Here is a 230,686-nt window from a genome sequence, read left to right on the forward strand (position 1 = left end):
TCATTTAAGAGATAGGTATTGTCAAATACTAATATATTTCTCCGCAATTTTAGCTATCCTAAATTATAAAAGGATTGCTTCCGTTCTTGAATTCTTACTATTTAATAAGATTGATTCCCACTCTGGAATTCAAAGATCCTCTTCTATGTTCAAACATCTGGAATATTTTTCACATATGCCATTTTTCAACAAGTTGTTCGGGGTTGGATTTGGATATGTTCGCTCAACTGATTTTTTCTCTACGTTATTGGTTAATAGTGGTATTATTGGATTTATTTTATTTAGTATATTTTTCTTATATCCAATGTTTAAATTAAAGAAAAGTTATTTTAATGATGGTCTTAAAATTTCTTTGCTAATAATTTATGTATCCTTAATGATATCCGTCCCGGAATTTTCGTACTTGACTACATGGTTGTTTTTGGGGATAAGTTACAATCAGCTAGCGAGAGAAAAAAAATCACCCCTTCTTCACAACTTGAATCTCGCAAAATTTCAATCATCAAAAGTAATGTGAGGATGTCGGAACTTAGAATTAAATGTTCGGTAAAGTAGATTTCTCATTCTTTGAGGGATACTTTATCGAACTTTTTTTTGAATAGAATTTAATCAATGGGATACGTTGTACTTATTAACTCAACTTTCGCACCTAGAATATTATCTTAAACCCTTAGGGGCGTATGTAAGAATTCAGTACAGCAACTCCTATTGACAAAAAACACCTCAAAATTTGAGTGAATTATAATGTCATTTTATATCATTATCATTTAGGTGCACGGATGATAGTCTGGCAGGGTATAATAAGAGAAGACGACTGTGTATCACAAGTTGATGTGAGAAGAGATGACAATCGCAGACAGGTTTTGCTTTTCGAAACTGCAGAATATGTGTATAATCACTCAAAATAGAGACAGTCGGCTAGGAGTGATCAACATGCAATGGAACGATCTGAGAGAACATAGACAATACCCTGAACTAACGAAACTGGATGGGGCTCGTGCAGCCTATGAGCGCGACTATTCCAGACTGATACATTCACCGACCTTTCGTCGGCTGCAAGGCAAATCGCAGGTATTTGGCGCAGGAACAGGCGATTATTATCGCACACGATTGACCCACTCCCTGGAGGTGGCGCAGATTGCACGAGAAGCAGCAAGAAGCTTGCTGCGTCGCTACCCGGAGGTAGAATTGAACCAGGCGGACAGTCCCGGACTGATTATTGATTCGGAAGTGGTGGAGTGTGCCGCGATTGCGCATGACTTCGGTCACCCGCCTTTTGGGCATAAAGGTGAAGAAGTGCTGGATGGCATCCTCGATGGTCTCATTAACACAGAGGTCAAGAAAATCATGAAGAAAAATCGCGGGGCCAAATCACCTCAACCGGAAGCGGAGATTCGTGCAGAGCTCAAGCGGAAGTACGAGCATTTTGAAGGCAACGCGCATAACTTCCGTCTCATTATGTTTCTGGAAAAACGGGAAGATATCGATGGGCTGAACCTGTCGGATGCGGTGCTGCTCGGCATCAACAAGTATCCGTATCCCGGCACGGAGAGCAAGAAAGGCATGTACCATCATGAATGGCAGTATATCCGCGAGATTCGCAATCGTTGGGACATTCCTGCTGGCAAAAAGACGCTTGAAGCACAGCTGATGGACCTCTGCGACGATATTGCGTATTCCGCACATGATCTGGAAGATGGCATCAAAGCAGGCAAAATCGAAGTACACGAGCATTTCCTGCAAGATCCGCATATCAATCGATTGATTGTGGATAAGATTACGACGCTGGAGGATCTGTTCTGGAACGGATGGACAAGGGAAGCGATTGGCAAAAAAGTCGAAGAAGTTCTCGCTTCGTTCCTGCGCATCTGGAATGAAAAGATGCCGTTCTGCGAGCATGATTACTCACGTACCCGCCGTGAGGTCAAGGCTTACTGGGTCAGTCTTTTTGTCGCTAGCCTGGGGGTTATTGATAACGGAGATTGGAAAAAGGTGACGTTTGTCCGTGAAGGTGCCGAGGATCTCGATATGCTGCGTACGGTGAGTGTGCTCAAGAGCTTTGCCTGGGTGACCATGATTCGTGACCTGCGTGTGCAGAGGTTGCAAAAGCGCAGTGAATGGATGATCAAGCGTCTGTGGGATGCTTTCCTTGACCCGGAAACGTCCAAATCCATTATTCCGTCCGACTGGCTGCAACGCTATGAGAAGGATCAGGCGAAGGCGAATCCGATCTGGACTTGGGAGCATATGGTGATCGATTATATTGCCGGGATGACGGATGCTTTTGCCGAGAAAATATACAATGAACTATACGGTCTTAAGGTCGGTTCCATCTACGATCTGGATTAGAGATAAGCAAGACGAAGGGAGATGAGACGCTTGGGTGCGAATATCAGTGGAAAATACAATCTAGGCGTACTTGACCTTGTTCCAAGGTTGAACGGCGCCACAGCAGAACAGGCGCTGCAACAATCCGTTACACTTGCGCAGCATGCTGAAGTATGGGGCTATTCAAGGTACTGGACGTCTGAGCACCATGATATGGACGAACTTGCATCAGCATCACCTGAAGTGTTGCTTGCCCATATTGGCGCGCGAACGAACACGATCCAGCTTGGCTCTGGTGCTGTGCTGTTACCACATTATAGCCCGCTTAAGGTAGCCGAGTCATTTCGACTATTGGCGGCGCTCTACCCGGGGCGCATTGAGTTAGGCTTGGGACGTGCTCCTGGGGGCGGTCCTCATGCAACGATGGCCTTGAGTGGCAATTACTTGCAACATGTGTCCAAGTTGCCTGAGTCGCTCACTGCACTAACCGAACTGCTGGAAGACCGCTATACCTATGAAGAACATCCGGTGACGGCCCGCCCGATTCCGGAGCTTCCATTATCCTTATGGATGCTGGGGACCAATGTAAAGAGCGCTGAGTTTGCTGCCCGCTTCGGTATGGGGTATGTATTCGGACAATTTATGAGTGATACGGATGGTACCGAGGCTGTGCGGCGTTATCGGGAGGGGTTTATCCCCAGCGCCAATAGGAAAGAGCCGGAGGTTATGGTTGCTGTCAGTGTACTGTGTGCGGAGACGCAGGAAGAGGCGTTGTCCTGGAGCCGCGAAATGGCGGAAAGACGCAGAGCCGTTGGGAAAGAGATTTCTACGCAGGCTGACAACATCAGCACAAGTTCAAGCAATAACAACGGGACCACTGATGCCACTGAGAATGGAGTACAGCGGCATTATGCCGGTACACCTGCACAGGTCTGGGATCAGTTGCAACAGGTGTGCCAAAGGCTAGATACGGATCGGCTACTTGTGGTGACAGCTGGACCGGATTACGAACGAAGGTTGGCCTCTTATAAGTTACTGATGAACGCATGAGAGGACGACTGTTAGCCGTTGTGATACAAAGAATGGCGGGTCCATACCTGCCATCTGCATGGATTCAAATCGTAAGAGTTGCAGATCGGATATTTGCCGTATGCTGCAGCTCTTTTTTGCTTCATTTAGGTCATAATTTTACATTATTCGATTCCGTTCAACAGATGGTGTGAAATAATCACAAGATTTTACAAAATAAAGCATGACTAAAACAAAAGAATGTTATAATACTTTACGTCTCTTTTCCTATAGATATAATATAGAAAAGAGTATTTTGCAAGATGCCAAAAGAAGGGTAAAACAACGACAAAAGCACCTAAAATACGGAAGTGGCCGAAGATGGGCACAAGGGGGAAATCACATGTTTAGCAGATTCAGGATCAAGAGTATCGGTCTGCGTATCAGCATTGCGTTCTATTTATTAATCCTCTGTTTAATTCTTCTGAGTGTCACGATTATTACACGAATGAATTCAATGGAAAATAACACGAATGATATCACCAATAATTGGATACCATCACTCCAGCAGATTAACCGATTGAACTATACGACAGAACATATTCTGTCATTGAGTTATCGCCATTATGATGCCCAGGCAAGTGAGAAAGCAAACCTGGCTGAAGAACGTACTAAATACATTCGCGAAACAGCTCAGGCTATTAAAATGTATGATCAACAGGATAAGTCTACGGAAGAAAAGGAACATTGGGACGCACTGAAGATGAAGTGGGAAGCGTACCTCAAGATTAACACGCAATCCATCAAGCTGAGTGATGAAGGCCAGGAACAGTTGGCCAAGGAAGTATCCGAAAAAGGGGCAGCTTCCTTTGATTCCATGCAAGTTCATCTCGATTATCTGGTGCAGTACAATCAGGAGCAGTCCAATATCTCTGCCGCGCAGACCATTCGATCCGTACAAGATGGCAGGATGATCATTTTTGTGGGTGTCCTGATTATGATTGTGATTACAGCCGTCAGTATTCCCATTATTCGTTCACAAGTCGTTAAACCGCTGCTTCGGGTGATCAGTGCCGTGAAACTGATTGCGGAAGGTCAATTGAATGTCCAGGACATACATACCAAACATGAAGACGAAGTGGGTGTTCTTGCCAAAGCCGTGAATGACATGAAAGGTAATCTGACCTCGATGGTATTGAATGTCAGACGAATCGCTGAAGCCGTCAACCGCCAAAGCAGCGAACTGGCCATTTCCTCTGAAGAGGTTAAGATCGGCAGTCGACAGATTGCCATAACGATGGAAGAGTCGGCAAAAGCGGCAGAGAGTCAAGCGGAAACGGCTGTTGAATCTGCCCGTACTGTTGAAGGATTGAACGCACATATCCAGCAACATTCCGAACAGGGGAATCAGCTTAGACTGATGTCAGATCTCATTTTGAAACAAGGACTGACCGGTCGCGAATCCATGGAGCAATCCGTAAACCAGATGCAGCAGATTGCTGGTGTAGTTTCGTCTTCCATGAACAAGATGGAACAGCTGGACCGCAAAAACGAAAATATATCGCAGTTGGTTCAAGTCATTCATGACATTGCGCGACAGACCAACCTGCTTGCATTGAATGCTTCCATCGAAGCTGCTCGTGCAGGAGAGAGTGGACGCGGATTTGCAGTTGTTGCAGCAGAAGTGCGGAAATTGTCCGAAGCCGTTCGAACTTCTGTAGAGGAGATTACCGTCATCACGGAGGACATCCAGAAGGATTCTCAGGGTGTTGTTGAGGAATTGCGAACAGGTGTACTGGAAACAGAACGAGGGCAGCAGCAAGTACGTAATTCCGGCAATCTGTTCCGTACCATTAGTGAGTCGGTAGAGGGTATGGTTCAAGTCATTGGTACAATGACAGATGGTCTGGAAGGTATGCAGGAAGCGAGCGGACGGATGAATGATTTCAGTCAACAAATCTCGGCAGTATCAGAAGAATCCGCGGCGAGTGTAGAGGAAGTGTCAGCGTCGGCTGAGGAACAGGTGAGTTCAATGGAAACGATTAGCGGCAATATTCAAACCCTGAAAGACCTGTCCGAAGATCTTCTTTCTTCCATTGAAAAATTAAAAATATAAAACCTCTTCTTATAATAGAAGAAACATGAAGGACGGCTACCATATTGAGCTCTACAAACAGCAAAGATTCAGTTGTCGGAAGTTACGTATATACCTTCGCTTGTCATGAGAATGAACGTGCCCTATGTGAATTGGAATTGGAAACGATGCTCGTTCCTGGAACAGATATTGGTTCAGGATATCACGCTTATGTACGCTCCAATATTTGCATTCCACCAGGTAGAAGTCCATTTGTCCGGGGCAGACTGGATGTGATGGCCGAAGCGGATACAGTAGCAGGTCTGAAACCTGCTGCTTCACAAGTCGCCCTGTCATCTGGTGAAACGTTCAAGGTTGTCTGCTTGAAAGAGGGCGATGACATGCCGGATTATGCACATTCCCGTCTGCTGGAAAAAGAGCTGGGCATGTGCATTCAAGGCAAAGCTATGATGAAACAGCCTGACGTGACTTTTGGACTAATGCAGGTGAATGGAAAATGGCTCTTCGGTCAATGGACTGAGGCTGATCGCTCGTGGCAAACCCATCATCACAAGCCGCAAAATTACTCTACGGGCCTTGGTGTTACGTTAGCCAGAGCGTTGGTCAATATTGCTATTCCGCAAGTGGAGGGACATCAGTTGCTCGATCCGTGCTGCGGAATGGGAACCGTTGTAATTGAGGCGTTGTCGATGGGGATTGAGGCAAGAGGTAATGATTTGAACCCTTTGGCAGTACAGGGTGCACGCATTAATCTTCCTCATTATGGGTATGATCCAGCCAGAATTACCCTCGGGGATATGAATGATTTGGAAGGTTTCTACGATGCAGCCATTCTGGACATGCCATATAATCTCTGTTCTATTCTTCCGGATGAGGAGCAACTTGCTATGTTGACGAGTTTGAAGAGACTTGCAGGACGAGCAGTGATCGTTTCCACCGAATGGGTAGCGGGGCACATTCTGGATGCCGGATGGAACATTGATCAGTATCGAACGGTGAGCAAAGGCACGTTTATACGTCACATTTGGCTCTGCACATAGAACGGTTGAACTGAAAATAACAGAAAAAACCTCGGTACCGGAAAAAATTCATTTTCCGGTACCGAGGTTTTTGATTTTTGTAGGGAAACTACCTTACATGGATTTGTACAATTTCACATAGGAGAATTTAGCGTTTTTAGTATTTATGACTATAATTCACCAGATTGAGCGGGAGGGTTTGTCCAGCAATATACGCTTCCAGGTTTTGAACAAAAATATCAAGCGCCCGTTCGGTGTATTGCTCTGTACTGCCTGCAATGTGCGGCGTAATCAGGACATTGTCTTTACCCCACAGCGGATGATTGGCAGGGAGCGGCTCCTCCTCGAATACGTCAAGTGCAGCAAAGGCAACCTGCCCACTGTCCAGTGCACCCAGCAGAGCTTCCGTATTCACGCTTGGACCACGTCCGACATTGACGAAACAGGAACCGGATTTGAAGTGCTCAAATGCAGTCTGATTATAGATATGATGGGTTTCATCTGTGAGTGGCAAAATATTGATGATGTAATCGCCTTGCCCCAGTGCTTCATGAAGGCCGGACATATTGTACATTTGGTCTACATTCGGAACGTCTTTTCCGGAGCGCCGAACCCCAATGACCTTCATGCCCAGTGCCTTGAGAATGCGCGCTGTTTCTGATCCGATCTCTCCGACGCCGACGATAACCGCAGTTTTGCCATGCAATTCTGGCAGTGGTTTGCCTGGTGATTTCCACTCCGCCTGCTGCTGGTGCAGCATCGCTTGTCTGAGCCAGCGGCTGTGGGACAACATCATGCCCAGAATGATTTCAGTAATGGGAATAGCGTGTACGCCATTAGCACTGGTTACAAATATACTTTTTTGTTCCAAATCTGAGAAAGGTAGGTTATCCACACCTGCTGACCAGACCTGAACCCATTTCAGAAGACTGTTTTCTTTCAGTGCATGCTCGGTTACCAGAGGAGACCAGCCTACGATGATTTCGGCTTCTTTTAACTCCGATGTATCAATCTCCCTGGCTTTGCCAACCGTAAGTGTATAACCTGGTGCTGCATCCAGAATGCGTTGCTGCTGCTTTGTCGACAAGGATGGAAAACATACAATTTTACCCATAGTTAGTGGCCTCCTGAATGGAAATATGTTGTGGCTTTAGTGTAGCAGAAAAGAAGGTGATGTGCGTAAAAGGCAGGAATACAGCCTCATGTGCAAATCCCAAAAATTGTGTCACTCTATACTTAACCAGCTTGAAACCATAGAGGCGACTGTGAAATAATAAAGCGAACTTTAGAAGAGGTGTATACCATGAATAACTATTCACATTCACATACGGATCTTCCATCCCGACGGGAACGATTATTTACTGCACTTCGAGTGCCGGCACATATTCAGAATTCACTTCGGATGTCTGCGGAACAGGTGCAAGGAAAGTTTGATTTTCGCAAATGGACGGACTACCGGGATTATCATATTACATTGCAATTTCTGGGAGATACCCTTGTTAGTGACATTGGCCAACTTCGGAAAGTGCTGCGCTCGGCAGCGTCCGGATTCCAGCCTTTTGAACTGCAATTATCCGGATGGGGAACGTTCGGTTTGGAAGAGACACCAAAGGTGCTGTGGAAAGGTGTTGAAGGAGAGATCGACCAACTGCATCTTTTGCAAAAACGGATCGTGGATGCAACTTTCTCCCTTGGATTCGAACCTGAATTAAGACCTTATTCTCCTCATATTACGATCGCGCGTAAATTTCTGGGTGGGGACCCAGGAAATGAGGATAAAGGAATATTTGAAGTGCTTCCAGGGCACTTTTTGGGTGTTAATTCTTGGATGGTGCAAGATTTTGTGCTTTATGTGACACAGCCAGGTCAGGCGCCGATGTATGAGGTCGTGGATACGTTTTCTTTTTCCTGAAACTCATTGATATGACATAAAATCACATTGACATTACGTTATTCCCTATGTAATATTAGCCATCGTTATTCAAATTCTTTTTTTGTGGTTACTAAGTTTAGGGAATTGTTTCGACAGGAGGAATCTTCGAATGGATATTATAAGCAAGAATCGTTGGGTGGCACCGATGTTATCTGTGCTGCTTGTATGTATAGTGGGGGCTAATGTCGTCCAGGCGACTGGAAAATGGAATGAGGCAAGTGATAGCAAACAGATGACCGAACTTGCGGCTTCTGCGGAAAATAGCGAAAATTCTTTTAGCGGAGACAGGCGGATGATGGAAGACGGGACAAGTCTGTCTACTGAGGCGTCTATCCAGGCTGATAACTGGACCAATTCGCTTCCGGCCAAGAACTGGCTCACGACTGCTCAAGAAGAGCAGCAACAGAAAGAAGCCAAGGCTAAACATGCGGCCCGAGCTGCAGCAGCGGCCAAAGCAAAGAAAGAGGCTGCTCTCAAATTGGCGAAAGTAGAGCGTGCCAAAGCGGTAGCTGCAATTACGACTCCCCCCCAAAAACTTTACTTTACGCGGACCAAACTTCTGAACCAGGAAGACTCGAAACTTGCAACCTGGTCATACAGTGTGTCCGATAAAGAGCTGCTTCTGCTGCAAAAAATCGTCATGGCAGAGGCGGAAGGTGAACCGTACGAAGGCAAAGTGGCAGTAGCCAATGTTGTCTTAAACCGGCTGCGGTCAGCCAATTTTCCCGATACCATTTACAAAGTAATCTACCAGAAATCTCAATTCAGTCCTGTAGCGAACGGGCGCTTGAAACGTGTTACTCCCAATGAGGACAGTATCAAGGCAGTTAATGCAGCGTTGAATGGGAAAAAGGAAGTCGCCGATGATACGTATTATTTCTTGTCATTGACGCTTGCGGACGATCTCACAGTGGCTCGCTCCCAGAAAAAAGTAAAAACGATCGGGCATCATACTTTTTACAAGTAATTGACCTGTAAATTCTGCAAACAGGCAGGGTAGTTAACTATGTATTTGATACATAGACCTTGAAAAGCTCTGTAAATGCAGTTTTATTTCTTCGTTTTTAATTTATTTGGACATGAGGGGTTGTTATTTAAATTACCCTTTTTTGCAGCAAATCATACGGAGATATGAACGAAATAAAAGAAGGTTCCCTTCCGGATCAATGGAGGGGAACCTTCTTTGTGCATGTCTTTAAGAGATGAAACGCCTTCGTAGAACGACTAGAAGGGGTCATAGAGCTGCTAGAATGGGATTCGGGTACCTGACAGCGAAGTTGCCCCAATTCCGGCTGTGAAGCGCTCCTTGGGTGCCGATGTGACTTCCGCTGTAGCCGGGAACAATAAATCATGGACAGCCTGGGCACAACACGTTGGATCATAGGTGTTTCTGTTACCTGGATTGTGAACTGATTTCAGCTGGCTTTCAGCTTGATGCGGTGCGTAGACCTGCTCACACAAATGTCTGAAGCGATCCGCAATAACGTCAGCAGAGTGAATGACCTGCCCGTATCCGGCTTGTACAAAATATTCACAGTTCTCTTCTTCCTGTCCCGGCAATGGAGGTACGAATAACATCGGCAGGCCTTTAGCCAATGCTTCCGTACAAGTCATGCCACCTGGCTTCGTGATGAGCACATCCGATACGTCCATCAGTTTGCTGACCTCGCGGGTATACCCTAGAATGCGTATATTTGGATGCTGGAAGCAGGACATCTCCTTCAGCTTGGCAATCATTTTCTCATTGCTTCCCAGACAGAACAGCAGCTGCACCCGATCCGCCCATGACGTGAGGGCTTTCATATGCTCTTCATCAAAAGAAAGTCCCCATCCGCCACCCATCAGCAGAGCTGTAGGCATGTTCTGAAGCCCCATTTCCTGTCTGAGGCTCACTTTGTCTCCGGCTTCCCAGAAATCAGGATGCACAGGAATGCCTGTGATTTGAATGCGTGAAGGCTCAACACCCCTGATTTCAAGCAGAGCCTTTACCTGTGGCGTGGATACTAAATATTTGTTGACCTCGGGATTAATCCACGTTGCATGCACATCGTAGTCTGTGACGAGTGTATATAGTGGAATATTAAGTCCCTGACGTTTCAGTCGTGAGATGACCGCATTCGGAAATGGATGGGTGCAGATCACGGCATCGGGTTTCAATTGGGATACGACTTGAGCCGTCTGTGTATAGAAAATCCGGTGCAAGGCTAGTTTGGTAAATCCGTTTAGTGATTTGTTGTATTGCGTCCGGTACAGCAGACTGACCAGCTTGGGCTGAACGGTTAGTGTCTTGCGGTATGCGGACAGAATAAGCGGAGCCATGGTTGGATTTAAAAATTTGCCCAGCTCAATGACCCGGCTATGCACATGTGGACTGACTTTCTTAATGCCGCTTGCGAGCGCGTGGGCGGCCTGGGTGTGACCGGTGCCGAAACCTTCGGATAACAAGAGCACTCTTGGTTTTCGCATGAGTTCACCTTTATTCATCAATTTAAATTTAACATTCATAGTCATACCGCACGTTGCATTACTACATGAATATACAGCGAAGCGGAAAATCATGTTCATTCGTTACATATTTACACTATAGTTAATGTTCTGATACATCGAAACTTCGTCTTTATCCGTGTTATTGGAGTCATCATACACTATAGACGACGATAGAAGCAGTTTCCACTGCATTTCGGTTAAAAAAAATTAACACAAATTTTTAATGTTAGGGTTGCAATCTGATGATGAGAGTGGTAATGTTGGTTTTGACCGAATGACCGAATTGTATTTTTGGTCATTTAAAGAGGACGATCAATGAAAACGAGGAGGGATATGATGGCTCCGATTGACAGGAGACAGCAGGTCATTCATGCAGCCGCGCAGTCTTTTGCCATGTTTGGATACAAGGCAACCACGATGGATCAGGTAGCGAAGATTGCGAATGTTGGCAAGGGAACGATCTACACGTTCTTTACGAATAAGGAACAATTGTTTGATCAGATTTTGGTGGAAGTAATCCAGGAAATGAAAAACATTGCTCATCGTGAAGTTCATCAGGAAAGTGCTTTTTTTGATAATCTGTTTCGTGTGCTTGATTCATTGCTGGAGTTTCGCCGTGATCACGATTTGCTGGTTAAATTGTCCCAGGAGCTTAAGGATTTTGGAACTCTTCAGGCTAAGGAAGGTTTGGAGAAAGTGGAGAAAGTCATCTCCGATTTTCTGGCACGGGAGCTTGAGAAGGCAAGAGACAACGGAGAGATTCGGGATTGTGATCCACAGGTAGTAGCCTTTATGATGATTCGTTTGTACATTGCCCTCACCTCAGACTGGAGCAAGCAACACGAGCCGCTGAGCAAAGAGGAAATCAAGAATTACTTTCGCCTTTTCTTAATGGAAGGAATTGCTGCTGCAACGTAGCCCGAATTTATTCTACTATAATATGGGTTAGTCTTGCGTATTGCAGGCAGTGAGGCTTGTCGAGAGACAGGTTTGTTTTTTTGCTCTAAAGTGACCGTTTGAGGAAAGTGGTCACTTCGTGTTTCGGTAATTTTCCGGAACACATCAATTAATTTCATTATGGTTATTCTGCTTGGAAAGCAGAGAGAACAAGGGGAGAAAATGACATGAAATCTTTATCCGTGTTTTTCAAGGATGTGGGATCGGCCGTGAGAAACCCGAAGGTGTTGATCCCCGTTATTGCAATTTTGTTTATTCCGATTCTATATAGTGGTATCTATTTGGCGGCCTACTGGGACCCATATGGTCATGTCGATGAAATGCCGGTCGCGGTTGTTAACCTTGATAAAGGTGCAGAGCTGGAAGGCAAATCACTACATGTCGGTAGTGACCTCGTGGATGAACTGAAGAAGAATGCAGATTTTAAATGGGACTTTGTCAGTGCCAGCCAAGCCAAAGAAGGCATGGAAAACGACAAGTATTATATGCAAATCACGATCCCGGAAAACTTTTCATCCCAGGCAACCACGTTGCTTGATGATAAGCCACAGCCGGCTGATCTGATCTACGAACCGAATGGTAATTACAGCTTCGTGGGTGCGCAGATTGGCAAGACGGCCATTAAGGATCTGAAAGCTAAGGTTTCGGCCAAAGTGACGGAATCCTATGCGGAGACCCTGCTCGACAAGTTCTCCGAAGTATCGGATGGATTGGCTGAAGCTGGCGATGGCGCAGGAGACTTGAATACGGGCGCAGGCAAGCTGGATGACGGGGCGGTGAAGCTCAAGGATAATCTGGCGAAGCTGGCGTCCGGTACATTGGAACTTCAGGATGGCTTGTCTCCATTAAGTGATGGTGTCAATGCACTGCACACGGGTGCTACCAAACTTGAAAGTGGTACATCGAATCTGGTATCCGGTTTGCAGCAGCTTCAAACAGCCGCAACAAGCCAGCTTCAGAGCGGTGCAGATCAGTTGAAGGACGGCAGTGCCAAGCTGGAAACTGGACTGAAGTCTTCCGTAGACGGAGCAGGCAAGCTGCAAGCAGGTCTGCAATCGTCTGAGCAGGGCAGTGCGAAGCTGTCCGAGGGTCTGCAAAGTGCAGTGCAAGGCAGCGGCACTTTGGCCACTGGCCTGCAATCGGCAGTAGACGGCAGCAGCAAGGTTGCTGACGGTGCTCAGGGCGTTGCTGACGGGTTGAAGCAGCTTGCAGCATCCAACCCTGAGCTGGCAGCCAGTGAGGACGTACAGAAGCTGCTGGCAGCCAGTGCAGCAGTTGCCGAAGGCAGTAAGCAACTGCATGAGAGCGAACAGAAGCTTGCGCAGGGTGCAGATCAATTACACCAGGGCAATCAGCAACTTGCAGCGGGAGCGTCCGAGCTGCATGGAGGCCAAGAGCAGCTTCTGGCAGGTGCGAAACAGTTGGTGGATGGTCAGCAGCAATTGCTGGCGGGCGCTGGACAGCTTAGCCAAGGCGGAGCAAAGCTCTCCGATGGTCTGAAGCAGTTTAGCGGCAAGCTGGGCGAGGCTGCAAATGGCGGTACATTGCTGGCAGATGGAGCCAAGCAATTGGGTTCGGGAACCACAGCTCTGCAAACGGGTGTAGGTAAACTGAGCGGTGGCGTGAGTTCACTAACGGACGGCTCCAAACAACTCGGTGACGGTGCAGGCAAGCTGGCAGATGGTTTAACTGAGCTGAAAGACGGCTCAAGCGAACTGGCTACCAAGCTGAACGATGCAGCTCAGAAAACGTCAGAAGTCAAGAAAACGGACGATGTGGTGAATATGTTCGCTGAACCGGTGAATACAGCCGAGAACACAACAGAGAACGTAAGCAATTACGGTACAGGGTTGACGCCGTTCTTCCTGTCCATCGGTTTGTTTGTTGGATCACTGATTTCAACGATTGTTTTGAAAATGCGGGAAACTTCCGTACCGGGCGCCACGGGTTGGAATCGTTTTGTCAGCCGTACACTCGTATTCGGCTTTGTGAGCATTATCCAATCCGTAATCGTGGCAAGCTTCATGCTGTATGGTCTTGGACTGGAAACACACAGCGTACCGCTGTTCTATCTATTCACGATCTTTACGGGACTAACCTTTATGTTTATTGTTCAGGCTCTTGTAACTTGGCTTGACTTGCCAGGACGTTATGTTGTCATCCTGTTATTGGTCTTCCAACTTGCAGCAAGTGCGGGAACCTTCCCGGTAGAGCTGATTCCGTCATGGCTTCAGGCATTTAGCCCTTGGCTGCCAATGACGCACAGCATCATGGGCTTCAAAGCGGTTGTATCCAGTGGCAATTTCGATGTAATGTGGCATCAGGTCGGCATTCTGTCAATCTATGCAGGTATATCTGTGCTGCTGACCTTGGCTTTCTTCCTTTGGAACGGCAGACGTCGCAAAAAAGAAGCCGCAGTGGCTGAATCCGGTCAAGTTGTGACGGCATAAGCCGAATTGAACCGGAATCGGACAGAATAGTGAAAATAAACTTTGAACTCAAGTATCAAAATTATGCAATATAGTAGTCAAATAGTGCAAAGAGTCTGCGACCCGAAAATGGGTTGCAGACTCTTTTTGTATACAAATGCATAGGGATGAAGATAGTCGCTGGAGCAAGGTATAAGAATTTAGCTCAACTATGGTTAAACGTAGGCCACATATGGAATGATTTTCTTTTGTCAGCAATTAAAATTAGTTGTACTCTGACATAAAGTGTGTATAATTATTCGAAAAAGAGATGAATTTTAACGTCAGTACACTAAAGCTGTACTGCAAAACATTTCTTATCAGAGGTATTAAAAAGTTTAAATTGCGCTGATGTTAGGTCGGTGTTAAAATAATAGAACTATATCAAAAAACGTCGCTCCATATCAGCGACCGTGCCAGCGGTTGCGTGTTGTTATACCAAGCTGATTGCCGGCGATCCGGATCAGCTCATCTCATGGTTGGCCTCTGCCGCAATAGCAGCACTTGTAAGATTGACAGCATTTATTGCTGTCGCCCTCGTTCATCTAGCGGCGATTATTCATATTGAAAATGCCCGCTCCTCCCGTTTCATTGTTGCTTGTTGCCTATGTTCTTGATCTTTCCGAAATACTTCATTATAGAAAGGTTGCGTTCCATGAGACACATCGGATTACCTCCTAAACAGGGTCTGTACGACCCACAGTTCGAAAAAGACGCATGCGGGATGGGTTTTGTTGCCAACATCAAAGGAGTACCTTCACACGACATCGTTAGTCAGGCACTGACCATGCTCAGTAACATGGAACACCGCGGAGGACAGGGCAGTGAGCCGAATTCCGGTGACGGAGCCGGTATCTTGATCCAGATTCCACATCGCTATTTTGCACAGGAAGCGGACCGTCTTGGTTTTGCATTGCCTGAACAGGGCTTCTACGGTGTAGGAATGTTGTTCCTTTCACAAGATCCTGTCATTCGAAACGCGCATGAAGAGAGCCTTAAGAAGATCATTGAAGAAGAAGGCCAGACGTTCCTGGGTTTCCGGGATGTGCCTACGTTTGATGAGATGCTGGGACGTTCTGCCCTTGCAGCCAAGCCTTATGTACGTCAGGTGTTCATTGGAAGATCGGCAGAAGTTAAGGATGAATTGGGATTTGAACGGAAGCTGTACGTCATTCGCAGACGTGCGGAGCTGGCTATTCGGTATTCGGCGGAGGAAGCAGAGGGTGGTTCATTCTACCTGCCAAGCTTGTCCTGTCGCAAAATTGTCTACAAAGGCATGCTGACAACGGAACAGGTGGGACAGTTCTATCTGGATCTTCAGGAAGAGCTCGTGGAATCAGCGATTGCGCTTGTTCACTCCCGTTTCAGTACGAATACATTCCCAAGCTGGGAACGAGCTCACCCGTATCGCTTCATGATTCACAATGGTGAGATCAATACGATGCGTGGTAACGTGAACTGGATGCATGCCCGGCAGTCGCTGTTTGAGAGTGAATTGTTCGGTAACGACATCTCGAAAGTAAAACCGGTTATCAACCCGGATGGTTCAGATACAGCGATGTTTGATAACACGCTGGAGTTCCTGTATTTGAGCGGCCGTTCATTGCCACATGTGGCAATGATGATGGTTCCTGAGCCTTGGAGTACAGATGAGGGCATGGACCCTGCCAAAAAAGCATTCTATGAATATCACAGCACGATGATGGAGCCGTGGGACGGACCGGCAGCAATGGCCTTTACCGACGGTTTGCAGATTGGTGCAACACTTGACCGTAATGGTCTGCGTCCTGCACGTTACTATGTAACGAAAGACGACCGTATTATTTTGTCCTCCGAGGTAGGGGTACTTGATATCGCTCCTGAAGAAATTCTATATAAAGATCGTCTGCGTCCTGGACGTATGCTGCTTGTCGATACAGAACAAGGCCGTATCATTGCAGATGAGGAAGTGAAAGCTCTCATTGCGGCCGAGAATCCGTATCAGGATTGGCTCGATGAGCATCTGATGGATCTGAATGAGCTGCCGGATGCACCGGAACTGCCTGATCCAAAACATGATAACGTCACCCAGCTTCAGCTGGCCTATGGATATACATTTGAAGAATTACGCAAAGTGTTGGAGCCAATGGCTTCAACAGGTATGGAGGCTACAGGCTCCATGGGCTATGATGCACCGCTGGCAGTTCTGTCGGATCGTCCGCAGCGTCTGTATAACTATTTTAAGCAGATGTTTGCACAAGTTACCAATCCACCGATCGATGCGATTCGTGAAGAGATTGTAACGTCTACGGCAACAACGATCGGACCTGAGCGTAACCTGCTGAATCCTGAACCGGAGAGCTGTCGTCAGATTCGTTTGGATACACCGGTACTTTCTAATGAGGATTTTGCGAAGATTCGCCACGTTCGTCGTCCGGGCTTCCGTTCCATGACGATTCCGATCTTCTTTACTGCCAAAGAGGGCGCAGAAGGACTTCGCAAAGCGATGGAACTGCTCTTTGAAGCTGCGGACCGTGTCATTGACAAAGGTCATAACATTTTGATCCTGTCTGACCGTGGTGTGGACGCCGAGAATGCCGCTATTCCAGCATTGCTGGCTGTAGCAGGTTTGCATCACCATCTGATTCGTAAAGGAACCAGAACCAAAGTCAGCATTTTGCTGGAGTCGGCTGAGCCGCGTGATATTCATCACTATGCCTTGCTGCTTGGTTACGGCGTAAGTGCCGTGAACCCTTATCTGGCGTTTGAAACGCTGGATGACATGATTCAGCAAGGGCTGCTGCGTGGCATCTCACATGAGAAAGCCGTGAAGAATTACATCAAAGCCGCTACCAAGGGCGTTATTAAAATATTGTCCAAAATGGGAATCTCGACGATTCAATCCTATCGCGGAGCTCAAATTTTTGAAGCGGTGGGTCTGAAATCAGATTTCGTTGATCGTTACTTTACCTGGACGCCTTCCCGAATTGGCGGGATTGGTCTGGAAGAAGTGGCTGCCGAAGCATTGACTCATCACAACCGTGCCTTTACGGACAAAGATGGCAATGACAAGGTACTGGATTCCGGCGGGGAATACCAATGGCGTAACGACGGAGAAGAGCATCTGTTCAATCCGCAGACGATCCATACGCTGCAGCATGCAGTACGTACGGGCGATTACAAACTGTATAAAAAGTATTCCAAACTTGTGCAAGGTGAAAATGATCAGTTGCTGACCATTCGCTCCATGCTGAAACTGAAACCGGTCGGTCCTGCGATTCCTTTGGAAGAAGTGGAATCCGTCGAAGATATTATGCGCCGTTTCAAAACAGGGGCAATGTCCTTCGGCTCGATCAGCAAAGAGGCACACGAAGATCTCGCTATTGCAATGAACCGCGTTGGTGGTAAATCCAATACAGGTGAAGGCGGGGAAGATCCGGCTCGCTTCATTAAAGATAGCAACGGTGATTCTCGTCGCAGTGCGATCAAACAGGTGGCTTCCGGACGGTTTGGTGTAACATCCAACTATTTGGTTAATGCCGATGAGATTCAGATCAAGATGGCACAGGGAGCAAAACCGGGTGAAGGTGGACAGCTGCCTGGACGTAAGGTATACCCTTGGGTTGCTGAGGTTCGTGGATCAACACCAGGTGTAGGTCTAATCTCTCCTCCACCGCATCATGATATCTACTCGATTGAGGATCTGGCTGAGTTGATCTATGACTTGAAAAATGCCAATCCACGTGCAGAGATTAACGTTAAATTGGTATCCGAAGTCGGCGTTGGAACGATTGCGGCGGGCGTAGCCAAAGGTCGTGCCGATATTATCCTCGTCAGCGGTTATGACGGCGGTACAGGTGCATCCCCGCAAGGCTCGATTCGCCACGCGGGAATGCCTTGGGAGCTGGGTCTTGCAGAGACACATCAAACGTTGATGTTGAACAATCTGCGTGACCGTGTTGTTCTGGAAACTGACGGCAAAATGCTGAATGGCCGTGACTTGGCTATCGCTGCTTTGCTGGGAGCTGAGGAGTATGGATTCTCAACAGCACCACTCGTTGCACTCGGCTGTATCATGATGCGTGTCTGCCAGATGGATACATGTCCGGTAGGTGTAGCGACACAAAACCCTGAATTGCGTAAAAATTACACGGGAGATCCTGCTCATGTCGTCAACTTCATGCGTTTTGTTGCTGAAGATGTCCGTGAAATCATGGCTGAGCTTGGCTTCCGTACGATTCAGGAAATGGTGGGGCGTACCGATTGCCTCGAAACGGTAGAGGCTGTAGACCACTGGAAGAAAAAAGGTGTAGATCTATCCGTATTGCTGCATGTGCCTGAAATGCCAGAAGGCTCTGCACGTTACCGTACACAGCATCAGAACCACCAATTGGAAGAGACGCTGGATATGCAGCAGCTGCTGCCATTGGCAAAACCTGCGCTTGAATCCGGTCAACCGGTTGAAGCAGTGCTTCCAATTACCAACGTTAACCGTGCAGTAGGTACCATTTTGGGTAGCGAAATTACACGCAAATATGGAATTGCAGGCTTGCCGGAAGATACGGTTCAGTTCAAATTTGTCGGCTCTGCTGGACAAAGCTTTGGGGCCTTTGTACCTAAAGGCATGACATTGACCGTTGAAGGGGACTCCAATGACTATGTAGGTAAAGGATTGTCCGGAGGTAAACTGATCGTCATGCCTTCACCAAAAGCGACATTTGATGCCGAAGATAACATCATCATTGGTAACACCGCTCTATATGGGGCAACCAGTGGTGAAGCCTATATTCGTGGTATCGCCGGGGAGCGGTTTGCTGTACGGAACTCCGGTGCCAAAGTGGTTGTTGAAGGTGTAGGTGACCATGGTTGTGAGTACATGACGGGTGGACGTGTCGTCGTTTTGGGTGATACAGGTCGTAACTTTGCAGCCGGGATGTCTGGCGGTATTGCTTATGTGTATGATCCAAAAGGCACATTCCTGCAACGTTGTAATCTGGAAATGGTACTTTTGGAGCGTATCGAAGATGTCTCTGAGAGTGCAGATCTGCGAGGCATGATTCAACGTCATGTTGCGAATACAGGCAGTGCGGCTGGACAGCGCATTCTGGATAACTGGCAGCAATCTGTAGATCAATTTGTTCGGGTTATTCCGAAGGACTTCAAACGAATGACCGAGCAAATCGAACGGATTCAGGCAACAGGCCTGACCGGAGAGGCGGCTTTGCTGGCTGCTTTTGAAGCCAACATGCGTGAACTTGCACGTACAGGAGGATAATCCTTTCCTGTTCGATTGCATGAACGGGTTGTATTAAGAAGAATAGGAGCTTTATGGCGTCCAATGCGGCGCTGTAGAGCTCCTATTTGGTTTTCGACAAAATTAGAACCCGCACAAAAAACGCTATCGCCATGAGACGACAACATTGAAGAACTTTCTCAAGTATAATAAGGCTAGTTTTGGAGGGCAGGGAAAGTATAAAGATAAGAGAGGTTAGCGGAATGAATATGAAGCATCCAAACAGGGGCGATCGTAAGCCGAAAGGTAAACCAGTCGAAGCAACCCAGATGGACATCATGAAAGTTTTACTGCAATGCGGAATCGACCCGGAGCGTTGGAACCATTTCGTATCCTCCGACAACAACAAGCGGGCTTGACAACACATCGACAAGCATCGAATAGATGGAGGGAAATCAAATCAAGACATAAAAAAGCCCAGAAACCGGAGCGTGATATTCCTCGGTGCTGGGTCTTCTTTGCGGATTTAATCCATACTGCGTTCCATACGGACAAAAGCAATAAAACGACGTGCCTCTTCTTCTGTTAAGGGTTTGCCATCAATCATCAGACCGAAGCGCTCCAACACTTCCTTATCCGATAATTCAAGGGCGTCCACGAATTCCCTTACGTCCTCATCCATCACGACATCGCTTTGTTTCGTTCGTCCAATGAGATAATCAATGGATACGCCAAAGATGTCAGCAAGTCTCGTTAACACTTCGAAATCCGGTTTGCGTCGGTTCTTCTCGTAGTGGGAGAGAGCAGCTCTTGTAATATGAATGGAGCTCGCAAGTTCTTCTTGAGTAAGTCCCCGCTGTTCCCTTAATTCAGCAATGCGATTTCCGTAGCTCATATGCTATTTCCCCCTGAACGCCATCAAATATATATTGAAACAATCCTGAGCCAAATGTTTGATCAGGGCAGCTTTCCTGCATCATCGTAACGCCTTAGTAGTCCTAGTTGTATATAGGTCTGTCTAAGGACATCTCATATTGTCGTAAATCAAAAGAACCATGTCCAAATACTGCTTGACATGATACAAATTGTATCGTAAATTGGACGTATGGAGTTACAAAATGTATCATTTGGGATATTTTAAGTATGACCACGTTGCCTAGCCAATATACCTGTGAGAAGGAGTATAGGCAACCTTGCAAGCTAATCCATTCTAAAGGAATGAAGCCATGAATTCAATGATTCAGGAATGGGCGGATCTCAAATTAAATGTCCATATGTACATTCAGGAGTTTCATGGCAAATGGGTGGACCGCAAAAGACGCCCCGTTCTGTTGCTTGGTATGGACACACGAGCGATCACCTTCCTGAGCGACCTGGACTTGCCGATATCACCAGAGATGCTGATTGGTTTGGATGTAGAAGATAGCCATGTATGTGTGCGACTCCACGCAAAGTTGCAATGGAAACAGCCTTTCGGTGAGCTCACATTGTATCATTCAAACTTGCATATTCAGCAAGAGCAGACACTATATATAACGGGACAGTTAAATACAATGATTCGAGAAGTTCAGTTTCCGACTGTTTCCCGGTTTCAGTATGAGAAGGCATCGAAACCACCTAACTTGCAGGAAACCTATCATTACATTGATTTTACCATATGAAATGAACACATTCTAAACATATTCTGAACAAGCATGTACTTAACGCCATTTTACTATATTTCATAGCGTTATGCATTAGTTCTTTAACACCAAAAGCATTTGCGCAATGAATAAAGGGGCGAGGGGGATCATACATTGAGGAAGTTTGGATATGGTTGAAATGCACTGCCACATTTTATCCGGTCTGGATGATGGCCCTGTCCATATGGAACAGTCCATTGCGATGGCTGAGAAAGCGGCAGCCTCAGGCATTACCTCGATCATTGCTACTCCGCATCACCTGAACGGGCAGTACAACAATAAACCCAACGTGGTCAATCAGGCAGTGGACCTGCTACATGCAGAACTTCGCAAACGCAACATTCGCTTGGAGATCCGTCCCGGACAGGAGATCAGGGTGCATGACAACCTGATTGGAGACTTATATGCAGGAAAGTGCTGCACACTCGCCGGGAGCCGATACATGTTGCTGGAATTGCCCTTTGGTCATATCCCCTCGCAGTTCCCCGGGATACTCCAAGAACTTAAGTTGGCGGGTATCATTCCTATTATTGCTCATCCCGAACGAAATCGTCCAATCCAGAACAATCCCGATTTGTTGGTTGAATATGTTGAGCAAGGTGCTCTATGTCAAATCACGGCTCAATCGGTCTTGGGGCTTTTCGGAAGAAAAGTTCAGAAATGGTGTTTCCATTTTTGCAAAGAAAACGGATTTCATTTCATTTCATCAGACGCCCATAATATGGAAGAAAGAACATTCTCAATGAAAGCCGCATATCACCTGCTTGAACGCCGATTTGGAAGTCGTCTAGTTCAAACTTTGCAAAATAATGCGTGCTCGGTATGGAACAATTATCAAATCATAGAGCCGGAAGAACCCGTAATGATGAAGCGTAGATTGTTGTTCTGGTAACCAGCTAAGAGGAAACGATCTTCATCATAATTTGCTGACTTAAATGGGAGGAATACGAGATGGAGCTAAAAGAGTATATGCAAATTTTACGCAAACGTTTTTGGATCATCATTGCCTTCGTTGCGGTTGCTTGTATTGGGGCAGGTGTTAAAAATTATTTTTTGACTGTACCTATTTACGAGGCGAATGCCAAATTAATCGTGAACCAGGCATATAATGCTCAAGGTGTACCGAGCCTCGATATTAGTTCAATTCAAACCAACATTAAAGTGATTAATTCGTATATTGAAATAATCAAATCTTCGGCAATCCTCGATAAAGTAGCAGCTACATACCCCGATCTTGGCATGAACGGTAATGAATTGGGACGAAGCCTAAGGGTAACCACCGCGAATGAATCCCAGGTTATGAGTTTGACCGCCACCGGTTTATCTTCTGAAAAAGCGGCAAAAACGGTAAATGCCGTTGCCAAAGTGTTTAAATCCCAAATTCCCTTAATTATGAAAGTGGATAATGTAACCATTCTGAGTGAAGCCAAACCTACGGACTCCTCTGGACCTATCAATATAAATCCCGTTATGAACATCCTGATCAGTTTCTTTGTCGGACTTCTACTATCTATAGGGTTTATATTCCTGTTGGAATACCTGGACGATACTTTGAAAACAGAGGATGAACTAGAGAAGGAACTGGGTATACCTGCACTAGCTGTCATCTCCAGAATCCGAAAAGAAGACGCCCGTTTTTCCAAGCAGACAACCATATCTCAAAAACAGGTAGGTGATGGCCAGTATGCCACGGTTAACCAATGATAAAGGGAGCCTTGTAACCATGGCTAATCCCAAGTCTACGTCATCTGAGGCGTATCGAAAGTTGAGAACCAACATCCAATTCTCATCGATTGATAGTCAGATTCAAACGATCATGATTGCTTCGGCGTTGTCCGGTGAAGGAAAAACGACAACGATAGGTAATTTGGCAGTTACCTATGCGCAAGAGGGAAAAAAGGTTTTGCTTATGGATACGGACTTACGTAAACCTGCGGTGCATCGCATGTTTAATGTTCCTAACCATGTGGGGCTGACGAGTGTATTATCCAGCCAATATAAAGTTACGGAAGTACTTCGGGAAACCGGAGTGGAAGGGCTGCATGTTCTGTCTTCCGGCCCTATACCTCCTAATCCTTCAGAGATGATTGGATCTCGTAAAATGACGGCCTTGCTCCAGGATTTGAAGGAAGAATACGATGTGATTTTATTTGATACACCTCCTGTTCTGGCAGTTACCGATGCTTTAATTATTAGTTCATTGTGTGATGGGGTCATTCTTGTCGTAAGTGCAGGCAAGGTGAAGAGGGATCTGGTTAGAAAGGCAAAAGCCCACCTTGAACATGTGAATGCACGTATCCTCGGAGCAGTTTTGAACAATGTACAGGTGCCCAAGAGCCGGAATGCGTACTATGGGGAAAATGTGTAACAAATGCACACATTTGATCCATAAATAATGTCATCAAGGTGATGTCTACTATACCTTTATCAAGGTAGGCACTCGGTCACACTGTGGGTAGTGTACCTTAGACGTATATCGTCAAGGGTGTGATGTGAGGTTGGGTTTAATGCCCTTTTATGAAATTAAAAGTAAGAATTGCATCAATTTATTTCATGGTTTCATGGATTTAAATGATCCAACTCATGCTTTTAAACATAAAAAAATAATAATGGATAGGGTGGTATTTATGACTAAAGTGAGGAAAGCAATCATTCCCGCAGCAGGCTTGGGGACCCGATTTTTACCCGCTACAAAGGCAATGCCTAAAGAAATGCTCCCTATTGTGGATAAACCGACCATTCAATACATCGTTGAAGAAGCTGTAGCTTCCGGGATTGAGGACATTATTATTGTAACGGGCAAGGGAAAACGTGCGATTGAAGATCATTTTGACAGCGCGTTTGAACTGGAGCAGAATTTGCTCGAAAAAGGAAAGCTCAGCTTACTGGAAGAAGTCCGGAAGTCCTCCAACGTTGATATTCATTACATAAGGCAGAAGGAAGCGCTGGGACTCGGGCATGCAGTCTGGTGTGCTCGAAGTTTTATTGGTAATGAACCGTTTGCTGTATTACTTGGCGATGATATTGTGGTTTCGGATGTGCCGTGCACGAAGCAACTCATTCAGCAATATGAGAAGGTCAACCAGTCTGTACTCGGAGTAAAAACAGTAAGTCCAAGTGAAACTTACCGCTATGGAATTATTGATCCCCTGCATACAGAGGGACGTTTATCTTCTGTGAACAGCATGGTTGAAAAGCCACCTTTGGGTACAGCACCTTCCAATTTGGCTATTATGGGCCGTTACATTTTGACACCGAAAGTATTTGAGTATCTGGAAGAACAAAATGTGGGTGCGGGTGGTGAGATTCAGCTCACGGATGCGCTGCAAATGCTGAATCGGGATGAAGGAATCAGTGCTTATGACTTTGAAGGCTCCCGGTTTGACGTGGGTGAGAAGCTGGGCTATATCCTGACGACACTTGATTTTGCCCTCAAAAATAAAGAATTGCGTGCGCCGGTTCTAATGGCGATCGAAGAGATTCTGATGAAGGAACAATTGAACCAAATGCTTGTAGCAGGAGGGGATAGTCTGTGAAACTTTCAAGACCGGAATACTTTGGGAGTGGAGAAGCCCTGGCCAAGGATGGCACTTCGGCAGTATTGGAACAGCCTTACTCCCAGCGTGTTGGCGGATATGCTGACGTAATAAAACCGTTTATTGATTTTATTATTGCGGCTGTGCTGTTGCTGATTACATCACCGGTCATGCTTGTTGCAGCGCTTATGATTAAGCTTGATTCCAAAGGACCTGTAATATTCAGACAAGAACGTTACGGGAAAAACGGAGTTAAATTTAGTATTTATAAATTCAGAACGATGCGTACAGATGCGCCCAAATATGGCGTATCTCCAACGACAAGCGATGATCCGAGAATTACACGGCTGGGTAGATTACTTCGTAAAACGAGCCTGGATGAGCTGCCACAATTGCTGAATATTATCAAGGGTGACATGAGCTTCATAGGTCCCAGACCTGAAATGAAGCGAATCGTAGAAGAAAGCTACACGGATCTGGAGCGCAGACGGTTTCTGGTGAAACCGGGAATTACTGGGTTATGGCAAGTAAGTGATGTTCGCAAAGAGCCGATTCACCACAATCTGCAATATGATTTTCACTACATCTCTAACGTTTCCTTAAAGATGGATATCATTATCATTTTTAAAACCATTGGCGTTATGATTAAAAGTAATACATTTTAACCTACTCATTAGATAATATGGAGTGTGATCGCATTGAAACATGTTGTAGTGACGGGAGCGGCCGGTTTCCTAGGCTCACATCTAGTCAAATCATTAATTGATCAGGGACATCAGGTTACCGGAATAGATAACCTTTCAACAGGCGTTTCTAAAAATCTGCAAGAGGTGGCTAACAGCCCCCTCTTTTTTTTCGTTGAAGCTGATGTAACGCTGCCCGACTCACTGGATTTTCTGGTAGATCAGCCAGTAGATGAAGTCTATCATCTGGCCTCACCTGCTTCACCCAAATTCTATCAGGCGGATTCGATCGGAACGATCTGGGTGAACACTCGAGGAACCTATCATTTGTTGGAGCTCGCCCGTACCAAAGGAGCCAAGTTCCTGTATTCGAGTACGAGCGAAGCTTATGGAGATCCCGAGGTTCATCCACAGCCTGAGAGTTATCGAGGTAACGTGAACACTTGGGGACCAAGAGCCTGTTATGATGAGGCCAAGCGTTTGGGCGAAGTGTTTTGTTATGAATACTACACGAAACACAGTGTTCCCGTGAAGGTAGCGCGTATTTTCAATACGTATTCCTCAGGACTCCGAAACGATGACGGTCGTGTCATTTCCAACTTTGTAACACAGGCACTGACAGGACAGGATATTACAGTATACGGGGACGGATCACAGACTCGCTCATTCTGTTATGTGGATGATAACATTCGAGGACTACAGCAGCTGATGGCTGTAGATAGAGCGAATGGGGAAATCATCAACATTGGTAATCCCACAGAATATAGCGTACTTGAAGTTGCTCGTTTGGTTAAAGAGCTTACGCAATCAGACAGCAATCTTGTTTTTTTACCTTTGCCAGAAGATGACCCTAAGGTTAGACGTCCGGTCATTGACAAGGCTCGAGAAATTTTAAATTGGGAACCGGAGATTGGCTTGGAAGAAGGATTAAAACTTACGATCGATCATTACCGGGCGATGCTGCAGGAAACCTCATGAAGCTGATAAAGTGAGTTGAGAAGAATGGAAAAAGTATTAATTGCTCACAGCTTGTATCCACCCCATATTATTGGAGGCGCGGAGATATCAACACAAATTTTGGCGCAGACGATGAATCGTCATTATGAGGTCAAAGTCATTACTGTAGGTGGGCACGAGAAAAGGGAAATACGTACAGAGATGATTAACGGGGTTGAAGTCTCGCGGCTGCCTTATAACAATCGGTACTGGATCGGAGATACTGTACAAGAAACGTCCGCAGCCAATAAGATGATGTGGAGAGTCCAGGATATTTTTAATATCAGGCAATATCGATACATTAAGGCATTTCTAACCAGAATACAACCTGCTATTATTCATACCCAGAATATCCCTGGTCTGAGCCTGGCGATCTGGAAGGCTGCACATGAGTTGAATATTCCGGTTGTGCATACCCTACGTGATTTTTCATTAATTGACCCGATCAAAATTTCTGCCTACTCCAGGTTATATAGGCAAATATCAAGAAGATCCAGCCGAATGATATCTTCGGTCATTGGTATATCCAATCATATCCTTGGGAGTCATACAACGCTTGGTTTCTTCGAACAATCCTCCAAACATGTCATTCATAACATTGTAGAGGAGAACAACAATGTCCAGCAGTTGTATGCACAGAAAGAGATTCACCATCATCAGCCATTGAATATCGGTTATTTTGGGCAATTAACGGAAGTAAAGGGTGTTCAATATCTAATTGATGCGGTAAAAAGTCTTGGACGGGATATTGTGGGCAACCTGCATATTTTTGGGGATGGTCCACTGCTGCACCATTTGAAACAGTTAGCAGGGTCCGAATCACGCATTATTTTCAGAGGGAAACTGGATAAATCTCAGATTGCCTTACAGATGAAAGAGATGGATCTCACCGTTGTTCCCTCCACTTGGGCTGAACCTTTTGGAAGAGTTGTGATCGAATCGTATCAGGTAGGCACGCCTGTGTATGCTTCTCGTGTTGGAGGCATGCCAGAGATTCTGGTTGAACCGGGGAAATTTTCATTTCCTGCCTACAATTCAGAGGCTATTGCTCAAGGAATTCTTCAATATTATCATTTACCCGAACAGGATAAGGTTCAATTGAAACAACAGTGTTATGCGCATAGCCAGACTTTTAATGAAGCCTATCTTCTTAAAGAACATATCAATATATACGATAAGTTAATCAGGCGTGGAGGGTAAAATGCAAATTACTTCCTTGAATGCCAGACCCCATTCGTATGTTTATGTGAAGCCAGAATCACATTATTCACTATTCAATACAACCGTCTATATATTGCTGATCTATTTATCCATCTATGGTTTGGTCTCTATTTATGTCGATAACATCATCATTCGTTCACTAAAGGACGTAGGCATGGTGTTGGTCGCGATCTTTGCTTTAGGGAAAGTATACCGAAGCCAGACTTTATTCATTAGGCCTTTTCTATTCATATTGGGTTCAGTTATTGCACTAGGTGCGTTAAATCTGTTACTGGGTGCGAGTGTTGTAACACTTATATACGGGATTAAAATCACATTTTTACCGTTAATTATGATGTTTACCGGGATGCTCATCTCACAATGTCAAGGCATTTATGCGTTTGCCAGAACAAACCTGATTATATTTATTTTATTAATTGTTGGTTGGCTGGTTCAGTACTCACTTGGGATTGAAAAGTTGATTTCGCTTGGTTTTATCTATGGAGTGAACATTAAAAACTATTTAGAAGGTGTACCTCGCCTGTCATCTATAACCTATTCACCTGACGGATATGCGTATGCTTTGCTTATAACAGGCTTGATTGCAGAACGAACTAAAATGGCATTGAAACATCGTTTTTTTCGAGTAATCATTCAATTACTGACAATCAGCTTCTTGCTATTGTCGACCATTCGATCAGCACTGTTACTATGGTTTGTATATCAAATCATTATGTTCTTTCTCCAGATTCGAAAATATAGCAAAAAAAACACACTGCTAATTGGCGTTACTTTCATGCTGCTCCCAGCAGCTGTGTTCTTCGGGAGCAGAATGCTTGAATCTAAAAATTTGCTTTCCAGTTCTTCCTTATTGGATCGGTTACAGACATGGGGGAACAGTCTTACTTCTCCGTTTACGATGAATGGAGTAATTGGCAATGGCATTGGTTCGGTAGGGGCGGCAAGCCGGAGAACGTATATGATCGGTGTGAACTCTAGCAATTTTGCGGTAGACAATCAGTATTTTTCCTTATACGAGCAGACAGGTTGGATCGGAATCATTTATTTTGTCGTTTTATTTATGTGGATTGTTGTCTCTCTTGTCAAGAAAATGAATACGTCAACTGACTCGAGCCCTTTGCATCTGCCTCAGATGGCACTTGCACTTGGCGCGGGAGTGGCAGCTGCAAGTCTTACAACGAATGTACTTGAGTTGTTTCCTGCCAACGTTTTCTTCTGGATGCTCATTGGCATGGCTATTGTTCAGTCTCGTAATTCAGGGGAAATATCACAGAAAGTGGGGTGAGAAGATTGAGGATTTTACACATCGGCGAATACGTCGTTGGTGGAATGGCGACCTATCTTAATGAAGTTGTTGGATACCAACGTGAATTTTTCGATGTTTATCTGCTGATGAGTGACTATAATTCGGCTTCTGATTTTGATTTGGAGCCAGATCACATTCTGCGTTATAAGTATACACGTCACCCCAAATACTTTTTCGCGGCCATGAGACAAATTCATCAAGCCATTAAGTCTATTCAACCAGATATTATTCATATTCATAGCTCATTTGCGGGTATCCTCGCAAGGGGCTTATTTTTTATTTTTCCACAAAAAGCTAGCGTTTTTTATTGTTCCCATGGCTGGGCTTTTCTAATGGACACCAAACCATTGTACAGAAAAGGTTATTTTTTAATAGAAAAGCTTATGGAATATAAAACGGATGTCATTGTTAATATTTCCAAGTATGAACTGGAACAATCTTTACGTTTGGGTTTATCCGCTTCTAAGTCCAAACTTGTCTATAACGGTATACGTGAACGCGAAGCTAGTGACTTTATTCCCTTAAACAAATCTTCAGAGGAGACGGATATCATTCAGTTGTTATTCGTGGGCAGGTATGACCGACAAAAAGGGCTTGATATTGTACTGGATATGTTTAAAAAACATCCGGAATTGCAGCAGCACATTCGCTTGTATGTTATCGGAGACACCGTACTTGAAGACAAGGTATGGGAATTTCCCGAAAACATTATTCGTCTTGGCTGGGTGAACAATGCGGAAATCGATCGATATTATCAGCAATGTGATGCGGTCATCATGCCATCCAGATGGGAAGGTTTTGGACTTGTTGCTATCGAGGCTATGAAGAATCGGAAACCCGTTATCGGAAGTAGTCGCGGAGCTTTACCGGAACTCATTCAGCATGGTGAAAGTGGATATATTTTTGATATTGAACATTCTCATGAACTGTTGAACATCCTGAAGAACCTAGATAAGGCTGAATTGGTAGCAATGGGTGAGGCAGGTTATGCCATCTATAAGGATAAATTTAACGCTTCTCGGATGAACGAAGAAATTGTGGGGCTCTATTATGAGGCGTTTACAGGAGCTTCTGTTCAGGAAATACCCGTGACGAGTCGCTTAGAATTTTCGAAGAGAGCTGGAGATGCACATGATTAAAATATATATTAATGCTCGTTTTTTGACCCAGACCATAACCGGAGTTCAGCGATATGCACTGGAGCTTGTAAAAGAAATGGATCAATTGATTGATCGGGGTGAAATTGACGGAAACCGTTATGAATTTTGCTTATTATCTCCCTCCAATATAATTAACGAACCAGCATTCAAGCATATACGCCACAAAGCGGTTGGTAAGTTGAAAGGACATCTTTGGGAGCAACTTGAACTTCCCTTTTATGCCAAGGGAGGATTGTTAATCAACCTGTGTAACACGGGTCCGGCTTTTAACAAAAATCAGATTGTAACCATCCATGATGCTGCTGTCTTCAATTACCCGAAGGCTTTTTCTTTTGCTTTCCGTGCCTGGTACAAATTTTTGATGGTTCGACTGGGGAAAACATCCAAGAAGATTATTACTGTATCTCACTTCTCCAAAGGAGAACTGATGCAGCACTGTAAAATAGCGGAGCACAAGCTCGTGGTCACTCATCTGGGTATTGATCACATTCATCGAAAAAAGGCGGCTGCAGGAACGATCGAAAAATATGGTATTCAATCACCTTATGTCTTGGCTGTGAGTACGATGAATCCCTATAAAAACTTCAACTTGATTTTTGAAGTATTACCTGAGATCGAAGCTCACAATCTGAACGTTGTTATTGTTGGTTCTAAAAACAGTAAAGTTTTTGGTGAACAGACATGGGCCAAATCCGATGCTGTTAATTGGGTGGGCTATGTTACAGATGAGGAATTAAAGGCGCTTTACGAGGATGCGGCTGGGTTTATATTTCCTTCCTTGTATGAAGGCTTCGGCTTGCCACCTTTGGAAGCAATGGCGTCAGGTTGCCCCGTTATTGTATCTTCTCGTGCATCCATTCCAGAAGTATGTGGAGATGCTGTTTTGTATTTTAATCCGGACAGTCCGAAAGAAGCAGCTTCACAATTGATTGAAATTACATCCAATCCGGAATTAAGCAAGCAAATGTCTTATAAAGGAAAAAATCACTCGGGCCTGTTTTCCTGGAACAAATGTGCTAAAGACACGGTGAACATCATTATGAACACGATGTAGATACTCTTTCGATAAGACCTCTCAAGGGAGATAAAATGTATGAATAAGGTTTTTGTTGCTATTGATTTCCCCCCGGAAAAAGGAGGGATTCATGATTATGCTTATGGACTTATATCTCAGATTCCGGCAGAAGAGACCACGGTTCTAACTAATAAAATAAAGGATGTTGCAGCCTCCGAACAATTTGACCAGAAGGCCGATTTCGAGATTATCCGGAAGCGAATCTTTTGGAATTCCAATAAGCTCCTGCTCATCGTATCGCAGCTTATCCTAGTCTTCCAGCTTATTATTCTGAAATGGCGCAAAAAGGCGGACGAAATACATTTTGTTAACATATTTCCAGTAGGCATCGCTGGCCCGTTGATGAAAACATTTTTTGGAGTGAAATATTTCCCTTATGTTCACGGTCTGGATGTTATGGGGATGGTGAAGAGCAAGTTATTCCCACTCCTGTTGTTCATTTTGAGGCGGTCTGACAAGGTGATTGCCAATAGCCAGTATACGAAGTCAAAGTTGGTTGAGCTCGGTATTCCAGAGCTGCAAATTGTCATTATCCCACCAGGATTAAACGTAAGCAAATTAAACGCTAATTCTGGACTTCATGAAGATATCCGGGATAAATATAATCTGCATGATAACAAAGTGATGATAACCGTCTCTCGTTTGGTGGAGCGCAAGGGACATGATGTTACTCTTAAAGCGATTAGTCATGTGATCGAGCGGATTCCTAATCTGAAATATCTAATATGTGGAGAGGGTCCACACAGAGGGGAACTGGAACGTTTGGTGAGGCAGTACGGATTAGATTCTGTAGTTGTTTTCACAGGCGGCATTACTGACCATGAGCTGCATCAATTATATGAATGTTCTGATTTATTCATCATGCCTAGCCGCGATATTAAGGAAAAAGGTGATGTAGAAGGCTTCGGAATCGTATTCCTTGAAGCCAATTACTACAGATTACCTGTGATTGCGGGCAATAGTGGTGGAATTCCTGACGCAGTAAAGGACGAGATAACCGGTTATCTGGTAAATCCTCTGGATGAAAAGGAAATCGCCAATCGTATCGAAGAATTGATTACAGATGAAGGACTGGCCAGAACGATGGGAAATAACGGTTATGACTGGGTCACTAATCATTGCTTATGGTCGCATCGCGGACAGCTGTTGAAGCAATTAGCCTGAACAAATAAAACTTTATATTTGGGGTGAGATCATGAGGGCTTCAGTATCCATTTGTACACACAACAGAGCAATAGACACGATGCAGGCTGTTGAAAGTGTTTTGAATGGGGACACGGGTAGTGCTGATTACGAGATACTGGTTATTGATAATAATTCAACTGATAATACCAAAGAATTATTCGACTCTCTTAACATGCCAGCGCATGTTCGCTATATTTTCGAGCCTCAATTAGGATTATCCTATGCAAGAAATAGAGCGATACAGGAAGCGAAGGGGGAGTTTATTTTATTCCTGGATGATGACGCACTAGCGTGTTCTACCTGGATTAAAGAAGTCGTTAGAATTTTTGATATGGATTCCCAAATTGGTTGTGTTGGTGGAAAAATAGTACCTATCTGGGAGGGGGGAAAGCCTGATTGGATACCACATGATATCGTTAGTCTGTATACGCTGATGGATTTTTCGAGCGAGATTGTGGAAATGCAGGCACCCTCTATTCCTTTTGGAGCTAATGTAGCTTTCAGGATGAGTATTTTTCAGCAGATTAAACCATTTAGAGAAGATTTGGGACGTGTAGGTAGCAATTTAATGTCAAGTGAAGAAAGTGAGCTAATTGGCCGAGTTCGTCAAGAGTATAAAGTTTTTTACAGTCCATACGCTATTGTAGAGCACAAAATAGCAAAAAGTAGGTTAACTAAACGTTGGTTACTGCGAAGAGTTTATTGGCAAGGCATTAGTGATGCAACACGTTATAAGAAGAGTGGATGGGGAATATTCAAGCATACTGTAAGGATTATTCAGGCGGCATTATTAATATTAATCTCATTTAATAATGTCCAAAAGGTCATGAGTGAAATGGCAAAGATATCTTATCGTAACGGAACGATCGTAGGGTCTTTCCGGAACAGCAGAGGACTGAACACCTGATGAACATGGCAATTGCCAAAAAACCAAGGCAGCATAGCATGGTGCAGACCATTTTTATGACCAGTGTTGCCAATATTCTTATTATGGCTGTGACAACGCTCACTTCTATTATTACAGCTCGAATGTTCGGGGCAACGGGTAAAGGTGAACTTGCTGCTGTATTGTTCTGGCCCGCCTTTATATCTGGTCTAGCTGCATTTGGTCTGCCAACCTCGTTAATCTACAATGTGAAAAAGAATATCAATCAATTACCCACTTACATCAGCATGAGTTTTGCAGTTCAAATTCCTATCAGCTTGATCGCTGGGATTGTAAGTTGGTTTGGCATCTCTTTCTGGCTCTCCGGGTATTCGGAATCGGTCGTTTCCATTGCTCGCTGGTATACGGTATCCATGGTTCCTGTAATGCTGTTTATGGGAGTGCTTGCAGCAGCCGCCCAAGGAACGGATAAATTCCATATTTATAATCTATCCAGGCTGTTTGCTCCCTTATTTAATCTTGTTGGTCTGGTGTTCCTGTGGATAACAGGCATATTGACGGTAGAAAGAGCAATTATTGTTAGTTTTGCAGCGAATATACTTGTATTGATCTGTTACATGTATGCCATGCGGCAGCAAATATTCAGTTCAGTAAGCAAGCTGGCAGGACAATTTAGAACCTGTGTTCACCTATTCAGTTATGGCATTCGAGTATATGGTGTGGAACTGCTTGGTACTTTGTATAACCAGTTCGATAAAATTATTATTTTAGCTTTGCTTACACCCAAAGATTTTGGGTTGTATTCGGTTGTTTTTGCCCTCTCTCGAATGTTTAACGTAGTTCAGACTGCGATAACGAATGTGATCTTTCCGAAGGTCGCAGGCATGGAGCAGCAGAAGGTGCTGACTCTTGTAGGCAGAGCCTTCCGCATCAGTATGGTTCTTATGACGATCATCATCATACCTAGTATGCTGATTGGTCGTTTTTTTATTGGAATACTGTTCGGACCGGAATTTCTTGAAGCTAGCGGTGTGTTTTATTTGTTATCTCTGGAATGCATTGTTGGCGGAGGGTCCTGGATTCTGGCTTCGGCATTCAATGCATTGGGCAGACCTGGTGTAATCGTACTTCGGCAGATTGTAGCATTGGCAGTGACCATTACTTTATTCTTTGTGCTCACTCCACTTCTGGGCTTATACGGAATAGGGTTGGCATTATTGCTCGGTTCCTTTGTTCGCATATTGATGTCATTGGCGTCAGTATCCATTATTTTCAAAGTACCTATGCATAAGATGCTGTACAACAAGGAAGATATTACGTTTCTAAAGGAAAGATTGAGAGAGAAAAATATACTTAAAGGAGCCGGAAAAGATGTCAAACGTGCAAACGATTCATCCCATGGATGAGTTGAAAAAACGGCTTGAATCCATACTGGATGTCATACCTTCTAATTCCAAAATTTATTACATTGATTATCCTGTTCATAGTAATTGTGGAGATCTTCTTATTATGAAAGGAACAGAGACTTTTTTTAAAGATCATCGTATTCACGTCACCCATAGATACAGTGTTTATGATTTTGATTATCAGATTGAAATACCGCGGGATCAAATTATTGTACTTCATGGTGGCGGGAATTTTGGCGATTTATACGAAGCGCATCAAAAATTGAGAGAAAATATTGTCCAGCATTATCCCAATCATAAGATTGTGATTCTTCCTCAGACGATATTTTATAAGGATCAGTCTGCTCTTCATAGAACCGCTGCTATTTTTAATAAACATCCAGATCTCCATATATATGTACGGGATGAGACTTCGTTCCAAATTGCTTCCCATAATTTTACCAACTGTCAGGTAGCATTAATTCCTGATATGGCACATCAATTATGGCCAATTGATGTGAAACATTCCCCACGTAAAGAGAAGCTGAATTTTTTTAGAACAGATATTGAACAAATCTCTCAACAATCTTTGATTTCATCAGAACAGAAGGGTGACTACTTAGATTGGCCAACATTATATAACAGATATGAAAAGAAACTTATTTATTACATCAGTAAAGGATTGAAAAAGCGGGCGTCACGAGCCATTTCACAGTTTTTATGGATGAAATATAGTGATTATCTGGTGAACAAGGCTATTCGTTGTTTCGCAGACTATCGCATGATTCATTCTTCCAGATTACATGGACACATCTTATCTTGCCTTATGGCAAAACCCAATGTGCTAATTGATAACTCCTACGGGAAAAACTCGGGATATTATAGCATCTGGACTCATGAAGTTAACACGGCAAACATGGATTCCTCTTCAAAAGCCAGTTCTCCACCTGCGCCTAACTATATGGAAACAACCGCAACAGTATAAAAAATCCGGGTCCAATGTATGTAAACTATAGAGAGTGGAGTGATAACCATGAGAATCGTACTTCTCTCCGGTGGATCAGGCAAGAGGTTATGGCCCTTATCCAACGATACGAGATCGAAGCAGTTCCTGAAAGTACTGGAGGGCCCTGAAGGGCAGACTGAATCCATGGTTCAACGCGTATGGAGGCAACTGCAGCACACAGGGCTAAGCGAAAAGGCCACGATTGCAACGAGTAAGCCACAGGTGGAGATTTTGCGAAGTCAACTGGGCGATGAGGCTGATCTTGTCGTCGAGCCGGAACGCAGAGATACCTTTCCTGCAATTGCTTTAGCAGCCGTTTATCTGTACTCGGTGCAGGGAGTCAGTCTGAACGAAACGGTTGCTGTACTTCCCGTTGATCCATATGTGGAGGAATCCTTTTTCTATAAAGTTACGGAGCTTGAAGGAGTGTTGGATGAGTCTGGTGCGGAACTCGCATTAATCGGGGTGAAACCCACTTATCCTTCAGAGAAATACGGTTATATTATTCCCGATCCACACGAAACCGAAAAACATAACCATTACGCCAAAGTATCACGTTTTCAAGAAAAACCCTGTGAGACTGAAGCGGCAGAGATGATAGAGCAATCTGCCCTTTGGAATTGCGGGGTTTTTGCATTCAAGCTGAATTATCTCATTAATCTGCTGATCTCACTTGAACTGCCAATTCAATATGAAGAGATGCTCAAACAATACGGAAGGCTGGAGAAAATCAGTTTCGACTATCAAGTTGTTGAAAAGGCCTCTCAAATTGTAGTTACTCCTTACGATGGATATTGGAAAGACCTTGGGACCTGGAATACGCTGACAGATGAGATGAGCACCAACATTGTGGGCAAGGGAGTAGTTACAGATAGCTCATTAAACACACATTTGGTCAACGAGTTGAATATCCCGGTATGTGTACTAGGCGTTTCAAACGTAATTGTAGCTATAAGCCCAGATGGTATTCTGGTCAGCGAGAAAGAGGCTAGTCCACAAATCAAAGAAATTCTTAAAGATAGTGCGGAACGTCCCATGTATGAAGAACGACGCTGGGGCTGTTATAAAGTTCTTGATTATACACGGAATTCCCAGGGAGAAGAGGTACTAACCAAGCGCATTATTATTGGGGCTGATAAAAATTTATCTTACCAATATCATCTGAAACGAAACGAAGTTTGGACAGTTGTTTCCGGGCAAGGTGAGTTGATTCTGGATGGTGATTTAAAACAGATTAATCAGGGCGATACCATTTCAATCCCATCTGGCGGAAAACATAGTGTAAGAGCTATCACAGAACTTGAAATCATTGAAGTTCAGATGGGCAGTGAGCTGGTGGAAGAGGATATCGTACGAATCGAGATGGAATGGACAGATATTATCCAAAATTGCGTGAATTGGGGGAAAACAAGATGAATATTGCGGTGATTGGAACAGGGTATGTAGGTCTTGTATCGGGAGTATGCTTTTCGGAGATCGGCAACCAAGTCATCTGTGTGGACAACAATGAGGCCAAAGTGAAGATGCTCAACGAGGGCAACGTGCCCATCTACGAGCCCGGCCTCAAAGAGTTGATGGCTTCCAACATGCAAGCAGGCAAACTATCGTTCACCTCCAATATTGCTGATGCGATTAGTCAGTCGGATATTATCTTTATCGCTGTAGGCACGCCTTCTCTTCCCAACGGCGAGGCCAACCTGAGCTATGTGGAGCAAGTAGCTATAGAGATTGGAAGTCACATAGAAAGCTACAAAATTATTGTGACCAAAAGCACCGTTCCTGTAGGCACCAATGATCGTGTTCGTGAGCTGGTTAGCAGTATTTCATCTCAGCCTTTCGATGTGGCTTCGGTTCCCGAATTCCTTCGAGAAGGATCTGCAGTCAAGGATACGCTGAATCCTGACCGGATTGTCATTGGAACAGACAGTGATCGTGCGATTAAATCACTAAAAAAACTTCATCGGCCATTGACCGAGAACCTGATCATTACGGATATTCGGTCGGCAGAAATGATTAAATATGCTTCCAATGCATTTCTTGCTACCAAAATCTCATTTATAAATGAAATCTCGAATATATGTGAAAAAGTAGGCGCTGACGTTACACGAGTAGCCGAAGGCATGGGCTACGATAAACGTATTGGAGCTTCCTTTTTGAAGGCAGGTATTGGTTATGGGGGTTCATGTTTTCCAAAAGATACACAGGCGCTAATTCAGATCGCAGGCATGGTGGATTATGATTTTAGACTGTTAAAATCGGTTGTCCAGGTAAACCAGGATCAGCGTTTTCATGTCATTCACAAACTGGAAGAGGCGCTAGGATCTTTAAAAGGAAAAACAATTGCTGTCTGGGGATTAGCGTTTAAACCGGAGACAGATGACGTGCGGGATGCTCCAGCAATCGATATCATTCAGCATTTAAGTGATGCCGGAGCAGTAATCAAGGCCTATGATCCCATTGCAACTGCGAACTTCCGTAAAGAAGTAGATGTCGCCTCCATCACGTGGGAGGAGAATCCGCTTCATGCTGCTGAAGGAGCAGACGCCCTGTGCGTGTTGACTGAATGGAAGGAATTCGCTCATATCGATCTGAATGAACTGGCCAAAATTATGAAGGATCCCATCATGATTGATGGTCGTAATCTGTATAGCGCTGAACAGGTTCAGGCGTCTACTCTTCAATATTATTCTGTTGGTCGTCCGGGTTTGACGAAGCTGGAAGGGAAAGCGGCAGCAATCATCTAACCGCTATTCATCATCTTGAATGTGAGTGAGGCAGAACCCATGAAAAAGTGGATGAAAGTTACCATCTGGATTGTTTCCTTTTTTGTAGTTGTTGTGTTTGGTTATGCCATATATCTCTACCAATCCGTTAAATCAACCGCTGACCAAATTTATGAGCCCCGAAATCCTGTAAAGCCCGTCTCGGTCACAGATAGCAGAGGTGGGCTGCAGGTGGACATCAACAACAAAGAGCCTTTTAACGCACTGATTTTGGGTGTGGATGAGCGTCCGAATGATCGAGGGCGCTCGGATACGATGATCGTACTGAGTGTAAATCCAGGGAAAAAACAAGTGCTCATGTTTAATATTCCACGGGATACACGGACAGACATTGTGGGACACAATACAGTAGATAAGATCAATCATGCTTATGCCTTCGGAGGCGTGGACATGTCAGTAAATACCGTCGAGCAATTTTTGGGAGTCCCCATTCATTATTATATGAAAGTGGATATGGAGGGCTTTTCCAAAATCATCGACCTGGTCGGAGGCGTGGACGTAAATAATCCTTTTGCATTTGATTATGAGGGACAGCGGTACGATCAAGGGAATATTCATCTGGACGGGGTTGCTGCGCTCGGTTTTTCAAGAATGCGCTATGATGATCCGAAAGGGGATTTGGGGCGTAATGATCGACAGCGTGAGGTTCTGAAGCAGATGCTTAAGAATACAATGCAATTCTCCAGTGTACTTCATATCCAAAATATGTTAGAGGAACTGGGTACTCATGTCAGAACGGATGTTACTTTTGATGAGATGAAGGAACTTCTCCTCGAATATCGCAATGATCTGGAGAATGTGGATACGGTGGAGATTAAGGGTAAAGGCGAGAAAATCAATGGGATTTATTATTACATCGTGGATCAGCAGGAAAGGGATCGCATTCACGGAATAATTGAAGAACATTTGGAGAAATAAACAGAAATAATGGAAGGCTTATGAAAGTGGTGAGGACCTTGCTTATGGAGGAGGATTACGGGAAACGAAGACATAAGCATAGGCGTAAACAACGACCTTATGTTTATATCTTGTCACTGCTGCTGATTGCGGCCTGGGTTTTGGTGATCTGGCACTTTTCTACCCAATCATATCAGCAGCAGACCATCCAGCCTTGGCTGCACAAATGGTCTGAAAAGGTGAAGATCGGATTTGCACTACCCGATGTGCAATTCACATACGGTGAGCTTGATTATTCCTTAAGACAACGACCGTATGATTTTGTTGAGTTCATATTTCGGAAAAGTGCACATTTATTTGTATATGCTGTGCTGGCGGTGCTTATCTATGGTGGGCTAAGATACAGGAAAGTGCGAATGTGGGCTTGTATCGCTGCTGCCTTTACCATAGTAGCGATTATCGCCTCCATTGATGAATATATTCAGCAGTTTAGCGCTAACCGGACGAGTTCAATCCGTGATGTCGGCGTAGACCTGCTTGGCGGATGTGGCGGAATTGCCTTATATATGGTTGTTAATGTCGTTTTCAGAAGATTCAGATCCCCAAGGCGATCGTCAGTCAAAAGAAAGTGATTTCCCAGGAAATGCTGCTCGTTAGTTCACGCTTCTACTTGCTTGCTATCCATCATAAGTATGGAAGTAGGACAAGGGGGGACGGGGCATGCTGCGAAGAAGGAACCGGAATGCGTTACTTAAAAAGATCGGATTCATAGCACTTGTGCTGCTGCTGTTATGGCTCATAGGCAGAACCATCCCATATCTGTTTCGTGCAGATGCACCAGATGAAGCTGCTGCCATTGCCCAAGAGTTTTACGAATATGAGCAGACGGGTGATTTCGGCAGTTCATGGGAGTTGTTTCATCCATTGATGAAAGAGCGCTTTCCCAAAAGCGTCTATTTACAGTCCAGAGCGCATATTTTCATGCAGCACTTTGGGGTGGAAACCTTTGAGCTGGAGATGGAAAAACCAGAGCGTGAGTTTGACGTTACGGTAATTGATGGCGTTAAGCCATTTGCAGAGGCGTATCGCATTAGTGTTACCCAGAAGTTTTCGGGAACCTTTGGTCAATTTCAAATCGTGCAGGATTGTTATATCGTAAAGGATGGGGACGATTGGACGCTGCTTTGGTATTATCCGAAGAATGGAGATACCAAGACTGAGCATGACAAAGCCGACTGATAGTATCAACCCATACGATGAACCGAATTGTATCATTTGTACTTGGGATGGCTCTATAAATGCGAGACTTTAGTCGCATTTATAGAGCTTTTTTTGCATTTCATTTCTTTTTAAACCTGTAGGGGGTTGACATTAGTCCCGGTGTCAAGTAAATTACGAGTTAGATACAAAATGTATCAAAATTCAGCGTCTAACGACAAATAACAGGGACTCCAATGCTCCTTGTGAGGGGAAGGAAATTCATTGATCGAAATGGACCGCTTTTACTGTGTCAGTTGTGGGATGATTGTGTCGGTCGCTAGGGGCTCTGTCGAACTAAAGGAAGAGGACTGTGGAGGCAATCACGTATTTCGCACCGGATTTTATCGGAGTGAGATGCCGCTTGGATGCTGTGAAGCGTGTGTAGTTCATACGAAACGTCAGGGGAAATCCCAGTTTGCGGGACAATATACTAAAGATTATGATACACTATCTTCATATGAGAAACGGACATGATGTGAATGTTCGTTGATGAAGGAGGAAATGGAATGCAGCAGGAGCCGGTCGTCCGTCTTCAGGGCGTCAGTAAAATCATCTCCTCCCGATCATTGGTCAGTGACCTGACTCTGGATATTTCTCCGGGGCAGGTTTTTGGTTTTTTAGGACCCAATGGAGCGGGGAAAACAACAACGATTCGAATGATGGTAGGACTGATGTCCATCAGTCAAGGAGATATCATCATCTCGGGACACAGTGTGAAGAATGAATTTGAGCAAGCCATAGCTCAGGTTGGGGCTATTGTCGAGAATCCAGAAATGTACAAGTTTCTGACTGGATATCAGAATCTCGTCCACTTTGCCCGGATGTCACCTGGTATTACGAAGGAACGCATTGCCGAGACGATTGAACGAGTTGGGCTTACAGCTCGCATTCATGACAAGGTAAAGACCTATTCTCTGGGTATGCGCCAGCGTCTGGGCGTGGCCCAAGCCATATTACATAAACCCAAATTATTGGTATTGGATGAACCGACCAACGGGCTCGATCCACAGGGAATACGGGAACTTAGGGATTATTTGCGTCAGCTCTGTCAGCAGGAAGGGATCACGGTCTTTGTATCCAGTCACTTGTTGTCGGAGATGGAGTTGATGTGTGATACCGTTGCGATTATCCAAAATGGCAAATTGATTGATGTAAGAAATCTCAGAGCTGAGGCGGGAGTGGACGTACTTACTGAGGTTGCTTTTGAGGTAAATGATGCCCCGCGTGCAGCCGAACTCTTTAGCGAGGCTACAGTTCAGGGCAATGCCATTGTGATTCGTTTATCCCGTGAGCAGATTCCGGACTTGAATGCGAGGCTGGTTAGTGAAGGGTTTCAGGTATATGGTATCCGTAACGTAACCCATACGCTGGAAGATCAATTTTTGCAGGTGACTGGGGGCGGAAGCATTGGGTAATTTCGGCAATCTCATTATGAATGAAAACATGAAAATTTTCCGTCGTCCGCGTACTTGGATTATGTTATCCATTCTGGCATTGATCTCGCTGTTGATGCCGGTTCTTCTTAATCAAGGCATGGGGTCCAGTGAGGTTCCATACTGGCAAGCAGCTATTACTACCGTTCAAATCGTCTTTTTCCTGAATACCATCTTCTGTGTCGTCATTGCAGCTGAAGCGGTAGCTGGGGAATTCACCTGGGGAACGATTAAATTACTGCTGATTCGTCCGTGGTCACGCAGCAAAATACTGGCATCCAAATATTTGACCGTGATTGGATTTAGCATTCTGAGTACATTACTTGTTGTTATTCTGGCAACCGTAATGTCGTATATCCTGTTCTCCCATTCCGTAACTCAGGATGGAAGCGGGGCTTCTGCATCACACGCATTTGCACTATGGGGATATCTGTACGTGGACCTGTTTATTACGCTCGCTATTGCCTTTATGGTTTCCTCCGTGTTTCGTTCAGGAGCTCTGGCCATCGGTTTGTCTCTATTTATCATGTTTACACAGAATTTGTTCTCATTGATCTTCAATCCCGTTCGTTACGAATGGGCCAAGTATGTTCTGTTCAATAACATGGATCTCAGTCGTTATATGGATTCAGCGGCGGATTATGGATTGCTTGACGATGGAAATGCAGGTATGACACTTGGGTTTTCTATTGCTGTGCTAGCTGTATATTATGTCATTTTCATGTTGATCTCATGGGTTGTATTCAACAAAAGAGATGTGGCAGGCTAATCGCCTGCTTCTTTTTTTTGCCCAATTTCTTTTTCAGAAAGCGAGTATATTCATCATCCGCTGTGGCATGACTAGCATTTAAGGGTACATATAATCATACATAAGAATACGGCTTGGAATGGAACACGCTGCCCATGCTGTATTAAATTGAATTACATACATATTATCGCCGCAGTCGTATTTGGCAGAGCAGCGTATGGAGGGATCACGTTTCTTGATAAACAACAAGTTTTACCGTATATGCACAGCAATTATTTTGCTGCTGCTCATCGTGTATTTGGGGGATAAAGTCAACTTTATTTTCAGCCCCCTGACCTCGCTAATTCACATCATCATCATTCCGCTGCTGATTGCTGGTTTCTTCTATTATTTGCTGCGTCCGCTCGTCGACTATATGGAACGGCACAAAATGAAGCGTGCACTGTCCGTTCTTATCATTTACGTGGTAATTGCGCTGATTATGGCAGGATTCAGTGTGCTTGTATGGCCTTCACTGCGTGAGCAACTGTTGAATTTTGTGGAGAATGCCCCTGTACTGGTTACTTCGCTCAGTGATCAGTTGGCTGAATTCGAAAGAAGTGGTTTCCTTTCAAAATATATACCTGAGGATTCCGATCTGTTCTCACGCTTCTCTGATTTTCTGAGTCAAGGGATTGCCCAGGTAACGGATTATGTATCCGGGTTGTTCTCGGTCGTATCCAATCTGGTCATTATTCTGGCGACGTTCCCGATTATGCTGTATTACATGCTCAAGGAAGGCAGCAAATTTGGAACCAATCTCACACTGTTGCTGCCGAGACGTTACCGTAAAGATGGAGAAGAGACGGTCCATGAAATCGACGAAGCTTTGAGCAGCTATATTGTAGGTCGTGTCATTGTCAATGTGGCTTTGGGCATCCTGATGTATATTGGTTTTCTCTTTCTCGGTTTGCCATATGCATTGCTTCTGACGGCCGTATCTATTGTTCTGAATTTCATTCCTTATGTAGGGGCCTTACTGGCAGCCATTCCTGTCGTTATTGTGGGGTTCATTGAATCACCTTCAATGGCGATCTGGTCGCTTGTCATCATTGTCATCGCCCAGCAGATCCAGGACAATCTGATCTCTCCTTATGTCTATGGCAAACAGTTGGACATTCATCCGTTGACTACCGTCATCTTGCTGCTCGTAGGTGCAGATCTGGGAAATATTCTTGGGATGATCATCGTTATTCCGCTATATATGATTATCAAAATTATAGTTCGCAAAATCCATTATCGGATAGTTGAAGATAAGACTGAGCTCTGAATGGAATTTGAAATACAACTGTGTCATGTGTCACCACTAATGTTTGCTCTTGAAACATATCGATAAGCTCAACAGGATAAGCCGCATATCAATGGTGAAGGGTCAGGAAACTTACCCTCGCGATGGATATGCGGTTTTTTTTCATATATATTGCTCACTTGTGTTATAACTGTTATACTTGATATATAACAGATAACAAAGAGAAGGTGAACTCTTGATTATTCAACTGGATATGCAATCCGAACTTCCCATCTATTCGCAACTTGTTTATCAAATTATCGAAGGTATTGCTAGTGGTGAGTTACAGCTAGGTGAGGCGCTACCTTCGGTTCGGAATTTGGCCGCAGATATTGGGGTTAACCTTCATACGGTCAACAAGGCTTATACACTACTCAAGCAAGATGGATACATTCAAGTTCATAGACAAAAGGGAGTCGTAGTGAACCCTGATGGAATGCCTGATTTAACGGATGATTTTTTGAAAAAGCAGCAAAGAGAATTAAGACCGATTATTGCCGAAGCGATTTGTCGCGGAATGACCAAGGAGGAACTATCTGCGGTGTTAGACCAAATGTATGATGATATGAAGATGGGTCACAACAAAGAATAAAGAATCAAGGGAGTGTGTTATGTATGCAACTATTTAGTATATTACCTATCATTTTAATCTTTGCTCCGTTAGCCTTACTTCTATCCTTTGCACCATATGTGACAAGGGAAACAATCAGCTTTGGGGTTACGGTAAGTGAATATAACTACTACACACCAGTCTTACGTAAGCTACGGAGAACGTTTGCTACCGTAAGTCTAATCGGAAACGGGATTATTATACTTGTCTGCCTGTATTTACTCCGATCTGCTAATGAAGAGTCTACCGCAATGATTACCGGTGTTTGCACAATGATTTTCATTGTGTACTGGGCTGCATTAAATATGTTATTTCATTTCAAGATGAAAAAGATAAAAGGATCACTTACAACTGTAGGAGCACCTCAATGAGTTAAAATTGATACCACCTTCCGCCAAAACAAGCTCACCTATTCCAACTATTGGTTTCTCATTCACATTGCTATTATTTTAGCCATTGCGATCATTTCGATCCTGAATTATAAGTCACTCCCTAACGTTATTCCAATAAAATATGATCTTCAGGGCAATGTCACTTCCAGTGTGCCTAAAACCTACCTCTCGGTACTGGCTATAAATCTTGTACAGCTAGGAATCATTGCACTTATGATGTTGGTGAACTGGAGTATTAAAACAAGCAAACAACAGCTTACGACTTCTGATCCAGCCCAATTTGCTGCTAAAAATATTCACTTCCGCCGTAAATGGTCCCTTTTTACGCTTGTAACAGGTTTACTTCTTACCATTTTATTTGCCTTCATTCAGATAAATATGTTTGTCCCTAATCTGGTCTTGTTGACAGCTATTAGCTTCATCACTCCTGTGCTGATCGTGTTAGGCGCTGTATTGCTGTCTCTCACAGGCAGACAAGGCGGCGGGGAAATTTGTAATCAACAAGAGGATCGCGAACGATCTAAGGAGCAGCCTGTGAATGATGATGATTATTGGAAGCTTGGTTTCATTTACTTCAATGCCAATGATCCTTCTTTTACCGTAGAAAAGCGTTATGGAATAGGCTGGACGATTAACTTCGCTCGTCCACTATCTTGGGTCCTGTTGTTATTCATCATTGCTATTGTTGTTATAAGTATAGTCCTGAGCCAATAAATGCTCATATATCTATACATATAATAGATAAAATGATTAGGAGGAGTTATTACAATGAACAATTGGAAAAAGCTATTACTTTCTCTTACTTTCGTATGTCTCATACTGCCGGTGACATCCATCTCAGCAGCTGCTGAAAAACCCGCTGGTAGTGAAAATCTTGTTCCTATTCGTGAGATTGCAGAAAAGAATGGGGCAGAGGTATCTTGGCAACAAAAAACAGGACAAATCACATTACGAAAAAGTGAGCTTACTATTGTAGTTAAGGTAGGAGAGAAACAGGCGATGGTGAATCGGCAAGTCGTACCCTTAGACAATCCTGTTAAGTTAACGAAAGGAGTTACCTTGATGGATGGGAGATTTCTTACCGAGACACTGAAGGCAGCACCTGAGGATATATTCATTTCACTTATTAGTGAGGGCAATGGCAAGGAAGCTGCGAAGTATGTTCATACCTCTGTTAGCGGAGTGTTGTCACCCACGTTGTTGAGTCAGCTATGGGCAGCATTAGAAGGTCAAAATGGAAAAATTTCAAGTAAAGCCATAGCTAAACACATAGAAAATAACACTGTGCATCGCAATGTTACCTATACTTTTAAGACAGAGCTGACTAGTATAAATATTACGGTCAGAATGAATCATAACGGACTTGTGGATGACTTGCACATTGCGGCCGCTACTCCAGATGTGTATCAAAAACCAAGCTACGACGACCCATCTGCCTATACAGAACAGGATATTACGGTTGGTCAAGGTGATTTAGCTTTACCAGGGACATTAACTTTGCCCAAGGGAGAGGGACCTTTCCCAGTTGTCATTCTGGTACACGGATCCGGGGCTAGCAATCAAGATGCTGCCATTGGTGGTGCAAAGCCGTTTCGCGATCTTGCGGTAGGTTTAGCTTCACAAGGCGTTGCTGTATTAAGATACGATAAGGTCACCTATGAGCATACCTATAAGGTCGCTTCACAGCCTAAATTCACGTTAAAACAAGAAAGTGTAGATCAGGTAGCCGATGCAGTAGATTTGCTTAAAAAGAATTCAAATATTGATCCTACAGCGATTTTTGTGGCTGGACATAGTCAAGGCGGGTTTGCAATGCCGTTAATCATTGCTGAGGATAAACACCATGATATTGCAGGAAGTATTCTGCTTGCTGCACCAAGCAGCAGCTTTGTGGATGTGCTTACCGAGCAGCAGGACGAATTGGTAGATCGGATGAAGCGGCTAGGTTTAGACACGGAGATCATTCAAGGACAAGCTGATTTTTATAAAAATGTTGCTGCGATCGTTAAAGATCCTCAATATTCTGTAGATCATCTTCCTGAGGCGTTTCCACTTCAACCTGCTTATTGGTGGTTTGAGCAGAGAGATTATGTACCTGCAGAACTGGCTAAAACACAAAACACCCCTATGTTTATTATCCAAGGCGAAAATGATGTGCAAGTGTCTATGAATCAATTCCAAACCTGGAAATCGGCTCTGCAAGGTCATTCCAATGTAACGTACAATAGCTATCCAAAGGTAAATCATCTTTTATCCAGCTATGATGGACTTTCGATTGGTCAAGAGTACGCTGAGCCATCTAATGTCTCCAAAGCCATTATCGATGATATTGCGAAGTGGGTATTAAAATCAAACTAAAAAACGGGACGGTAAGTTCCATTCTTGGTTGAGTGATACCATGGGGAAGTGATACATTGAGCCAGAAATAATAAGAAGAGCACTTACCAATGTAGGCAAGTGCTCTTCTTATTATATATTGAAGTAGTTGCTTTATTTAACCCAATTGGACTCTTTATCGTCTTCATCGGTGTAATCAGACATGGTCAGTGGTTCCTTGGGAACAACAGCGACTTTGTAGAAGCGATTCTTGTCTTTTTCCAGCAAAACGAAGGTCAGATTCTCGAACTCATATTCTTCCTGTTCATTCATCTCTGGACGATGGCTATAAAGCCATCCCCCAATGGTATCCCACTCATCTGCATCCAGGTTTGACGTGAACATGTCGTTTACTTTGGACAACGAAACCTTGCCATCCATAATGACATAATTTTCATTGATGACCTGAATATCCTCGACTTCATCTGCGTCGAACTCATCCCGGATTTCACCGACAATCTGTTCAAGCACATCCTCAATCGTTACAATCCCGGAAGTACCTCCATACTCATCAACCAGAACGGCAATATGCACGCCATCCTTCTGCATTTTCTTGAGCAGATCCTTGACCGGTGTCGTTTCGTGAACAGCCGATACTGGCTGAATCAGGGAAGACAGATCGACAGGTTCTTCGTTTCCGTATAACTCCAGGAAAAATTGTTTGGTATTAATGATACCGATAATATCGTCTTTGCTCTCATTTACTACTGGAAAACGGGTGTATTGTTCTTGCCGGATAATATCCAGGTTTTCCTCGTTCGATCTATTGACATAAAGGCAGACCATATCAGTCCGGGGTACCATGATTTCTTTGGCAAGCATCTCATCAAAAGCAAAAATCCGGCTTACATATCCGAACTCAGCTTGGTTGATTTTGCCGCTCTCAAAGCTTTCATTGATGATAATCTGTAATTCTTCTTCGGAGTGTGCATCTTCATGCTCCGATGCAGGTTTGATTCCGAATAACTTGACCAGTTGATTCGCTGAGCTGTTTAACAGCCAGATAAAAGGATACATAATTCGGTTAAACCAGATGATAGGTGTAGACGTCAGTAGAGCAACGGCTTCGGCTTTACGGATTGCAATCGTTTTAGGTGCAAGTTCACCAACTACCACATGCAAATACGTGATGGCGACAAACGCAATAACAAACGATAAGAATGAAGAAACTGCCTCCGGCATGTTCATGCTTTCGAACACAGGGTGGAGAATTTTCTCTACCGTGGGTTCTCCCAGCCAGCCCAGTCCCAGAGATGTAATCGTGATACCCAACTGACAGGCGGACAAATATCCATCCAAGTTGGCAACGGCTTGTTTAACAGCCAAGGCACGCTTGTTTCCTTCTGCAATCATTTGGTCAATCCGGCTCGGGCGAATTCTTACGAGTGCAAATTCCACCGCTACAAAAAATGCCGAAAGTCCTATCAAAAAAGCAACCAATACTAAATTTAACGCATACCTCTCACTGTCCATTAACTAGTCTTCTCCTTTAAGTAATAAGTTTTTAACGAATATTATATCTAATTTTACGTAAGAAGACCACCTTCCGATCAAGAAAAGAGGAAGAGTCTGGAAGACAGAGTGTGCGAAATGGCGATGGAGTGCTGATCGGCAGACTGGAATGAATCATATGTAGAGGGGAACACAGTCAGAATATACAACGCCAAAGCATGGAATGAACTGGCTGAGCGCCATTGCAGATCAGATGTGTATGTAAAATTTTATCTAAGCAAACGTTACGAACAGTGCATACATTGGGTATCTAATGATTAGCTAAAGGCTTTATCGTCAAAGCTTGTACAGTGAGAGAGAACGGCAAGGTTACCCCTTGCCATGAGGAGGAAGCCGAATGTTTTGGCTGGTTATTATATTGCTCGTATTTACTTTTCAGGCAGCCACCATTCTGTTGCTGGAATTCCGCAATCCGGCGAAAGCTGTGGCATGGCTTTTTATTTTATTCTGTGTACCCTTGATCGGCTTTGTTGTGTATTATTTTGTCGCCCAGGACTACAGCAAACGTAAGAAGGTCCGTAAAGGCGGTTCACGAATCTTTCGGGAAATACGGGAAACGATCTGGGAGCAGGCTCACATTTTCGAGCATGCCGATCAGATGTCGGGCAGCCGATACCTCCATCAGCACCGTTTGTTCAATTTGCTGTCACACCTGTCTGAGAGCCCAATTACAGGCTGCAATCGGAGTCAAATACTGACGAATGGTGAAGAGACATATGAAGCCATGTTGAGGGCCATGGAACAGGCAGAGCACCATCTGCATGTTGAATTTTATATTTTTCGGGATGATGTCATCAGTACAAAGTTTCAGGATGTGATGATTCGCAAGGCAAAAGAAGGCGTCAAAGTACGTTTGATCTGCGATGGACTCGGCAGTCACAAGATGAGCTGGAGCTTTATCCGCAAGTTTCAGGACGCAGGTGTGGAGTTTCATTATTTTCTGCCGCCGCTCATTGCAACGATTGACCGGAGGGTGAACTACCGGAATCACCGTAAAATTGTTGTGGTGGATGGAAGGATTGGGTTTGTGGGTGGGATTAATATAGGTGATGATTATCTCGGACAATATCCGGAGGTTGGCTTCTGGCGCGATACTCATGTACAGATCGAAGGTGATGCCGTATATTTCCTGCAAAATACGTTTTTGAACGACTGGAAGCTCGCTTCCGGCGAGCAGATTACTGAGCCTCAACTGACAGAGCTATTCCCGCCACATATTTGCAGTGGGGAAGAACGGATTCAGATTCTGGCCAGCGGGCCGGATCAGGACTGGGATGCTATTCAGGAAATGTGCTTTGGAGCGATTTCGGTGGCATCCGAACGCATATACATCACAACACCCTATTTCATTCCAGATCCTGCATTATACGAAGCTATTAAGACGGCTGCCGTCAGTGGGGTCGATGTGAAAATCATCATTCCGTATCAATCGGATTCCCGGCTGGTGCATTTGGCGTCTATGTCCTATGTGGAAGAATTGTTGCGTGCAGGAGTGAAGTTTTATCAATATCGCAAAGGTTTTGTACATGCCAAGGTCCTGATTGTGGATGATTTACTTGCGACGGTAGGTACAGCCAATATGGATATGCGCAGCTTTTTCTGCAATTTCGAGTTGACCGCTGTGTTGTTCGAAATATCATCCATGGAACGGTTGACCGAGGATTTTGAACGTGATCTGGATGAATGCAGCCAGATTGATGTGAAGGTGTTTCAGCAGCGTTCACGGTGGCAAAAAGGGGCAGAAATGCTTTCTCGCATGCTTTCTCCGCTGCTTTAGCCGTTATAGGGCGAATTTCTCAAGATAAATTCACTTTTTGTGAATTTATCTTCTTTTTGCTAACTATTTTGCTCAAATTTGATCTTTTATGATATAATGTTTATATAAATTATGTCTTGGCGAAGGAGGGGAGTCTGCGGGAAAACAGGCTCCTTTTTGCTCTCTTTTGGAAGTGTCAACCGGAATTAAGACATACTTGAATACATTTCATATAGCCTTTAGGTGCTTTTATAACGGGGTGCATATAGCGTTGGAACGGTGTTGTTCCTCTGTATGCAGGGTTCCTCTGGGTACTTAAATGATTTATGAAATGGATTCACATATTGATCAAAACGGGGGGGATACCATGTCCAATGTATCGGTTAAAGAACTAACATCCAAGCCGGACCGCAATGTGAAGAGCTCGGTGTTTTCACTGAAGCTTCTGCAGCGCATTGTGATGATTCTGGTCGGTGCTGCACTGATGGCTGTGTCACTCGAAGTATTTCTCGTGCCGAATGGCGTTATTGATGGGGGAATAACAGGGATCTCGATTATGGTGTCAGAGATTACACATCTGCCACTCGGAATTTTCCTGACCTTGCTTAACTTGCCTTTCCTGATTCTGGGATATAAACAAATTGGTAAAACGTTTGCGTTATCTACACTGCTCGGGATCGTCGTAATGTCGATTGGAACATCATTGTTACACCACGTTCCTGCACTGACGCCAGGTGAACCGCTGCTTGGAGCTGTATTTGGCGGATTGATCTTGGGGGTTGGTGTTGGTCTCGTCATTCGTTCTGGTGGTTCACTCGATGGTACGGAGATTGTAGCTATTCTGTTAAGTGAGAAATCACCATTGTCTGTAGGTCAGATCGTACTGTTCATTAACGTATTTATTTTTGCAGGTGCAGGTTTTGTGTTTGGCTGGCCAAACGCTCTGTATTCCATGATTGCTTATTATATTGCAATGAAGATGATTGATATTGTGAATGAAGGATTGGATCAATCCAAATCGGTATGGATTATCAGTGAGAAGTACCGTGATATTGGTTCTGCCTTGACTGACCGTCTGGGTCGTGGCGTCACTTTCCTGGATGGAGAGGGCGGCTTCAGCGGAGATGAGAAGAAAATTATCTTTGTGGTGATTACCCGTTTGGAAGAAGCTAAGCTGAAATCCATTGTTGAAGATTGGGACCCACATGCCTTTGTAGCGATTGGTAACATTCACGATGTGAAGGGCGGACGTTTCAAGAAAAAAGGTATTCATTAGCGAGTCTTACCCTCGCATAAACGAAAAGATAGCCGGCACCCTTGGTTTGAGGGTGGCCGGCTATCTTTGTTTTAAATGCTGGATGACCAGTTCAACGGGTTGGGGTTCGACAGCTGCAATCAGATCCCCGGTCTGCGTCAGGCGTTCCACGATGTTCATCAAGTGGTAATCCTTGACCGAAACGTTCTTCCGAACCTCATCCCATGTGAGCGGAGTGGACACAGTACCGCCTGGTTTGGCGCGGGGAGTGTAGGGAGCTGCGAGCGTTTTGCCCCCGTAATGCTGGAGGTAATCAAAATAAATACGATCGCCCCGGTCTTTTTTAAGTCGTTCCAGTGTAAATAGATCCGGATGTTTTTGAGTAACGTATTTGCCTACAAAATAACCGATGTCCCTTAATTCATCGAAGGTTACACCTTGGCGGATCGGAACAATAATCTGTATACCTGTGGCACCGGAGGTTTTCGGTACCGATTTCAGACCAAGCGAAGTCAGCGTTTCCCCCACGATCAGTGCAGCCTGCATGATGCGAGGTTCTTCTTCCTGTGAAGGATCGAGATCAATCATCCACTCGCAAGGCAGATGGCTGCCTACGGCGTGTAAGGAAGGATGAAATTCCAGAGCGGCCAGATTGCCAAGCCATAACAGATCAGGGAGGTTGTCCATCACCACATATCGTATCCCGTCATGCATCTCGGTTCGTACAAACTCCGGAACGGGCTCCGGGGCATTTTTCTGATAGAAAAACTGGCCGCCTGCCCCATGAGGATAACGTATCGTGGTGAGCAGCCGATTTCGGGTGTACGTAAGCAGATAGGGAGCCAGTGCCGCCAACTTTTGCAAATAGATTGCCTTGGTTACACCTGCTTCAGGCCATAACAGCTTGTCCGGATTGGTCACGGTAAGCTCCATTCCATTAATCGTTATGGTGCCCTTTATTGTATGGGCCATGAAGAACACCTCCTTTGGTGACGAGTATGTTTACTAAATGGAAAGCCCTCTTACTATTTCAGGCGGATGATAAAGGTGGTTTATGGTTCTGAAATAAGATGACTGATCTGTCTCATCTGACAATCATCTCGCTTTACCGAAGCGAAAGCCTGGATGCTTGGGTGACGTAGGGTGAAATGGTGGGTCAGTTCCATGAATTGCACTTTGACCCCGATCCTTGGTTCGACCCATGTCGTCTCGGCGCTTCTCTCGGGTATGTTATGAAAGGGTCTGACCTTTCGGATGAGAGGTTGTACTTCTTCGGTTAGTTTACGCCAGGAGTCCGAGTTCAATTTACCAGTGCCGACATGACCAATATAGACAAAGTTAGGCCCATCGTATACACCGACTGCGATTGCATTCACGATGCCGCTGCGGTAGGTGACTCCGCCAATCATCGCATATAGGTCGTGGAAAATCTTGACCTTCTGCCAGCGTTGATCCTTACCGTTGATTGCATAGGTGCTGGAAAGGTCTTTGCATACAATTCCCTCCATCTGGTGCTGTCTCATCACAGTGAGCAGGGCATCGGAATCTGACGTATTGGTCACCTCCTGAACATGGGGAGCAGGATTCAGAACTTGATGCAGCAGACGCTGACGATCTGCAAGTGGTTGATTTGTGACCCATGCCCCATCGCAGAAAAGAATATCAAATACCATATAAGTCACTGGAATCTGGTATACAGCCTGGGCAATGCCATCCGGTCTGCTCATGCGATCTCGCCGCAACACGTGATAGAAGGACGGTTTTCCCGTATCCGGGTCAAGGGCAATAATCTCTCCATCCAAAATATAAGAAGGGACGGAGCACAGATTGCGTGGCTGGACCAGCTCAGGATATTGTACAGTTCGGTTGTGTAATCTGCGATTAATTAACTGAATTCCCTTTCCGTCCTCGTAAGCAAGCATGCGGACCCCATCCCATTTGATTTGGGCAATCCAGTTTTTCCCGGTAGGGATTACATCTCGGGATACAGGTTCAAAAGGAACCAGGGGATTGAACATGTGCCAAAAACTCCTTTCCTCTTTCAAATCTGTCTGGAGGTTGATCCTCTAAGTAAAGTGGCGCAGGATTTAACCCTTCCGCAGTCGCGCCTTTAGTTTATGTACCATAATGAGCAGCAAAGGAATTCCGATGCCACAGGTCAGGTCCCAATCAATCCAATACGGAATAACAACTTTGAGATAGAAGTTCTCGTTGGGAGCCAGAACAATGGACATAGCCAGAATCAACAGTGCGCCCGGCAAGATAAGTGGTCGATAGCTGGACAATTTAAAGAGATGAGTCATTCCGAGTACAAAGCTATAGAAGAACAGAATGCTCTTGAAAAACACGGCAATAATCCAGACGGAAGCCATAAAGGCCTCAATCCGCTGCAAAAAGTTGCCTATATTGATCTTCAGCGACAGATTAAATGCTGCGAACCAATGGTGCTGCGTCATAAATGGCCCCATGACCAACAGGCAGATCGTTAGCGTTAGGGTAAGCATTAATCCCCCTATGATGGCTGCCAGAAGGATATCCTTTTCCCAATGAGCTTCCTTTTTGGCATAAGGAAAGAGCATAAGAAAGATGCACAATTCACAATAAGGATAGGTAAGCACAGCGACAAATCCTTTAAAGGGATTCAGTAAGCCTTCTCCGAGAACAGGCTTGATGTTGTCCAGATGTGATTGTGGGAACAGACAGACGGTCAGAATGAGCAGAAACAACACGATCAGGGGAAGAAATACCTCGGCGCTCCTGCCTATGGGCTCCAGACCAGATAAGAGTCCCCAGACAAGAGTACAAACAAAGAGCAAATTCACAATGATGAGCGGGGATTCAGGCAAGATCTGGGTCGTCATGAAATCCCCAATTTCCCTTATGAACGCAGAGGTACTTATCAGAAAATAGAATAAATAAAAAGAGCTGATGAAGGCCCCGATCCATGGCCCAAGAGTATGCAATGCATGTTGAATCAGATTCATTCGGGGCTGCAGTTTGTAAACAACAAGCATAATGGACAAAACACCGGCTCCTCCAGCAACGCCCAATAATGCGGACAACCATGCATCCTGATGTGCATATGAGGTGATCATCGAGGGGAAGACGATAATCTGCTCACCAATCGTGCATAAGAACATCAGTGAGCCCAGTTGTCTTACGGTTAAACGCCCCTTCTCAATCATGTGGGTTCTCCTTCGCATGTCGATCTAGATATTTGGTTAGGATGCGCCAATTGCACCAATTTTATTAGGAAATGGATAAAGGCATCTATCAACATAAAAAAAGGTAGGCAAAAAAGCCCGGACAACTGATTTCCCCATATGAGCGAGGGAATTGGTGTCCGGGCTAATCAGAGTACTCAACTTCATCACAATATTATTGTCACGGATTTCCCGTGTTAGTTCGTTGTGGTCAAGCGAATGCGAATATTCTGCGGGTCTACAGTAAACCAGTCCTTACCTTGCTGTTCGATCGATGCGTTGGATTGACGCAGTTGTTCAACAGCTTGTTCCAATTGTTCTTTTCCGTCATAAATGATGGTGAAGTAGTCAATGCCTGTCGCATTGGCCGGATTCACAGGTGCGCCTGTACCAGCCCAAATGTTCAGCCCGATGTGATGGTGATAACCGCCTGCGGACACAAACAGGGCAGACATGTTGGCGAAGTTACCAACGATGTCGAAACCAAGCACGCCTGTATAGAAGCGGCGCGATTCTTCCAGACCACGTACGTGGAAATGAACATGACCAATAACGGTTCCGGCAGGCAATCCCTGCCAAGGCTCGTTCGCGGCCAGAGCGAACAGGCTGTCTACATCAACAGGATCACTTGACATAATGTAGTTATTATCTGCATCTCGTTTCCAAGTGTCCCGTGCACGGTCTGCATAGATCTCGATACCGTTCTGATCCGGGTCGGAAATGTAGAATGCTTCACTGACCAGATGATCACCCTGACCAATTTCGATGCCCGACTCAGCCAGATTACGGAGGGCAAGGCCCAGCGATTTGCGGTCAGGCAGCAGGATAGCGAAATGATATAGGCCAGAAGTGGAGCGAACAGGCATCGTCACTGCATTGGCTAACTGCTCGAGGCGCAGAAGCGAATGCTTTCCATCGGCTGTCATGGTAGCGACTTTGTCGCTGCGTTCAAGCAGTTTCAGTCCGACCACCTCGGTATAAAATTGAATGGATCGATCCAGATTGCTGATTCGCAGACTTACTTCACCCAGATGGGTTGTAGCAGGAATTTGATAAGTAGAATTCATAAGGATTTCCTCCTGTAAACAAATTTAGTTGGTTTGTTACGGTTCACGCATTGGCAATGGAGTAGACTATTGTCATGTCATAGCTCATGTAGATATGAGACTCAACTGTACATTCATAAATAAGTTACTTTTCATAAGTTAATATAAAATATAAATCAACTTTCGTCAATTGTATTTTCATTTTGGTGTGATCATTCTTGTATGAGTATTGCTGCAAACATGGAATGCAAAACAAAAATCCGGCTCCATAGCCGGATTTCCAATGTTAATGCTGATGACAGGCGATTCCTTTTGTGGCTTATGCCTTGGGCTTAGGCGCAGCCTTTTTTCTTTTTGCAGGAGCAGGAGCCTCTGTTTCTCCTCCAGCCGCTGCTTGGACCGACGTTTTCTTGGGAGCTCGTTTCTTAGGTTTGGCTGTGGTGGTTCCGGGATCGGATGGAATGGGCTTCACAGCTTCAATACTTGCTTGCAGCGCTGCCATGAGATCCATGACATTGGCTTCCGGTTTAGCAGGGGCAATTTTGATTTCTTCACCGGCCACTTTGTGATTGATCAGATCCAGCAGTTTGGCGCGATAGTCATCAGTATATTTTCCGGGTTCAAAAGGCGTGGATAACTGATCGATCAACAGTTTGGCCATCGTCAATTCCTTCTCGTTTACGTTCAGAACCTCGGGCAGGTTGGGAACCTGAGAGACGGGACGGATCTCGTCCGGATAGAAAATGGTTTCCATGGAAAGGCAATCCTCCAGCACTCGGATGGCAGCCAGACTGCTTTTGGAACGAATGGATACTTTTGCGATGCCAATTTTGCCTGTATCCCGCATGGCAGTCATTAATAGCTGGTAGGCGTTTCCTCCCGCCTGATCGGGGGAGAGGTAATACGTTTTTTGAAAATAAATCGGATCAATTTCCGTTAAATCCACGAAATCCAGAATGGTAATGGTTTTGCTGCTGGAATCATTTAACGCTTCAAGCTCGTCTTTTTCGAACAAAACGAATTTGCCTTTCTCATATTCATATCCTTTGGTAATCTCTTCCCATTGAACCTCAACTTCGCAGGAAGGACATTTACGTACATAAGCAAGTGGACTGCCGCAGACTTTGTGAATATAACGCATGGAGATGTCTTTGTCTTCGGTAGCCGAAAACATTTTGACAGGAACATGAACCAGACCAAAGCTTATGGCACCTTTCCAGACTGTATGCATGAACGGCTCCTTTCCGAGAACATTTTATGAATAGTATGGGCATTTCACGGGCTGGGTAACCCTATTTCACCGGAACGGTATGCTTCAGAAAGAGTGGGGGATGATAACAGAAACATCCTTTAAGATCTGCGATCTAAAACGCTGGGTTTGAAAGAGGATGATGTTAGTTATCAACTATCACGTCAGGAGGTACCCCTATGAAGAACAAACGAGACGAAGCTGAAGCTCACGCCCATACGTTCTCTCCGTATCCTCGTGCCGAGTCGGAAGGGTCTGAAGATTTTCATACGCCTGCAACAGCGGTTAACTGGGAGGCTATTACCTCAGAAGAACTGCCGCTTGACCGGGAGTCGTTCATGCTTGACATTGACCGGATGGTGAATGAGGGTTTGGGCGGTGGACAAGTTACGGAAGATAACGGTTATATCGGTGACAGTACGACAGATAGCATGGTACGGGAATCACATGAAGATCCGGAAGGGGAGTATGAATAATAATGATGGATGTTAAACGTGCGAAAGCCATTTATGATTCCAAAGATACGATTGCAGTTACATTAGAAGGAGATCCGGTCTGGATCGAAAATGTGGATGAAGCGAATGGTATGGCAACGGTGCAAGTGGGCAGCAGACCGGGGAATACCCAGACGGTACGTGTAGATCGTTTGGAAGAGTAAAAGAGACGTTTGGTAAAGGATGTCAGGAAAGGCCGGTGCCGTCAGGTGCCGGTTTATTTGTCGTTCGTGTGAATGGTGGCCTGTCTTCCGTTCTGCTTCTGATCCTTCGATGTTGCGGGGGGAGAATGGGACCGATATAATAAAGTTCAAAGTGAACTCAGGCGGCTTGACCGCCAAAGGTGGGGCGTATATTGAATCAGACGCATGAGCAGTGGGTGTATCACTCCCATGGCATTGCAGATACAGAAGTACTCGCGTCCGCACTCGCTGAACAGGCAACCGCCGGCATGGTGATTGCACTGGACGGTGATCTGGGCGCGGGCAAAACGGCATTTTCACAAAAGTTTGCATGGCATTTGGGTGTACGTGATGTGGTTAACAGCCCCACGTTTACACTGATCAAGGAATATGAAGGGCGTCTGCCCTTATATCACATGGATGTGTACCGCATATCGCTGGAAGAAGCGGACGAGCTTGGACTGGATGAGTATTTCTATGGTGCCGGAGTCAGTCTGGTGGAATGGTCCAGCATCATTCCCGAATTGCTGCCGCAGGAACACTTGCATGTGCAGATCGAGACGACCGGTCCGGAGGATCGAACGATTACGCTGGATGGGTATGGCGAGACGTATGCTGCCATGTGCCGACAGTTCAGACAGAATGGAGTCAAATGATGATGGAAGATTTACAAAAACAGCCGCGCCAGCGGTTTTTGGCGTTGGATACCTCGACTGCGGTGATGGCAGCCTCAGTGATGGAAGGCCACGCCCTTCTGGAAGAACGCAATGAACGGGCAGAACGCAACCATTCGGTACACGTCGTGCCTGTGATGGAGCAGCTGCTGGAAGCCAGCGGCACGCAGCCAGGACAGCTGGACGGCGTTGCCGTCGGCATTGGCCCGGGATCGTACACGGGCATCCGCATTGCGGTGACCGCGGCGAAGACGCTGGCCTGGGCGTGGGACATCCCCGTTGTCGGGGTGTCCAGCCTTCAGGCCCTGGCCTGGGGCGGCTGGCACAGCGGCCTCGCCGCCAAGGCCGAAGCTGCGGCAGGGGATGCCGCAGCAGGGGCTGGCGGAACGCCATCCGCGGATCAGGGCGGCACAGGTGCCGCCCCTGTCCACTGGATCGTTCCGCTTGTGGATGCGCGGCGCGGTCAAGCCTATACCGCGCTGTTCGCCTCCGCCGGGAGCGCTGCGCCCCGGCGGCTGGCGCCCGATGCCATCCGTCTGGTGGACGGATGGCTGGAAGCCCTCGCCGCCCGCATGGCGGAAGCGGCGCCGGAAGAGCGGCCCGCTGCCGTCTGGATTGTCGGCGAGACGGGCCCGCATGCGGCAGCAGCGGCTGAGCTTCGCTGCCCCGCAGGAACGGCGCTCCAGCTCGTACCCTATGAGCTGGAGGGCCGCTGGGTTGGGCGCTTAGGCGCCGAGGCGCTGCTTGCAGGTCAGCGAGATGACGTGCATGCGCTCGTGCCGAACTATACCCAGCTGGCTGAAGCGGAAGCCAACCTGCTGCGCAAAGGCTAAAAGGGAGGGGAAGCAGATGGACAATGTGGAGAGTGACGAGCAGGAAGCAGCGCTTCAGTTCAGGTTCATGACGCTGGAGGATATTCCCGATGTCATGATTATTGAACATGAGGCCTTCACCCTGCCCTGGACGGAAGAAGCATTTCAGAATGAATTGACACACAATCATTTTGCTAAATATATGGTTATGGAATTGGAAGGTACAGCGATCGGCTATGCCGGCATGTGGACGATCATGGATGAAGCCCACATTACCAATATCGCTGTCCGTGAAGCTTATCGTGGACGCAAGCTCGGCGAGAAACTACTGGACGAACTGATGAGAACAGCGGCTTATCTCGGGATGGAGCGCATGACGCTGGAAGTCAGGGTTTCGAATCGGATTGCCCAGAGCTTGTATCAGAAAAAAGGGTTTGAATCGGCTGGTCTTCGCAAAGGGTATTACTCCGACAATGGGGAAGATGCGATGATTATGTGGGCGAATTTGCCGCCTGCGAGCCGGAGCGGCGAAGAGGAAGGAAGCGTAACGGATTCATGAAGGATTTCAATGAAAAGGTAAGTTCAGCACCATCTTATATATTGGCCGTGGAGACAAGCTGTGATGAAACATCCGTAGCGGTAGTCAAGGATGGACGGGAAGTGTTGTCCAATCTGATCTCCAGTCAGATCGAGACACATAAGGCATTTGGCGGGGTTGTGCCTGAAGTGGCTTCGCGTAAACACGTGGAAGTCATTACACTGATGTTGGAACAGGCTATTGAGCAATCCGGCATCCGTCCGCGTGATCTAAGTGCGATTGCTGTGACGCAAGGGCCTGGACTGGTTGGTGCATTGCTGGTCGGCATCGTAGCTGCGAAAACCATGGCCATGGCCCTTGGCAAACCGCTCATTGGCACACATCATATTGCGGGACATATCTATGCCAACAGACTTACCCATGAGCTGCAATATCCAGCGATGGCACTGGTGGTTTCGGGTGGTCATACCGAGCTTGTGCATATGGAATCCGAAGGCAAGTTCAAACTGATCGGACGTACGCGTGACGATGCTGTAGGCGAGGCTTATGACAAAGTGGCGCGTGCACTGGGTTGTCCTTATCCGGGAGGACCGCATGTGGACCGGATGGCTGCTGAAGCAGAGCAGGTGGTACCTTTGCCACGCGTCTGGCTGGAAGCCGATTCGTATGATTTCAGCCTTAGCGGCCTGAAGTCTGCTGTACTGAATGTTTTGAACCAAGCCAAAATGCGTGGAGAAACGCTTGAACCATCCGCTGTGGCACGAGGCTTTCAGGAAGCTGTCGTCGAAGTGCTGGTAGAAAAAGCGGTAAGGGCTGTCCGTGAATATGGATCGCGTCAATTGCTGTTATGCGGTGGCGTTGCTGCAAACCGCGGATTGCGTTCAGCTTTGCAGGAGCGTTGTGCGAAGGAAGGGCTCGAATTGCTGATCCCGCCAATGGAGTATTGTACCGACAATGCCGCCATGATTGGAGCTGCGGCGTATTTGAAATGGCAGCGGGGAGAAATCTCGGAATTCGATGCCAAGGCTGATCCGGGACTTTCACTTGAGGCATGGTCTGTTCAATCGCTGTAGAATAATTCATGTATTTGAAGACTTGACAGTCTCAAGTGAAGACTGTATATTAATTACAAATTAAAACAGGAATTCAGATTCCTGAACTGAAACGCAATGAACAGGAACAGTAGGGTAATTCCCGGTCATAGAGAGCTGCGGGGTGGTGCAACGCAGTCGAAGGAAACCTGAAACTCACCTGGAAGCGGAACGATGGAACACGGTAACTCCCCGGGAGAAGCCGAAGGCCGATGATGGCCCAAAGTACATGGTTACGGGTTGCCTCCGTGAATGGGCCGTTGTTGATGAAGCCGGATAACATATCGGTCGAAGATCAACAATAACTGAGGGGGCTTTTGTCACTTTGGGCAATGATAACGGTATGGACGCATACAGGATCAGCTCGAAGGAAATGAAAGTCAACAAGAGTGGTACCGCGAAGGTGAACAGCCTGTCGTCTCTTGCATTATTGCAGGAGATGGCAGGCTTTTTTGATTTTCAAAATGGTGATGAATGCATGGTCACATATCATAAATGTAATGAACGGGAGCAGTAAAACGATGAAGCGCACAGAGAGCTGCGGGGTGGTGCGACGCAGTGGCTGGAATCGTTTGAATCTCGCCCGGGAACGGAGCTGTGGAAGCAGTGAGACGATGTCTCATCCCTTGTTCTTGTAACCAAAGGGCATTGTGGTACACAGCAACGGCTAACCTCCGTTATAGGGTGTTTCTCCAGCTGGATCGGCTGTTATTGTTGCGTGTAAGCAGCTGCAACCGAGCTAAGCTGGAGACGACGAGGTGGATGGTGCCTGGCGCAAGCCTGGACCATCAAGCAAGAGTGGTACCGCGGAGGGGATAATAACCCGCCGTCTCTTAGATGAGATGGCGGGTTATTTGTGTTTGCTGCCGGCAGCAGGGTGGGCAATGGGAATCAATCATGGTTCAGACAAAGAAATATGTCCGGCGTGCAAGTCGACGTGCACATCGGCATGGAATGCAAAATGAATAAACATAGAAAACGGGAAGTGAACGCCTGGTTCACATCCCCAAAATCCAATATACATTCAAATTTGATGGAGGTTGATGAATATGACAACGAACAATAACAAACGCATGATTGAGATTTTTGATACAACACTGCGCGATGGAGAGCAAGCACCGGGAGCGAGTCTGCAGCCTGAACAAAAAATTGAACTGGCACATCAACTGGCTTCTCTGGGCATCGACGTCATCGAGCCTGGATTCCCGATCTCAAGTCCAGGTGAGTTCGCGGCGGTTCAGGCGATTTCCAGACAATTGCAAAACGTGGAGATTTGCGGATTCGCACGTGCGGTCAAAGGGGATATTGATGCAGCTGTTCGAGCAACGGCTGACGCAGCGCGCCGCCGAATTCATCTGTTTATCTCCTCTTCGGACATCCATATTGAGCATCAACTGCGCCGACCGCGTAGTGAAGTCGTGGCTACTGCCCGGGAGATGGTCTCCTATGCACGTCAGTTCACGGATATTGTGGAGTTCACCGCCATGGATGCGGCTCGTACAAAGATGGATGATCTGATTGAGATGGTTGAAGTAGCTATTGAAGCAGGAGCAAGTATTATCAATTTGCCAGATACGGTCGGGTATGCATTGCCGCATGAATATGGAGAGATGTTCCGTCAGGTACGTGAGGGTGCAAGAGGCGGAGACAAGGTACGTTACAGCGCACACTGTCATAACGATCTGGGACTTGCGGTTGCCAACAGTCTGGCTGCGATCGCCAACGGTGCTTCCCAGATTGAAGTAACCATCAACGGTGTGGGAGAACGGACGGGCAACTGTGCCCTGGAGGAGCTGATTATGGCTCTGGAGACACGGGGAGATGTAATCGGCGCAACCACAAATATCAAACTGAACCAGTTGTATGAGACTTCTCGTCAAATTAGCCGTGCGATGCATTTCCCGATTGCCTACAACAAACCGGTAGTAGGGCGCAATGCCTTCCAGCATGAGTCTGGTATTCACCAGGATGGTCTGCTCAAGAATCGGAGTACGTATGAGATTATGGACCCGGAAGCGCTGGGCATTCCACGCAGCATGATTATTCTGGGCAAACATTCCGGGCGTCACGCTTTGAAGGATCGGGTTCGCAAATATGGCTTTGAACCGGATGAGCAGCAAATGGAACAACTGTATGAGATATTTAAAGAAACCGCCGATCAACAGAAGGTGGTCAGTGATGACCAGTTATTGCAGATGGTGAGCCAGACCATGAATATTCCTGCACAGGATTATGAACTGGTTGAATTGCAGGTTACGGCGGGCAGCATGACGGATCGAATGGCAGCAGTTCGTATTCGCACGAGCGCAGGGGAGCAATCCTATTCTGCCGTTGGCGGTGGTCCGGTAGATGCAACGATTCGTGCGATTGGTCAAAGTATCTCGGACGACATTACGTTTGTCGATATGGAAATGCACGCACTGAGCGGAGGAGAGGCTGCGAGTGCAGAAGCTGCGGTTACCGTGGAGCGTGCAGGACGTGAATTCAGAGGAACCGCCACGCACAATGATATTGTCATGGCTGCGGGTCTGGCGTATGTTGCAGCTTGTAATGCGGCCGGACTAAAGGCGGAGACTTTCGAAATGGATGAATCCGTGCATGCGTAAAAGTATTCCGGCAAATCACATCACTTTCTGATTAAAAGAAGAACAGAGGCAGGCCTTAAATACAAAGGTCTGCTTTTGTCCTTTATAGGAGAAAAAAATTGAAAGCACGAATGTGTTTGTCAAGATGTGATTATAATTATCCACATATTCAGTATAAATTGTGGGTAACTATCTCAAAGTCAAACCAGTAATGTTTTCGATAATAATGGGTTTTGGGGGATAGAATGGCCGGGTTATATCCACAAAGTTGTGGATAACGTGGATAACTTGGTGGATAAATATGGTTTTTGTGTGGAAAAAGCTATTCTACCGCCGTATAATTAAATAAATTCAATTGCTTGCTATCTTGCTTTTCTGTGGATAAATGAGAAGCTGTACAATGCAAAAATATTTTACTTGATTCGAGTAGATTTGACAAATGGGGAATCATTCTACTCCAATCCGTCCTGCTTTATGTTCAACAAAAAAAGCTGATTCCATTTAGGAATCAGCTTTTGATATCAAGTCCATTCTATTTGGTTTCTTATTCCAAAGCTAATTCTTCCCACTCTTCATAAGCCTTGGCAAGTTGAAGCTTGTGATCCTCTGCCTTCTCCTGAAGTTCTTGCAGCTTCATGTAATCCTGATATATTTCAGGCAGGGCCATCTGAGCCTCAAGCTCCGTAATCTCCGTTTCCAGCTTCGAAATCTGTTGTTCCAGAGCTTCCTGCTTGCGCTGGCGGTTACGTTCTTCGCGCTTGGCCTGCTTGTCCGCTTCGAATGAGGCGGCTCCGGATTTTTCGGTTGCGGATAGGGCTGGATCAGACTTAGCCGAGTTTTTGGAAGAGGCAAGGCGTGCTTCAGCCGCTTCGCGAGCGATATCTTCAAGCTCCTGTTTCTTCTCCACATAGTCATCATAATTGCCCAGGTAATGTTCTGTTCCACCCGGATGCAGTTCAACAATGCGCTCAGCCATTTTATTGAGGAAATACCGGTCATGCGAGATGAACAGCAACGTGCCTTCATAGTCCATCAGTGCTGCTTCAAGTACTTCTTTGGCGAACAGGTCAAGATGGTTCGTAGGCTCATCCAGAATGAGCATATTGGCTTCCTTGAGCATGAGCTTGGAGAGGGAGACACGAGCTTTTTCTCCACCGCTGAGCGATGAGATCTTTTTGAGTACATCATCTCCACTGAACAGGAAGTTGCCCAGCACCGTACGAATCCGTGCTTCCTCCATGCCTGGATAGGCACTCCACAGCTCTTCCAATACCGTATTGGAAGGATTAAGCCCCGTCTGCTCCTGATCGTAATAGCCAATCTGCACCTTGGTACCCCATTGGATCTCACCGCTTACAGGACGCAAACTTCCAGTGAGGCATTTGAGCAAGGTGGATTTACCTATACCGTTTGGACCGATTAAAGCAACCGTTTCCCCGCGTCTTAGATCAAAAGATACATTGCGGAACAACGGCGAAGCCTCATCGTAGGCCACGGAAAGCTGATCCACACGGAGCACTTCTTTACCGGACATGACAGCCGTCTCAAAAGAGAAATGAGCTTTCTTCAGATCTCCCATCGGTTTGTCGAGCCGTTCCATCTTATCAAGTGCTTTGCGGCGGCTCTGTGCCCGTTTGGTCGTTGAAGCACGCACGATATTCTTCTGAACAAAGTCCTCCATTTTGGAGATTTCATCCTGTTGTTTCTCGTATTGCTTCATCTGGCTTTCGTACTCCGCAGCTTTCAGTTCCATGTACCTACTGTAATTGCCGGTATATTTTTTGGAGCGGTGTCGTTCGATCTCCACAATGGTTGTTACAAGTCGGTCAAGGAAATACCGGTCATGGGATACTACCAGCAGCGCGCCGGAATAACCTCTGAGGTAATCTTCCAGCCACGTGAGGGTGGCAATGTCGAGATAGTTGGTAGGCTCGTCCAGCATGAGCAGGTCAGGGGCCTGAAGCAAAATGCGAGCAAGCGCAAGCCGTGTCTTTTGCCCACCGCTCAGTGTGGCAATCTGGGTATCAGGTGAAAATTCACCAAAGCCCATTCCGTGCAGTACACTGCGAATGCGGGTCTCCATCTCATAACCGCCATGATCCTTGAACCAGTCCGAGCGTTTAGCATAACGTTCAAGCAGATCGGCATACTTTTTTTCATCTTCCATCTGCGAGGGGTCAGCAATATCCTGCTCCATCTGACGCAAATCCGCTTCAGCCTGGGTCAGATGGGCGAATACGTTCATCATTTCTTCCCATATGGAGCGATCGGATTGCAGTCCGCTGTTCTGGGCGAGGTAACCAAGCGTTGTTTCCTTGGATTTGAAAATCTGTCCGCCATCATAGGACATTTCCCCAGCCACAATTTTGAGCAAAGTGGATTTCCCTGCACCGTTAACCCCAACGAGGCCGATGCGCTCGCGTTCTAATATTTGTAAGTTCACGCCGTCCAGGATTGGATCGACACCAAAACGTTTGATAATTCCGGATACTTGCAGCAGCATAAAATTAAGTTCCTCCATAGGTCCAGTTCTTGATATGACAACTATATCCCAGTTTACATGAAATACAGAGCAAATGCACCGATTAGGAGTGCCTGGGGCGTGTAGTCTTTTTGGTCAATCAATGATAAACTGAAAGAAGGCATGTTAATACATGAGGATTTTGCAGAAAATGAATCATTTTAACGATTCCAACATGATGACAACTGGTGCATAACATATAAATGGTTTTAATGGAGAGCTAGTTTACCTTCCCGATCAACAGGAGGTTATTCAAGGACATGCAGGATCATACGGAACAGAAAAGCCGCCTTCGTTCCAAGCTGAGACAGAGCCGGGATCTGATGGATGAAAGCATGCGTCAGCAGGTGATGACTGAGATTAATCATGTGACGAAGCGGGAGCTGGAGCGCCTTAGACGGGACAAATGGAAGCTGGGGAACAAGCGGCTTGTGATTTTTAGCTATTTGTCTTATGGAAGCGAAGCATCTACGGCCTTTTTATTTGAAGAGGGCTGGAAGCATGGAGATCGAATGCTCGCACCGAAAGTGCTGGCGAATCCGGCTCGCATGGAGTTGCGGCGTGTCATGGGTGAACAGGATATTCAGCCGGGAATATGGGGAATACCTGAACCCAAGGATTCCTGTGAAGTGCTGCAACCTGATTGCTGGCCGGATATCGATCTTGTCATCGTACCGGGGCTGGGATATGACCTTCAAGGAGGGCGCATCGGTTATGGCGGCGGTTATTATGACCGTTTTGCCGAGACGCTTGCAGCGAAATGTGCGATGACGGACAAAAGACCACGGATGGCTGCATTGGTATTGCCAGGCCAGCTTCAAGATGAAATTCCGATGGACCCGCTTGATCTGCGGATTGATCTGTTGATAACAACCGAAGGTATATTACATATCGAATAAAGGGTTGTGATGTGATTGAATTCAGAAACGAATAACAACCAGGCTTCCGGCAGCAAACTGACTCATTTTAATGAACAGGGACGAGCCCGGATGGTTGATATTTCGGGTAAGGAAAGTACCGTGCGTACAGCTGTGGCGGTATCCAAAGTGACGATGAATCCGGCTACGCTTGAAGCCATTCGGGAGGGCCGCATCGGCAAAGGTGACGTTCTGGCTGTGGCTCAAATTGCGGGCATACAGGGCGCCAAGAAAACGTCGGACTGGATTCCGATGTGCCATCCATTGGCATTAACGGGTGTGGATATCCGTTTTCATGACAACGGTGTCGATGAATTGCAGATTGAAGTTACGGTCAAAACCGAAGGAAAGACAGGTGTCGAGATGGAGGCGCTCACGGCGGCGTCGGCTGCGGCACTGACGATCTATGACATGTGTAAAGCCATGCAAAAAGATATGATTATCGGTCCAACCATGCTGAATTTCAAAAGTGGTGGCAAAAACGGCGATTTCAGCCGATAAGGGACATTTATTTTCATAGAGGAGAAGGGTGATCTTTATGGTGTGGAGAACAGCAATCCTGACAGCCAGCGACAAAGGGGCCCGCGGGGAACGTGAGGATACGAGTGCCCAAGTGATCCGGGAACTTGTGGAAGAAGAACTGGGTGGGGAAATCGTGGAGTACCGCATCGTTCCGGATGAACCCGATGAGATTATTGCGGCTTTGATTGAGATGACAGATTATTTTCACGCTGATTTGGTATTGACCACTGGAGGTACGGAGCTTGCGATTCGTGATATTACTCCAGAAGCGACCCGGCGGGTCATTGAACGGGAAGTTCCAGGCATGGCTGAAGCCATGAGATACAGTGTCATGGGCAAGAATCGTTCTGCCATGCTGTTCCGCGGCGTATGTGGTATTCGCGGACGTACATTGATTGTCAACCTGCCAGGTACACCGAAGGGTGTGCATGAGCATTTGGCGGCCATTATGGATCAGCTTCCGGAAGCGCTGCTGATGGTTACGGGGCAGTTCAAGCAATAAGTGTGAAACTTATAGTAGCGGGTGGAAATCAAGCAGGGAAAAATGATTGGATGTCGAGGTCTCTTTTGTGAATAATGTGGGTTATGTAAGTGGTTACATCTATGGTATGATTGACATAATTCAAAATGAAGCAAAGACATCTATGAGCCTATGGCCAAGCGTGTGCATCTTTGAAGCTTGAAACGAGGAGGAATAATATCCATGTTTAGTTCAATTGGACCAACAGGTTTTATTTTGCTGGCCGTTATCGCGTTGCTGTTGTTTGGGCCCAACAAGCTTCCGGAATTAGGACGGGCAGTCGGACGCACTTTCCGTGAATTCAAAGAAGGCGCACGTGAGATTATTTCGGATGATGATTCATCCAGTCGCAAGGAACAGGAAAAGGCGAAGCCGCTGGCATCTGAGACTGCATCTGCAGACAAGCCTGAGGACAAACGCCTGCCGGAATAACTTTGACGGCAATGAAAGAGAAATCCCTTCCTGCCGGAAGGGTTTTGTATTTTAAGCTGGCAACAATGGGGGGCAGGCATGACGCAGCAGAAGGAAGAAATGACGCTTACAGAACATTTGAGTGAGCTGCGCAAGCGGTTGATTTATGTGTTGAGTATTTTTATTTTGGGGCTGGTGGCAGGCTTTCTGGTAGCGGACCCGGTGTATCAATATCTGACGAAGGCAGAGACTGCTCAGGGGTTTGTACTGCATGCCTTCTCGTTCTGGGATGGGATTGGCATCTACATGAAGATTGCCGGACTATTCTCGCTGGTCATTACGCTGCCGTTTACGGTGTTTCAGCTCTGGAAGTTTGTCAGTCCAGGTCTGCGGCCGCGTGAGCGAAAAGCCACGCTGAAGTACGTACCTTATGTATTTCTGTTATTTCTGATCGGGTTAGCTTTCTCATACTACGTTGTTTTCCCGATGGCACTTTCTTTTACTTCATCAATTACGGAAAAAATGGGGCTTGTCGAGACCTACGGAATGAAGCAGTATTTCAGTTTTTTGTTTGGCATTGTACTGCCGGTATCCCTGTTGTTCGAACTTCCGTTAATCATTATGTTCCTGACAGGACTGCGGATATTAAATCCGATCAGGCTTCGCAAAATGCGCAGAGTCGCGTATTTTGTCCTGATTTTCATTGCGGTTGTGGTCACACCACCTGACTTTATTTCCGATTTTCTTGTGATGATTCCCTTGCTCCTGTTATATGAGATCAGTGTGTTTCTGTCTGGCTTTGTGTATCGCAAACAGCTTGCAGCTGATGCAGCGATCGAGTCACGATATGTTCGTGACGAGGATGATAAGCAGAGCGCAGTATAACAAGAGAGATTTCATACGATTTTTGTAACTGTGTTAATCTTGTATGTTGCCCATCCCCGGGATAAGGCGGTCAGTTCTTACCCGGGATATGAAGGGCGACAAACTTTTACGGTTATATATTCTGATGTACGGGACAAGCAGGCATATTATGTTCAACAATGGATACAATGGAAAAGGGCTGCCTGAGAACGATGCAGGAGGACTTACGGATTCTGTGGAATAAGTTAAAAAGGTATTATGGCATTTACACAGGCCAATCGGGAGTTTTTTGGCTGGGTTGATGTAAATACAACGTAAAATCTCGCAAGAATTCATGAAAAGGACTTGAAATCATGCTTCAAGTTGAAGTATCATAAAGTTGGTTGTTAGCACTGAACACTGTCGAGTGCTAATACATATGGCTACAACCTACAATGTAACGTTATATAATTTCAAAAGGAGGCTATTTTTCATGATCAGACCTTTAGGTGAACGCGTATTGGTAGAACCACTGGAGCAAGAGCAAACAACTTCTTTCGGGATCGTACTGCCGGACTCCGCTAAAGAAAAACCGCAAGAGGGTAAAATTATTGCTGTTGGCGCTGGAGTATTGAAAGACGGAGTACGTGTAGCTCTGGAAGTGAAAGAAGGAGATCGCGTTATTTTCTCCAAATATGCCGGTACAGAAATCAAGTTCGAAGGTAAAGAATATTTGATTATGAAAGAAAGCGATATTCACGCGATTCTCGACTAATTCAAATTTAATCGGTTAACCGAACCATATAGCAACACCATTTTACACAATATACTAGGGAGGTTTTCTTACCATGGCTAAAGACATTAAATTCAGTGAAGACGCTCGTCGTTCCATGCTTCGTGGTGTGGACGCATTGGCTAATGCAGTTAAAGTAACACTCGGTCCTAAAGGCCGTAACGTGGTTCTGGAGAAAAAATTCGGAAGCCCGCTCATCACGAATGACGGTGTAACGATTGCTAAAGAAATCGAACTGGAAGATGCATTCGAGAACATGGGTGCACAACTGGTTAAAGAAGTAGCAACCAAAACCAATGATGTTGCCGGTGACGGTACAACAACTGCAACTGTATTGGCTCAAGCGCTGATCACAGAAGGTTTGAAAAACGTAACTGCAGGCGCCAGCCCAATCGGTATCCGTAAAGGGATCGACAAAGCGGTTAAAGCTGCTGTAGCTGAACTGCAATCCATCTCCAAACCAGTTGAAACCAAACAATCCATCGCACAAGTTGCAGCAATTTCTGCAGCTGACGAAGAAGTAGGCGAACTGATCGCTGAAGCTATGGAAAAAGTGGGTAAAGACGGCGTTATCACGGTTGAAGAATCCCGTGGATTCGCTACCGAGCTGGAAGTGGTTGAAGGTATGCAATTCGACCGCGGTTACATCTCTCCATACATGATCACGGATACGGACAAAATGGAAGCTGTTCTGGACAACCCGTACATCCTGATCACAGACAAAAAAATCTCCAACACGCAAGAAATCCTGCCATTGCTTGAAAAAATCGTTCAACAAGGCAAACCGCTTGTTTTGATCGCTGAAGATATCGAAGGCGAAGCACTGGCGATGCTGGTTGTGAACAAATTGCGTGGAACATTCAACGCTGTAGCTGTTAAAGCTCCTGGCTTTGGTGACCGTCGTAAAGCAATGCTGCAAGATATCGCTGCCCTCACTGGTGGCCAATTGATCACGGAAGAACTGGGTCTGGACCTGAAATCCGCTGTTGTGGAACAACTGGGTACAGCTCGTCAAATCCGTGTAACGAAAGAAAACACAATCATCGTTGACGGTGCTGGTAACAAATCCGATATCGATGCACGTGTAAGCCAAATCCGTACACAACTGGAAGAAACAACTTCCGAGTTCGACAAAGAGAAACTGCAAGAGCGTCTGGCTAAATTGTCCGGCGGTGTAGCAGTAATCAAAGTCGGTGCGGCTACTGAAACAGAATTGAAAGAACGCAAACTGCGCATCGAAGATGCCCTGAACGCAACTCGCGCTGCGGTTGAAGAAGGTATCGTATCCGGTGGTGGTACAGCGCTCATGAACGTATATAACGCGGTTGCAGGTGTAAGCCTGTCCGGCGACGAGCAAACGGGCGTAAACATCGTCCTGCGCGCTCTGGAAGCTCCAATTCGCACAATCGCAGCTAACGCTGGCGAAGAAGGTTCCGTAATTGTGGAACGTCTGAAAAAAGAACAAACTGGCGTAGGCTTCAACGCTGCGACTGGCGAGTGGGTTAACATGATCGAAGCGGGTATCGTTGACCCTGCGAAAGTAACACGTTATGCATTGCAAAACGCTGCTTCCGTAGCAGCAATGTTCCTGACTACTGAAGCGGTTATCGCTGACAAACCAGAACCTGCAGGCGCTGCTGGCGTTCCTGACATGGGCGGTATGGGTGGAATGGGCGGCATGATGTAATAAAGGTGTAAAAACCTTTTAATGCCGATAGATGAAAGGCTCCCGAAAGGGAGCCTTTTTTCATTTAATTAGATCGAGGGAGGAAATCATTTGAGAAAGAGTACAAAGTGGACATTGTGGATTCTGGGCTTGATGCTTGGTGCAATTTTCATCAATTTTTACATGAATCAATATAGTTTTGCTTATGCGCTGATTACCGTGCTTTTACTTGTATTTATGGGGTGGGGATTCTTAGCCAAGTTAAAAAACGACGTTCGTCAGCATGAAGATCATCATAGAAGAGAGCATCAATCTGCGATCGATGACATCGATCGATACACGAGGTAATAAATAACGAACATATCAGGAATAGCATCATAAATACGTCAGGCAAACTAGGATAAACTGATTAAAGGCTCCTGTAAGGGAGTCTTTTTAATATTGATGTTTTATAAAAAAAAGTAGTGATGTTCTCTTCTATTGCTAAATAGACAGTAGTTAAGTAAAATTAACATATGAATAAGTGCTCATATATTAATGCATAAGTGATATTGGAGATGATACATATGTATGATGTATTGGTTATCGGAGCTGGGCAAGCAGGCTTGGCAGCAGGTTACTATCTTCAGCAGTCGGGGTTAACCTTCTTAATCGTTGACGCTGCCTCATATGTCGGGGAATCTTGGCGTAAACGGTACGATTCCTTGCATCTTTTTACCCCACGAATGTATGACGGATTACCGGGAATGCCGCTTAGTGGAAATGAAAATGGCCTGCCAAGCAAAGATGAAATTGCAGATTATTTTGAAAGTTACGCCGAGCAAATGCATCTTCCTATAAAGTTAAACTGTGTAATCTCCCGTCTCTCGAAGCAAGATGAGGTGTACTATGCTGAAACCAATGATGGAATAATTGAAGCGCGCAATATTATCGTTGCCACGGGGCCTTTCCAGACCAAAAATGTTCCTCATTTTGCGAAGTCATTATCCGAGAATGTAATTCAGCTTCATTCATCAGAGTATAAAAACCGCTCTCAATTGCTTCCTGGAACAACAGTAGTCGTAGGCGGTGGGAATTCAGGTGCCCAAATCGCCGTGGAGTTAGCATCAGATGATAAACAAACCGTATACATATCTATAGCTCGAAATATAACCTTTAGGCCTTTGCATGTTATGAAACGAAGTATATTCTGGTATTTTGAAAAGCTCGGAGTATTACGTGCAAGTGCAGATCGTATGGTTGGAAAATGGTTGCGAAATCAGCCAGAGTACGTCTATGGCTATGAGTTAAAAGAGTTGATCATTAAAGGGCAAGTTAACAAGTGTCCACGTGCTATAAATGCAATAGATAACCTCATCCTGTATGAGGATGGTAGTGAGACACGAATAGATAATATTATCTGGGCGACGGGGTTTAAACGAAATGATGGTTGGATTGATATCACTACTGCTTTTGATTCCCAAGGTGGAATTTTACACGAGAGAGGCGTATCACCGGTTGCTGGACTGTATTTTGTAGGGCTGCCTTGGCAAACATCACGAGGTTCAGCACTATTGGGATGGGTTAAATACGATGCTCAGAGTATCGTTAATCATGTGATTCAAAGGTAAGACACATCATGCTAGAGCAGATGCTAGGGATGATTAGCGAATACCATAAGTCACATTTTTGGGTATATTCCTAAAAAGAGGAGCTCACAATTACAAACGCTGAACTATCCAAACAGTACATATCACACGTTAGGCCGTTCCTTCATGGAGCGGCCTCTTTACACAATGGGGTCTTATTTCGCAACAGTTATTTCAAAAGTAGAGTGATCATGATCCTGTACGCTGAAGCGATATTCATATCCATTTCGAACCGTCGTTCCATCAAAATTACTCTGACTTACATCACGATCCAATATGCCGATATCCTGAATCACGTCTTGCGCATCATTATACGTGTACTCGTTATTGGTTGTCAGAATAAGTGTAGCGATAGCCGTCAAAAAGATTCCACCCGTTGGTTCGCTGATATCACCAGTCTCGTACAACCTGACTTCTTGTACTTTTTGATCTGAATTTAATGTACCAACCAATCTTAATTTATCATTAAATAAATATTTGAAAGCGCCAGTATCCTGCTCTGAAGAGTCTTTCATATTCAAGCTGGTAATACTCAAACCATTCAATCGGTATTTGCCCACGGCGCCATTAAATTTGTTTTTGAATTCCTCCATTGTCATATGGAAGCCAGAGGCATTCGTTTGAGTTAGAGGTGCATGATGTTCCTCTGTTGTAGCTGGGCCAGATTCGTGTTTCTCCGTGTGATTTGTCCCAGATGATTGCGGAGAATTTGAAGGTAAAGCCAACATGCCATACATTCCGATCGAAGCAATTGCAAAACATGCCGCCGTTAACATCACATGCCTTATCGATATCCGATTATGTTTTCGTATGAATAAGACCATCAAAACAATAAATACGAAGAAAGCCATAAAACCTAGGATGAATAGTATTATAAACAGATATTGCAAATTCTCACCTCGTAGTGCATCGTTATTTCGTACTCTCATTATAATGTTCCTTTGAGAAACTTTAAACCTGTACGCGTTTTTTTAAAAAAGATGAACAGTGGAACGAGCAGACTAAAAAGATGACTCCTCTGCAGCACGTGCAGTACAGGAGTCATCTCTTAAGTGTGGTCTAATCCTACATTTTAAGAGGCGTTCGATTCGTTAGCCCTCAATCGATATTTAGTCAGGCATAATCCAGACGATTTCGGCAATACGCACGAAGAATTTTCTGTTTCTTTCCTCCAGTATAACATGGTCATGTTTAACAGCAACCACACATCCATCCAGTCTACCGCGAGTCGTTTCCAGGATAACTACTTTTCCAACCAGGGACATCAGACTTTCGACTACGCAATGATCCACTGGATGAACGACAATGTTATGTGGCATGTGGGGTACATAATGTGAGTTGGCCATTGGATGCATCATGTGATAATTATTCAAGAAAAAACCTCCCAAATCATTTATACGGCATTCTATGCGATTGCCTACCCAAACGACTGGGCGTTTGACCTAAAGTCCATCATTTTAAAATTCCAACAAGGCAAATCGCTTGTCAATAGGTCAACATGTAACATCATTTCTTCCATTTATTTTACAAATGGTGCGATACTCTCTCACAATGCGTCTGTAAACTGAGAGGGTATTTAACATTATTTGGAGGTGTTTGGATGGTTAAGAAGTGGTGTACGCTTGTCCTTATTCTTGTTATGGCTTTATCTGGGAGTGTATATGTACAGCCCTCTTCAACAGTCCAGGGTGCTGCTACCACGTACACGTTGACCTTCCCGATGGATCGTTACCCGGAGACAGGAGCACATATTCGTGATGCCATTGCAGCAGGACATTCGGCAGTTTGTACCATTGATCGGGATGGGGCGGATGCCAATCGCAGAGAGTCGCTGAAAGGCTATCCGACCAAGGCGGGTTATGACCGGGATGAGTGGCCGATGGCGATGTGTGAAGAAGGTGGCGCGGGCGCTGATATTAGATACATAAGTCCAAGTGATAACAGGGGAGCTGGCTCCTGGGTGGGCAATCAGTTGGAGCAGTATGCCGATGGGACAAGGGTCAAGTTTACAGTAAAATGAAGCGGACTAGTCAGGATTATATGCGGGCCATGGCTAGAGCGCTTAATCCTTCATGGGAGTAATAAATATCTCCGACGTTACCCATAAAAATTGATGTTCTTTTCATCTTCATTTCAGATTCCGTTAAGGTAGCTGGGGTAAGATAAGTCTTGTAAACCCCTTCTCGTGTTAAATAGATGTGTGACTAGCTCCGTCGGATCGTCCGGCGGGGCACTTTTTTTCTTCATTTCATCGGTTAATGGTATGATAGATATATACATAAATGCTAGTAACGGAGGGATGGTTCGTGGACCCCAGCCTGCATCCGCTGTTCAGACCCATTCAGATGAATGGGACAGATAGAAATACCTATTATTTTGAGCGAATACCTTCTGTTTCCCTGATGGCTCATGTAGCCTGTTATTGGGAATCAGGTTTTATTCCGCATGAGGGAGAGCGAGATCAGGAAACGATCTCAGTGCCCGCTCGGGTATTGCCTGATGGCTGCACGGATATGCTGATTACATACGACGCGGTCCGTTCGGTTCATTCCTATGCGTACTGTGGCAATTATTCGCATCCGTTCTCTGTGCCCGAGGCATCCGATGTAAGTCCTTCTGCTGATTACACATTTGGCGTACGTTTTTTTCCGGGAGGGGCGTACGTGTTTCATGGTCTGCCATTGGAAGGATTTACGGACATGCGAATTCCGCTTGAGGAATGTTGGCCAGTCAGGTTGAATGAGCTTCAGGAGCGGATGGCTGGAACAAGAACCTTTGAAGAACGGGTGCGGGTAATGAATGCCTATCTGAGTCCACTATCCGTGCAAACCAGTACATATGAGAATGATCTGATGAAAAACGCGCTGCATCGCATCTTTATCGATGGAGGACGTATGAGCGTCAGCGAGCTGGCCATGCGAGAAGTTGTCAGCGAACGCCAGCTGCATCGGAAGTTCGCAGAATGGGTCGGAATCAGTCCGAAGCGATTCAGTGAGGTGGTTCGTTTTCACCGTGTCCTGGGCAGTATTCATCAGGGGCATACGCTGGATGGGGCAGCACTGGCCCTGAATCATGGTTTCTTTGACCAAGCTCACTTGATTCGTCAATTCCGCAAGTTTTATGGAGAAACTCCGCTGACCGCTGCCAAAGAACATCGACAAAAGGTTGTCCGATTTGTACAATAACTCGGTTGCCTCTTCCGTTATACTGAAATCGTGAGAATAATAGTAAAGGAGATATCATATATGAATGGAACTTTGCAAATGCGGGATCATCTGCTCAATGAATTGGAGACGGGAGTACGTACGGGGGCGAGCCTGATTCGTCTGATCCGTCCAGAGGATTGGGCTTACCGCCCGCAGGACAATATGCGTTCACTGGTGGAACTGGTTCATCATTTTATTCAGATCACGGCATCGGACCTCGCCATTATGCAGGAGAAGAGCGAAGCTGAGGTTGGTGTGGTAGAGAATAGCCTGTCAGGGATCGAGGATATTGAAAAGTTGGAGGCAACACTTTGGGGCAATTTGGAAGCTTACAAGGCTTATATTGTATCACTCAGCGAAGAAGATCTGTTGAATCGTTCAACCAAAGCTTTCTATATGGAGCATGGTCATTTGCAGGCTCAATGGCAGATTGAAACGCTAACGCATGTGTTCCATCACCGTTCACAGTTGTATAATTACCTCAAACAGCAGGGGCATGAGTTGAACTTTTTCATGCTGTACGCTTAGAACCTTAAAGTATGAATATGGTTATTATTGGCTCCGCCGGATGATCTGGCCGGGCTTTTTTTTATGTCTAATATTCTAGCATCTCTATCAAAATGGACGTTATCACACGGTCATTTTACCGTTACATTAATAGATTCCAAACATAGAATACCGTATCAAAGCAAAAGGAGGTGATTTCCATGGCCATCCTTTTACCGCAACAATTTTATGCCTTAGAGGCTAGTGTGGGTAAATCATATTATGAAAACCTTGCTGGAGGCACGAATGCCAGCATCACAGTGAACAATTTTGGTCCTTTCCCGGTAGACCTGGTTGTGACTCGTGTTAACGCTCCAGTGATCACGTATTTGATCCCTGCAGGCAACAGCCTTACGCTGTCTGTTGATTTGCTGCTCGTAGCTGCTTTGTTGACTACTCCGTCAGGTGCTTCAACAGGCACAATTCAAATCGCAACATCTGATTTCTAATGAATGTAGCGTGCTTTGTGAACCTCTGTCGGACATGTTGTCGGCAGAGGTTTTTCTTTTTTTAATGGATGTATCTGGGGTGGAAGTGATATTATACTAGGGTCTTTATAAAATGAAGTTGTTGTTATAGGAATGATTGATATTCTTATATCAAAACGAAAGGGAGATTGTAAATTTTGAAAAAGATGTTGTTGTACGTTTTGGGATTCACCTTGTGTTTATCGTTGTTCATGCCTTTACACATTTTAGATGCAGCCTCTTCAATGAGGTCCTTGGAGTTTGGGAATGGAGTAACTTATTATGGTGAAACCAAGAATGGCAAGCCTCATGGCTATGGAACGATGACCTGGGGTAAGAGCAAGACTTATAAGGGGAACTGGGTATCAGGCAAACGTTCGGGACAAGGTACTTATAAAGTAGTTACACGTGGAGAGGACAGCATTACTGAGCTTAAATATGATGGGTTCTGGAAGAATGATAAAAAAGAAGGGAAGGGTGAGTTGCTTATTAAAGAAACTTCGCTGACCGATGAAATGCAGGAAGCAAGAATTCAAACTGGAACATTTACGAAAGATCAGTGGATTACAGGGTATGAGGTTCGACATATTACTGTGGCAGACCCTCCTTATTCTTTTGTTTACAAGGATTCTAATATGAGTCTTAAAATTCTGGGAGATGCCGGGAATATATTAGATGGATTGAAGGTCGGTTATTTCTTTTCATTTACATATCAAAAAGGAAAAGTATACAAAGATGTCGGTGTTGGAGATGAATTCAGTCAGAAGCAATTTAGTTCTTTTATCAAAAGTGTAGAAAAAGAGATTAAGCCTCATATTAATCAGTTTGAGAAACTGGCTCAGAAATTATAGTTATTAATCTTGAATGATATAACGTGTGAAATTATATTTTTGTTTACTAATGCGGCTATTCGAGTAATTCATTGTAGAAGTGGTATAGAAGACTGATGTTGTGAAACAGGAGGTTATTGGACATGAACAGAATAACGTTTATTGAAACCGAGCGACTTGTATTCTCGACATGGAATGAAGAAGACCGTGCTCTGGCGTCAGCTCTATGGGGAGATCCTGAGGTAACGAAGTGGATCAGCAGCAAGGGGTTTCTGAGTGAGGATGAAGTGGAAGCGCGGTTGACGCAGGAAATAAAAAGGCAAGAAGAGGTGGGAGTGCAATATTGGCCCCTCTTTGAGAAAGATTCGGAAGTATTTGTTGGTTGCTGCGGTTTGCGCCCCTATTCTCCGGAAGAAGAGATATATGAACTGGGATTTCATCTTACCAGGGATTACTGGGGTAAGGGCTATGCCATGGAGGCAGCACGGGCGGTAATTGACTATGCATTTGGAGAACTGAAGGTTAAAGCGTTGTTTGCTGGGCATCATCCAGATAAAGAAGTGTCACGTCACATGCTATCCAAGCTGGGATTCCAATATGTACGCGATGAGCGTTATGAACCGACAGGGCTGATGCACCCATCCTATTTGCTGAAAAAGGAATAAATACGTTGCACATTCAGGGTAACTCAAGGTCTTTAAATATATAGCTTAAATGGATGTGTAGCGGTGTTGACCGTAATTTTTTGGTAAATGGGTTTTCATCGTTTTTTTATTTCATTTTCAGCTTCTATTAAGGTAGCAGAGGTAAGATAATTCTTGTAAACCCCTTCTCGTGTTAGATAGATGTGTGACTGACCTCGCCGGACGCCGGTGAGGTATTTTTTTTGCTTAATTTTATAATTGTACATAAAACAAACGTAAACAAAAATAAATAGGGGGTATTTATCTGTGGAATGTTGACTTACAAAGATAAACAAAGGTATAATGAATGTGAAAAAAGGAACTTACTATGTACGTGACGGGAAGTCTATTTTTTATCATGAGGAGAGAATGATGATGAACGTGACCCTTACCAATGAAACAACGCAGACGGCGGGATTCCATATCCCATTTGTTCGTGAGATGGCGGAAATTACTCAACATATGTGGAAGAACGGCTGGGATGAACGAAACGGTGGCAATGTCAGCTATCTGCTGGAGGAAGAGGAAGTCGCCCAATATATTGATATCAACCATGTTATTCGCAAGATCAAACCTGCATTTTCGATGCATGAGCTGGCAGGTAAATATTTTATCGTGACAGCTTCGGGCAAATATTTCAAAAATGTATTGGCTGATCCAGAGAGCAATCTGGGGGTGCTGCGTGTATCGAATGATGGACAGGAGCTGGAAGTGCTGTGGGGGCTAAAGTCGGGAGCGAACCCGACGAGTGAATGGCCTACGCATTTTATGAGTCATATTGAACGTCTGAAAGTCGACCCCAATCACCGGGTTGTGATGCACAACCATGCGACCAACGTTCTGGCGATGACATTTATCCATGAGTTGGATGAGATGAAATTTACAAAGACGCTGTGGCAGATGTGTACGGAATGCGTTGTTGTATTTCCTGACGGTGTTGGTATTATTCCGTGGATGGTGCCTGGATCGAATGAAATCGGACGGGAAACGGCTAAGAAAATGAAGGAATACCACGCGGTCATCTGGCCGCAGCACGGGATTTTTGGAACGGGTACAACGATTGATGAAGCTTTTGGCCTTATAGAGACGATTGAGAAGGCGGCCCAGGTGTATATGCTGGTTGCAGGTCATGAGATCAGACAGAGAATTACGGATCATCAGTTAGCTACATTGGCCCAGGCTTTTGGTGTGACTCCACGTCCTGGCATTTTGAGTATGTAGGTTTGACGTAATGAGATCGTATAAAAGAAAGAGCTCCAACACAGTCTAATATGAATGGTCTTTGGTTTATTAAACCGAAGGCCATTTCCTTTTTTTTCGGGAACAAACGCCATTTTGGTTCAAAAAAGTTCAAAAAGCTAATAAAGCGCGGCTTTGTTATCGATTATTGAATCGTAGGATGCATTATCACACGCTGACGAAATTCGGGTGAAATGACGTATTGTCAATGGCTCAGCGATTTTGCATAATAACAATGCTTCACAGATGAAAGACGGAAGGAAGTTATGATCATGCTTGGCAAAATGAAGAGAATCTTAATAGGCAAGCCTATGAAATCGGCTGAATTGGATGCAGAAAAATTGGGGAAATGGAAGGCACTCGCCATCCTGTCCTCCGATGCACTATCGTCCGTTGCCTACGGTACGGAGCAGATTTTACTGGTGCTCGTTGCGGCCGGATTCGCCGCCTTGTGGTACTCTGTTCCCATCTCCATCGCCGTGTTGGGATTACTCGTCATTTTAATTTTTTCCTACCGCCAGACGATATTTGCTTATCCCACAGGGGGCGGCGCGTATATCGTAGCCAAGGATAATCTCGGCACGGCTCCGAGCCTGATTGCCGGGGGATCACTCCTAGTCGATTATGTTTTGACTGTTGCGGTAAGTTCGTCCGCAGGGACCGATGCGATTACATCTGCCTTTCCGGTGCTTCATGATTACAGCATAGTCATTGCACTGATCATGATTGTATTTCTGACGATTATGAATTTGCGGGGGGTGACGGAATCTGCTTCCGTACTGGCGATCCCCATATATCTGTTTATCTTTTCGATTGCGATTCTGATTATATCCGGGGGTATCAAATTTCTCGCTGGTGGCATGGAAGCTGCCGCCCCTGAATTCGGAACGAGTATGTCACATGTGAGTCTGTTTCTGCTGCTGAAGGCATTCAGCTCGGGGTGTTCGGCCTTGACCGGAGTTGAGGCGGTGAGTAACGCTATTCCGAACTTCAAGCAGCCTGCCGAGAAAAATGCAGCGGGAACCTTGATGCTTATGGGTTGTATTCTGGGAGCCATGTTTATCGGGATCACGTTGCTTGCTTATGGTTACGGGGTTAAGCCTGATCCGAAAGCTACAGTTATTTCCCAGATTGCCGAGGCTACGTTTGGCAGGGGTGCGATGTATTTTATTATTCAGGGTGTGACGGCCTTGATTTTGTTCCTGGCGGCGAATACGGCGTATTCTGCGTTCCCGCTGCTGTCCTTCATGATGGCAAAGGATAAATATATGCCGCATATGTTTATGGTTAGAGGAGACCGCCTTGGCTTCTCGAACGGTATTATTTTTCTCAGTGTGATGTCTGCCTTGCTGGTAGTCGGATTCAAAGGAAATACGGAAAGTCTGATTCCGCTCTACGCCGTGGGTGTGTTCATTCCATTCACCCTGTCACAGCTGGGTATGATGATTCGCTGGATCAAAGTCAAACCAACCGGCTGGGGTGTGAAGCTGCTCGTCAATACAATTGGCATGCTGACCACGCTGTCGATTACATTGATTTTTATATTCACCAAGTTCACGCAAACCTGGGTTATCTTTATTTTCCTGCCACTCGTCGTTTACGTGTTCATGCGCATTCACCGTCATTACTGCAACATCGCGGATGAATTGCGGATTGATATCAAGCTGGAGAAACCGGTGAGAAAGGGCAATACGATCGTCATTCCGGTGGCTGGCATTACAAGGGTGGTCATGAATACAATCTCTTACGCCCAGACGATGTCAGATCATGTGGTTGCCTTGTATATCGGGTTCGATGATGAAGCCATTCGCAAGATGGAACAGAAGTGGGAAGAATGGAACCCTGGCGTTCGCCTGGTTGTCATTAAATCGAGATACCGCAGCATTATGGGACCGCTCAAGAAGTTCATTGATACCGTGGAATGGAAGACGGCCGAGACAGACCATATCACGATACTAATTCCGCAGTTCATCACCAAGCATTGGTGGCAAAATGTACTGCATAATCAGACCAGCTTCATGATCCGTGCTTATCTGATCAATTACAAAGACGTGATTGTTACCACTGTGCCGTACCATCTCAATCGATAAAAGGATTCTTCTATTACAATAGGCAATGGGCATGAGAAGAGTATGTAATGTGCTTACATGCCAACCATTTTCTTATAAAATTTCAACTGAACATTTTGCGTTAATGTTAAATATCCAGTTTTCTGTTAAATTTATGGAGTTGATATCGAATCGGTGTTCATCTTCTCTTAACACATTAAGCCGCACGAGCATTCCCAAATCAGGGGAGTTCTTGCGGTTTTTTTGCTGTTTGCTGATCTTGTTTTGAAGTCTATTTAACGTCTCTTGTTTGGTAAAGTCGCTTGTCCACGATTAACGCTCCGTTGATTCAGAACCGATGCTGCTGTGACAGTTGGCTTTTACACTAGGTAATGTGGGTGATGAAGTTCACACACCGAATGCGTAGATCAAGGGGGAAGAAAATCCGATGAGTGAGCTTGACAACCGGATCGGCTTGCCTGCTGCCAGACGGCGCGTATCTAATACGAGTCAGCGCCGGACAGCTTCGCTGCGTGTGCAGCGGATACGGGAGAATATGCTGGCCTATGGTTTCCTGGCACCATCGCTGCTTTTATTTGCAGTGTTTCTGTTTTATCCGATGTTCAAGTCGGTGTACCTGAGTCTGCATTCCACTGACCCTACCGGACAGATTGCAGCTTATGTGGGACTGGACAATTTCAAGGCGGTATTCCAGTCCGGACTGTTCCTGCAAGGCATGAAAGTGACGTTGCTATTTGTTCTGTTTACCGTGCCAACTGGCATGCTGGCAGCTCTGATTCTAGCGGCATTAACACACAACCGTTTCAAGGGAATGCGTATATTCCAGTTTGTATTCTCTCTGCCCGTGGTATTGTCTGTCGGTTCATCGGCGGTCATCTGGAAGTTCCTGTTCCATCCAACCTTGGGCATGCTGAATTATGTATTAGGCAAAGTTGGAATCGATCCAATTCCCTGGCTGACCAGCCCGGATTGGGCGTTAATATCGATCTCCATTATGACGATTTGGATGAATCTCGGATTCAATTACATTATTCTATCCAGCGGATTACAGGGCATCCCGGATGAAATTTATGAGAGCGCGAAGATTGATGGCGCAGGTCCTTTGCTTACTTTTCGCAAAATCTCGATGCCACTGTTGTCGCCAACCCTGTTTTTCGTCACTGTTGTATCGATCATTGGTGCGTTCCAATCGTTTGGTCAGATCAATATTCTAACCCGGGGTGGCCCGATGGACAGTACCAATGTATTCGTATATTCCATCTATCAGGAAGCCTTTGTTAATTTCCGCTTTGGGACGGGGAGTGCGCAGGCGCTTATCCTGTTCGCGGTCATTATGCTGCTGACCCTGATTCAGTTCAAATGGATGGAAAGGAAAGTGCATTACCAATGAGGACACCATGGACCAAAACATTGCTGTATGTATTGCTTACAATCTGTGCGGCACTTGTACTGTATCCGGTGCTGTACACCTTTTTCATGGCGGTCATGACGCCAGAGGATGCCAGTGCGTATCCGCCACATATCATCCCGCAATCGATAGACCTGTCCAATTTCACGGAAGTATTCGATATCGTTCCGATTGGTACGTTTATCGGCAATACGTTTCTGGTGGCAGGACTGACGATGCTTGGTCAGCTTGTTACAGCGAGTATGGCGGCCTATGCATTCGCGAAAATGGAGTTTAAGGGCAAGAACGTCATCTTTAGCATGTTTGTGGCGACGATGATGATTCCTTGGGAAGTTACCATGATTCCGAACTATCTGACAGTACGCAGTTGGGGATGGCTCGATACGTATCAGGGGCTGACGATTCCGTTCCTGGCAACAGCGTTTGGTACATTCCTGCTGAGACAATTCTTCATGCAGCTGCCCAAGGAACTGTTTGAAGCGGCGAAGATGGATGGCTGTGGGCACATTCGGTATTTTGTGTCCCATGTCCTGCCATTGTCCCGTCCGGCACTTGGAACATTGGCAATATACTCGTTCCTTAGCATGTACAACTCCTATCTGTGGCCGCTGCTCGTCACAAATACGCCGGAGATGAGGACGGTACAGATCGGGATCTCGATGCTGGAGTTCCAGGAATCCACAGCATGGAATCTGGTGTTTGCCGGCACAGCGCTTGTTATTTTACCGTCGCTGCTGCTTCTGGTCTTTGGCTTGAAACAGCTTGTCCGCGGTATGGCCGCAGGCGCCCTGAAGGGTTGATTCAGTTAAAAGTTTTATGGATTTAACGGATTTGTGGTTTGGATACCCAGGAGCGAATAAACAAGGCCTCACTCTTGAAATATGTTCTTTGAAGCCTGCAAAAGTAGTGGAGGGGACGAAATCGATTCTGTAGAAGCGAAGCGTTCGCCTTTATCACCGGATTTTCCCCTTTGAGGGAGATGAAAAAAATCCGGTGATAACAGCGATCAAAAGAACGATTCGTAACCGTAACGGCCACCTTGCAGAAGTTAAAGGACTTATTGTGACGTGAGCCTCAAAAAAAGGAGAGCGATTATGATCGGGTTTCGTTTGAAAAAAAGAGGAACATTTGCATTGATGTTGGCTGCACTTATGCTGGTTTTGTCCGCTTGTGGCGGAAAAACCGAAACAACAAGCACAACGGGTGGAGCGCAGGCAGATGCTGCAGCTGCTGAACCGGTACAACTGACATGGTGGCATTCGATGTCGGGTGCAGGGGAGAAAGCCATTAATCAACTCGCTTCCGATTTCAACGCAAGTCACCCGGACATTCAGGTGAAGGCAATCTATCAAGGGAAATATGATGAGAGCCTGAACAAACTCAAAGCTTCCATGGGTTCGGACAGTGGTCCGGATATTATCCAGGTGTACGAGATCGGCAGCAAGTTCATGATCGATTCGGGCATGATTACGCCGGTACAGCAATTTATCGATAAAGACAAGTTCGACCTGTCCCAACTGGAGCCGAATATCATCCGTTATTACACCATCGATGGCAAATTGAACGCGATGCCGTTCAACACATCGAACCCAATTCTGTATTACAACAAAGATATGTTCAAAGCTGCTGGTTTGGACCCGGAGAACCCGCCTAAGACATATGAAGAGTTTGAGCAAGCAGCCAAAGCACTGGCGAAAGACGGCAAACCAGGCGCATCCATGGCCATCTATGGCTGGTTTATGGAACAGTTCTTCGCGAACCAGAATGCAGATTATGTAAACAATGGTAACGGAAGAAATGGTGCAGCGACCGAATCCATGCTGAACTCCGAAGCTGGCGTGAAGACTTTGACATGGTGGAAAAAGATGATGGACGAGAAAACCGTATCCAATCTGGGACGTAGCACGGACGATACGACCGCTGCGTTTACCGCACAGCAAATCGGTATGACGCTGGATTCCACCGCTGGATTGCGCAAAATTGTGGAGGGTGCTGGTGGGAAATTTGAGCTGGGAACAGGCTTCCTGCCACGTCCGGCAGATGCCAAAGAAGGCGGCGTTGTTGTTGGTGGCGCAAGCTTGTATATCATGAATAACAAATCCGAAGCTCAACAGCAAGCCGCTTGGGAATTCATCAAGTACCTGGCTACACCTGAGGTACAAGCCAACTGGAGTGTTGCGACAGGATACTTCCCTATTACGACAGCAGCCTACGATGAGCAAGTATTAAAGGATAATATGGCGAAGTACCCGCAATTCCAGACAGCAGTCGACCAATTGCACGCTTCCGCTAATTCGACAGCAACATCCGGGGCAGTAATGGGTGTATTCCCCGAAGCCCGTCAAATTGTCGAAGGAGCGATCGAGACCGTTCTGAATGGACAAGGTACACCGCAAGACGTATTGGATGCAGCAGCGAAGCAAATTACAGACAAGATTGGGCAATATAACAGCACGGTGAAGAAGTAACTTATTGCTTTCAGTAGGACAAACTCCACGCTGGGGTTAGCAAAATTGAAATGTATGGCTTAACTTAGGATGTCAAAATGAGTGAGACGAATGCGATGGTCAACCCTGACTGTCGCATCGTTTTGCTGTGAAAAGATCTTGAATCAAATCGCTTTAAGGCGCATGGGCTATAGGGATATCTAGCAATATATGTCGAATGCAGAGATTCTTATCTCTTTCGTGTTAGTTTAAGTTACTCAACGTAGGCTAAAATACACAAAATTCCACTATGTAAGCAATGAATCTGACATATAAAAGCTGTAAAGTAGTACTTTTTTACTTGTTTTTAATTTTCATTATCAATTTTGTGATGTTTGTGTTCTGTTTTATATCATTTTAAAAGAATATTGTTTACACGTAGTAGAAGTTCAGTTATCTTATATTTGAACTAATGTACAAGCTTCATGAACAAATGATTATAAATTTAAACATGGAGGTAGGTAAAAGATGCATGTTCTGCAAATGAAGAGGTGGCTCAGGTTGTTCCTGGCCATGGTGCTGCTCATCACGGGTGCTATTCCGGCTGGATTGTTCAGCAGTAAGGCATCCGCGGCGGACGAGCCGTTAACGGTTGCTCAGGCGATAGCTCGCAGCAATGATGGATTACCGGGGACAGTAGAAGGATACGTTATCGGGTATTTTAACAATAATTCTAAAAACCAACTTCAAACCGAAGCTCCGTTTAGCGGAGGTAGTAATTTTGGACTTGCCGATACTCCAGGGGAAACGGATTTAAGCAAGATTATGTCTGTTCAAATTCCCAGTGATCCCTCAGTGCGGGACATATTTGGATTAAATAAAAATCCCGAGCTTTTTGGCAAAAAAGTCAGGATAACCAATGGAACGTTATCTTCCTATCTTTCTCTTCCTGGCCTCAAATACATTGACTCCACTTCAACAACCTTCCAACTAATCGATGAGACTCCTGTAACTAAAGTGGCAAACGTCACAGCCAATCCTGCTTCCGGCGCTGTTCCAACCGGGACCAAGGTGGCCTTGGAAACAACCACAGTCGGGGCAACGGTATACTACAAGCAGAATACGGACACTGATTATCTTCCCTACACCGTGCCCATCACGGTAAATGATGCAACTCATATTGAAACCTACGCAGTCAAAGAGGGGATCGACAATAGCGATGTTACCAGATTTGACTACACCATCGTCGACAACAGCCCTATTTCCATCTCTGATGCAAGAAAAGCGACTGAAAATACGATCGTTACCGTTCAAGGCATTGTAACTTACAGCGAATTATCCGGAAGTGTATTCAATCTGTATATTCAGGATAACGATGCCGGGATCGTTGTGCGCGGCAATGCTTCTGGTGTGGAAGTTGGAGACCGAATAGAAGCCTACGGTCCAATTACGATCTACAACGGCCTAGTCCAAGTTGAAGCAAGCAAATCCGGATTTCAGGGTGGCTATATTCGGACTTTTGAAAAGTCACAGGATCTACCTTCACCTGTATCGCTCAACTCATCCCATTTTGCTCCAGGTGCGGGGGGGACTAAGGGTTCTGGAGGGCAGTATGAAGGGATGCTTGTCGAAGTAAACAACATTCAGGTGACAAAAAGCAGCTCTTCCACGTATACGGCGACAGATGATCATGGCGGGGAAATGCTGATTTATGCCAAAAACAGCCCATCTGCTCTCTCTGTTGGCAAATCGTATCATAAAGTGACAGGAGTCTTGACTTACCATTCCACTTACGGTCTGGAGTTGATTCCTCGAACGGCGTCGGATATTCTGGAAGATCTGCTCTCCGTAACAGCGAGCACACCTTCCGGTGGCATTGTAAAAGGAACGGAAGTTACGTTGACTTCTTCATATGTTGGTGCCCAAATTTTCTATACACTGGACGGTTCCGAACCAACTGTGAATTCAACGGAATACACACAGCCTATTACGATTAATCAAGATCAAATCATTAAAGCTGTTGCCACTGCGGATAGCAGAGTAAGCACCATTTTTTCTTTTGAGTATACTGCGGTGGATCGAGTGGATGGTGTACGTATTCACGAAATTCAGGGGGCAGGCCATTATTCCATTTATGATGGATTGAATGTACAGAATGTAGATGGGATTGTTACATCTCTAGTTAACGCAGATTCATTCTATATGCAATCCATTCCTGGTCAGGAAGATGGAGATCCAGCAACTTCTGAGGGATTTTAATCTATAAGAAAGATCATGGAATGAAGGTCAAGGACCAGGTAAAGGTTGCCGGCAAGGTGAAAGAGTATGCAGCAAGTGCAACAGACCTGCCAACCACTGAAATTGTAGCTTCTGAGATTACGTTGGAACAACCCAATGTTGAATTGCCACAACCCGTAATCATTGGAAAAGGTGGCCGCGTAATACCGAATGTCATTGATTCGGATGGATTGAGCGAATTCAACCCCGATGTGGATGCCATTGATTTCTATGAAAGTCTTGAAGGCATGCGTGTTCAGTTAAATGATGCAACCATTCTTGGACCTTACTCCAGCAGTCCTGGATTAGCAGTGACAGTAGACAATGAACCTAATAAACCATTGAAGACTCCGGCAGGAGGGTTAATCTTACGTGGAGACGGAGCAGGAGAGTTTGAAAGTTCTCTAAATCCTCAACGCTTGTTCATTAATAAAAAACCTTCTCAAGCTGTGACCACGGGTGATAAATTTACAGGTCCGATTAATGGAGTGCTTTCTTATTCGGGTAGTAATTATAAAGTAAATTTGGAAGACAGCCTTCCTGCCATTGTATCCAATGGTTTGCAACAGGCTACGACGTCGATTGAACCGAACCACGACAAGTTGACCATTGCTACGTTTAACGTGGAGAACTTCAGCAAAAAAGATGCGACACGTGGTAATAAAATCGGCAAAATTATTGTGAACAATCTGAAAAGTCCTGATATCATCGGGATTATGGAAGTTCAGGATAACGACGGCGCAACAGATAGCGGAAACACAGACGCGAGTGAAAGCTTCAAAACACTTCTGGATGCAATTAAAAGCAATAATGGACCAAGCTATCAGTATACCGATATTGCACCGCTAAATAATATGGATGGGGGAGCAACCGGAGGCAACATTCGTGTAGGGTTCCTGTACAATCCGGATCGGGTATCCTTAAAAGCAGGTACCAAGGGTGATGCAAAAACTGCATTGTCCCTTGATGCAAGTGGAAATCTGTCTCTGAATCCAGGGCGAATTCAATCGGATAATGTTGCTTTTAAAACATCAAGAAAACCACTTGCGGCAGAGTTTGAATTTAATGGTGAACGTGTGATTGTTATCGCTAACCATTTCAATTCCAAGGGTGGTGATTTAGCCCCATTTGGAAATGTTCAGCCTGTAATCCGCAGCAGCGAAGTGCAGCGTGCGCAGCAAGCGACTATTGTCAATGAATTTGTATCCGAATTGATCGACAAAGACCCTAAGGTGAATGTCGCTGTTCTTGGCGACTTCAATGACTTCCAGTTCTCCAAAACATTGAATATTGTTGAAGGTAATGAACTGGACAATCTGGTAAACAAGCTGCCAGAGAATAAGCGTTATTCCTACATCTATGACGGAAACTCTCAGACACTGGATCACATTCTGGTGAGCAAAAATCTGTCCAAAACTGCGGCGATCGAAGCAGTTCATGTGAATGCTGACTTCGAAGATTCCCATGGTCGGGTCAGTGACCATGATCCGCTGCTCGCGCAGGTGAGCATTGGAAGCGCGGCAGAAGAGGGAGACTTCAACCTCCGTGTATTGCACACCAATGATACGCACTCGCATTTGGATAACATCCCGCGCCGCGTAACAGCGATTAAGGAAACGCGTAATGATAACACCCTGGTGCTGGATGCAGGGGACGTATTCTCGGGTACATTGTACTTTAACCTCTTTAACGGTCTGGCCGATCTGGAGTTCATGAACATGATCGGATACGATGCCATGACCTTTGGAAACCATGAGTTTGATAAAGGCCCAAGCGTACTCAAGAAATTTATTGAACAAGCAGAATTCCCATTTGTGAGTGCCAATATTGACTATACCAAGGATGCGAGTTTGGGTAGCTTGTACAACAGTACTATCGGAAATCCAGGCGAGAATTCCCAAATCTATCCGGCTATTATCACGGAAGTAAACGGCGAGAAAGTCGGAATCTTTGGCTTGACGACACCGGATACCGTATCCCTGTCATCACCGGGAGATGATCTGAAGTTTAAGGATTACAAAGCAAGTGCTCAGGCGACAGTGAACATGCTGCAAGATGAAGGTATCAACAAAATTATCGCGCTGACGCATCTGGGTTACTCGGAAGACCTGAAACTGGCAGAAGCGGTAGAAGGCATCGACATCGTAGTAGGTGGTCATTCACACACCATTCTGAACAAACCGGTGGTTGTAGATACACACACCGATCCTACGCTGGTCGTACAGACAGGAGAATATGACGTTTCCCTGGGTCAACTGGATGTCACGTTCAACGAAGCAGGCGTACTGAAAACATGGAACGGCAAATTGCTGAACCTGGATGCGAAGGATGCCACCGGTAAGTATGTTTACACAGATGATCCGACTGCAAAAGCGAAGCTGGCAACCTATGCGAAACCTCTGGAAGAGTTCAGAAAAACAGTTATCGGTAAAACGAATGTATTCCTGGACGGAGAACGTAACAGTGTTCGTAAAAAAGAAACGAATCTAGGAAACTTCGTGACAGACGGCATGCTGGAGAAAGTGAAATCCATTGTTAAGGAAAACGATGTCAAAGGATATGTCGCCATCCAAAATGGTGGAGGCATTCGGGAATCGTTCAAGCAGGGAGATATTACCCTGGGCGACCTGCTGGCCGTAATGCCATACGGCAACAACCTGTCTGCGCTGAAAATGACAGGTAAGGAAATTACGGCTGCGCTGGAAAATGGTGTGAGCGGCGTAGAAACAGGAGAAGGGCGCTTCCCGCAAGTTTCAGGCATGCGTTTCTACTACGATTCCACGAAGCCGGGAGAGAAAGTTGATGCTATATCTAATACGGTGACCCAAGTCGGTCAACGCGTACTCAAAGTACAGATTAAGAATGCCAATGGTACGTACACGGATATCGATCCAAACGGATACTACATCGTAGCGACGAACTCGTTTATGGCTAACGGTGGAGACTTTTATCGTTCCATGAGAGCGGCGAAGAATGACAACCGGTACTATGAACTGAATCTGGTCGATTATGAAGTCTTCCATGAACATCTGGACCGGGTAGGTACGGTAAATCAGACAACGGAAGGACGTAGTACCGATCTGAAGGGAGCTCCACTTCCGGGTGATGGGAATGGAGGCAACCCTGGTAATGGCGGTGGAAATAATGGAAGTAATCCGGGCAGTGGTAATAGTGGTGGAGGTACAACGACACCAACCACACCTGTAACACCAACGGATCCAACCCCGCCGAACACGCCTACAACTCCTTCCGTCCCTGGTAATGGGAATGGTGGCGGTACTATACCAACCAATCCGGGTGTGATTTTGAAAGATATCGGCAATCACTGGGCGGCAGCTGCCATTGAGCAGGCCATTTCCCGGGGAATTGTAAATGGATATCAGGACGATAACTTCCGTCCAAATGCACCGGCGACTCGAGCCGAGTTCATTGTAATGCTGGCAAGAGCATTTGAACTTCCGGCCAGCAGCAAGGCGTTGACGTTTAAGGATGCCTCCAAAATTCCAGCATGGGCACAATCCTTTATTGCTCAAGCTGTAGAACAAGGGATCATTAGTGGCTATACGGATGAGACGTTCCGTGCATCTGGCAAAGTATCCCGTGTAGAGATGACGGTTATGCTCGTAAGAGCACTCGGACTTGCAGTTGAATCGAATGCCACATTAACCTTTGCAGATGCAAATAAAATACCTGCATGGGCCGTGCCTTATATCGCGGCTGCATATGATGCAGGGCTGGTGAAAGGCACAGGCAAGAACTTGTTTAACCCGCTCTCTGAAGCAACTCGTGCTGAAGTTGTAACGCTGTTGATGTCAGCGAGTGAGTTTCAGGCGAAGTAATAAGACGAGTCAATCTTCCTATGAAAAGGAAGCCAAAACCAGTTTAACCTAAAACGCTAAACTCTTTTACTCTAAGGAAAACAGCTTGCAGACCTACATCTGCAAGCTGTTTTTTACTAATTAATGACTTTTCATTTTTACCAGAGGAAGGTATAGTAGACAGGATTATATTGAAGGAGGGTTGACATGCAAGATCAACCGATTTTAATCGCACTATTGGCTATTGCCGCAGGGATTTTCAGTTTGTTGGGTGGAATCAACAATTGGGATTGGTTTATGAAGAGTTTCAGAGCAGGTCTCTTTGTGAAAACGATTGGACGTCAGGGTGCAAGAGTGGTGTATGGGCTTTTTGGTATTGTGCTGATTACGATTGGCGTATTATTGCTGCTGATTGGATGAGCGGGAAAAAGAAAAGAAATTTGCAGATTGTGAGTACATAATTCAGTTTCACAGCCTTAAATGTAGAAGATAACGATTAGTACGTTTAGCTTTATGCTTGAGATTTTCGAGACAATTTTCTAAAGAACTCAGAACGCCTTATTTTGCCTTCAGCTCTTCTTTTTACAAAGTAAGGAACATCAGACACGTTATTCACTGAAATTCCTTACAAAAACACTGCGAACAACTGTTTTATTCTGATATAGCGTGTCTCAGGCGCTTTAGATTTCTGGAATCGCGTCATATCCTTGAATAAGACGTCTCCGATTCGTTAGCGCTTGCACTTGCTCTGCTCCAACCGCCAGTGAGAAGCTGACCCTGGATTCGATCCGGAGCGGACCTTTTCATTGAAAGGGAGAAAATCCACTTTAACGGAACTTCAGGTACATTCAGGCTTTCATTAGGTTTGGAGACACTCCCAAGTAAAAGTTACACTAAAAAGACCACCGAAAAAATTTCGGTGGTCTTTTTGCCAAATTCAGGTTTATCCATCTCAATCTGGTTTAATTATCTTTTAAATCTTCAATGGAATTGATGTCCATATAGGTTGGTACAACCAGACCTGTTTTGGCACCGTCCATATTTGGACCGAGATCATCGATCTGATCCTTGTACTTGTTGTAATAATCGGCAGAGGTGAGCGGCAACCATGCCGCTGGAGTTGCATCTACATCACCATTGGCAATGCCGGTCCACATTGGACCGATTTCCACTTGAAGGGAGGTTACTTTGTAACCCAGTTTCTCTTTCAGGATGTACTCCAGCAAGTTGGTACTTGCAATCTCGGAGTCCCAGGCTACGTAACTCAGTTTAATGGAATCTCCATTCACCGGGGTCAGACCTTTGGTCCATTCAGCCACTTTGTCGCTATGTTTCTCGGCAAAAGCTGCTGCGGCTTTTTGGGGATCTTCTCCGTTTTGAATGGCGACCATGATTTCACCCATATCCTCAGGTGTCCATGAGAAGCGATCCAGGAATTCATAAGCGACAGGTTTGTCTTCCTTCAACCCTTTACGGGCAATGGTATGAATTTGTTCTGCTTCGCCGTAGACGCCTTCCGGATCGTCCAGGTATTTCAGGTCATATGCGTTGAACATCCAATGCGGTGTCCAACCGGTAACGATAACCGGTTCCTTATTCTTAACGGCTTTATCCAGTGTAGCTGTCATTGCGGCTCCTGAACCTTCAACCAGTTTCCAGTCAGACAAACCGTATTTCTCAATGGCACTGGCTGTGGATTTCATAATTCCGGCACCTGGATCGATACCGATAATTTGATGATTCACTTCATTTCCCACATTGGCATTCGCCGATGGAGTAGAGGAAGATGCACCTGTTTCCAGATCTGCTATCGAATTAACGTCTGTCATGTAGGCAGGAACAACGAGCCCTGTGCGTACACCCGTCATATTGGCTCCCAGATCATCCACCTGGTCTTTGTAACGTTCCCAGTAGTCAGCATGAGTTAATGGCAGCCAAGCTGCTGGAGAGGCATCTACGTCGCCTGAAGCGACACCTGTCCACATAGGTCCAGCTTCAACTTGCAGGGCGTTCACTTTATAGCCAAGTTTGCTTTCCATGACATATTTCAACAGGTTGGTACTTGCAATCTCAGAATCCCAGGCTACATAGCTAAGTTTAAATGCATCACCGTTAACTGGCGTCAGACCTTTGGTCCATTCGTCAATCTGGTCTGCATGTTTCTCAGCGTAGTCTTTTGCGGCTTCCTCTGGTGATGTACCATTCTGGATGGCACTCATCATTTCGCCCATTTCATCTGATGTCCATTGGAAACGGGACAGGAATTCATAAGCAACCGGGTGATCCTCTTTTAAGCCTTTACGTGCGATGGTGTGAATTTCTTCTGCATCACCGAAAGATTTTTCGGGATCATCCAGATATTTTAGATCATATTTGTTGAACATCCAGTGTGGAGTCCAGCCTGTAATAATGATCGGTTGTTCCGCTTTAATGGCTTTGTCCAGCGTGGCAGTCATCGCTGCACCAGATCCTTCAATCAGGGTCCAGTCCGTCAGATGATAATCTTCGATGGCTTTGGCAGCGGACTTCATAATGCCTGCACCCGGATCAATACCAATGATCTGATAATTAACTTCTTCACCTACAGCATTCGCTGGAGTGTTGTTACCGCCGGCAGAAGTACTGTTGCCGCCAACAAAGTATTGTGAGAAACCAGCTACGAGCACAACGAATGTTGCTGCAGCAGTAATCCAGGCTTTTTGTTTCGCTGAGAAGCGTGAGCTTTTCTTGCGGCCTGGCATAAACAGATTTTGAGTGAAACGGTCAAGTACGATCGCAAGGACCACGACAGCTAGACCTGCTTCAAAACCTTTACCAATCTGCAGCTGTGTTACCGCACGATAGACTTCCGCACCAATACCCTGTGCACCGATCATGGAAGCAATAACAACCATGGACAGCGACAGCATGATGGTTTGGTTAATCCCTGACATTACGGTAGGCAATGCGAGTGGAAGCTGCACTTTGAACAACTTTTGCATGGACGTAGAACCAAAAGCATCCGCTGCTTCGACCAGTTCGCCAGATACCTGCTTAATTCCGAGGTGAGTCAGGCGAATCGTTGGTGGAATCGCGAATATAACGGACGCGATAACACCGGGAACCACACCAAGGCTGAAGAAGGTTACTGCTGGCAGCAAGTAGACAAATGCAGGCATGGTCTGCATAAAGTCAAGCAATGGTGTAATAATCCGGGCTGCAGTTTTGCTGTATGCGAGCCAGATACCGATGGGAACACCAAGCAGAATGGAGATTAATCCTGACGTAATAACGAGGCCCAAAGTATCCATCGATTGGGACCAATATCCGAGGTTATCTACAAGCAAGAAACCGATAACCGTAAACAGGGTCAGTGGTATTCGGCCAACAAGATATGCCAATACACCAAGGATTACAATAAAGAGGAGCGGATGAGGGAGCATGAACAGCCCGGAGAAAAATCCGACAACCTCCTGAATAACAACAGAAATGACTTTAAATAATCCGGAGAGCGAGGAGCTCATCCAGTCAACAATCGCTTCAATCCACGATGCTAGTGGTATTTTGGGAATCATTCGCAAGTTCCTCCTTTACTGCAACTTCACCGCTTAGTGCTCCAAGCAGGGCACCGCGGACGATAACACCTTGCAGACGGCCAGTTTCGCCAACAACAGCGAGCGGCACATGGGCTGAACTTACAATTTCGAACAACTCATGAATCAGGGTTTCAGGCGACACCGTCGGCCCATCCGTGATCAGAATGTCGTTCAACACTTTGTTTTCGCGCATCGCGCGGGTTGCATCTTCTGCTGTAATAACACCAAGCAGCTTTTTCGAACGGTCAATGACAAACAGGTTGGAAATACCACGTTCGCGCATTAATTCGAGGGCAACACGAGGACCACGGTCAAGCGTAATCGTTTCCGGACGTCGCATAACATGAGATGCGGTGAGGACCTTGGACAAGTCCACGTCTTCGACGAAGCGGGCCACATATGAGTTGGCCGGTTGAATCATGATTTCTTCCGGAGTACCGATCTGCACGACTGCGCCGTCTTTCATGAGGGCAATACGATCGCCGATGCGCAGCGCTTCGTCCAAGTCATGGGTAATGAAAATGATGGTTTTTTTCATTTTATCCTGAAGCTCAATCAGCTCATCCTGCATATCACGACGAATCAATGGATCAAGTGCACTGAATGCCTCATCCATTAGCAGTACTTCCGGGTCATTCGCCAGCGCACGGGCCAAACCTACACGTTGCTGCATCCCGCCACTCAGCTCATCTGGCATTTTGTCTTCCCAGCCTTTAAGGCCAACCAGTTCAAGCGACGTTTTTGCTTTTTCCCGACGTTCATCTTTATCAACCTTTTGAACTTCGAGTCCATACTCCACATTATCAAGAACGGTACGGTGCGGGAATAACGCAAACTTCTGGAATACCATGCTGATCGTTTTCCGACGCACTTCGCGCAATTGTTCTTTGTTCATCTTACGTAGATCTTTACCATGGACAAGAATCTCTCCCGATGTCGGTTCAATCAGACGATTGAACATTCGAACAAGTGTAGACTTACCACTTCCGGACAGTCCCATGATGACGAAAATTTCACCTTCCTGAATTTCCATGTTGACCCGGTTGACACCAACCGTTATCTGTTTTTCTTTGGCCAACTTTTCTTTACCCCAACCTTGCTCCAGTAATTGTAGACCTTGCTCGGTTTGGGGGCCAAACAGTTTACTTACATTCTTTACTTCAAGTATGGTCATGTTTTCACCCCTTCTGATGTGTTGTGCACTTCGAACGGCTTTCAGCATCCACAAGCCCATACACTTGTGCGCCCAGCCACGAAATCCGGTAATCGTTGCTTCGCTTCCCGTCTTTCTGGGTAACGTTTTGTATTCTAACAATACTTAACCCGTATAGCAACCGAATAAACAGTACATAATGTTTGTACAGTAAAAACTGTACAAAGTTTTCCGTCCATATGCTCCGTCATTCTCCTTATTCTGGCTAATAAGACACCTTTACATTTGATATCGCTTTTCCTACAATAGAAAATGTGCTGAATCTAAGCCGTTTTTTTTGGTTAAAAAATAGTCGTAGGCGTTTGCAACTTGGTAGAGAACCCATGAAATACATGGGGTAACCTAAAGCCTGTTGGCATATAGGATGTCCTGCCGGATACTTTCCCATGTAAGCCGGATCTTAAACCGTTGCAATTATTTTGCCGAGACTGGGAATGTTCAGAATGGAGGTTGCAAGCATGAGCTTGGACCATTTACAAGAGGAACAGCAGGCAACCGTTCTTAGAATCCGTAAACGCGTCATTGAAGCCATTGGGCGTAATATGGATCTCTACGGCGTTACGCTGTCCACGGGACACTTATATGGATTGCTTTTTTTTGCAGACAAACCTATGACCCTTGATGATATGGGCCGGGAAATGGAAATGAGCAAAACGAGCATGAGTACCGGCGTACGTACACTGCTGGATCTAAAAATGGTGAATAAAGTATGGAGCAAAGGCTCCCGGAAAGACCTATATGAAGTGGAGTATGACTGGCATCAGACGTTTACGGATTATTTTGTGATTAAATGGAGAAAAGCCGTGGAGAGTAACCTTCAGGTACTGCGCAAATCCGTTGATGAAATGAATCGTTTGATTGCTGACCTGGATGAACAAGGAGATGCTGAGCTTCTTCACATTCTTAAGGAAGACAAGCATAAAGTGCTTCAAGCAGAGGCCTATTACAAATGGCTGGATCGCTTGATTGATACCATGGAAGATGAAGAAATATACAAATTGGTTCCGAAGGAAGAGATCAAGGAACATGAATAACAGCAACGCAAAGGGCCCTTTCCGAATTGGAGAGGGCTCTTTGGTCTTAGGTTGATTATGCACATGTACATTTATAATGAAGAAAAACACATGCTTTACAATTGTCCGATTAATCCTACACGTGATAAGGTTACAAGTTGCTGAACGATCTGTTCCAGTTCGTCCATGATCTGATGGCGTCCGCTTGGGGTCCAAGATAATACAGACCAATTAGATATATCATGTACGTTACCTTTCAACACGGCTGGAGAGCGATTCCAGGCTGTAGTTTGTTTCATACGCCGAAGCTGTTTCTCACTGGCAGGCGAATTGGTGACGCGATTCATGAACAGATGATCCGTGTCCAGCATGGGGATGCTATCTGCCGCATACTCATCTGTCATTAAATCTGTAGACATGATCTGTGCAGGTTTTAGTCCGAGTTCACCGTAGATAAGGCGATTCAATGGATGCTCGATAGTTTCCTGGAGCCGGATAGACTGATTCGTAACCTGCATAAGCATAATACGTTCTTGCCCGAAATGATGCTTCAAACGCAGCCCAACATCAAGGTTGCGAAGCTCAAGCTGTTTGAAATTTTGCAGAGCCTGCTGCTCTCGTCCGACCAGTTCAGCCAAGCGTAAGTGATTTTCTTTCCAGTCATCGGCCTGATCCAGGATAACCGTAGGTGCAATACTTTTGAGCTGATCGTAGAAGGGTTTATGATAAAAATCACCGATAATCAGGTCTGGCTTGGCCTGACGTAATTTCTCCAATTGCGTAGCCAGCTGCTGCTGCTGCTCGACTTCATCAAGCTCCCGATTATGGCATCCGTCCATAGCAGCTACGGGTTGTAATCCGAGCGAAGAGAGATTCTCATGAAGTTCAATCCTGGACGCAGTAGCCACGCGAATGTGGTCTTTTTTCATATATAGGCTGGGTGCGATCCCCAAGGTTTGTTTGAATTTGCGGCTAAAATAGTATTCATTGCCATAGCCAACAGATACGGCGACGTCTTTGAGTTCACATGACTCCTGCTTGAGCTGTTTTTTGGCCTCGTCGATCCGTAAGCGATTCAGATAATCGGTAGGTGACATGCCTTTGGCTTTTTTGAAACTGCGAGAATAGGAACTAGGTGTCAATCCGGCAATTTTGGCCAGTTGATCCATGCTGATACCTTCACTCATGAACCGCCTCATATACATAATGCTGCGTTCAAGCGCCGGATCGACCTTCTCATAATTTTCTTCAAGCCGGTTCTCCGAGAGATACTGCAAAAGCTCGTGCAGCTGGCTATGTATACTGATAAAGTGATCAGGGTGAACGCCGCGATAGGCTTTATATAATTGTTCAAATCGTGCTCTGACTTGTTGGTCGTGACGAATCATCAGTCTGCCTGTCTCCCAATCCAGCGGGAAACCAGAGGAGGAGGACATTTTCCATTGGCCGCGCACTTGCTGCAAACATACCGTATCCATGCTAAGTATTATAAACTCCGTAATAGCCGAGCGGGCAGCCGCCTCAATCGTTGTTCCTGGCCTCAGAACATACAGTTGATGGGCTTCGGCGGTATAGACCGTATCGTTCAGGACCAGGACACCGTCTCCTTGTAAAATAAGACAGAGCATGGGCCGGGACACCGTCTTGCCTTGCACACGGAAATGCTCCCCGCGCCGTACACGGCACATGGAAGAGAGGAGCGGCAGAGATGAGGTTTCAGAAATGAAGGGAAGCTGTTCAGTCATACGGACCATCCTTTTGTCTTATTTTCTTAATGATAACAATTATCATTCTCATATGGAAGATGTTTTTGAAAAATAGTTTGGGACATGAAAAAAAGAGGATACCCAGAGCCGTGATGGCTTTAGGGTTATCCTCTTTATTTGAAACAACAATGTTGAGTTAGCTATAAGTCACTATAAGACTCTATTAGACTCTATAATAACTATTCCCACATGTGTGGCTTAGTTTGGCACGACCAGAAGGATATCATCCAGGAAAACGTCGCTTAGCACCTTTTTGCCTGAGCCATTGGCTTGCACATGATACAAACGATAGACATCATTAGCGTTGATGTAGAACATGCCCGGAACATCGTCATGAAGCTGGAACGTTGCCCATTCCTCTCCAGCAAGCTTGGCTACTTTGAGGGCTGTGCTCACGGAATAAAGACCATTTGTACCGGATAGATACGCAATAGTTGGTGTTCCGTTGGTCAGCTGAGCAGTTACGAAAGTGACACTGTTCAAATTCAGGTTGGCAGACTTGGATACCTTGTTTCCAGCGATGGTTTTGGCATATGCCTTTTTGTCTGCATCCACAACGACAACCTTATCCGTACCTAGCGGACTTACCTCCCGGATGCTCTTACTATGAATCTGAAGCGTTTTGCCAGAAGTGGTCAATGCAAAGGCTTTGCCTGTTGAATAATCATAATCCTTGTTGCTGTCCAGCTTGATGCCTTTGTTATACACATACAGATTGTTGCCCCAGCCGCCGGCATAAACAGCGTTCACATCCAGCTTTGCTTTGGGATTAACAGCTGTACCTTTGCCTGTAGTGTAGTTTACCTTGTACATGATAATGGCGTTGGTCGAGTAGTACTGCTCGTATGGGTCAGTGTTTACCATCAATTGCAGTTCGTTTTTGGCCTCGTTCATAAAATAACGACTTTCTACTGCGCCAGCAGCAATCCGCTGCACGGCTCCGCTGCCATTGGATGCCTTGGAAACGATCCATGGGTTCCCATTAACGAGCCCATTATAGTATACACGGCCTTTCGTTACGGCGAGCAGCGGGAAATCCGTATCTGCTTTGTCTGCAATTTTGGTGGCAGCGGAAGCTTCGCTATTGCCATTTGCACGATAGATCGTTCCTTTGGAATCCATATAATAGATGAACCCATTATCCGTAAAGTAGCTCAACACATCTGTCGCATACGTTTCAGCAGAATCACTTGAACCGTCATTAGGAACGCGAAGCAGCGTTGTGGAAGACTCGGAGCGAGTGTAATAGAGATAGGTTCCCGCCGCAGATAGACCCTCTCCTTCAAAATCAAGCAATACCTCTGTGGTTCCGCTTCCGTCACCGGATACTTTGTACAATACACCATCGGACTCATAATATACCGTAGTTTGGCCGAGGGAAGCTGCATGAGCATTGGCTCCGCCTCCAAGCATGGCTGCCGCGATCAGTGTGAACAGCAGCAAGGAGCAGACCGTGCGTTGCATGCGTGTAGACCATTTGTTCATAAATCAATCGTCACCCTTCTGTTTATGTATGTAAGTAACACATTATCACCTTACGTTATATCGGTAAACTATGGAAAATATGTTACACATCTCAGTCGGATAAAATGGACAGATATGAAATTGAATTTCATTAAAATAGCTCTCTTGAATACATCTGCGTATGCTGCTGCCAATCCCGCTCAAAAGCATTCCAGAAGCAATATGAGCGGGATGCCATCTTAAATCTGACTTTCAGCCAGCTGCTGGCGACTGTTCCACAAGGTGACCAGACGAAGCAAAGCAAAACTGATGAGCATAAGCACCGCTCCGACCAGAAGTAACATAAGAGGACTGATAAGCAGCATACCGCTCGCCTGACCGGCGATCAGGGCAAGCAATGGAAGAACGACCAGCCCTCCGAGTTGATAGGCCTCCTGAAATCCACGTACTTTCGCCGAGATCAGTACATTCAACAGAATGACCACAAGACTGCACGCCGGAACAACCCACAGAACGAGAATGATCCAGTTCAGATTGGGAAACATCCATGCCCCGAACATGGGATACATCAGGATATTGGCAATGATGCCGTAGATCATGAAGGTAATCCAGGATAACAGCAGGGAAGGAATAAGGGCGGCTAACACCTTGCCTTTAAATAACGTATCCATACTCATCGGAGTAAACAGAAGACCTTCCAGAGTCTTGCGCTCCTTCTCGCCTGCAAAACTGTTGGCCGTTAGAATACTGGATGCCATCACCGGAATGATGAGAAACAGGGGCGCAAACATGTACAAGGCGAGGTAATAAACAATACGGTGGTTATCCGTAGGCATCGAAGCAAGCTGTGGAATCCGCCCGGCATGGGTGAGGTTATCCAGCGTATCAAGCAGGAAGCTCATATTGCCGAAGGAAGAAAGTTCCATCCTTGAAGCTGTCCAAATGAGTATCCCTGGCATAATGATCCCGATAACCAGCGGAACGATCAACATAGGCAGCCAGAGCTGCACGCTGGCTGTGATGGCTCGAATATCTTTGAGAACAAGTGCACGTATGGCTTGTCTGTTATTCATGATGGTGTGCCTCCCTAATGGCAAAATAAATACTTTCCAGATCGCTGTCCGTAATCCGGGCCTGATAGACTTGTCCACGCTCGGTCAATTGTCGCAGCAACAACGGAATATCTTCACGGGTTTGAAGCTGGAAAACGGCTTTGTTCGCGGAAACTGTCTCCGGTGTATACCCACCCACCGTTTGCCAGCCATTTGGCATGGTCGCTTCAACTTCAATCCGGGGTGAGGTCAGGTATCGGTTGACGATCTCCTGCTCCGTACCCTCCTCAACCTTGCGCCCCTTTTCCATGAAAATATACCGATCACACACGGCCGATAGCTGGGATAACACATGAGACGACACGAGAATCGTCATATGTTCCTCCTGATTTAGCCGACGAATGATTCGGAGCACCATCTGAATCCCGTCCGGGTCAAGCCCATTGGTTGGCTCATCCAGAAAAAGAATGGAGGGGCGGTGCAGCAGCACCCGCGCTAGACCTACGCGCTTTTTCATACCTGTGCTGTAGGTGCCTACTTTTCGATGTTGATATTCCTGCAATTCGAACAGTTCCACGAGCTCGTCAATCCGTGCTTTGGCATGTTGTACATCGAAAGCTTCAGCGAAAAAGATCAGGTTGTCGCGCCCACTCATATTTTCATACAATCCGCTCTGTTCGGTTAATGTGCCGCATATGGCGAGTACGTTCTCTGTCTCACGGAAGGGATCAAGGCCGTTAATGCTCACTTGCCCACCCGAAGCACCGAGAACGCCGTTCATGATGCGGATCAGGGTGGTTTTGCCCGAGCCGTTGGGACCAATCAGCCCGGTAACGCTGCCTTGTTCAACCGTGAAGCTGACATCGTTCAGTGCCTGATGCACTTTAAATTGCTTGGAAATGTTGCGAACTTCAATCATATATATTCACCGTCCGATCTGAGTTTGGAGATTATACGTCCAGATGAGCTATATCGTTCAAATGGTGGGCCAGAAAATAACACTTCTCCGTCTTTAGTCCCAAATGTGAGCAGCAACTTCACCCTAAAGTCCGGCGAAATCGGGTCTAAGGTTTGTTTTCACTATGGTTTATACCATGTATTCTGGTTAAAAGGATGCAATATCCCGTTTCATTGCCATCCATAACGTGGTAATTAGACTTAAGGCCTCTTACATATCATGAATGCCTGAATATTCATCTAACGCCGGTCTTGGTTAGCCAAGGCCGGTTTGACGTCGTCACTTGGCGTATCCATCTATGGAGCGTCTCATGTCTTGTGAGTACATAACTATTTCGTCTAACACATCATACGAACACTTCCAAGTAGGAAACATCAGATGTGTTTGGACCAGAGGAAGGTGAGCGAAATGACAGCATCCAATGAATATCGCTTCCAGGTGAATCTAAGCGGTATGATCCAGATTTTATCGAACCATCTCTACAGCAGCCCTAAAGTATTTTTACGTGAATTAATGCAGAATGCGACGGATGCTATTACAGCTCGAACAGAGGCGGAACCGGGATTCCAGGGTGAAGTACGTGTGGAACTAACCGGAACAGGTGAGCAGTTGACCATGATGGTGGAGGACAACGGCATTGGTTTGACGGAAGCCGATATCCATGAGTTTCTCGCGATGATAGGTCAATCCTCGAAGCGTGGGCAGCAGGCCTTGCTCGATGGAGAGACTTCGTTTATCGGGCGATTCGGGATCGGATTATTGTCCTGTTTCATGGTGAGTCATGAAATCGTCATGCTGACGCAATCCGCGAAGGGTGGACCTTCGATGGAGTGGCGGGGTAAGCCCGACGGTACGTATACGATTCGTCAATTGGATACACAGTTGTCTCCGGGAACGAAAGTATATCTGCGCTGTACGCCGGATGCCGCCCATTACTTTGAAACGGAATATGTGAAAGAAGCCCTGTTCTATTATGGAGCGCTGCTGCCTTATCCAGTCCGCCTGCATAGCGATGGGGTTCAACATATTGTCAATAGCCAGTCACCGATCTGGTTGATGGAGCCTGAGCTTGCACGTGGACGCCGAGCGGAGGTGCTGGCTTTTGGTGAACGATTGCTTGGAGAGAAGTTCCAGGATTTCATCCCACTGACGACGGCTTCAGGCCGTACAGGAGGTATAGCCTTTGTTCTGCCCCATGCTGTTAATCTGAATGCCAAGCGTTCTCACCGGGTGTATCTGAAGCGAATGCTGATCTCGGAGAAGGCGGAGAATATTTTGCCGGATTGGGCCTTCTTCGTGAAATGTCTGATCTGGACAGATGAGCTTCAACCAACGGCTTCACGGGAACATTTTTATGAAAATGAAAAGCTGGAAGAGGTTCGCTCCGAACTTGGCGATGCCCTTCGTAAAGGATTGGCCGACATGGCTGAGAGTCAAACGGAGCGACTGCAGAAGCTGATTCGCCTGCATGCGCTGTCGATGAAAGCACTGGCTGTGCAGGATCAGGAGTTCTACGCCATGATTCACCGCTGGCTTCCGTTTGAAAGCACCCGCGGCCATCGGGAACTGGGCGAGTTGATGAGTGAGGGAGAAACGTTGTACTTCACGACCACGGTGGATGAGTATCGCCAGATTCATCATGTCGCGTCAGCCCAATCGATGCTGGTCATTAACGGTGGATACATCTACGACAGCGATTTGATGGCCATGCTGCCACTGGCGGTACAGCATGTACAGACGCAGCGGCTGCAGCCGGACGAGGTATCCATGAGTTTCACCGATGTGCCGCCGGCTGAACGAAATCAGTATTATGATGCCTTGCGCCTTGCTGATTCTGCTTTGCAACGTTTCCGCTGTCGTGCAGAGGTGAAGGGCTTCAAGCCAGCCGATTTGCCGGTGCTGTTCACGCTCTCGCAAGAGTCTTCCACGCTGCGTGCATTGGAAAAAGCGAGTGAGGAGAGTACAGAATTGTTCTCATCTGTCCTCGGATCATTGTCATCCGGCATTAGTTCCGCAGGTTATTCGACCCTGTACCTGAACATCAACAATCCCATTATTCAGCGGGTCCTGACTTCACCGGATGCCCAAATGACTCCGATTGCTATTGAGATGTTATATGTCAACGCATTGATGATGGGACATTATGCGATGAATCGGCAGGAGCTTGAGGTGTTGAATCAGGGCATCGTTCGTTTTATTGATTGGGGTTTGCGTGCAAATACAGATCGTAAGGGGGATGCCTGATGAAAACCGAAATGAATTTTGAGGATTTGATGGATGAGGCGTATGGCCTGCCTAATGGAACAGCGAAGCTGGGCATGCTGGAGGAAGCGGCAAGAGTCGCTGATGTGAATGGCATGGAGGAGGAAGCGTACGAAGCACGTTCAGAGATCGTGGAGACCGCGACATTCTGCGGTTATCCGATGAAAGCACTGATTGCTTTTTCCTGGCAGCTGGGCAAGTTTGATCAACAGCCAGAACGCTATGACGAAGAAACGTTAATGTGGTCGTATAAATGGATTTTGGGCGAGTTATCCAGCTTCCCGGAAGTGTCTCGTGATAAAATGATGGAGCTGCTGGAGGACTTTGGACGTCGCTTCAAATCATTCGGGTATAGCGAGCGTTCGTATTGGTATTATCGGTTCCGCATATCCATGGATCTTGGCGATCTGGAGGAGGCCGGTACCAGCTACACGAAGTTCAGAAGTATGGACCGTGACTTTATGAGTGATTGTGAAGCCTGTGAGCAGGACGAGATCATGCGTTACTGGATACTGGTAGGTGAGGATGAGAAGGTGCTGGAAGCGGCGAAGCCTATATTGAAAGGGCGAATGAGTTGTGCCGAAATTCCGCACCTGACCTTATCGGAGATTTTGATGCCACTATACCGACTTGGCAAAATTGATGAAGCTAACAAACATCAGGCCAAAGGCTATCGCATGATCAAAGGACATAATGATTTTGTGCAGAGCTTTGCCGAGCAGATGGATTATCTTGCCCGCACAAACCCGGCGAAGGGCATCGATGTACTGGAAGAAAATATAGTGCTCGCGATGGATCATGAAGATCCGTTTGCCAAAATGATGTTCTATGGCAGAGCAGCACAACTGTTACGTCGCTGGGCTGACGAATCTCCAGGATACCGATTGCGGCTTCCTGCTTCATTCCCCTATGAAGGAGATCCAGGAGATTTACCTAAACTGGCCGACTATTTTGCGGCTTATGCCAAAGCGGCTGCAGATAAATATGACCAGCGGAATGGGAATCAGCATGTCTCTTCTATGTTAAGCGAGGTATAGTCAGTATAATTCCTAAGGCGCTGCTAACGAACTCAGCAAATCTTATAAGGCAGTATGATGTAGGATATTATCGGATGGTACTCCTAAATGTCATACTGTGCTAAGCAAAACAGGCTTGTTCAGAAGAAGGGTTATCCTCCTTTGAACAAGCCTGTTTGTCGTTTTTATACCGTGAATATGATGTTGGTATTCTGATTATTCAGGAGTCACGGTTGCAGGCGCGGTTGTATCATTGGCAGGTTCCTCGTCTGAGGAAGTTTCCGATTGCGGCTGCTTGGTCATCAGGTCAGCTACGATCTTGTCGGTTGGCTGTGTAAACAACTGGTACATAATCGCTGCTTCTTCCTGGCGAATCAGTGGTTTGCGGGAGAGGAAATCGACTGATCCATCCTCCAGCATCTTCACTTCAGGACCGTGGATGCCTAGCTTAACCGTCATCTGGATCGCAGGCACAGCCCAGGCATCTGTGTGCCCGGCCAGCTTCACATCCTCGAACAGTTCATTTGGATATTGCAGCTGGAGAGTTCTCCAGATCATCACCATGGCTTCCTGACGTGTGATGACCTGATCCGGTTTGAACTGTTTCTCATCCGCACCTGCGATCATGCCGGATTCATAACCTAGCTGAATGTAACCGGCAGCAGGGTGAGTTGCCCAGTCGGTATCCGCAGGTGGCGTCGTTTTGCTGGCTTTCAGCCCGCTCATTTCAAGCACATCCTCAATGAATTCAGCCCGTGTAACGGCATTTTTGGGTTGAAAAGCTTCACTTGCATCATTGGTATAGTATCCAAGGGATTGCAAACCATAGATGGCTTCAGCATAAGGACTATTCGCCTGGACATCCCTGAAACCTTGGGGTTTCTGTCCTTTTTTCTCATAACCCATTGGGTTGAGATAAGGTTCTTTCATATAGATGGTTCCATCAGCATTTTCCTTGAACGCCGTGAACTGGCCTGTTAATTCATCCTTGAAGAGATGATCTTCAACCTGAATCAGGGTACGTGAGCCAAGAAAGACGTCGGAAATGCTTAATTGTCCGGGTTCTTTGCCGCCATCTTTCAGGGAACTGAAAATGGTGCTCAGTCGCAGGTCCGCGTATAGCCCCGCGAAGCGTTGCAGCTCATCCGCAGTTTGAGGTGTATAGTCCTTGAACTTGACGGGCTCCGCATATTGCGGGAAGAACGTTTGGATAAAGGCAGGATAGAAGAGATTACGAAGTGCTCCCGTTTGGTTGTAAGTAAGGAAGACACCTGTGTTATGCTCAGGAATAAGGAAGAGATAAGAGCTGAATCCGATTAGGTCGCCAGCCTTGGTGATAATTTTGGAACTGCTGCCTGCACCCGGAAGCTGAAAAGCAGCTTCAAATCCATAAGTGGTATTGGGTAGCAGCGGATGAATGGAAGAACGGTATTGTTCCATGCTTTTTACCGTAGATTCTTTCCAAATACGTTCGTTATCCTTTATGCCATCATTCAGGAAAGCAATCATGAAATTCCCGATATCCTCTGCCGTTGAGAGCATGCCGCCTTGAGGCATAGGTGCTGGGGAAAGGGTGTACAGGTCAAGTGGATTATGGCCCGCATCATAGGCTGTTGCAAGTTGGTTTTTGAACTTGCCGTTCAGCATGAAACTGCTGTTATCCATACCCAGAGGTTTGAAGATATGCTGCTGCATATACGATTCAAACGGTTCGCCGCTCACATTCTCCACAATCATGCCAAGCAGCAGGAAGGCGAAGTTGTCGTACATGTAGGCGCTACCAGGTTCTCGAACCACAGGTGGCATATGTAACTTGGCATAATCCTCCATTGATACACTTTTGTCAAAATCATCATGGATGTCTTCCTGCTGCGGGTCGCGAATCTCGAACCCGGTGGTGTGTGTGAGCAGATTCTCTACCGTTACAGGTTTGTCAAAAGGATTATCGAATTCCAGTCCTTTCACATAGGTCTGAAAATCAGCTTTCAAATCCACCTTGCCTTGCTCTACGAGCTGCATGACAGCGGCTGACGTGAATGTTTTGGAGACCGAGGCGATACGAAAGGTGGTATTTTTCGGATCAACGGGCTCTTTGCTCTCCAGATCGGAATATCCATACCCTTTCTCTGCCACAACTTTTCCATCTTTGACAACGACTACGGAAGCACCAACATATTGGGCTTTCGCTTCGGGGGAATCAAAAAATGTATCCAGAAAGGCTGTCGCGGACTCCGTTGTCAGCGCTGTCGCTTTCCCTTTTTCATTGACCGCAGCAGGTGCGGTCTCCGCTTGCACGGCGGGTGCCCATAGACTGAGGGACAGGACCAACGCCATGAACGCCCCCGTTATGGAGGTGAGCCTGAAGCGGGTGCTTCGATTGGATAAATGCATGCAAACACTCCTTTTAAGTAAATTTTTACAAAATCACATACTCTTGTATACTACAGCTCAATTGAGAGACAGGTTTCACAATTTTGGGGAGATTTGTTTTTTAATTTATTTACTTGTCACAAATAACGGGTTCAGGTGCGTTATAGAGATATTGGGAGAAAGGAGTGGACGTATTGAAACGTACCAGAGAGGGATGCTTTCTGGATGCCGGGGAAGCAGAACAGGTTGTGCAGCGTGTAAAAGCCGGAGACCAACAAGCCTATGCCGAACTGATCAGAGCATATGAGAGGCAAATGTATACATATTGTTACGGCATACTAAGCAATCGTGAGGAAGCGGAGGACGCACTCCAGAACATTTTTATAACAGTTTATCAAAATATCGGACAGTATCAGGCCGGGACTTCATTCACCTCCTGGCTGTATAAGGTCGCCTACCATCACTCCATTGATTTGATCCGCAAACGCAAACGCTGGAATCGGCTGATCGCTTCGTGGAAAGAACATCAGCAGCAGTCCCCTCAACCACACGAGACAACGCTTGACGAGTTACTGATGCATTTGACTACCAAAGAGCGAAATCTGGTGATGCTTAAGGTGGTGCAGCAGTACAGTTTTGAAGAAATTGGTCAGATTATGGATATGAAACCGGCAACCTTGCGCAAAAAGTACGAGCGTCTTCGGAAGAAGTTGGTCCAACATAACAAGACAAGGAGGGGGATCAGCCATGACGAATCGTATGCAAAGTGAGATGGAAGAAGCGGATATCTTACAGGAAATTAGTGATGCTGGTTTGAATCTGGGTATGCCTGCTGGTGGATACAGCGATCGCATCATGAAGCGGTTGCAGGAGGAGGCACGAAATAACAGGTTGAAACTGCCCGGCAAGGTTCGGCGTCCTCACTTCGCTCGAAGAATGATTGCTGTGACTGTAGCAAGTGCTATGTTGTGTGCAGGGATTGTTGGCAGTGGTTTTGTCTCCCCCGTGATGGCTGCCGCGTTGCGAAACATTCCAGTTGTTGGCGGTCTTTTTCAGGATGTCGGGAAAAGCGGGCTGAAAAAAGCATCCGAAGCAGGGCTTACAACGGTTCCTGAACAACAAGACGCACAGGATGAGATCACGATAACGATCTCGGAGGTAGCCTATGATGGCATCCGGTTAAGTATGGCTATTGAGCGGGAAGGCGCGGAGGGTCTGAACATGGTTAATCGGGACAGAGTAGAGGATCATCCGGCCAAAGGGTACCTTGGATATCCCGAAATGTACCTTGGAGATACGAAGATAGGCTACCGGACAAGAACCTTGAATGAGATTGCCAGCACGGATCAGGCCGGGAAGGTCGGGTTTAGCGATAAGATTTTAATAGCCGAATTCGAAAATCTGAGCAGGACTGACGGCGGGGATATCCCTGATGATTTTGAGATGCGGGTTCTTATTCCGGTCACCGGGATTGAGCAGCCGTATGAATTTGTGATTCCGGTCAAGAAGATGCAGAACGGCATCACGCTCAGCCCGGAGAAGTCGCAGTCCAATAACGAATTCGCTTATACGGTTCAAAAGGTAATACTCACCCCGTCGATGACCAAGCTCATCGTGGACACAAAAGGCTTTGCCCCGGATGCAAGTCCTTTGCCCAAGGGACATAAACTCAGTGCTGTTCATTTTGAGATTATCAATGAACAGGGCGAGGGCGTTGAACAGGAATCCATCGCATTTGAACACGGACTTCCACCAGTGACGTCACATTCAGAGGAAACCTATGCTCCCTTTGACCAGCGACCCAAAAAACTGATCATCAAGCCCTATGCATTTATTATTGGCAGTGACTGGCTTCCCGTGCTAGATGAAAACGGCAACGATTCAAAAGTGTATTACGATGATCTTAAACTGGAAATTTATGTCAAATTGTAATTGCAGTCTATCTACAGAGGAAAAAAAGGATTGTTCCATCGTCATCAAGTAGACATTGACCCGCGAGAGGTCACTTTTAGCAAAGTGTACCTCGAACGGTTCAACGTTTAGAAGATGGGGGAACGTCCTTTTTTTACTGTTTAACGTTAGTGAGAATTTTTTGGACGAACCGAGCTCATTCCCGTATTAAGGTGTCCTCGATTCGTTACATCAGCAGAAGGGTTCATTTTGACTCGTTGATGGCCGGAGCGACTGCCGGAAAAATACGAGAGCGCCGATCCCCATCCATACATACAGGCCAGCCATTGCATACGAAGGCAGAAAGGCCCCAATCGTCAGGCCAAGACTACCCAGCAGAGCGGCCGCGTTATAACTCATGCCGTCTGCAGCCATATAGGCAGCACGGTCGGATTCAGGAATCATGCCAGCAAGCATGACATGACGGACAGGCGCATACATGAGCTCACCAATGGTTAGCAGTACAGCGGATGTAATAAGCAGCCAGGCCCAATTGCTGAAAGCGAGCACGGCAAAACCAGTAGTGTACAGACACATGCCAACGGTCATGATAAATCTGGATTGGAAACGCCCTATCCATTTGGAGAATGGAATGGCCATGATTACGACGAGTACAGTGTTAATCGCCATGATCAGACTGAACATCTGCAGACCTGAGATATCCCAATGGAACAGTTGGGCGTTGAATTCACTTTTGAGACGAACGGCGATGTATTTATCCATTTGGAATTCCAGAGAGACAGCCAGCACTGTTGCGGTGAAAAAAATCATAAAACGTTTATCTCTAAATACACCGACGTACGTTTTCAATATATTCCTATTTATTGGGGCATCAAGCTGCTTGGAATGTTTTTTATTCATTGTTTCATGAATGTAGAACAAGAGAATAAATAGTGTTACTAGGCTCTCCATGCATACCAGACTGAACAAAATGAAGCGGAATGACTCGATAAATAACCCGCCCATCAGCGCACCAATCGTAATGGCAACGTTGGTGGTCCAATATTGCAACCCGTAGACATACTGACGTTCATGTTCACTGCTCACGTCTACAATCATGGCATTGGCAATGGGTCCGGTGATACCCGAACTAATGCTGCTGAGCAGAAACATGGCACAAGTTAAAGGAACGGAGTTCATCCATGGGGAGTTGGCGGCAGCCAGCCAGAACAGGGCGAATACCTGCAGCAGTTGGGCGATGACCATCAGTTTCTTGCGCCCCACTCGGTCAGACCAGTAACCTGCGCCCAAGCCAACGATCATGGAGACCACAATATTAACGGTTAACAGCATACCTGCCCAGCCTGCACCAATCTGCACACTCAGATAAATCGCCATAAAAGGAATAATGGATTTCTGAGTTAGATCTGTAAAAAAATCAGTAATGATACGAATCTTGATGTTGCGATGCAAATCAGTATATTTCATGTGCAGTTCTCTTCCTTCCCACTGGTGTTGTCGATGTACCTGAGTATAATGGAGGAAAACCTGAAGAAAAACTGTAGAAGCGTACGGATCAATTTCGTATTTTAATCAGGGGAAGGAAAGCAGGGATGGTTGTGGAGGTCATGGATCATTATATTCAGCTTCGCATGGTCTTTTCGAATGTAGGCGAAGAGGAAGAAATACATACAACAATTGGTGAACTGGCGAATCATTTATGTTGTACGATGCGCAATATGAATCTGATTATGAACAAATTTATGGATCATGGCTGGATCAGATGGAGCCCACAACGCGGCAGAGGGAAGACATCGGTGCTCGTTTTTTGCCATCCTCTTTTACAGGCTGTTCAGGAACGATTCGACCGACTGTTGCAAGGCAACAAGCTGGAAGAGGCCTATGCGCTGGCTTCGGCAATGCCGTTCTCGATGCAAGAATTATTGATGCAAGGATTGCAGGGACAGTTCGGTCTACGTTCCGATCACGGCGTTCGAGGAAGAGTTGATACGCTGCGAATTCCACAGGAGACTGCCTTTGAGACATTGGACCCGACCCGGGCTTACATGTGGGGAGAAGTTGGGATTGTTGCGCAGGTATTTGATCGCTTGGTACTGTACAACGCTGAACGCCAAGTCTGTGAACCAAGCCTTGCCGTTGCATGGGAGAGCAACCCTGAGGGAACAGAGTGGACCTTTTATTTGCATAAAGGCATACTCTTTCACCATGGCAGGATTCTTGATGCAGAGGACGTAAGATATACGTTTGAACGGATTATTTCCGATGAGGAGAACCCTTGCAGGTCACTGTTTGGCTCCATTCATCGCATAGAGACGTTCGACGAGCTAACGGTGCGCTTTGTGTTGCTGTTTCCCAACTTTATGTTCCCGGATATGATGAGCAGCATGAATGCATCCATTTTGCCCCGTGATGTGGAGCTTGACCCGATGCATCCGATGGGTACGGGTCCTTACCGATTGGCACGCAATCATCCCAAGCTGCTTGTGCTGGAGGTGTTTCCTTCCTATTTCAGAGGACGGGCGTTTATTGATCGGGTTGAAATATGGCAGCTTCCCCAGACGGGTCTAGTGGAGTCGGCGATCAAACAGGATTTATTTCCAGACGGACAGGCTCGCTCGATTCAGCATCAGGTTCAGGGCGGGGTGTATATGACATTTAATATGCGAAAAGAAGGCCCACAGCAGGATGTATACTTTCGTCAGGGTGTTCAGCAACTGATGGATCCACAGGAGATGATGGGGGCATTGGCACGCAGAGATGTACAGGCTGCATATAGCCTGGTCCGGGACAAGTCCGAGGAAAAGCAGATGCTTGAACGAATAGAATCGAAGCCAACAGCCCTCTCTGCTGACTCATCTCTCGTAAGAGCTTCCAAGCTGTTACAACGCAGCTGCTACGCAGGCCAGATCATAAAGGTATGGGTAGAGGAAGGCGAGAAAATGGAAGCAGACATGGCCTGGTTCGCAAAGCGTTGTGCGCTTATTGGACTGAAAGTGAGCGTGACGCCAGGTAATCCGGTAAATGCCGTATACCATGATGAATTTGCCGCTTATGATGTGATTTACACGGGTGAAGTGTTCGATGAGCATGTGACGCTGAGTCTACTAACGATGTATACGTTTCAGAATACGCTGTTTCTTATGGCTATGGATAACGAGCGAAAAAGGGAGCTGGAACGCGAATGCAGACACGTCGTTAGGATTCAGGATAGTGCGGAGCGATTGCGTACGCTAATGACGTTGGAAGACCGGCTCATTCAAGAGGCTCTGCTCCTGCCTACATACAGTTTTAGGGAAGAGCATGCACACCACGTTTCGCTTCAGGATTATCGTGTCGTAGCATACGGTATGCCTGATCTGCGTCGATTGTGGGTGAAGAGGAGTTCAAATACAGTAGAAGATACTGCGAGTTATCCGGCGTATATCCCATTGTGGTAAAGAGTGTAATTACTACAATGGGATGGGCCGGTGGGGGATGCTTTTATACTGAAGGTGTCTTTACAAATTCAATGGGATTCGTACCAGGTTCGAACAGCAGCGGAATGGATAGAGAGCTTATGGTGTCCTCTTCATCCGTCTTAAACGTAAAAGTGATTTTCAAGCCAAACAGGACAAGCTCTACGGAAAACGTATCTTTTCCAGTGTATTCCATAGGCATTTCAATGGCATTTAATGTGGCCTGTAACCCGTCGTTCGTCTGTTGAATAACGATCTCTCCGTAACCTGGATGGGTATAACTTCCCGCATACGCATGGATAGGACGATCATGGGGATGCACCTGAGTTTCCACTGGTTTTTCCTCAACAGAAGTTTTTGACGTCGTTGGTGTTTCGATGGTGTCTGTTGCTGCTTCGGAATCAGTTGAATCTCCAGTCACTAATTTGGCTAATCTCCCACTCCAATCTACAGGTTCCAATTCAAGCAAACGATCAATAACGTTAAAAGAAATCGTGTAGGGAAGAATGCTCCCATTAGTATTGCAAAGAACTACAACACCGATCTGTTCCCCTGGTAAAAAGGCGACCTGTGAAGCGAATCCATCGATTGCCCCGCCGTGGTGGATCATGGCGTGTCCGCGATAAGAATCTATCATCCAGCCTAGGCCGTACGTGCTAAGAGGCAGTTCTTTGCTGTGAAATGGTGAATCACAAACCATTTGCGGGCTGTGTAGAACAGCCAACTGTTCTTTGGAAATCAGTTGTTTCCCACCCTGTTGCCCCTGATTCAATTGAAATTGCACCCAGGCAATCATATCCACCAGATTGCTGTTAATACAGCCAGCAGGCCCCACGGCATCTATTTTCCGAAAAGGTATCCGCGTGCTCTCACCGTTTTGATCTATATAAGGGAAGGCGAAGTCAGGTTGATTCTGCATCTCATCAACAGAGAAGACGCTTGAATTCATCCCGAGTGGGTTAAACAGGGACTCCTGGACGACATTCTCCCATGAAGTTCCTTTAAGTTGACCCACCAGATAACCAGCCGCCATATACATCAGGTTCTGATATTGCCATTTGTTCCGAAAGTCCTCATTAGGCTCCAGATACTGAAGCGCGTTTACGAGTTCTTCTCTGCTCCGTGATGAGTTGTACCATACCATCTCATGCCTTGGAAGACCGGAGCGATGACAGAGCATATCGCGGATGGTCAGGCGTTCTGTGGCTACGGGATCGAACATTTTGAAGTCTTTCAAATAGGTCCTAACAGGTGTGTCCCACTTCAGCATGTCCTGATCGACGAGCAGGGCAGCGGTTGATGCTGTGAAGGCTTTGGTACTTGAACCGATCGCGAATAAGGTATGGGGTGTGACTTCGAGCTTGGACTCCAGATCGCGATAACCGTATCCTTTTTGCAAAATGACTTCATCCCTGTGAATAATCGCTACCGCCACACCTACTCCTTTCCAGCGTTGAAGCTGCTCTTCCACAAAATCATCCAATCCATTCAGCAATGAGTGAAGATAGGTTGTGTTCATTATTTTCCTCCAATTTAAAATAGAGTTGTACATCAATTCAGCTACATAATAGTGTTATGTAATTACATTGGTTGGGTTGTTATCTGTATTTACTATGAAGAATCTGGTTGGATTTTACATCCTACCCGAGACTGATTTTGTTACCAGATAGGGTATTGTGGCAATGCACGATGGAATGCTTGTCAAACTAGTCCGCATATATCGAACAAGTCCCTCATAACATGTACTAATCAAGTAGGGGTTCTGCTGTACGCACAATCCTGAAGTGAAAACATGTGCTAAAGGGGATGATGTCATGCGCCGAATATCATGGATGCTTGCCATGGTATTGGTCTTATCGACCTTACTTGCCGCCTGCGGGAAGAAGGATGCGGCAGCCGTGGTCAAAGATCTGAACGAAGTCGTAGGAGAAATGGAAAGTTATCAGGGGGCAGGCGTTATGACGCTGCATACCGGAGATACGCCGCAGCAGTACAAGGTCGAGGTATGGCATCAAAAGCCTTCGTATTATCGTATCGCGTTAACGAATGCCAAAAAGGATGTAACACAAATTGTACTGCGCAATGATGAGGGCGTATTTGTCCTGACACCGAGTCAGAACAAAAGCTTCCGTTTCCAGAGTAACTGGCCGGATAACCAAGGCCAGGTATACCTCTACGAGACGCTGATCCGCAGCATAACAGGTGATTCGACCCGCCAGTTTGCCGATGAGAAGGAAAGCTATGTATTCGATGTAGCTGCCAACTACAATACACATGCATTGGTCAGACAGAAAATATGGTTGAACAAAAGCGATTACGCACCGAAACAGGTAGAAGTGTCCGATTCGAATGCCAATGTGGTGGTCGATGTGAAGTTCGATAGCTTCAAATTTGGTACCGAATTTGAGAAAGACGCGTTTGACATGCAGCGTAATATGACTGCTGCTACTGAAAATGGTGGCAAGGCTGGTACTGACTCAGGCGCGGCTCCTGCTGGGGACGGTAAAGAGACTACCAAACCTCAAGCTGCTACAGAGGAAGGTTCTGCATCGAATCCAAGCGGAACCGTTAGTGATGGACAGACGGGTGTGAGTGATAACGCCGAACAGCAAGGTTCAGAAGATCCAGCCAGCGGGCAAGGAACGGAAGAACCAACATCAGCCGAGCCGGAAGGTACAGACAGCTTCGGGGTTATTCAGCCAACCTATGCACCGGAAGGCGTCAAATTGAAAGACGATCAGATCGTGGAAGGGTCAGGAGACTATTCGGTTATGCTTCGTTACGAAGGAACTTATAATTACACGATCTTTGAGGCGCGGCCGCAGGACAGAGCCGTATCCCTTGCGCCGTCCCGAGTTGTGGATCTTGGATTCACCCTGGGAATGATCAGCGGAGATGCTTTACAGACACTCACTTGGATGACAGATGGAGTGGAGTACAGGATTACAAGCGCAGATTTGCCAGAAAACGAGATGATACAGATTGCGACCTCCATGCAGGAAGAGTCAGGGAAATGATTTGGAAAGTATAGTCGTCCTAACATAAGGAATGCTAAGAAGCATCGGAGATATTCTCCGGTGCTTTGCTGCATATACAGGTCATCTTTCCTGTTTTATTGCAGTGATTCGCAAGATATGATTTCAGTTGAAGCTATGTGTATCAACAGCCAATGATCCGGCGTAAGATAAGAAAGGATTAGGTCCAGTGTACTCAATAATGCAAAACACGCTTCTACGCGGGAGGAACCGGGTAAATAATACGATATAAGCAGATGAGTTACGTTATGGAGAGACAAATATCTCATTCATGGTCTGGCTTATAGGTCTTATTCCGCGTTTGCTCCCGGCTCCGGGATAGCGCTCCTGTATGTGTTTTGGACTGCAGATCTTCCGTTCATTTGACAGTCACATGCTTGAGCATTACGATGGAGTCTGACGTGAGCCGGATTAAGATGATTAGAGAAGGTGACTTAACGTGCAAGAACAATATCGGCCGACCCAAGCGGAAATCAATTTGGATCATTTGTGCAACAACGTAGACGCTTTCCGCGAAGCATTGCCGCAAGGCATGAAGCTGCTCGCTTGTGTGAAGGCAAATGCCTATGGGCATGGAGCAGTGGAGACGGCCAGAGAACTGGAACGAGTTGGCGTGGATTACTTAAGTGTGGCTTTTCTGGACGAAGCGCTTGAATTGCGACAACACGGAATTACCCTTCCGATTCTGGTATTGGGTTACACGCCGCCAGAAGGCATCGCTGAAGCCTGGAAACATGATGTAACCATAACGCTGTTCAGTAGGGAAGTACTCGAAGCCATTCAACATCTGGAGACGGGCACATCCTCTCGTAAGCTAAAGGTTCACATCAAAATCGACAGCGGTATGGGCAGGCTTGGCCTGTTGCCAGGCGACGAGGCACTTGCTTTCATTCTGGAAGCAGCCAAGCTGAAGCAGGTGATCCTGGAAGGCATGTTTACCCATTTTGCCAAAGCGGATGAAAAAGACAAGACCTATACACTGGAGCAGTATCGACGGTTCCGAAGTGTGGTTGATGCACTGCGGGATCAGGGATGTGTCATCCCGATTATACATACGGCGAACAGCGCTGCCGCCATTGATACGCCGGAATTGTCCTACGATATGGTGCGTGTGGGAATCAGTCTTTACGGACTCTATCCTACCGCAGAGGTGAATCATCAGGTGGTGAAGCTGTCCCCGGTATTGACACTGAAGACGAAGGCGGTTCTTGTCAAAACGCTGCCTCCTCATTGGGGTGTAAGCTACGGAACCCATTATGTAACACAAGGGAATGAACGAATAGCGACCCTGCCTATCGGCTATGCAGACGGATTTTCAAGAATGCTGTCAGGTAAAGCACAAGTACTTGTGCGCGGCCGCCGTGTTCCCGTCGTCGGTACGATCTGCATGGATCAGTGTATGGTGTCGCTACAATCTTTTGCAGCAGAAGCAGAAGAAATTCAAGTCGGCGAAGAGGTTGTTCTCATCGGTCACCAATCGGGTGCAGTCATAACTGCAGACGAGGTGGCATCTCAGCTCGGTACAATTCACTACGAAGTGATCTGCATGATGGCGCACCGAATTCCGCGGGTTTATACCCGTCATGGAGCAGTAGTCGCCAGAATCAACCCTCTTTTGACATCCTGATGGCTTGACTGGACGCTATTTCCAATAAACTTTTTTTCAGAACAGAAGGAAAACTGTCGGAGCATCTCGAATTATGAATGATGACTGGGATGAAAAATCCTGAAAAGAGATGTTTGGTCTGTACGAATATTGTTCCCCGTGTTTATAATGGAGTACAGCATACTTGATATACTCGGGGCATATATATTCCTTTGTATAAAAGTTCTGGAAAAACGTAATACTGGTTCACAATGGCGAAAGGTTTGTGGGGGTGGAAGAAAGGTGGCCAACTTGCAGAACACCAAGCGGATCATGATCAGTTTGCCTGATTATCTTTTGCAAGAAGTGGATGGCATCGTAGCGCTGGAGAATTCCAACCGCAGCGAATTGATTAGGCAGGCCATGAAGCTGTATTTGACGGAGCGTAAGAAACGTTACATCCGTGAGTCGATGCAGCGAGGGTACATGGAGATGGCGAAGATTAACCTCACCATGGCATCCGAGGCCTTTCACGCGGAGGAAGATGCGGACAGCACTCTGGACCGCTTAGTTAGCGGGGTGTAGACATTGATCGTAAAACGCGGTGACGTTTTTTTTGCGGATCTTTCTCCCGTTGTCGGTTCCGAGCAAGGTGGAGTCAGGCCGGTTCTGGTCATCCAGAATGACATCGGCAACCGGTTTAGTCCTACTTGTATTGTGGCGGCGATCACCGCCCAGATCCAAAAGGCAAAGCTGCCGACGCATGTGGAGATTGATGCGGCGGCACACGGCTTTGACCGGGACTCGGTTATTTTGCTCGAACAAATACGGACGATTGATAAGCAGAGGCTGACCGACAAGATTACCCATCTGGACGAGGAGACCATGAAACTGGTCAACGAAGCCTTACAGATCAGCCTAGGTTTAATCGATTTTTAAGGCACCAGGCAGTTGTTTCTTTGTTCTGCTGCCGTGCCATCCGTAGACAATGGATGTTCCTTGCAGGAACACACAATTTCAGACAGCAATCAGAAGAGCGTACAACAGCCTAACGGCCGGGGTGCGCTCTTTTGATTAAAGCTTCATGAAAGCGTAGAACATTGTGAAGCTTTTCGTTATAATGATACCGAGAAACCGTTTACGTCAATCGACATATATAGAGGTGGAGGAGACATATGAGCATTTATATTGATCAGGAGAAGCTTCAATTTCATCTACAGACTCAAAAGGCAAGCTATGTATTTCAGGTCCTGCCTTCGGGATATTTGGTACATTTATATTATGGCAAAAGACTGCGTGATACCGATCTAAGCTGGCTTCATGTGCGTACAGAGCGTGCTTCGTTCAGTCCGAATCCGGTGCCGGAAGACCGGACGATCTCCTTCGACACATTGGCTCAAGAATTGCCCGTATACGGTACAAGTGATTTCCGTAATCCGGCAATTCAATTGGAGCTTGAGAATGGTTCAACCGTTTCGGAGTTTACGTATACAGGCCATCGACTGATCAAAGGAAAGGCAGCGCTTACTGGACTGCCTGCGACTTATGTTGAATCTGACGATGAAGCTGAGACACTCATCGTTGAACTGGAAGATCGTGTTGCAGGGATCAAGATTGAACTTAGCTACACGGCCTTTGCAGCATTTAATGCAATTACGCGTTCCATGAGTATCATTAATGAGAGTGCTACCTCGGTGAATATTGCACGTGCGCTCAGCTCTTCTGTTGATTTCCCGCATGCCGATTACGAATTACTGCAACTGTCAGGAGCATGGACGCGTGAACGGGACATCGTTCGCAGACCACTTGCTTCCGGCCTGCAAGGCATCGAGAGCCGTCGGGGTTCAAGCAGTCACCAGCAGAACCCGTTCATTGCCCTGATGACACCGGGTACAGACGAAGATCAGGGTGAAGTCTATGGCTTCAGCCTTGTATATAGCGGCAGCTTCACAGCACAGGCGGAAGTGGATCAGTTCCACACCACGCGTGTATCGCTGGGAATCAATCCGTTTGAGTTCAGCTGGAAGCTGGATTCGCAGGAGTCATTCCAGACGCCTGAGACGGTCATGGTGTACTCGGATGCGGGTCTCGATGGCATGTCTCAGTCGTATCATAAACTGTATCGGGAGCGCCTTGCACGGGGCAAGTTCCGCAATGCAGAGCGTCCGGTTCTGGTCAACAACTGGGAAGCGACCTATTTCGGCTTCAATGCAGATAAGATTGAGCAGATCGCCCAGGCAGGCAAAAAGCTTGGTATTGAACTGTTCGTACTGGATGACGGATGGTTTGGACATCGGGATAGCGATAACTCGTCACTCGGTGACTGGATTGTGGACAAGAACAAACTGCCTCAAGGGCTGGATGATTTGGCAAATCGGGTGACCAGTCTGGACATGCAGTTCGGACTATGGTTCGAACCTGAGATGATTTCGCCTGACAGCGACTTGTACCGTGCTCATCCGGACTGGTGTCTGCATGTGCCGGATCGCCGCCGCACGGAAGGGCGCCAACAATTGGTACTCGATTTCTCCCGTCAGGATGTGCGTGATGAGATTGTACGCATGCTAAGCGATGTGCTTGGATCTGCGCCAATCACTTATGTGAAATGGGACATGAACCGGAATATGACGGAAGTGGGCTCTGCATTGCTGCCGGCAGACAGACAGCGTGAGACTGCGCATCGTTATATGCTTGGATTATACGAAGTCATGGAACGTATTACTTCAGCGTTCCCGAATATCCTGTTCGAGAGCTGTTCAGGTGGTGGCGGCCGTTTTGATCCAGGTATGCTGTATTACATGCCGCAAACGTGGACCAGCGATAATACGGACGCAATATCCCGTCTGCGTATTCAATATGGTACAAGCCTGGTGTATCCGGTAAGCTCAATGGGGTCGCATATCTCTGCTGTTCCTAATCACCAGGTCAACCGAATTACTTCACTGGAAATTCGTGGACATGTCGCTATGTCCGGTAACTTTGGATACGAGCTGGATTTGACTCGTTTCACAGAGGAAGAGAATGCCATTGTGAAGGCGCAGGTTGAGCTGTACAAAGAAATTCGGGGAACCATCCAATACGGAACGTTCCGCCGCTTGCTAAGTCCGTTTGAGGGAAATGAAACGGCATGGATGTTTATTTCACCAGATGGCAGCGAAGCCGTTGTATTCTACTTCCGTGTGCTCTCTGAACCGAATGCACCGCTCCAACGTCTGAAGCTGAAGGGCTTGGACCCTAATGCGGATTACCGCCTGAAAGGTGGCTCCGAGACATATACCGGGGATGCACTGATGTATGGTGGGATCTCGGTAGGCCGTGCATCTGGAGACTATCTGAGTGAAATGTTCCGCTTCGAACGGGTATAATAAACTGGCGTGAACGCAGGGTTTATCAGGGGAGACCGGAAGACGTCTGGAGACGTTTTTCGGTCTTTTCTTATGGCTGAGACGTAGGTTTGATACGTAATCTCAATTGTAAGAACTTGTAACCTGGACGAATGCTGGAAATCTGAACGGGATTTTGTGATAATATAGGGGAGAGGAATCTGTATGTATGCAGGTTCGATACTGTGATTACAGCAGCAAAGCTGCCCTGAACAAGCTTCAACTGAACGATTCAGGAAGGAAAGAGGGATTTATTTTGTCTGAACAGGAAACGGTTCTGGAACCCAATGAAGAAACAATAAAGGCAGAACGCCATGAACGAATCATCAAACAGGTAGCCAAGGAACTGTCACTGTCCTTGAAGCAGGTCCGCACCACGTCGGAGCTTCTGGACGAAGGCAATACGATTCCATTTATCGCCCGCTACCGCAAAGAAATGACTGGAGAGCTGGATGAGAACCAGCTGCGGCTCATTGAAGAACGCATCGTATACTTGCGTAATCTGGAAGACCGCAAAGTGGAAGTCATCCGTATTATAGAGGAACAAGGCAAGCTGACCGGAGAATTGAAACAATCCATCACGCAGGCAGTTAAGCTGCAGGAAGTGGAGGACTTGTACCGTCCGTTTCGTCAGAAGCGGAAAACCCGTGCCAGTGTAGCGAAGGAAAAAGGTCTTGAACCACTAGCTGTCTGGATCTGGGGTCAACCGAAGCAAGGTAATGTTATGGAGGAAGCTGCGCGTTATATCAATGCTGAACTTGGGGTAGAAGATGCAGAGATCGCACTTCAGGGAGCCAAAGATATTTTAGCTGAGAATATTGCAGATGATGCTGCTATTCGTGCATGGATTCGTCGTTATACGCTCGATCATGGCATGCTGACTTCGGAAGCGAAGGATGCTGAGCAGGAGTCTGTATATGAGAACTACTATGATTATCGTGAATTAGCCAAAAAAATGCCGCCTCACCGTATTCTCGCCATTAACCGCGGTGAACGTGAAAACATTTTGAAAGTGGGTCTGGACGTGCAGCCTGAACCGGCTCACCGTCATATGGAAGGACAGATCATCAAGGGTACATCTGCGGTCCAGGACGTATTGCGTGCTGTGATTGAAGATGCTTACAAACGATTGATTGCCCCTTCAATTGAGCGTGAGGTTCGTGCAGAACTGACGGAAAAAGGTGAAAACCAAGCGATATCCGTATTCTCGGCCAATCTTCGCAATCTGCTGCTTCAGCCGCCGATTCATGGCAAACGTGTGCTTGGTGTCGATCCTGCCTATCGTACCGGTTGTAAGCTGGCTGTGGTCGACGATACGGGCAAGCTGTTGGAAGTGGCTGTTACGTACCCAACGCCACCACACAACAAGAAGCGTGAAGCTGCCGAGGTTTTCCATCGGATGATCAAGCAGTACGATATCGGATTGATTGTTATCGGTAATGGTACCGGGTCGCGTGAAACAGAACAGTTTGTTGCCGAGATTATTCAGGAGAACGGGGACGAAAGTCTCGTGTATCTGATCGTCAATGAAGCTGGAGCGAGTGTGTATTCTGCATCCAAGCTGGCTCAGGAAGAATTCCCGGATCTTGACGTTGCTGAGCGGAGTGCTGCTTCAATTGCCCGCCGGGTGCAGGACCCGCTGGCTGAGTTGGTTAAGATCGATCCAAAAGCCATTGGTGTAGGCCAATACCAACATGACGTTTCTCAAAAAATATTGGAAGAAAGCTTGAAGGCTGTTGTGGAATCCGCAGTTAACCATGTGGGCGTGGATGTGAACACGGCTTCGCCTTCACTGCTGTCCTATGTTGCGGGTGTAAATGCCACCATTGCCAAAAATATTGTGAAATACCGCGAAGAGAACGGCCGGTTCACGAATCGTCGCCAGTTGCAGAAGGTGCCGCGTCTGGGGGCCAAAACCTATGAGCAATGCGTAGGCTTTATGCGGATTGCTGAAGGTGAGAACCCACTGGATCGCACACCGATTCACCCTGAATCGTATAAGGTCGTTGACCAGCTCTTTAAGGAGCTTCAGGTTGCGCTGGACAAGCTGGGCAGCAAGGAACTGTCTGTGCTCCTGTCGGAGCAACAACCGGAACAGCTGGCTGTGAAGCTGGATGTGGGCGTGCCTACACTGCGTGACATTCTGGACAGCTTGCAGCGTCCGGGTCGTGACCCGCGTGAGGAAATGCCGCTACCGATCTTCCGCACGGATGTGCTCAAAATTGAAGATTTGGTGGAAGGCATGGAGCTGCAAGGTACGGTTCGTAACGTAATCGACTTTGGTGCTTTTGTTGACATCGGCATCAAGAGTGACGGACTTGTCCACATCTCACAGCTGAGCAACGGTTACGTTAAACATCCGATGGATGTTGTATCTGTGGGGGATAATGTAACGGTTTGGGTGATGAACGTGGATACCAAAAAAGGCCGTGTCGGCCTCACGATGAAAAAACCTGCTTCTTCTAAGCAGTCTTCCTAATCCAGGCACAATGATTGGAGAACAGCCTTCCCTGTAACGGGAAGGCTGTTTGTGTCAGTTATAATAGTACTGTTGCCCGTACTGTATTCTTCGAAGGGATTTTATGAATGAAGTGAGAGCTTGAAGTGGACGGAGAGAGTGGCGTCAGATTCTTAGAGTTCGCTGTCCGCGCTGCGCGGGGTGCCACTTGTCGGTTTGTTTCGGTAAAAGAACCAGCATTCGTTCAGAAGCTTGATCTGTCTGCTGTCCTTTTTGTGAAATGCACGCATCAGTTGATTGCAAAGCCATTGAGGCAAGGGTATCTCCTCCTCTTGCATAATTCATCTGTACGTTAGCATATGTGGCAATAGCCTGGACTGTGCGGATTAACCCGTGATGAACACGGAAAATTCAATATCTATACGGATATACGAGGGGCGGGGCCCATGAATGTAGGGTTGGAAAAGTGAAAAAAGCGCAACCTCCGTTTTGAGGAGATGCGCTTTTGGTTCCATCCTGCATTATTAATAAGTCCATAAGTACATTAGAGTGATTCCATCTCTTCTTCATACCATTGCTCTAATTGGGCCTGAAGCGCCCGAATTTCAGTGAGCAGGGAAATCAAAGGATATTCGCTCTCTCTTAGTGCTGCAAAGCTTTGTTCAAGCGCATTGATATAATCAAGGCCTCCGATGATGGAGAGTTGCTCGTCCAGAAGATCAAGATTGTCACATTCGGCGATTGCCCAAGGCAGAACAGGTACATCTGCTGCGGTAAGTTTGTCAATCTCTTTGTGCAGGCGAAGGTTGAGCGCACTGAGTTGATAAGCGTAATCGGCAGGCATTTCCACAAACTGCAATTGCTGTTCCTGCTGTAGGATGACGTAGCGCATTGTAGGCATAACGAGTAATAATCTCCCCTCATACATTCTACTTGACAGTGTAGCCTACGAAACGGTTAAAATTCAAGTATTATGGCGGAAAAACAAATGGCCCAAGGGGTGTGAAAGGAGGACAAACCGATGGAAAATGAGGAATTGCAGCAATGGATTGAGCAGGTGTCACTCGATCATTTCGGGGTTCCGTTCACTCATGAGGCGCTGTTTAACCGTCGTCTGACCACGACAGGTGGGCGCTATATGCTCAAGAGTCATCGAATAGAGATTAATCCTCATCAGCTCGAAGCCTATGGGCGGGAAGAGGTTGAGAAAATCATCAAGCATGAGCTGTGTCACTATCATCTGCACATTCGTGGACGCGGCTACCAACACCGGGACCCAGAATTCAAGGCCCTGTTGCAGAAGGTTGGCGGTTCGAGGTTCTGTCAGTCCCTTCCGGATGGAAAGGGCAGAAAGCCATTACCTTATCGCTATAAGCTGGTATGCAAAAGCTGTGGCACGGAATATTTGCGTAAACGCAAAGTTGATCCGAAGCGGTACCGCTGTGGTCGATGTGCGGGCAAGTTAGGGATTCATACAATCTAAGGTGAATGGTTTATGGCAGCGCCACTTGTTACCACAGAGCCATGTGTACTGTGCTCGTGGTGACTATTAATAAGAGTATCTAAAGCTTATTAAGAAAGTCACCGGAGGCATGTTGACTTGGAATATTAATCATGATAAATTTAGGTTATTCAAGATTATTATTCCCTGATAGCTCAGTTGGTAGAGCACTCGACTGTTAATCGAGTTGTCACAGGTTCGAGCCCTGTTCGGGGAGCCATTCTTGGAGAGATACCCAAGTGGCTATAAGGGGACCCTCTGCTAAGGGGTTAGACTGCGTAAGCGGTGCGAGGGTTCGAATCCCTCTCTCTCCGTTCTGATTTACTTCTCTGTATAAGGGATGAGAACCCTAAAGGTTCGTCGGAGCATATGCTTCGTAAGCCATACATCGCAGTCTCGAATGAAGTGAGAGTATCCCTCTCTCTCCGTTCTCAATAAAATAAAACATAATCCCCCTCCCCGGTTACCGACAAAGGTTACTGAGGAGGGGGATTTTTGATGTATCTCATTTTGCCAATGTACACGAAAGAGCGATTGCCGACCTATAGTGAAATGCCGAATACCTCGTACAAACCCTTCTTGCCAGCTTCCGTGACTTCCACCGAACGGCTGCCTGCCTTCTGGCGGGTCCAGTCCAGTTCAGACAAGCGGCGTCCCAGTTCGTCTCCCAGTACTCCGGAGATATGGTGACGACGTTCACTCCAATCCAGACATTTACGAGCCACAGCGCGGCGTGATCCGGCTTTCCCTTCAAGAATAATGCCAAAAGAAGTGAGCCATTGAATCCCTATCTCTGTAATGTGGTAATCCTTGGCCTGCTCTTCCTCAGGTTCTTCGAGATATCCCTCCCGCAATAAAGCTTCACACAACGATATCCCTAACTTTCCAGCCAGATGCCCATAACAGGTTCGAGCAAAGCTTAGATGCTGAAGCTGGTTGGACTGTTTGAGGGATCTCACTTGTACTGGTGCGGCGATACTTCCCATCGTCTCAATCAGAAAAGCAACCTCTTTGCCTGCGAGACGATAGTATCGATGCCGTCCTTGCTGTTCAACGACGAGCAGCCCGCCTTCGACCAGCTTGGCGAGATGACTGCTTGCCGTTTGAGGAGTAACACTCGCCATGTAAGCGAGTTCGCCGGCAGGAAGGGCACGACCATCCAACAAAGCTTCCAAAAAAATAGCACGACTGGGATCAGCAATTAACGACGCAATAACAGAAATATTCGGATATGTATTCATACTTCGATGATACCTTAACTATTGGTGTATTACAATTCAACCATGCAAGAATTACAACCTAACAGATAGAAGGGATGGATTGAAGAGTGGAGGAAGAAGAAATGTATACCAATGATAGAACGCACGAAGAGTTTGAATCGGTGAACCATCGGGATTTGAACAGAGAACTGATGCAGCATGAGGTGACAACTCCAAGTATTTTGTACTATGGCACACCAGTATTGCTGCTGAGCACGTTAAACGAAGATGGAACGACGAACCTGTCTCCGCTTTCTTCATCCTGGGCACTGGGCGACTGCTTGGTACTTGGAGTGGGTATTCAGGGCAAAGCCTTTGAGAACCTGCGTCGTCATCCCGAATGTGTAATTAATCTGCCAGATGCAACCATGTGGGAGCAGGTTGAGCGGTTGGGGCGTTATACCGGAAGATATCCCGTTCCTGAAGAGAAAAGGAAGATGGGGTTTGAGTTTTGCGATGATAAATTTGCCGTCTCTGGACTGACACCCCAAAGTTCAATTCAGGTTGAGCCGGATAAAATAGCGGAATGTCCGCTCCAGATCGAAGCCGCGGTACAGCACATTCGCATTCCCGAACATACGCCTTTTATGGCGATTGTGGAAGTAAAAGCATTGAAGGTACACGCACATACCCGGCTGTTATCAGGTTTGAACAAGATTAACCCAGAGAAGTGGAATCCTTTAATTTATAATTTCCGACATTATTATGGACTTGGAGAACGGTATGGGGAGAGCTTTCGGGCAGAGAAGTGATGTGTGGACTCTAAAATAGCATAGACAATCAGCAAGTAATCCAGAATAGATGAAGTGGGGCCAGTTGGGGCGCCGCTTCTTTCTGTGTATATGAGACTTCATAAAGATTTCATCCAAGTAATCTATACATTCGGCTATTTTATTAGTCAAGGATTGGGTAAATAGTAAAGAAAGAGACATGTAAGCATATACATAAGAGAGGTGATGAGCATGGAAATGGAATACTTAATGCGTGTACTCGTAGCTGGCATATGCGGCGTGTTGATCGGATATGAGCGCAAGAACCGAATGAAGGAAGCGGGGATACGTACTCACTTTGTTGTTGCTGTAGGTGCAGCGTTGATGATGATTGTATCCAAGTATGGCTTTCAGGATCAGGCAGGCTGGCCGAATCTGTCGCTTGACCCATCCAGGATTGCCGCACAGGTGGTCAGTGGGGTCGGCTTCATTGGAGCCGGAATGATCTTCACACAGCGCCACACGGTCCGGGGATTGACGACAGCGGCGGGAATCTGGGCGACTGCAGGAATGGGACTGGCTGTGGGTTCGGGATTGTATTGGACAGGTGCGGGGGTGACGCTGCTTATTGTTCTGGCCCAGATGCTGCTGCATCGGCCGACACGCTGGTTAGTGTCTGCGCGAACAGAGACATTGACTATTCGACTGCTAAAGGAAGGGGACACCCTCAAAACCGTTTTGGCTTTGCTGGGACAGGAGAAAATTTCGGTGGTCGGATTCAAAACAGAACAGCAAATAAGCACAGACTCCGGGGAGGAGACTGTACTTGAATTCACTCTGCAACTGCCTGGATCATATCGGGCCGAGCAATTAATTATTTTATTGCAGGATGTGCCTCACGTTCGATCTGTAGATATGAGATGAGCCCAGGGTATCCCTAAGCTTTCGCTAGGTCGCGAGATCGCAATGCCGAGCTATAACGACAATCAATTACTGACTGCCTTCAATGACGGTCTCTGGCCGGGAAACGGGCTTGCCTTCAAGAACACACTGAATGGCATGTGCGACACCATGCTCCACATTGGTCAAAGAGATAGCCTTGGCAATCGCCTTAATCTCCGGTTCAGCATTGCCCATGGCAATACCGAGTCCTGCCATTTTGAGCATGGATACATCGTTGAAGTTATCACCAATGGCTGCTGTATCTTCCATGGAGATGTTCAGATGGGCTGCCAGTTTGCTTAAGGCGTTACCTTTGGATACATCAGGATGCTGCATTTCGAAGTTGTGTTCAGAGGACACCACCATGGCTACATCCGAGCGAGAGGCAAAGTATTCGCGTCCCTGCTGTAATTGAGCCGGATCCAATGAAAAGGCCATAATATTGTAAATGTAAGCTTCGGAAGGGATTTCCTGATGGGAGTTTACGCGGTGATAGTCTTTCTTGTCATAGTGCTTCTTAACAGCTCGAATAAGGCGTTCAATATCCTCCCCGGGACTTGAGCCAAGGATGCGATCCATTTCAGCGAGCATCGCCTCATGGCTGCTGATAGGGGCATATATCCCCTGTTGTGTGGAGGCCTCATAGTAGCAATGGTGATCCTCCAGCCACTGCATGACGGATGCGGCCGTCTCACGCTCAAGTGGAAGATGGAATAGGCGTTCACCGTTGGCATCATGGATGGTAGCTCCGTTGGAGCCGATGACTGGCGTGTTAATTCCGCCTTCGCTGCTTATCGTTAATACGTCGGAATAGACCCGTCCTGTAGCAATCGTAATCTTCAATCCTTCTTGTTGCGCCTTATGGATTGCAGCTGCATTTTCCGGGCTGATCTGACTGTCTCTGTTCAATAGTGTTCCATCTAGATCGGTAGCAAATAATTTCATATATTACAACTCCTTTTCAATTGTGGGTTCAGGAATGAGAATCTCGACTTGCTGTTCGGCTAGAAAAGTCCGCCATTCTTGGGAAGGCCATTGATCTGTAATTAACATGTTAACGAGTGACCAGTCCGCAAAACGATAACCATAACGCCTATCAAACTTGGAATGGTCAGCGAGTACAATAACCTGTTTCGCAGCCTGCATCATTTTGTGCTTGATCTTTCCTTCTTCTTCAGAGGCACTGAAGCCGTCCATCGTAATTCCGCCAATGCCGATAAAGGCTTTGTCTACATAATAATGGGAAAGAGTTTCAATCACTGAAGTACCATAGACGTAACGTTGTTCCTTATCGACTTTGCCGCCCAGCAAACGAATCTCGACAGCGGTATGATTGGAGAGAAGTTCAGCTGAATAAATGGAATTGGTGATGACGGTGCAGGATTTGCCGTTTAGATTTTCGGCACAGGTCTGCACTGTAGTGGAAGAATCCAGAATAATGTGTTCGCCTTGGCGGACGATAGCAGCGGCTAGCTTGCCAATAGCTCTTTTTTCATCGGAAATGTGGAGCAGACGATCTTTATAGGATCGGTGCTCGTCTGGTGGAACGGGGAGAATTGCACCGCCGCGTGTTCGGATAATGGCATCCTGTTCTTCAAGCTTGATCAGATCCCTTCGTGCTGTGTCCCGGGAAACGTCAAAGAGGGATACAATATCATCAGCCGAGATGCGATTGTGTTTACGCAAATGTTCAATAATCAGCTGCATTCGTTCTTCCTGAAACAAACGTGCCGCCTCCTTATACGTAGCTGACCGTGTATATAACTGATAAGTTAATTATAAGTACTAATAATGAGATTTGCAATATTATAAGTGAATGTAAGTGTATTTAAGTTTTTTGATGCTGATTTTACAAATTGCGAGGATGACGGTGATAAATTTGTGAAAGACATTTCAGGCGTGAACACGCTCTTGACCTCATGAAGAAGGAGGGGAACAGGAGTGCATAAAAAAATGAAAAAAAGTGTTGCACATTTAAGTTGGCCTATGATATACTCATTCTTGTCGCCAAGAAAGACAACTTGTTTACAAGGCCCGTTGGTCAAGGGGTTAAGACACCTCCCTTTCACGGAGGTAACAGGGGTTCGAATCCCCTACGGGTCATTATCTTCACCACCTCAGGGGTGCACAATCCTGACGAGGTATCCTCAAAAAGTCATAGCTCCTGAACAAAAGAGTTACGTATGGCACATCCGGTGAAGTTACAGCAAGAGCCATTAGCTCAGTTGGTAGAGCACCTGACTTTTAATCAGGGTGTCGAAGGTTCGAGCCCTTCATGGCTCACCATTTTTACAAATTGAATATGCGGTCGTGGTGGAATGGCAGACACGCTATCTTGAGGGGGTAGTGGGTGTATACCCGTGGAGGTTCGAGTCCTCTCGACCGCATCACAGCAACAAACGGTATAAGATAGGCTCTCGTGATTATTCATGGGAGTCTATCTTTGTGTTATGAGAAATACCAGAACGTATTCCTGGGATGAAAAGGCTGAGCATTCAATAAGGTTGTGGTATAATTTAGGTATATGTATTGATTATTACGGTTGGAAGGCGGTTCTGTATGCAGTCGATCTATGAGCGAATTGAACACCTGATTGCTGAACGAGGAATGACCAAGAAGGCTTTCTGCCAACAGCTGAAGATCAGCACGGGCAATCTGGGTGACTGGAAACGCGGTAAATCTATTCCGAGTACGAATAAACTAATTGAGATTGCTTCGTTTTTTGATGTGAGCCTTGACTGGCTCATGATTGGGCGTCCATCCAAGGAAGCGATGGTACGGGAAAAACGGGAGGATTATTTTTTTGACGTGTTGCGGCAATTGAATTGCCAAGAGAGCGAATTATCGACTGTGGAACAGTCTTTTATCAGTGAATATATTGAATTTACCCGTTATCGCAAATCCAAAGAAAGCAGGGATTCAAACGCTTTTCGTTACAAGGCAGAAGATAATCCTGAGGCAGATGAGTCGGTGTAGCAGCAAGATCGTGTAGTTCTCTACACAAACTCGAATACATTTGGACGTTAGGTCTTCTCGAATGCTTTAGAGCAACAATGTATAGATTAGACTCGAATGGTGATTGGCGGGGAAGACGAGTATCACTGTTTTCTATGCATTCCGCTGAGAGCAGAAGACTGGGATGATAACACGGAGTATTCAGGAATATTGTGGTACAATCGGGTATACGAATTGTCCGGCGATTGGTGGAGACAAGTGGATGTTTTAAATTATTTCGGATGGAAGGCGGTTTATTATGCAGTCGATCTATGAGCGAATTGAACATCTAATTGCCGAGCGAGGAATGACTAAGAAAGTATTCTGTAAGCAACTGAAGATTAGCACGGGTAATCTGGGTGACTGGAAACGCGGTAAATCTACTCCGAGTACAAATAAACTAATTGAGATTGCTTCGTTTTTTGATGTGAGCCTCGACTGGCTCATGATTGGGCGTCCATCCAAGGAAGCGATGGTGCGGGAAAAACGGGAGAATTATTTTTTTGACGTGCTGCGGCAATTGGATTGCCAAGAGAGTGAATTATCAACTGTGGAACAGTCTTTTATCAGTGAATATATTGAATTTACACGTTATCGCAAGTCCAAAGAAAGCAGAGATTCAGGCGACTTTCGTTACAAGGGAGAAGATAAGCCTGAAGGAGATGAGCTTTTGTAGCGTGAGTTATTGAAAGGTGCAACTTGACTGAATCATCAGGATATATAAAACCTCTGAACAATCCGAAAGACGTCGGAGAGTTGTTCAGAGGTTTTTTCTTTGGGCCCCGTTGAAACATGAATATGTGATTTCGCAAGCCATTCCAATAGACGTATAGTCTTCACTTGCGGAATATAAGGTTGGGTTTCCCCAAAAGATCGGAGCGAAGGGTGTTCCAGATCTGAAGACATTGCTCCTGAAGTTCCCAGGCAGCCTTTCCGAGCAAACGAACACCGATCCCGCCTGTAGCGAGCAAGCTGGCCCCGGCAAGCATGCGACCATCTGGAGGCAAGATGGACCGTACGGACTCCAACTGTGCTGCGCCCAATCCAGGGGCAATCATCCATAAAGCCGCAGTGTGGGTGTAATCTAACAACGCTGAGGATGATTTCGGATCGCCCGATGCTGGTTCGAGTCCGAATCGATCCCACACGGCCAACTGCTTCCCTTGCCAGATTTCTGTCAGACTGCGATATCGCTTGAACTGAAAGACTTCTCCCCGATGAATCCGTCCAGCCGACCAGATATCGGCATACGCAAGCACTGCTTGTTCACCCAGCTCAAAGGTCGTGGTCAGTGAGGATGAGCTGCCTTTAAACGGTATGACACATTCAGGGAAGTACTCCAGCACCGCTCCTTGCTCCAGCCGAAAGTGATGGTTCACAGACGATGGAGCAGTAGGTGTGGGATGAAGCCTCGTCGCTGATGTGCTGCTTAGCATTAAGTGAGTGTTCTGGCCCAATTGCCACTCGGATCGATAATGATCACCGTTCAGCACGCCTGGAGAGACGTCTGAAGTGTATACACATAATTCATCTCCACCACCCGGAGGTCGAAAGGATCGACTGAACCGGAGAGGGGCGCTGTAATACCGATCGGTCATGACGGTGCGCCCGCCTTGGAGGGCGAAAGTGGCCCGAAGCTCGCTGCGGCGTATCACGGCCTCTCCGGTACTGCGGTTCAGTCCATGTTCAGCTCCATGTAAAGAGGAAGATGAATTAGTGGCTGTGAGTCGTTCCGTGGTCATGGGTGTGTGTATGCAGATGCGCAGCGGAAGCATCGTCATCCATATATTGATGTTCAAGCCAATGGACGATTTCGGATACCCCTTCACCGCTCATCAGGTTCGACATCACATAAGGCCGTCCTTCGCGCACCCGTTCAGTATCATCCTTCATGACTTGCAGACTTGCGCCTACATAAGGAGCAAGATCAGTCTTGTTAATCAGGAGCAGGTCTGAACGTGTAATACCCGGACCGCCTTTACGAGGCAGTTTTTCACCTTGAGCCACATCAATAATGTAAATGAATACGTCTGCCAGTTCCGGGCTGAATGCAGCAGAGAGATTGTCGCCGCCACTTTCGATAAAGATCAGCTGCAGGTCCGGGAAGCGTTCAATCAACTCATCAACGGCTTCGAAATTCATGGAGGCATCCTCACGAATAGCGGTATGCGGGCATCCCCCTGTTTCAACACCAATAATACGTTCCGGTGCGAGCGCATTCTGACGCAGCAAAATCTCGGCATCTTCCTTCGTATAAATATCATTAGTAATAACGGCCAGGCTGTAGCGTGTACGCAGTGCCTTGGACAGCTTCTCCACTAGGGCTGTTTTTCCTGAACCTACCGGCCCACCGATTCCGATTCGCATCGGGCGACTCCGATCAAATACCTTACGTTCCCACTCCGCATGATGCGTATGATTAGCTCCTCCACACATAACAAATTCCTCCTTGGTTTTGAATTATTGTAGTAGTTAGGACATGAACAGACGGGCTGGCAGACTCTCATGCCGCATAGCATAGATTTCCTGGGCAATACCGAAGCTGTGCATATCTTCCGGGTTGTCGTCCCGAATTAAAGACCATGCAGATTCAATATCATGCAAAAGTTTTTGAATAAGCATCTGTGCTTCGGTTTGCCCGATAGGTAGAAGACGCAGAGCGCTGTTTACATAAGCGTTAACTGAAGTATACAAATGTCCGGTGACGGCTTCATCCAGTCCAATTTCCAGCTGATCATTGATGTAGCCGTGAATCGTTGTAATGCCGCAAAAAGCACCGTGTTCCTGTACAGCTTCATCGATTAGAGAAAAGTCCATCCATGGGTAAAGTGATCTCGCAAGTTTGAGTAATCGCTTCCCCATCTTGTGTCCACTTTCCCGCAGTTCCCTGGGGGTTCGCTGGGCGTGTACACGTTTGTCGTAAAGGGCTAGAAGGGCGGCATCCTGTTGCTCAATGGCCTGGTAAACACCTTTGATGGCGAGACCATCGAGCCGCACGAGGCTGGAATGAAGCTGGCCGCGAATGAATTGTTCGAGTTTGGCGGTGGTCCGTATCCTGCCATCATGAGTGTATGCCTCCAGACCGAACGAGTGGGAGAACCCGCCAATGGGCAGGGCTGAATCCAGCAGTTGAACATAACGGAGCAATTTCGTGCCGCTGTGCATCATCATGCGTGGCCCCCTTTGTCAAAACATGAAATAGCGTTGTGCCATCGGTAATTCGTCCGCAGGCTCACAGGTGAGAAGCTCGCCATCCGCCCGTACCTCATAGGTTTCGGGATCGACTTCAATGATGGGTGTTACGTCATTGTGAATCATGTCTTTTTTGCTCACGGAACGGCAGCCTTTGACGGGTTCCACGCGCTTGTTCAAGCCTAATGCCTCCTTGATTCCCGCATTTGCTGCGGCTTGGGAGACAAAGGTGATCGACCCTTTGGCGAGTGCGCCGCCGTAAGCACCGAACATCGGTCTGCCGAAGACGGGCTGCGGCGTAGGGATCGATGCGTTGGGGTCACCCATCTGAGCGAAGGTGATCATACCTCCCTTGATGACCATCTCGGGCTTTACACCGAAATAGGTCGGGTTCCAGACGATCAGGTCTGCGAGCTTGCCAACCTCGACAGAACCGACGAGATGGCCTATGCCGTGAGCGATAGCCGGATTGATCGTATATTTGGCGACATACCTTTTGATCCGATCGTTATCGGACGGTGAGCCTGGGGTCAGTTCAAGCTTGCCGCGCTGCTTTTTCATCTTGTCGGCGGTTTGCCAGGTGCGAATAATGACTTCGCCAACCCGGCCCATCGCCTGTGAATCGGAACTGATGATGCTGAATACACCAAGATCATGCAAAATGTCTTCGGCCGCGATCGTTTCGGGACGAATACGCGAATCAGCAAAGGCGACGTCTTCAGGGATCGATGGGTCCAGATGGTGACAAACCATCAGCATATCAAGATGTTCTTCTACGGTATTGCGTGTGTAAGGACGTGTTGGGTTGGTTGAAGAGGGGATGACGTAAGACTCTCCGGCAGCGCGGATAATATCCGGCGCGTGTCCGCCGCCAGCACCTTCCGTATGATAGGTATGAATCGTGCGTCCGTTAATGGCCGCCAATGTATTTTCCAGAAACCCGGTCTCGTTCAGCGTATCGGTATGAATGGCTACCTGAACATCATGTTCTCCGGCTGCGGTCAGACAAGCATCGATCGCACTTGGCGTTGTGCCCCAATCTTCATGCAGCTTCAGTCCAATGACCCCGGCTTCAATCTGTTCAATTAATGGAGCGGTGCTGGAGCTGTTGCCTTTGCCGAGATAACCGATATTCATGGGAAATGCTTCTGCGGCCTCCAACATCCGGTGGATATGCCAGGCTCCAGGTGTACAGGTGGTGGCTTTGGTGCCTGTTGCCGGCCCTGTACCACCGCCGATCATGGTCGTGACCCCGGAGGATAACGCAGTCTGAATCTGCTGTGGGCAGATGAAATGAATATGGGTATCAATGCCTCCTGCGGTTACAATCATGCCTTCCCCGGCAATGATTTCGGTCGAAGCGCCAATAACCAACGCGGGATCAACTCCGTCCATCGTATCCGGGTTACCGGATTTGCCGATTGCGCAGATGAGACCATCACGAATGCCAATGTCCGCTTTTACAATCCCCCAATGATCGATGATGACGGCGTTGGTGATGACGGTATCGGGTGTACCGTCACTGCGAAGGGCTGATGTGGACTGACCCATCCCGTCACGAATAACCTTACCACCGCCGAATTTGCTTTCATCTCCATAGACAGCATAATCATGCTCAATCTCAGCCCACAGTTCCGTATCCGCCAGTCTGACGGCATCCCCGGTTGTGGGTCCGAACATGGATGCATATTGTTCTCGGCTCATTCGTTTCATAGAGGTTCCCCTCCGTCCTGCACAGGGGGTGCAAAAGCCTTCAGAAATGTATCCAGTTTCTGTGGATCAGGTGGCTGATCTGCTGAACCTTCAGTTAATCCGTTAAATCCATAAATCTGACGTTTGCCGCCAAATGTGGTCAGTTCGACCGGTTTTTCTTCACCAGGTTCAAAACGAACAGCGGTGCCTGCCGGAATATGCAGGCGGTGCCCAAAAGCAGAAGGGCGATCAAAGTCCAGCGCAGCATTGACTTCATAGAAGTGAACGTGAGAACCGACCTGAACCGGGCGGTCGCCACGGTTCAGTACAATCAGACGTACGGTTGAGCGATCGGGATGACAGACGATCTCATCATCCTGTTTTAAGCGATATTCACCAGGGATCATGGAGTTCTCCTGCCTTTCTCAGCGTATAGGTTCATGGACAGTGACCAGTTTTGTTCCGTCAGGAAAAGTGGCTTCCACCTGTACCTCAGGAATCATATCGGGTACACCTTCCATGCAGTCTTCGCGTGTCAGGATCGTGCCGCCGTATCGCATCAACTCTGCAACACTCATGCCATCGCGTGCGCGTTCCATGAGCTCGGAGGTTAACAAGGCGATAGCTTCGGGAACATTCAGCTTAAGTCCGCGTCCTCTGCGTTCGCGGGCGAGGTTAGCAGCCACGGTAATCAGGAGTTTTTCTTTTTCCTGCTCAGTCCAGTGCAAGGTAATCCGACCTTTCCCTTAGATAGTCTATGTCGTCATGGATCATGTTATATGTTAAATATACTCACACAGGGTGAACCCTTTGTCAATATGGTTCCAATTATATTAGCAGCATGCATGAAACGAGTATGCATAAAATAAAATTGTGTAAGCATTATTGACACCGTGAGTGTAAGACTCCATAATTTGGATCAACGAACATTTCGGGCATATATGTCCTTAATGTTCGTCAATAGACTAAAAAAAGGGAGTGTAGGCTATTGAAGAAGAGGTCGGTCAAGTTATGGAGTGTTTTGCTTGGTGCAGTCATTGCGTTGACAGGATGTGTGGAGGGTGGTACGCCGCCTGAGGCGACGGGTTCCGGTGGGACGGTAGAGCCAGCTTCATCCGGAGACACCATTAAAGTAGGTGTTCTTCACTCCCTAAGTGGAACGATGGCAATCAGTGAAGTGTCGGTTAAGGATGCGGAGATGCTTGCCATTGAAGAGATCAATGCAGCAGGCGGGGTGCTGGGTAAACAGATTGAGCCTGTGGTTGAGGACGGCGCTTCCGACTGGCCTACATTTGCAGAGAAAGCAGGGAAATTGCTGCAGCAGGATAAAGTGGCCGCTGTATTCGGCGGATGGACCTCTGCGAGTAGGAAGGCGATGCTTCCGGTATTTGAGCAGAACAAGGGTCTGTTGTTTTACCCGGTGCAATACGAAGGGTTGGAATCATCACCCAACATTTTTTATACAGGAGCCACGACAAATCAGCAGATCGTACCGTCCGTAACCTGGTTGCTGGAGAACAGGGGCAAGAAGTTCTACCTGCTGGGCTCGGATTATGTTTTCCCGAAAACCGCCAATCAGGTCATTAAAGCTCAGCTTGCAGCTGAGGGTGGCGAAGTGGTGGGGGAAGAATATACACCGCTGGGGCACACGGATTACAGTACGATTATCAGCAAAATCAAGGCTGCCAAGCCGGATATTGTATACAACACGCTGAATGGAGACAGCAATGTCGCCTTTTTCAAACAATTAAAGGATGCCGGGATCTCTTCCGAACAGTTGACGACTCTGTCAGTGAGTGTGGCGGAGGAAGAAATTCGGGGGATTGGGGCGGATGTACTGAAAGGACATTTGGCTTCCTGGAACTATTATCAAACGACAGATACACCTGAAAATAAAACATTTGTAGAGAAATATAAAGAAAAATATGGAGCTGACCGGGTGACGGCCGATCCGATTGAAGCGGGATATGTAGCCGTTTATCTGTGGAAAGCAGCCGTTGAAAAAGCCGGATCGACCGATGTTGAAAAGGTAAAGGAGGCCGCTAAAGGTCTGGAATTCGATGCGCCGGAAGGGAAAGTGACGGTGGATGGAGAGAATCAGCATATCTACAAAACGGTGCGAATTGGTGAAGTGCAGGAAGATGGACAGTTCAAGGAATTGTGGAACTCCGGCGCACCCGTCAAACCTGATCCGTATCTGAAAACGTACGAGTGGGGCGCTTCCCTTAGTACCAAATAGCATGGGCATCTCACGTCACAACTGTTGAATAACAGACGAGGGTGCGACAACACACCCTCTTACAACATTACGGTAAAGCGTTGATGCGAAACGTAAATGATGTCTTGTATAAAATTATTCAGATGTTCACAGCATGAGGAGGGAAAGGTGATGGATATGTTTGTCCTGCAAATGTTCAATGGGTTAAGCATCAGTTCCATCCTGCTGCTGATTGCGTTGGGACTCGCGGTTACATTTGGATTGATGAATGTCATTAACATGGCGCATGGTGAATTGATCATGATCGGCGCTTACGCTACGTATGTGACGCAAAACTTGTTCATTTCGTATGCTCCGCAAGCGTGGTTCGATGTCTATTTTATTGTGGCTCTGCCTATCGCCTTTGGTGTGGCCGCTCTTATAGGCTGGCTGCTGGAAGTGGTGCTGATCAGGCATCTGTATGGGAGACCGCTCGACAGTCTGCTTGCTACATGGGGCGTAGGCATGATGCTGCAACAATTGGCCCGAACGATATTTGGGGCGCCCAATGTAGGGGTGTCCAGTCCGGCTTGGCTTAACGGAGGTCTGACCATCGCGGACGGCATTGTGTTTCCGTATAAACGTCTTTTCATTATCGCGCTGGTCGCGGTTGTGCTGCTATGTATGTATTTGTACATCTATCGGACTTCTTCCGGGAGACGGATGAGGGCCGTGATGCAGAATCGAAGCATGGCGGGCTGTCTCGGGATTTCCACCAGACGAGTGGATGGCATGACCTTTGCCATCGGTTCGGGCATTGCCGGCATCGCCGGATGTGCGTTGACACTGATTGGCCCGATTGGTCCCTCGCTGGGCACGTATTATATCGTGGATGCGTTCATGGTGGTTGTGCTGGGTGGTGTGGGGAAACTGGTGGGGACTGTGTGTGGTGCGCTTGGAATTGGCATGTTCAATACATTATTCGAAACGTATACCTCGGCCTCGATCGGTAAGGTGCTCGTATTTGTCTGTATTGTAGCTTTTCTGCAATGGAAGCCGCGCGGGCTCGTTGCTATACGGACCCGGAGTCTGGATTAATGCGAAGAAGGGGGTTATATGATGTCGGCACTTCTCAAGACGGGTAGTTTGAAAATGAAGATCATCTGGGCGGTTGTCCTGATTATGATGTGTCTGGCTCCACTCATTTCCACGGAATTCCGGCTTAGTCTGTTAGCGAAATTCCTGGCCCTGGCCATTCTGGCGATTGGTCTGGACTTGATCTGGGGATATGGAGGGGTGCTTAGTCTGGGGCATGGCGTATTCTTTGGACTTGGCGGGTACGCCATGGCGATGTATCTGAAGCTGCAGGCGAGTGGTTCAACACTACCTGACTTTATGGGATGGAGTGGTCTTAGCGGTCTGCCGTGGTTCTGGGAGCCGTTCAGGTCATTTCCGGTGGCGCTATTGCTGGGCATCGCTCTTCCGGCATTGCTGGCCTTTGCCCTGGGATGGTTCACGTTCCGTAACCGGATCACCGGTGTATATTTTACCATCCTGACCCAAGCGTTAGTCCTCATTACCGTAACGTTATTTGTAGGCAAACAGGAATGGACGGGAGGGACTAACGGTATAACCGGATATAACGCAATCTTTGGTTTTACCCTTCATTCGGCAGGGACAACGATTGCTCTCTACTATATAACGCTTGCCATTCTGGTGCTCGCCTACCTGCTTTGTCGCCGGGTTGTGAACAGCAGGTTTGGTCAGGTGCTTGAAGCTGCGCGGGATGGGGAGAATCGGGTTCGCTTTCTTGGCTATGACCCGGCTGGCTTTAAAACACTGGCCTTCGCCCTTTCCGGAGCGCTGGCGGGAATCGCTGGTATGTTATTTGTGCTCCAGGTAGGGATCATCTCGCCTTCCATGATGGGGATTGTGCCTTCAATTGAAATGGTGTTATGGGTTGCCTTGGGCGGTCGTGGAACGCTGATTGGTGCGGTAATCGGGGCTGTGGTGCTGAATGCAGCCAAAACGGGCATCAGTGAAGCTTATCCGGAAGGTTGGTTGTTTGTCATTGGTGGGCTCTTTGTAACAGTGGTCTTGTTCATGCCGAGTGGGCTTGTTGGTGTATACCGTCATGTGGTGCGCTTGCTGAAACGGAGAGGAGAGGTTGTGCATGTTCCAGTCAGTCAGGAAAAACCAAAAGTCTACTGACGTTCCGGTAGTCCTGGTCGCTGAGGAAATTACGGTGGCATTTGGCGGTTTTGTTGCGGTCAAAGGCATGAATCTGAAGCTGCATGAGCATGATCTGCATTTTCTGATCGGCCCCAATGGGGCGGGGAAAACAACGATGCTGGATGTGATTTGCGGCAAAACCAAGCCCTTGTCCGGTACAGTGAAGATGGCGGATGGTGCGGATCTGACACGTCTGAAGGAGCACCAGATTGTTCGAAAAGGGGTAGGGCGCAAGTTCCAGGCTCCATCGATCTTTGCTGGTCTGACCGTGCAGGAGAACCTGACGCTGGCTGCGGAGACTCGTCGTTCTCCTTTACAGGCTCTGGGTATTCAGCGGTATTCAAAAATAAGTACGGCCATGGAGCGGATTACGCTCCAGATTGGTCTGCAGGACCGTGTGAATGCACGTGCAGGGGCGCTATCACATGGGGAAAAGCAGTGGCTTGAGATTGGCATGCTGCTGCTGCAGGAGCCCCGTGTATTGCTGCTGGATGAGCCGGCAGCGGGGATGACGGATGAAGAAACACATAAGACGGGCCGACTACTGCAGGAGATTGCGCGAGAAAGGTCTGTTGTGGTAGTGGAGCATGATATGGAATTCGTTCGCGAGTATGCAGCAAAAGTGACGGTGATGCATGAAGGTAAACTTCTGAAGGAAGGTACGATGGCGGAAGTGCAGGAAGATCCGAGAGTCGCTGAAGTGTATCTGGGCAAAAGGAGGGATGAACATGCTGTCGCTGCAACGAATTGAGTCCGGCTACGGGGAGAGCAATGTGCTGCGCGGTGTGAGTCTGGATGTCGAGCCGGGTCAGGTGGTGTGCCTGATGGGTCGTAATGGTGTAGGAAAAACCACCTTGATGAAGACGTTGATGGGGCTTCTTAAAACGCGCAAGGGAAGTATTCAGTGGAAAGGTCAGGAATTATCCACCCACGATCCGGCCAAGCGGGCCAGGTCGGGGATTGGATATGTGCCGCAGGGGCGGGAGATCTTCCCGCAGCTTACGGTAAAGGAAAATCTTCTGCTGGGTCTGGAGACCAGTGGCACAGGGGGGAAGACGTTCCCGGAGGATGTGCTGGCGATGTTTCCGGTGCTTGCCACGATGTATGGACGGCAGGGTGGTGATCTGAGTGGCGGACAGCAACAGCAGTTGGCATTTGCCCGCGCGCTGGCTTCCCGGCCCGGATTATTGCTTCTGGATGAGCCGACAGAAGGCATCCAGCCTTCCATCGTAGAGGATATCCGGCAGGTCATTTTGCAAATTAAGGCAAAGGGTGAAATCTCCATTTTGCTGGTGGAACAAAGCATTGATTTTGTACGCGGTGCTGCAGATTATATCTATGTAATGGACAAAGGGGCAATTGCACTGCAAGGAACACCGCGAGAGCTGGATATGTCGCAGTTTGAGCACCACCTGTCTGTGTAGCTTGGGTTCTTGGTGTAGGGTGAGTTCAGGAACGTTTGTCCAGAATGTTGGAGTATTTGGGATATAGTCTTCGTATGCAATCCGGGCAGATATCATGGGTAAATTCGGCATGAGTGTGCTTCTCCAAATAACTCTCAACAGAGTTCCAGCTGTCCTGTTCATCCTTAATTTGTTTGCAGACAGCGCAGATGGGAAGTAGTCCGCGCAAAGTACGCACTTCAGACAGGGCCTTCTTCAATTGGCGTTCTGTCTGTTTCTGTTCGGTCACATCCGTGTGTGCAATCAATGCGAGATCAGACAGCAGGGATGGGTCGGCCTGAATCAATGGGGTGAGTTCCAGGCGGAACCACCGCTGTTCGTTGTTGATAGTCCGAACGGAGATGTCGTATGTATAACTGTCTTTAAAAGGTGCAGTGATACTTTTTAACTCCTGAACAATTTTCGCATTCTTTGCTTTCTCCTCGCGGAATGTCCACCCCTCTACAAGGTGAAGGTAATGAGGTGGTTCAGGTGCTGTTCTTGAGGGGCCTGCTACGCTTGGGTTGGGAAGAAGTTGCCCGAGTCCGTGTTGCCAAGCGGTGTTGCAGCTTCGAATAATCCAGTTGTGGTCGACGATGATAAGCTGGTGCTGCATGGACTGGAACGATAATCTCTCCAGATCGGATATTAAGTATCTCATGAAATGAGCTCCTCCTTGGCAGAAATCTTATCTTAAATCATCTGGAATTTCCAAAATGTCAGCGACCTGGTTCCTGAACCGGGTTGCTTTACGCGTGCCGTGAATGAGATTGGACAGACGGTATGGCGGAATGCCATACTGTTCGCAAAATGTCTTTTGGTCGACCTGGAGTTCGGTTAGTCGTCGTTTGATGGCCCATCCGAAAGGAGTCACAGGTTTCTTTTTGTTCAAAAGGGTTCACCCCTCGTTGGAATGTAGTGTTCAGCTGGTTATTCTTGGTGTAAAGTATATAGATATGCGAGCTGTATGTTTTATTATATACGTATTTGCGTCATCTAACAATTAAAAAAGACGGAAATAAGTGTATTTTAATATGAAAAATGGCGTAAATACGTTAAATAGACAAAATAATTGACATAGAAAACACGCCAGCAATGAGGTTGCGGCGTGTTTTTTATATATTTTACTGCGTGAGGACGCGGGTATGAAGGGGAGGGGGTAGATTAGGCTCGGTAGGCGTGAAGCCCTGCTCCAAGCATGTGAAAGCTTGGGAACAACGTTTTCATGGACATTGAGGTTGGTTGTACCAGTCCATCGGCAGCGGAGGCGCTGACGGTATGCCATTCATGTTCCAGGTCTGCGGCCAGGCGAACCAGCAGGTCCTGGATTGTATCGGTATGAAGAGGAATTACTTTGGAGGCTTCGGTTATGCAGGCACTCATGGCTGAATGCAGATAACCAAGGACCGCCTCCTCGACAGGGATTTCGAGGTGGTGGTTAATCCAGGCGTGAACAGTGGAGAGGCAGCCGACGGATTCATACTTAGCCAGGGTGTGTTCGAGGTGGCTAAAATCAATCCAGGGGTGGAGTGCACGAGCTAGCTTAATCAGTCGTTTGCCCATTGTGGTCGCATGTTCTCTAAGATTGACTGGGGTGCGCTGGACATGGACGAGCTTGTCGATGAGGGCTGTACGCCACGCGTCATTGTGATCTGCGGCGGTGTATATGCCTTTAATCGCCATGCCTTCCAGACGCACGATGCTGGGATGCAATTGGCAGCGCATGAATGATTCGAGATCTTCAGCACTACGAATGGTACCTTCCGCGATATGGGCATCCATTCCGAAGGAATGGGTGAAGCCTCCGACCTGGATAGAGGAATCAAGCAGTTTGACGTAATCGAGCAGCTTATTCCCACGGTTCACAATCTTTCGCCTCCTACGTTCGTTAAATGTTATGTTAAATAACATTTATACTCCTTTTTGGTTCGTTTTATGTTTGTAAATCCGAATTATATGATATATATATTCACATAAATATCCGCTTTTTGTCAATAGTTTCTTGGTTGTTTAACTATAAAATCTATTTAATGTTATTTTATATAACTTTATAAGTTATGTTCTACTGAGAGAATATGAAGAGTGGTCATAAAGAAAGTAGAGTGATCAGCCTAATCGGATATACAAACGAGATCAAATTTAATCATATGCACTTCGTAGGAGAAAATGACGAGATTATACGATTTATGGGAGGAAAAGCGCAGTTAAAATAATATTAATAAAAATGCTTTACTTTTAAACATGAACCGGGTATAATCAATTCTGTTGCCGATTATTTACGACATGCGGTCGTGGTGGAATGGCAGACACGCTATCTTGAGGGGGTAGTGGGTGTATACCCGTGGAGGTTCGAGTCCTCTCGACCGCATCATAAGAACGATTAAGAAGAAGCTTCCCGTATGGGGAGCTTCTTTTTTTGTGTTTTTTACAGTAACCGGGTCCGAAAAAAAAGGTCATCCGATTCCCCTGAATGCATGCTCATGCTGTCTGCCGGGGTGGGATGGCCTTTACTTGTTATTTAAGCAATGCTTTGATGTCTGCTTCAATTTTATCAGGTGTTGTTTTGGGAGCATACCGCTTCACAACACGACCGTTCTGATCCACAAGGAACTTGGTGAAGTTCCATTTGATGGCTTTGGAGCCGAGTACGCCCGGTGCTTCTTTGGTAAGATGCTGGAATAGAGGGTGAGCGCTTGAACCATTCACATCAATTTTCTCAAACATCGGGAAGCTGACACCATAGTTCATCTGGCAGAACTCAGCAATATCGTCAGAGGAGCCCTTTTCCTGTGCAAACTGGTTGCTTGGAAAACCAAGAACTTCAAATGGGGAGTCTTTAAACTTGTCCTGAAGTTCTTGCAGACCTTTGAATTGAGGTGTAAGGCCGCATTGGCTTGCTGTATTTACGATAAGCAGTACTTTGTCACGATAGTTGGACATTTCAACTTCCTGACCGCGAAGGGTGTTTACTTTGTAGTCGTAGACTGACATGAAAATCGCCTCCATCTCATTTTCTTATATCCTCTATTATATTGATTGCAATTAAATATTGCAAAATTTATATTGCTTTTTTAACTCCATTTCAAGCTGTCGTGTATGATCTGTGACTGATTTGCTACCTTATTTTCGCTAGAGAGAGAATTAGAGAGCTTTGAAGAGATGGGTAGAGAATGGATGTGTTGTAAGCGCTATTATTGATGTGAAATGGCAAAAATCCGTCGATTCGGTGATCTGCGCAGACTTTACACCAATATGGCACGGGTGTATGATTCATATCGTAATTCCAATTTAAATTAAATTTTACATGAAAAACGAAACAAACGATAATATCGCTCTGATTATGATGATATAAGAACGATGTTTTAATCGCTGAGTTTCCATTCATTCATGGGTGGGAAACGGGGGAACCAACAGGATGAACTGTCCAGGACAGTGGGCATCCATGGGGTGAATTTTCCGGTGACAGCCGGAAATAGGGCGACTCTCGCGCCCGAATCCGTCAGCTAACCTCGTAAGCGTTAAAGGGAGAGGCAACAAGCCGTACGCTGGTTCATAGTGTCTTTTTGCTATGGATTATTGAAGAAGCGTCCGGGAGGCCTTGGTCCCCCACGCTTCTTTTTTGTTGTCTTTTCACGCCAAGGGAGGAACGAATGATGGATAAAGAGATGATCTTAGTGACTGCTCCAAATGAAGCAGGACGTAAATTTATCAAATTGCTGATGTACAAAAAAATGCCGTTTGCCGTTCTGACTAACAGTGCAGGGGAAGAGCGCAGGCTCCGGAGAATCGGTGTAGAGCATGTCATTCGCATGAACACGGCTGCAGCTCAGAAATGGTTTTTGCCGCAAGGCAGTGTCGGCAATGTTTTTATTTTTGAAAATAGCCTAAACCTAACCTGTCGATATTTGCAGATCTGCCGATCCTGGACATCCAAGTCCCTGTGTGTGATTACCGAACAAAGTCATCCCAAAGGGATCTATCGGGGAATGGGAGCAGACCGTATTGTATATTCCTTGAACGGGGAAGTTGGATTTCTGCTTAATGGCTAGTGACTCGTACTATTCCTGTGATTGATCCAGTGTCAGCTGCCTGTTATAATTGAAATCATGAATAAAACGGATTCTTGAGGAGACTCATGCATGATGGTGGGTCTTCTTTTTTATGGTTTGGGAAATAGGGATAATTTCCTGTGGCTAACGAGGAGGAATAGGCGTGCCGGATGTACGTGGAATACAATGGTTGTTCTTTGATGTGGGGGATACGCTCGTGGACGAATGGGAGCCGGTAGATGATATTATCGGTCAGTTCGTTCGTGAAGCTTGTGCGCTTGGTTATCAGGTGGAGATGCAGACGGTGCGAGACATATTTGCGGCCTCCTACCGAAATTACGAGCAATGGCCGATGAAATTGGCTATTCGTACTCTGATCAGCGATGAGGGGCACCGGGAACAGATACAGGAGAAGCTGAAGTTCCGCAAAGAGCTTGAGCGACCCTTCCCGTCAGCCGACGCTGTTCTTCAGACGTTGTCGCAGCACTATAAGATTGGTATCATTGCCAATCAGAGCCCGGGGACGGAAAATCGACTGAATAGCTACGGCTTGCGCAAGTATGTGGATGTGCTGGCCTGTTCGGCTGAAGAAGGAGTGTCCAAGCCTGATCCTGAATTGTATGCTGTAGCGTTGAAACAGGCGGGATGTAAACCCGAGGAAGCGGTCATGATCGGCGACAGGATCGATAATGATATTATTCCAGCTAAGAAGCTGGGTATGCACACGATCCGGATTTTGCAGGGTTATGGCAGGTTCCAGCCGGAGCTTGCGGATGCAGAACGTCCAGACTGGACGATTAAATCACTGGAGGAGCTTCTTCCATTGTTGATGGTAACTCCGAATTCGGACAACTAAATGAAGTGCGTTTTTTAAGATCCGGTTAGTATGGATCAGGTTAATGCTCAAACATATAAAAGGCTGATCGTCTCAAGGGATGCGTTACTTGAGTTGATCAGCCTTTTTGAGTTAGACAAAATACGGCGTAGTTCCATGTAACCTAGAACAACATAATGGTCTGGATAATCAGATACACATTCAGGACAACGATAACTCCAGCGATGATCCAGGAGATGATTTGGAGCCACGGCTTGTTGACAAAAGCCCCCATGCTTTTTTTGTCACTCGTAAACATCACCAGTGGAATGACGGCAAAGGGAAGCTGCAGTGACAGCACAACCTGGCTCAGAATCAGCAGTTCCTCTGTTCCGTGCTCTCCGGCAATGGCTGTTACGATGACGGCCGGGATGATTGCAATCAGACGTGTTACCAGTCGACGAAGCCACGCCGGAATACGAATGTTCAGGAAGCCTTCCATTACAATCTGTCCGGACAACGTGCCGGTGAGTGTTGAGTTCTGGCCTGAAGCCAGCAGGGCTACACCGAACAGAATACTTGCAATGGTGGTACCCAGAAGTGGTGTCAACAGATGGTAAGCATCTGTAATTTCCGCGACCTGAGTCATGCCTACACTATGGAACACGGAAGCTGACAGAATCAGGATGGCTGCATTGATAAACAGGGCCAGCGTTAAAGCGATGGTTGAATCCATAGTGGTATAACGAATCGCTTCTTTTTTACCCTGAGGTGTCTTTTCAATCTGACGGGTCTGCACAATGGAAGAATGCAGATACAGATTATGGGGCATCACGGTTGCGCCAATAATTCCGATGGCGATATAGAGCATGGCTGGATTTTGCAAAATCTCGGCACTGGGTACAAAACCATGCATGACGCCGCCCATATCCGGTTTAGCGAGAAACAGGTCAATCCCGAAGCAGAGGGCGATGGTAGCCATCAGCACAATAACGAGCGATTCCAATGCGCGGAAGCCTTTATTTTGCAGCAAAAGAATGACCAGTACATCGACAGCGGTAATAATGACACCGTATAGCATGGGTATGTTGAACAGCAGCTTGAGAGCGATGGCTGAACCAATAACCTCGGCAAGGTCGGTGGCTGCAATCGCAAGCTCACACAAAATCCATAACATCATGACTACAGGCATGCTGAATCGTTCGCGGCAGGCTTGCGCTAAATCCCGTCCTGTGACAATCCCGAGCTTGCCAGCAAGAGACTGCAATACCACAGCCATTAGATTTGATATCAGAATAACGGACAATAATGTATAACCGAACTGTGAGCCACCGGCAATATCCGTTGCCCAGTTCCCTGGGTCCATATATCCAACGGCAACCAGATAACCTGGTCCAACAAAAGCAAGGAACTTTCTCCACCAAGCAGCGTTCTGAGGCACCTTCATGGAGCTGTGGGCTTCCCCGAGAGATGGGGCCATACCCGCAGCTAATGGCTCATTTGAAGGAGTGTTGAACGGATTTTTTTTACTCATAATATAATCACCCGACTTTGAAGTATTGATATTCTATATGAAGAGGAACGGTGTCATTCCTTTGATTACATTTGAACATTGAAACCAAAATCTTAAAAGCGTAATTAAACGACTCCACATATGTCTAAACGTTTATGTTGATACTTACATTGTACTCCTTCAATTATTTTTGTCTAGTGCAACTTTTGTGTAGAGGGACAAAATTTAGCAGGAGTAAATGTGCCTTAGTATATTACCCAACCCTAGATAAATTACCTGTGTTCATCCCAAATGCATGAAAATAAAAAAGTTGTAAAAGCTGAATAAGGATTAACAACCGTTTCAAAATGAGCCAGAAGTTTAAATTGAATTGTAGGCAGCAAAAAAACTTAAAGGTAAAGGAGAGATTCTTAATGGAAGCTTTATATACAGCAACAGCAACAGTTAAAGGTGGACGTACAGGTTCGGTGGCTTCTTCGGATGGAGTGCTCAAGCATGATCTGAAAATGCCAAAAGAACTTGGAGGCGCAGGTGGTGAAGGAACCAATCCTGAGCAGCTCTTTGCAGCGGGATATGGTGCATGTTATGAAAGTGCTCTTGCCAATGTGGCACGCAAAGCGGGCGTGAAGTTGGAGAATGTGGTGGTAACCAGTAATGTATCCATCGGCAAAGATCCGGCAGATGATGGTTTCCAACTGTCTGTACGTTTGGATGTGAGCATGCCTGGCGTCGATCACAGTCAAGCAGAAGATCTTGCTCGTAAGGCACATGATTTCTGTCCTTATTCCAAGGCAACTCGCGGCAATATTGATGTGGTACTTAATGTAGTTTAAGACCTGACTCGCAGGAGTAAAGGGAACATATAGAGCAGGGTATCCTTGGATGCCTGATGTTCGAGTACAAGACCCTGCTGGCCTTCGGCAGGGTTTTGTACTGTATAATACTGTTGCGATGCAGGAGATTGCATGTTGAACAGCGTACTATTTTACATAATCTACTCTTGCTTGAAGTCATACATTCGAATAAGGGGGAACGACCATGAGTATTGAAGAGATGATAGAACGGCGATTTGTATGCACCAAATGCAGGGGTACGGATTGCAACATTAAGGAAGTATCCATGTCAGGAGCGGGACTTAGCAAAATGTTTGATATTCAGCAGAATCATTATCTCTTCGTCGCCTGTTCTTCCTGTGGATATGTTGAAGTATTCGATCCGGATGTGCTGAAAGGGAAAAAGCAGGGTCAGGTGGGTACCATTCTTGATATTCTATTTGGGGGATAAATGTGCGTGAGTTGACATCGAACTAAAATTTCTTTAATATGACTTAGTACTGAGAAGTGTCAATGCATGAACCAAATTTGAATTAACAGGTGATATCCATGTCTTATAGACCGCGTATTGCAAATTTAGAATTAGCTAGTGGCAACAAGGAAGACGGATTGTATGAATTTAAAATGAAATTGGTAGACGGTACACAATGCCGTGTATTCTACTCCCATTCCCCGGAATGGAAGCTGACCAATATCAGCCGTCTACAGAAAACGCCTTGTCCGGTATGTCGCAAAGATTTCATTTGCAAATGCATGGACCAGTGGGCTGGTGACCTGCATCAACAGATGATTGATGACCAATGGATGGAAAAGGCAATTGCTGAGTAATTGCCAAGACAGATACGAGCGTGGGCATTGAGCCTGCGCTCTTTTTCTATTTTCCGCTACACTTAAATAAAATGTAAAAAAAAAGCGACCGGGATGACTCAAAACGGGTAAGTTACACTAATAGCGCAATTATGAGGAGGCCATGATTATGACAGCAAATCAAACGGATCAGCATGAGGGACACCCGATTGTGCTTGTGGACGGAGTCTGTCATTTCTGCCAAGGATTAACGAAGTGGATCATCAAGCGTGACCCGGAGGGAAAATATCATTTTGCATCACTTCAATCGGATGTAGCAAAAAAATTGCTGGAGAAGGGCAATCTGTCCACGGACAGCATGGATACGTTTGTACTCATTGAGGATGGAAAATATTATACACGTTCAACCGCTGCGCTGCGTCTGGCCAAAGGATTGAAATTTCCTTATCCATTATTGTACGTGTTGATTATTGTACCGAAATTTATTCGGAATGCCATATATAACATGGTAGCTTGCAACCGATATCGCTGGTTCGGTCAAGATGAAGTGTGTATGCTGCCTACACCTGATATTAAGGATCGATTCCTTTAAAAGGCAGAAGCGTGACATATTGTATCGGTAACGATTGATTAATAACGGAAATAATTGGGTAATGAGTACGGATCAATTCTATTTTGGGAGGCAAATAACTTGAAGAAGTGGACTACATTAATGATTGGGGCATTATTAGCAGTAAGCATGACCGCTTGCAGTAACGATGCAGATAACAGTACAGCAACGCCGCCAGCTGGCAACGAAACGTCGAATGAGGAAAATACAACTGCGGAGCAGGCGACAAAGATCCCTACATTGGACGAATTAATTGAGAAAACGAATGCAGCGACTAAAGACATGAAAAGCTTCACTACGGAAGCCAATATTGATCAAAATTTGAAGCTGGTGAACGGCGAGCAGTCCCAGGATCAACAGGTGAAAACATCGCTGAAGATGGATATCATCAAAGATCCGATGATGATCTACCAGGAGATGAAGATGGAAATGTCCGGACAGGAAGCGCAGAACGTGAAGCAGTACATCACTTCGGATAAGATTTATTCGCAGGTGGGGGACCAGTGGGTCAAAATTCCTGACGAGCAAACGAAACCACTGATTGAGCAGATGCAGGCAAGCATGAATCCGGAAGGTGAGCTGGAGCAATTCAAAAAGATTGCCGAAGACACCAAAATTACGGAAGAAGGCGACAATTACGTCATTAACGCTGACGTATCCGGTGATAACGTGAAGGAGCTGGCCAAAGCGGTCATGGAGCAAAACGGATCGGATGCCCAAACTCAAGCGATGCTTGATCAAATGAATATTACCAGCATGACAATGAAATATATGATCAACAAAGAAACCTATCTGCCTGCAAGTACGGATGTCAACATGGTGATGGATATGGAGCAGGAAGGACAGAAAATCTCGATGGACATGAAGATGACCAGCACGTTCTCTAACCATAATGGCGTGAAAGAGATCAAGATCCCGCAAGAAGCATTGGATAGTGCTAAATAAGAAGCGTAAGGATAAGCGGGTGTGATTCTCTCTAATGAGAAATTAACCTGGTTAAATCTACCATGATAATGGATGTATGAGGTAGATAATCTGGAGTAAGCACTTCTGAATGAATTTGTGTGAACCGACAGGTTCGCTGGATTCAATCAGGGGTGTTTTTCTTTTTTGTATGCGTTGTGGTTATAGTCCAAGGTGTTATAGTATAGTCGTGTAAGCGATTGAATTTAGAGTTGATGGGAAGTTGAAGGAAGGCTATTTCAGGCAGGAGGTCAAAGAAATGATAGAATTTGCACATATACACCATGTGAGTCTGGCTGTACGTGATCTGGAGGTTGCGAAGAAATTTTATTCCGGTTTGCTACGCATGCAGGAGATTGAACGTCCGCCGTTCAACTCTACGGGCACATGGTATGCCATTGGTAGTCAACAGCTTCATCTATTACAGCATCCGCAGGGACATACGCTTCGTGAGGCTGGCATCGATACAACAGATGGACATTTTGCGATCTGGGTGAAGAGTTACAAGGAGACTTTGGCCTGGCTGGAACAGCAGGGAATTGAATATGAGGCAAGACCAGATAGTGTTGCCGGGTTTGCACAGATTTTTGTGCTTGATCCTGACCGCAATATTATTGAATTTGATGCACCCTATCATTCTTGAGCGGATTTACGTTTGAATAAATCCCTTGCTCCTCCAGAAATTGTATGCTATATTATCCATACATTCATAGCACGTGACGGAAGCACCGTCCATACACTGCATACTTTTTGCGGTTATTGGACGGTGCTTTTTTGTGCTTTTTTTGCAGGGAGGGGAGAAGAATTGATTGTTCTTAAGGCAGTGCTGGCTTCCAAAGACAGAGAGTATATCAGCGCCTGGCTTGATTTTGTACAAGGCAGCCTGTCCGGCTCCAGTATACGATTTACCGCCTTTTCACAATGGGAACCGTTCAGGGATCACATGAATGAGCAGGAAGGCAGGGAAGTGCCGGATTTGGTGATTGCGGAACCGGAATTTCTGAACCACTGGCTGAGTCACGGTGGTGAAACCTCGGGTATTCCATGGCTGATGCTTAGTGAAGGATTAGATGAAGTGGATGAGGATAAACGACTGATGAAATATCAACCATTGCCTACGCTGCTGGACGCTGTTCTCAATGTTTGTCGGCAACCGCGTCGGAAGAAAACCCATCGTCCAGGACAGGAGACACTTTCTATTGGAGTTGTATCAGCTTCCGGAGGGAGTGGCAAAACTGCGGTGGCGATGCATATGGCGAAGCAGCTGGGGCTTGCAGGATATGCTGTTCTGTATCTCAATCTGGAGACACTGGATAGCTCGATGCCGTTTCTAGAGAAAGGTCTGTCTAGAAGTGGGCAGCGTATACCTGACACAGAAACGGGGCTGTCACGTCTGCTTTATGATTTGAAGGTGGGCAGGAAGGAATCAGGCAAACAGGGACAAGCACAGTCCTCCACCAAAGGGGTGGACGGATATGTGCTACGTCACGAAGCGCTGAAGTCGGATGTATTCTGGCCGTTATCGAATCGGAAGGAATTGCTGCAAATGTCCCGTGAAGATACGAAGAGCCTGATCCGTTATTTGGCCGACAGCGGGCAATATGATGTGCTCATTCTGGATGGGGACTCAGGTTGGGATGGACGAAGTGAGGGGATTTTCGATGCTGCCGATGCTTTCGTCTGGCTGGTTGAGGATGACATCTCTTCCATGCACCGCTGGGGTCAATGGATTCAGCATATGGAGCGTACGTGGCCGGATCTGCATGAAAGTGTACTGGATCGTGCCCGCTTCATTGTCAACAAGTATCGGGACAGCGTCATCAATGCTTTGCCAAGACCTGATCTGCATCTGGATGCTGTGCTGCCGTATATCCCTTCCTGGAAGCAGCTAAGCCAGGAGGAAGTGATGCTCAGCTCACCGATCTTTCAACGCGAAGTGAAGAGACTATGCGCCATGATTGTACAGGACGGGGAAGAAGAACTGAAGCAGACAGGACGAATCCAGAAGGGTGATGGGTGGTCACTATGACGGACTCATCCAGGATGATACTGGACCGTGAAGAGCAGTTTCAGATCATGCGTCGCGAGGTCAGGGCTGGCCTCGATTTAACGTCGTCTGCGGGAGACGAAGAACTGTGGCAGGGAATTGAGCGCAAAGTGCTCTCTGACCCCAAGCTGGATGATCTGACCTCCGGGGAGCGTCATACGCTGGTGCAACGGTTATTTGACTCCTTTCGAGGGCTGGATATTCTGCAACCATTGGTGGATCATCCCGAAATTACGGAGATTATGATCAACAGCCACCGGGAGATTTTCGTTGAGCAGGAAGGTGAAGTCAGACAGATCACACTGGAGTTCGAGTCAAGGGAACGGTTGGAAGACATTATCCAGATAATTGTATCCGGGGTGAACCGGATTGTGAATGAGTCTTCTCCAATCGTGGATGCGCGGTTGAAAGACGGCTCTCGGGTCAATATCGTGCTGCCTCCGATTGCATTGAAGGGTCCGACCATGACGATTCGAAAATTCCCGAGTGAACCAATGAAGATGTCCGATCTGATTGGTAAAGGTGCCCTGCATGAGGAAGCGGCAGAGCTGCTGCAGCAGTTGGTGCGCAGCAAATACAATATTTTTATCGGCGGCGGAACCGGGTCGGGGAAAACCACTTTCCTAAATGCATTATCTCAGTTTATTCCTGCGGATGAACGGATCATCACGATTGAAGACTCTGCTGAATTACAGATTGTCACAGTACCCAATCTGGTATCGCTGGAGACGCGCAATGCGAATACCGAGGGCAAGGGGCAAATATCCATCCGTGACCTGATCAAGTCATCCTTGCGGATGCGTCCAAATCGAATTGTCATTGGTGAGGTGCGGGGAGCAGAAGCGCTGGATATGTTGCAGGCCATGAACACAGGCCATGATGGAAGCTTGTCCACAGGGCACGCAAACACGATCTCCGATATGATCAGCAGATTAGAGACCATGGTGCTCAGCGGAGCGGATCTTCCCATTGCAGTTGTCCGGCAGCAGATCAGCTCGGCCATTGATATCTTTGTACATCTATCCCGGCTGCGCGACCGTTCACGTCGGGTGACCGAGATTAGCGAAGTGATTGGCATGCAGGACGGAGAAGTACTGCTCAATCCACTGTTTCGTTTCCAGGAAATCGAAGAAAAAGAAGGCAAGATTATTGGTGGACTCGTGCAAGTTGGAACGCTGAGACAAGTGGATAAAATTCAGATGGCTGGGCTAGGGGAATGGTTGAACGAGTACATAGAACGCAATAGCGATGAGTTGAATGAATCGGATAACAACGTAAATTAGTTGATTTTATGGGTAGGTGATGAAGTTGGGTGAGGCCAGACAGGCGTTAACGGACTACACCGTATATACGCTATCCCGGAAACAGCGGATGGTCTGCATGCTGATTAGTGGTTTGTTGTTCTTTGGTGTCGGTATTCTGTTCTATCATCACTGGTTGGCCGGACTGATATTGGCTGCGGGGTGTATATGGGTACCAAAACACTGGACAGAAGTACTGCTGGAACGAAGAAGAATGACTCTCAGTTTGCATTTTAAGCAGGCATTATATGCGTTGTCCTCCGCGCTGGCTGCGGGAAAATCGGTAGAGAACGGTTTTAAGGAATCCGTGGAGGATCTGCGCATGCTGAACCCTGAGGCCGATACGGATCTCATTCGGGAATTCACCATTCTGAGGACGCGGATGGAATATGGTCAGCCCATTGAAGAGGCACTGCAAGACTTCTCGGACCGGGCCAAAATCGAGGATATCACAAACTTTGCCGATGTGTTCATCACTTGTAAGCGAACGGGTGGAGATCTGGTCGAAGTGGTGAGGCGAACCTCTGCGGTCATTGGTGAGAAGCTGGATATTCAGCAGGACATCATGGTAGCGGTGGCACAGAAAAAGTTTGAATCCAAAGTGATGTTTGCCGCTCCATTTATTTTTCTGATTTTTCTAAACTTTACGGCCAAGGATTTTATGGAGCCGTTATACAGCGGGATGGGATATATGATCTCCAGCGGGGCATTGGCATTACTCGCCTGCTGTTATTTGTGGATTACACGCATTATGGATATCAAAGTATAAGGAGCTGACACGATGCTGCTTCCCGTTATTTTCGGAGGGGTGCTCGGAGCAGGGTGGCTGGTGCTGGATCGAACGCGTGGGCAGACCTACCGACATTTGCGCAAACTGGATATGGAAGGATTACGTCTGAAGAAGCTGCATGGTCCCTTTTTGTTTTTAATGGACAAGTTCGAAGTGGGCCGCAGATTACCTGTACTCATGTTCCGTATGCAGCATGCCATTCAGAAAATGTATGGCATACAGCATAGTGGCGAGAAAACGATGCTCTACTGTGCTGAAATGCTGACTTACTCGTGGCTGATGTTGCTCGTAGGCTGCCTTTTGTCGCTCGTTGGGGATATGGGACTTGGCGGTATGGTAGGTGGATTGGCACTGGGTGTTGCACTGCCCTTCGCCCTTTATAAAGACCTTAACACCAAAGTACAGCGAAGAGATCAGGACATACTCATGGAGCTGCCGGAGTTGTTGAACCGCATTGTTCTGCTGGTTGGTGCGGGAGAAACGGTGCAGCGTGCCATTGTTCACTGTGTAGCCAGTCAGGGAGAACGGAATCATCCCCTCTATAATGAGCTGCGAAAGATGGTTGGGGATTGGAACAACGGTTATTCGTTTCAACAATCCTTTGAACAGTTCAGTCGTCGGTGTGGTGTACAGGAAGTGACGATTTTTACAACAACAGTGCTGCTGAATTTTCGGCGAGGGGGAGGTGACTTTGTACTGGCGCTGCGGGATCTGTCCCATGTGTTGTGGGAAAAACGCAAGGCCGTTAGTCGGGCTAAGGGAGAACAGGCTTCTTCCAAACTGGTGTTTCCGATGGTACTGATCTTTTTTTCGATTGTCGTGATGATCGGGGCACCTGCTTTTATGATGATGAATATGTAGGAGGAATTGGGATGCTGGAATTGATGAAAAGCAAAGTAACAGAATTTTGGAAGGAAGAGGACGGGCTTGGTACGCTGGAGCTGATTCTGATCATCGGCGTTATTATCATTATTGCATTAATATTCAAGGATCAAATTAAAAAATTGGTAGAAAGACTGTTAACGAATGTGAGCAATAGAAGTAATGAGTTTTTCGAATAACCAATTCAAAAAGGAAGAAGGGAGCTTCACCATTGAAGCTTCCCTGGTCTTCCCTATCGTGTTGTTTATTCTCGTCTTGATCCTCTTTTTCTCCATGTACATGTATCAGAAAACATTTCTGAACCAACATGCGTATGCAGCTTCTGAACGTGCCGCCTACAGCTGGGACAACAGCCACAAGCAGGCGATGACGGGTGAAGTTGTGGCTGGGGAATATGACAACCTGTACTGGAGACTGACCGATGATCGATTGCTTGGAGCACTGTTTGGTTGGGCGGGAGCGGACAATGAGGTTATTGTGTCTGTACCTGCGGGGGAAGGTGGAAGTCTATCGGAAAAGAAACTGTCCCAAGCCGCACAAGGCATGCCTTCTGGCATGAACGGGACAATAGAATATCAGAACTCGCTGATCCAACGAAAAGTTACAACCAAGCTGGAGCAGGTGATTTCATTACCGCTGCCTTCTTTTTTATTCGATTCAGGTAACAGTGTATTAACACAAGGATCTTCAGCAGTTGTAGAACCGAGTGAATTCATCCGAACGGTGGATCTGGTCCGTTATTATGCGGCCAAGTTTAAAGGCAAGGGCGGAGCCGCAGCCAGTACTGCCGCTGAAGCGGGACAGGTTGTACAGTATTTTGGCAAAACCAAAAAATGAGGAGAGGAGGAGGAAACACTGTTCAGAAAAAAAGACGGTGAATCAGGAGCCGTAACCGTGTTCTTGATCTTGATTTTGGCTGGAATGTTTATGTTTGTTTCCATTTTCATTGATTATGCACGTATTGCAGCTTTCAAAGTACAGGCAGAACGAATGACGCATGCAGCGATGAGATCTGTGATGTCAGCCTATGATACTTCCTTGCGGGAGTATGGTCTATTTGGATACGGTGACAGCAGTGGTGAGGCCATTATGGCCAAAGTGCTGAATGATAGTGTGAAGCCCTCGGCTGTGAAAGATGGTTTTCCCATTCTGGATATCCAATGGGATACGACTTCACTAAGCATGGAGCGTGAACTGGGCAGATACGATATTTTTAATCGCCAGATTCAGGAGGATATGAAATATCGTGCGCCGGTTGATTTTACCCTGGAAGTGGTCAATCGTTTTAAGCCGATGTCAGAAGAGATGAAAGAAGCTGCTCATACTGTTGATCTGCTCAAGAAATTGCAGAAACTGTATGACAAACGTGAGGAATTGCTGGACGAAGCAATAGCCAATCAGACGGAATCTGCCGATAAGCTGAAGGGTCTGCCCGCACTGATCATGAATCCGCCTTCCTCTGCCATTTACGATGAGATGTTAAGAGAGACGCCAGAGACAGCTGCTGAAGTAGCAGCGCGTTATGCGGATTATCTAAACAAGAAACAAATGGATGAAGGACTGCCATTCAACCAGCAACAGTACATGCTAGAGCTGGCTCGTTATCGGACAGGTGTGGGGAATGTGGCGACAGGCATAAGCATGATCATACAACCAGCATTGCAGGCTCACCAGACAAAATTGGAGGAAGCCCAGGCCAAGATTGAAGAAGCTCGCCAGATCAATGAGGAAATGAAGCGTGTAATCGCTGAGGGGGAGAACCGTTCACAGAATGCCAGTTATGAAAAAGTAGGCAACTCAACACTGCCTGGGACGAGTCCTCCGTCTACCGGATCGGGAAGTGAAGCCAAAAGTACACGCTCCCTTGCTTCTGAACTTGTAAGAGCTGACACATTATTCGATCAGTTAAATGCACGTGTACGCTCACAAAATTCGGATTTTACCAATGTCAGAAATGACAGTATGGAGCTTAATATGCAGCTTCGTTCGGTTACGGTAATGAGTGGTGTTTCCATTAAACCAGCGGTTAGACAGGCTAGTCAGGTCACGGAACAATACATGGACACTTATGTAAGAAGTGGTCCCTCCAATGTCATTCTTCAAAGCAAACAGCTGTTGGAGAGCGGTCGTGGCTCCGATGCCCAGCGCAAAGCGAATGATAAGGAATCCAAAGGGAAGTTGAAGGAAGTTAAACGCATATTATCACAAATCGAAAAGGGAAGCTCCGGCTCCATGGACGCCTTTAAACAACTGGAGGAGTACTACAACGCCAACATCGCTTTTAACCAAGCGAGCCGTGAGGAAGCCCAGAAGGCAAAGATTGCTGGCGATCCGTATGACTCTGGTGGTGATGCCATGAACGGAATGGACAGTTTGTTCGGCGGGATGTCCAATTTGCTGGATAGTCTTGGCGATGAATTGTTTCAGAATGAGTATGCACTGGCATATTTCAACTCGATGGATTTTGGACAGCTGCTGAGCTGGACTGAAGGTAGTGGAGATGCTGGTGAAGTGTTTAAACTGGAAAATCAGGAACTGGAGTATATTATCTATGGTTTTCATAATCCTTCGGGGAATATGGCGGCTGCATATGCGGAGATCTTTGGTATGCGTCTGGCGATTCGAACTGCAGAAGGATTAATTGAAAATAGCAAGCTGGGGAATCCACTACTTGTATTATCTGCTGCGATTTTATACGGAATTACAAACGCTATAGCAGATATGGTGAAATTGGCTAAAGACGGCAGTGTGGAATTGTCCAAATATATCAAAGTCAAGCTTACATACAGGGACCATCTCCGTTTGTTCCTATTAATGCATAGCAACAATGAACGCAAAATGTCCAGAATGTTGGCTTTGATCCGATTGAATACCGGAGTGAATCCGGATGAGAAGCAGACATACGCTTCAGGAAACATGCGCAGTAGTATCAAATTGTGGTTTTTACCTGGAGTCACAAGAAGTATAGGTGCTGTCATGGGTAGTGCAGACCAGGTAGAAGATGGGCGATTTTTCATAGATCGGAAGGCCGATTATTCCTATTGAATAATCCGGGTTGTTTCGTGGAGGGATTATGGATAAGCAGCATCAGCAGGAAAAAAAATTGGCACGTTTACAGAATCAACTTACACGAGTGCGTAGATTGGAAAGATTGAAGTCTCTGACTGAGCAGATACATTCTATTCCCAAGGTGCGTTTTCCAAAAAAAGAATGTTCTCCAAGAAAGACGGATTCATCAGAAAAGGAAATAGGCAGCATCGTTTTGGAAGCCTCGCTGGTTTTGCCTGTATTCCTGTTCTTTGTCATGTTCCTGATTTACATCGTGCAGATGACGTTGGTATCAACAGCGTTGCAGAGCACGGCAGGTGAGGCGGTAAAGCAGTTATCCACCCAAATATATCCCGTATCCCTTGTGTTCACACCCTCTGATTCCGCGGGTAGTGGAAGCTCAGAGGGGGGATGGAAAATACCGGAGCTGTCACTGACGGAATGGGCCGAAGAGTATGCCTCTTCACTGCCGGAGCCACTCAGTGATTGGGTTCGTGCAGCTGCTGCCAGAGGTGAACAACCGTTACAGGAAATCAAGACATCCGTTCTTGAGACGGTGCTTGATCCGACCGTTAAGCCGCTGCTCAAGCCTTTTATTAATACTTCTCTACTGGATGTAGAGCGTGTGCATGTTAATGGTATTTCCATACCTGATCTCAAAAATAAAACGAATCCTTACTTTCGGCTTGAATTGAGCTATGAATTGCCTGTTAAAGTCCCCTTTTTAGGGAAGTCTTTACGTATTCAAGCTGCTGCGGCAGAACGGGTGTGGATTGGAGATACCGGAGAAGGCTCCAATAGTAGTGGAGGAGACGCGGATTCAGCTGGAGCAGCAACCGTGTTATCCAAGCCGGAGCCAGCATACATAGGCAACAACGCGACCATTAAGGTCAAAGTGGAGCCTGGGGCTACAGCGAATCTTACGATATTTTACAAGTCCGGTGAAAGTTCAGCCAAACATATCGGATGGGCAACTGCCGACGAAAATGGTGTGATTGAGTGGAACTGGTTTGTCGGTACACGTACTACAGAAGGCACATGGACATTTGTTGTAGAGACAGCGGAGGGTGCCAAGACGGTGACTGAGTTTAATGTGGCTTCCAGAAAATAAGGAGGGAGATGATGGAGGTGGAGTGGTTTTACTGGGCCTGTGGTCTATATGTGATTGCGGCTTTTGTTACAGATGTTTGTTCAATGAAAATCCCAAATCGTTTGACTTTGCCAGTAACTGTCGCGGGAGTGCTGGCCCATATTATTTGGGGAGGATGGGAGGGGTTTCTGTTCTCTGCAGCCGGATTCGTGATGGGGTTCGGTGTGTTATTTCTAATGTATCTGATTGGGGCAGTGGGTGCGGGAGATGTTAAATTGTTTGGAGGAATTGGAGTTTGGACAGGACTGGCCTTTGGCGTTCACGTTATTATTTACTCCGTTTTGTATGCAGGGGCAATTGGATTAATTATTCTCTTGTTCCGCAGGGATTCTGCAAAGCGCATTCGCGGCATGGCAGGGAATCTTGCCGGTTTCTTCATGCTCGGTTCGCTCAAACTGGTTCATCATGAAAAGACATTGAAGTTTCCTTTTATGCTGGCCGTATTGCCGGGATTCATTAGCGCCTATATCTACATGACTTAATTAAGCAATGGAAAGAGAGGATTGGCATGTATGGATTAACGAGAGATTTCATTCGAAACGGCGGGTCGTTTATGGTTTTGGAGAAAGTGGAAGGGTTGCGAATGGACGAACTGAGCCGTGTGCAGATGGGCATGTTGTCTTCCAATCAAATTCCTCGACTTCTTCCAATTCATATTCGAGAGGTAGACCGAAATGTAACGTTACAATATGATATTTCAGGATATAAGATGTTACCTCAGATGTTGAAGTCAGGAAAAATCAAGCTGCGTGTGTTATATGGACTATTGTTTCAGCTGGCAGACACGTTTACGGAATGTAGACAATATATGTTGGATTCACGCAAATTACAGATTCAGGAAGAGTACATATTTATTAATGGTTCACTTGAACTGGGAGAACTTGGTTTGGTATACATCCCGATTGTTGATGCAATTGAGAGTGATCCGACGCCTCAGCAATTCCGCGAACTGGTTATTAGGCTGATGGCCCATGTTCAGGAACTTCAAGGCGAAGGGATTCAGCGTGTCCTCCAACTATGTGACAGTGAACAATGGGATATCAGACAACTGCGTGAAGTTTTGCTTAATTTATATGCAGATGAGCAGAGTGGTTCAGGACAGGCATCGTTTATGTCTTCACGTGGGTCATCCGGTACAACTGATCATCATTTTGGAAGGCCACTTTCTGCAGTTCCAGAGCAGGGAAATGATCTATTTTCCAATAGAAATGGGCAAGATCAGTATCGTCACTTGGATCGAAATGGTGAAGCTGGGCAGCAGTTGAAATCAAATCATCAACCGAGGATATCTACAACGGAGGATGAAAAACCACTTAACAAAACCTTTTCAGGATTTTCCGGCAGACGTGCAGCCATAGAGTCCTCATTACATGCAAAAGGTGTTACGACGAATCCGTCACAGCCCCAAGCGTTTGATTCATTACAGGGTGATGATATGGAAAAGGACGAGAAGCAGGCATCCTCCAAAACGACCTACATCCTTCTGGGCTGTATGATTGCCACGGCGTTGGTATGGAGATTCATCTATATGGAACAACCAGGGCAAACACAAATGATTCTATCCGCAGCATTAAGTGCTGGGTTGCTTGGGATCGCGGGTTGGGCATGGTTGACCAAAGGGAACTTCGGGAATTCCAAATCCAATCTGCTACGTAAAAATATGCCGAATGAAGAATATACAGATGACGAATTACAGGAGGGTTTATCCAATAAGCGATCTGCTTTTTTTGGCTTGGGTAGAGGCAAAGATAAGCAGAAAGAAAGAGAAGAAGAGATGTCTCAGGAGAGCTGGCGTTGGAATGCATCTGAAATGTCACCCGAAGATAACATGTATGCACAAGATTACACGAGTCAACAGAGCTCTGGTGATATGCAGAGTGCTCAATCAGAACGGGGGAAATTTTTTGAATCCAGGTCATCTGTAGCAGGAAATTCTCGCTTTCAAAATCTACATACACCATCTGAAACATCCGATGAACCTTTCATTCAGCATACTGTTGAAGCCATAGCTGCAACATCGGAACTCGTCCGTCATCATGCGGCGGCTGATGCAACTGTAAACTTGCAGAGTGTAGCGGGCAAAGGCATAACAGGTGCAAGTCCAGTTGTACCTTCCTTTTATCTTGAACGCAGATCAGCAAGCGGAGACAAACATGAACGGATGGATGTCCGTGGAGCATCGTTTGTTATTGGTCGATCGGCGGACATGGTCCAGTGGGTAGATTCAGCAACCGGCGTGTCCCGTGCTCATGTGGAATTGAGCCGGAACAAATCGGGCTATGTTATCAAGGATTTGGGTTCTGTGAATGGAACCATTCTCAAGGGCAATGTTCTTGCTCCGTACAAAGAATATCCACTTGAAGATGGAGATACCTTTACGTTGGCTGAGTCTGTTTATACCTATCGATCAGTCGGATAGACCCCGGTGTTTAAGATCTTCAAGTGCTTCGGTTAATGTAGGGAAGGTGAACTGGAATCCGTGATCCAACGCTTTTTGCGGGATAACCCGCTGCCCTTGCAGCAGCACGACAGAGAGTTCTCCAACCAGTGTTTTGATCAGAATTGCGGGTACAGGGAACCAGTGCGGACGATGATACACTTTGCCTACCGTTCGTCCGAATTCATCGTTGGTAACGGGGTTAGGCGAAGAGGCGTTCACCGGACCGGAGATTTCTTTATTGTGGATCGTGAAATCAATCAAACGCACAATATCCATAATATGAATCCAACTGGTCCACTGTTTGCCGCTTCCCACCCTGCCCCCAACACCAAGCATGTAAGGCAGTTTCATTAATGGAAATGCCCCTTTTTTATGACCAAGCACGAGGCTGACGCGGATTTTCACGAGTCTCACATGTTTGATGGCATCAGCAGCAACTTCCCATTGCTCAGAGACGCCGGATGGAAAATTCATCGATTTTTGTGGACTGTTCTCATCAAATGTTTCTGTGGGAGAGGTGCCATAGATTGCCATGGCAGATGCCTGTACGACCACCTCCGGCTTGTGCTCCAGTGAATTCACCAATTTGGCTACGCGCGCTACAGTAGTCACTCTGGATTCAACGATCTCCAGTTTCGCCTTGGTTGTCCAACGTTGATTCAACGTTTCCCCGGCGAGATTCACCAGGGCATCCATTCCTTCCAGCAAATGAGGCTGTTCCTCTACCTGTTCCCATGAGATATAAGTAAGGTTTTGGCTGGGATTATGTAAATTCGGCAGTTTGCGTGTAATAACTTTCACATGATGGCCTGCCTGAAGCCAGTAATCAACGAGCGCTCCTCCGACAAAACCGGTACCTCCACAAATCGCAATCTTCATCTTGGCGACCCCCTTGTTATTTTGACTGTACTGACATGTATTGCTAGATCGACAAACAGCCCCGGGCGGTAAGCACTGCCTTGCTGGGGATGACTTACCTGACGGAGCATGTTTGCACATATGTAAGCCTGATACATGTTCGGCTGAATTCATTGATCTATTTATTCATCAAATGTTTATAAGGCGAATAGTCAATTTGGTTCTTCTCCAGAAATTTCACCAGAAACTTATTATCCCGCTTCGGTGTGGCTATAATGTATCCTTTAATGCAATGATCTCTGGATACTTCAGGTGCATTATTTTCGTACGCAATTTTACCGATTTCTGCTGCGATGGAATGTTTGGCGATATCTCGAAATGGGCCTGGAACGGGCTCTACAAGCTGGTCGAGAAAAGCTTTTGCTTCATCTGTCCATAAATGACGGCTGGTTTCAACCCAGTGGTTCTGCCAATCGAGTTTGGATTTCCCGTCTGCCTTCGGAAGCACTTTCAAAAACTTGCGCATCATAAAAAATCCGCCAACACACATACTTCCAAGCAAAAGAACGGTCCAAAATGCGATCGTGTTCATAAACCAATTGCTGGGGGAACTAACGGTCAACGTCAAAGCGTAGGAGTCGAAAATCATTGCGGAGTCACCTCGGATTATTGATTTTCACGGAAAGACGGATTCCGCCCACCCATGTTCCAAATTACAGCTGTAAAAAATAGCCTATATCCCGAATTATAGCGCATTTCTAGATTTATTTCGATAATCGCGTTAGAATAAGGGATAATTCAGAAAAAGGGGGATTAATGATGCTTAAAATCGGCTCCCATGTGTCCTTTTCGGACAAGGGATTATTGAGTGCAACGAAGGAAGCGTCCTCGTACGGTTCCAGTTCGTTTATGATATATACGGGTGCACCGCAAAATACCCGCCGCAAGCCTATTGAGTCCATGTTTATTGAGGAAGGCAAGCTTGCGATGCAAGAGAGCGGAATGGAAGATATCGTTGTCCATGCGCCATACATTATTAACCTCGGATCATACAAAGAAAACACGTATGAACTGGCCGTAAGTTTCCTTCAGGAAGAGATCCGTCGTACACATGCGATTGGTGTCAAAAATATCGTGCTGCATCCCGGCGCATTTACGGACAAGGATGCTCACTACGGCATCGGACGTATTGCTGAAGGCTTGAATGAAGTGCTGGACGGAGTGAAAGAGACGGATGTGAATATCGCTCTGGAAACGATGGCCGGCAAAGGAACTGAAATGGGCCGCAGCTTCGAAGAAATTGCTCAGATCATGGAGAAGGTTACACACAATGAACGCCTTACTGTATGTATGGATACATGTCACATTCACGATGCGGGTTATGATATCGTGAACGACCTGGACGGTGTTCTTGAACAATTTGATCGTACGGTAGGGCTTGACCGCATTGCCGTAATGCATATTAATGATAGTAAGAACCCTGTGGGTGCGCACAAGGACCGTCATACACCGATTGGCTCCGGCTGGATTGGTTTTGAAGCCATTAACCGTGTCGTGCATCACGAGGCTCTTCAAGGGCGTCCGTTTATTTTGGAAACGCCTTGGATTGGTAAAGAAGCCAAAACTCAGCGTCCTATGTATGAAGCAGAGATTGCATTGCTACGCGGGGATGTTGCTGGTCGATTTGGTCCCGAATTTCTGACAGAAGTGGAACAACTGCATCATTTCTTCAAAGGAAAAGAGATCGAGTCCCGTTCATATGTTCTGGATATCTGGACATTGCTCAAGAATGATGCCAAAGCGAAAAAAGCCGATCCACGTGAGCCGTTGGAACGTCTGTATGACCTCGTGGCTGAAGCCGCATTGTTCCCGCACTTGAATGAAGAACAACTGAATCAACGTTTGATCGCCTGGCTTGCAGGCAAAGAAATTTTTGTCACGGCCTAGTTGAAGGAGGAAAATTAACCCGATGGAGATTCACGCTAAACAAGTACGACCTGATGTTAAAAACCGCGCCGATCGGGCGCGGATGCTTATTTCCTGTCCGGATGGACCGGGAATTGTTGCCGCAGTATCCCATTTCTTGCACCAGCATGGTGCAAACATTGTACAGTCGGACCAATACACAATGGACCCGGCTGGCGGCATGTTTTTTATGCGGATTGAGTTCGATCTTCCACAATTATCGGTGAACCTGCCCAAGCTGGAAGCTGATTTTGAAGAAGTGGCAAGCCGTTTCAAAATGGATTGGAGCCTTTCTGCGGTTAGCCGCAAGAAGAAACTTGCCATCTTTGTATCCAAGGAGGATCACTGTCTGGTTGAGCTGTTGTGGCAATGGCAGGCTGGCGATCTGGATGCAGACATCGCGCTTGTCGTGAGCAATCATCTGGATATGAAGGATTATGTAGAATCATTTGGCATTCCTTATCACCATATTCCGGTTACAGCAGATACGAAGAAGGAAGCGGAACAACGTCAGTTGGACGTCATTGGCAATGATATCGATGTAATTATTCTTGCGCGTTACATGCAAATCATTTCCCCGATGTTCATTGAGCATTACCGCAATCGCATAATTAACATTCATCACTCATTTCTGCCTGCCTTTGTCGGCGGTAAACCGTATGCCCAAGCGTACAACCGAGGTGTCAAAATTATCGGTGCGACGGCTCACTATGTTACGGAAGAGCTGGATGGCGGACCGATCATTGAGCAGGACGTTCAGCGTGTAAGCCACGGGGATGATGTAACCGAGTTGAAACGCATTGGACGTACCATTGAGCGTGTAGTTCTTGCTCGTGCGGTCAAATGGCATGTTGAAGACCGTGTACTGGTTCATGAAAATAAAACCGTTGTATTTTAAGCTAATGCTTTAATACTGCGCAAGGTTGATTCGGAAAGATGCAGTTCAGTTCTATTCCGAAAAAAAGAAAAGGCGGTTCCCTATTCATGTCTGAACGGGGGATCGCCTTTTTGGTTGTGCTTCCGTAGATGACCGCACCAGCCAAGGACCACGCCAAATAACAGATGCCCTGCCAACCAGTAAAGAATCGCTTTTATATCATATAGATCAGGCACACGACTCGAAAGCTGGGAGAGCGGTATATATAGCAGGGAAGATAGAACTCCAATCAGGATGCCTTTGGATATTGGATGACCTGAACGCTGAATCCACCATATGTAGAAGATGCCAATGATTATGGAAACGATAAGATGCAGGACAAATTCGATGTATTCAGGTAATTTTGGCGGAAGCCATGGAACAAAATCAATGTTCAGCAGCAAGGTATAGACTTTTTCACTAGTGTAGGTCTGAATAGCCTTTAAAAAGAACCCGAGCACCAGTCCGGATGTAAGACCTGTTAAAACCCCGGCCTTCCAGGGAAATATGTGCTTTAGCGACTTTGTTGACTTAGCCAAATGTTCCGGCATATGCGAACCCTCCTTTCCATATGAAGTACAGCCTGATGTGCATAAAAGTTCGATTTTTCCAATCATGATCAAGGACCATTATATGCAAAATCAACTTCAATATCTAAAAAGAGTATGGTTTTCCGCTTAAAGGATATACTTCATCCGATGGATTTGCGATGCTGGCTGAGCTAGAAGATATGCTGAAATGCTCAGTATGACACTCTTTTTGCGCAACTGGAAACAAATCCCTCGTCATAAACAGCCGAATTTTCCCGATCTTCTAAAAGAAGGTTATGGAAAACCTTCACGCCAAGTGTTACAATACAAAAGTGAATAAGTCAAAATGAAACACTCAAGCGGATTCACTTATTGTGAAATTCGGTTTGCTTGTATGATGAGAGGGATTCGCTTGCGCAACCCGACTTATCTAAAGACATGAGGAGGACAAACCATGACTGACAAGAACGAAGCGATTCAAAAGGAAGAGAATAACACCATCGACAATCTGTCAATCACTACCGTACGTACACTGGCGATTGATGCAATCGAGAAGGCAAACTCCGGACACCCGGGAATGCCTATGGGCTCCGCTCCAATGGGGTACCAACTTTTTGCAAAAACGATGACACATAACCCGGACCACCCAACTTGGGTTAACCGGGACCGTTTTGTCCTGTCCGCAGGACATGGCTCCATGTTGCTGTACAGCTTGCTTCACCTGAGCGGGTATGACCTGCCTATGGAAGAATTGAAACAGTTCCGCCAATGGGGAAGCAAAACGCCGGGTCACCCGGAATTTGGACATACTGCAGGTGTTGACGCAACAACTGGACCACTGGGCCAAGGTATTGCAATGGCTGTAGGTATGGCTATGGCTGAAGCTCAACTGGGCGCAACATACAATAAAGACAAATTCAACGTAATCGACCACTACACTTACGCAATCTGTGGTGACGGTGACTTGATGGAAGGCGTATCCCATGAATCAGCTTCCCTGGCTGGACGTTTGCACCTGGGCAAATTGATCATGTTGTTCGACTCCAATGACATCACGTTGGATGGTAAATTGAACCTGTCTTCTTCTGAAAGCATTGCGAAGCGTTTTGAAGCTTACGGCTGGCAAGTGCTGCGCGTTGAAGATGGTAACGATCTGCCTGCAATCCAAAAAGCAATCGAGGAAGGTCAAGCAGATACGCTTCGTCCTACACTGATTGAAGTTAAAACTGTAATTGGTTACGGTAGCCCGAACAAACAAGGTAAAGGCGGCCACGGCGGTACTCACGGATCTCCACTGGGTGCAGACGAAGCCAAATTGACTAAAGAGTTTTACAAATGGGTTTACGAGGAAGATTTCCACGTTCCAACTGAAGTTCGCGAACACTTTGCACAAGTGAAAGATCGTGGTATCTCTGCAAACAAAGCATGGGACGAGAAATTTGCCGAGTACAAAAAAGCATTCCCTGAGCTGGCAGCTCAATTCGAAACGGCAATCAATGGCGACCTTCCAGAAGGTTGGGATCGTGATCTGCCTAAATATGCAGCAACAGACAAAGCTGTATCCACTCGTGTAGCATCCGGTAATGCTCTGAACGGTTTGGCTCATAACGTGCCACAACTGACAGGTGGATCTGCTGACTTGGAAAGCTCCACAATGACTCACCTGAACAACCTGGAGAACTTCACACCTGAAGATTACTCCGGCCGCAACATCTACTTCGGTATCCGTGAATTCGGTATGGCTGGAGCAATGAACGGTATGGCACTGCACAGTGGTGTGAAAGTATTCGGAGGTACCTTCTTCGTATTTACAGACTACCTGCGTCCAGCTGTTCGTCTCGCTGCCCTGATGGGTCTGCCTGTAACGTACGTCCTGACTCACGACAGTATCGCTGTTGGTGAAGACGGTCCTACTCACGAACCAATCGAGCAATTGGCATCCCTGCGCATCATTCCTAACCTGACAGTTATTCGTCCGGCTGACGGTAATGAAACTTCTGCAGCATGGGCTTACGCGCTTGAGAACAAGAGCAATCCGGTTGCACTCGTACTCACTCGTCAAAACTTGCCGATTCTGGAAGGTACTGTTGAAGGTTCACGTGAAAACGTGAAACGTGGTGCGTATGTTGTCTCTGATGCAAAAGACGGCAAAGCTGTTGCCCAAATCATCGCTACAGGTTCCGAAGTGCAACTGGCTGTCAAAGCCCAAGCAGCACTTGCTGAACAAGGCATCCAAGTTCGTGTAATCAGCATGCCGAGCTGGGATCTGTTCGAGAAACAGGACAAAGCATACAAAGAATCCGTCCTGCTTCCGGATGTTAAAGCTCGTCTGGCGATTGAAATGGCTCACCCAATGGGTTGGGAAAAATATGTCGGCGATCAAGGCGACATTCTCGGAATCAACACATTCGGTGCATCTGCGCCTGGCGACCGTGTGATCCAAGAGTACGGCTTCACTGTGGAGAACGTGGTTAGTCGCGTAAAAGCATTGCTGTAATAGCTTCATAAGTGCTGCTGTGAATGGGATGAGCTCAACTGCGAGTCCTGCGCAGCAGCAAGTGAATTCCGGCAGAGAATGGGCGGGCAACCGCCCTGATCTGTTTTGCCTTTTGTTTTCATTAACTTCAGGGGGAGCGGGTACGCATGTCACAGTTTGATCAAGTCAGTGTAGTGAAAGAGGCCAACATTTATTATGAGGGCCAGGTAACCAGCAGAACAGTTATTTTGGGGGATGGCAGCAAGGTGACTCTGGGCATTATGCTTCCAGGCAATTATGAGTTCGGTACAGATTCCCGTGAGATTATGGAGATTCTGTCCGGCGATCTGAGAGTATTACTTCCCGGAGAAGAAGATTGGCAAGAGATTCAAGGTCAAGCTACGTTCCACGTGCCTGCCGAATCCAAATTTAAACTGGAGATACGCAGCGTTACCGACTACTGCTGTTCGTACCCGGCGGAATAATACAAGAAGGGTAACCAGAACCGCGACTCGCGGATTCGGTTAACCCTTTTTGCTTCTTAAACTCTAACGACAAAGTTCGGGCTGCAAGCTTGTCAGTCCTGTGGATTTGAAGTATCCTTAGGCTAAGTTGTTTTAGAATGGAAAACGGAAAAAAATACGCTACTGATATCAGGAGGTTTTATCGATCATGGCAAAAAAAGTGAAGTTTGACTACAGCACTGCCCTGCAATTCGTCAATCAACATGAAGTGGACTATTTCGCTGAACCGATTCGTTTGGCTCACGAGCAGCTCCACAACGGAACGGGAACCGGATCGGATTATCTGGGCTGGATCGACCTGCCTACCGCTTATGACAAAGAAGAGTTCTCCCGTATTCAAAAAGCGGCTGCTAAAATCCAAAGCGATTCTGAAGTACTGATCGTTATCGGTATCGGTGGATCATATCTTGGTGCGCGTGCAGCGATCGAGATGCTTACGCACTCTTTCTACAACAATCTGCCTAAAGACAAACGCAAAACGCCTGAAATCTACTTTGCAGGAAACAACATCAGCTCCACGTATGTAACTCATTTGCTGGATCTGGTTGAAGGCAAAGACTTCTCCGTTAACGTTATCTCCAAATCCGGTACAACAACGGAGCCAGCGATTGCTTTCCGTATCTTCCGTGCAGCACTGGAGAAAAAATACGGTAAAGAAGAAGCTCGCAAACGGATCTATGCAACAACAGATAAAGAGCGCGGCGCACTGAAAAAACTGGCGAATGAAGAAGGCTATGAATCCTTCATTATCCCGGATGATGTAGGTGGACGTTACTCCGTTCTGACGGCTGTCGGTTTGCTGCCAATCGCAGCAGCTGGCATCAGCATCGAAGAAATGATGCAAGGTGCGGCTGACGCGTCCAAAGAATACAGCAACCCGAACGTAGCTGAGAACGAAGCATATCAATATGCAGCTGTTCGTAACGCACTGTATCGCAAAGGTAAAGGCACAGAAATTCTCGTGAACTACGAGCCATCCCTGCATTTTGTATCGGAATGGTGGAAACAGCTTTACGGAGAGAGTGAAGGTAAAGACTATAAAGGGATTTATCCTGCATCCGTTGATTTCTCGACTGACTTGCACTCCATGGGTCAATTCATTCAAGAGGGTAGCCGGAACATCTTTGAAACAGTGATTCAGGTTGCTGAAGTATCGGAACATATTTCGATCGAAGCGGATCCGGATGATCTGGATGGTCTGAATTTCCTTGAAGGTAAAACGATGGACTTCGTTAACAAAAAAGCGTTCCAAGGAACACTGCTTGCACACACAGATGGTCAAGTACCGAACTTGATTGTGAACATTCCAGATATGTCTCCATATTCTTTCGGATATCTGGTATACTTCTTTGAAAAAGCATGCGGCATTAGTGGTTACCTGCTGGGAGTCAATCCATTTGACCAACCAGGCGTGGAAGCTTACAAGAAAAATATGTTCGCTTTGCTGGGCAAACCAGGCTTTGAAGAAGAGAAAGCAGCGCTTGAAGCGAGACTTTCCGAATAATTCATCGGTCTGCTCATATAGTTAAATAAGGTAATGTAATTACATTCGGGGAGTCATTGTGAAGCAATGGTTTCCCGGATGTTAAACCAAGGCAGTTCGTCCGCGTGCGCGCGGGGAACTGCTTTCTTGTAAAATGGATCAAATTGGTGGAAAGTTGGATAGGGATGATTGAACGTTATCGCACGGTTCGAGGACCGGGCAATCTGGAAATTGTAATCAAAAAGTCGCGATTTATCGGTCATATTATGCCGGTCACGACGGAAGAAGAAGCCAACGCTTTTATTGATGAAATCAAGAAAAAGCATTGGAATGCTACTCATAACTGCTCCGCATACATGATTGGTGAGCGGGATGAGATCCAGAAGCAATCCGATGATGGCGAACCAAGCGGAACCGCTGGCAAACCGATTCTTGAAGTTATCAAAAATCAGCAATTGAAAAATGTGGCTATCGTTGTTACACGTTACTTTGGGGGAATTATGCTTGGAGCAGGTGGGTTAATTCGTGCTTATACGGATGGAGCAGTTGCAGCCATAGAAGCCGGGGAAGCGATTACCAAAGTGCTCCATCGTGAAGTGTTTGTTGAACTGGATTATACATGGCTGGGCAAAGTGGAAAATGAATTAAGGAGCCGGGAAGTCCGTACAGGTGAAACTGGGTTCACCGATAAGGTTACGTTGACTTGTCTTCCGCCGGATAGTGAAACTGAGGCATTTGTGGCCTGGATCACAGATTTGACGCAAGGGCAATCCCGGATCACGGAGGGACAGCGGCTTTATTTTATTGAAGGGGAATAAAATATATGGCTAGAAGAGCAGTCGAACAGGAGTTGTCGAGGGAGCGGATACTGGAGGCGGCGAGGCATCTTTTTATTACCAAAGGATACCGTGCCATTTCGATGCGAAGCATCGGCCAGCATCTGGGCTATAGTCATGGGTCGCTGTATTATCATTTTAAGGAAAAGGCAGAGCTGTTTTATGCCATCGTGGTTGAAGATTTCAATCATCTGGGGCATTTGCTGCTGCAAGCCATGGTCAGGCCAGTCATGGGCGGCGTGAGCAAGGTGGAACATATCATGATGGAGTTTATTCGTTTTGGTTTGGAGAATCCGTATCAGTACGAGATTATGTTCATGATTCGTGATGAGGAATTGTTATCGTATTGTCGTACGGAGCAAGGAAGATGCTTTGAATTGTTCGCCTCCATTATTCGGCAATACATGAATGAAGAGGGCTGTACAGAAGAGGATATTCAATGTGTACCACGTACGCTGTTTTTGTCCATGCACGGATTCATATCGTATTATATTCAGGACCGTTTAACCTTTGCAGAGATTGAATCGGCTGCGTTATCTCATGTCAAAGTACTCTGCCGTAATCTCCAACACCAGCCTGGCGTCCAATAAGGCGCTTTTGTCGCACTCCTACACTTCAGGGCGGTGAATTGTCATAACATTAATTCTTTATAACGTTGTCTCGCGAAAGTTTTTGCGCGAAGAAAATCATTACAGGCGGGTTACATCCCTAAAATAGGGTGGGCCGCCTGTTTGTTTTTTATTTTAATCCATGGCGAATCAATAGAAAAAGGGTTGGTATGGAGCTAACCTTCCATGATTTTAAGGAAATATTCCCGTTGACGGGGACCATCAAATTCGCAAAAGTAGATGCCCTGCCATCTGCCAAGCAGTAATCTGCCCTCATGTATAATCACCGTTTGTGATGGTCCGGTTGTGATCGATTTTAAGTGAGAAGCGGTATTTCCCTCAGCATGCCGATATTCGGGATGTTCCCAAGGATACACTTCGTTCAGACGAAGCAGCACGTCATGTTTGACATCGGGGTCTGCATTTTCATTAATTGCAATGCCTGCTGTCGTATGTGGACAATATATCAATACCGTTCCATTCTGCACACCGCTGTCACGGACAACCTGCTCCACCTCCCGCGTAATATCCTTCATCTCATCCCGTCGGGATGTCGATAAATTCTTCGTATATAACATACTACTTCACTCCTTTGCTCCAAATTATGTCCTCTAGATTGTACCTTAACCATTACATACCAAACAAACCACTCAGATAAAAGGGGATCAAAGAAATCTGGGGATAACAGCGATCGGAAGGTTGTTCTGGCCGTGTAGCAGGCAGTGTAATAAGATATGAATCCATCTCATATGTACGCCGATTTTATTCAATAAAAGCATTGACGATTAGCACTGCAAACTGGTAAAGTATCAGATAAGCAAAAAACCAAGTAGACTAATGGGAATAATATTAAAGTAATAAAATCCAACTTAGGAAAATGGTTGTACCAAAACAGGAAGACTGCCGACCGGACATAGAACCGGAGGCTGGGAGGGAATGCAGCAATGAATACCGTTCTTCGTCACAAGGGATGGACTTGGGGATTCCGCAGTACCGTATTGCTATATTTTATCGTACTCATTGTACTTCCAATCATCGGTGTGTACGTCAATTCCTTCTCTGAAGGATGGAGCAACTTTATCCAAAGCATTATGGACCCAATCGCATGGAAAGCTGTGCTGTTAACGATCCGGCTGGCTGTTATAGCTACGGTGATTAATGTCATTCTGGGAACCATGATTGCCTGGGTGCTGACACGTTATCGCTTTTTTGGGAGGTCATTCCTTAACAGTCTTGTAGATCTTCCTTTTGCATTGCCAACAGCCGTTGGTGGCCTGATGATTATGCTGCTCCTGGGTCCGATCAGTGCCATTGGCAAACTGGCGGAATCCATGGGGTTTGAAATTGTGTTTCACCAGCCTGCGATTGTGATCGCGATGACCTTTGTAACGTTTCCATTTGTCATTCGTGCAGTGCAGCCTTTGCTCGAGGAGATCGATCCTTCGGAGGAAGAGGCATCCTACACGATGGGAGCATCGAAGGCGCGCACATTCAGGCAGGTCATTCTTCCGTCCATGGCTCCGGGCATGATTAGTGGGGGAATGCTCGCATTCTCCAGAGCACTGGCCGAATTCGGGGCTGTTGTACTGGTGGCAGGCAATATTCCGGGAAGAACACTGACGGCTTCCGTATTTATTTACGGAGAGATCGAAAGTGACAATCCAACCGGTGCCGCGGCCGTTTCCGTACTGCTCTTAACGCTCTCCTTCCTGATCCTCTGGCTCATTAATCTGGTACAGATGCGGGGGAGAAGACGATGAGGCGACTATTAATCGGACTGACGTTTGCGGTGTTTATTGTACTGCTGATCATCCCGCTTGGACGTATTGTTATTGGTGCATTTGAAGACGGGGCAGGAGGATTCCTGGATGGGTTGTTGCGCCCTGAGGCGCTTCATGCCTTGATGATGACAGGACTTGTTGTACTTGTTGTCACGCTGTTAAATACATTGTTTGGCGTTATGATGGCCATCTATCTGGTTCGCGCCGGATGGCTGAGTGACCGGGTGAAAGGGCTGCTGAACAGCATTGTGGATCTGCCCTATGCCGTATCACCCGTCATTGGCGGATTGATGATTGTACTACTGCTGGGTCCCAACAGCATTATGGGCGCTTTTTTTGAAGGAATTGGATTCAATGTGGTCTATGCCTTCCCGGGCATGGTCATTGCAACGTTGTTTGTCACGTTTCCACTGATGGTCCGAGAGGTCATGCCTGTCTTGCAGGAGCTTGGATCTCAGCAGGAAGAGGCTGCGTCAACGCTGGGTGCATACGGCTGGAGAACGTTCTGGAGTGTAACCTGGCCTTCCGTCCGCTGGGCGGTTGTGTACGGTCTTGTGTTGACGGTGGCCCGTTCGCTTGGGGAATTCGGTGCAGTGCTGGTTGTATCCGGTAACATTATGAACAAAACGCAGACGGCCACAACGCTTGTATATCAGGATGTAGAGAATTTTAACGTAGCTGCCGCAAATGGTGTGGCACTGGTACTGGTTACCTTTTCTGTCGGGCTGCTGCTTATGATGGAATGGGCCAAGAAGCGAAAGGAAGTGCATTGAGATGCATGTGGAAGTCCGTGATCTGAACAAACATTTCGGTGATTTTCATGCGGTAAAAGATGTCTCGTTCGATATTGCCAAAGGCCATCTAATCGGTTTGCTGGGACCCAGCGGAGGTGGGAAAACATCCATTCTGCGTATGCTGGCGGGTCTGGAGAATCCAGGTTCCGGGGAAATTCGTTTTCACGGAAAGGTCGTAAACCATCTGCCTCCGCAGGAGCGGGGAATCGGATTTGTATTTCAGAACTATGCTTTGTTCAAACATATGACGGTATTTGATAATATCGCCTTTGGACTCAAGGTCAAAAAGACCCCAAAAGCACAGATTCGTGATCGGGTCATGGAGCTGGTGGAATTGACAGGGCTGAAAGGTTTCGAACAGCGTTATCCACATCAGTTGTCTGGTGGACAGCGGCAGCGTGTCGCTTTTGCCAGAGCATTGGCCCCTGAGCCCCAGCTGCTGCTGCTGGATGAACCGTTTGCCGCCATTGATGCCAAGATCCGTCAGGAATTGCGTTCGTGGCTGAGAGAACTGATTGAGCGGGTGGGTATCACTTCGATTTTTGTAACCCATGACCAGGATGAAGCGATTGAAGTTGCCGACGAAATTATGATTATCAGCCAAGGGCGGTTGGAGCAGAAGGGCACGCCATGGGATATTTACAAAAATCCAGAGACACCTTTTGTTGCTACATTTATCGGGGAATCCACCGTTGTGGAGGATGCTTCACAGCTCAAGGGTTTCGAACATGCGGTGGAAGGGGAGCGCACCCGTGCGTTGATCCGCCCTGAGTATATCGAGATCGGTTTGAAGAACGAGTTTAGCATGTTGTCTGCTACTGAAAAGGGTACCGTCAAACACCTTCATTTCCGCGGAAGTGAATGGATGGTGGAAGTGGAAGTTGAAGGCCATAAACTCATTACGTATCGTTCCCTGGAGAAAACAACGCTGCAAGTCGGCCAACAGATTCGGGTGCTTGTGCATCGGGCATATCTGTTCAATGATACCCATAGCTGGGTTGTTGAGAACCGATTGAAGGAAGATCCAATGCCGGTCATCATCTAATCAGAAGATTATTTGTTTCAGAATTGTTCTAGAATTTTGGAGAGAGGTGCTGCCCATGCAGACGATGAAGAAGAAATTCAACCCTTTATACGTTGTCCTCATGCTTCTGCTCGTCTGCATGACCGTTGGATGTAGCAAGCAGGAGGATGCGAGCGGACAGAACGGAACTTCGACAGACGACCAATCCAATACATTGGTTATCGGTGCTTACAGTGTAGCCAAAGACGCCGTCGGAGAGTTATTGCCCAAGTTCCAGGCGGAATGGAAAGCCAAGACTGGACAGACGGTTCACTTTCAAGAATCCTATGAAGCCTCAGGGACACAAGCCAGAGCCATTGTTGGTGGATTCGAAGCTGATGTTGCGCTTCTGGCGATGGAAAGTGATATCGACAAGCTGGTCAAAGCTGATCTGGTCAGCTCCAACTGGAAACAGGCACCGAGTGATGGCATGATCACCCGCTCGATTGTTGTTCTGGGTACAAGAGCAGGCAACCCGCTGGGTATTCGCGATTTTGAAGATTTGACCAAGCCGGGGGTTAAGGTGCTTTATCCTAATCCGAAGACGTCAGGCGGAGCACAGTGGGACATTAATGCCATCTATGGTGCAGGGTTGAAGTTATCAGAGGAGGAGCAAGGGAAGAAAGATCCTGCCGTGGCTAAAGCTTTTCTGGAAAAAGTACATGAGAATGTTGAGTCACTGGATAAGAGTGGCCGATCCTCCATGGCGGCATTTGAATATGGCGTGGGTGACGTTATCGTCACGTATGAAAATGAATTGCTTGCCCGGATTGCCAAGGGTGTCAATTATGATATCGTGGTTCCCAAAAACACAATCCTGATTGAGAATCCGGCGGTTGTTGTGGACAAATATGCGGATAAGCATGGCAATCGTGAATTGGCGGAGGCTTTTGTAGCCTATCTGCGAACACCGGAAGCACAGCGCATTTTTGCCAAGCACGGTTTCCGTTCGGTAGATCCTGAGGTGTTTGCAGAGACGAAGTCCTCGTTCCCAACGCCTGAAGGTCTGTTCGATATTAACTACCTCGGCGGATGGGACAAGGTACGCAGTACACTGTATTCCAAACGAGGCGTATGGTACCAGGTGTTGGCCGGGTTGTAAGATCGTACGAGCATCGTCCTGTTATTGAATTTCAGAAGATTAATTGTTATTCAAACCTCCCTTTCACGATAAAAAGTGATATGGAGGTTTTTTGCATTGCTAGGCAATAATGTTATTTCATTTAAACCCGATAGGTTAAGTTGGAAAAAATCGTTGCAATTTGTCGAATCCTTGCCTATACTATCTAACAGAACGTTAAATTACAGCGAGGGGAAATATCATAATGAAATCGAAAAAAATGTGGCTGTCATTGATGCTGGTTCTGGTTGTGGCAATCATGAGTGCATGCGGAAGCAGCGGTGACGGAACAAGTTCTTCGTCTAATACCGCAGAAAATACAGCGACAACGGATGATAGCCAACCGAAAGATGGCGGAAGCATCATCATTGCCGTTCAGGATGATCCTAAAGTGATGAATCCGATCTATGCGGGTGACCGTGTAACGTTGACGATTGATCAATCTTTATATGCTCCACTGTTCAATGTGAATGATGGCAAAAAAACGTATGTGCTCGCAGAGAGCGACAGCTTCTCTGATGATCACCTGACGTATACATTGAAGCTCAAAGACGGCCTGAAATGGCATGACGGCCAGCCTCTTACAGCGGATGATATTGTGTTCACGATGGATAGTATCCTTGATGAGAAACAGCACAGTTCTTCCCGTAGTCAGTATGTTTTTGATGGCAAACCGGTTAAAGTAACCAAGGTCGATGACCTGACGGTAGAATTCAAATTGCCGGAAGTATCTGCTGCTTTTGAAGGAGCATTGGTTTCTTTCTCTCCAATCCCTAAACATATTTTTGAAGGCGAAGCCGATATTGAGAAAAGCGACAAAAACAACAACCCGATCGGTTCCGGTCCGTTCAAGTTCAAGGAATACCGTCCGGGCGAATACGTAACACTGGAACGTTTTGATGATTACTTTGCAGGCAAAGCTCATCTGGATAGCGTGACGTATCGTGTAGCGAAAGATCCAAATGCAGCGAACCTGGCTTTGCAAAACGGCGAGATTCAAATGCGTATGGTTGACACACAGGATTACAACAAATTGAACGACACAGGCAAATTCAACATGCTGACTTACCCGGAAGGTCGCTTGCAATACATGGTGTTCAACCTGAACGTGCCTTCGATGCAAAAGAAAGAAGTTCGTCAAGCCATCGCTTATGCTTTGGATAAAAATGAACTGATCACTGCTTCGTATTCTTCAGCTGACTTTGCTGAACCGGCTCCGTCGATTCTGACACCGGACACGTTGTACCAAACGGACGATGTTGAGAAATACGACTACAACGTGGAAAAAGCAAAACAATTGCTGGCTGATGCAGGCGTAAGCAACCTGAAATTGCGTCTTGCTTACACAAACACCAACAAACCACAAACAAGCCAAGCGCTGTACATTCAGCAAAAACTGAAAGACGTGGGCATTGAAGTAGAATTGCTGCCGATGGATGGAACAGCTTACGGTAACCGCACATTGGATATGAACAACACAGACTTTGAATTGTCCTTTGGTGGATACATTATGGGGTATGAGCCAGATGCTTATAAATCTCTCTTCCTGAGTGATGCGGCATATAACTACTCCCATTACAAAAATGCCGATTTCGATAAACTGTGGAATGAAGCAGCCGTTCAAATTGACGAAACGAAACGTGGCGATTTGTACAAACAAATCCAACAAACGGTAGCAAATGAAATGACGGTATACCCAATTGCCTACACGAAAGCTGTAGTGGCGATTGACAACACTTACGGCGGCGTTGAAGATGCAAATCCGAAACCAGTCGTGATGCTTGAAGATCTGTCCAAACTATTTAAAAAATAATCATATAGAATGAACGTATTGTTTGAACCTTTGAGATTCACAAAGAACGTAGAGGACAGAAATAACCTGAAGAAACGAAGTGTTCGCCTTTATCCCCAGATTTCCCCTTTTTATAAAGGAATCAAAGAAATCTGGGGATAACAGTGATCGGAAGATTTTTCTGCCATCGGAGTGGCCGATGTGAATCCTTGGTTCAATCCACATGCGTTCATTCTATATAACAAGCCAATAACGCCGGCCGCGAGGCCGGCGTTGATTCGGAGGTGCCCATGTGAACAACTATATTGTCCGAAGGATCGCACAAGCGATCCCTCTTCTTTTTGTAATCTCCATCGTATCGTTCACCTTGATCAAGCTGGCGCCGGGCGATCCGGTGCTTTCCTTTGTTACCCCGAATATGGGGGCAGAAGATGTGGAGCGTATTCGGCAAAACCTCGGTCTTGATCAACCGATGTACGTGCAATATGTCGTATGGCTCAAAAATGTACTGTCTGGTGACCTTGGTTATTCACTGGTGAACCATCGCCCGGTTGCCGAAATGATTATTGAACGATTGCCCGCTACGTTTGGATTGATGGGGGCATCGCTATTATTGTCTTTGCTGATTTCTATTCCGCTGAGCATGATTGCGGGTTCGCGTCAAAACAGCCTGTTTGACCGTGGACTCAGCTTAATCTCGTATATCGGGATATCGATTCCTAGCTTCTGGTTCGGTATGATGCTGATTTATTTCTTTGCAGTAGAGCTGCATTGGTTGCCCAGCATGGGTATGCGAACGGTTGGTATGGACTCCGCATGGGATATTATCAAACACGGTATTTTGCCATGTACCGTATTGACCTTCATGAACGTATCCGTGTACATGCGGTACATTCGTTCGAATACAATTAGTCAGCTGGAAGAGGACTATGTTCAAATTCAGTATGCTTACGGCGCAACTAAAGGAACGGTACTGCTTCGTCATGTACTCAAAAATGTACTGCTGCCTGTAATCACCATTCTCGGTATGTCTTTGCCGGAGCTGATTGCGGGAGCGTTTATTACGGAGTCCGTTTTCTCATGGCCGGGGATGGGATCTCTCGGGATTTCGGCCGTTCACGGTTTGGACTATCCGATTATCATGGGCATTACGATGATGTCCTCTGTGCTGCTGGTTGTCGGAAACCTGGTAGCTGATATCTTATATGGCGTGGTAGATCCACGAATCAAGACAACGGGGTGAGACAAAAATGAATTCAATGCGCTGGCGTAATTTACGGACGCAGTTAAGACAGCAGAAACTGGGCCTTGCGGCTGTCATCATATTGGGCATCTTTGTGCTCGCATCCCTGTTTGCGTTTCTGTCTCCACATGATCCGAATGAAATTGTAGTGATGGAGCGACTTCAACAGCCAAGTGCAGATCACTGGTTTGGTACGGACGATTACGGACGGGATTATTTGGCTCGGGCGTTATACGGAGGACGGGTGTCTCTTGCCGTAGGTTTCCTCTCTATGGCTATTGCCGTTATTGTGGGAACACTGGTAGGTACGGTTAGTGGTTATTTTGGCGGCTGGGTGGATAATACGTTGATGCGTATTGTTGACGTGCTCATGTCGATTCCATCCTTCTTCCTGATGCTGATCCTGAACGCATATCTGAAGCCGGGGATCGGCACAATTATTGTCATTATCGGGGTACTGAGCTGGATGAATATTGCCCGGATTGTCAGGGCTGAGGCGATGTCGGTCAAGCAGCGTGAATACGTACTGTATGCACGTGTATCGGGTCAAAAGCCTGGCCGGATCATCATGAAGCACATTATTCCCAACATTATTCCAACCATTATTGTCGCAGCAACCATCAACATCGCGAGTGCGATTCTCATGGAATCGTCACTAAGCTTCCTCGGACTGGGTGTTAAACAACCGAACTCTTCTTGGGGCAGCATGTTGAATGATGCACAGGGCTTTATTAGTGAAGCGCCGTATATGGCGATTTTCCCGGGACTGTTTATTTTGCTGACGGTGCTGTCGTTTAACTTCCTGGGGGATGTGTTCCGCGTAGCCTTCGAGCCCAAAGCGAACAAGCGATAGATGATTTTCGACTAAATATAGGTTCGACTAAACATTTTACACGAGAACGGAGAAGACAGAAATAACCTGAAGAAGCGAAGAGTTCGCCTAAAAGCTTTCTGAAAGAAAGCTACATCGGAAGCATACGCTATCACCGGATTTTCCCTTACGAAAAGGGAATCAAAAAAAATCTGGGGATAACAGCGATCGGAAGGTTGTTCTGTCTTTGGAGTGGCTAGTGTAAATATTCTTTGGTTGAACTTACACAGCGGGGTGAATACAATGACAGATTTATTATCGGTCAAACAACTGAAAACGTCCTTTGCAACTCGTGAAGGTGAGGTACAGTCCGTCCGGGGTGTGAGTTTTACGTTAAAAGAAGGCGAGGTGGTTGGGCTGGTTGGCGAGTCCGGCAGTGGCAAAAGTGTAACTGCCCGTTCGCTGATTCGGCTGATCCAGTCACCGGGCCGGATTACGGATGGTCAGATTTTGTTCCGTGGAGAGGATCTGCTGACCAAGTCGGACAAGGAGCTGCGCAAAATCCGGGGCAATCGCATCTCGATGATTTTCCAGGACCCGATGACATCACTTAATCCAGTCGTTCGTGTAGGTAAACAGATGACAGAGGTCATTCGTCGTCACCGGAAAATGGACAAGTCGGCTGCACGCAAGGAAGCGATTGAGTTGCTGCGGCAAGTGGGCATTCCTTCTCCGGAAGAACGGATCGACCAATATCCACACGAGTTCAGCGGAGGCATGAGACAGCGGGTAATGATCGCCATGGCTCTGTCCTGCAAGCCGGAGTTATTAATCGCGGATGAACCGACGACAGCGCTGGATGTAACCATTCAGGCACAGATTTTACAGCTGATGCAGGAGCTGAAAGAGTCTACGCAGACGTCCATTCTGATGATTACACATGACCTTGGTGTCGTTGCTCAGGTCTGTACCCGCGTGATTGTGATGTATGGTGGACTCATTATGGAAGAGGGGCCAGTGGAGCGTATTTTCGCTCATCCGCAGCATCCGTATACTCAGGGATTGCTGCGCTCCATTCCGAAGCACGGCGAGGAAGGTGGACGCCAGCGGCTGGCAACCATTGAAGGTACACCGCCCAATCTGCTTCATCCACCAACCGGATGTCCGTTTATGGAACGTTGCCCACACGCCATGGAAGTATGCAAACAGATGCCTGCGTATACCGAGACTGCACGCGGTCATCGAGCGCTATGCTGGTTGCTGGACGATCAAGGTCGGGAACAACAACAAGTACAAACAGGAGCATCATCAGAGGAGGTGGAGCAATGAGTACAGGAACCGATCAGCGTGAAGTGCTGCTGGACGTGCGTGGCTTGAAAAAACATTTTCCGGTACGTGGTGCTGGCAAAGGCAAAGACGTCGTGAAAGCCGTGGACAACGTCAGTTTTCATATTCACAAGGGAGAAACATTCGGACTGGTCGGTGAATCCGGCTGTGGCAAATCAACGACTGGACGCAGCATCGTAAGACTTTATGATGTGACGGACGGAAGCATTATGTTTGGTGGACAGGACGTTGCGAAGATGAATGAACGCCAGTTGAAGCCATTTCGCAAACGGATGCAGACGATTTTTCAGGACCCCTATTCTTCACTGAATCCGGGTATGAATGTCCTGCAGATTATTAGTGAGCCTATGGAAATTCATAATTATGCTTCCAAGGCAGAGATGAAGGGGCGAGCGCTTGACCTGATGAACCGTGTGGGCCTGAAGCCAGAGCACGCGGAGCGTTATCCACATGAATTCAGTGGAGGGCAGCGTCAACGGATCAGTATTGCCCGTGCATTATCGGTGAACCCGGAGTTTATTTTGTGTGATGAGCCGTTGTCCGCCCTGGATGTGTCCGTACAGGCACAGGTGGTCAATATGCTTGAAGATTTGCAGGCAGAGCTGGGACTGACCTATTTGTTCATTGCCCATGATCTGTCCATGGTACGCCACATCTCCAACCGAATCGGTGTGATGTATCGCGGTAAGCTGGTAGAAGTAGCACCAACAGAAGAACTGTACCGTAATCCGGTACATCCGTACACCCAGGCATTGCTGGCAGCAATTCCTGTACCTGATCCAACGGTGCGGAACGTGATGCCGCCGATCTACAGTGGGGATACCGATCCATCCGCTCGGGGACGGGATGAAGAACCGGAGTGGATGGAAGTTTCGCCAGGACACTTTGTATCCGGCTATCGAGACAGGATATAATGGATTAGGAAGTTCAATGGACTAATGATATATAGTGGCAGGAAGGTGTGAGTTGGATGAGCGCTGAGTTTAAGTTGTCCCAAAATACAGCGATTCGGCTGGAACAGGCTCGTAGCAAAGGCATGTCAGATGCAGCTTTGTTGGAAGCGATTCAAGCCAAAGATGTGGCTGCTTTTGATGCCGTGTCTGAGGAGCACTACAGATATGATGATCTTTTCTCCTATGCGGACGAGCATGGCGAGAATCTGGAAGGTGCGGTTAAAGACGGCTACCGGATTACCTTTAACACTCGTGGTGGTCTGGGAATCTACTTGCAAAAGTCCTTCGGATTACAGCCGGAGAAAGACTTCACTGTGGGTGAAGGCATCGTAACCGGGTTGATATTAAAACCGGAGCAGGCAGATGTACTGGCCAAACGCCTTGCATCAAACTGGGTGATTACCGAATCCAAACATGTACCTGAGGGCCAAGAGCTGACGTTGAAGCTGCGGGCTTTGGTATAGTGAAACAACAGACTGTCCCGTTTGCAGTGATTAACTGCGGCGTGATGGTCTTTTTTTTTGCAAAAACAGAGGTGGGAGATTACAATTTACATATCATTAATCGGATGGAACATGAATTTGGGATGCATTGCTTCAGGGATAGAGAGGGGACTTTTCTAATGAATCAGCTAACATTTCTGGGAACAGGGGATGCGATGGGTGTTCCGCGGGTGTATTGTGATTGTGACGTTTGCACAGAAGCCCGAATTACGGGGATCAACCTTCGCAAACGTGCTGCTGTTTTGATTCATAGTGATGGCGAGCACGAACCTTTCATGATTGACTGCGGACCGGACTGGAGATCACAGATGGAAGATCAAGGGATGCGGATGGTGCAGACGCTGCTGATCACTCATGCGCATTTTGATCATATTGGAGGCTTGCCCGAATGGGCAGATGCGTGTCGCTGGTTGGGTGTAAAAGGGCAGTTGTATGCACCACGGGAGGTGATCGCGACCATCCAAAGTCAGTTTCCATGGCTCGGTCGTCATATGAATTTTCTGGAAACGGATGCGGATATCGAGCTCGGTGGATGGAAGGTGCACTCCTGGAAAGTTTGCCACGGTCATAATGGCTATTCGTATGCGTATCGATTGGAGCGTGAAGGATATACCTGGGCATATTGCTCGGATGCCATTGATCTGAAGGCTTCGGAGAAGCAGCCGCTATATGGGCTGGATCTGCTGGTACTCGGAACGAGCTTTGTTCATGAACTTGCGGAATTCTCCACACGCTCGGTGTACGATATGGTTGAGGCGCAGGAGCTGTTGCAGGAATTGAAGCCGGGTCAGACCTATTTTACACATATGTCTCACGACGTGGATGTACGCCAGAATTATGATCTGGATCAGGGGATTACGCTGGCACTTACTGGTCTGAAGGTGAAGCTGGGAGAATAGGACAGCCATGTTAAAAATAAATTCAGAAGAGCGTATCCTTTGCAGGAGGTTCTTCGTTTACATAGTGTAAGGCCATTACAGCAAGTGAATTGAAGCAAGATCAATCAGGAACCAACAAAGGGGGGCCCCAAACATGGCCTTTGTGAAGTCCGTGGATTGCAGAATCAACAGACCACATGATGATAAACAGGTTGAACCCTATAACCATTCCGGTGTTCAAACCGGATATACGTTAGAGCAAACGATTGAAGCTGCGCTTCCGAGCCTGCTGGGCTCGTTGTACGCCTACTGTATGTCATTAACTGGTTCGGTCTGGGAGACGGAGGATCTGGTTCAGGATACATGTGTTAAAGCATTATCCTCTTCAGCTGCCCGAAGAACGGGAATGACAGCGGACATGAACTGGGAAGCCTATCTCATCCGTGTTGCACGCAACACCTGGATTGACGCCATACGGAAGCGTGAGAACTTGGCAAGCAAACTGGAAAGCATGAAGCCATTTATGCAAGAATTTGAGGAAGAAGAGCGATTCGAGGAAGTCGAGTCCGCTGTTCAAATCCTTGTGGATGAACTGCCACCGTGGCAGCGAGCGATATATATGTTACGTGATTTAATGGGATACACGACGGTAGAGACTGCTGAACTGTTGGATACGACGGAAGGGGCGGTCAAAGCTGCCCTGAGTCGTGCCCGCACTGCTCTGGCGAAAGTGAGGCACAGCCTGCATGAAGCGGATGCTGATCAGACCAATCAATTGGAAGAGCATCCGCAAAATAGGGAGGAACTGCGCAGTTATTTGCTGGCGTTCCGCAGCGGTGATACTGCCCGTTTAATTGATCTATGCCTGAGTCAGACCGATGATCCGATGGCTGTGGCGGGAACGATTTTGCAGCAGACTCTGCCGTCTCAATCGATGCAGCCAGTGATGTACAGTTATTCAAGCTCCGGTACGAATTCCATGTCGTATGGGGGAGGATATACGGTTACCATGGTTGCGTAAACCGGGGAGGCAAAATGCATGAACGTGGTACCTTATGTTGTTGAACAGACAGCCCGCGGAGAGCGGAGCTATGATATTTATTCCCGTTTGCTGAAAGATCGAATCATTATGGTATCCGGAGAAATTGAGGATCAGATGGCGAATGCGATCGTGGCCCAGTTGTTGTTTCTGACCGCAGAGGACCCGGAGAAGGATATCCAGATGTATATCAACAGTCCGGGTGGTTCCGTGACTGCCGGATTCTCCATCTTTGACACGATGCAATTCGTGAAGCCTGACATTTCCACGATCTGCACAGGCATGGCAGCCAGCTTCGGTACGATCCTGCTGGTGGGTGGAACAAAAGGGAAACGGCTGGCGCTGCCAAACAGTGAAATTATGATTCACCAGCCGCTTGGCGGAACACGGGGGCAGGCCTCGGATATGCTGATTCATGCCAACCGGATTATCCAGCATCGTCAGCGCCTCAATAAGCTGCTTGCCGATCATACGGGACAGCCGATGGATCGGATTGAAAAGGATACAGACAGAGATTATTTTCTGACCGCTGCGGAAGCCGTCGAGTATGGTCTTGTGGATAAGGTAATATCCAGTACGTAAGAAAAAAAGATACCATACATGCCAAAAAACACGACAAAAGAAAAGCAAGAATAATGAACAGTAAAGTAGCCCGGAAGGTCATTCGACTTTTCGGGCTACTTTGCTGTCTTATCTGTATTGAAAAAAAATTGAATGATTATTGACTCAACCCATGTATAGTGTATATATTATATATATACACTATACATGGGTTGGATTGAAACCAGTGAGGTGAGAGAACATGAACATACTAATATCAAACGCATCAAGCGATCCCATCTACATGCAGATTCTAACCCAGATTAGACAGAGCATTTTAAGCGGGGAACTGGTTGGAGGGGAGAGTCTCCCCTCCATCCGTCAACTTGCAAAGGATCTGCAGGTCAGTGTAATTACTACCAAACGTGTCTATGAAGAACTGGAGAAAGAGAAACTGATTGATTCTGTCGTAGGCAAAGGCTCCTTTGTTTCCGGGGCCAATCAGGAGTTTATTCGGGAACAGCGCCTGAAACGAATCGAAGAGAAAATGCTCGATATCCTTCGTGAGGGCAAGGAACTGGGCATGAGTGTTCAAGATGTAGTTAAGCATTTTACGTTGCTAGTAGAGGAGGAAGAAGCATGATGAACGCAATTGAGTTGCGCAACCTATCCAAAACGTACCCCTTATTCAAGCTGGATCAGATCACTTTGGATATAAAACAAGGTTATATTACCGGACTTATCGGACCGAACGGGGCGGGGAAAAGCACACTGATCAGTCTAATCACCGGCTTGATTCGTCCGGACTCCGGGAGCATCAAAACATTGGGAAAAGAAATGCCTGCTCAGGAAATTAACGTTAAAGAACGCATTGGCATTGTTTCAGATGAATGTTTCTATTATGAGCATCTTACGATCCGTGAAATGAAAAGTATGATTGCTCCTTTTTATAAGAAATGGGATGAGAAGCAATTTAACAACTACCTGGAGCAATTCGAATTGTCTCCCAAAAAGAAGATTCAAGAACTGTCCAAAGGCATGAAAATCAAATTTTCACTGGCTATCGCTTTATCTCACGATGCTGAGCTACTCATCATGGATGAGCCGACATCCGGGCTTGATCCTGTGTTTCGGAGAGAACTGCTTGACCTGCTTGCAGATATGATACAGGACGAAACTCGATCTATTATTTTCTCGACTCATATCACGACGGATTTGGAGCGTATAGCAGATTATATTACGTTCATCAATAAAGGAAAGATTGTGTTTAATGAAGCAAAGGATGATGTGCTTGAAAGGTACATAATAGTAAAGGGGGACATTAAGCTGCTTGATGCGGACACGAGAAGGCAATTCGTCGGAATCCGTGAGACAGCGGTTGGTTTTGAAGGCTTGGCAAATAACAGGGCGGAGGCAGAACGATTATTTGGCAATTATGCTCTTTTACATAGACCTTCCCTTGAAGATCTTATCTATTTTACGGCCAAGGGGGAACGGCATCATGCTTAACTTGCTTCGCAAAGATTATATCGCTTTGAAAAGCTCGCTATGGGCAATCCTTTTTTATTTTGTTGTATTCAGTGTCGCATTTATCCCGACAGTGGAAATGTCGATGTATTTTGTTGGGATCTATACTGCTTTCGGTTCGATTATGCTTGCAACTATGATTGATATCAAAAACCATAATCATAAATTTCTTGTCACACTCCCGCTTAGCCGCAGAAACATTGTGCAAGCGAAGTATCTGTCTGCCATTCTCTATACGCTTTTTGGAGTTTTCGCTTCGTCAGGCGCTCACTGGCTGGTTAACTATCTTTTCCCCGAACTGAACAAGCCCGACTTTTCGGTACTGGACATCCTGATTTCGATTGGAATGGTGCTGGTTTTAATTTCGATCTATATGCCTCTTTTTTACGCCCTTAGTAAAAAGGGAGCGGGAATAATTAATACAGTGTTCATGATCGTTCTTATTATTTTAGCGCAACCTGTCGCCTCGCTCCTGTATATGGCAGGCGAGAACGGAATGGGTCGTGCTTCGGTTTATGTTTTTGTTTCAGTTTGCATTCTTCTGTTGTTCATTGTCTCCTATTTTGTAACGGTCCGACTGTTTGCAAGGAAAGATCTATAGGATGAATGAAGAAGGATTTCAATAAAAAAACTTTCTAACTTACTTTGTCAGTCGAGAACAGCAGAACAGCAGCCCAAAAAGTAAAGTCGCCAAACGGCGACTTTTTGTGTTACAGAAGATTTAAAATTTGTGACCTGCCAGACAAGCTGTCGTTAATCTGCAAATGCAGATTTTGCAAACGTATCATCACGTATTTTCAGCCAACGCAATCAGTCTGCTCATGCCTTCCCGGATTTGCTGCTCGTGAGCATAGGAGAAGGAGAGACGCAGCTTGCGACTGGCATTCGCATCGGAAGGATCGAATACCGTTCCCGGCACAAAAGCGACGGAATGCTCCATGCATCGGTGAAGCAAGCGCCCCGTATCTACACCTTCCGGAAGCTCTGCCCAGATATTAAGTCCACCCTCAGGACGAGTCCATGTCCAATTGGTTTGTTGAAGGCATTGTTCCATTACTTCCATCCGCAGTTGAATGGCGGTACGCAGCTTGGACAAGTGCTGGTGCATGCGTGGGGACTGGAAATAACGGAGGAACAGCTTCTGGTTCAGCAGAGGTGATCCGTTATCTGTCAGTGCTTTTACGGCCTGTAATCCTGGCATAAACCGGGGACGGCACATAATTGCGGCAATTCGCAGACCCGGCACGACATATTTGCTATAGCTGCGAATATAGAGTGTATGCCCTGTAGTATCGTATGTGAAGATCGGCGCAGGAGGTTTTTCCTTGAAATAGATATCATAGGTGCTGTCGTCTTCCACCAGGAAACATCCGTACTGTTCCGCCAGTTCAGGCAGTTGTTTGCGCTGCTCGGTCGGAATATTGATGCCCGTAGGATTTTGGAAGGTTGGCGTCATATAAAATACTCTTGGCTTTTCCTGCTTCATCAGGCGTTCAATCTGTTCCAGATCGTAGCCATCACGATGAATATCCGTAAAAATCAACTTGGCACCCTGTTTGCGGAAAATTTCCATCGCAGGGCCATACGTTGGCCTCTCCATGAGCACACGGTCACCGGGTCTGACGAGACTGCGGGAGATCACATCAATGGCCTGCTGTGCACCAGAAGTGATCAGCACTTCATCAGACGAGATGTAGAAACGTTCCCTCGTCGTCAGATGGCTTGCCAAGGCACTACGCAGCTCCAGATCTCCTTGAATCGTGGAATACGTCCCAAGCAGACGGGGATATAAATCTAGCAAATCCCGCATCAGTTCTCCCCAATAGCGGTTGGGCAGCAGGGCGGGGTCAATCAATGATTTGGAAAATTGGTATTCCGCCTCAAGGGATTGCACGCGGGCAAGTGAATCCCAATGCAGCCAGGCAGACACGGCCGGGTCATCGGCCTGATCTGTCACGGGAGAAGGGTCAGCAGGACTGACATAATAACCGGACTTATCCTTGACGTAAACGTTCCCCCGTTCTTTTAATTCCTGATATGCCTTAAAAACAGTGAGGCGATGTACACCGAGCAGCTCGGACAGGCTCCGCACGGACGGCAGCTTCTCATGCTCTTTCCACTCTCCGGCTTCGATCCGCACAACCAGATAATGTACCACTTGCTCATATAGTTTCAGGCTGTTATCTGTCATCAACATGGTTTTACCCACCCGGCTCACGCTCCTTTTGAACTCCATTGTAACAGCAAAAGGGAACTAACTGTTCTGTTTTATTCATTCTGTTCTGTAGACAGTGCTATATGATGGAGAACAGATGAAGGAGGGGCTAGCATGGTTGCAGTAGCATTTACCGTAATGTGTCTTATTTTTGGAACAACGTTTCTAGCGATTAAAATTGGCGTGGAGGCAGGCATGCCGCCTTTTCTATCGGCCGGACTGCGCTTTATCATTGCAGGTGCTCTAATGTTTGCATGGATGTGGATGAAAGGGAAAGTGAACCTGTCTTTATTATGGCGTAAAGAGATGCTCTTGACCGGGGCCGGATTGACGTTCGGGACCTTTGCGACCTTATATTGGGCTGAACAATATGTGAGCTCGGGTGTTGGTGCAATTCTGTCAGCAACAGGTCCACTGATGATTATGGTGATGCAGACAGCGTTGTTGCGTCAAAAAACGTCTGCACGCATGATTGCGGGCTGCCTGATCGGTTTTGCAGGGGTTATCCTTGTTGTATTGCCGGGTGTATCGATTGGTGGTAACTCCCTGTGGCTATGGGGCTGTATTGCGGTATTGGTGGGTGAAGTCTGTTATTCGGCAGGCGCGTTGTACTCCAAAAAAGTCATTAATCAGTTTAAGGAGGCTAATCCGGTAGCAATCAATGCGGTGCAAATGATGTACGGAGGGTTGCTGTTATCTGCGCTTTCGGCGGTGACGGAATCGTGGAGCACAACTGGACTGGATTGGATGCCCGCAATATCATCTCTGATCTATCTGACGGTCATTGGTTCGATGGTGGGGCACAGCTTGTTCTACTGGATCATGTCTCGTACCAACCCGTTATTCCCGGCGACCTGGTTATACATTTCCCCTCCGATTGCGGTTGGGCTTGGGGCGGTTCTCTACAATGAGCATGTAAGCTGGATTACCTGGTTGGGCGTTGCGCTGATCGTTTCAGGTTTACTGGCGATGAATGAGAAGGTGATGGGGTGGCTTGGTAAAAGAAGTCGTTCTAATCGGATGGTTCAAGCATCCAAACCTGTGGTAAAATAGGCGAAGCGTAATTCAGCGCAGGAATGGGCGAAGACCATACTGAACAGGCAGAGACTTGGGGCGATATTACTGTTTGCAGGCATTATACTGTATGGTGCTATTCATATTGCGATCGTTATATACATCCCAACCGTAGCAGTCTGGTCTCTTATACGTGGGGACGTTATTTTGAAGCTGTTTCGGAGACTCGTGGCTGGATTGGTTCTGCGATCCTTTTATTAAATATCTCAGGCTACGTCATCGCAAGATGTCGTAATCTGGGATTTTTTCGTTCAGGCTAGGTAAAGAGTGTGAATGAGATAGGTATTAAAGAAAATGAAAAGCGGGAAGCGTTAGCAGGACAGCCAAACCAATGAAAGGCGGTACCAGCCAAAATACGAATCTCCAAGACAGGTTCTCTGCTAGTGATCCAGCAATATAGAGGACGATTAAATACAGGCAATTTATATGCCCCGGAAAACAACTGAGCATTTTCGTTCTAAGTCGATCGGGATAACCCAAAGTAATGCTGTAATAAACGCTTACGCGTTATTTGTTTTGTAAAACTTTTAAGGTATTGATTTCCCTTATTTAACTGTAAAATTAAAATGTTCCTGCTGCCAATATTGCTTTGCGAATTGCTTGCTCCTTAATTCTTTTTGCTTGATCTGGCCCCTCACTGATCCCTTCAATAAAAATAGCCTGAACGTCGTCAATCCCCTGTAATTTCATAACAGAATGGATATAACTGTGACTGTATTCAACATTTTCAAACGTTCCGTGTGAAAGAACTGTTCCTGAAGCTTGAATGTGCATTACTTTTTTCCCTTGCTGAGTTCCAATCAGTCCGGACAAACCGCGGAGCCCATTGTCTGCTCGCTTAATAGTTCCACCTATAATCGTAACTGCATCAATGTAGTCTTTCAGTACAGAAGGAAAAGAGTAATTCCATACAGGGTTTACTATAATAATTTTATCCGCATCCATGAACTGTTCCAGTATCTCACGCATCCGTACTGCTTTTTGTTTGGTCTCTTCGTGTAATGCTTCAAAAGTTGGTCCACTTAGTGGTTGTCCCCAATGGCTTAGAATATCAGCATCAATTCTCGGAAGATCCATGCGGTATAGATCCAAATGTATTACTTCATCCTCAGGGTTAAACGCCCGGTAGGTTTCAATAAACTGTTTGCCGACCGATAAACTGTAGGTATCCTCTTTCATAGGATGTGCAGTAATGTACAGTACAGTTGCCATAAAAGGTCCACTCCTTGATTTTAATAGTATTAAATGAAGACACGAAGCTAGTGACCAAGTGGTTTTGATTCATACGCGACACAGACGACTAATAAAATAAACGTTTAACTTGATTTGCTGTAATATTAGAATCTCTATTACATCATTCAGCCGATCTCGCAACACTCAATGAAAGATCTGGACGAACGCAAAAGAGCTGAAGGAAAACCTCATAAAGTGGCATTGGTAGCATGCTCGAATAAGCCAGTTCATTGGTTATATGCCATGCATATTAATAAATATTACAGGCCCGAGTTGTTTTGCCGGAAATGTTGACAAGCTATTTGCTGGTATAGCTCAATGAAATAGTCGTTGGAGAATTGGTTAGATACATGTCTAATCGATAATCGGATCAGGTTCTTGTCTCTCGACAAGTAACCAACAAGTTCTCTTTAACCAAGCGAACTACAGATGGAGCACCTTAAAATCAGGATCAGAAACCCGAAGTCTCATTCAAGACCTGGGTTTCTGATCAATCTGAGTAGCCTTTAAGACTACTCTTTATTTACTAACATTAAACCAACCTGGCATTGCTTGAATTACATTCCAAAGTTTTTCTGGAATAGTAAGCTGGTCGAATTTCGAAACGTTCAATTCAGAATCTATCTCGGCTTCACGTCCATTTGCGACCTTTTCAACCCAGTTAGGATCCATAATTAACGCATGCCCAATGGCGACTAGCGGCAATCCTAATTCCGCAGCTTGAAGAGCATCATCCGGTGTTAGTATTGAACCAGCAGCCATCACAGGTACCTTACCGTTTGCTCTTTCAATAATTAATTCAAGCCGTGTTTTTTCATCTTGACTATCTACTGGTTTTGAAGAAACATTATCTAATGAAGCATGAATATAATCTAGATCCTGTTCAACAAGGAAATCAATTAATTCATACGTGTCTTTCATACGTAATCCGTCCACTTTGTGGGATTCTTCAGGGGAAAGGCGGAAACCAATCATAAATGGTTTTGCAGCATGTTTTTCAATGACATTTTTGATTTCGTTAATAATCGCCAATGGAAAACGCAAGCGATTTTCAAGTGATCCTCCCCATTGGTCCGTCCGTTGATTTGTCGCTGGCGACCAAAAATTCTGAATTAAAAATCCATGTGCGCCATGAATTTCGACGCCATCAAATCCGGCTTCAATCGCTCGTCTTGTTGTATCTCCAAAAGCACGTACAATCGACAAAATCTCCTCATGTGATAGTTCTCTTGTTTCTGGAGTTGAACCTAAATTAGTAATTTCGGGTTGCAATGCACTCGCACTAACTGCATCCAATTCGGGCAAAGCTTTATTGCCAGCATGAAAAATCTGTAGGATCGCAGGAGAGCCTCCACTTTTGGCTGCTTCAGCTAGTTTTCGTAAACTTGGAGTAAATTCATCATTGTATCCGGCGAATTCATTCGTAAAACCCTGTCCATTCGGTGTGACATGAGTACACCCTGTAATGACGAGTCCTACTCCATTCACTCTTTGTTTGTAATACTTTACTTCGTCATCCGAAATGGTAAGATCGTCATTACTTGACCAGGTTGTCATAGGTGCCATAACCATTCTATTCTTCATTGTTATTCCACTTCTGAATGTGAAGGATTCAAATAACCTATTATATTTTTGATTCATTTCTTATAACCTCGCTATCATATTTTCTTTTCTATTTCAGTGTAATTGGTTACTGTTACGTTAAGTAAAGGACTTATTTTTATATGATTATATACAGAATTGTTGTGTTGTCATTCTCTTTATGATATATATTTAGTTACAGTAACTGTAACTAAAGGTGGGACGAATAGATGTTGTATTCAATGACATATGTAGTGGAGAATTTAAATGTATCTGCAAAGACACTTCGATTTTATGAAGAGCAGGGGATATTGCCGAATATATCTCGTGACGAAAAAGGTCGTAGAGTGTATAACCAACAACAAATAGATTGGATTTCTTTTATTCGTTGTCTCAAAGAGACAGGGATGCCTCTTTCAAAAATCAAGGATTACAAGGAATTGTATGAATTGGGAAATAGCACTTATTTGCAAAGAGAAGAAATGTTGATGCAGCATAAATTGGAAGTTCAGAAGAAAATGGAGGAAAGTCAAAGACACTTGGAAGAAATAAACTATAAACTAGCCATGTATGAACTTCAGAAAGAAGAAGTTATGAAAAACCCCAACTATAACTTTAAATGTCACGGTCACGGCCTGGAGATTAAGACGGTGAATTAATGTGCTTAACTCAACTTTCGGTGCGACCAAGCCTAGTTGTGAAGATCGATTCTATGAGGCATTAATCAAGCTGATGGCCAAATTCGAGCTGCAAATCGCAGAAGAGAAGACGAAAATTTGGAGTTTGGACTTTTCGCCAAAGAATATCGGAAAGCTTTAATTGGGCGGCCGATAGAATAGCGAGCCACTCGTATTTCTTGGAGTGATGGCAAGATACAGCAGTTCGGAAACCAACGGTAGGGCAGAACACAGTGCCTCTTTCCAGCGTTTGTAGCCACAGGAAGGAGCGTTTGTCGATTCCAGATGTATGCCGGTGAGAACAAGAAAGTAAGCTGTATGCGAAGGAACATACATAGTCAAAGCTAAAAGAACAGCCCTGCACAGCGAGCTATCGCTGACAGGGCTGTTTTTTTGTATTGTCCATAATACATGTATAAAAGTAAAATGCTTTGCTGAAATTCTTACTCCGCGTTCAGCACAAACTTCTCAATAACCTGCTTCACGCCGTCTTCGTTATTGCTCGCGGTAATGTAATCTGCCAGCTCTTTCAGAGCAGGGATCGCATTCCCCATCGCTACACCCAAACCAGCGACTTCCAGCATTTCATGGTCATTCCAGGAATCCCCGATGGCAATGCATTCGCTCAATTGGTGACCGAAGTGATCTGCCAGGAAGGTGAGCGCATGGCCTTTCGTTCCCTCGCGGTGCATGATCTCAAGGAAGTATGGCTTGGACTTGGTAATGTGTACTTCAGGTCCGAGCAGTTCGCGCAGGGCAATGGCAACCTCATCGAGGTAATCTGGCTCATCAATGATGAGCAGTTTCGGTGTTTTTTGCTCAATCACTTTGATGAAATCTGGTTCGATGTGGTACTGAGTACCATTCAGTTTAGCGTAGTCACGCAGCTTGTCGTTTTCTTCACGGGCATACAGCTTGTCGTCAATGTACGTTTGCAGATGCAGATTATGCTCCAGGCAGTAGTCGTACAATTTGCGGGAAGCGTCCTGTGGAACGTAGCGCTCGTAGAGTACTTTTTCGTCCAGCAAGTTTTTCACCAAAGCGCCTTGATACGTAATGATGGGCACGTTCAGCTTCGTTTGACGAGCGAGTGCTTGGGCAGAAGCATAAGCACGTCCGGTTGCCAGTGTTACAACGACACCATGAGCAACCGCTTGTTCCAGGGCAGTCTGTGTTGCAGGCGTTACTTCCTTGTTATCGTTGATCAGTGTGTCGTCAATGTCAATTGCGATTAATTTGTAGGTCATCTGTGTTTCTCTCCTTTTTTATCTGTATCTATTTAATTGAACTAAATAAACTCACACAAGCACTACGATGACAGAATAACCTTCCAATCACTGTTATCCCCAGATTTTTTGATCCCTCTTATAAGGGGGAAATCCGGTGATAAAGGTGAACGCTTCGCTTTTACAGGTTTTTTCTGTCCTCTCCGTTTCAGTGATCATAGTTAGTTCAAAACATCTATATACATCTAAATTGCTTACTCTTCCAGGAAGATGAGGCCAATAAAGTCCTCCAGCTCCAGGTTACCGAAGTAATGTTTTACATCCAGACCCTCAAGTGCAGTACGCACCTCAGATTCCTCGTAACGCTTGCCACGCAGCATATCTTCGATATCCGCTACATCACCTACGCCGAAGAAATCACCAAAGATTTTGATATCTTCAATCCGTCCATCCTTGATATTCATGCGCAGATCGATGATGCCGACAGGGAATTTACGTGTATGCTTCACATTGCTTTCCGGGGAAAGCCCGTAGTTCCAGTCCCAATTGTTATAACGCTCAGCAGAGATTTCGTTGATCTTGTCCCAGTCTTTCTCTGTGAGTTCATATTGAGGAACATCTTGTGGCTCCATGCGGAAAATGTGACGCAGCAGCTCGTCCCGGAATTGTTCAATGGTCAAATTGCTGTCGATTAGATCACGAATATTCGCTACACGACTGCGTACGGATTTGGTGCTCTTGGATTTGAACTTCTCCGGATTCACGTTGAGTGAAGCCTGGACGTGTTCGAGGTTCAAATTAAACATCAATGTGCCGTGACTGAACATGCGGCCACGCGTAGAGAATTGGGCATTGCCCGAAATTTTCTTCTCTCCGACTTGCAGATCGTTGCGTCCCGTCAGTTCGGCATTGACCCCAAGCTCTTGCAGGGCTTCCACCACAGGTTGCGTGAATTTGCGGAAGTTATGGAAGGATTGTCCGTCATCCTTGGTAATAAAACTGAAATTGAGGTTGCCCAGATCGTGATAAACGGCTCCGCCTCCCGAAAGACGACGTACGACTTGCACACCGTTATCCTGAACATACTCAATGTTGATCTCTTCAATGGTGTTCTGGTGTTTTCCGATAATAATGGACGGGCGGTTGATGTAAAACAGCAAGTAACTGTCATCCATCGGCAGATGCTTCAGAATGTATTCCTCAATGGCGAGGTTTACAGAAGGATCTGTAATGCCCTGGTTATCAACAAACAGCATGGTCATTCCTCCATTAATGTATGTGAGGGATGTATATCCCTTATATAGTGATGCTTTGCGGAATCGAAATTCCTTCTCTATTGTAAACGAATTGTCGAAAGGACACAAAGAAATTGAAGCCGCAAAGGGCTTAAATAGCCAAATCAGGATTGACCCCTGCCTGCCACGACATCCATAATAAAAAGGACATGCAGAAAGGATGACGGATAGGATGACCGGTTTAATTGAAGTTTTTGGACATGGCGGTGATGTGGAGACGGCCGCTGTACGTTTTGGAGGGAATCCTGCAGATTTCCTCGATTTTAGCGCAAATATTAATCCTCTGGGTCCACCTCGGGAAGTGCTGGAGTCTCTGAAACAAGGATTACATACGGTACTTCGTTACCCTGATCCGGGCCATCGGGCGTTCAAAATGTTGCTTAGTGACCGGCTGGGTTTAACCCCGGATCACATATCTGTTGGCAATGGGGCGGCGGAAAATATGGCTCTAATCTTAATTGGACTCGCGCCGCGCAGAGTCGGTACGGTAGAGCCCGGTTTTTCAGAGTACAGTGCTTTGTCCAGACAATTTGGAGCAGAAGTCCACCATGTTCAAGGACGGGAAGAACTGGACTGGCGAGCAGAACCGGAAGATATTGAGAAGCTGATAGAGCGGGTGGACCTGCTTTTCCTTGGACAGCCCAACAACCCCAATGGGGTACAGTATCCGGTCGAAGTTCTGCAACGGCTTGCTCGTAAAGCAGAGACAACAGGCACAATATTGGTTGTCGATGAGGCATTTATCGATTTTATTCCTGAATCACAGCGGCAATCACTTGCGCCCAGCTTGAAAGAGTATCCGCAAGTGATCATCATTCGTTCGATGACCAAGTTTTATGCGATTCCAGGCCTGCGTCTGGGTTACGCGATGGGGCGTCCTGAACTGATTCGCGCCATGACAGAGAAACAGGTCACCTGGAGTGTGAACGGGCTTGCACTGATCGCAGGAGAAGCCTGTCTGCGCAGTGGGGAAAATTTTGAACAGGAGACATTGGCACTGGTGTCACACGAACGAAAGAGATTAACGGAAGGTCTGGAAGCGTTGGGGTGTGAGGTTACACGAGGGGAAGCAAATTTTATATTGGCAGCTCTTCCAGAACCGTGGACAGCGTCATCCATGCAGGCTGCTCTCGGAGAACGGGGAATACTGATCCGAAGCTGCGCGATGTATCCCGGACTTGGGGAACGACATGTACGTTTTGCGGTCAAGGACGCGGAGGCTAATGGACGTTTGCTGGAAACAATAGGAAATGTAATTACGCCTAATCCGACAACCGGGTTAGAGGCAGGGGGACAAAGCGATGGCACTGCCATTCTATAATTATTACTCCCATGTACAAAAGGAACAGAACGAATACAGATCTTCTGTGTGGCCTGGATTATACATCTCCGCACATGAGCGGCATATTAAAGCGTCCAGTCCCTCTGTTGTAACAGCACTTTCCAGTGCCGTGTATGGGGGCGGCATGATTGAACTAGATCGCATATTCAACACCTATGTGGACAGACATTATCGCTGTGACGATCCACCACGTGATATTGCCGAGCTGTTGAGTGAATGGCAGGAGCAGCAGGATCAATGTGCCGGTCTTCTGACTGCGGTTCGATTGGAGCACACAGCGATTCAGGAATACGAAAGTGATGAATTCGGATTGCTTTGCTGCACTACAGCAGGGGTATCGAATGCTGCACGGGCAGGTTCTGCAAGAACCGTGTTCGATGCTGCGGGGAATGAGATGAGCAATGGGACGGTTTCCCAGAAAATTGGGAAAGTTTCGTCTTCAACCTATACTCCCGGTACGATCAATATCATGTTGTGGATGAATGGGTGTATGACTGCTGGAGCGATGGTGAATGCCATTCAGACTGCGGTAGAGGCGAAAGCCGCTGCGTTAGCTGATTTCGGTGTGATGGATTCAGAGAATGGTCTGCCTGCAACCGGAACAACAACGGATGCCATCGTACTCGCGGTAAGCCAGGATGGAGTAAATAAACCGCTCATCAGTTATGCCGGGACGGCTACGGTCTTGGGTGCAGTGATCGGCAGGCTGGTGTATGACACGATAACGGAAAGCCTGCAAGCTGCGCAGGAGTGGAAAGAGAGGAATAACAAGCAATGACGTCTCTGCTGCATCAATGTGCTTCCTGGCCGATCTGGACGGGAATGGCTGGAGCCTGGATTATTATAGGAGCATACATATTGGATCGCTGCATCGGAGATCCGCGCTGGATTCCCCATCCGGTGATTGGCATGGGAAAGGCCATCTCTGCACTGGAGCGGGCGATAAGGTCGCGGGTGGATTCAAATCAGGCTCTCCAAAGAGCTGGCGTTTTATTTCCCCTTTTGATTGCAGGCGGTTCTTTTGCACTGACTTGGGGATTAATCTATGTGTTGGGTCTTATTCATCCCGCTGTTGCGGTTGTGGCAGAAGTGGTGCTAATCGCAACCACCATCGCCTCAAAAGGTTTGAAGGATGCAGGCATGGAAGTTTACCGCCATCTGATTCAACAGGACTGGCCTGCGGCGAGACGTTCACTGGGTATGATTGTAGGACGTGATACGGCTCATCTGGATGAACAGGAGATTGTACGGGGAACGGTGGAGACTGTGGCGGAAAATATCGTGGATGCCATCGTCTCTCCACTGTTCTATGCCCTGATTGGTGGAGCACCACTTGCCATGGCCTATCGGGCGGTGAATACACTGGACTCCATGGTAGGTTATAAAAATGAAAAATATCTGCATCTCGGCTGGGCGTCTGCCCGTCTGGATGATTGGGCCAATTGGATTCCCGCGCGGCTTACCGCCTTGCTGTTGATTATAGGAGCCTGGTTCATGAAGATGGATGCCAGAGGGGCTGCACGCATGGTGTCCCGGGATGCACGACTGCACCCAAGCCCGAATAGCGGTTTTCCCGAGTCAGCGGTGGCCGGAGCGCTGGGCATAAGACTTGGCGGGCATAACGTATATCACGGCGTGGCTTCATTTCGCGCATATATGGGCGAGCCTACAAGACGGATGGAAGCAGAAGATATCGTACAAACAACTCGGCTTATGTTCTGGTCGGCAGGTTCTTTTGTTTTAGTATGTTGGTTGGTCACCTTAGGGATATGGTCTGCTGGAGGTGCACTGTTATGGAGATAGAAGCTGGACCTAGTGGCATGCAAAGCCGTGAGATTATTTTGATACGTCATGGTACAACGGCGTGGAACTTGGAAAAAAGGTATCTTGGGCATACCGACATCGGACTGCTGCCCGGAGCAGAGCAGGAGCTATCTTCGCTGCGCGAAGAGTTCAGCAATATCACCTGCGAAGCCCTGTATTGCAGTGATCTGCTGCGTTGTCAGCAGACACTAACACACATTGCGCCGTCCCAAGCGGGACAGGCCAAGCTTGATCCCCGACTAAGGGAGATCAACTTTGGTCAGTGGGAGGGGTTGACCTATGACCAGCTCAAGGATAATCCGCAGTACCGAGACTGGATCGATGCGCCTAAAGAGGTAACGCCACCGAATGGCGAGCCTTGGACAGCATTTGCTGCGCGAATTGATTCATTTATAGAAGAGAGTCTGATGTCCTTTTCACCAATACTGCACTCTCGCAGCATAAACGTGCCAAAGGTAGCCGTAATTACGCATGGCGGTGTTATTCGTTATATGATATCACGTCTCATTCCAGATCAAGGATTTTGGGATACGCAGGTAATACCAGGACAAGCGATCAAAATCCGGCTGGATGGCGATGGGGAGAGCTGGGTTGGAACCAGATTGACTTTTCCGTAAATCGGGTTGTAAGGATGTACAATATAACCTATAATCACAACAGAAGTGTGACTTAGCAAGTGCATCATCGATGGAGGCGCAACAAGCTCTACCAAGGATGCAGGATGCTCACTTGAATGGTTAAACAATATTAGCGACCAAGGGTCCCGCGTGCATGCAGTATGTTTCATGCTTTTATATGAGGCGATGAACGGCATACGGGTGAAATAGGGAAGCCGGTGTAAATCCGGCACGGTCCCGCCACTGTAAATCAGGATGAATTCCTGTAAGTCAGGTTACCTGCCCTGGACGTATAAACCGGTGTTCCTTCGAGGAAAGGACAGCGTTTCGGGCAGTTCTCTGTGCATAAACAGCGCCAAGCTGACCATGCGCAGATCGCCACATGCGAGACGTCATCCCTGATCCTGACCAAGGATTGGGGATTTTATTTTTTCGGAACACAAATTCAAGCGGAATTGGGACAGGAGCACTACTCACTAGAATGGATAGAGAAGGGGAGAATGAACACAATGAATTTCAAGACATGGAAAGGCGTAGCGTCACTGCTGAGCGCAGCGATGCTGGCACTGACGTTGGCCGGTTGTGGTACAACAACAACGAACGAGGGTACAGGAACCTCACAACCTGCACAGGAGCAATCCCAGGAACAGGCGCAGACAGATCTCAAAACACAATATCCACTCACGGTTACAGATGCTACGGGTGAATCGTTTACGTTTGACAAAGCACCAGCCAAAATCGTATCCGTATCTCCGGCTGAAACGGAATCCCTGTTCGCACTCGGATTGGACGAGCAGATCGTAGGGGTATCCGACTATGACGATTATCCGGAAGCAGCAACAACAAAACCGAAAATGGGCGGAGTATCAAAGCCTAATGAAGAGTCGATCATTGCGGCTGAAGCAGATATCGTATTTACAGGTATCTCAATGAGCAAAGAGTCGGTGAAGAAACTGCGCGATCTGGGCATTACGATTTTCAAAACAGATCCTAAATCAGTGGATGATGTAATAAACAACATTGAAACTTTTGGTAAAATCACGGATCATCAGGAAAAAGCACAGGAGATCATCACCCAGATGAAAAAAGATGTGGCTGATGTAACTGAAGCTGTGAAGGCAGTTAAACCGGAAGAGAAGAAAAAAGTATATGTTGAATTCTCCCCAGGCTGGACTGTAGGTAAAGGTGAATTCATGGATGAATTGATTACACTGGCCGGAGGAAACAACGTAGCATCCGACTTGACTGGCTGGAACCAGATTAATGAAGAGAACATTATTGCTTCCAATCCGGACGTCATTCTGTATGCGAACGATGTAGTGGAAGATAACAAAACATTGGATCAAATCATTAAAGCACGCAGCGGGTGGGATCAAATTACGGCTGTGAAAAACGATGCAGTCATCGGTCTGGATGCCAACCTGTTGAGCCGTCCGGGACCACGGGTAACCCAAGGTCTGAAAGAAGTAGCCAAAGCGATCTACCCTGATCTGTTCAAATGAGTAAAAAGCTGGCAGTGTACGGAACGGCCGGAATTGTGCTGCTTGTGTTAACCGTGCTCATCTGCACGGGCATCGGTTCGGTTGCCCTGCCTGCCTTGGACATTGCGGGCATCTTGCTTCATCGCATTCCCTGGCTGGGCGACTGGATTGTTCCTGACTGGAATACAGCAGCAGAACAGATCATATGGAAGGTCAGATTCCCACGTGTACTGCTTGCCGTGCTTGTAGGTGCATCGCTGGCGATTGCCGGAACTGGATTCCAGGGGGTTCTTCGTAACCCTCTGGCTGATCCGTTTACCCTGGGCGTATCGTCCGGTGCATCGGTAGGTGCGGCTTTTCTGATTTTTTTCGGATTGCAGTATGCACTGATTGGGATCTGGACTCTGCCACTGGTCGCGTTTCTGACGGGAGTAGTCACATTGTGGTTTGTGCTGGCCCTCGCTCGTGAGGGACGCAAAATACCGACACACAGCCTGGTTCTGGCTGGCGTCGTCATGCAGAGTTTCCTGGGAGCAGTAGTCTCCTTCCTGTCGACCATGTCGAAGCAGACAATCAATGAAATTATATATTGGACGATGGGAAGTCTGGCACTGCGTGGGTGGTCGTATACGGCCATCCTTTTCCCGTATTTTGTGCTGGGGCTGATTTTCCTCTGGAGCCGTGCGCGTTCGTTGAATGTGCTTGCCTTGGGGGAACGACAAGCCGCGCATATCGGGGTTCAGGTGGATAGATTGAAACTGTCGGTGTTAGCTGTGGGTACGCTGGTTACGGCAGGCGCTGTCTCTGTATCCGGCGTGATCGGCTTCGTTGGGTTGGTCATTCCGCATATTCTTCGGCTCATTGTCGGACCTGATTATCGGTTGTTGGTGCCTTTGTCCGCGATTGGGGGAGCCATCTTCATGGTCTGGGCAGATACGATTGCACGCTCATTGCTGGCCCCAACCGAAATTCCGCTGGGTGTAGTTACAGCTTTTGTTGGAGCGCCATTCTTTGCGTATCTGCTGCATCGGAACAAAAAGCTGCGGAAGGGGATGATGCCATGAGTACATTCATGAAAAGAGACCCTACCGAGAGTCGACCGATGATTGAAGTCACGAAAGCTGGTAAAATGTATGGTAACCATCGGGCTCTGCATGCGGTGGACTGGCAAGTCACAGAGGGTGAATGGTGGGGCGTTGTTGGTCCAAACGGCAGTGGAAAATCGACCCTGCTTCAGCTACTTGCCGGAACCGAACAGCCGAACGCTGGCAGCATACAGATTGATGGACGCGACATTTCCTCGTACACCCGCAAAGATCTGTCGCGCATGATTGCTGTCTTGCAGCAGGATGGACTGCCGGCCATCTCTTATCCCGTAAGGGATGTTGTCGAGATGGGACGTTATCCTTACCAGAACTGGCTTGGCAAAGAACCGTCGGATGGAGCAGCGATAGTTGATAAGGTGTTAGAGGAGTTGGGTCTGAGTGACATGGCCGAACGACCTTTGGATGCACTGAGTGGCGGTCAACGGCAGCGGGTTGCGCTTGCCAAAGTCATGGCTCAGGAACCCAGGCTATTATTGCTGGACGAGCCAACCACCTTTCTCGATATCAAATATCAATTGCAATTCATGGAGTTATTATCGGCGTGGCGTCAAAAAACTCATATTACGATTGTGGCGGTGCTGCATGATTTGAACCTGGCCGCGCAATTTTGTGATCATATTCTGGCGCTGCGTGAAGGGACTTGTGTAGGCAGTGGCACACCCCATTCGCTGATGACGGAAGAGAACATTCGGGAGATCTTCCGGGTGAGTCCGGCCATGGTGAATCATCCGGACAATGGATTGCCACAGCTGTTGCTAAGACGAGAGAAGAAATGAATGAATCGGGGGAGACCCCATATTTTGATAAAGGAAGTGCTGGCTGCATGAATAATGAACAGGTGTTGGAACAGTTAATGGGTCGGATCGTGGGTCCACATGAGGCAGTTGCAGCTGAGGCCTCCGCACATGTGGATGCATTGACCAAGCCACCCGGCAGTCTGGGCAAGCTTGAACAGCTGGTTATTCGTCTGGCGGGGATCACCGGTGAGACTCGGCCTTGCTTTGATCGAAGAGCTGTTATCGTTATGGCTGCGGATCATGGGGTGGTTGAAGAAGGGATTAGTGCTTTTCCTGCTGAGGTAACGCCGCAGATGGTCCTGAATTTCCTAACAGGGGGAGCGGCTGTCAATGTGCTTGCACGCCACGCTGGAGCTCATGTGATCTGTGTGGATATCGGCGTGAATGCCGATCTGGATCATCCGGACCTGGTCTCCCGCAAAGTCCGCAAAGGAACAGCCAACATGGCGAAGGGTGCTGCAATGACCCGGGATGAAGCTATTCAGGCCATTCTTGCAGGAGCTGAAGTGGTTTCCACCGAGGTAGCGAAGGGAACGCAGTTGTTTGTGACCGGAGAGATGGGGATCGGCAATACAACCGCTAGCGCAGCGGTGATGTGTGCATTAACCGGAACAGCACCTGCTTCAGCGGTTGGTCGGGGAACAGGTGTGGATGATGCCGGATTGCAGCGCAAAGCCGCAGTGGTCAGCCAAGCCCTCAGCGTAAATGCTCCGGATGCAGACGATGCACTCGATGTACTGTGCAAAGTGGGCGGACTGGAGATTGCCGGACTGACAGGCGTGATTCTCGCTGCTGCTGCAAACGGATGCCCTGTGGTCGTGGATGGATTTATCTCCAGTGCCGCCGCGTTGATTGCGAGTCAGCTTGCTCCGCTCAGTACAGAATACATGATTGCTTCCCACACATCGCATGAAAGCGGACATGCAGCGTTGCTGCGTGAGCTGGGTCTGAAGCCTATGCTCGATCTGGACATGCGACTGGGTGAAGGCACCGGAGGCGTGCTCAGTCTTCATCTAATTGATGCGTCATGTCGCATTCTGAATGAGATGGCGACATTTGCAAGTGCGGGCGTATCTGGTGGTACGACGGAGACTCTACCTACCGAGAATCCATCAGAATCTGTTGATTCATCGGTTCAAGGAGAGGTATCCCCATGAGTGTACTTGTGACGGGCGGGGCGCGAAGTGGCAAAAGTTCGTTTGCCGAGCGTCTCTGTATGCAGCGATCCTCTGAGGCTTGGTATGTCGCTACGGCGCAGGCTTATGATGACGAGATGCGCGAGCGGATACGTCTGCATCAGAGCCAGCGGGATGAAGCAGGATATCTGTGGCATACGGTGGAAGAACCGCTGGCACTGCCTGAATTAATTACACGAATGGGAGAGTCCTATACAGGTACGTCTGCACCGACCGTTCTGGTGGATTGTCTGACACTGTGGCTCAGCAATGTGCTGTTAGCGCATGAACATGAGCCGGTACAGGTGCTGTACGATCATATGGACGCACTGGTAGCGGCCATCCAGTCGTACCCGGGTCTGCTCGTGCTTGTCACCAATGAAGTAGGGGACGGTATTGTGCCGGAGTATGCGCTGGGCAGAAGATATCGGGATTTGGCGGGTATTCTCAATCAGCGGGTTGCTGCGATTTGCCGCGAAGTGTTTCTGGTGACAGTGGGTATTGCGATTGAGCTGAAAAGCAGGGAGTATCGTTTATGAGTAAAGGCGATCTTGAACAAAAACATGCGGCTGCGGCCGCTTTTCAATTTCTGTCCCGTTTCCCGGTAAAAATGCAGCTTGATTTCGTCCCGCCATTATTGCGGGAGAGTGTGGTGTATTACCCGCTGGTTGGTGCGGTCATCGGATTATGCGTCTGGCTGGGTGGAGCCCTGACGGGTGCACTGCTTCCATCGTTTCCGGCAGCGGTGTTAACCTTGACGTTATGGGTATGGCTAACCGGAGGCCTTCATCTGGATGGCTGGATGGATACGGCAGATGGGCTGCTTAGTTATCGATCCCGTGAGCGAATGCTGGAGATTATGAAAGATAGCCGTGTGGGAGCCATGGGCGTGATCGCCTGTGTCCTGCTGCTGATGATGAAAGCGTCATTAATTGCTGACTTTATCGCACGTGGCAATTGGGACTATGGAGCTTTGCTCATCCTGCCGATGATCTGGAGCCGATGGTTCATGGTGTATGCCATGGCGGCCTTGCCGAATGCACGCAAGGACGACGGACTCGCTGTCCTGTTCAAGGGTTTGGGTGAACGAAAGGAAGTCCAGCGTGCACGCAGCTCTGCGGTAGGACTAACCTTTCTGGCAGGTGTGATCACATGGGCAGTGGTATGGATCTTCCAGCCGGATACAGCCATGTTCCAGGTACTGGCAATGGAGAATGGACTAGGGACGTTACCATGGTGGCTATATCCTGTTGCAGCGATCATTGTGGTGCCACTGGCTGGTTATGTGATTGGCAAATTCGTTGCCGGGCGTATCAGTGAAAGGCTGGGTGGACTTACAGGGGACACGTATGGAGCCATGAATGAATTGCTTGAGGCCGCACTGCTAACGGTACTTAGTTTGTTGCAGGGATTCTTTTTGATATAACGCGGAGAGCGGGGGTGAGGGAACGTGGAAGATACTGCTGCACAAACGTCTGAACAAAAGGCGGCCGTATTAATGCTGCAAGGGACAGCATCGGATGTGGGAAAAAGCGTGATTACAACGGCCTTATGCCGAATATTCAAGCATGATGGCTTCAGGCCGGCTCCGTTCAAATCACAGAACATGGCGCTGAATTCTTACGTCACAGAAGACGGCAAGGAAATCGGAAGAGCCCAGGGGGCGCAAGCCGAGGCATGCGGCATTGAAGCAACAACGGATATGAATCCGATCCTGATCAAGCCGGTTCGGGATATGCATTCCCAGATTGTCGTGCACGGTGTGCCTCTTACACAGATGAGTGCATGGGACTACCGGCAGCATTTCCTGCCTGAAGCCAAACAAACGGTCATGGATGCACTGAATCGGTTGCGCGCGACGTATGATATCGTGCTGATGGAAGGTGCGGGAAGTCCTGCAGAGATTAATTTGAAGGATCGGGATATCGTTAATATGAATCTGGCGGGCTGGGCGGATGCTCCGGTTATTCTGATCTCGGATATTGATCGTGGCGGCGTCTTTGCCTCCATTGTAGGTACACTGGAGCTGCTGGAGCCGCATGAGGTTCAGCGTGTAAAAGGATTCATCATCAACAAGTTTCGTGGAGATCTTTCCTTGCTGCAGCCTGGGTTGGACTGGCTTGAAGAACGGACAGGCATACCTGTATTGGGCGTATTGCCTTACATAAGTGATATTCAGATTGAAGCGGAAGACTCCGTGGTGCTGGACTCCATGCGACATGGCAAATCCGGTCAGCAGGAGCTGGACCTTGCGGTAATTCGCTATCCGCGTATTTCCAACTTTACAGACTTTGATGCTCTTTCCCGAGAACCGGATGTGAGTGTGCGATACGTGACTTCTCCTGATGAACTGGGACATCCTGACGCCATTCTGCTTCCGGGTACGAAGGACACGATTGGAGATCTGGCTTTTCTGCGTGCGTCAGGACTGGAGCAAGCGATTGCCAGCCAGACGGAGCGTGAACATGTTCAGCTTGTCGGGATATGTGGTGGATATCAGATGCTCGGTCAGCATCTCAAAGATCCATTTGCGGTAGAAGCGAATCAGATACAGGAAGCCCATGGATTGGGATGGCTGCCCCTATCGACAACCTTTCTGCAGAACAAACAAACGGTAAGAGCCTCCGGGCATGTACACGGTCTTCATCCAATTCGTTTGCCCAAGGAAAGCGATGCAGCAAGCTCGTTGCCGATTAATGGATACGAGATTCATATGGGTGTTACCGAGTGTCTTGAGCCTGAACGTGTAACGGCCTTGTTCGAAATCGCCCATCCGGGAGGTCAATCCTTCAATGAAGGCTGGGGCACAATTGACGGCAAAGTGTGGGGAACATACCTGCATGGTTTGTTTGAAAGTGATCAGTTCCGGCGTTCATGGCTCAATGGTCTGCGTGAAGGAAAAGGGCTTTCTCCATTGCTGGAGACGTACAGCGCACGTGAACGCAAGGAAATGGAGTTCGACCGTGTAGCTGAATCATTACGTTCTTCATTGGATATGCAGCGTGTATACGAGATTATAGGCGTTCAGGCGCCTGAATAAAAAAACTGCTCGGGGTAACAGCGATCGAAAGGTTGTTCTGTCATCGGAGTGGCGCGTGTAAATATACATTAGTTCAATTTATATAATATGCAGTCCAAAAGAATACCCCCATGCGTGGCAACGTTCCCTGAAATCTGGAACGATGCTGAGCATGGGGGTATTTGAGTAGCTAATGTTAAGTTTGATTCGAAAATGGAAATAATGGGTTAAAGGTATTCCGATTAGTTTATTTTGAAGTTCTTCATGGCGGATTGCAGTTCTACCGCTTGTTCATGCAGATGACGTACGGTGCTGGAATGGGAATCCATCTCATTCAGTTGGAGATCCGCTGTAGAAGCAATCTCCTGCATGCTTTGACGGGACTTGGACGTGATCTGAGCCGTTTCTTCCACGGAAGCACTGACTTGTTCAGCTCCAGCAGATACTTGCTGGGTAGAGGCCGATACCGTCTGAATGGTCAGATTAACGTTCTGAATTAATTCGTTAAGCTGCTGGAACGCGGAGCCTGCCTGTTGAACCACATGAGTACCTGATCCAATCTCTTGGGTTACACGATTCATGGCATCAACGGAACGTTCAGCATCTTCGCGGATGGTACCCAGGTAATCGGAGATTTCCTCTGTAGCTGTCTTGGATTGCTCCGCCAGTTTGCGTACTTCTCCGGCCACAACGGCGAATCCGCGTCCATGTTCTCCCGCACGAGCTGCTTCAATGGAAGCGTTGAGGGACAGCATGTTAATCTGTTTCGTGATTTCAAAAATGGATTGAACGATGGTCCCTATAGCGATCGAGCGCTCGTTCATTGTTTCGACGTAACGCAGAGATTCGCTTGCGGTCTGGCCGACACGTTCCATTTGCTGAATGGCATCCTGTGCCAGTCGGTTACCGTTAACAGCTTCGTTCGCAGCATCTCCGATCTGCTCCGATACTTCGGCAGAAGAGGAAGCAATATGCATAATGCCTTGTGTGATTTCTTCCATGGCTCTTGCATTTTCGGCTGCGCTGGAAGCGATGCTTACGCTGCCTTTCTCGGCACTTTCCGCAGAACGACTGGAGTCTTTCACCATACCGGACATGGATTCTACCCGTTTGAGCAAATCATTGGAGCCTTCTACAACTTCATTGGATGTAGAGAGGGCGCGGCTAATCATTTCTTTCAGATTATGAGTCATCGTCTGGAAGCTTGAAGCGAGCTGTGCAATTTCATCCTTACCTTTAATCTGAAGTTCAGCAGTCAAATCTCCTTGTGATATCTGTTTGCTATGTTGAACGAGCTTGATGATCGGTTTGGTTACACGTTTGATCATGCTAGTCGAGATGAGCCATCCGAGCACAAAGACCAATGCTGTGATACCGAGGCACAACCAGAAGATCTGTGCAATCTTGTCCTGAATGAATTGGGCATCCATGCTAACAGCCATGATCATGTTACTTCCTGCGATCGGTATAAAGGCTGCTTTATGTACACCGAAGGAATCGGCATAAACCTGGCTGATTTCCATTTCTTTTTTCTCAGTGGCCTCATTCATTGCTGTTTCTACTTTAATTTCATCTCCGGCTTTCATGCCCGAGGAGGTATTCGCGATGACAACGACAGCTTTACCATCCTGAATGGACACAACGTAGGCTCCGTCCAAATTATGCTCTTTGGCTTTGCCAGCCAGATAGGATTCCACAGTCAGTGCAGCACCCTCAGATCCGGCTCCGCCACTCTGTACTTGCAAAATTTTAGAAGCGGATGTGTTCTTGTATATATCCTGAATGGACGTGCTCAGGACCTTGTCGAACTGTGGAAGCACGTAGCTCTGCATAATATTCATGGAGACAGCATAGAAACTGATACTAAACAACAAGGAAGCAACCAGCAGTACGAGGAACAGCGTGCCTCTGATTTTACCGGCAACGGTGCGATTTCGAAACATAGAATCATCCTTTCACGTCATGTTCATTAACATTATCGCTTTTCCGTTATCGTAAGACTAAATACCAACGAAGAAAGGCCTAATTTTCACGTTGAGAAAACTTGGGAATAAGCGGATATACCTATATTACAAAATTAACCGGAGGTTGAATACAATAATTTTCACGATTCAGTGTATTTTTTTCAGAAATAGATGAATTTGTTACACGCATATTACATAATATCAATTAATACCTACCAGAATAGTTTGTTATGTGATATATTGTTGGATATCGCTTTTGAGCGAGTAGAAAACCGGGATATCCGGTTACTCACACTGAGGAGGATTTATACAGATGAATACCTTTTTAATCATTTTGAACGTCGTGGTTATGCTCGCTCTTCTGGGTGTCCTGTTCTGGATGCAGAAGAAACATGTTTCTTTTACCAAGCGTGTGTTTGCGGGTTTGGGCATTGGGGTCGTATACGGCGTCATTCTGCAATTGATCTACACATCTGATTCTGACATCATTACCAAGTCGGTCGATTGGTTTAATCTGGCCGGTTCAGGATATGTTCGTTTGTTACAAATGGTCGTGATTCCATTGATCATGGTTTCCATCATTTCGGCTATCATGAATCTGAAAGGCAAGCAAAATCTCGGTAAAATGAGCCTTTCGATTATCGCAATCCTGCTCATCACGACAGCGATTGCCGCAAGTGTAAGTATTGTGACGAGCTTGAGCTTCAATCTGACTTCCATTGAGATCGAAGGTGGAGACCGAGAGCTTGCACAAGGCCAGAAGATGGAAGAACGTCTCGTTGATGTGAAGGATCAGACGATTCCACAGCAAGTACTGGAGTTCATTCCGTCGAATCCATTCGCGGACATGACCGGAGAACGTCGTACATCCACGCTGGCTGTTGTTATTTTCTCGGCCTTTATTGGTGTGGCAGTGCTCGGATTGGATCGCAAAAAACCACAGCAGGCGGAAACATTCCGCGGCATGGTCAATGCGGTATATGCGGTGGTTATGCGGATTGTAACGCTGGTGCTGAGGCTGACCCCTTACGGGATTTTGGCGCTGATTACGAAAGTAACCGCCACAACGAACCCGGATGAGATTCTGAAGCTGATCAAATTCGTCATTGCTTCCTACGTGGCGTTGATCGTTATGTTCATCATCCACCTGATTATTATTTCACTGTTTGGCTTCAATCCAATTACGTATGTGAAAAAGGTTCTGCCAACACTGATCTTTGCTTTTACTTCCCGTTCAAGTGCGGCAGCGATTCCGCTTAACGTGGAGACACAAACGAAGAGATTGGGTGTTTCGGACGGGATTGCGAACTTGTCGGCAAGCTTTGGTGCTACGATTGGTCAAAACGGCTGCGCCGGGATCTATCCGGCCATGCTGGCGGTCATGATTGCTCCTACGGTCGGGATTGACCCGATGAGCTGGGATTTCATTATTACTCTGATCCTGGTAGTCGTGATCAGTTCATTCGGCGTAGCCGGTGTAGGCGGCGGGGCAACCTTCGCTTCTCTGATCGTGTTGTCCACGATGAACCTGCCGGTAGCCTTGGCAGGCTTGCTGATCTCGGTTGAACCGCTCATCGACATGGGCCGTACGGCGCTGAACGTGAACGATTCGATGACCGCAGGTCTCGTATCCAGCAAAATTTTGAAAGAAAACGATCAGGATACATTCAATGATCAAAGCCGTGATCTGGATTCCGCCGTTCAGGTGTAATTCAGATTCATAATAGGCGGATGGCAGATACAGCCACAAGCCATACAAGAGCAGCCGTTCTTCGGGTTAATCCGGAGGGCGGCTTTTTGCTTTTTAGCATCCTTAGGGCATACCGTAAATATCACTTGAAGCCAGTTGTAGTTATTTAGTGCTGTTCAACTTTGGGGAAATGTGATAGAGTATTCATGTTTTGGCCCAGAGCCAAACCGCGGTTCGTAACCATCCCGCGTAATCAAAACTAGGAAGGCAGTGTATTTATATTGTTTAATTTAGGATGGGGAGCGCTTTTTGTTCTCGTAACGTATGGCTTTTTTCTTTTATGTTACCGCTTGTTCGGTAAAAAGGGTCTTTATGCCTGGATCGGTGTGGCAACAGTTATTGCCAATATACAGGTGACCAAAACGATAGATATTATGGGTATCGTTCTAACGCTGGGCAATACGATGTATGTTAGCATGTACCTGACGAGTGATCTGCTCAATGAGAAGTATGGACCGGGTGAGGCACGTAAAGCCGTATGGTTCGGGTTCTTCACATTGATCATGACGACAGTGCTGATGCAGATGGTATTGTTCTTTGAACCGGCGTCGACGGACTTTGCACAGGATTCGATGGTGAAGCTGTTTGGTTTGCTGCCACGTCTGGCACTCGGAAGTCTGACAGCCTATTTCATTAGCCAGTTTCTGGACGTACGACTGTACACTTGGCTGCGCAAGGTGGCGCCAGGGCGCAATCAGTTGTGGATACGTACCAACGGCAGCTCGATCATCAGTTCGTTTGCGGATACGCTGGTATTCTGCACGATTGCGTTTGCCTTCATCTATCCATGGAACGTCTGGCTTGAAATTTTCTTGACGACGTACGTCATCAAATTTGTATTGACCGCGGTAGGAACGCCGTTTCTATATGCTGCACGCAGCTTTAAATTCAAGGACGAAGCCTAGATTCTCTGTTATGCAGACGGCAAAATCTGAAGAACAAAAGAAAAATGTCCCGCAAAGCCATGCATTCATGGTTTCGCGGGACATTTTTGTTATGGCATCATATTTTCTTTAGGAGGAGCTGGCTGGGTAGTATGGTGATCCCAAAAAGGATTAGTCCGTCAGAATTTGCAGCTCTTTCGGATAGGACGTCAGCACCTCAACGCCAGTTTCTGTCACAAGTACATCATCCTCGATACGCACACCGCCTGCGCCAGTATAGATGCCAGGCTCAATCGTAAATACTGTACCTTCTTCCAGAATGTCCATGTTCTGTCCGTGCAGGGAAGGATACTCATGCACGTCAATGCCCATTCCATGTCCAACTCTGTGCAAGAAGCGTTCGCCGTATCCGGCTTCTTCCGTAACCTGGCGTGCTGCACGGTCAATATCCGCACAGGTGACGCCTGGCTTAACTGCACGAATGGCAGCTTCGTTTGCTGCGAGCACGGTGTTATAGATGGTTTTAAGTTCAGGTGAAATGTCACCAAAGGCAAATGTACGCGTAATATCTGATGCATACCCACCAGCGTAGACACCCATATCAAACATCAACAGATCACCATGCTGCAATTTGCGTTCACCTGGTGTGCCGTGCGGCAAGCCTGTTTTGGGTCCAGTGAGCACCATCGTATCGAAGGAAGGGCCGTCTGCACCCAGTTTTTTCATCTGGTATTCCATTTCGGCAACCAGTTCAATTTCGGATACGCCCGTACGAACGTGGGACAGTCCTTGGCGAAGCGTCTCCTCGATCAGATGAATGGCGTGGCGAATGCGAGCGACTTCATCCGGTGTCTTTTTCACACGCAAGGTGCGAAGCAGAGGACCGACATCTTCAAAGTTGGCAGCACCAAGAGCGGCGGTCAACTGTTCATAACGTGCAACAGTCACGTATTCTTTTTCGAGACCTACGCGGCCCAGACGTCCTTGATAACGCTCAAATAAGGCGTAAGGATTGTCCGTATCGGAATGTGTGGCAATGTTGGATACCGAAGAAGCGGCAGCGGCAGCTTCCTCGTCGAGTGCAGGCACGATCAACAGCGGATCTTCGCCGCGTGCAAGGACAAGCCCGAGGAAACGCTCATGCGGATTACTCGCAAAACCTGTTAAATAGTAAATATGTTTCGGATCTGTAATCAGCATGGCGTCTAATCCTTTTGTAGACAGACCCGCTTCCAGCCGGGATAAAGGAGTTTGATTCATGAGTGTAGTTTTCCACCTTTCATTCGTTCTACATAAATTGAACTAAATAATATTTACACTTGCCACTCCGATGACAGAACAACCTTCCGATCGCTGTTATCCCCAGATTTTTTTGGATTATCTTTTTCAAGGGGTAAAATCCGGGGATAGCGTATGCTTCCGATGCAGCTTTCTTTCAGACAGCTTTTAGGCGAACACTTCGCTTCTTCAGGTTATTTCTGTCCTCTCCGTTCTCGTGTAAATATTTAGTTCAATTTATATATCTTCTTTCTATTATAGAAGAATGTCGGGGAAATCCAAATGGGAAGCAGCATGATGACCGAAAATTAGCGTTAACTACCCGTTTAAGCGGCAGGTGGGGAGGGTAATACAGGGCGAAACCGCGTAGGTTTGCTAATTTGCTTGCTTACTTGCTTAACTTACTTATTTACTTACTTTAGAAATGGACGGTCCTTGAAGCCAGGATTACACGATATAACAAACACATTAGAAGGGAGACGTACTCATGAATAATCGACTAAGCGTTCCGTTATATGCTTCGTTACTCAGTTTGGCGTTGCTAACGGCCTGTGCTTCGGGTGACCCGGCGACAGAAGCGCAGCAGACATCACAAGGACAGGGTACAGGTCAGGGCCAGACAGCGGAAGGTGGTAATAACGGTGCGAGTGGTGGGGAAGAGGAAACAGATGAGAATGCTGTAATTCCTTACGAAGCCTCCGTGCTAGTCGAAGGACTCAATGTACCTTGGGAGTTGGTAAGCGTGCCTGATGGACGGATGTTTGTAACAGAGCGACCGGGTACCATTCGGGTCATCGAAAGCGGAGAGTTGGCATCTGAACCTCTGATTGAATTTGCTGCTCCGTTTAATGAAGAGGGGGAAGGCGGCCTGCTTGGACTTGCTGCTGATCCGGATTTTAATGATAACGGCTATATGTATGCATACCATTCCTATCTGGAAGGTGATGGTGACATTGCCAATCGGGTGTTGCGCTTGAAGGTGAGTGATGGGAAGGCGACCATAGACAAGGAGCTGCTCAGTGACATTCCTGGTGGGGTGAATCACAATGGAGGACGGATCAAGATTGGCCCGGACAATCTGCTCTATATTACGACAGGTGAACGCTATGAACCGGAGCTGGCCCAGAACGAAGATAGCTTGGGTGGCAAAATATTGCGGATTGGTCTCGACGGATCGATCCCAGAAGATAACCCTTGGCCTAATTCACCTGTGTACAGTATAGGGCATCGGAACGCACAGGGCCTGGCTTGGAACCCGGACAATGGCTATCTGTATGCCACAGAGCATGGTCAGCGTAATTTTGATGAAATAAACCGGATTGAAGCTGGTGAGAATTATGGCTGGCCTGAGGTGGAGGGAGACGATGATGACAACGGCACATATCAGGCTCCGCTTGCCCATAGTGGAGATGAAACATGGGCACCATCAGGTGTAGCCTTTATTGAGGAAGGTCCGTGGGCCGGATCACTGCTTGCTGCCAATCTGCGGGGTGAACAACTGCTCAAAATTACTCTTTCCGAAGACGGTACACAAGTAACGCAGGTGGAGCCGATTTTTAAGAACGAGTGGGGACGTATTCGTAATGTGACTGCCGGAGAAGACGGGAAGTTATATGTGCTGACGAACAACCGGGATGGCAGGGGATCTCCGCGTGATGGAGATGACCAATTAATCGTTCTGACGCCGAAACTGTAACATTTACAATAGAAAAGGGGTTGTCCCGCCATGTTCATGACGTATGGGACAGCCCCTTCGCTTCAATATTTACGTAAATATAGCTTAGGTTGCAGATACCAATTAGTCCGCGCTTTCCGCGAGTTCAGCAATGCGCTTACTGGGCTCATCGGTAAACTCACCACCATGGTAACAAAGCACCTTCTCCAGCTTCAGGCCAAGCAATCTTTTCAAGCTGCGCAGTGCTTCAGGCATGTCCGGTGTTGCAGGTGGAGAAGGACCTTCCAATTCATCGTCGACCACACGCAATTCATCCGCAGCGAGCAGGAATTGTTGCTCCCGGAAGTACAGGCAGATATGTCCTGGGGTGTGCCCTGGTGTATGAATGACCTGGATGCCGCCTTGTAGGGGCAGCATGTCACCGTCCTCTAACACTTTGGATATTTTGAACTCAGTCCGCTGTGAGATCAATTGTTCCGCCAGCTCCGCTATAGGTTTAGGCAGCAACGCTTTGCGTTCTGGTGTGAACTTGATCATGGGCTCTTTGCCCGTGATATACGGAATTTCATCGCTATGTGCCCAGATTTCTACTTCCGGAACAGCATTCACCAGGGCACTAAGGTTTCCCATGTGGTCTATATCAGAATGTGTTAAAATAATGCGCTTGATATCAGATAGCTGAACGCCTTCATGCTCCAGTGCGGACTGAAGTTCGGCGAATTGGCCAATCATGCCAGTATCCACAAGCGTAATACCATCTTCATCGCGCAACATGACAGGATAGATCGGGTTTTTACCCGCAGGTGTAACAATATGAAGATTTAGAACCGTAATATCCATGGATGGTTTGTTCATATTTATTTCCGGATCGAACCCGGAGCACCTCCTTTATTGTGTAGGACCATTTTACATGTTGTGGTTATCATGCATTCGTTAGTTCTCTGGCTGATTATATTTCAAGTATTTTCTATACTTCTTCACCGTATCCAGGGTGGATTCAAACTCTTGATTTGCATCATGATGTTCTCTCAAGATGGAAGCATAAGAAAAGTTGGAGTGAATAAGTTTATTTCTTAGTTGAAACACTTTGGCTATTTCTTCTTCCAATTTCTCTTCACCCGATTTCAGGGAAAGATGCTGGATTTTCAATTCAGCTTGAAGGATCTCGATATTGGATAATGAACGGTATGCAGGAGTTTTCATCAGCTGGATCGAATTAAAATTTTTTTGATACGTTTGCTGGTATAGTTGATTTAGCAGGTCTTCAATAATCGTGCATAATTCAATTGTCCATGAACTATATTTTCGCTCTTTCCGTTTTTGGGTAAGCTCACCAATCTCTTCATCGTTCCACAGTTTATCTTTTTCATACAGGGATGAGTCTGTCTTTTGCTGGAGATTTTGAACTTCCTGTTCGATGAGTGCAATTTCAAGTTTCGCTTCTTTTTTCAGTTTCTTGAAGTCTTCTTTGGTTAGCATACGTATCCTCCCTATAAGACCAATATGTGATCTTTTGATTATCTCATATTGACGTCAGTAGTGCTAAGAAACAAGAAGACGAGTGTTCCAAAATATGAAGAACCTCTGGTTCAGAAGGGAAGTACCTGATGTCCATTCCAACAGCCATTGTTACGGGAGCCAACTCAGGCATGGGTCTGGCAACCACCATTGAACTTGCAAGGCAAGGGTATCACGTGATTATGGCGTGCCGCAGCGAGAAGCGCGGACAGCAGGCACTGGAGGAGGCGCTACGTCAGTCCGGCTCTACTGCGATTGAACTGATGCTGTGTGACCTGGGGTCACTGGAGAGCATTCGCCATTTTGCCCAATTCTTCCGTGAGCGTTACGACACACTTGACGTTCTCGTTAATAATGCGGGTGTCGTCATGTTGAAGCGCCAGGAAACCTCCGACGGTTTCGAACAAGCGATCGGTATTAACCATCTTGGACATTTCCTGCTGACGTTACTCCTGATCGAACCTTTGAAGTCTGCGAAGCAGGGGCGTATTGTAAATGTTTCGTCTGGTGCTTACAAAGCCGGCAAAATCCATTTCGAAGATCCCCATCTGCACAAAGGCTACAATCCAATCAAAAGTTACGCCCAATCCAAGCTGGCTAACGTGTTGTTCACCCGTGTACTGGCCCGTAAATTAGCGGATACCCGAATCACCGTGAATTGTCTTCATCCCGGTGCGGTGGGCACAAGTATTGGCGTAGACCGTAATACCGGTTTTGGCACTCGTATTATGGCTTTGGTGGGCAAGCTGCCGTTTTTCCTTTCACCTGAAGAAGGGGCACAAACGGCCATCTATCTCGCCACAAGCCCTGAAGTCGCCGGGGTAACCGGGCGTTACTACTATCAACAAAAGGACCAGGAGTTGAAAGCCCATGCGCTGGATGTTGCAGCCGCTGAGCGTTTCTGGACATGGAGCGAAGAGCAAGTTGGACTTAGACCCGAAGAGAAATTGTAATTACTGACTGTTCGAAGCAGAAGAGCCTGCATCCTTGCGACAGAATTAGAGGCGACCGTTTTCCATATTAACGGGCTGCCTCTAACGTTAAGTTTCAGCCGATTCCTGATTAAGCGCTCAGGCTTTGGCCTTCACAGCTTGCTGAATCAGCTCCATAAATGCTTCAATGCGCTGAATGCCTTGATCGCCCTGACCGTATGCACGGACAGAGGCGGATGAGGCATTTTTCTCATTTTCCCCGAGTACGAGCGAGTAAGGCACTTTTTCCATCTGAGCTTCACGGATTTTGTAGCCGAGCTTCTCACTGCGCAAGTCTGTTTCTACCCGAATACCGGCAGCCCGCAGCTGGCTCTGAACCTGAAGCGCATAATCTGCGTAATGATCTGACACTGGCAGCAGCTTCACTTGCACGGGCGCGAGCCAGAGCGGGAACGCACCTGCATAATGTTCAGTCAGGATGCCGATGAACCGATCAATTGAACCATAGATGGCACGGTGGATCACGACAGGACGGTGTTTCAGGCTATCCTCGCCAATATAAGTGAGATCGAACTTCTCGGGCATTTGGAAATCAAGCTGAATTGTTCCGCACTGCCAGCTGCGCTTCAGTGCATCGAGAATGTGGAAGTCAATTTTCGGACCGTAAAAGGCACCATCACCCTCGTTAATACGGTATTTCACACCGCGCCGATCAAGTACATTCTGCAATGCGCTTTCTGCTTGATCCCACAGCTCTTGCGATCCCATGGAATCTTCCGGACGAGTGGACAACTCAATATTGTACTCAAATCCAAAGATGTCGTACATACGTCCGATCAATGAAATCGCCTGATTAATCTCTTCCTCGATCTGCTCTGGCATCACATAGAGATGGGCATCATCCTGACAGAATGTCCGCACCCGCATCATGCCGTTCAGAGCGCCTGAGAATTCATGGCGGTGCACCTGACCGAATTCCATCATACGAATCGGCAGCTCACGATAGGAATGGAGTGTATTTTTGAAAATCAGCATGTGACCCGGGCAGTTCATAGGTTTCAGGGCAAAAGTCGCATCGTCCACTTCCGAGAAATACATATTGTCCTTGTAATGCTCCCAGTGACCCGATTGCTCCCACAGCCGGTTGTTCATCATGAGGGGAGTGCGAACTTCCTGATAGCCTTCCTGTAGCTGCAGTTCACGGGAGAATTGCTCCAGTTCTGTACGGACAGTCATGCCTTTGGGCAGATAGAACGGCATACCGGGTGCTTCTTCGGAGAACATGAACAGTTCAAGCTCCTTGCCCAGTTTGCGGTGATCCCGTTTCTTCGCTTCTTCCAGCATGTGCAGATGTTCATCCAATTGGGCTTTGCTTGGGAAAGCAGTGCCGTAGATGCGCTGCAGCATTTTATTGTCCGAGTTGCCGCGCCAGTATGCACCAGCCACATTCAGCAGTTTGAATGCTTTGATCCGACCAGTGGAAGGAAGATGTGGGCCGCGACATAGATCGAAGAACTCTCCTTGGTCATAAATCGAAAGCTCAGCGTCCTCCGGTAAATCCTGAATGAGTTCAAGCTTATATGGGTCCTGAATCTCTCCAAAGATGCGAAGTGCTTCCTCCCGGCTAACTACCCGGCGGCTAATCTTTTCATTTTCTTTTATGATGTTGTTCATTTCTTGCTCAATGGCAGCCAAATCACTGATCGATAGAGCATGCTCCAGATCAACATCGTAATAGAATCCATCTTCAATGACTGGCCCGATGCCCAGCTTCACTTGTTCTGCACCGTAGATGCGTTTGAGAGCCTGCGCGAGTACATGAGCTGTGCTGTGTCGGTAACGATACAGACCTTCCGCGCTGTCCAAAGTAACGATGACGAGTTCACAATCTTGCTCAAGTCCCCAGTCGAGATCGACATTCTTACCATTTACGATTCCGCCGATGGCTTGTTTACCCAGACTTGTGCTGATGGATGAGGCGACCGCTCCTACAGTGATGCCTGCGTCGTAAGAACGTACAGCTCCGCCTTGCAGGCGAATTTCAATCGGATGTAGAGTTTGCTGTTGGTCATTCGATTGGTTGCTGGATTGACTGTTATTATTCGGATTATTCATGTGAACCACTCTCCAATATTCAAAATTTGAAGCGCAAAAAACACCCGTCCCGGAAAAGGGACGAGTGCGCTCAGCTCGTGGTTCCACCCTAATTTGGTTATGAATGCTCCTGAACACGACCAGCCGCCGCAAGCAAGAAACATCATAACCCTCATTGGAATCCGTTATCGGGGATCAGGCGGTGAACTCTACTGACAGCTTTGTCCGGAATCCGGGAAGAAGACCGAAAAGCTGATGTTCGAGGTCACGGCTGCAGAGGGGTAATTCCGGTCCGTTCGCTGAAGAAGGTTTCACCAATCCCTTCTCTCTCTGGGCAGCACGCAAACGGAATCTTGTCTCTGGTCATCGCCAAATATGCAAAATCGATATCCATTAAATTGATCTTAATATCGTTCAAGTCCATATCAAAATGTTGGAACAGGTGTTATTGAGTGTCGATTATATAGATTGAAAATGAAAAGGTCAAGCGGAATGTTTTTTACCCCTGTTCTGATTGTCCATCCCATATTAATCGAATGACAGTACCCTCACCAGAAGTCGATTGTACTTCAATACGACCCTTCATCGCTTCAATTAAGCCTTTTGTTACGGCCATACCAAGGCCTGAGCCGACATCGGATGTGCCTGTATCCGTCCCTCGGTAATATCGTTCAAACAGCCTCCAGACCAGTTCCGGGTCCATTCCTTGTCCATCATCGGCAAAATGAACACTGAACTCACCCGCCTGCTTACCTGGATGCACACTAACGGTCAATGTCGACTCCGCTGGATTATGCAGAAGGGCATTAGCGGTCAGATTATCTACAATACGTTCAAACGAAGGAATATGCACATGGCCGTAAACCGGAACTTTCGCAGGGCGGAATACAATACGCCCCTCTCCATATATCGGGTTTCGTTCTGCACGCTGGACGAGATCATGCAGCAGCGTATTTACGTCAGTTTCTTCCACTTGTGGCTGGTATCCGCCGCTGCGCAATCGGTACGTCATAGCAAGGTCATTCACAAGTCGGTCCATATACATGGATTTGTCCAGCATAATGCTCGCAAATTCCCTCACTTCTTCCGGGGACCAGCTATATTTCTGTGCTTCAAGCATATGGGCGTATCCCTGGATGGAGGACAGCGGTGTCTTGAGATCATGCGTTATTCCGGCAATCCAATCCTCGCGCAGAGATTCGGTCTGTTTACGGAGCTCTTCGTCTTGTTTCAGTGTAGCGGATAATGCCTGCATGGAGCGAAGCACCTCGGCATAAACGTGGTACTTCCGCTTCCATTTGCCATTTCGTCGCTGGCTGCGAGGTACGCCGCCAATGCCTGTGGGCTCTTCATAATGTCCCTGTTCCAGACGCTGGAGCCATTGGAGCATATGCAGCATGGGAGAACCGAAACGATTGGCGTACCATAGGGCCAGCAGGATAAGCAAAATGACAACGGAGAGGAGCAGCACGATGACCACTGGGGTCAAAATAAAGTTATAAGGATTTTTATCCCCTGTAGCAGTTGGATCGACAGGTATACTGAGCATCCAGGTCGTGCCATTCTGATCATCGTAAAAGGTTGCGATCGATATTCCATATCGATTGGGGTAACGAATACGCAAAGCCAGTTCCTGTATGTTGTAACTGCCAGGGACGTCCATAGCAGGTTTATTATAGGAAGCCAGCTCTTGACCATAAGCGTCCAAAATTTGCAGATAGGCACCTTTGGAACGAATGGCATCCTCTTGTTTGGGCTGCAGCATCAGCTCTCCATTGGTGTAATGACTGTCCACACGGGCTTGATCGAGTAAGGATTTGGCCTGATTGCGTTCGCCGTATAGCAAGGTGAACATCTCGCCGTTTTTCTCCCGAATCAGCATGACAATCTGGTACGGGAACGGCTTTTTCGCCTCCCAGTATGCGATCAATTCTCCAGGCTTGTATTGCTTCGGGACGTCATCCGGTGTATCAAAATCATCAATAACATAGCCTTTTTCGTCCACAACCTGAAGCCATCCCTGATTTTTCTCGACCTGTTTCAGCAGCCTGGGATCATAACGGACCGTACCATCGGGCATGATTTCTGCGGTATTAATCAGTTGGTCAAGCCCACTTGTAGCGAAGTCATCCACCAAGCTTACTTCATTAACCTTTTGAACGACCCAATAGGTGGCTGCAGAACCCAACAGGATGATAAGGACTACTGCGCCAGCAAGCATACCGATAAACCGGGTCATTAACCTGCGACGAATACTCATGCGCGTGACACTTGGTTAGGCTGAATGAGTTTGTACCCCAATCCCCGGACGTTGACGAGAAATGCAGGGTTAGAGGGATCAGCTTCAATTCGCTCACGAATCCGGTGAATATGAACCATAACGGTGTTGTCATCGCTGATCGCTTCCGAACCCCATACACGCTCATACAATTCCGATTTGGTGAAAATACGATTGGGATGCTTGCAGAAAAAGAGCAGCAGCTGATAGACAAGGGCCGGACAGGTTACGGGCTGCCCCTCAACCTGAAGCTCACCGGCTTGTTCAAACACTTGAAAACGGCCAAAATCATATACCCCTCCCTGCACAGCAGGAGATGACGAAGTTGCGTCAGAAGAGGGCGGAGTCGCCGATGTAGTTATCGCTATTTTGGTGGGTAAATAACGTTTCAGCAGTGATTTGATCCGGGCGACCACTTCCAGTGGATTAAATGGTTTAACGACATAATCATCGCCGCCAACGGCGAATCCGGTTAACTTGTCATAATCCGTTGTTTTGGCGGTCAAAAAAAGAATTGGTGCATCGGTCACCTGCCGCAGAAAGGGACAGATTTCCAGTCCGCTTTTGCCTGGCAGCATGATGTCCAGCACGATACAGTGATAGGTTTTATTTTCGCAGGCGGTAATCGCCTCTTCTCCAGTGGTAACGGTGTCGATGTCTACAAATTGTTCTTTGAGCAGGACGGTTTTGAGCATATGTAAAATGGCTTGTTCATCATCAACTAGCAGTATGGAGACGTGATCCATGATGTGTAATGACCTCCTAGGGCTTCCTATTTGTTTATTGCTAATCATACCATCCGAAAGGGTAATGTAGTGTGTGAGCTATCTTAACGGAATCTTAATTATGAAGACTTTGCAGACGCCACAGTTTAACTACATGTAAGGAAGGGTTAGACGAAGGATAAGATTCAGTCTGTACACTTAACTGGAAAGTATAACGAACACCAGAAAGGATGTTGAGCATGAGATGGAGAATGAACAGGCAGCATGAGAGAAGCGAAATAGAGGAGCAGCGTTCGAATTGCGGGGAAAATACGCTGGAATCCGAGTATGCGGCACCTGAGAAATTACAGCGTAGAAAGAGCTGGAGGCTGATTGCCATTACCCTTGGCGCCTGCGTGATGTTGTCTGCATGCGGTAACAGTAACTCGATTACATCCGAGCAGGCGGGGCAGCAGTCCAAGGGACAGACGACAAATACCAACGAAGCGAGTGAGAATACCCATCAGGAAGAGAATTCAGGTACAGAGGTGAGCGCCATCATTACACCCGACAATTTCATCGATACGTTAATGAACGGTTCCAAGGATGCCATTTACAGTCAGATGAGTCCCGAGTTGAAGGACGCACTAACGCTTGAACAGTTTAAAACGTCTGCGGATCAATTCCTTGAGGGTGTAACTTCCTTTGATTTAGTGGTGGATGCCAAAGTGAACGATATAACCGAGTTCGCCTGGAAGGATCAAACGGGAACCAAAGGCATTCAAGCCTATTTTACCGAAGCCAATCAGATTGAAGGGCTGTTAATCCAACCACTGGAGTCACATGAGGATACGGACCAAAAGCTCACCAAAACCGAATTTCAGTTCCCTATGAAGGGTGAATGGTATGTGTTCTGGGGAGGCAATGATGTGATGTCGAACTATCATTACGAGCATGAAACACAGCGTTATGCGCTAGATATCATTCGGACCAAAGATGCTTTCAGTTACAACGGAGATCCGAAGGTGAACGAAAACTACTACGCTTTTGGTGAGCCGCTCTATGCAGCTGCGGACGGAACTGTAGTTGATATCAAGAATGATATTCCAGACAACATACCAGGTGTTATGAACCCGGAACAACCTGCGGGTAACAATGTGGTCATTGACCATGGAAACGGAGAATACAGCATCACCGCGCATATCAAGGAAGGCAGTGTAGCGGTCAAAAAAGGGGATAAAGTCAAGCAGGGAGACCTCATTGGAGAGCTGGGTAACTCAGGTAATTCCAGTGAAGCTCATTTGCATTTTCAGGTATCGGACGGCTCGGATCTATTCACTTCCCGTTCTGTTAACATTCGTTGGGCAGATCAGAGCCAGCAGATGACTCGGGGTAATACAATTCAAGGATTGCCTGAGTAAGTGTGGAGTTGACCCGAATGTTGGGGGATGACGTCGACTTCCTTCCTCCGTTATAATACCGTCATAAGATAGAATCGATCTGGATGATGGAGGAGTAGACATGAAGCTGGATAGTGTGCAGATTGAGTATGCGCGTCGTGAGGACTTGCCAAGGATTGTGGAGATCTATAATTCTACGATTGAAAGCCGAATGGTGACGGCGGATTTGGAGCCGGTGACCGTGGAGCAACGTATTCCGTGGTTTGAGGAGCACTCATCCGATCACCGCCCACTTTGGGTTATGAGACATGAGGGACAGGTTGTTGCCTGGGCCAGCCTGAGTTCGTTTTATGGACGCCCTGCGTACAATGGGACGGTGGAAGTCAGTGTGTATGTGGATCAGCAGTGCCGAGGAATTGGGGCTGGCGGACGTTTGCTGCATACGATTTTTGATGCTTGTCCTGCGCTTGGAATCAAGACGATTCTGGGTTTTGTGTTTGGACATAATGAACCGAGTCTGGGGTTATTGCGCAAACATGGCTTTGAACAGTGGGGATATTACCCTGAAGTGGCTGTACTGGATGGCGTCAACCGGGATTTGGCGATTTTGGGCAAAAAAATATAAGCATGTTTCAAAATAAATGAAAACCTCCAGATCCACAATGCGTGGATTGGAGGTTATTTTTGCTTACATAGAGTAAATAGGGGATGACTTAGGTGTGCGACACGCCAAGCCTTTGTTTAATATCCTGAATCTGTGCCAGATGACGCTCTTCATGATAGCTTGCAAAATCGACCCATTGAGCCAGATCCATCTCACCGAAAACCGGGTGAAGAAAGGATTTGCTCCGCAGCAGTTCAGACTCATGATCTTGTGCAACGTGCATCAATGCCTGGTGCGAGTCTTCCAGGTCGTGGCGTACATTCGCCATCGTCTCTGGTTCCGCAGGAGGCTGGAGGTGAGATGGAGCACTAACAGAGTGGCTGCGATCCAGTGTAAGCTCATATGGCTTTTTGTCCACAGCAACGGTCTGTTCCTTCTCTAGCGCGGTGCGGGCTTGCTTCACAATGATGCTTTCCATCAAATTCAGGTGACGGAGAACTTGCATAATACTCCAGTGGTCAGGTTTTGGGTGGAGGTTCAATTGTTCTTCATTGAGTCCAGAGACGGCTTCCCAGATTTGGCTCCGAATGTCGTCATTACGAGTGAACATCGCGCGATCCTCTCCTTTATATGAGTTCTATGATGTCAGCTTGTGTAAGCACAGTGCCTAAAATGTGGATGCTTGATATACATCATAGAGGATCTGAAAGGTGAATGCGAAGATATGTTTTAAATACTTTGTTAGTTGAAGTTATGTATATGAGATTGACGCTGTTTTTTTATAAACGGGTCATATCAAATTATGTCATCGCCAAAAAAGGATTGACGCTAAGTAGTGCTGCACTCTATAATCGATAACAAGTAACTTGATATGTAAGGAGTCCTGACATGGTATGTTAGTAATTGACGAGGTGTATCACCATACAGCATTGCAAATATCATCGTCCGATTTATTGTACCTTATCCAACAGCTCAAGGTCAAAAAAGAAAATGAGATCGAAACGCTCAAACATAAAATTGAACAATTCGAACAAAAAAAACGTGCGGAAGAAGTGGCTTATCAATCCTTGTCGACTGTACGCAAATGGTTCGCAGGCCGCCCCGCCTCCCATCACCAGGCGGTGGAATATATGGTTCAGGTGAAGGAACGTTTTCGCAAAATGGAACAAATCCGGCGGCGGATACGTGAACTGGACCGCATTGCTGAACGAATCAAGCATCCGGATAGCATCGAACGGGACGAGATCGAGCTTGCGCCCGAAACGATCCGTGAGATTAGACAGCTTAGGGAAACGGAGGATGTATAAGCATGACATTGGAGACGTTAAGCTCCGGAATGGATACGGTCTGGGTCGTACTGAGTGCAGCCATGATTTTGTTGATGGAGGGCGGATTCGCCCTGCTGGAGGCTGGCTTTGTACGTTATAAAAATAGTGTAAATATTATTATGAAGGTTTTCGCTGATATTACCATTGGAACGTTGCTTTTCTATGCCATCGGGTTTGGCTTGATGTATGGCTCTGATGCTGGAGGTTTTGTAGGCATAACCGGATTTTTCCTCCATGGGGATTTGTCTCACCTGGACGTACCCGTATCATTGGAAACATTCTGGTTGTTCCAGGCCGCGTTTACCATTGCCGTCATTTCCATCGTATCAGGCGCTGTGGCAGAGCGGATTAACTTTCGTGCCTATCTGCTGTACATCATATTGATGACGGCCATTATTTATCCGATTGGCGGACACTGGGCATGGGGCGGCGGTTGGCTCAGCAAGCTGGGGATGCAGGATTTTGCCGGTTCCGCAGTCATTCACGCGTTGGGCGGGTTCTCCGCACTGGCCGCAGCGATTATTATTGGGCCGCGTAAAGGCAAATACACGCCGCTTGGCGTGAGTGCCATTGCGCTTCCGAGCAATCTGCCGCTGGCATCTGTAGGCGCATTTCTGCTGTGGTTCGGCTGGTTTGGCTTCAATGCAGGAAGTACGCTCAGTGCAACTGATGTAAGGATCGGTCACATTGCCATCGTTACGATGTTATCTGCTGCTTCGGGCGGTGCGGTTACACTGCTCTACACCTTGTTCCGGTTTAATCGTTCAGACGCACCATCGGTCATTAATGGCTCGCTTGCCGGTCTGGTTGGTATTACGGCGGGGTGTGCTTATGTCGGTGATGTAGCTGCGATATTCATCGGGGCGGTATCCGGATTGCTCATGATGGCTGCAACGAATTGGCTGGACCGCAGGCAGATTGATGATCCGGTGGGGGCGTTCCCAGTTCATGCTGTATCCGGGATGTGGGGTACCATTGCCGTGGGTTTGTTTGCAACCGATGGTGGCTTGTTCATGGGAGGTGGCTGGAGGCTGCTGGGTGTTCAGGCGCTCGGCCTCACGGCTTTGGTTGTCTGGGGGTTTGTCATGACCTGGATGGGTTTGAAATTGATTGGTAAAATGGTTCCTGTCCGTTCCACGGAAGAAGAGGAAGATTTGGGTCTGGATATTAGTTATCATGGTGTAATGGCTGCACACCAGTCACATGAATTTCTGGATGGCGAGGAGCATATTCGTGCTTTCCAGGATGATTCACCGAATCGGAATCGTTAAGAATGAGCCAAATGGATAATAAGGAAGCAGACTGACACCGGATGTCAGTCTCTTTTTTTGCAAGAAGCAGGGAAAGAAGAGTCAGCGGAAGAATATACAGGTGTGAACCTGAATATGTCTCACCATAGATGTAGTGTCAGAAGGGGAGGATCTGTATGATTAAACCTGAACAATGTGAAAGACTGACCAGAA

At 46.8% G+C, this 230,686-nt stretch carries 208 protein-coding genes, 6 tRNA genes, 2 riboswitches and 2 other annotated features (1 of these 218 only partly in view); of the genes, 159 read left to right on the forward strand and 55 right to left on the reverse strand.

Annotated elements, in window-relative coordinates:
• Positions 1 to 933: 933 nt before the first annotated feature.
• From dgt to MKY42_RS06705, 4 genes are all read left to right on the forward strand, one after another.
• Positions 934 to 2,349 (forward strand): dGTP triphosphohydrolase, encoded by a 1,416-nt coding sequence (dgt, locus tag MKY42_RS06690; RefSeq protein WP_090894198.1) that lies wholly within the window; start codon positions 934 to 936, stop codon positions 2,347 to 2,349.
• 30 nt (positions 2,350 to 2,379) lie between these two features.
• The gene (locus tag MKY42_RS06695) at positions 2,380 to 3,378 is read left to right on the forward strand and encodes an MsnO8 family LLM class oxidoreductase (protein WP_339849885.1); all 999 of its coding nucleotides are present in this window, start codon (positions 2,380 to 2,382) and stop codon (positions 3,376 to 3,378) included.
• Between the two features lie 361 nt (positions 3,379 to 3,739).
• Complete coding sequence (locus MKY42_RS06700) at positions 3,740 to 5,452, forward strand: methyl-accepting chemotaxis protein (protein ID WP_177185628.1); 1,713 nt, start codon at positions 3,740 to 3,742, stop codon at positions 5,450 to 5,452.
• 44 nt (positions 5,453 to 5,496) lie between these two features.
• Positions 5,497 to 6,471 (forward strand): RNA methyltransferase, encoded by a 975-nt coding sequence (locus tag MKY42_RS06705; RefSeq protein ID WP_339849889.1) that lies wholly within the window; start codon positions 5,497 to 5,499, stop codon positions 6,469 to 6,471.
• 136 nt (positions 6,472 to 6,607) lie between these two features.
• On the opposite strand, the gene MKY42_RS06710 is transcribed toward MKY42_RS06705, so the two are convergent.
• Positions 6,608 to 7,564 carry a D-2-hydroxyacid dehydrogenase gene (locus tag MKY42_RS06710; protein ID WP_339849892.1) on the reverse strand — a complete coding sequence of 319 codons (957 nt, stop codon included), beginning with the start codon at positions 7,562 to 7,564 and terminating at the stop codon, positions 6,608 to 6,610.
• Positions 7,565 to 7,753: 189 nt separating this feature from the next.
• On the opposite strand from MKY42_RS06710, the gene thpR reads away from it, so the two are divergent.
• The gene (thpR, locus tag MKY42_RS06715) at positions 7,754 to 8,362 is read left to right on the forward strand and encodes an RNA 2',3'-cyclic phosphodiesterase (RefSeq protein WP_179265565.1); all 609 of its coding nucleotides are present in this window, start codon (positions 7,754 to 7,756) and stop codon (positions 8,360 to 8,362) included.
• Between the two features lie 130 nt (positions 8,363 to 8,492).
• Positions 8,493 to 9,350, forward strand: coding sequence for a cell wall hydrolase (locus MKY42_RS06720; RefSeq protein ID WP_090894207.1), 858 nt, complete (start codon positions 8,493 to 8,495; stop codon positions 9,348 to 9,350).
• A 278-nt stretch (positions 9,351 to 9,628) separates the two neighbouring features.
• On the opposite strand, the gene MKY42_RS06725 is transcribed toward MKY42_RS06720, so the two are convergent.
• On the reverse strand, positions 9,629 to 10,849 hold the full coding sequence (locus tag MKY42_RS06725; RefSeq protein WP_090901907.1) for a glycosyltransferase: 1,221 nt from the start codon (positions 10,847 to 10,849) through the stop codon (positions 9,629 to 9,631).
• 357 nt (positions 10,850 to 11,206) lie between these two features.
• Between MKY42_RS06725 and MKY42_RS06730 the strand changes: the two genes are divergently transcribed.
• The 4 genes from MKY42_RS06730 (at position 11,207) to MKY42_RS06745 (ending at position 19,926) form a co-directional block, all read left to right on the forward strand.
• Entirely contained in the window at positions 11,207 to 11,788 is a 582-nt protein-coding gene (locus MKY42_RS06730; protein WP_090894209.1) for a TetR/AcrR family transcriptional regulator, read from the forward strand.
• A 206-nt stretch (positions 11,789 to 11,994) separates the two neighbouring features.
• Positions 11,995 to 14,277 carry a YhgE/Pip domain-containing protein gene (locus MKY42_RS06735; protein WP_339849901.1) on the forward strand — a complete coding sequence of 761 codons (2,283 nt, stop codon included), beginning with the start codon at positions 11,995 to 11,997 and terminating at the stop codon, positions 14,275 to 14,277.
• 673 nt (positions 14,278 to 14,950) lie between these two features.
• Positions 14,951 to 19,549 carry a glutamate synthase large subunit gene (gene gltB / locus MKY42_RS06740; protein ID WP_339849904.1) on the forward strand — a complete coding sequence of 1,533 codons (4,599 nt, stop codon included), beginning with the start codon at positions 14,951 to 14,953 and terminating at the stop codon, positions 19,547 to 19,549.
• A gap of 221 nt (positions 19,550 to 19,770) precedes the next feature.
• Positions 19,771 to 19,926, forward strand: coding sequence for a hypothetical protein (locus MKY42_RS06745; RefSeq protein WP_161634243.1), 156 nt, complete (start codon positions 19,771 to 19,773; stop codon positions 19,924 to 19,926).
• Between the two features lie 107 nt (positions 19,927 to 20,033).
• Here MKY42_RS06745 and MKY42_RS06750 read toward each other — a convergent pair whose 3' ends face one another.
• On the reverse strand, positions 20,034 to 20,402 hold the full coding sequence (locus MKY42_RS06750) for a helix-turn-helix domain-containing protein (protein WP_024632898.1): 369 nt from the start codon (positions 20,400 to 20,402) through the stop codon (positions 20,034 to 20,036).
• A gap of 331 nt (positions 20,403 to 20,733) precedes the next feature.
• On the opposite strand from MKY42_RS06750, the gene MKY42_RS06755 reads away from it, so the two are divergent.
• From MKY42_RS06755 to MKY42_RS06880, 26 genes are all read left to right on the forward strand, one after another.
• Positions 20,734 to 21,168: a hypothetical protein gene (locus MKY42_RS06755; RefSeq protein WP_339849910.1), complete on the forward strand. Its 435-nt coding sequence runs from the start codon at positions 20,734 to 20,736 to the stop codon at positions 21,166 to 21,168.
• A 151-nt stretch (positions 21,169 to 21,319) separates the two neighbouring features.
• The gene (locus MKY42_RS06760; RefSeq protein WP_090894218.1) at positions 21,320 to 22,081 is read left to right on the forward strand and encodes a CpsB/CapC family capsule biosynthesis tyrosine phosphatase; all 762 of its coding nucleotides are present in this window, start codon (positions 21,320 to 21,322) and stop codon (positions 22,079 to 22,081) included.
• A 59-nt stretch (positions 22,082 to 22,140) separates the two neighbouring features.
• Complete coding sequence (locus MKY42_RS06765) at positions 22,141 to 22,893, forward strand: Wzz/FepE/Etk N-terminal domain-containing protein (protein ID WP_090894219.1); 753 nt, start codon at positions 22,141 to 22,143, stop codon at positions 22,891 to 22,893.
• Positions 22,874 to 23,557, forward strand: a complete 684-nt coding sequence (locus MKY42_RS06770) for a CpsD/CapB family tyrosine-protein kinase (protein ID WP_090894221.1) — start codon at positions 22,874 to 22,876, stop codon at positions 23,555 to 23,557. The genes MKY42_RS06765 and MKY42_RS06770 overlap by 20 nt, the downstream gene beginning before the upstream one ends.
• Positions 23,558 to 23,816: 259 nt before the next feature.
• Complete coding sequence (galU, locus tag MKY42_RS06775; protein ID WP_339849914.1) at positions 23,817 to 24,725, forward strand: UTP--glucose-1-phosphate uridylyltransferase GalU; 909 nt, start codon at positions 23,817 to 23,819, stop codon at positions 24,723 to 24,725.
• Positions 24,722 to 25,390: a sugar transferase gene (locus tag MKY42_RS06780; RefSeq protein ID WP_218152266.1), complete on the forward strand. Its 669-nt coding sequence runs from the start codon at positions 24,722 to 24,724 to the stop codon at positions 25,388 to 25,390. The genes galU and MKY42_RS06780 overlap by 4 nt, the downstream gene beginning before the upstream one ends.
• Before the next feature lie 33 nt (positions 25,391 to 25,423).
• Complete coding sequence (locus tag MKY42_RS06785; protein ID WP_179265561.1) at positions 25,424 to 26,386, forward strand: SDR family NAD(P)-dependent oxidoreductase; 963 nt, start codon at positions 25,424 to 25,426, stop codon at positions 26,384 to 26,386.
• A 24-nt stretch (positions 26,387 to 26,410) separates the two neighbouring features.
• Positions 26,411 to 27,604 (forward strand): glycosyltransferase family 4 protein, encoded by a 1,194-nt coding sequence (locus MKY42_RS06790; protein WP_090894227.1) that lies wholly within the window; start codon positions 26,411 to 26,413, stop codon positions 27,602 to 27,604.
• Position 27,605: 1 nt separating this feature from the next.
• Positions 27,606 to 28,910 (forward strand): hypothetical protein, encoded by a 1,305-nt coding sequence (locus MKY42_RS06795; RefSeq protein WP_339849922.1) that lies wholly within the window; start codon positions 27,606 to 27,608, stop codon positions 28,908 to 28,910.
• Between the two features lie 44 nt (positions 28,911 to 28,954).
• The gene (locus MKY42_RS06800; RefSeq protein ID WP_090901913.1) at positions 28,955 to 30,070 is read left to right on the forward strand and encodes a glycosyltransferase; all 1,116 of its coding nucleotides are present in this window, start codon (positions 28,955 to 28,957) and stop codon (positions 30,068 to 30,070) included.
• Positions 30,063 to 31,145, forward strand: coding sequence for a glycosyltransferase family 1 protein (locus MKY42_RS06805; RefSeq protein WP_339849924.1), 1,083 nt, complete (start codon positions 30,063 to 30,065; stop codon positions 31,143 to 31,145). Before MKY42_RS06800 ends, MKY42_RS06805 begins: the two co-directional genes overlap by 8 nt.
• Positions 31,146 to 31,184: 39 nt before the next feature.
• Positions 31,185 to 32,330, forward strand: coding sequence for a glycosyltransferase family 4 protein (locus MKY42_RS06810; RefSeq protein WP_090894232.1), 1,146 nt, complete (start codon positions 31,185 to 31,187; stop codon positions 32,328 to 32,330).
• 31 nt (positions 32,331 to 32,361) lie between these two features.
• A complete protein-coding gene (locus MKY42_RS06815; RefSeq protein WP_339849929.1) occupies positions 32,362 to 33,258 on the forward strand; it encodes a glycosyltransferase in 897 nt (298 codons plus the stop codon).
• Positions 33,258 to 34,643 carry an oligosaccharide flippase family protein gene (locus MKY42_RS06820; protein ID WP_339849931.1) on the forward strand — a complete coding sequence of 462 codons (1,386 nt, stop codon included), beginning with the start codon at positions 33,258 to 33,260 and terminating at the stop codon, positions 34,641 to 34,643. Before MKY42_RS06815 ends, MKY42_RS06820 begins: the two co-directional genes overlap by 1 nt.
• Positions 34,609 to 35,607, forward strand: coding sequence for a polysaccharide pyruvyl transferase family protein (locus tag MKY42_RS06825; RefSeq protein ID WP_339849933.1), 999 nt, complete (start codon positions 34,609 to 34,611; stop codon positions 35,605 to 35,607). The genes MKY42_RS06820 and MKY42_RS06825 overlap by 35 nt, the downstream gene beginning before the upstream one ends.
• Before the next feature lie 48 nt (positions 35,608 to 35,655).
• Positions 35,656 to 37,044, forward strand: coding sequence for a sugar phosphate nucleotidyltransferase (locus MKY42_RS06830; RefSeq protein ID WP_339849936.1), 1,389 nt, complete (start codon positions 35,656 to 35,658; stop codon positions 37,042 to 37,044).
• Positions 37,041 to 38,372 carry a UDP-glucose/GDP-mannose dehydrogenase family protein gene (locus tag MKY42_RS06835; RefSeq protein WP_090894244.1) on the forward strand — a complete coding sequence of 444 codons (1,332 nt, stop codon included), beginning with the start codon at positions 37,041 to 37,043 and terminating at the stop codon, positions 38,370 to 38,372. Before MKY42_RS06830 ends, MKY42_RS06835 begins: the two co-directional genes overlap by 4 nt.
• A 39-nt stretch (positions 38,373 to 38,411) precedes the next feature.
• Positions 38,412 to 39,329 (forward strand): LCP family protein, encoded by a 918-nt coding sequence (locus MKY42_RS06840; protein ID WP_090894246.1) that lies wholly within the window; start codon positions 38,412 to 38,414, stop codon positions 39,327 to 39,329.
• 44 nt (positions 39,330 to 39,373) lie between these two features.
• Positions 39,374 to 39,940, forward strand: coding sequence for a VanZ family protein (locus MKY42_RS06845; protein ID WP_339852765.1), 567 nt, complete (start codon positions 39,374 to 39,376; stop codon positions 39,938 to 39,940).
• Positions 39,941 to 40,028: 88 nt separating this feature from the next.
• Complete coding sequence (locus MKY42_RS06850; RefSeq protein WP_339849940.1) at positions 40,029 to 40,547, forward strand: hypothetical protein; 519 nt, start codon at positions 40,029 to 40,031, stop codon at positions 40,545 to 40,547.
• A gap of 527 nt (positions 40,548 to 41,074) precedes the next feature.
• Entirely contained in the window at positions 41,075 to 41,983 is a 909-nt protein-coding gene (locus MKY42_RS06855; protein WP_090894255.1) for an ABC transporter ATP-binding protein, read from the forward strand.
• A 16-nt stretch (positions 41,984 to 41,999) separates the two neighbouring features.
• Complete coding sequence (locus tag MKY42_RS06860) at positions 42,000 to 42,770, forward strand: DUF2705 family protein (RefSeq protein ID WP_339849942.1); 771 nt, start codon at positions 42,000 to 42,002, stop codon at positions 42,768 to 42,770.
• Positions 42,771 to 42,984: 214 nt separating this feature from the next.
• Entirely contained in the window at positions 42,985 to 44,058 is a 1,074-nt protein-coding gene (locus tag MKY42_RS06865; protein ID WP_090894260.1) for an AI-2E family transporter, read from the forward strand.
• 214 nt (positions 44,059 to 44,272) lie between these two features.
• Positions 44,273 to 44,668 (forward strand): GntR family transcriptional regulator, encoded by a 396-nt coding sequence (locus tag MKY42_RS06870; RefSeq protein ID WP_111620486.1) that lies wholly within the window; start codon positions 44,273 to 44,275, stop codon positions 44,666 to 44,668.
• Between the two features lie 473 nt (positions 44,669 to 45,141).
• Positions 45,142 to 45,792: a DUF5808 domain-containing protein gene (locus MKY42_RS06875; protein WP_339852767.1), complete on the forward strand. Its 651-nt coding sequence runs from the start codon at positions 45,142 to 45,144 to the stop codon at positions 45,790 to 45,792.
• A gap of 54 nt (positions 45,793 to 45,846) precedes the next feature.
• On the forward strand, positions 45,847 to 47,436 hold the full coding sequence (locus tag MKY42_RS06880; RefSeq protein WP_339849946.1) for an alpha/beta fold hydrolase: 1,590 nt from the start codon (positions 45,847 to 45,849) through the stop codon (positions 47,434 to 47,436).
• 132 nt (positions 47,437 to 47,568) lie between these two features.
• On the opposite strand, the gene MKY42_RS06885 is transcribed toward MKY42_RS06880, so the two are convergent.
• Positions 47,569 to 48,927 carry a hemolysin family protein gene (locus tag MKY42_RS06885; RefSeq protein WP_090894270.1) on the reverse strand — a complete coding sequence of 453 codons (1,359 nt, stop codon included), beginning with the start codon at positions 48,925 to 48,927 and terminating at the stop codon, positions 47,569 to 47,571.
• Between the two features lie 376 nt (positions 48,928 to 49,303).
• Here MKY42_RS06885 and cls point away from each other — a divergent pair, with 376 nt between their 5' ends.
• Entirely contained in the window at positions 49,304 to 50,743 is a 1,440-nt protein-coding gene (gene cls, locus MKY42_RS06890) for a cardiolipin synthase (protein WP_339849950.1), read from the forward strand.
• Positions 50,744 to 51,089: 346 nt separating this feature from the next.
• The gene (locus MKY42_RS06895) at positions 51,090 to 51,998 is read left to right on the forward strand and encodes a YitT family protein (protein WP_090894276.1); all 909 of its coding nucleotides are present in this window, start codon (positions 51,090 to 51,092) and stop codon (positions 51,996 to 51,998) included.
• A gap of 60 nt (positions 51,999 to 52,058) precedes the next feature.
• Here the strand turns inward: MKY42_RS06895 and ligD are convergent, their stop codons facing one another.
• The 5 genes from ligD to MKY42_RS06920 all read right to left on the reverse strand — a co-directional run bounded on the left by ligD (position 52,059) and on the right by MKY42_RS06920 (position 57,457).
• The gene (gene ligD, locus MKY42_RS06900; RefSeq protein ID WP_339849955.1) at positions 52,059 to 52,949 is read right to left on the reverse strand and encodes a non-homologous end-joining DNA ligase; all 891 of its coding nucleotides are present in this window, start codon (positions 52,947 to 52,949) and stop codon (positions 52,059 to 52,061) included.
• Positions 52,950 to 53,029: 80 nt separating this feature from the next.
• Positions 53,030 to 53,995: an RNA ligase family protein gene (locus MKY42_RS06905; protein WP_339849958.1), complete on the reverse strand. Its 966-nt coding sequence runs from the start codon at positions 53,993 to 53,995 to the stop codon at positions 53,030 to 53,032.
• Between the two features lie 69 nt (positions 53,996 to 54,064).
• Positions 54,065 to 55,162 carry an endospore germination permease gene (locus MKY42_RS06910; RefSeq protein WP_339849961.1) on the reverse strand — a complete coding sequence of 366 codons (1,098 nt, stop codon included), beginning with the start codon at positions 55,160 to 55,162 and terminating at the stop codon, positions 54,065 to 54,067.
• Between the two features lie 215 nt (positions 55,163 to 55,377).
• The gene (locus MKY42_RS06915; protein ID WP_339849964.1) at positions 55,378 to 56,247 is read right to left on the reverse strand and encodes a VOC family protein; all 870 of its coding nucleotides are present in this window, start codon (positions 56,245 to 56,247) and stop codon (positions 55,378 to 55,380) included.
• A 298-nt stretch (positions 56,248 to 56,545) separates the two neighbouring features.
• Positions 56,546 to 57,457 carry a Ku protein gene (locus MKY42_RS06920; protein ID WP_339849967.1) on the reverse strand — a complete coding sequence of 304 codons (912 nt, stop codon included), beginning with the start codon at positions 57,455 to 57,457 and terminating at the stop codon, positions 56,546 to 56,548.
• 197 nt (positions 57,458 to 57,654) lie between these two features.
• Between MKY42_RS06920 and MKY42_RS06925 the strand changes: the two genes are divergently transcribed.
• The 7 genes from MKY42_RS06925 (at position 57,655) to MKY42_RS06955 (ending at position 63,872) form a co-directional block, all read left to right on the forward strand.
• Positions 57,655 to 57,951 (forward strand): hypothetical protein, encoded by a 297-nt coding sequence (locus tag MKY42_RS06925; protein WP_090894289.1) that lies wholly within the window; start codon positions 57,655 to 57,657, stop codon positions 57,949 to 57,951.
• A 5-nt stretch (positions 57,952 to 57,956) separates the two neighbouring features.
• Positions 57,957 to 58,133, forward strand: coding sequence for an H-type small acid-soluble spore protein (locus tag MKY42_RS06930; RefSeq protein ID WP_053783520.1), 177 nt, complete (start codon positions 57,957 to 57,959; stop codon positions 58,131 to 58,133).
• A gap of 191 nt (positions 58,134 to 58,324) precedes the next feature.
• Positions 58,325 to 58,807, forward strand: a complete 483-nt coding sequence (tsaE, locus tag MKY42_RS06935) for a tRNA (adenosine(37)-N6)-threonylcarbamoyltransferase complex ATPase subunit type 1 TsaE (protein ID WP_053783473.1) — start codon at positions 58,325 to 58,327, stop codon at positions 58,805 to 58,807.
• Positions 58,808 to 58,809: 2 nt separating this feature from the next.
• Positions 58,810 to 59,658, forward strand: a complete 849-nt coding sequence (gene tsaB, locus MKY42_RS06940; protein WP_090901919.1) for a tRNA (adenosine(37)-N6)-threonylcarbamoyltransferase complex dimerization subunit type 1 TsaB — start codon at positions 58,810 to 58,812, stop codon at positions 59,656 to 59,658.
• Positions 59,659 to 59,674: 16 nt separating this feature from the next.
• Entirely contained in the window at positions 59,675 to 60,196 is a 522-nt protein-coding gene (gene rimI / locus MKY42_RS06945) for a ribosomal protein S18-alanine N-acetyltransferase (protein ID WP_090894292.1), read from the forward strand.
• Positions 60,193 to 61,248, forward strand: coding sequence for a tRNA (adenosine(37)-N6)-threonylcarbamoyltransferase complex transferase subunit TsaD (gene tsaD, locus MKY42_RS06950; protein WP_090894294.1), 1,056 nt, complete (start codon positions 60,193 to 60,195; stop codon positions 61,246 to 61,248). The genes rimI and tsaD overlap by 4 nt, the downstream gene beginning before the upstream one ends.
• 87 nt (positions 61,249 to 61,335) lie before the next feature.
• Positions 61,336 to 61,692, forward strand: a binding site (T-box leader).
• A 65-nt stretch (positions 61,693 to 61,757) separates the two neighbouring features.
• Positions 61,758 to 62,103 (forward strand) — a binding site (T-box leader).
• Positions 62,104 to 62,315: 212 nt separating this feature from the next.
• Positions 62,316 to 63,872: a 2-isopropylmalate synthase gene (locus tag MKY42_RS06955; RefSeq protein WP_090894300.1), complete on the forward strand. Its 1,557-nt coding sequence runs from the start codon at positions 62,316 to 62,318 to the stop codon at positions 63,870 to 63,872.
• Between the two features lie 523 nt (positions 63,873 to 64,395).
• On the opposite strand, the gene MKY42_RS06960 is transcribed toward MKY42_RS06955, so the two are convergent.
• Complete coding sequence (locus tag MKY42_RS06960) at positions 64,396 to 66,354, reverse strand: ABC-F family ATP-binding cassette domain-containing protein (protein WP_090894302.1); 1,959 nt, start codon at positions 66,352 to 66,354, stop codon at positions 64,396 to 64,398.
• A 278-nt stretch (positions 66,355 to 66,632) separates the two neighbouring features.
• Here MKY42_RS06960 and MKY42_RS06965 point away from each other — a divergent pair, with 278 nt between their 5' ends.
• From MKY42_RS06965 to MKY42_RS07005, 9 genes are all read left to right on the forward strand, one after another.
• Entirely contained in the window at positions 66,633 to 67,271 is a 639-nt protein-coding gene (locus MKY42_RS06965; RefSeq protein WP_339849974.1) for a 5-formyltetrahydrofolate cyclo-ligase, read from the forward strand.
• A gap of 15 nt (positions 67,272 to 67,286) precedes the next feature.
• Positions 67,287 to 67,790 carry a cyclic pyranopterin monophosphate synthase MoaC gene (gene moaC, locus MKY42_RS06970; protein ID WP_090894306.1) on the forward strand — a complete coding sequence of 168 codons (504 nt, stop codon included), beginning with the start codon at positions 67,287 to 67,289 and terminating at the stop codon, positions 67,788 to 67,790.
• 37 nt (positions 67,791 to 67,827) lie between these two features.
• On the forward strand, positions 67,828 to 68,313 hold the full coding sequence (locus MKY42_RS06975; protein WP_024630749.1) for a MogA/MoaB family molybdenum cofactor biosynthesis protein: 486 nt from the start codon (positions 67,828 to 67,830) through the stop codon (positions 68,311 to 68,313).
• A gap of 201 nt (positions 68,314 to 68,514) precedes the next feature.
• On the forward strand, positions 68,515 to 68,763 hold the full coding sequence (locus MKY42_RS06980; protein ID WP_064640077.1) for a twin-arginine translocase TatA/TatE family subunit: 249 nt from the start codon (positions 68,515 to 68,517) through the stop codon (positions 68,761 to 68,763).
• 78 nt (positions 68,764 to 68,841) lie between these two features.
• The gene (gene tatC / locus MKY42_RS06985) at positions 68,842 to 69,627 is read left to right on the forward strand and encodes a twin-arginine translocase subunit TatC (RefSeq protein WP_090894308.1); all 786 of its coding nucleotides are present in this window, start codon (positions 68,842 to 68,844) and stop codon (positions 69,625 to 69,627) included.
• Between the two features lie 451 nt (positions 69,628 to 70,078).
• The gene (groES, locus tag MKY42_RS06990; protein WP_024630746.1) at positions 70,079 to 70,360 is read left to right on the forward strand and encodes a co-chaperone GroES; all 282 of its coding nucleotides are present in this window, start codon (positions 70,079 to 70,081) and stop codon (positions 70,358 to 70,360) included.
• Between the two features lie 73 nt (positions 70,361 to 70,433).
• Positions 70,434 to 72,065, forward strand: a complete 1,632-nt coding sequence (groL, locus tag MKY42_RS06995; protein WP_090894309.1) for a chaperonin GroEL — start codon at positions 70,434 to 70,436, stop codon at positions 72,063 to 72,065.
• A gap of 90 nt (positions 72,066 to 72,155) precedes the next feature.
• Positions 72,156 to 72,392 carry a hypothetical protein gene (locus MKY42_RS07000; protein ID WP_339849984.1) on the forward strand — a complete coding sequence of 79 codons (237 nt, stop codon included), beginning with the start codon at positions 72,156 to 72,158 and terminating at the stop codon, positions 72,390 to 72,392.
• Positions 72,393 to 72,610: 218 nt separating this feature from the next.
• Positions 72,611 to 73,654, forward strand: coding sequence for an NAD(P)/FAD-dependent oxidoreductase (locus MKY42_RS07005; protein ID WP_179265544.1), 1,044 nt, complete (start codon positions 72,611 to 72,613; stop codon positions 73,652 to 73,654).
• Between the two features lie 173 nt (positions 73,655 to 73,827).
• Here the strand turns inward: MKY42_RS07005 and MKY42_RS07010 are convergent, their stop codons facing one another.
• Entirely contained in the window at positions 73,828 to 74,265 is a 438-nt protein-coding gene (locus MKY42_RS07010; protein WP_339849986.1) for a hypothetical protein, read from the reverse strand.
• A gap of 516 nt (positions 74,266 to 74,781) precedes the next feature.
• Positions 74,782 to 75,045, reverse strand: a complete 264-nt coding sequence (locus MKY42_RS07015; RefSeq protein ID WP_339849989.1) for a DUF2642 domain-containing protein — start codon at positions 75,043 to 75,045, stop codon at positions 74,782 to 74,784.
• Positions 75,046 to 75,311: 266 nt separating this feature from the next.
• On the opposite strand from MKY42_RS07015, the gene MKY42_RS07020 reads away from it, so the two are divergent.
• The 14 genes from MKY42_RS07020 (at position 75,312) to MKY42_RS07085 (ending at position 93,061) form a co-directional block, all read left to right on the forward strand.
• Positions 75,312 to 75,692, forward strand: a complete 381-nt coding sequence (locus tag MKY42_RS07020) for a NucA/NucB deoxyribonuclease domain-containing protein (RefSeq protein ID WP_244192680.1) — start codon at positions 75,312 to 75,314, stop codon at positions 75,690 to 75,692.
• A gap of 262 nt (positions 75,693 to 75,954) precedes the next feature.
• Positions 75,955 to 76,857 (forward strand): helix-turn-helix domain-containing protein, encoded by a 903-nt coding sequence (locus MKY42_RS07025; RefSeq protein WP_339849991.1) that lies wholly within the window; start codon positions 75,955 to 75,957, stop codon positions 76,855 to 76,857.
• Between the two features lie 60 nt (positions 76,858 to 76,917).
• On the forward strand, positions 76,918 to 77,406 hold the full coding sequence (locus MKY42_RS07030; RefSeq protein WP_113051837.1) for a DinB family protein: 489 nt from the start codon (positions 76,918 to 76,920) through the stop codon (positions 77,404 to 77,406).
• Positions 77,407 to 77,585: 179 nt separating this feature from the next.
• Entirely contained in the window at positions 77,586 to 77,873 is a 288-nt protein-coding gene (locus MKY42_RS07035; RefSeq protein WP_090894322.1) for a hypothetical protein, read from the forward strand.
• A 185-nt stretch (positions 77,874 to 78,058) separates the two neighbouring features.
• Positions 78,059 to 78,742 carry a hypothetical protein gene (locus MKY42_RS07040; RefSeq protein WP_339852771.1) on the forward strand — a complete coding sequence of 228 codons (684 nt, stop codon included), beginning with the start codon at positions 78,059 to 78,061 and terminating at the stop codon, positions 78,740 to 78,742.
• A gap of 122 nt (positions 78,743 to 78,864) precedes the next feature.
• Positions 78,865 to 79,386, forward strand: a complete 522-nt coding sequence (locus MKY42_RS07045) for a GNAT family N-acetyltransferase (RefSeq protein ID WP_339849999.1) — start codon at positions 78,865 to 78,867, stop codon at positions 79,384 to 79,386.
• A gap of 393 nt (positions 79,387 to 79,779) precedes the next feature.
• On the forward strand, positions 79,780 to 80,625 hold the full coding sequence (gene rhaD / locus MKY42_RS07050) for a rhamnulose-1-phosphate aldolase (RefSeq protein ID WP_339852773.1): 846 nt from the start codon (positions 79,780 to 79,782) through the stop codon (positions 80,623 to 80,625).
• Positions 80,626 to 80,915: 290 nt separating this feature from the next.
• The gene (locus tag MKY42_RS07055; RefSeq protein ID WP_179265541.1) at positions 80,916 to 82,733 is read left to right on the forward strand and encodes an APC family permease; all 1,818 of its coding nucleotides are present in this window, start codon (positions 80,916 to 80,918) and stop codon (positions 82,731 to 82,733) included.
• 406 nt (positions 82,734 to 83,139) lie between these two features.
• A complete protein-coding gene (locus MKY42_RS07060) occupies positions 83,140 to 84,102 on the forward strand; it encodes a sugar ABC transporter permease (protein ID WP_339850003.1) in 963 nt (320 codons plus the stop codon).
• Positions 84,099 to 84,920, forward strand: a complete 822-nt coding sequence (locus MKY42_RS07065) for a carbohydrate ABC transporter permease (protein ID WP_090894334.1) — start codon at positions 84,099 to 84,101, stop codon at positions 84,918 to 84,920. Before MKY42_RS07060 ends, MKY42_RS07065 begins: the two co-directional genes overlap by 4 nt.
• A 294-nt stretch (positions 84,921 to 85,214) precedes the next feature.
• Entirely contained in the window at positions 85,215 to 86,588 is a 1,374-nt protein-coding gene (locus MKY42_RS07070) for an ABC transporter substrate-binding protein (RefSeq protein ID WP_090894336.1), read from the forward strand.
• Between the two features lie 486 nt (positions 86,589 to 87,074).
• Positions 87,075 to 88,805, forward strand: a complete 1,731-nt coding sequence (locus MKY42_RS07075; protein WP_339850006.1) for a DUF6359 domain-containing protein — start codon at positions 87,075 to 87,077, stop codon at positions 88,803 to 88,805.
• A 20-nt stretch (positions 88,806 to 88,825) separates the two neighbouring features.
• Positions 88,826 to 92,662 (forward strand): 5'-nucleotidase C-terminal domain-containing protein, encoded by a 3,837-nt coding sequence (locus tag MKY42_RS07080; RefSeq protein ID WP_339850008.1) that lies wholly within the window; start codon positions 88,826 to 88,828, stop codon positions 92,660 to 92,662.
• Positions 92,663 to 92,848: 186 nt separating this feature from the next.
• Positions 92,849 to 93,061, forward strand: coding sequence for an immunity 17 family protein (locus MKY42_RS07085; protein ID WP_090894339.1), 213 nt, complete (start codon positions 92,849 to 92,851; stop codon positions 93,059 to 93,061).
• Between the two features lie 542 nt (positions 93,062 to 93,603).
• Here MKY42_RS07085 and MKY42_RS07090 read toward each other — a convergent pair.
• The gene (locus MKY42_RS07090) at positions 93,604 to 96,195 is read right to left on the reverse strand and encodes a glycine betaine ABC transporter substrate-binding protein (RefSeq protein ID WP_090894342.1); all 2,592 of its coding nucleotides are present in this window, start codon (positions 96,193 to 96,195) and stop codon (positions 93,604 to 93,606) included.
• Positions 96,161 to 97,390, reverse strand: a complete 1,230-nt coding sequence (locus tag MKY42_RS07095) for a glycine betaine/L-proline ABC transporter ATP-binding protein (protein WP_090894345.1) — start codon at positions 97,388 to 97,390, stop codon at positions 96,161 to 96,163. The genes MKY42_RS07090 and MKY42_RS07095 overlap by 35 nt, the downstream gene beginning before the upstream one ends.
• Positions 97,391 to 97,887: 497 nt before the next feature.
• Between MKY42_RS07095 and MKY42_RS07100 the strand changes: the two genes are divergently transcribed.
• Complete coding sequence (locus MKY42_RS07100) at positions 97,888 to 98,463, forward strand: GbsR/MarR family transcriptional regulator (RefSeq protein ID WP_179265535.1); 576 nt, start codon at positions 97,888 to 97,890, stop codon at positions 98,461 to 98,463.
• A gap of 95 nt (positions 98,464 to 98,558) precedes the next feature.
• On the opposite strand, the gene MKY42_RS07105 is transcribed toward MKY42_RS07100, so the two are convergent.
• The 4 genes from MKY42_RS07105 to MKY42_RS07120 form a co-directional block, all read right to left on the reverse strand.
• On the reverse strand, positions 98,559 to 100,187 hold the full coding sequence (locus MKY42_RS07105) for a helix-turn-helix domain-containing protein (protein WP_339850017.1): 1,629 nt from the start codon (positions 100,185 to 100,187) through the stop codon (positions 98,559 to 98,561).
• A 219-nt stretch (positions 100,188 to 100,406) separates the two neighbouring features.
• On the reverse strand, positions 100,407 to 101,693 hold the full coding sequence (locus MKY42_RS07110; protein WP_090894352.1) for a DUF5050 domain-containing protein: 1,287 nt from the start codon (positions 101,691 to 101,693) through the stop codon (positions 100,407 to 100,409).
• Positions 101,694 to 101,911: 218 nt separating this feature from the next.
• Positions 101,912 to 102,745 (reverse strand): ABC transporter permease subunit, encoded by an 834-nt coding sequence (locus MKY42_RS07115; RefSeq protein ID WP_339850022.1) that lies wholly within the window; start codon positions 102,743 to 102,745, stop codon positions 101,912 to 101,914.
• Complete coding sequence (locus tag MKY42_RS07120) at positions 102,738 to 103,643, reverse strand: ABC transporter ATP-binding protein (RefSeq protein WP_090894356.1); 906 nt, start codon at positions 103,641 to 103,643, stop codon at positions 102,738 to 102,740. The genes MKY42_RS07115 and MKY42_RS07120 overlap by 8 nt, the downstream gene beginning before the upstream one ends.
• A gap of 447 nt (positions 103,644 to 104,090) precedes the next feature.
• Here MKY42_RS07120 and MKY42_RS07125 point away from each other — a divergent pair, with 447 nt between their 5' ends.
• A complete protein-coding gene (locus tag MKY42_RS07125; RefSeq protein ID WP_109998090.1) occupies positions 104,091 to 105,926 on the forward strand; it encodes an HSP90 family protein in 1,836 nt (611 codons plus the stop codon).
• Positions 105,926 to 106,981, forward strand: a complete 1,056-nt coding sequence (locus MKY42_RS07130; protein WP_339850026.1) for a hypothetical protein — start codon at positions 105,926 to 105,928, stop codon at positions 106,979 to 106,981. Before MKY42_RS07125 ends, MKY42_RS07130 begins: the two co-directional genes overlap by 1 nt.
• Before the next feature lie 195 nt (positions 106,982 to 107,176).
• On the opposite strand, the gene MKY42_RS07135 is transcribed toward MKY42_RS07130, so the two are convergent.
• Positions 107,177 to 109,351, reverse strand: coding sequence for a serine hydrolase (locus MKY42_RS07135; RefSeq protein ID WP_339850029.1), 2,175 nt, complete (start codon positions 109,349 to 109,351; stop codon positions 107,177 to 107,179).
• Positions 109,352 to 109,524: 173 nt separating this feature from the next.
• Between MKY42_RS07135 and MKY42_RS07140 the strand changes: the two genes are divergently transcribed.
• Positions 109,525 to 110,100: an RNA polymerase sigma factor gene (locus tag MKY42_RS07140; protein WP_179265530.1), complete on the forward strand. Its 576-nt coding sequence runs from the start codon at positions 109,525 to 109,527 to the stop codon at positions 110,098 to 110,100.
• A complete protein-coding gene (locus MKY42_RS07145; RefSeq protein WP_339850032.1) occupies positions 110,078 to 111,262 on the forward strand; it encodes a DUF4179 domain-containing protein in 1,185 nt (394 codons plus the stop codon). The genes MKY42_RS07140 and MKY42_RS07145 overlap by 23 nt, the downstream gene beginning before the upstream one ends.
• A 210-nt stretch (positions 111,263 to 111,472) precedes the next feature.
• Here MKY42_RS07145 and MKY42_RS07150 read toward each other — a convergent pair whose 3' ends face one another.
• Positions 111,473 to 112,708 (reverse strand): MFS transporter, encoded by a 1,236-nt coding sequence (locus MKY42_RS07150; protein ID WP_339850035.1) that lies wholly within the window; start codon positions 112,706 to 112,708, stop codon positions 111,473 to 111,475.
• A gap of 140 nt (positions 112,709 to 112,848) precedes the next feature.
• Between MKY42_RS07150 and MKY42_RS07155 the strand changes: the two genes are divergently transcribed.
• Positions 112,849 to 114,678 carry an ABC transporter substrate-binding protein gene (locus MKY42_RS07155; RefSeq protein WP_339850038.1) on the forward strand — a complete coding sequence of 610 codons (1,830 nt, stop codon included), beginning with the start codon at positions 112,849 to 112,851 and terminating at the stop codon, positions 114,676 to 114,678.
• 43 nt (positions 114,679 to 114,721) lie between these two features.
• Here the strand turns inward: MKY42_RS07155 and MKY42_RS07160 are convergent, their stop codons facing one another.
• The gene (locus MKY42_RS07160; RefSeq protein WP_090894371.1) at positions 114,722 to 116,215 is read right to left on the reverse strand and encodes a serine hydrolase; all 1,494 of its coding nucleotides are present in this window, start codon (positions 116,213 to 116,215) and stop codon (positions 114,722 to 114,724) included.
• A 295-nt stretch (positions 116,216 to 116,510) separates the two neighbouring features.
• On the opposite strand from MKY42_RS07160, the gene MKY42_RS07165 reads away from it, so the two are divergent.
• The 6 genes from MKY42_RS07165 (at position 116,511) to MKY42_RS07190 (ending at position 125,178) form a co-directional block, all read left to right on the forward strand.
• Positions 116,511 to 117,713 (forward strand): DUF4367 domain-containing protein, encoded by a 1,203-nt coding sequence (locus tag MKY42_RS07165; protein WP_090894372.1) that lies wholly within the window; start codon positions 116,511 to 116,513, stop codon positions 117,711 to 117,713.
• Between the two features lie 457 nt (positions 117,714 to 118,170).
• Positions 118,171 to 119,358, forward strand: a complete 1,188-nt coding sequence (gene alr / locus MKY42_RS07170; protein WP_339850043.1) for an alanine racemase — start codon at positions 118,171 to 118,173, stop codon at positions 119,356 to 119,358.
• 261 nt (positions 119,359 to 119,619) lie between these two features.
• Positions 119,620 to 119,901 carry a ribbon-helix-helix protein, CopG family gene (locus MKY42_RS07175; RefSeq protein WP_024630715.1) on the forward strand — a complete coding sequence of 94 codons (282 nt, stop codon included), beginning with the start codon at positions 119,620 to 119,622 and terminating at the stop codon, positions 119,899 to 119,901.
• A 3-nt stretch (positions 119,902 to 119,904) separates the two neighbouring features.
• Positions 119,905 to 120,255, forward strand: coding sequence for a type II toxin-antitoxin system PemK/MazF family toxin (locus MKY42_RS07180; RefSeq protein ID WP_024630714.1), 351 nt, complete (start codon positions 119,905 to 119,907; stop codon positions 120,253 to 120,255).
• A gap of 236 nt (positions 120,256 to 120,491) precedes the next feature.
• Positions 120,492 to 122,681: an alpha-galactosidase gene (locus MKY42_RS07185; protein WP_339850046.1), complete on the forward strand. Its 2,190-nt coding sequence runs from the start codon at positions 120,492 to 120,494 to the stop codon at positions 122,679 to 122,681.
• A gap of 274 nt (positions 122,682 to 122,955) precedes the next feature.
• On the forward strand, positions 122,956 to 125,178 hold the full coding sequence (locus MKY42_RS07190) for a Tex family protein (RefSeq protein WP_339852775.1): 2,223 nt from the start codon (positions 122,956 to 122,958) through the stop codon (positions 125,176 to 125,178).
• A 152-nt stretch (positions 125,179 to 125,330) separates the two neighbouring features.
• On the opposite strand, the gene cmpA is transcribed toward MKY42_RS07190, so the two are convergent.
• Both cmpA and MKY42_RS07200 read right to left on the reverse strand, forming a co-directional pair.
• The gene (gene cmpA, locus MKY42_RS07195) at positions 125,331 to 125,474 is read right to left on the reverse strand and encodes a cortex morphogenetic protein CmpA (protein ID WP_090808144.1); all 144 of its coding nucleotides are present in this window, start codon (positions 125,472 to 125,474) and stop codon (positions 125,331 to 125,333) included.
• Between the two features lie 227 nt (positions 125,475 to 125,701).
• Entirely contained in the window at positions 125,702 to 126,058 is a 357-nt protein-coding gene (locus tag MKY42_RS07200) for a hypothetical protein (protein ID WP_024630711.1), read from the reverse strand.
• Positions 126,059 to 126,178: 120 nt separating this feature from the next.
• Here MKY42_RS07200 and MKY42_RS07205 point away from each other — a divergent pair, with 120 nt between their 5' ends.
• From MKY42_RS07205 to MKY42_RS07215, 3 genes are all read left to right on the forward strand, one after another.
• Positions 126,179 to 126,640, forward strand: coding sequence for a SprT family protein (locus tag MKY42_RS07205; protein WP_063564440.1), 462 nt, complete (start codon positions 126,179 to 126,181; stop codon positions 126,638 to 126,640).
• A gap of 162 nt (positions 126,641 to 126,802) precedes the next feature.
• A tRNA-Asn gene (locus MKY42_RS07210) sits at positions 126,803 to 126,878 on the forward strand.
• Between the two features lie 5 nt (positions 126,879 to 126,883).
• Positions 126,884 to 126,972 (forward strand) — tRNA-Ser (locus MKY42_RS07215).
• Between the two features lie 228 nt (positions 126,973 to 127,200).
• Here MKY42_RS07215 and MKY42_RS07220 read toward each other — a convergent pair.
• Positions 127,201 to 127,899: a winged helix-turn-helix domain-containing protein gene (locus tag MKY42_RS07220; protein WP_339850057.1), complete on the reverse strand. Its 699-nt coding sequence runs from the start codon at positions 127,897 to 127,899 to the stop codon at positions 127,201 to 127,203.
• 170 nt (positions 127,900 to 128,069) lie between these two features.
• On the opposite strand from MKY42_RS07220, the gene MKY42_RS07225 reads away from it, so the two are divergent.
• Positions 128,070 to 128,669, forward strand: coding sequence for a flavin reductase family protein (locus MKY42_RS07225; RefSeq protein ID WP_339852778.1), 600 nt, complete (start codon positions 128,070 to 128,072; stop codon positions 128,667 to 128,669).
• 210 nt (positions 128,670 to 128,879) lie between these two features.
• Positions 128,880 to 129,551 (forward strand): MgtC/SapB family protein, encoded by a 672-nt coding sequence (locus tag MKY42_RS07230; RefSeq protein ID WP_339850060.1) that lies wholly within the window; start codon positions 128,880 to 128,882, stop codon positions 129,549 to 129,551.
• A gap of 66 nt (positions 129,552 to 129,617) precedes the next feature.
• Here the strand turns inward: MKY42_RS07230 and MKY42_RS07235 are convergent, their stop codons facing one another.
• On the reverse strand, positions 129,618 to 130,514 hold the full coding sequence (locus MKY42_RS07235; protein WP_339850061.1) for a Cof-type HAD-IIB family hydrolase: 897 nt from the start codon (positions 130,512 to 130,514) through the stop codon (positions 129,618 to 129,620).
• Positions 130,515 to 130,517: 3 nt separating this feature from the next.
• Positions 130,518 to 131,294 (reverse strand): DeoR/GlpR family DNA-binding transcription regulator, encoded by a 777-nt coding sequence (locus MKY42_RS07240; RefSeq protein WP_090894388.1) that lies wholly within the window; start codon positions 131,292 to 131,294, stop codon positions 130,518 to 130,520.
• 306 nt (positions 131,295 to 131,600) lie between these two features.
• Here MKY42_RS07240 and MKY42_RS07245 point away from each other — a divergent pair.
• From MKY42_RS07245 to MKY42_RS07265, 5 genes are all read left to right on the forward strand, one after another.
• Positions 131,601 to 131,672, forward strand: a tRNA-Glu gene (locus MKY42_RS07245).
• Positions 131,673 to 131,779: 107 nt separating this feature from the next.
• Positions 131,780 to 131,855: transfer RNA gene (locus tag MKY42_RS07250), tRNA-Lys, on the forward strand.
• Between the two features lie 18 nt (positions 131,856 to 131,873).
• Positions 131,874 to 131,956 (forward strand) — tRNA-Leu (locus MKY42_RS07255).
• Between the two features lie 172 nt (positions 131,957 to 132,128).
• Positions 132,129 to 132,545, forward strand: a complete 417-nt coding sequence (locus tag MKY42_RS07260) for a helix-turn-helix transcriptional regulator (protein WP_179265521.1) — start codon at positions 132,129 to 132,131, stop codon at positions 132,543 to 132,545.
• 277 nt (positions 132,546 to 132,822) lie between these two features.
• A complete protein-coding gene (locus MKY42_RS07265; protein ID WP_339850063.1) occupies positions 132,823 to 133,239 on the forward strand; it encodes a helix-turn-helix domain-containing protein in 417 nt (138 codons plus the stop codon).
• A gap of 160 nt (positions 133,240 to 133,399) precedes the next feature.
• On the opposite strand, the gene MKY42_RS07270 is transcribed toward MKY42_RS07265, so the two are convergent.
• Genes MKY42_RS07270 through MKY42_RS07295 form a run of 6 tightly spaced genes read right to left on the reverse strand, consistent with a single transcriptional unit; the run spans position 133,400 to position 138,175 of the window.
• Positions 133,400 to 134,305 (reverse strand): urease accessory protein UreD, encoded by a 906-nt coding sequence (locus tag MKY42_RS07270; protein ID WP_339850066.1) that lies wholly within the window; start codon positions 134,303 to 134,305, stop codon positions 133,400 to 133,402.
• Positions 134,277 to 134,999 carry an urease accessory protein UreG gene (ureG, locus tag MKY42_RS07275; protein ID WP_090894396.1) on the reverse strand — a complete coding sequence of 241 codons (723 nt, stop codon included), beginning with the start codon at positions 134,997 to 134,999 and terminating at the stop codon, positions 134,277 to 134,279. Before ureG ends, MKY42_RS07270 begins: the two co-directional genes overlap by 29 nt.
• A gap of 36 nt (positions 135,000 to 135,035) precedes the next feature.
• On the reverse strand, positions 135,036 to 135,734 hold the full coding sequence (locus MKY42_RS07280; RefSeq protein WP_339850069.1) for an urease accessory UreF family protein: 699 nt from the start codon (positions 135,732 to 135,734) through the stop codon (positions 135,036 to 135,038).
• A 15-nt stretch (positions 135,735 to 135,749) separates the two neighbouring features.
• On the reverse strand, positions 135,750 to 137,468 hold the full coding sequence (ureC, locus tag MKY42_RS07285) for an urease subunit alpha (protein WP_090894400.1): 1,719 nt from the start codon (positions 137,466 to 137,468) through the stop codon (positions 135,750 to 135,752).
• Positions 137,465 to 137,854 (reverse strand): urease subunit beta, encoded by a 390-nt coding sequence (locus tag MKY42_RS07290; RefSeq protein ID WP_090894402.1) that lies wholly within the window; start codon positions 137,852 to 137,854, stop codon positions 137,465 to 137,467. The genes ureC and MKY42_RS07290 overlap by 4 nt, the downstream gene beginning before the upstream one ends.
• Before the next feature lie 18 nt (positions 137,855 to 137,872).
• Entirely contained in the window at positions 137,873 to 138,175 is a 303-nt protein-coding gene (locus MKY42_RS07295) for an urease subunit gamma (protein ID WP_076291707.1), read from the reverse strand.
• A gap of 260 nt (positions 138,176 to 138,435) precedes the next feature.
• On the opposite strand from MKY42_RS07295, the gene urtA reads away from it, so the two are divergent.
• The 5 genes from urtA to urtE all read left to right on the forward strand — a co-directional run bounded on the left by urtA (position 138,436) and on the right by urtE (position 143,300).
• Positions 138,436 to 139,686: an urea ABC transporter substrate-binding protein gene (urtA, locus tag MKY42_RS07300; protein ID WP_090894404.1), complete on the forward strand. Its 1,251-nt coding sequence runs from the start codon at positions 138,436 to 138,438 to the stop codon at positions 139,684 to 139,686.
• A gap of 150 nt (positions 139,687 to 139,836) precedes the next feature.
• Positions 139,837 to 140,742, forward strand: a complete 906-nt coding sequence (gene urtB / locus MKY42_RS07305; RefSeq protein ID WP_076291709.1) for an urea ABC transporter permease subunit UrtB — start codon at positions 139,837 to 139,839, stop codon at positions 140,740 to 140,742.
• Between the two features lie 18 nt (positions 140,743 to 140,760).
• Positions 140,761 to 141,855, forward strand: a complete 1,095-nt coding sequence (gene urtC, locus MKY42_RS07310; protein WP_179265517.1) for an urea ABC transporter permease subunit UrtC — start codon at positions 140,761 to 140,763, stop codon at positions 141,853 to 141,855.
• Positions 141,818 to 142,627 carry an urea ABC transporter ATP-binding protein UrtD gene (urtD, locus tag MKY42_RS07315; protein WP_179265516.1) on the forward strand — a complete coding sequence of 270 codons (810 nt, stop codon included), beginning with the start codon at positions 141,818 to 141,820 and terminating at the stop codon, positions 142,625 to 142,627. The genes urtC and urtD overlap by 38 nt, the downstream gene beginning before the upstream one ends.
• Positions 142,605 to 143,300 (forward strand): urea ABC transporter ATP-binding subunit UrtE, encoded by a 696-nt coding sequence (gene urtE / locus MKY42_RS07320; protein ID WP_090894416.1) that lies wholly within the window; start codon positions 142,605 to 142,607, stop codon positions 143,298 to 143,300. The genes urtD and urtE overlap by 23 nt, the downstream gene beginning before the upstream one ends.
• Before the next feature lie 25 nt (positions 143,301 to 143,325).
• Here urtE and MKY42_RS07325 read toward each other — a convergent pair whose 3' ends face one another.
• The 3 genes from MKY42_RS07325 to MKY42_RS07335 all read right to left on the reverse strand — a co-directional run bounded on the left by MKY42_RS07325 (position 143,326) and on the right by MKY42_RS07335 (position 145,229).
• Positions 143,326 to 143,979 (reverse strand): hypothetical protein, encoded by a 654-nt coding sequence (locus MKY42_RS07325; protein ID WP_339850076.1) that lies wholly within the window; start codon positions 143,977 to 143,979, stop codon positions 143,326 to 143,328.
• Positions 143,980 to 144,006: 27 nt separating this feature from the next.
• Positions 144,007 to 144,210, reverse strand: coding sequence for a hypothetical protein (locus tag MKY42_RS07330; RefSeq protein WP_063564423.1), 204 nt, complete (start codon positions 144,208 to 144,210; stop codon positions 144,007 to 144,009).
• 272 nt (positions 144,211 to 144,482) lie between these two features.
• Complete coding sequence (locus tag MKY42_RS07335; RefSeq protein ID WP_090894422.1) at positions 144,483 to 145,229, reverse strand: urease accessory UreF family protein; 747 nt, start codon at positions 145,227 to 145,229, stop codon at positions 144,483 to 144,485.
• Between the two features lie 374 nt (positions 145,230 to 145,603).
• Between MKY42_RS07335 and MKY42_RS07340 the strand changes: the two genes are divergently transcribed.
• Positions 145,604 to 145,686 (forward strand) — tRNA-Leu (locus MKY42_RS07340).
• Positions 145,687 to 145,832: 146 nt separating this feature from the next.
• Here the strand turns inward: MKY42_RS07340 and MKY42_RS07345 are convergent.
• Positions 145,833 to 146,309: a glutathione peroxidase gene (locus tag MKY42_RS07345; RefSeq protein ID WP_090894425.1), complete on the reverse strand. Its 477-nt coding sequence runs from the start codon at positions 146,307 to 146,309 to the stop codon at positions 145,833 to 145,835.
• A 366-nt stretch (positions 146,310 to 146,675) separates the two neighbouring features.
• A riboswitch (cyclic di-AMP (ydaO/yuaA leader) is annotated at positions 146,676 to 146,851 on the forward strand.
• 117 nt (positions 146,852 to 146,968) lie between these two features.
• On the opposite strand from MKY42_RS07345, the gene MKY42_RS07350 reads away from it, so the two are divergent.
• Both MKY42_RS07350 and MKY42_RS07355 read left to right on the forward strand, forming a co-directional pair.
• A complete protein-coding gene (locus MKY42_RS07350; RefSeq protein ID WP_228469185.1) occupies positions 146,969 to 147,367 on the forward strand; it encodes a hypothetical protein in 399 nt (132 codons plus the stop codon).
• A gap of 163 nt (positions 147,368 to 147,530) precedes the next feature.
• On the forward strand, positions 147,531 to 148,223 hold the full coding sequence (locus MKY42_RS07355) for an HAD family hydrolase (protein ID WP_177185634.1): 693 nt from the start codon (positions 147,531 to 147,533) through the stop codon (positions 148,221 to 148,223).
• 142 nt (positions 148,224 to 148,365) lie between these two features.
• Here MKY42_RS07355 and MKY42_RS07360 read toward each other — a convergent pair whose 3' ends face one another.
• On the reverse strand, positions 148,366 to 149,661 hold the full coding sequence (locus MKY42_RS07360) for an Nramp family divalent metal transporter (protein WP_179265961.1): 1,296 nt from the start codon (positions 149,659 to 149,661) through the stop codon (positions 148,366 to 148,368).
• 446 nt (positions 149,662 to 150,107) lie between these two features.
• Here MKY42_RS07360 and MKY42_RS07365 point away from each other — a divergent pair, with 446 nt between their 5' ends.
• The 16 genes from MKY42_RS07365 (at position 150,108) to MKY42_RS07440 (ending at position 164,544) form a co-directional block, all read left to right on the forward strand.
• Positions 150,108 to 150,527, forward strand: coding sequence for an organic hydroperoxide resistance protein (locus tag MKY42_RS07365; RefSeq protein WP_090894430.1), 420 nt, complete (start codon positions 150,108 to 150,110; stop codon positions 150,525 to 150,527).
• 205 nt (positions 150,528 to 150,732) lie between these two features.
• Positions 150,733 to 150,978 (forward strand): zinc ribbon domain-containing protein, encoded by a 246-nt coding sequence (locus tag MKY42_RS07370; RefSeq protein ID WP_339850085.1) that lies wholly within the window; start codon positions 150,733 to 150,735, stop codon positions 150,976 to 150,978.
• Positions 150,979 to 151,076: 98 nt separating this feature from the next.
• The gene (locus MKY42_RS07375; protein WP_024629327.1) at positions 151,077 to 151,355 is read left to right on the forward strand and encodes a hypothetical protein; all 279 of its coding nucleotides are present in this window, start codon (positions 151,077 to 151,079) and stop codon (positions 151,353 to 151,355) included.
• A 148-nt stretch (positions 151,356 to 151,503) separates the two neighbouring features.
• On the forward strand, positions 151,504 to 151,926 hold the full coding sequence (locus MKY42_RS07380) for a thiol-disulfide oxidoreductase DCC family protein (protein WP_339850089.1): 423 nt from the start codon (positions 151,504 to 151,506) through the stop codon (positions 151,924 to 151,926).
• Positions 151,927 to 152,025: 99 nt separating this feature from the next.
• Positions 152,026 to 152,889: a DUF6612 family protein gene (locus MKY42_RS07385; protein ID WP_090894435.1), complete on the forward strand. Its 864-nt coding sequence runs from the start codon at positions 152,026 to 152,028 to the stop codon at positions 152,887 to 152,889.
• A gap of 277 nt (positions 152,890 to 153,166) precedes the next feature.
• Entirely contained in the window at positions 153,167 to 153,550 is a 384-nt protein-coding gene (locus MKY42_RS07390) for a VOC family protein (protein WP_339850092.1), read from the forward strand.
• 162 nt (positions 153,551 to 153,712) lie between these two features.
• Positions 153,713 to 154,936 carry a ParA family protein gene (locus tag MKY42_RS07395; protein ID WP_339850094.1) on the forward strand — a complete coding sequence of 408 codons (1,224 nt, stop codon included), beginning with the start codon at positions 153,713 to 153,715 and terminating at the stop codon, positions 154,934 to 154,936.
• Positions 154,937 to 154,950: 14 nt separating this feature from the next.
• The gene (locus tag MKY42_RS07400; RefSeq protein WP_339850096.1) at positions 154,951 to 156,237 is read left to right on the forward strand and encodes an ATPase, T2SS/T4P/T4SS family; all 1,287 of its coding nucleotides are present in this window, start codon (positions 154,951 to 154,953) and stop codon (positions 156,235 to 156,237) included.
• 19 nt (positions 156,238 to 156,256) lie between these two features.
• On the forward strand, positions 156,257 to 157,024 hold the full coding sequence (locus MKY42_RS07405) for a type II secretion system F family protein (RefSeq protein ID WP_339852781.1): 768 nt from the start codon (positions 156,257 to 156,259) through the stop codon (positions 157,022 to 157,024).
• Between the two features lie 12 nt (positions 157,025 to 157,036).
• Entirely contained in the window at positions 157,037 to 157,906 is an 870-nt protein-coding gene (locus MKY42_RS07410) for a type II secretion system F family protein (RefSeq protein ID WP_179265509.1), read from the forward strand.
• A gap of 11 nt (positions 157,907 to 157,917) precedes the next feature.
• On the forward strand, positions 157,918 to 158,106 hold the full coding sequence (locus MKY42_RS07415) for a Flp1 family type IVb pilin (protein WP_179265508.1): 189 nt from the start codon (positions 157,918 to 157,920) through the stop codon (positions 158,104 to 158,106).
• The gene (locus tag MKY42_RS07420; protein WP_179265507.1) at positions 158,090 to 158,764 is read left to right on the forward strand and encodes a TadE family protein; all 675 of its coding nucleotides are present in this window, start codon (positions 158,090 to 158,092) and stop codon (positions 158,762 to 158,764) included. Before MKY42_RS07415 ends, MKY42_RS07420 begins: the two co-directional genes overlap by 17 nt.
• An 84-nt stretch (positions 158,765 to 158,848) precedes the next feature.
• A complete protein-coding gene (locus tag MKY42_RS07425; protein ID WP_339850101.1) occupies positions 158,849 to 160,972 on the forward strand; it encodes a hypothetical protein in 2,124 nt (707 codons plus the stop codon).
• Between the two features lie 28 nt (positions 160,973 to 161,000).
• Positions 161,001 to 162,086 carry a pilus assembly protein gene (locus MKY42_RS07430; protein WP_339850103.1) on the forward strand — a complete coding sequence of 362 codons (1,086 nt, stop codon included), beginning with the start codon at positions 161,001 to 161,003 and terminating at the stop codon, positions 162,084 to 162,086.
• 11 nt (positions 162,087 to 162,097) lie between these two features.
• A complete protein-coding gene (locus MKY42_RS07435; RefSeq protein ID WP_090894457.1) occupies positions 162,098 to 162,607 on the forward strand; it encodes a prepilin peptidase in 510 nt (169 codons plus the stop codon).
• A gap of 26 nt (positions 162,608 to 162,633) precedes the next feature.
• Positions 162,634 to 164,544: a DUF6382 domain-containing protein gene (locus MKY42_RS07440; RefSeq protein ID WP_339850105.1), complete on the forward strand. Its 1,911-nt coding sequence runs from the start codon at positions 162,634 to 162,636 to the stop codon at positions 164,542 to 164,544.
• Here MKY42_RS07440 and MKY42_RS07445 read toward each other — a convergent pair.
• The gene (locus MKY42_RS07445; RefSeq protein WP_339850108.1) at positions 164,533 to 165,444 is read right to left on the reverse strand and encodes a TIGR01777 family oxidoreductase; all 912 of its coding nucleotides are present in this window, start codon (positions 165,442 to 165,444) and stop codon (positions 164,533 to 164,535) included. The two genes, MKY42_RS07440 and MKY42_RS07445, sit on opposite strands and share 12 nt — an antisense overlap.
• A 157-nt stretch (positions 165,445 to 165,601) precedes the next feature.
• Complete coding sequence (locus MKY42_RS07450; protein WP_179265502.1) at positions 165,602 to 166,072, reverse strand: DUF2621 domain-containing protein; 471 nt, start codon at positions 166,070 to 166,072, stop codon at positions 165,602 to 165,604.
• Between the two features lie 170 nt (positions 166,073 to 166,242).
• On the opposite strand from MKY42_RS07450, the gene MKY42_RS07455 reads away from it, so the two are divergent.
• Entirely contained in the window at positions 166,243 to 167,370 is a 1,128-nt protein-coding gene (locus MKY42_RS07455) for a deoxyribonuclease IV (RefSeq protein WP_111621346.1), read from the forward strand.
• A gap of 22 nt (positions 167,371 to 167,392) precedes the next feature.
• The gene (gene purU, locus MKY42_RS07460) at positions 167,393 to 168,286 is read left to right on the forward strand and encodes a formyltetrahydrofolate deformylase (protein WP_179265501.1); all 894 of its coding nucleotides are present in this window, start codon (positions 167,393 to 167,395) and stop codon (positions 168,284 to 168,286) included.
• A gap of 80 nt (positions 168,287 to 168,366) precedes the next feature.
• Here purU and MKY42_RS07465 read toward each other — a convergent pair whose 3' ends face one another.
• Positions 168,367 to 168,855: a hypothetical protein gene (locus MKY42_RS07465; protein ID WP_339850111.1), complete on the reverse strand. Its 489-nt coding sequence runs from the start codon at positions 168,853 to 168,855 to the stop codon at positions 168,367 to 168,369.
• Positions 168,856 to 169,288: 433 nt separating this feature from the next.
• On the opposite strand from MKY42_RS07465, the gene tkt reads away from it, so the two are divergent.
• From tkt to MKY42_RS07490, 5 genes are all read left to right on the forward strand, one after another.
• Positions 169,289 to 171,331 carry a transketolase gene (gene tkt / locus MKY42_RS07470; RefSeq protein ID WP_090894472.1) on the forward strand — a complete coding sequence of 681 codons (2,043 nt, stop codon included), beginning with the start codon at positions 169,289 to 169,291 and terminating at the stop codon, positions 171,329 to 171,331.
• Positions 171,332 to 171,477: 146 nt separating this feature from the next.
• Complete coding sequence (locus tag MKY42_RS07475; protein ID WP_111621343.1) at positions 171,478 to 171,795, forward strand: pyrimidine/purine nucleoside phosphorylase; 318 nt, start codon at positions 171,478 to 171,480, stop codon at positions 171,793 to 171,795.
• 187 nt (positions 171,796 to 171,982) lie between these two features.
• The gene (locus MKY42_RS07480) at positions 171,983 to 173,338 is read left to right on the forward strand and encodes a glucose-6-phosphate isomerase (protein WP_076291734.1); all 1,356 of its coding nucleotides are present in this window, start codon (positions 171,983 to 171,985) and stop codon (positions 173,336 to 173,338) included.
• 164 nt (positions 173,339 to 173,502) lie between these two features.
• Positions 173,503 to 174,135 (forward strand): YigZ family protein, encoded by a 633-nt coding sequence (locus MKY42_RS07485; protein WP_072734274.1) that lies wholly within the window; start codon positions 173,503 to 173,505, stop codon positions 174,133 to 174,135.
• A gap of 5 nt (positions 174,136 to 174,140) precedes the next feature.
• A complete protein-coding gene (locus MKY42_RS07490; protein ID WP_063564400.1) occupies positions 174,141 to 174,743 on the forward strand; it encodes a TetR/AcrR family transcriptional regulator in 603 nt (200 codons plus the stop codon).
• 194 nt (positions 174,744 to 174,937) lie between these two features.
• On the opposite strand, the gene MKY42_RS07495 is transcribed toward MKY42_RS07490, so the two are convergent.
• The gene (locus tag MKY42_RS07495; protein WP_179265500.1) at positions 174,938 to 175,339 is read right to left on the reverse strand and encodes a secondary thiamine-phosphate synthase enzyme YjbQ; all 402 of its coding nucleotides are present in this window, start codon (positions 175,337 to 175,339) and stop codon (positions 174,938 to 174,940) included.
• Between the two features lie 366 nt (positions 175,340 to 175,705).
• On the opposite strand from MKY42_RS07495, the gene cysT reads away from it, so the two are divergent.
• From cysT to MKY42_RS07575, 16 genes are all read left to right on the forward strand, one after another.
• A complete protein-coding gene (cysT, locus tag MKY42_RS07500; RefSeq protein WP_063564398.1) occupies positions 175,706 to 176,521 on the forward strand; it encodes a sulfate ABC transporter permease subunit CysT in 816 nt (271 codons plus the stop codon).
• A complete protein-coding gene (locus tag MKY42_RS07505) occupies positions 176,518 to 177,315 on the forward strand; it encodes a sulfate ABC transporter permease subunit (protein ID WP_339850121.1) in 798 nt (265 codons plus the stop codon). Before cysT ends, MKY42_RS07505 begins: the two co-directional genes overlap by 4 nt.
• 1 nt (position 177,316) lies before the next feature.
• Entirely contained in the window at positions 177,317 to 178,381 is a 1,065-nt protein-coding gene (locus MKY42_RS07510; protein WP_024629354.1) for an ABC transporter ATP-binding protein, read from the forward strand.
• 55 nt (positions 178,382 to 178,436) lie between these two features.
• Complete coding sequence (locus tag MKY42_RS07515; protein ID WP_179265499.1) at positions 178,437 to 179,501, forward strand: sulfate ABC transporter substrate-binding protein; 1,065 nt, start codon at positions 178,437 to 178,439, stop codon at positions 179,499 to 179,501.
• A gap of 223 nt (positions 179,502 to 179,724) precedes the next feature.
• Positions 179,725 to 181,332, forward strand: coding sequence for an ABC transporter substrate-binding protein (locus tag MKY42_RS07520; RefSeq protein WP_179265498.1), 1,608 nt, complete (start codon positions 179,725 to 179,727; stop codon positions 181,330 to 181,332).
• Positions 181,333 to 181,603: 271 nt separating this feature from the next.
• Entirely contained in the window at positions 181,604 to 182,554 is a 951-nt protein-coding gene (locus MKY42_RS07525) for an ABC transporter permease (RefSeq protein WP_062326882.1), read from the forward strand.
• A gap of 7 nt (positions 182,555 to 182,561) precedes the next feature.
• Positions 182,562 to 183,407, forward strand: coding sequence for an ABC transporter permease (locus tag MKY42_RS07530; protein ID WP_090894485.1), 846 nt, complete (start codon positions 182,562 to 182,564; stop codon positions 183,405 to 183,407).
• Positions 183,408 to 183,668: 261 nt separating this feature from the next.
• Positions 183,669 to 184,694 carry an ABC transporter ATP-binding protein gene (locus MKY42_RS07535; RefSeq protein ID WP_339850128.1) on the forward strand — a complete coding sequence of 342 codons (1,026 nt, stop codon included), beginning with the start codon at positions 183,669 to 183,671 and terminating at the stop codon, positions 184,692 to 184,694.
• Positions 184,691 to 185,626 carry an ABC transporter ATP-binding protein gene (locus MKY42_RS07540; protein ID WP_339850130.1) on the forward strand — a complete coding sequence of 312 codons (936 nt, stop codon included), beginning with the start codon at positions 184,691 to 184,693 and terminating at the stop codon, positions 185,624 to 185,626. The genes MKY42_RS07535 and MKY42_RS07540 overlap by 4 nt, the downstream gene beginning before the upstream one ends.
• 56 nt (positions 185,627 to 185,682) lie before the next feature.
• The gene (locus MKY42_RS07545) at positions 185,683 to 186,129 is read left to right on the forward strand and encodes a hypothetical protein (protein ID WP_179265495.1); all 447 of its coding nucleotides are present in this window, start codon (positions 185,683 to 185,685) and stop codon (positions 186,127 to 186,129) included.
• 158 nt (positions 186,130 to 186,287) lie between these two features.
• Positions 186,288 to 187,067 (forward strand): MBL fold metallo-hydrolase, encoded by a 780-nt coding sequence (locus MKY42_RS07550; protein WP_179265494.1) that lies wholly within the window; start codon positions 186,288 to 186,290, stop codon positions 187,065 to 187,067.
• A gap of 133 nt (positions 187,068 to 187,200) precedes the next feature.
• On the forward strand, positions 187,201 to 188,067 hold the full coding sequence (locus tag MKY42_RS07555) for an RNA polymerase sigma factor (protein ID WP_179265493.1): 867 nt from the start codon (positions 187,201 to 187,203) through the stop codon (positions 188,065 to 188,067).
• Positions 188,068 to 188,085: 18 nt separating this feature from the next.
• Entirely contained in the window at positions 188,086 to 188,667 is a 582-nt protein-coding gene (gene clpP / locus MKY42_RS07560; protein ID WP_090894498.1) for an ATP-dependent Clp endopeptidase proteolytic subunit ClpP, read from the forward strand.
• Positions 188,668 to 188,887: 220 nt separating this feature from the next.
• Positions 188,888 to 189,268, forward strand: coding sequence for a GntR family transcriptional regulator (locus tag MKY42_RS07565; RefSeq protein WP_339850137.1), 381 nt, complete (start codon positions 188,888 to 188,890; stop codon positions 189,266 to 189,268).
• Positions 189,268 to 190,134: an ABC transporter ATP-binding protein gene (locus tag MKY42_RS07570; RefSeq protein WP_339852784.1), complete on the forward strand. Its 867-nt coding sequence runs from the start codon at positions 189,268 to 189,270 to the stop codon at positions 190,132 to 190,134. The genes MKY42_RS07565 and MKY42_RS07570 overlap by 1 nt, the downstream gene beginning before the upstream one ends.
• Positions 190,127 to 190,753: an ABC-2 transporter permease gene (locus MKY42_RS07575; RefSeq protein ID WP_339850140.1), complete on the forward strand. Its 627-nt coding sequence runs from the start codon at positions 190,127 to 190,129 to the stop codon at positions 190,751 to 190,753. The genes MKY42_RS07570 and MKY42_RS07575 overlap by 8 nt, the downstream gene beginning before the upstream one ends.
• Positions 190,754 to 190,939: 186 nt before the next feature.
• Here the strand turns inward: MKY42_RS07575 and MKY42_RS07580 are convergent, their stop codons facing one another.
• Positions 190,940 to 192,349, reverse strand: a complete 1,410-nt coding sequence (locus MKY42_RS07580; protein ID WP_339850142.1) for a PLP-dependent aminotransferase family protein — start codon at positions 192,347 to 192,349, stop codon at positions 190,940 to 190,942.
• Positions 192,350 to 192,481: 132 nt separating this feature from the next.
• Here MKY42_RS07580 and MKY42_RS07585 point away from each other — a divergent pair, with 132 nt between their 5' ends.
• On the forward strand, positions 192,482 to 193,420 hold the full coding sequence (locus MKY42_RS07585) for an EamA family transporter (protein WP_339850145.1): 939 nt from the start codon (positions 192,482 to 192,484) through the stop codon (positions 193,418 to 193,420).
• Positions 193,421 to 194,002: 582 nt separating this feature from the next.
• Here the strand turns inward: MKY42_RS07585 and MKY42_RS07590 are convergent.
• Both MKY42_RS07590 and MKY42_RS07595 read right to left on the reverse strand, forming a co-directional pair.
• Positions 194,003 to 194,653 carry an NAD(P)H-dependent oxidoreductase gene (locus MKY42_RS07590; protein ID WP_339850147.1) on the reverse strand — a complete coding sequence of 217 codons (651 nt, stop codon included), beginning with the start codon at positions 194,651 to 194,653 and terminating at the stop codon, positions 194,003 to 194,005.
• A 540-nt stretch (positions 194,654 to 195,193) separates the two neighbouring features.
• On the reverse strand, positions 195,194 to 196,315 hold the full coding sequence (locus MKY42_RS07595; RefSeq protein WP_339850149.1) for an NADH-dependent flavin oxidoreductase: 1,122 nt from the start codon (positions 196,313 to 196,315) through the stop codon (positions 195,194 to 195,196).
• Positions 196,316 to 196,485: 170 nt separating this feature from the next.
• Between MKY42_RS07595 and MKY42_RS07600 the strand changes: the two genes are divergently transcribed.
• Complete coding sequence (locus MKY42_RS07600; protein ID WP_090894513.1) at positions 196,486 to 196,914, forward strand: MerR family transcriptional regulator; 429 nt, start codon at positions 196,486 to 196,488, stop codon at positions 196,912 to 196,914.
• A 461-nt stretch (positions 196,915 to 197,375) separates the two neighbouring features.
• On the opposite strand, the gene MKY42_RS07605 is transcribed toward MKY42_RS07600, so the two are convergent.
• A complete protein-coding gene (locus tag MKY42_RS07605) occupies positions 197,376 to 198,179 on the reverse strand; it encodes a Cof-type HAD-IIB family hydrolase (protein WP_179265485.1) in 804 nt (267 codons plus the stop codon).
• A 233-nt stretch (positions 198,180 to 198,412) separates the two neighbouring features.
• Positions 198,413 to 199,414 carry a lipoate--protein ligase gene (locus tag MKY42_RS07610; protein ID WP_339850153.1) on the reverse strand — a complete coding sequence of 334 codons (1,002 nt, stop codon included), beginning with the start codon at positions 199,412 to 199,414 and terminating at the stop codon, positions 198,413 to 198,415.
• Between the two features lie 211 nt (positions 199,415 to 199,625).
• Here MKY42_RS07610 and cobD point away from each other — a divergent pair, with 211 nt between their 5' ends.
• From cobD to MKY42_RS07665, 11 genes are all read left to right on the forward strand, one after another.
• Positions 199,626 to 200,774, forward strand: a complete 1,149-nt coding sequence (gene cobD / locus MKY42_RS07615) for a threonine-phosphate decarboxylase CobD (RefSeq protein WP_256221925.1) — start codon at positions 199,626 to 199,628, stop codon at positions 200,772 to 200,774.
• Positions 200,755 to 201,573 carry an adenosylcobinamide amidohydrolase gene (locus MKY42_RS07620; protein ID WP_339850157.1) on the forward strand — a complete coding sequence of 273 codons (819 nt, stop codon included), beginning with the start codon at positions 200,755 to 200,757 and terminating at the stop codon, positions 201,571 to 201,573. Before cobD ends, MKY42_RS07620 begins: the two co-directional genes overlap by 20 nt.
• A 44-nt stretch (positions 201,574 to 201,617) precedes the next feature.
• Entirely contained in the window at positions 201,618 to 202,598 is a 981-nt protein-coding gene (cbiB, locus tag MKY42_RS07625; RefSeq protein ID WP_339852787.1) for an adenosylcobinamide-phosphate synthase CbiB, read from the forward strand.
• On the forward strand, positions 202,589 to 203,236 hold the full coding sequence (locus tag MKY42_RS07630) for a histidine phosphatase family protein (protein WP_256221926.1): 648 nt from the start codon (positions 202,589 to 202,591) through the stop codon (positions 203,234 to 203,236). Before cbiB ends, MKY42_RS07630 begins: the two co-directional genes overlap by 10 nt.
• Positions 203,237 to 203,400: 164 nt before the next feature.
• A riboswitch (cobalamin riboswitch) is annotated at positions 203,401 to 203,538 on the forward strand.
• A gap of 207 nt (positions 203,539 to 203,745) precedes the next feature.
• Complete coding sequence (locus tag MKY42_RS07635) at positions 203,746 to 204,738, forward strand: ABC transporter substrate-binding protein (protein ID WP_179265956.1); 993 nt, start codon at positions 203,746 to 203,748, stop codon at positions 204,736 to 204,738.
• On the forward strand, positions 204,735 to 205,781 hold the full coding sequence (locus tag MKY42_RS07640) for an iron chelate uptake ABC transporter family permease subunit (RefSeq protein WP_090894521.1): 1,047 nt from the start codon (positions 204,735 to 204,737) through the stop codon (positions 205,779 to 205,781). The genes MKY42_RS07635 and MKY42_RS07640 overlap by 4 nt, the downstream gene beginning before the upstream one ends.
• Positions 205,782 to 205,819: 38 nt before the next feature.
• The gene (locus MKY42_RS07645) at positions 205,820 to 206,599 is read left to right on the forward strand and encodes an ABC transporter ATP-binding protein (RefSeq protein ID WP_256222190.1); all 780 of its coding nucleotides are present in this window, start codon (positions 205,820 to 205,822) and stop codon (positions 206,597 to 206,599) included.
• A gap of 47 nt (positions 206,600 to 206,646) precedes the next feature.
• Positions 206,647 to 207,777, forward strand: a complete 1,131-nt coding sequence (gene cobT / locus MKY42_RS07650) for a nicotinate-nucleotide--dimethylbenzimidazole phosphoribosyltransferase (protein WP_179265480.1) — start codon at positions 206,647 to 206,649, stop codon at positions 207,775 to 207,777.
• Positions 207,774 to 208,334 (forward strand): bifunctional adenosylcobinamide kinase/adenosylcobinamide-phosphate guanylyltransferase, encoded by a 561-nt coding sequence (gene cobU, locus MKY42_RS07655; protein WP_090894523.1) that lies wholly within the window; start codon positions 207,774 to 207,776, stop codon positions 208,332 to 208,334. The genes cobT and cobU overlap by 4 nt, the downstream gene beginning before the upstream one ends.
• Positions 208,331 to 209,221 (forward strand): adenosylcobinamide-GDP ribazoletransferase, encoded by an 891-nt coding sequence (gene cobS, locus MKY42_RS07660; protein ID WP_179265479.1) that lies wholly within the window; start codon positions 208,331 to 208,333, stop codon positions 209,219 to 209,221. Before cobU ends, cobS begins: the two co-directional genes overlap by 4 nt.
• A 72-nt stretch (positions 209,222 to 209,293) precedes the next feature.
• Positions 209,294 to 210,835: a cobyric acid synthase gene (locus MKY42_RS07665; protein ID WP_090901950.1), complete on the forward strand. Its 1,542-nt coding sequence runs from the start codon at positions 209,294 to 209,296 to the stop codon at positions 210,833 to 210,835.
• Positions 210,836 to 211,056: 221 nt separating this feature from the next.
• On the opposite strand, the gene MKY42_RS07670 is transcribed toward MKY42_RS07665, so the two are convergent.
• Positions 211,057 to 212,757, reverse strand: a complete 1,701-nt coding sequence (locus MKY42_RS07670; RefSeq protein WP_090894527.1) for a HAMP domain-containing methyl-accepting chemotaxis protein — start codon at positions 212,755 to 212,757, stop codon at positions 211,057 to 211,059.
• 334 nt (positions 212,758 to 213,091) lie between these two features.
• Here MKY42_RS07670 and MKY42_RS07675 point away from each other — a divergent pair, with 334 nt between their 5' ends.
• Positions 213,092 to 214,489: an L-cystine transporter gene (locus MKY42_RS07675; protein ID WP_090894530.1), complete on the forward strand. Its 1,398-nt coding sequence runs from the start codon at positions 213,092 to 213,094 to the stop codon at positions 214,487 to 214,489.
• 260 nt (positions 214,490 to 214,749) lie between these two features.
• Positions 214,750 to 215,433, forward strand: a complete 684-nt coding sequence (locus MKY42_RS07680) for a queuosine precursor transporter (protein ID WP_090894533.1) — start codon at positions 214,750 to 214,752, stop codon at positions 215,431 to 215,433.
• 150 nt (positions 215,434 to 215,583) lie between these two features.
• Here the strand turns inward: MKY42_RS07680 and MKY42_RS07685 are convergent, their stop codons facing one another.
• Entirely contained in the window at positions 215,584 to 216,672 is a 1,089-nt protein-coding gene (locus MKY42_RS07685) for a Xaa-Pro peptidase family protein (protein WP_179265478.1), read from the reverse strand.
• Positions 216,673 to 217,177: 505 nt separating this feature from the next.
• On the opposite strand from MKY42_RS07685, the gene MKY42_RS07690 reads away from it, so the two are divergent.
• Entirely contained in the window at positions 217,178 to 218,386 is a 1,209-nt protein-coding gene (locus MKY42_RS07690; protein WP_339850167.1) for a PQQ-dependent sugar dehydrogenase, read from the forward strand.
• 102 nt (positions 218,387 to 218,488) lie between these two features.
• Here the strand turns inward: MKY42_RS07690 and MKY42_RS07695 are convergent, their stop codons facing one another.
• Positions 218,489 to 219,220, reverse strand: coding sequence for an MBL fold metallo-hydrolase (locus MKY42_RS07695; protein WP_090894541.1), 732 nt, complete (start codon positions 219,218 to 219,220; stop codon positions 218,489 to 218,491).
• Between the two features lie 78 nt (positions 219,221 to 219,298).
• Complete coding sequence (locus tag MKY42_RS07700; RefSeq protein WP_090894543.1) at positions 219,299 to 219,844, reverse strand: hypothetical protein; 546 nt, start codon at positions 219,842 to 219,844, stop codon at positions 219,299 to 219,301.
• Between the two features lie 128 nt (positions 219,845 to 219,972).
• Between MKY42_RS07700 and MKY42_RS07705 the strand changes: the two genes are divergently transcribed.
• Complete coding sequence (locus tag MKY42_RS07705; RefSeq protein WP_179265475.1) at positions 219,973 to 220,836, forward strand: SDR family oxidoreductase; 864 nt, start codon at positions 219,973 to 219,975, stop codon at positions 220,834 to 220,836.
• Between the two features lie 117 nt (positions 220,837 to 220,953).
• Here the strand turns inward: MKY42_RS07705 and thrS are convergent, their stop codons facing one another.
• The 4 genes from thrS to MKY42_RS07725 form a co-directional block, all read right to left on the reverse strand.
• Positions 220,954 to 222,930 (reverse strand): threonine--tRNA ligase, encoded by a 1,977-nt coding sequence (gene thrS / locus MKY42_RS07710; RefSeq protein WP_256221927.1) that lies wholly within the window; start codon positions 222,928 to 222,930, stop codon positions 220,954 to 220,956.
• A 244-nt stretch (positions 222,931 to 223,174) separates the two neighbouring features.
• A complete protein-coding gene (locus MKY42_RS07715) occupies positions 223,175 to 223,303 on the reverse strand; it encodes a hypothetical protein (RefSeq protein ID WP_339850174.1) in 129 nt (42 codons plus the stop codon).
• Between the two features lie 105 nt (positions 223,304 to 223,408).
• Entirely contained in the window at positions 223,409 to 225,169 is a 1,761-nt protein-coding gene (locus MKY42_RS07720; RefSeq protein WP_339850176.1) for a HAMP domain-containing sensor histidine kinase, read from the reverse strand.
• Positions 225,166 to 225,933: a response regulator transcription factor gene (locus tag MKY42_RS07725; RefSeq protein ID WP_339850178.1), complete on the reverse strand. Its 768-nt coding sequence runs from the start codon at positions 225,931 to 225,933 to the stop codon at positions 225,166 to 225,168. The genes MKY42_RS07720 and MKY42_RS07725 overlap by 4 nt, the downstream gene beginning before the upstream one ends.
• A 218-nt stretch (positions 225,934 to 226,151) precedes the next feature.
• Between MKY42_RS07725 and MKY42_RS07730 the strand changes: the two genes are divergently transcribed.
• Both MKY42_RS07730 and MKY42_RS07735 read left to right on the forward strand, forming a co-directional pair.
• Positions 226,152 to 227,312: a M23 family metallopeptidase gene (locus MKY42_RS07730; protein ID WP_256221928.1), complete on the forward strand. Its 1,161-nt coding sequence runs from the start codon at positions 226,152 to 226,154 to the stop codon at positions 227,310 to 227,312.
• A gap of 100 nt (positions 227,313 to 227,412) precedes the next feature.
• Positions 227,413 to 227,916, forward strand: a complete 504-nt coding sequence (locus MKY42_RS07735) for a GNAT family N-acetyltransferase (RefSeq protein ID WP_090894552.1) — start codon at positions 227,413 to 227,415, stop codon at positions 227,914 to 227,916.
• A gap of 88 nt (positions 227,917 to 228,004) precedes the next feature.
• Here the strand turns inward: MKY42_RS07735 and MKY42_RS07740 are convergent, their stop codons facing one another.
• Positions 228,005 to 228,505 carry a DinB family protein gene (locus MKY42_RS07740; RefSeq protein WP_090894555.1) on the reverse strand — a complete coding sequence of 167 codons (501 nt, stop codon included), beginning with the start codon at positions 228,503 to 228,505 and terminating at the stop codon, positions 228,005 to 228,007.
• A gap of 283 nt (positions 228,506 to 228,788) precedes the next feature.
• Between MKY42_RS07740 and MKY42_RS07745 the strand changes: the two genes are divergently transcribed.
• The 3 genes from MKY42_RS07745 to MKY42_RS07755 form a co-directional block, all read left to right on the forward strand.
• Positions 228,789 to 229,202, forward strand: coding sequence for a hypothetical protein (locus MKY42_RS07745; RefSeq protein WP_090894557.1), 414 nt, complete (start codon positions 228,789 to 228,791; stop codon positions 229,200 to 229,202).
• Positions 229,203 to 229,204: 2 nt separating this feature from the next.
• On the forward strand, positions 229,205 to 230,494 hold the full coding sequence (locus MKY42_RS07750; protein ID WP_090894559.1) for an ammonium transporter: 1,290 nt from the start codon (positions 229,205 to 229,207) through the stop codon (positions 230,492 to 230,494).
• Between the two features lie 155 nt (positions 230,495 to 230,649).
• A protein-coding gene (locus tag MKY42_RS07755; RefSeq protein ID WP_090894561.1) for a YwqG family protein crosses the window boundary here: on the forward strand, positions 230,650 to 230,686 show its start. Its footprint extends 908 nt past the window's final position; 37 of the gene's 945 nt are visible here — the first part of the coding sequence; the start codon lies at positions 230,650 to 230,652; its stop codon lies beyond the right edge, outside the window.

This window comes from Paenibacillus sp. FSL W7-1088 (assembly GCF_037969855.1).
Taxonomy (GTDB): Bacteria; Bacillota; Bacilli; order Paenibacillales; family Paenibacillaceae; genus Paenibacillus.

Coding starts and splice junctions, on each gene's coding strand:
- MKY42_RS07475 (WP_111621343.1), top strand. CDS start 171,478: ATGTCACAGTTTGATCAAGTCAGTGTAGTGAAAGAGGCCAACATTTAT.
- ureG (WP_090894396.1), bottom strand. CDS start 134,999: ATGTGTGGAGGAGCTAATCATACGCATCATGCGGAGTGGGAACGTAAG.
- MKY42_RS07225 (WP_339852778.1), top strand. CDS start 128,070: ATGCAGCATGAGGTGACAACTCCAAGTATTTTGTACTATGGCACACCA.
- MKY42_RS07520 (WP_179265498.1), top strand. CDS start 179,725: ATGAAATCGAAAAAAATGTGGCTGTCATTGATGCTGGTTCTGGTTGTG.
- MKY42_RS07220 (WP_339850057.1), bottom strand. CDS start 127,899: ATGAATACATATCCGAATATTTCTGTTATTGCGTCGTTAATTGCTGAT.
- MKY42_RS07640 (WP_090894521.1), top strand. CDS start 204,735: ATGAGTAAAAAGCTGGCAGTGTACGGAACGGCCGGAATTGTGCTGCTT.
- MKY42_RS07695 (WP_090894541.1), bottom strand. CDS start 219,220: ATGAACAAACCATCCATGGATATTACGGTTCTAAATCTTCATATTGTT.
- MKY42_RS07485 (WP_072734274.1), top strand. CDS start 173,503: ATGATTGAACGTTATCGCACGGTTCGAGGACCGGGCAATCTGGAAATT.
- MKY42_RS07750 (WP_090894559.1), top strand. CDS start 229,205: ATGACATTGGAGACGTTAAGCTCCGGAATGGATACGGTCTGGGTCGTA.
- MKY42_RS07200 (WP_024630711.1), bottom strand. CDS start 126,058: ATGCCTACAATGCGCTACGTCATCCTACAGCAGGAACAGCAATTGCAG.
- urtD (WP_179265516.1), top strand. CDS start 141,818: ATGTTCCAGTCAGTCAGGAAAAACCAAAAGTCTACTGACGTTCCGGTA.
- MKY42_RS07345 (WP_090894425.1), bottom strand. CDS start 146,309: ATGTCAGTCTACGACTACAAAGTAAACACCCTTCGCGGTCAGGAAGTT.
- MKY42_RS07570 (WP_339852784.1), top strand. CDS start 189,268: ATGAACGCAATTGAGTTGCGCAACCTATCCAAAACGTACCCCTTATTC.
- ureC (WP_090894400.1), bottom strand. CDS start 137,468: ATGAAACGAATGAGCCGAGAACAATATGCATCCATGTTCGGACCCACA.
- MKY42_RS06825 (WP_339849933.1), top strand. CDS start 34,609: ATGTCAAACGTGCAAACGATTCATCCCATGGATGAGTTGAAAAAACGG.
- MKY42_RS07600 (WP_090894513.1), top strand. CDS start 196,486: ATGTTGTATTCAATGACATATGTAGTGGAGAATTTAAATGTATCTGCA.
- MKY42_RS07425 (WP_339850101.1), top strand. CDS start 158,849: ATGTTTATGTTTGTTTCCATTTTCATTGATTATGCACGTATTGCAGCT.
- MKY42_RS07590 (WP_339850147.1), bottom strand. CDS start 194,653: ATGGCAACTGTACTGTACATTACTGCACATCCTATGAAAGAGGATACC.
- MKY42_RS07095 (WP_090894345.1), bottom strand. CDS start 97,390: ATGACCATACTTGAAGTAAAGAATGTAAGTAAACTGTTTGGCCCCCAA.
- MKY42_RS07365 (WP_090894430.1), top strand. CDS start 150,108: ATGGAAGCTTTATATACAGCAACAGCAACAGTTAAAGGTGGACGTACA.
- MKY42_RS07370 (WP_339850085.1), top strand. CDS start 150,733: ATGAGTATTGAAGAGATGATAGAACGGCGATTTGTATGCACCAAATGC.
- gltB (WP_339849904.1), top strand. CDS start 14,951: ATGAGACACATCGGATTACCTCCTAAACAGGGTCTGTACGACCCACAG.
- cobD (WP_256221925.1), top strand. CDS start 199,626: ATGACCGGTTTAATTGAAGTTTTTGGACATGGCGGTGATGTGGAGACG.
- MKY42_RS06915 (WP_339849964.1), bottom strand. CDS start 56,247: ATGAATTCTACTTATCAAATTCCTGCTACAACCCATCTGGGTGAAGTA.
- MKY42_RS07110 (WP_090894352.1), bottom strand. CDS start 101,693: ATGAACAAATGGTCTACACGCATGCAACGCACGGTCTGCTCCTTGCTG.
- MKY42_RS06980 (WP_064640077.1), top strand. CDS start 68,515: ATGTTTAGTTCAATTGGACCAACAGGTTTTATTTTGCTGGCCGTTATC.
- MKY42_RS07105 (WP_339850017.1), bottom strand. CDS start 100,187: ATGACTGAACAGCTTCCCTTCATTTCTGAAACCTCATCTCTGCCGCTC.
- MKY42_RS07420 (WP_179265507.1), top strand. CDS start 158,090: ATGAGTTTTTCGAATAACCAATTCAAAAAGGAAGAAGGGAGCTTCACC.
- MKY42_RS07480 (WP_076291734.1), top strand. CDS start 171,983: ATGGCAAAAAAAGTGAAGTTTGACTACAGCACTGCCCTGCAATTCGTC.
- MKY42_RS07455 (WP_111621346.1), top strand. CDS start 166,243: ATGCTTAAAATCGGCTCCCATGTGTCCTTTTCGGACAAGGGATTATTG.
- MKY42_RS06820 (WP_339849931.1), top strand. CDS start 33,258: ATGAACATGGCAATTGCCAAAAAACCAAGGCAGCATAGCATGGTGCAG.
- MKY42_RS06860 (WP_339849942.1), top strand. CDS start 42,000: ATGAATGAAAACATGAAAATTTTCCGTCGTCCGCGTACTTGGATTATG.
- MKY42_RS07575 (WP_339850140.1), top strand. CDS start 190,127: ATGCTTAACTTGCTTCGCAAAGATTATATCGCTTTGAAAAGCTCGCTA.
- MKY42_RS07580 (WP_339850142.1), bottom strand. CDS start 192,349: ATGTTGATGACAGATAACAGCCTGAAACTATATGAGCAAGTGGTACAT.
- MKY42_RS06955 (WP_090894300.1), top strand. CDS start 62,316: ATGACAACGAACAATAACAAACGCATGATTGAGATTTTTGATACAACA.
- MKY42_RS07270 (WP_339850066.1), bottom strand. CDS start 134,305: ATGACCACGGAACGACTCACAGCCACTAATTCATCTTCCTCTTTACAT.
- MKY42_RS07730 (WP_256221928.1), top strand. CDS start 226,152: ATGAGATGGAGAATGAACAGGCAGCATGAGAGAAGCGAAATAGAGGAG.
- MKY42_RS07040 (WP_339852771.1), top strand. CDS start 78,059: ATGTTGTTGTACGTTTTGGGATTCACCTTGTGTTTATCGTTGTTCATG.
- MKY42_RS07265 (WP_339850063.1), top strand. CDS start 132,823: ATGCAGTCGATCTATGAGCGAATTGAACATCTAATTGCCGAGCGAGGA.
- cls (WP_339849950.1), top strand. CDS start 49,304: ATGTTTTGGCTGGTTATTATATTGCTCGTATTTACTTTTCAGGCAGCC.
- groES (WP_024630746.1), top strand. CDS start 70,079: ATGATCAGACCTTTAGGTGAACGCGTATTGGTAGAACCACTGGAGCAA.
- thrS (WP_256221927.1), bottom strand. CDS start 222,930: ATGAATAATCCGAATAATAACAGTCAATCCAGCAACCAATCGAATGAC.
- cysT (WP_063564398.1), top strand. CDS start 175,706: ATGAATACCGTTCTTCGTCACAAGGGATGGACTTGGGGATTCCGCAGT.
- tatC (WP_090894308.1), top strand. CDS start 68,842: ATGACGCAGCAGAAGGAAGAAATGACGCTTACAGAACATTTGAGTGAG.
- MKY42_RS07670 (WP_090894527.1), bottom strand. CDS start 212,757: ATGTTTCGAAATCGCACCGTTGCCGGTAAAATCAGAGGCACGCTGTTC.
- MKY42_RS06930 (WP_053783520.1), top strand. CDS start 57,957: ATGGATGTTAAACGTGCGAAAGCCATTTATGATTCCAAAGATACGATT.
- MKY42_RS06760 (WP_090894218.1), top strand. CDS start 21,320: ATGGTTGAAATGCACTGCCACATTTTATCCGGTCTGGATGATGGCCCT.
- MKY42_RS07130 (WP_339850026.1), top strand. CDS start 105,926: ATGAAAACCGAAATGAATTTTGAGGATTTGATGGATGAGGCGTATGGC.
- MKY42_RS06765 (WP_090894219.1), top strand. CDS start 22,141: ATGGAGCTAAAAGAGTATATGCAAATTTTACGCAAACGTTTTTGGATC.
- MKY42_RS07535 (WP_339850128.1), top strand. CDS start 183,669: ATGACAGATTTATTATCGGTCAAACAACTGAAAACGTCCTTTGCAACT.
- MKY42_RS07405 (WP_339852781.1), top strand. CDS start 156,257: ATGAAGTTGGGTGAGGCCAGACAGGCGTTAACGGACTACACCGTATAT.
- MKY42_RS07090 (WP_090894342.1), bottom strand. CDS start 96,195: ATGATTCCCAAAATACCACTAGCATCGTGGATTGAAGCGATTGTTGAC.
- MKY42_RS06975 (WP_024630749.1), top strand. CDS start 67,828: ATGGTGTGGAGAACAGCAATCCTGACAGCCAGCGACAAAGGGGCCCGC.
- MKY42_RS06905 (WP_339849958.1), bottom strand. CDS start 53,995: ATGTTCAATCCCCTGGTTCCTTTTGAACCTGTATCCCGAGATGTAATC.
- MKY42_RS07020 (WP_244192680.1), top strand. CDS start 75,312: ATGGCTTTATCTGGGAGTGTATATGTACAGCCCTCTTCAACAGTCCAG.
- MKY42_RS07630 (WP_256221926.1), top strand. CDS start 202,589: ATGGAGATAGAAGCTGGACCTAGTGGCATGCAAAGCCGTGAGATTATT.
- MKY42_RS07280 (WP_339850069.1), bottom strand. CDS start 135,734: ATGATGATGCACAGCGGCACGAAATTGCTCCGTTATGTTCAACTGCTG.
- MKY42_RS07445 (WP_339850108.1), bottom strand. CDS start 165,444: ATGAAGATTGCGATTTGTGGAGGTACCGGTTTTGTCGGAGGAGCGCTC.
- MKY42_RS06850 (WP_339849940.1), top strand. CDS start 40,029: ATGCTGCGAAGAAGGAACCGGAATGCGTTACTTAAAAAGATCGGATTC.
- MKY42_RS07165 (WP_090894372.1), top strand. CDS start 116,511: ATGCGCCGAATATCATGGATGCTTGCCATGGTATTGGTCTTATCGACC.
- MKY42_RS07030 (WP_113051837.1), top strand. CDS start 76,918: ATGAATGGAACTTTGCAAATGCGGGATCATCTGCTCAATGAATTGGAG.
- MKY42_RS07160 (WP_090894371.1), bottom strand. CDS start 116,215: ATGAACACAACCTATCTTCACTCATTGCTGAATGGATTGGATGATTTT.
- MKY42_RS06725 (WP_090901907.1), bottom strand. CDS start 10,849: ATGCGAAAACCAAGAGTGCTCTTGTTATCCGAAGGTTTCGGCACCGGT.
- MKY42_RS07690 (WP_339850167.1), top strand. CDS start 217,178: ATGAATAATCGACTAAGCGTTCCGTTATATGCTTCGTTACTCAGTTTG.
- MKY42_RS07390 (WP_339850092.1), top strand. CDS start 153,167: ATGATAGAATTTGCACATATACACCATGTGAGTCTGGCTGTACGTGAT.
- MKY42_RS07435 (WP_090894457.1), top strand. CDS start 162,098: ATGGAGGTGGAGTGGTTTTACTGGGCCTGTGGTCTATATGTGATTGCG.
- MKY42_RS07230 (WP_339850060.1), top strand. CDS start 128,880: ATGGAAATGGAATACTTAATGCGTGTACTCGTAGCTGGCATATGCGGC.
- MKY42_RS07025 (WP_339849991.1), top strand. CDS start 75,955: ATGCTAGTAACGGAGGGATGGTTCGTGGACCCCAGCCTGCATCCGCTG.
- rhaD (WP_339852773.1), top strand. CDS start 79,780: ATGAACGTGACCCTTACCAATGAAACAACGCAGACGGCGGGATTCCAT.
- MKY42_RS07720 (WP_339850176.1), bottom strand. CDS start 225,169: ATGAGTATTCGTCGCAGGTTAATGACCCGGTTTATCGGTATGCTTGCT.
- MKY42_RS07235 (WP_339850061.1), bottom strand. CDS start 130,514: ATGAAATTATTTGCTACCGATCTAGATGGAACACTATTGAACAGAGAC.
- MKY42_RS07505 (WP_339850121.1), top strand. CDS start 176,518: ATGAGGCGACTATTAATCGGACTGACGTTTGCGGTGTTTATTGTACTG.
- MKY42_RS06925 (WP_090894289.1), top strand. CDS start 57,655: ATGAAGAACAAACGAGACGAAGCTGAAGCTCACGCCCATACGTTCTCT.
- MKY42_RS07715 (WP_339850174.1), bottom strand. CDS start 223,303: ATGGATATCGATTTTGCATATTTGGCGATGACCAGAGACAAGATTCCG.
- MKY42_RS06920 (WP_339849967.1), bottom strand. CDS start 57,457: ATGCATACAGTCTGGAAAGGTGCCATAAGCTTTGGTCTGGTTCATGTT.
- MKY42_RS07155 (WP_339850038.1), top strand. CDS start 112,849: ATGGATCATTATATTCAGCTTCGCATGGTCTTTTCGAATGTAGGCGAA.
- rimI (WP_090894292.1), top strand. CDS start 59,675: ATGGACAATGTGGAGAGTGACGAGCAGGAAGCAGCGCTTCAGTTCAGG.
- MKY42_RS07005 (WP_179265544.1), top strand. CDS start 72,611: ATGTATGATGTATTGGTTATCGGAGCTGGGCAAGCAGGCTTGGCAGCA.
- MKY42_RS07515 (WP_179265499.1), top strand. CDS start 178,437: ATGCAGACGATGAAGAAGAAATTCAACCCTTTATACGTTGTCCTCATG.
- MKY42_RS06885 (WP_090894270.1), bottom strand. CDS start 48,927: ATGGACAGTGAGAGGTATGCGTTAAATTTAGTATTGGTTGCTTTTTTG.
- MKY42_RS07100 (WP_179265535.1), top strand. CDS start 97,888: ATGAGCTTGGACCATTTACAAGAGGAACAGCAGGCAACCGTTCTTAGA.
- MKY42_RS07400 (WP_339850096.1), top strand. CDS start 154,951: ATGATACTGGACCGTGAAGAGCAGTTTCAGATCATGCGTCGCGAGGTC.
- MKY42_RS07490 (WP_063564400.1), top strand. CDS start 174,141: ATGGCTAGAAGAGCAGTCGAACAGGAGTTGTCGAGGGAGCGGATACTG.
- MKY42_RS06895 (WP_090894276.1), top strand. CDS start 51,090: ATGTCCAATGTATCGGTTAAAGAACTAACATCCAAGCCGGACCGCAAT.
- MKY42_RS07325 (WP_339850076.1), bottom strand. CDS start 143,979: ATGAGATACTTAATATCCGATCTGGAGAGATTATCGTTCCAGTCCATG.
- MKY42_RS07380 (WP_339850089.1), top strand. CDS start 151,504: ATGACAGCAAATCAAACGGATCAGCATGAGGGACACCCGATTGTGCTT.
- MKY42_RS07705 (WP_179265475.1), top strand. CDS start 219,973: ATGTCCATTCCAACAGCCATTGTTACGGGAGCCAACTCAGGCATGGGT.
- MKY42_RS07465 (WP_339850111.1), bottom strand. CDS start 168,855: ATGCCGGAACATTTGGCTAAGTCAACAAAGTCGCTAAAGCACATATTT.
- MKY42_RS07565 (WP_339850137.1), top strand. CDS start 188,888: ATGAACATACTAATATCAAACGCATCAAGCGATCCCATCTACATGCAG.
- MKY42_RS07150 (WP_339850035.1), bottom strand. CDS start 112,708: ATGAAATATACTGATTTGCATCGCAACATCAAGATTCGTATCATTACT.
- MKY42_RS07075 (WP_339850006.1), top strand. CDS start 87,075: ATGCATGTTCTGCAAATGAAGAGGTGGCTCAGGTTGTTCCTGGCCATG.
- MKY42_RS06750 (WP_024632898.1), bottom strand. CDS start 20,402: ATGAGCTACGGAAATCGCATTGCTGAATTAAGGGAACAGCGGGGACTT.
- MKY42_RS07145 (WP_339850032.1), top strand. CDS start 110,078: ATGACGAATCGTATGCAAAGTGAGATGGAAGAAGCGGATATCTTACAG.
- MKY42_RS06735 (WP_339849901.1), top strand. CDS start 11,995: ATGAAATCTTTATCCGTGTTTTTCAAGGATGTGGGATCGGCCGTGAGA.
- MKY42_RS06700 (WP_177185628.1), top strand. CDS start 3,740: ATGTTTAGCAGATTCAGGATCAAGAGTATCGGTCTGCGTATCAGCATT.
- cbiB (WP_339852787.1), top strand. CDS start 201,618: ATGGCTGGAGCCTGGATTATTATAGGAGCATACATATTGGATCGCTGC.
- MKY42_RS07550 (WP_179265494.1), top strand. CDS start 186,288: ATGAATCAGCTAACATTTCTGGGAACAGGGGATGCGATGGGTGTTCCG.
- urtC (WP_179265517.1), top strand. CDS start 140,761: ATGATGTCGGCACTTCTCAAGACGGGTAGTTTGAAAATGAAGATCATC.
- MKY42_RS06805 (WP_339849924.1), top strand. CDS start 30,063: ATGATTAAAATATATATTAATGCTCGTTTTTTGACCCAGACCATAACC.
- MKY42_RS06855 (WP_090894255.1), top strand. CDS start 41,075: ATGCAGCAGGAGCCGGTCGTCCGTCTTCAGGGCGTCAGTAAAATCATC.
- MKY42_RS06810 (WP_090894232.1), top strand. CDS start 31,185: ATGAATAAGGTTTTTGTTGCTATTGATTTCCCCCCGGAAAAAGGAGGG.
- MKY42_RS07735 (WP_090894552.1), top strand. CDS start 227,413: ATGAAGCTGGATAGTGTGCAGATTGAGTATGCGCGTCGTGAGGACTTG.
- MKY42_RS07120 (WP_090894356.1), bottom strand. CDS start 103,643: ATGATTGAAGTTCGCAACATTTCCAAGCAATTTAAAGTGCATCAGGCA.
- MKY42_RS06795 (WP_339849922.1), top strand. CDS start 27,606: ATGCAAATTACTTCCTTGAATGCCAGACCCCATTCGTATGTTTATGTG.
- MKY42_RS07510 (WP_024629354.1), top strand. CDS start 177,317: ATGCATGTGGAAGTCCGTGATCTGAACAAACATTTCGGTGATTTTCAT.
- urtE (WP_090894416.1), top strand. CDS start 142,605: ATGCTGTCGCTGCAACGAATTGAGTCCGGCTACGGGGAGAGCAATGTG.
- MKY42_RS07045 (WP_339849999.1), top strand. CDS start 78,865: ATGAACAGAATAACGTTTATTGAAACCGAGCGACTTGTATTCTCGACA.
- cobS (WP_179265479.1), top strand. CDS start 208,331: ATGAGTAAAGGCGATCTTGAACAAAAACATGCGGCTGCGGCCGCTTTT.
- urtB (WP_076291709.1), top strand. CDS start 139,837: ATGGATATGTTTGTCCTGCAAATGTTCAATGGGTTAAGCATCAGTTCC.
- dgt (WP_090894198.1), top strand. CDS start 934: ATGCAATGGAACGATCTGAGAGAACATAGACAATACCCTGAACTAACG.
- MKY42_RS07585 (WP_339850145.1), top strand. CDS start 192,482: ATGGTTGCAGTAGCATTTACCGTAATGTGTCTTATTTTTGGAACAACG.
- MKY42_RS07360 (WP_179265961.1), bottom strand. CDS start 149,661: ATGGCCCCATCTCTCGGGGAAGCCCACAGCTCCATGAAGGTGCCTCAG.
- MKY42_RS07605 (WP_179265485.1), bottom strand. CDS start 198,179: ATGACCTACAAATTAATCGCAATTGACATTGACGACACACTGATCAAC.
- tkt (WP_090894472.1), top strand. CDS start 169,289: ATGACTGACAAGAACGAAGCGATTCAAAAGGAAGAGAATAACACCATC.
- MKY42_RS07540 (WP_339850130.1), top strand. CDS start 184,691: ATGAGTACAGGAACCGATCAGCGTGAAGTGCTGCTGGACGTGCGTGGC.
- MKY42_RS07495 (WP_179265500.1), bottom strand. CDS start 175,339: ATGTTATATACGAAGAATTTATCGACATCCCGACGGGATGAGATGAAG.
- MKY42_RS07135 (WP_339850029.1), bottom strand. CDS start 109,351: ATGCATTTATCCAATCGAAGCACCCGCTTCAGGCTCACCTCCATAACG.
- ligD (WP_339849955.1), bottom strand. CDS start 52,949: ATGGCCCATACAATAAAGGGCACCATAACGATTAATGGAATGGAGCTT.
- MKY42_RS06720 (WP_090894207.1), top strand. CDS start 8,493: ATGGATATTATAAGCAAGAATCGTTGGGTGGCACCGATGTTATCTGTG.
- clpP (WP_090894498.1), top strand. CDS start 188,086: ATGAACGTGGTACCTTATGTTGTTGAACAGACAGCCCGCGGAGAGCGG.
- cobT (WP_179265480.1), top strand. CDS start 206,647: ATGAATAATGAACAGGTGTTGGAACAGTTAATGGGTCGGATCGTGGGT.
- thpR (WP_179265565.1), top strand. CDS start 7,754: ATGAATAACTATTCACATTCACATACGGATCTTCCATCCCGACGGGAA.
- MKY42_RS07685 (WP_179265478.1), bottom strand. CDS start 216,672: ATGAATCAAACTCCTTTATCCCGGCTGGAAGCGGGTCTGTCTACAAAA.
- MKY42_RS07725 (WP_339850178.1), bottom strand. CDS start 225,933: ATGGATCACGTCTCCATACTGCTAGTTGATGATGAACAAGCCATTTTA.
- MKY42_RS07645 (WP_256222190.1), top strand. CDS start 205,820: ATGATTGAAGTCACGAAAGCTGGTAAAATGTATGGTAACCATCGGGCT.
- MKY42_RS07610 (WP_339850153.1), bottom strand. CDS start 199,414: ATGCTGTTTGTTGATAACCAGGGCATTACAGATCCTTCTGTAAACCTC.
- MKY42_RS07290 (WP_090894402.1), bottom strand. CDS start 137,854: ATGATCCCTGGTGAATATCGCTTAAAACAGGATGATGAGATCGTCTGT.
- MKY42_RS07530 (WP_090894485.1), top strand. CDS start 182,562: ATGAATTCAATGCGCTGGCGTAATTTACGGACGCAGTTAAGACAGCAG.
- MKY42_RS06755 (WP_339849910.1), top strand. CDS start 20,734: ATGAATTCAATGATTCAGGAATGGGCGGATCTCAAATTAAATGTCCAT.
- MKY42_RS07375 (WP_024629327.1), top strand. CDS start 151,077: ATGTCTTATAGACCGCGTATTGCAAATTTAGAATTAGCTAGTGGCAAC.
- MKY42_RS07205 (WP_063564440.1), top strand. CDS start 126,179: ATGGAAAATGAGGAATTGCAGCAATGGATTGAGCAGGTGTCACTCGAT.
- MKY42_RS07080 (WP_339850008.1), top strand. CDS start 88,826: ATGAAGGTCAAGGACCAGGTAAAGGTTGCCGGCAAGGTGAAAGAGTAT.
- MKY42_RS07085 (WP_090894339.1), top strand. CDS start 92,849: ATGCAAGATCAACCGATTTTAATCGCACTATTGGCTATTGCCGCAGGG.
- tsaD (WP_090894294.1), top strand. CDS start 60,193: ATGAAGGATTTCAATGAAAAGGTAAGTTCAGCACCATCTTATATATTG.
- MKY42_RS06910 (WP_339849961.1), bottom strand. CDS start 55,162: ATGATTGAGAAGGGGCGTTTAACCGTAAGACAACTGGGCTCACTGATG.
- MKY42_RS07260 (WP_179265521.1), top strand. CDS start 132,129: ATGCAGTCGATCTATGAGCGAATTGAACACCTGATTGCTGAACGAGGA.
- MKY42_RS06880 (WP_339849946.1), top strand. CDS start 45,847: ATGAACAATTGGAAAAAGCTATTACTTTCTCTTACTTTCGTATGTCTC.
- MKY42_RS07350 (WP_228469185.1), top strand. CDS start 146,969: ATGATGGATAAAGAGATGATCTTAGTGACTGCTCCAAATGAAGCAGGA.
- MKY42_RS06710 (WP_339849892.1), bottom strand. CDS start 7,564: ATGGGTAAAATTGTATGTTTTCCATCCTTGTCGACAAAGCAGCAGCAA.
- MKY42_RS07070 (WP_090894336.1), top strand. CDS start 85,215: ATGATCGGGTTTCGTTTGAAAAAAAGAGGAACATTTGCATTGATGTTG.
- MKY42_RS07410 (WP_179265509.1), top strand. CDS start 157,037: ATGCTGCTTCCCGTTATTTTCGGAGGGGTGCTCGGAGCAGGGTGGCTG.
- cobU (WP_090894523.1), top strand. CDS start 207,774: ATGAGTGTACTTGTGACGGGCGGGGCGCGAAGTGGCAAAAGTTCGTTT.
- MKY42_RS07595 (WP_339850149.1), bottom strand. CDS start 196,315: ATGAATCAAAAATATAATAGGTTATTTGAATCCTTCACATTCAGAAGT.
- MKY42_RS06800 (WP_090901913.1), top strand. CDS start 28,955: ATGGCGACCTATCTTAATGAAGTTGTTGGATACCAACGTGAATTTTTC.
- MKY42_RS07620 (WP_339850157.1), top strand. CDS start 200,755: ATGGCACTGCCATTCTATAATTATTACTCCCATGTACAAAAGGAACAG.
- MKY42_RS06815 (WP_339849929.1), top strand. CDS start 32,362: ATGAGGGCTTCAGTATCCATTTGTACACACAACAGAGCAATAGACACG.
- MKY42_RS06790 (WP_090894227.1), top strand. CDS start 26,411: ATGGAAAAAGTATTAATTGCTCACAGCTTGTATCCACCCCATATTATT.
- MKY42_RS07555 (WP_179265493.1), top strand. CDS start 187,201: ATGGCCTTTGTGAAGTCCGTGGATTGCAGAATCAACAGACCACATGAT.
- tsaB (WP_090901919.1), top strand. CDS start 58,810: ATGGAAGATTTACAAAAACAGCCGCGCCAGCGGTTTTTGGCGTTGGAT.
- MKY42_RS06960 (WP_090894302.1), bottom strand. CDS start 66,354: ATGCTGCTGCAAGTATCCGGAATTATCAAACGTTTTGGTGTCGATCCA.
- MKY42_RS07675 (WP_090894530.1), top strand. CDS start 213,092: ATGAATACCTTTTTAATCATTTTGAACGTCGTGGTTATGCTCGCTCTT.
- MKY42_RS07740 (WP_090894555.1), bottom strand. CDS start 228,505: ATGTTCACTCGTAATGACGACATTCGGAGCCAAATCTGGGAAGCCGTC.
- groL (WP_090894309.1), top strand. CDS start 70,434: ATGGCTAAAGACATTAAATTCAGTGAAGACGCTCGTCGTTCCATGCTT.
- MKY42_RS07115 (WP_339850022.1), bottom strand. CDS start 102,745: ATGAATAACAGACAAGCCATACGTGCACTTGTTCTCAAAGATATTCGA.
- MKY42_RS06840 (WP_090894246.1), top strand. CDS start 38,412: ATGAAAAAGTGGATGAAAGTTACCATCTGGATTGTTTCCTTTTTTGTA.
- MKY42_RS07665 (WP_090901950.1), top strand. CDS start 209,294: ATGCTGCAAGGGACAGCATCGGATGTGGGAAAAAGCGTGATTACAACG.
- MKY42_RS07055 (WP_179265541.1), top strand. CDS start 80,916: ATGCTTGGCAAAATGAAGAGAATCTTAATAGGCAAGCCTATGAAATCG.
- MKY42_RS06965 (WP_339849974.1), top strand. CDS start 66,633: ATGCAGGATCATACGGAACAGAAAAGCCGCCTTCGTTCCAAGCTGAGA.
- MKY42_RS07440 (WP_339850105.1), top strand. CDS start 162,634: ATGTATGGATTAACGAGAGATTTCATTCGAAACGGCGGGTCGTTTATG.
- MKY42_RS06835 (WP_090894244.1), top strand. CDS start 37,041: ATGAATATTGCGGTGATTGGAACAGGGTATGTAGGTCTTGTATCGGGA.
- MKY42_RS06745 (WP_161634243.1), top strand. CDS start 19,771: ATGAATATGAAGCATCCAAACAGGGGCGATCGTAAGCCGAAAGGTAAA.
- MKY42_RS06730 (WP_090894209.1), top strand. CDS start 11,207: ATGGCTCCGATTGACAGGAGACAGCAGGTCATTCATGCAGCCGCGCAG.
- MKY42_RS07545 (WP_179265495.1), top strand. CDS start 185,683: ATGAGCGCTGAGTTTAAGTTGTCCCAAAATACAGCGATTCGGCTGGAA.
- MKY42_RS07415 (WP_179265508.1), top strand. CDS start 157,918: ATGCTGGAATTGATGAAAAGCAAAGTAACAGAATTTTGGAAGGAAGAG.
- MKY42_RS07335 (WP_090894422.1), bottom strand. CDS start 145,229: ATGTTATTTAACATAACATTTAACGAACGTAGGAGGCGAAAGATTGTG.
- MKY42_RS07035 (WP_090894322.1), top strand. CDS start 77,586: ATGGCCATCCTTTTACCGCAACAATTTTATGCCTTAGAGGCTAGTGTG.
- MKY42_RS07065 (WP_090894334.1), top strand. CDS start 84,099: ATGAGGACACCATGGACCAAAACATTGCTGTATGTATTGCTTACAATC.
- MKY42_RS07635 (WP_179265956.1), top strand. CDS start 203,746: ATGAATTTCAAGACATGGAAAGGCGTAGCGTCACTGCTGAGCGCAGCG.
- MKY42_RS07060 (WP_339850003.1), top strand. CDS start 83,140: ATGAGTGAGCTTGACAACCGGATCGGCTTGCCTGCTGCCAGACGGCGC.
- MKY42_RS07745 (WP_090894557.1), top strand. CDS start 228,789: ATGTTAGTAATTGACGAGGTGTATCACCATACAGCATTGCAAATATCA.
- MKY42_RS07430 (WP_339850103.1), top strand. CDS start 161,001: ATGGATAAGCAGCATCAGCAGGAAAAAAAATTGGCACGTTTACAGAAT.
- MKY42_RS06770 (WP_090894221.1), top strand. CDS start 22,874: ATGCCACGGTTAACCAATGATAAAGGGAGCCTTGTAACCATGGCTAAT.
- purU (WP_179265501.1), top strand. CDS start 167,393: ATGGAGATTCACGCTAAACAAGTACGACCTGATGTTAAAAACCGCGCC.
- MKY42_RS07185 (WP_339850046.1), top strand. CDS start 120,492: ATGAGCATTTATATTGATCAGGAGAAGCTTCAATTTCATCTACAGACT.
- MKY42_RS07125 (WP_109998090.1), top strand. CDS start 104,091: ATGACAGCATCCAATGAATATCGCTTCCAGGTGAATCTAAGCGGTATG.
- MKY42_RS06845 (WP_339852765.1), top strand. CDS start 39,374: ATGGAGGAGGATTACGGGAAACGAAGACATAAGCATAGGCGTAAACAA.
- MKY42_RS07010 (WP_339849986.1), bottom strand. CDS start 74,265: ATGGAGGAATTCAAAAACAAATTTAATGGCGCCGTGGGCAAATACCGA.
- MKY42_RS06830 (WP_339849936.1), top strand. CDS start 35,656: ATGAGAATCGTACTTCTCTCCGGTGGATCAGGCAAGAGGTTATGGCCC.
- MKY42_RS07700 (WP_090894543.1), bottom strand. CDS start 219,844: ATGCTAACCAAAGAAGACTTCAAGAAACTGAAAAAAGAAGCGAAACTT.
- galU (WP_339849914.1), top strand. CDS start 23,817: ATGACTAAAGTGAGGAAAGCAATCATTCCCGCAGCAGGCTTGGGGACC.
- MKY42_RS07450 (WP_179265502.1), bottom strand. CDS start 166,072: ATGATTTTCGACTCCTACGCTTTGACGTTGACCGTTAGTTCCCCCAGC.